Genomic DNA, 221,555 nt, shown 5'->3' on the forward strand with positions numbered 1-221,555 from the left:
GAGCGAGCGTTCTGTGGGCACTTCTGCGTGACGGACGGGTCTTCACCTCCGCCCCGCCGGTCACGCAGGCGGCTTGACTTCGTCATTGAGACTCCTGGGAGTGGAGACGGTACGGGGCGCAGGCGGGTTCCGCGAGCCCCGGCCGGCGTGAAACGACAGATCGGCCCGTACGGGCGGCCGGTTCGTGTCAGGCGGTCGAGGCGTGTGCGCGGGCGTCCGTACGCGCCCGGTCCCTGGACCGCCTCGCGGGGCCGGACCAGCCGCAGCTGCAGCGGGCGACAGCGAAGGAACCACGTTCGACGGTCGTGGTGAGGTGCGCCGGATTGCCGGCGGGCAGGTCCTGCTGGGGCACTTGCCAACCGTACTGCCCCGGCAGCGTGTCGCAGGGCGCGGGGACCGGCGTGACGAGGTGACCGGGCGGTCGTTATCCGAAGGGAGTGTCCCCGGGCCTCCTCGGACCGAGGGGAGGGGTGGGGCTCGTCCAAGCAGTGGTCCGGCTCTGGGGGTTGGCAGGCGATGGTGGTGCAGCAGCACAGGCGCAGGGGCGGCGCGGTCGCCGTCGCGGCGACCGTGGTGGGGGTGATGGCCGCCACCGGGTGCTCCGGCGCGGGCGCCGCCGAGGACAGCAGAGGACAGGGCGCCATCGACGAGGTCCGCAGCGCGGCCGACGCGCTGGCCGCGGCGAAGAGCGCCGGGGCGCGTACGTCGATGGAGATGGCAACGGGCGGCACCCGGGTCACCATCCGTGGCGAGGGCGGTTACGACTTCGTCCGGCGGATGGGCCGGCTGACCGTCGTCCTGCCGCAGGACCCCGCGGGGGAGCGCGGGCACGAGCCGATCACCGAGCTGCTGACGCCGGGTGCGCTCTACATGAAGAACCGGGGCGCGGGGGTGCCCGCGGACAAGTGGGTGCGGGTCGACACCACCACGCTGGCGGACGGGAACCTCGTCACCGGCGGCGCGACCGACCCGCTGGCCGCTGCCGAACTGCTGCGCGCTGCCGAGCAGGTGACGTACGTGGGCGAGACGGAGCTCTCCGGCCAGAAGCTGCGGCACTTCCGGGGCACGACGGACATCGGCAGGGCGGCGAAGACCGCCGAACCGCACGTGCGGGCGTCGCTGGCGGCGGCGGCCAGAGGGTTCACCAGGGACGTCGTCCCGTTCGACGCGTATCTCGATGACTCCGGTCTGCTGCGCAAGGTGCGGCATCGTTTCAGCTTCGTGAACGACGGCCGGGCGGTGGCGGTGACCTCGACGACCGTGCTGTTCGACTTCGGAACCCCGGTGCGGGTACGGCTCCCGGACCGGGAGGACATCTACTCCGGCAAGATCAAGGCCTGAGCGGTGGTGGACCGGGCAGCGTGAAGGGGCCCGGGAAGGCCAGGGCCCAAATGGTCCGGACGTGCCATGCGCGGTGTGTGTCCGCTCCCTACGCTAGGGAACCGACATCGGCCGGAAGAGGTGATTGCACGTGGCACCGCTCAGTACGACGACGGTCCAGGAGGACCACGTGGCCGTCGCCCTCGCCGAGATCGAGCTGTGCGGCGAGCTGATGATCGCGGCATCCGCGGCGGACGAGGACCGGCTCAGCCCCGACCGTATCGACGAGGTGCTCATGGTGGCGGCGGAGAGGCCGGTGGGGGCCGTCGGAGCGGGATGATCGCCACCCGTCGTCGACGGCCCGGATGAGGTCGTACGGCAACGCCGGATGAGGTCGTACGGCGCGGGGCGCCGGCACCGGCGCGCGGGCGTATAGATCAAGCCACTCGCACCGTCCCGCGCGGCGCGGCGGTCCACGGCGCGGGACGGCGCGAAACGGGCGTAAACGGCCTGGTCAGGTGCGCAGCAGGCGAGCGATCGCCTTCGTCGCCTCCTCCACCTTCGCGTCGACCCCGGCGCCGCCTTTGACGGCCGCGTCAGCGACGCAGTGCCGCAGGTGCTCCTCCAGGAGCTGCAGTGCGAAGGACTGCAGCGCCTTCGTCGAGGCCGAGACCTGGGTGAGTATGTCGATGCAGTAGACGTCCTCGTCGACCATCCGCTGCAGCCCACGGATCTGCCCCTCGATGCGGCGCAGCCGCTTGAGGTGCTCGTCCTTCTGCTTGTGGTAGCCGTGCACGCCGTGGTCGTGGTCGGTCTCGTGGTCCGTGACCGGGGGGCCGGCCGCCTCGGTGGTCGTCATCGCGTCCTCCCGCTGTCCAGAAAGGGAATGTATACCCCTCGTGGGTATATCGTAACGAATCGTGGGGAAACCTGTGGGGGTCTGTGCTGATCCGGCCAGTTCATGGGCGACACTGGGACCTTGCCGGTTAGCCGTGGCCGGATGATGCGCCTAGCATCAGCCTGACCGAATCCAATGCACCCCGAGGACCCCACGTGCGTTTTCGTCTGACCCCCAGGGAGACGAGCTTCTACGACATGTTCGCCGCGTCCGCGGACAACATCGTGACCGGCTCGAAGCTCCTGATGGAACTGCTCGGCGCGGAGTCCAGCGCCCGGGCCGAGATCGCGGAACGGATGCGGGCAGCCGAGCACGCCGGGGACGACGCGACACACGCGATCTTCCACCAGCTCAACTCCTCGTTCATCACGCCGTTCGACCGCGAGGACATCTACTCGCTCGCATCGTCGCTCGACGACATCATGGACTTCATGGAGGAGGCCGTCGACCTCGTCGTCCTCTACAACGTGGAAGAGCTCCCCAAGGGTGTCGAGCAGCAGATCGAGGTCCTGGCCCGTGCGGCCGTGCTGACTGCCGAGGCCATGCCGCACCTGCGCACCATGGACAACCTCACCGAGTACTGGATCGAGGTCAACCGGCTGGAGAACCAGGCGGACCAGATCCACCGCAAGCTGCTCGCCCACCTCTTCAACGGCAAGTACGACGCCATCGAGGTCCTCAAGCTCAAGCAGATCGTGGATGTGCTCGAAGAGGCCGCCGATGCGTTCGAGCACGTCGCGAACACGGTGGAGACCATCGCGGTCAAGGAGTCCTGAACTTCGTGGACACCTTCGCCCTGATCGTGACCATTGGTGTCGCGCTCGGATTCACGTACACCAACGGCTTTCACGACTCCGCGAACGCCATAGCGACCTCCGTCTCCACGCGTGCGCTGACGCCACGCGTTGCGCTGGCGATGGCCGCGGTGATGAACCTGGCGGGTGCGTTCCTCGGGCAGGGCGTCGCCAAGACCGTCAGCGAAGGACTCATCGCGACGCCCGAGGGCTCGCGCGGTATGGGCATCCTCTTCGCCGCGCTGGTCGGGGCGATCGTGTGGAACCTCGTCACCTGGTACTTCGGCCTGCCGTCCTCCTCCTCGCACGCGCTGTTCGGCGGCATGGTCGGCGCGGCGCTCGCGGGCGGGACGGACGTCATCTGGACCGGCGTCCTCGAGAAGATCGTCATCCCGATGTTCGTGTCGCCCTTCGTCGGGCTCATCGCCGGTTACCTGGTGATGGTCGCGATCCTGTGGATGTTCCGGAAGTCCAACCCGCACAAGGCGAAGCGCGGTTTCCGTATCGCCCAGACGGTGTCGGCGGCCGGTATGGCGCTCGGTCACGGCCTGCAGGACGCGCAGAAGACGATGGGCATCGTGGTGATGGCCCTGGTCATCGCGGACGTGGAGAACGCGGGCGACCCGATCCCGACCTGGGTGAAGATCGCCTGTGCGCTGATGCTGTCGCTGGGCACGTACGCGGGCGGCTGGCGCATCATGCGGACGCTGGGCCGCAAGATCATCGAGCTGGATCCGCCGCAGGGGTTCGCGGCGGAGACGACGGGTGCGTCGATCATGTTCGGCTCGGCGTTCCTGTTCCACGCGCCGATCTCGACGACCCATGTGATCACCTCGGCGATCATGGGTGCCGGGGCGACGAAGCGGGTGAACGCGGTGCGGTGGGGCGTCGCGAAGAACATCGTCCTCGGGTGGTTCATCACGATGCCGGCGGCGGCGACGGTTGCTGCGCTGAGCTACGGGGTCGTGTACCTGGTCTTCGGCTGACGCCGAGCTGTGGGGAAGGGGCCCGGTCACCTGGGGGCGGCCGGGCCCTTTGGCTTTCGGGGCGGCCCGCGGGACCGAGGCTCCGCCCTGCCGGACTTCCGCTGGCTCCGCCCCCGGACCCTCGCGCCTCAAGCGCCCGGGGGCTGGAGATTTTCCGTGCGCAACCGGGGCTCCGCCCCGCGCCCCGCGCCTCAAGCGCCGGCGAGGCGGGAGGTTGCCCTGCGACACGTCCCAAATCGCCGGCGAGGTGGCTGTGCCTGCGGGCAACTCCAGCGCGTCCGGCCATTGAGGACACGGCCGAAGGCGGTACGGGAACTCGGGGCGGAGCCCCGGTACGAGGTTGGAGAGCCCTGCCCACGGACGTCGGACCGTAGGCGTCGCCGAAACGGTACCGGGACCGGGGCGCGGAGCCCCGGTCCGCGAAACAGATCCTGCTCACGGTCTCGGACCGTAGGGGTGCGCGGCCGCCGCCGCGGGCGGTACGGGGTCGGGGCGGAGCCCGGTACTGGATGGGCCCAGCGTCACAGTCGTCGGACCGTAGGCATCGCCGCAGCGGTACCGGAGGTTCCAGGCGGAACCCGGTCCGGGAAGTGGATACCTGCGCACGGTCTCGGTAGGGGGTGCGCGGCCGCCGCCGCGGGCGGTACGGGGTCGGGGCGGAGCCCGGTACTGGAGGGGCGCCGGCCCACGGTCGTCGACCAGTAGGCATCGCCGCAGCGGTACTGGGGTTCCAGGCGGAGCCCGGTCCGGAAGCGGGGATCCCTGCCTACGGTCGTCAGACCGTAGGGGCGAGGGCCGTCGAAAGGCGATGCCGGGACGGGGGAGGCCAGGTGCTGGAGGGGCGCCGGCCCACGGTCGTCCGACCGTAGGCGTTGCGAGGCCACCGCCGCGAGCGATAGCGGGGTCCGGGACGGAGCCCCGTGTACGGGATGGGGAGCGGGAGACACGCGTGGGCCCGCCCCCTGGGAGAGGGAGCGGGCCCTTCGTCTTGTGGGTGGCACCGCCATGCAGCACCCCAAGACGTCTTATCCGAAGCGTCCCGAGATGTAGTCCTCGGTCGCCTGGACGGACGGGTTGGCGAAGATCCGCTCGGTGTCGTCGATCTCGACGAGCTTGCCGGGCTGGCCGACCGCCGCCAGGTTGAAGAAGGCCGTGCGGTCCGAGACACGCGCCGCCTGCTGCATGTTGTGCGTCACGATGACGATCGTGAAGCGCTCCTTCAGCTCACCGATCAGGTCCTCGATCGCGAGCGTCGAGATCGGGTCGAGCGCCGAGCAGGGCTCGTCCATCAGCAGCACGTCCGGCTCGACGGCGATCGCGCGGGCGATGCACAGACGCTGCTGCTGACCGCCGGACAGACCCGAGCCCGGCTTGTTGAGGCGGTCCTTGACCTCGTTCCACAGGTTCGCGCCCTTGAGGGACCTCTCGACGACGTCGCTCAGCTCGGACTTCTTGTAGTTGCCGTTCAGCCGCAGACCCGCCGCGACATTGTCGAAGATCGACATCGTCGGGAACGGGTTCGGCCGCTGGAACACCATGCCGACCGTGCGGCGCACGGCCACCGGGTCGACGCTCGAGCCGTACAGGTTCTCGTCGTCCAGCATCACCTTGCCCTCGACGCGGCCACCGGGGGTGACCTCGTGCATACGGTTCAGGGTGCGCAGGAACGTGGACTTGCCGCAGCCGGACGGGCCGATGAAGGCCGTGACGGAACGGGGCTCCACGGTCATCGAGATGTCCTCGATCGCCTTGTGGGAGCCGTAGTAGGCGGTCAGGCCGCTGACGTCGATTCGCTTGGCCATGTCACTTCACTTCCAAAAGTGCCCCGCGTCGGCGGAGCCGATGTCGTGGCCTCAGCGGCCGGTCTTCGGGGCCTTCCAGCGGGCGATGCCGCGGGCGACCAGGTTGAGGAGCATGACGAAGGCGATCAGCACCAGCGCGGCGCCCCAGGCGCGCGCGATCGAGGCGTCCGTGCCGACCGCGTACTGCTCGTACACGTACAGCGGCAGTGAGGACTGGGCGCCTTCGAAGGGGTTCGGGTTGATCAGCTTCGTGCCGAACACGAGCAGCAGCACGGGGGCGGTCTCACCCGTGACGCGCGCGACGGAGAGCATCACGCCGGTGGTGATGCCACCGATCGCGGTGGGCAGGACCACCTTGAGGATGGTCCGCCACTTCGGCACGCCGAGGGCGAGCGAGGCTTCGCGCAGCTCGTTCGGGACCAGCTTCAGCATCTCCTCGGTGGAGCGGACGACCACCGGCATCATCAGGATCGCGAGCGCGATGGCGCCGGCGAAGCCGGAGGGGCCGAAGCCCAGCATCAGGTTCCACGTCGCGAGGACGAACAGACCGGCGACGATCGACGGGATACCGGTCATGACGTCGACGAAGAACGTGACGGCCTTGGCCAGCTTCCCGCGTCCGTACTCGACCAGGTAGATCGCGGTGAGCATGCCGATCGGCGCGGCGATCACCGTGGCGATCAGGACCTGCTCGATGGTGCCGAGCAGCGCGTGGTAGATGCCGCCGCCGGGCTGTGCGTCGAGCACGCCGTTCATCGAGTGGCTGAGGAAGTAGCCGTCGACGACCTCCATGCCCTTGCTTATGGTGACCCAGCCGAGCGAGAGCAGCGGCACGACGGCCAGGACGAAGCAGACCCAGACGACGCTGGTGGCGACGCGGTCCTTGGCCTGGCGGACGTTCTCCACCTTCGCCGTGATGACGTAGGTCGCGGCGACGAAGAGCAGCGCGGCGATCAGGCCCCACTGGATGCGGCTGTGCCAGCCGGCGCCCAGGCCGATGCCGCATCCCGCGGCGATCGACCCGGCCGCGATGGCGGCCGGCGCCCAGCGCGGCATGCGCGCGTGCGACAGGGGGGCGGTGCGTACGGCGGCGGGCGCCGGACGCTTGTCCTCAATGACCTGGCTCATGCGTTGGCCCCCGAGTACTCCTTGCGGCGGGCGATGATCGCGCGGGCCGCTCCGTTGACCAGCAGGGTGATGACGAACAGGACGAGGCCGGAGGCGATCAGCGCGTCACGGCCGAACTCGTCCGCCTCGTTGAACTTCGCGGCGATGTTCTGCGCGAACGTGCCGCCGCCCGGGTCCAGCAGGTGCGCGGAGATGAGGAAGCTGGGGGACAGGACGACGGCGACGGCCATCGTCTCGCCGAGGGCGCGGCCCAGACCCAGCATGGAGGCGCTGATGATGCCGGAGCGGCCGAAGGGCAGCACCGACATGCGGATGACCTCCCAGCGGGTGGCGCCGAGGGCGAGAGCGGCCTCTTCGTGCATCCGCGGCACCTGGAGGAAGACCTCACGGGTGACGTTGGTGATGATCGGAAGGATCATGATCGCCAGCAGGATGCCCACGGTGAACAGGTTGCGGGCGACGCCCTCGCCGGTCTTGTCGAAGATGTAGGTCCAGCCGAGGTACTCGTCGAGCCAGCTGTTCAGGCCGTCGAGGTAGGGCACCAGGAAGATGGCGCCCCACAGGCCGTAGATGATGCTGGGGACGGCGGCCAGCAGGTCGACGACGTACGCGAGCGGGGCGGCGACCTTGCGCGGTGCGTAGTGCGATATGAACAGCGCGATGCCGATGGCGACCGGCACGGCGATGACCATCGCGATGACCGAGCTCACGACCGTGCCGAAGGCGAGCACGGCGATGCCGAACACCGGCGGGCTGCCGGCCGGGTTCCACTCGGAGGCGGTGAGGAAGTTGGCGTCGTCCTTCGAGATGGCGATCGCCGCGCGGTACGCGAGGAATCCCGCGATCGCGGCCATGATCACCAGCAGCGAGATGCCCGCTCCCCGGGACAGGCCCAGGAAGATGCGGTCGCCGGGGCGGGCCTTTCCGCGGGCGCTGCGCTCGGCGCCGGGCGCGCGCGGCGGTGGGTTCTTCGTGGTGGTTGCTGTATCCATTGTCAGTCTCCGGTCTGCGGAGCCATGGGGCTCCAGGCGGCGGTGCACCGGATGCCGGGGCCGGCCCGCGCGGTGGCGGACCGGCCCCGGCCGGACGTCAGGCCAGGGTGGGGACGATCTCGCGGACCTTCGCCGCGATCTCGGCGGGCAGCGGGGCGTAGCCGGCCTCGGCGAGGACCTTCTGGCCCTCGTCGCTGACGGTGTAGTTGAGGAACGCCTTCAGGGTCGGCAGCGTCTCCGCCTTGTTGCCCTTGTCGCAGGCGATCTCGTACGTCACGAGGATGATCGGGTAGGCGCCCTCGGCCTTCGTCTTGTAGTCGAGGGAGAGGGCCAGGTCGTTGCCGGTGCCCTTGATCTTGGCGGCGGCGATGGCCTTCGACGCGTTCTCGGTCGTGGCCTCGACCGGGGCCGCGGCACCGGTGTTCAGCTTGACGGTGTCGATGGACTGCGAGGTCGCGTACGACAGCTCGAAGTAGCCGATGGAGCCCTGGGTCTGCTTGACCTGGGCGGCGACGCCGGAGGAGCCGTTGGCGGCCTGGCCACCGGGGGCGAGCCACGACTTCGACTTCGGGTCGTGCTTCCAGTCGGCCGGGGCGGCCTCGCTGAGGTACTTGTGCAGGTTCTGCGTGGTGCCCGACTCGTCGGAGCGGTGGAAGGCCTGGATCTCGGTGTCAGGCAGCTTCACGCCGGGGTTGAGCTTGGCGATGGCCTCGTCGTTCCACTTCTTGATCTTCGAGTCGAAGATCTTCGCCAGGGTGGAGGAGTCGAGGACCAGGTTGTCCACGCCGTCCAGGTTGTAGCCGATCGCGACGGGGCCCCCGACCATCGGCAGGTTGATGCCCTGGCCGCCCTTGCAGATCTTCTTGGACTCCTCGACCTCCTCCGGCTTCAGCGCGGAGTCGGAGCCGGCGAAGGCGACCTGGCCCTGGTTGAACTTGGTGATGCCGCCGCCGGAGCCGATGGCCTGGTAGTTGACCTCGACGCCGGAGCAGGCGGCCTGGAAGTTCTTGACCCACAGGTCCATGGCGTTCTTCTGGGCGGTCGAGCCGGCCGCGAGGAGCTGGCCCTTGGCGTCGTCGCACTTGACGTTCGACGCAGCGCCGGTCTTGGTGCCGTTGCCGGGCGTGGCGTTGTCGTCCGAACCACACGCCGTGAGGGCCAGGGCGCCGGACAGGGCGAGGGCACCGAGCGCGGTGGCACGAAGCCCGTTCTTGCGCTGAAGCTTCACTTTCGGGTGTTCCTTCCAGGAGCCGCCGGACGCTGACCTTGTCGTCACGTTCTGTGGCGGCGTGTGTCGGGGGTGGGGGACCGGCACTGCACCGGACACCGTGTAAGGCCGAAATTAGGCAGATCAGGTGAAGTGACCAACGGGGGAGAGTGAACGCGAGGTGAACCGTGTCGGACGGCCTGGTGCTGCTCCCACGAATGACCTGATCGAGTTCCAGAATTGACCTGATCGAGAGCGCCTGCTCGCCGGACCGGCCCGGCCGGGGGGCGCTCAGGCCGTGTGCAGCGCCTGCATCAGGGCGTCGACCAGCGCACGGTCCCGGGGCTGGGTGAGCCGGTCGCGTGCGGCGGCGGGCGACAGCCAGACGATGCTGTCCACCTCGGTGCCGGCCGCGAAGGAACCCGAGCGGGCCTCGGCGGCCCAGTACACGACGTGCTTGGGCCGACCGCTCGCGAGGTAGCGGACGGAGGGCAGCCGGGCGCCCGGGACGCACCGGTGGCCGGTCTCCTCCAGGACCTCGCGCAGGGCGGCGGTCAGCGCGTCCTCACCGCGCTTGAGCTTGCCCTTGGGGTGCGACCAATCGTCGTATTTCGGCCGGTGGACGAGGCAGATCTCGATGCCGTCGTCCCCGTGCGGGGAGCGGCGCCACAGCACGCAGCCGGCGGCCCGCACCGGCTCGGTGCCGGCCGGCTCGTCTTGCCTCGTGGCGCCGTCGGTCATGGCGTGACGACCGTCACCGTGGCGTGCCGCCATTCCTGCTGGAAGGCGAACCTGGCGGCCTCGACCTCGTGCCGCTGGTCGGCGTGGAGCACGCCGAGGGCGTACGCGGTGGCCGGCGCGATCCGGGGCGTACGGGCCGCTGCCGCGGCGGCCTCGGACGCCTCGGCGGCGTCGCGGTGGTGGTCCAGCACCAGTCCGGCGTGGCACAGGACCGGTTCGGCGCCGGGGTGCAGCACCTCCTGTGCGTGGCGGTGCACCCGCAGCAACCTGCGGACCTCGTGCCACGGGACGTCCTGCTCCTCGCCGGCGGTAGTGGCCGCGAGGCCGTTGACCAGGGCGTCCGCGTTGTACGGGTGGGCCGCGCGGCCCAGGGGCAGCCGGGCGACGGCGTCGAGGAGGCGTCGCTCCGCGACCTCGGCGAGCAGGCCGAGCGTCTCGGCGGCCGGGCCCGCGGCGGCGGGGGCCAGCGGGAGCTCGGAGGCGAGTAAGGCGACGGCGTCGGCGACGGCGTGGAACCGGGAGGAGCCGAGCGCCTGTAGCGCGGCGGAGTGCGCCCGGGTCCGGGCGAGGGTGAGCTGCCGCTCCAGCAGGGCCCCGGCCCGCGCGGCCCCGACGGTGAGTGCTCCGCGCGCAGGGGCCGGGGCGCTGTTCGCGGGTCCGGTGGGACGGTCCTGGTGTGCCTCGCGGTGTCCGGTGGGACGGTCCTGGTGTGCTTCGCGGTGTCCGGTGGGACGGTCCTGGTGTGCTTCGCGGTGTCCGGTGGGACGGTCCTGGTGTGCTTCGCGGCGCCCGGTTGTGCTGTCCGCCGCGGTCGGCAGCGTGTCGGTCGCGACGCCCGATGCCCCCGCTCGGGAGGCGGCCGCCGCGTCCGTGCGCCGCACGCCTCGGTCGCGCCCTCGGGCCGGGCCTGCCGCGGCCGCGTGGCCGCCCGCCGCGAGGGCCGCCTCTTCAGGCGTGTCGGTACCGCCCGGGACCGGCGTCACCGGGTTGGCCGTACGGCCCGCTGCTCCCGCCGCGGCGTGGCCGCCCTGGCCGGAGGCGTACCGCACGGACACCTCCGTTCGCGCCGGTGGCAGGGGGGCGGTGCCCGACAGGCGCGACAGTGCGTCCAGCAGGCGGGCCAGGCGGGACGTGCAGGAGTGTTCCTGTGCGAGGGTCGCGGACAGCCAGCCCAGTTCCGTCCGCAGGCCGTCCGCCCAGGCCGGGTCGAGCAGTGGGCGGAAGGTGTGCAGCGTCCCGCTGATCCGGCTCGACGCCGCCCGCAGCGCGCGCGCCGCCTCCGCCGTGCCCGCCGTGTCCGCGCCGCTCTCACTGTGCAGCCGCAGACTGCGCAGGAAGTCTCCCGCCTGCGTGTGGAGGTAGTGGGCGACCGTCTCGCCCGCCGTGGCGGTGTCGCGGGAAAGTTCAGGGCTGTGCACGCCGGCGCCTCCGGGCGTCTATGAGCGTCTCCTGTACGTGCCGCAGCGGCTGACCGTCGGTGTCCGTGGCGTGCCGGGTCCACGCGCCGTCCGGGCCGAGGTGCCAGGACGACGTGGTGTCGGACATGCCCGACTCCAGCAGCCGGGTCAGGGCCGCGCGGTGGGCCGGGTCGGTGACCCGTACCAGTGCCTCGATACGGCGATCGAGGTTGCGGTGCATCATGTCGGCGCTGCCGAACCACACCTCCGGTTCGCCGCCGTTGCCGAAGGCGAAGACGCGGGAGTGTTCGAGGAAGCGGCCGAGTATCGAGCGCACCCGGATGTTCTCCGAGAGGCCCGCGACGCCGGGGCGGATCGCGCAGATGCCGCGTACCCAGATGTCGACCGGGACACCCGCCATCGCCGCCCGGTAGCAGGCGTCGATGATCGCCTCGTCCACCATGGAGTTGACCTTGATGCGCACATAGGCGGGGCGGCCGGCGCGGTGATGGGTGATCTCCTTGTTGATGCGGGAGATCAGGCCGTCGCGCAGGGACTTTGGGGCGACCAGCAGCCGGCGGTAGGTCTCGCGGCGGGAGTAGCCGGAGAGCCGGTTGAAGAGGTCGGAGAGGTCCGCGCCGACCTGCGGGTCGGCGGTCAGCAGCCCGAGGTCCTCGTAGAGCCGGGCGGTCTTGGGGTGGTAGTTGCCGGTGCCGACGTGCGAGTAGCGGCGCAGCGTCTCGCCTTCCTGCCGGACGACGAGCGACAGCTTGCAGTGTGTCTTGAGGCCGACGAGCCCGTAGACGACATGGCAGCCGGCCTCCTCCAGCTTGCGCGCCCACTTGATGTTGGCCTGCTCGTCGAAGCGGGCCTTGATCTCGACGAGGACGAGGACCTGCTTGCCGGACTCGGCGGCGTCGATGAGCGCGTCGACGATCGGGGAGTCGCCGGAGGTGCGGTACAGGGTCTGCTTGATGGCGAGGACGTCGGGGTCGGCCGCGGCCTGCTCCAGGAAGGCCTGGACGGACGTGGAGAACGAGTCGTACGGGTGGTGCAGCAGTACGTCCCGTTCGCGCAGGGCCATGAAGATGTCGGGCGCGGAGGCGGACTCGACCTCGGCCAGCTCCCGGTGGGTGCCCGCGACGAACTTCGGGAACTTCAGCTCGGGGCGGTCCAGCGCCGAGATCCCGAACAGGCCGGTGAGGTCCAGGGGCCCGGGCAGCGGGTACACCTCGGCGTCGGAGACCTTCAGCTCGCGCACCAGCAGGTCGAGCACGTACGGGTCGATGGACTCCTCGACCTCCAGGCGCACCGGCGGGCCGAAGCGGCGCCGCATGAGCTCCTTCTCCAGGGCCTGGAGCAGGTTCTCCGCGTCGTCCTCCTCGACCTCGAGGTCCTCGTTCCTGGTCACCCGGAACATGTGGTGGGCGAGGACCTCCATGCCGGGGAACAGCTCTTCGAGGTGCGCCGCTATGACGTCCTCCAGCGGCACGTACCGCTGCGGGGAGGCCTCCAGGAAGCGGGAGAGCAGCGGCGGCACCTTGACCCGGGCGAAGTGGCGGTGGCCGCTGACCGGGTTGCGCACGACGACGGCGAGGTTGAGCGAGAGTCCCGAGATGTACGGGAAGGGGTGCGCGGGGTCGACGGCCAGCGGCGTGAGGACCGGGAAGATCTGCTGGCGGAAGAGGGTGAAGAGGCGGGCCTGCTCCTTCTCGGTGAGCTCGGGCCAGCGGATGAGGTGGATGCCCTCGTCGGCGAGTGCGGGGGCGACGTCCTGCTGGAAGCAGGCGGCGTGGCGTGCCATGAGTTCGCGCGAGCGGGTCCAGATCAGGTCGAGGACCTCGCGGGGCTGGAGACCCGACGCGGAGCGGGTGGCGACGCCGGTGGCGATACGGCGCTTGAGTCCTGCCACCCGGACCATGAAGAACTCGTCCAGGTTGGACGCGAAGATGGCGAGGAAGTTGGCCCGCTCCAGCAGGGGAGTGGCCGTGTCCTCGGCGAGTTCGAGGACGCGTTCGTTGAACGCGAGCCAGCTGCGCTCGCGGTCGAGGAACCGCCCCTGGGGCAGCTCACCGGCGAGCATGTGCTCCGACTCCTCGACGTAGGTGTCGAGATCCGCGTCGAGATCGGGTTCGAGATCGGAGACGGTGGCGGCGACGGTGTGCGGCCGGTGCGCCGCTATGGACGCGACGGACGGCTGGGGGTGCTGGACCGGGACCTCGGCGGGCTGCTGGCTCATGACCCCATTGTTCCGCGCGGAAAGTGTCACCGGCGCGTCGGAGAGGGCCGGGGCGAGGGCTTTTCTCCGGTCGGGGGAGTCGGGCACAGCGGGCTGCATTGCCCGAGGGTCGCAAGGGCGTCTGAATGCTCGGTAACGACGACATGACGTGAGGAAAACGTGGCGGGGCCCAGGGGGGTCGTTCCGGGGCGTTCGTGTATGCGCTCGGGTGCGGTTGGTTGTGATGGCGTTGTGGGGTGTTCGGGGTGGGAGTGGGTGACCTTTCGGGGTGGGGTTCGTTGATCAGTTCGACAGGGGGCGGTTTGGGATTCCGGGCGGGGGTGGTGGGGTGCGGTCGGTTTCGGGTCTGCGGGTGGCGGCTGCGCCGTTCGTCGCCCAGGGGCCGTCGGGTGTGGCGGTGCGGGACCGGTTGAAGCACCTGACCGCTGAGGATGTGGAGGTGCTGCGGTGGGTGGGTGCGCATCTGGGTGCGCTGGCCTCCCGGGACCTCAAAGCGCGCTGCGGGGACGGGTTGGATCACTCGGCCGAGTCGTGGGCGGGGCGTAAACGGGGCCTGACGTCGCTGTCGTCGTCGCGGTGGGCGGGGGCGGTGACGAAGGCGTCGCACGATCAGTGGGCGCTGGCGCGGCGCTGCCTGACCTCGCACATCCAGCAGTTGGAGGCTGGGATCGGCATGCTGCGGCACCGGCTGTCCCTGCCGGTCGGGGCACGCGGCTCGGGAAAGGCGCCGGGTGGGTACCGGTCGCGGCGGGAGTGGCATGCGAAGTCCCGTCGGCTGCGGGTCCTTCAGGCGCGGTATGCGGCGGCTGTTGTGGACTGGGAGGCGGGGCGGGTGCGGGTGGTGCGCGGTGGCCGCCGCCTGCTGAACACCCGGCACCATCTCGCCGAGGCCGGGTGGACGGAGGCCGAGTGGCGGGAGCGGTGGGAGGCCGAGCGCTGGTTCCTGTCGGCGGACGGGGAAGCCGGGAAGCGGTACGGCAACGAGACCATCCGGATCAGCCCTGGCGGGCAGGTGTCGATCAGGCTCCCGGCGCCTTTGGCGCATTTGGCGAACGCCCCACACGGCCGGTACGTGCTCGCCTGCCGGGTGCGGTTCGCGCACCGGGGCGCCGAATGGGCCGGCCGCATCGAAGCGAACCGGGCCGTCGCCTACCGCATCCACTACGACACCGACCGCGGCCGCTGGTACCTGACCGCCTCCTGGCAACACCCGTCCACCCCCACGGTCCCGCTGGAATCCGCGCTCGCCCGGGGTGTGATCGGTGTCGACATGAACGCCGACCACCTCGCCGCCTGGCGCCTCGATGCCCACGGCAACCCCATCGGCAACCCCCACCGCTTCTCCTACGACCTCACCGGCACCGCCCCACATCGCGACGCCCAGGTCCGCCACGCCCTCTCGCGACTGTTGCACTGGGCGAAAGCGTGCGATGTGGCCGCGATCGCTGTCGAGGACCTGGACTTCACCAAGGACAAGACCCGGGAGAAGCACGGCCGCAAGAAGCGGTTCCGGCAGCTCGTCTCCGGCATGCCCACCGGCAGGCTCCGCACCCGGCTCGCCTCCATGGCCGACGCCACGGGCATCAGCATCATCGCCGTCGACCCCGCCTACACCAGCAAGTGGGGTGCCCAGCACTGGCAGAAACCCCTGACCAGCACCACCCGCAACACCACACGCCACGACGCTGCCGCCGTGGCGATCGGAAGACGCGCCCAAGGGCATCCGATCCGGCGACGGACGACACCGCCCCACGACGACCGGAGTGATCGTCGTGGGCATCGGACCGTCCAGGCCCGACCGGACACCCTCGGGCGTGAGGAACCCCGCCCCCGTATTCCCGGACCACGCACACGATGCGCGCCGCCCGGACACGGAGCGAACGCGGGCAACCAGAACGCCCAATACCGTTCGGAGCGTTCGACTGAGCACACGTCCTGGCAACAGGACTCACTCCCGCTCAGCCCATAGGAACGGTTTGTCCTGGGCGACGTACGAGTTTCGCGTATGGACGCGGGCTCGGCGCCGCGGTAGGTCTTGCCGAGGCCCTGCGCCTCGATCGCGGTCGCGGTCATATGCCGCCCCCCTCATGTCCGTCCGGTCCCTCGGCCTCCAGTACGGAGGTGAGGAGAGCGGTGATGTCGTCCGTCTCCAGTCCCGTCGCGCGGGCCCGTGCCACCCAGTCGGCGAGCTCGGCGCGCAGCGGTGTGCCGGCCGCCTGGCCGCCGAGGGTCCCGGTCACGAAGGTGCCGAGGCCGCGGCGGGCCTCGACGAGTCCTTCGCGTTCGAGCTCGCGGTAGGCCTTGAGCACGGTGTTCGGGTTGATGGCCGTGGCCTCGACGACCTCGCGTGCCGTCGGCAGGCGGTCGCCGGGGCGCAGCAGTCCGAGGCGCAGGGCCTGTTTGGTCTGCTGGACGATCTGGAGGTAGGTGGCGACGCCACTGCGCCGGTCGATGCGGAACTCGACCACGTCACTTCACCACCCTTTCACTAGTTGAGTAGTGAAAGGGTGGTGTAAAAGAGGGGGCGGTGTCAATGCCCCGCCCCCTCCGGCCGTCGGCGGCCGGCTCAGGTCTCGGTGCGGTACATCAGGTCCACCTCGTGCGTCACAAAGCCCAGTTGCTCGTACACCCGCAGCGCTGCCAGGTTGTCGGCGTCCACGTAGAGCATCGCGGTGGGCAGGCCCTGGGCGGCGAGGTGGCGCAGGCCGGTCGCCGTGAGGGCCCTGCCGAGGCCGCCGCCCTGGGCGTCGGGGCGGATGCCGACGACGTAGACCTCGCCGAGCTGTTCCTCCGCATGCACCTTCGTCCAGTGGAAGCCGACGATCCGGCCGCCCCGTTCGGCCAGGAAGAAGCCCTTGGGGTCGAACCACGGCTCGGCCTTGCGGTCGTCCAGGTCCCGCTGGGTCAGCGAGCCCTGCTCGGGGTGGTGGGCGAACGCGGCGGCGTTCACCTCGAGCCATGCGGCGTCGTCCTGCCCCGGCACGAAGGTCCGTACGGTGACACCCGGCGGGAACACCGCCTCAGGGACGCTCTGCGGGGTCAACGGGCGGCGCAACTGGCGCAGTTCACGGAACAGCGTCAGGCCGAGGACCTGTGCCAGGTGACGGGCGGCGGACTTCCCGCCGTGCGCCCAGACCCGCAGCCGCTTGCCCGACGCGTCGAGCAGGGTCGTCCCGAGGGCCCGTCCGTGGCCGCGTCCGCGGTGGCTCGGGTGGACCACGAGCTCGGCGGCCGGGGCCTCGACGGGATCGGTGTCCTCCAGTTGGGCGTAGCCGACGAGCTTGCCCTCGACGGTGAGCAGGAAGTGCCGCACGCCTTCCCGCCGGCCGCCGCGCAGCTGCAGTCGGCCCTGCTCGGAAACGGCCTGCATCCCGTCGGACCGGACGGCTTCGGCGAGCAGCTCGGACACGGCCTCGGCCTGCTCCGCGGCGAGTTCGTCGAGGGACTGGATCTGCCGGCCGGGCTCCGGAATCACTGCGTCGATCGTCATGTGTCGAGGGTACGGCGGGGGATGGCGGTGCGGGTGATGCGTGGTACGCGATGTGTCGGACCGGTCGGGAGTGGCGGGGCCGGTCGCGGGGACAGTCGCGGGCGGGGGGACGCGGCGCACGCGGGGCGGACGCCGCCGGTCGTGGCGCGCCGGGGCCGGAGGGGCCACAGCCGTCCCGCCCGCGGGGGCGGAGTACGCCGATCGTGGCATGCCGGGACCGCAGCGGAGAAGCCGGTGCGTCCCGCCGCGCGGGACGAGGGGGGTCGTCGGGCGTCTGTGCGGCAGCGCGCTAGGCCGGTGTGCGTTCCGCCCGCCGCGCCGGATGTGTGAGCGGGTGAGCCGGTGTGTCCCGCCGGGCAGGACCTGATGGGTCGTCGGCCTCTGTGCGGCAGCGTGCTTGGCCGGTGTGCGTTCCGCCCGCCTCGCCGGATGTGCGAGTAGGCGAGCCGGTGGTCCCGCGGCGCGGCCGATATGCCTGGAACGCCCCGTTCCTGCGTGATGGCAACCAGGCCGTAACCCGTATCCCCCTGTCGTGCTACGCGCGTTGACTCTAGGCTGCCGCTCGCAGCCCCTTCACCACGTTGGACCTGACGAGGAGACAGATGTCAGCGACACCCCCCAAACATCGCGCGGCCAGGCGCACCCGGCGCATGCTCGCCGTTGCCGCCGGGCTGGCGACGGCCGGCGCGCTCGCCGCCGCGCTGCCGGCCGGCGCCACCGACGCTGACCGGCAGGGCTCAGGGCACCATCACCCGCGCACCGTCGATGTGCAGTTGCTCTCCTTCAACGACCTGCACGGCAACCTGGAGCCGCCGGCCGGCTCGGCCGGCGCCGTCTCCGAGAAGCAGGCCGACGGCACGGTCAAGACGATCCCGGCCGGTGGCGTCGAGTACCTCGCGACCTCGCTGCGCACCGCGCGCCAGGCGCACCCGTACTCCGTGACCGCGGCCGCCGGTGACCTGGTGGGCGCGAGCCCCCTGCTGTCCGGCCTCTTCCACGACGAACCGACCGTCGAGGCGCTCAACAAGCTGGACCTCGACGTGGCGGGCGTGGGCAACCACGAGTTCGACGAGGGCGCGGTCGAGCTGGCCCGGCTCCAGAACGGCGGCTGCCACCCGACCGACGGCTGCTTCGAGGAGGGCAAGGAGTTCGAGGGAGCGGACTTCCCGTACCTCGCGGCCAACGTCACCAAGGAGTCGACGGGCAAGCCGATCCTGAAGCCGTACACCGTCTGGAAGAAGAACGGCGTCAAGATCGGCTTCATCGGGGTGACCCTGGAGGGCACGCCGGACATCGTCAGTGCGAACGGCATCAAGGGCCTGAAGTTCCACGACGAGATCGAGACGGTCAACAAGTACGCCCGTGAGCTGGACCGCAAGGGCGTGAAGTCGATCGTCGCGCTCATCCACGAGGGCGGCTCGCCCGCCTCCGCGTCGTACAACTACGACTGCGACTCGCCGGGTGCGGGCGACGGGATCTCCGGCCCCATCGTGGACATCGCCAAGGGCATCACGCCCAAGGTCGACGCGCTGGTGACCGGCCACACCCACCAGGCCTACGTGTGCACGGTCCCGGATCCGTCCGGCAAGCCGCGCATGGTCACGTCGGCGTCCTCGTACGGCAAGCTCTACACCGACACCACCCTCACCTACGACCGGCGGACCGGTGACATCGTCCGTACCTCGGTGAAGTCGGCGAACCACATCGTCAGCCGTGACCAGGCCAAGGCCCAGGACATGACGGACCTGATCACACGCTGGAACAAGCTGGCCGCGCCGATCGCGAACCGTCCGCAGGGCTTCATCTCCACCGACATCAACGGCCGTGGCGCCACCACCCTGGAGAAGCCGCTCGGCGACCTGATCGCGGACGCGCAGCTCGCCGGCCTCGCACCGGCGGACAAGGGCGGTGCGCAGCTGGCGCTGATGAACCCGGGCGGTATCCGCTCGGACCTCGTGTACAAGGCGTCGGGCAGCGAGGGCGACGGTGTGGTGACGTACGGCGAGGCCTTCACGGTCCAGCCGTTCACCAACATGATGAACGTCGTCGACCTGACCGGGGCCCAGCTGATCACCGCGCTCCAGCAGCAGGTCAGCGGCCCGAACGAGGCGTCCCCGAAGATCCTCCAGATCTCGAAGGGCTTCACCTACACCCTGGACCTGACGAAGACCGGCGCCGACCGGATCGTGGTGGACTCGGTGAAGCTGAACGGCGGGGCGATCGACCCGGCGAAGACCTACCGGGTCGCGATGAACGAGTTCCTCGCGGGCGGCGGTGACGGCTTCGCGGTCTTCAAGGAGCACACCAACAAGCTGGTGGGCGCCTCGGACCTGGACGTCTTCAACGCCTACCTGGCGGCGAACTCCTCGGCGTCCGCGCCGATCGCGCCGCCGGCCGCGGACCGCATCACGATCGTGCGGTAAGCGGTAAGCGGTAAGCGGTAAGCGGTAAGCGGTAAGCGGTGAACGCGACGCGCGAAGCGCGCGAGGCGAACGGTGGGGCGGTGGGCCGGTGGGCCCGCCGCCCCACCGGGGTCATGGGGCGCTGTACGGCCGGGCCGGTGGGTCCCCGGGCCCTGGCGCAGTTTGTCGTGGCCGCGTCATACTCCGCTGCCATGGACCGACGGAGATTTCTCTCGGGCGCGGCGGCCTTCTCCGCCGCCGCCCTCATCGGCGCCCCCCACGCCGCCGCCGCACCGCGCCGTACCACCCTGTCCGCGCAGGACTGGATGGCCGGTGCCGCCGACTCGACGCCTCTTCAGCGACTGACAATCCCCGGCACCCACGACTCGGGCGCCCGGTTCGGCGGGCTGTGGACGCAATGCCAGAACACGACCATCGCCGAGCAGTTGAACAGCGGCATCCGCTTCCTGGACGTACGGTGCCGCGTGACCGGCGGCTCGTTCGCCATCCACCACGGGCCGTACTACCAGAACATGATGTTCGGCGATGTCCTCGTGGCCTGCCGTGACTTCCTCACCGCCCACCCCTCCGAGACCGTGCTGATGCGGGTCAAGCAGGAGTACTCCGAGGACAGCGACACGACCTTCCGGGCGATCTTCGACGACTACCTCGACGGTCGCGGCTGGCGGCCGCTGTTCAGCATCGCCGACAGCATCCCCGTGCTCGGCCAGGCGCGCGGGAAGGTCGTCCTCCTCGGCGACAACGGCGGCCTGCCGGGCGTGCGGTACGCGGACGGCGCGCTCTTCGACATCCAGGACGACTGGAACGCGGCGCCCAGCGCCAAGTACCCCAGGATCGAGGCGCAATTCCGCAAGGCCGTGGAGCAGCCGGGAAAGCTGTTCGTCAACTACGTCAGCACGGCGGCGTACCTGCCCCCGCGCTGGAACTCCGACAACCTCAACCCGCGCGTCCACTCCTTCATCGACAGCTCCGTGGCGAGCGGCTGGCGCGGGCTCGGGATCGTCCCCATGGACTTCCCCAACACCCGTGCCGGCCTGGTCGATTCCCTCATCCGCCACAACGGCTGACGGGCCCCGGCGCGCCGGCCGCTGGTGGCGCGGACGCGGGCGGGCATGAGGTACGGGCGGCCAAGAGGTGCGGGCGGGCAGGGCCCGGGGTTCCGCTGCCGGCGATGCATGCCGCTGACAGCGGCGCGGGCGCTGCCCGGCACCGCCACCGGGCCGTGCCCGCTCTACCGAACCGTGGACGGCGGTGGCGTCGACGCGCCCGGCAGGCGGATCACCGCAACGGTGCCGCCGCCCTCCGCCGGGGCGAGCGCCACCTCGCCGCCCGCCTGTCGGACCGTACGGGCCACGATCGACAGGCCCAGCCCCGACCCCGGCAGCGACCGTGCCGACGGAGAGCGCCAGAACCGCTCGAAGACATGCGGGAGTTCCTCGGCTCCCATGCCGGGCCCGTGGTCGCGCACCGTCAGCTCGCCGTCCCGCAGACCGACCTGGACGACTCCGCCGGGCGGTGAGAACTTCACCGCGTTGTCCAGCACGTTGACCAGCGCCCGTTCCAGGGAAGCCTGTTCACCTCGTACGTACCAGGGTCGGACGTCGGCCTCGAGCGTCAGCTCCGGCCCGCGCAGCCGGGCCCGCTCCAGCGCGCCGTCGACGATCTCGTGCAGCGCCACGACCTGCACCTGGCGGCCGTGAGCCCCGCTGTCGGGCCTGGACAGCTCCTGGAGATCGCCGATCAGCGACGCCAGTTCCGTCATCTGCGCCTTCACCGACGCCAGCAGGGCCCGGCGGTCCTCCGGCGGGATCGCGCGTCCGGTCTCCTCGCTGCGGGCCAGCAACTCGATATTGGTCCGCAACGAGGTGAGCGGGGTGCGCAGTTCATGACCTGCGTCGGCGATGAGCTGCTGCTGAAGGTCGCGCGAGGAGGCGAGCGCGGCGGTCATCGCGTTGAACGAGCGCGACAGCCGGGCGATCTCGTCGTTGCCCTCGGCCGGGATGCGCACGCTCAGGTCCTCGGTACGGGCCACATGCTCGACGGCGCCGGTCAACCGGTCCACGGGGGCGAGTCCCGTGCGCGCGATCCACAGGCCGGCCGCGCCCGCGCCGAACACGCCGACGCCGGAGACGACGAGCAGTAGCAGGGCCAGCTCGCGCAGCGTGTTCTCCATCTCCTTGAGCGGGAACGCGTACATGACGGCGGTGTCCTGGACGACTCCGCCGACCCCACCGGCCGGGCCGTCAGCGACGGCCGCGACGGTCAGTACCCGCACCGACCGGCCCTCGGTGTCCGTGCCGTCGCGGTACGTCTCGACCGTCGGGTCACCGGCCCGTGCCACGTCCCGGTCGGCGGCGGTGACCTGGACGGTGCCCGCTGAGTTCTTGGCGAAGACGCACGGCCGGTCGTCGTCGGCCCGGGCGAACTGGAAGTAGTAGTCGGACCTCGGCCCCTGGAACTCGGCGGGGTCGGCGGTCTCCCGGGCGCAGCTGCCCAGCGTGGCGGCGATGTCGATGGCCCGCAGCGGCGGCGTGTTCTCGCTGACGGAGTGCAGCTTGTCGTCCACCTCGTCGTACAGCTTGCCGCGAACGACGACCCAGCAGACGGTGGAGACCACCGCCACGGCCAACGCGACCGCCGTCGCCACCAGCAGAGCGAGCCGGGAGCGCAGGGGCAGGGCACGCAGGCGTGCGATCACTCCGGACCGCCCGACCGCAGCACGTATCCCACGCCGCGCACGGTGTGCACCAGCCGCGGTTCACCGGCCGCCTCCGTCTTGCGCCGCAGGTACATCACGTACACGTCCAGCGAGTTGGAACTGGGCTCGAAGTCGAAGCCCCACACGGACTTGAGGATCTGCTCACGGGTGAGGACCTGGCGCGGATGGGCCAGGAACAGCTCCAGGAGCGTGAACTCGGTACGGGTCAGCTCCACGCGACGGGTGCCACGGGTGACCTCGCGCGTCGCCGGGTCCATGCGCAGATCGGCGAACGACAGCACGTCCCCCTCGGCTGCGGCCCCGGTAGCCGCCGCGTACGAGCTGCGCCGCAGCAGCGCCCGGATCCGTGCGAACAGCTCGTCCAGCTCGAACGGCTTGACCAGGTAGTCGTCGGCGCCCGCGTCGAGCCCGGTGACGCGGTCGCCGACCGTGTCGCGGGCCGTCAGCATCAGGATCGGCACCCGGGACCCGGCGGACCGCAGCCGACGGGCGGCGGTCAGGCCGTCCATCCGGGGCATCTGGATGTCGAGGACGATCAGATCGGGGGCGTACGCCTCCGCCTTGGCGAGAGCGTCGACGCCGTCGACGGCGACCTCGGTGCCGTACCCCTCGAAGGCGAGGGAGCGCTGCAGCGCCTCGCGCACGGCGGGCTCGTCGTCGACGATGAGGATGCGGTCGCCTTCAGTCATGGACCCAGCCTCGCACGCGATCAGTTGTCCCCGCCGGAGCGCAGACTGTCCAGGTCGGCCTTGACCGTGTCGATGGGGATGGCGAAGCCGAGACCGACGCTGCCTGCCGTGGAGCCGGTGGCCGAACTGGGCGAGTACATGGCGGAGTTGATGCCGATGATCTCGCCGTTCATGTCGATCAGCGCGCCGCCGGAGTTGCCGGGATTGAGGGAGGCGTCGGTCTGGATCGCCTTGTAGGTGGTCCTGGAGTCGCCGGTGTCGCCGTTGAACTGCTGTCCGCCGAACTCGAAGGGCCAGTTCTGGCGGGGGTCCTGCCGCTCCTGGTCGTCCTGCTTGGCGACCGTCACGTCACGGTCGAGCGCGGAGACGATGCCGCTGGTGACGGTGCCGGTCAGACCCTCGGGGGACCCGATCGCGACGACCTCGTCGCCGACCTTGACGGCGCCGGAATCGCCGAGGGTGGCGGCCTTCAGTCCGGACGCGCCGTTCAGCTCGATGAGGGCCAGGTCCTTGTCGGGATCCGTACCGACGATCTCGGCGGTGTACGTCTTGCCGTCGCCGAGCCGCACCTTGATGCTGTCGGCTCCGGAGACGACGTGGTTGTTGGTGACGATCTCGCCACCGGAGGTGATGATCACGCCGGAGCCGGTGGACTGTCCGGCGGCGGAGGTGGCATTGATCTCGACGATGCTTGGCGAGACGGCCTGGGCGACGCCGGCGACGGTGCCCTTGCTGGTCTGCGAGACGTTGGTGCCCGCGGCGACGGAGCCGGAGCCGGTGCTGCCGCCGCCGGCGAACTGCCCGACGAACGCGGAGGCGCCGCCGCCGACGGCCGCGGCGGCGATCGCGACAGCGGCGATGAGCGCGACGGGCCGCTTGGCCCGGGCCCGGTGCGTCGTCGGCGCGTGACCGACGGGCGCCGGCGCTTCACCGACGGGCGGTTGGTAGGCCGCCCCACCGCCCCCCGGCCACACGGTGACCGGCGGCCCCTGGGGCGGGGGCGGCGGCGGGCAGGTGCCGGGATGGTGGTGGGTTCCCTCGTCGCCGCTCGGGCGGTAGTGGTCGCTCATGGAAGCGACTGTCGGGGGTGCAGATGAGAGCAGTCTGAGGCGGCGCTGAGAAGCCCGACAGAACGTCGTGGCCGGCGGCGGTAAGTGCCGTCGACCGGGTCGACCAGGGCAAGCAGGTGGTGTCGGTGCGGGGGTGGCGAGTCCATTGCAGCCTCGTCGGCGTTTGAGGCGCGGGGTCCGGGGCGGCGCCCCGGCGGGTGTGTGGTGCGCTTGGCAGGGCAGCCAGGCCGGGCGGCGCGCCCCGGCGGGTGTGTGGTGCGCTTGGCAGGGCAGCCAGGCCGGGCGGCGCGCCCCGGCGGGTGTGTGGTGCTCGGAGGCGCAGCTACGCCGGGGGCGGCGCGCTCCGGCGGTGCGGGGCGCTCGGGGCGCAGCCACGGCCGCCGGGGGGCGCGCCCACACCAAGCGCGACGCGCCCGCGCGTCAGCCGCAGCCGCAGGAGCGGCGGATGACCAGCCCCGAGGGGAAGAGCTTCACGCGTTCGCGGCGGGAGCCCGCCACCCGCAGGCCGTCGTCCAGGACGAGGTCCACCGCGGCGCGGGCCATCGCCGGCCGGTCCGAGGAGATCGTCGTCAGCGGCGGATCCGTCAGCGCCGCTTCCTTCACGTCGTCGAAGCCGGCCACCGCCAGCTCGCCCGGTACGTCGATCCGCAGCTCCCGCGCCGCCCGCAGCACGCCGAAGGCCTGGTCGTCCGTCGAGCAGAAGATCGCCGGAGGGCGGCCCGGCCCGGACAGGATCTGCAGCGCGATCCGGTAGGCGTCGTAGCGGTTGTACGGCGCCTCGAAGAGCCGGCCGTCCGTCGAGCGCCCGGATTCCTTCATCGCCCGGCGCCAGCCCTCGACGTGGTCGGCGACCGGGTCGCCGATCGCGGGGGTCGACTCGACACCGCCGAGACAGGCGACGTACTCGTGGCCGTGCTCCAGCAGATGCCGCGTCGCGAGCTGCGCACCGCCGATGTCGTCGGTCACGACTGCGACGTCGTCGATCGCCTCGGGCCGCTCGTGCAGCAGCACGACCCTCGCGTCCCACGCCTCGATCTCGGCCGCGGCCCGCTCGCTCATGCCCTGGCTGACCAGGATCAGTCCCGAGACGCGCATTCCGAGGAACGCCCGCAGATAGTGGACCTCGCGCTCGTCGCGGTAGTCGGAATTGCCGACGAGCACCATTTTTCCGCGCTCGGCAGCGGCCTGTTCGACCGCATGTGCCATTTCGGCGAAGAACGGCTGCCGGGCGTCCGGCACGATCATGCCTATGAGGTCGGTCCGCCGCGAGGCCATCGCCTGCGCGACCCTGTCCGGCCGGTAGCCCAGCTCCTTGATCGCTGCGAGAACCCGCTCGCGCGTGGCCGGGGCGACCGGCCGGGGTCCGTTGTTGATGACATAGCTGACGACGGCGGTCGAAGTACCCGCCAGTCTCGCTACGTCGTCCCGCGTCACCTTGGCCACGGCGCGCAGTCTACGCGGGGTGACCTACCTCTGGGCAGGGCGGACGGCCGCTTCCTCCACTTCAGGGGTGTCCTCCGTCTGGGTGACGGCCGCGGCGGCCTTCGCCTTGGCCTCTTCGGCAGCACGTTCGACCTTCTCCGGGGCGACGAAGCGGTAGCCCACGTTCCGTACGGTTCCGATCAGGGACTCGTGCTCGGGACCGAGCTTGGCGCGCAGCCGCCGTACGTGGACGTCGACCGTGCGCGTGCCGCCGAAGTAGTCATAGCCCCAGACCTCCTGGAGAAGCTGGGCGCGGGTGAAGACCCGGCCCGGGTGCTGGGCGAGGTACTTGAGGAGCTCGAACTCCTTGAAGGTCAGGTCCAGGACCCGCCCCTTCAGCTTGGCGCTGTACGTCGCCTCGTCCACCGACAGATCGCCGTTGCGGATCTCCATGGGAGAGTCGTCGGCGGTGATCTGCTGGCGGCCCGTCGCGAGCCGCAGCCGCGCCTCGACCTCGGCGGGGCCCGCGGTGTCGAGCAGGACGTCGTCGACGCCCCAGTCGGCGGTGACGGCGGCCAGCCCGCCCTCGGTGACGACGAGGATCAGCGGGCAGCCCGGCCCGGTGGAGCGCAGCAGCTGGCACAGGGAACGCACCTGTGGCAGGTCGCGGCGACCGTCCACGAGGATCACGTCGGCACCCGGGGTGTCGACGAGGGCTGGGCCCTCGGCGGGGGCCACCCGTACGTTGTGCAGCAGCAGGCCGAGGGCGGGGAGCACCTCCGTCGACGGCTGGAGAGCATTGGTGAGGAGCAGCAGAGAGCTCATCGGATTCCACCCGCCCGGATCGCCCTGCGGTCCACGTATGGGGGTCGGTGCTCGGATCGGTGCTCGGTTCGCTCGTCCATGACGTCGGTTCCTCCTCGGTCCCTGCGAGGACGCGTGCAGCACTGCTTCGTACGGCGGCTCCCTCGCGCCAGAGAGCCTTGTGAGTCTGTGTTCACCCGGCCGTAACAACGGTCGGAAACACAAAAGGACCCGGGGGCGGCATTGCCCGGATCCTCTGCCAAGCAGAATAGCCCACATGAGTTCCACGGAAGAGGGCCGATTTCATACTGTGGACTTTTCCACGATCGATGCCCGTGTCCCGCCGGACACATCCGCGTCCCCGCCCGGCCCCCGGCGCGTGACACTGCGCGCCCGCGACGGGGTGCCCATCGAGGCACTCCACGAACCCTGCACGGCCGGTCCGGCCGCGACGGCGATCGTGGTCGCCCACGGGTTCACGGGCTCCGTCGACCGGCCCGCGTTGCGGCGTGCGGCCGGGGTCCTCGCGCGGCGTGCGGGGGTGGTGACCTTCTCGTTCCGTGGGCACGGCCGCTCCGGAGGGCGCTCGACCGTGGGCGACCGTGAGGTGCTCGACCTGGCCGCCGCGGTGGAGTGGGCCCGCTCGCTCGGCTACGCCAGGGTGGTGACGGCCGGCTTCTCCATGGGCGGCTCCGTCGTCCTGCGCCATGCGGCGATGTACGGGGCGCACAGCGCGGAGAGGGTGGAGAAGGACGCGGCGCACAGTGCCGAGAAGGCGGCGAAGCACGGGGGGCGCATGGAAGCGCGGAGCGACGCGGTGGCCGCCGTGAGCGCCCCCGCCCGCTGGTACTACCGGGGTACGGCCCCGATGCGCCGCCTCCACTGGGTGGTCTCACGCCCGGTCGGCCGGCTGGTGGGCCGCTACGGCTTCCGCACCCGTATCCATCCCGAGGACTGGGACCCTGTCCCGCTCTCCCCGGTCGAGGCCGTCCCCCTGATCGCACCGACGCCGCTGCTGATCGTCCACGGCGACCGCGATCCGTACTTCCCGCTCGACCACCCGCGCATGCTGGCGGCCGCGGCGATGGGGGGATCGGCCGAACTGTGGCTGGAAGTGGGCATGGGCCACGCCGAGAACGCCGCGGACGAGGCGTTGCTCGTCCGCCTGGCGGACTGGCTGGTCGGGGCGTGATCCATGATGGAGAGCTCGGCGCATGACCCATGATGGAGAGCGGCGCGACACGAACGAGAGGAGTGCCGCTATGGCAGCGGGGACCATCCGCTACTGGGCAGCGGCCAAGGCGGCGGCCGGCGTCGCGGAGGAGCCGTACACCGCGGGAACGCTCGCCGAGGCGCTCGACGCCGTGCGCGAACGGCACCCGGGTGAGCTGACCCAGGTACTCCGTCGGTGTTCGTTCCTCGTCGACGGTGACCCCGTCGGGACCCGGAGCCATGAGACCGTACGGCTTGCCGAGGGCGGCACGGTCGAGGTGCTCCCGCCGTTCGCAGGAGGGTGAACCGCACAGCATGAGCAGCGATCAGCAGTATCCGTACGGCTCCTACGGGACGTACGAGCCGTACGGGCAGCAGCCGCAACAGCAGCCGGAGCCGTACCAGGGCCACCAGGACGCGTACGCGCAGCAGCCCTACCAGGACGCCGGTGCGACGCAGACCTGGCAGGGCGACACCTGGGACACCCAGTACCAGCCGGTCGTGCAGCCCCACGCCGCGGCGGACGCCGCCGGCCTGCCGCCGCAGCACGCCGCGGCGACCGCGTTGCCGCCCGAGAACGCGGCACATGGCGCTCCGGCCGCTCCCGATCCCGCGGCCGCGCCCGTGAGCGGTGTGGAGACGCGGCTCACGGCGGCGCAGCGGGCCCGCGCGGAGGGACGATCGCCGATCATCGCCCCCGGTGTGCAGCCCGCAGGGCTGACCGCCGTGCTCGGTCTGCTGCTCGCCGGCGGCGCGGCGCTCGGGACGTACGCCATGCTCGTGCCGCTCGTGCTGCTCCAGGCGGTCACCGCGGCCGGCTGGTTCCGGCTGAACGGCATGTGGCCCGCCCGGCAGGGCATCGCCCTGGCCTTCGCGGGCGGACTGGCCGCCGATGCCGCGCTGCTCGTGGTGGGCAGGGACAACGCCCCGGCCGCGATCATCGGCACGCTAGGGGTGTGGGTGCTGCTCACCCTCGTGCTGCACCTGCGCAGCCTCGCGAGCGCGGACGAGAGGATGTCCGGGCTGATGGCCACGGTCGCGTCGGCCGCGCTGGCGATCCTGGCCACCGGATTTCTCGCCGCCTCGCCCGACGCGGTGACGGTGGGCGCGATCGCCGTCGCCGTGGCCGCCGTCGCCCGTGCGCTGCCGCTGCCGGGCGTTCTCTCCGTGGTGGTGTCGCTGTCGGCGGCCGCCGGGGCGGGCATCGCCGTCGGCGGGCCGGACGGCGCGGGGTCCGCGGGCGCGCTGCTCGGGTTCGCGGCCGGCGCCTGCGCGCTGATCGGCCTGCGGGTGGCGAGCTACGACTACCCGTCCCGTTTCGTGCACATGACGGCGGGAGTGGCGCTGCCGCTGACGGCCGCGGCGCCCGCGGTGTACCTGCTCGGCCGCGCACTGGTCTGAGCACCGTCCGGGTACGTGGCAGGCCCGGCGGTTCGGGTCGCGACGGAACCTTTGCCGGGTCCCGGACGTCGATCAAATGAGCAGACGGCGTCGTCCGGACCGATTCACGCCCGTTGGGCGACCCCCGCGGGCGACCGGGGGCCGACCGGACAGGGCCAGGACAGGGGTGGGGGACACCAAGCAATGCGTGCACTGCGAATACTGCTGATCGTCGCCGTGGTCCTCGGCGGCCTTTTCGTCGCCGCCGACCGGGTGGCGGTCAATCTGGCCGAATCCGAGGCGGCCGACAGGATCAAGAGCAGTCAGGGCCTGGCGTCGACGCCGGAGGTGTCGATCGGCGGCTTCCCGTTCCTCACCCAGGTGCTGGGCAAGGAGCTGGACGAGGTCGATGTGAGCCTCGCCGGCATAACCGCCACCGCGGGCGGCCGTGAGGTCAATGTCACCGAGGTGAAGGCCGAGCTGCGCGACGTGCGCATCGACGGCAGTTTCTCCTCCGCGACCGCCGGCCGGGCCGACGGTTCGGCGCGTATTTCGTACGCGGACCTGACCAAGGCGGCCCCCAGGGGCGCCACGGTCGGCTACGCCGGTCCCGAGCGCGCCACGAAGGGGCAGGTCAAGGTGACAGGGCCGCTCACCGGACTGCTGGAGGGGGCGGGCATACCGGTGTCCGGCACAGTGAAGGCGCTGCTCGGTGACCGGCAGGTCAGCACGTACAGCACGGTCGGCCTGAGCGACGGCACCACGGTGCGGCTGAAGGCGGAGGAACTGCCCCGCCTGCCGCTGCCGGGCTTCGACGAGAAGCTGCGCGAGGCCGTGGACTACGACCTGAAGATCGACGGCCTGCCGTCGAGCATCACGCTGGACAAGGTCGGCGTGACCGACCAGGGGCTGCGGTTCTCGGGCACGGGCCGGGACGTGGCGCTGACGGGCTGAGACCTCCTGTGGCCGGGGCGGCAGCTGGGCGCCGAGGGCTGAGACCTCGGCGGGCTGAGACCTCTCGTGGCCGGGGCGGCAGCTGCGCGCCGACCGGCGGAGATCTCGGCCGTGAGGCGGCCTGGCGAGAGCGGTGGCCGCATCGTGAGACGACTGCGTCCGATGGGCAGGAGGGAACACGCGCTCGAGCCCGGGCCGGACGGCGGGCGGCCCCGTCGGCCCGACTCTCGTCCCATATAGTGGATGATCGCGTCTCAATATACGACACACCGGTGACATGGCCGCCGACTCGTCCCTACGATCGGTCCCATGAAGCAGCGACAGGCGGATCTCACGAAGCGGCGGGCAGTAGACCTGTGCCGCGTCGCCGCCATGCTCTGTCGCACTGTCTGAGCGGGTTCCGAGCCCCGTATCCCTCAGGCCCTTCGACCTCTGTCGGGGCCGCCCCGTGCTGATCGACGCGCCTCCCGCGTACCCGCACACCTCTCGCGCACAACCCTCGCGCACCACCGCCGCACACTGCCCCGGAGGAGAAGAAGCATGAGCCGCAGCGACGTCCTGGTAGACGCCGACTGGGTCGAGGCCCACATCGACGACCCGAAGGTCGTCATCGTCGAGGTCGACGAGGACACCTCGGCCTACGACAAGAACCACATCCGCAACGCGATCCGCATCGACTGGACCAAGGATCTTCAGGACCCGGTCCGTCGTGACTTCATCGACCAGGAGGGCTTCGAGAAGCTCCTGTCGGCGAAGGGCATCGCGAACGACTCCACCGTCGTGCTCTACGGCGGCAACAACAACTGGTTCGCTTCCTACGCCTTCTGGTACTTCAAGCTGTACGGCCACAGCGACGTCCGCCTTCTCGACGGCGGCCGCAAGAAGTGGGAGCTCGACTCCCGCGACCTGGTGGCCGAGCTTCCGTCCCGCCCGGCCACCGAGTACAAGGCCAAGCCCCAGGACGCCTCGATCCGCGCCTTCCGCGACGACGTCGTGGCCGCGATCGGCGCGCAGAACCTGGTCGACGTGCGCTCGCCCGACGAGTTCAGCGGCAAGCTGCTCGCCCCGGCGCACCTTCCGCAGGAGCAGTCGCAGCGCCCCGGCCACGTGCCGAGCGCCCGCAACATCCCGTGGTCGAAGAACGCCAACGACGACGGCACCTTCAAGTCGGACGAGGAGCTCCGCGAGCTCTACGCCGAGGAGCAGGTCGACCTGGCGAAGGACACCATCGCGTACTGCCGTATCGGTGAGCGTTCCGCGCTGACCTGGTTCGTGCTGCACGAGCTGCTCGGCGTCGAGAACGTCAAGAACTACGACGGTTCCTGGACCGAGTACGGCTCCCTCGTCGGCGTGCCGATCGAGCTCGGCGCCAACAAGTAATCCCGGGCCCCGACCCCCCGACCATAAGGACGTAAAGACATGTGTGGAGCGAAGGCCGGCGGCCCCGACGCCTCGACGATCAAGCCCGGTGAGACCACGATCCAGGGCCAGGTGACCCGCAACGGCGAACCGGTGACCGGCTACGTGCGTCTGCTCGACTCGACCGGTGAGTTCACCGCCGAGGTCCCGACCTCGGCGACCGGACAGTTCCGTTTCTACGCGGCCGAGGGCACGTGGACCGTGCGTGCCCTGGTCCCCGGCGCGACGGCGGACCGTACGGTCGTCGCGCAGACGGGCGGTCTCTCCGAGGTCGCGATCGCCGTCTGATCGCCGACTGACCGGCCGAAGGGCCGCACCTCCTGGGGGTTGGACGCTTACCGGGAACGAGGTGCGGCCCTTCGGTCGTACGCTGAAGACATGTACACGCGACGGCGTCGCACCTACCTGCTGATGATGGGCGGATGCCTCGTCCTGTTCGTCTCCGCCTGGGCCGTCGTGCGGCTGTGGTCGGTCCCCGTGGCCGTCGGCATGTGCCTCGTCGCCATGGTCATCCCGCCGGTCGCGGCGATGGTCGCCAACCGGCGAGGCCCGGACGACCGCTGGTGGGACGACCCGTCCGGGGACCCGAAGTCGGACGAGTGGTGGGACGAACTGGACGGCAAACGCAGGCCGCGTCAGTAGACCAGGGCCTGCACGTCGTCCTGCACGCTCTCACTGACGAACACCTGCGCGCCCGCGATCCGTACGCCCTCCAGGACGTCCTTCTCCGTGATCTCGCGCCTGGCCGCGCACTGCGTGCACAGGGTGATGCGCCCGCCCGCGAGGATCGACTCGAGCAGGTCGGGAAGCGGCGCGGCATGCGGCAGCTCGAACTCCTCCGCGCGCCCGGGCAGCGCGAACCACGAGGACTCCCCGGTCAGCCAGAGCGAGACCTCCACCCCGCTGGCGACGGCGACGGCCGCCACGGTGAAGGCCTGGGAGCAGCGTTCGGGTGCGTCGGCACCTGCGGTCACCTTGATCACGAGCTTCTTCGCCATATGCCGAACTGTAATGCGGCAGCGGGCAACCTCACGCGTCACCTGTGTGTCAGGTACATGCGCGGATAGAGGAATCCGTGCTTTATTTCTCGTGGGGGTCCATTTGGAACCACAACTGGAAGCGGATCCCGCTGCCGGTGCGACCGTACGGCCACGGCGGCGCGGCCGTACGGCACTGGTCATCGCCGCGGCCGTTGCTCTCGGCCTCGTCGGCGGCACCGCCGTCGGTTACGCCGTGCAGGCCGAGCGCGCCCCGACTCCGCTCCCGCCGCTGTCCCAGCCCAGACTCTCGTACCCGGCCGAGCCGCTGCCAAAGGGGCAGGGCGCCGAGCCGCTGTCCGCGAAGGAGGACCGCCGGGCCAGGACATCGGGCGACCTCACCAAGGTGCTCGTGCCGCGGCCGGCCGGGGCACGTGAGTCGGAGCTGGCGTGGCTCGAGGACGGCTGGACCGGACTGGACAGCTACGTGCTCGACTTCAAGAGTGAGGGCTACATGTTCGAGAGCCTCGCCGAGGGCGGCTTCCGCCGTACCGCGTCGACCTCGTGGACGCAGGGCGAGCACCGTCGGACAACGGTGCGGCTCGTGCAGTTCCACCCCGGACCGGTGCTCGGCGCCGTGGAGCACGCTGAGGGCCAGCTCGACTACATGGACGACCCGGAGCGCGGGGCCGGGAACGAGGGCGACCCGATCAAGGGCACGGCTGACGGGCGCTACTTCCTCTACAAGGTCAAGAACAAGCCCGGGTACCTGCCGTCCTACCGCGCCAGGGCCATCGCCTACCGCGGCGACGTCATGCTCGACGTCAACATCTTCGACACCCAGCCGATCAGCAAGAAGGTCATCCGGACGCTGGCCGAGCGGCAGCTGGAGCGCCTGTGATGCACGAAAGCGACCACGAGAGCACCGGCCTGAGCACCGGAGCCGACGGCCTGAGCACCGGCGCCGACAGCGGCGCTCCCCAGCCGGCCTCGACCGGGCCCCGTGGCTCCGCCCGGCGGCTGCTGTCCACCGTGCTCCCCACGGTCCTCGTCCTGGGCGCGCTCGGCGGCGGCATCGTCTTCATCAAGACGACCGTCGACGGCGCGGACACCACCGCGGCCACCCAGGTGTGGGAGGAGCCCGCGGACGAGCCCGCGGACGACCCGGCCGCCTCCGCGAGCCGCGGCCGTACGGACACCGAGCTCAGCCGCACCCTGCTGCCGGTGCCGGAAGGCTTCCGGCTCGGCCCGGACATCGAGTCGTACGGCAACGACAGTGAGCTCGGCCCGCGTCAGGCCGCCGCGCTGCTCAAGTCGGCCGTACGCGGAATCTCGGGCAAGCAGCGCAGGGAGTACGAGCGTCAGATCGACAAGCTCGGCGTGCGGGGCTTCGCCATGCGCTCCTACGCGTCGGACGCCAACGACCTCGTCGTCGAGATCCTCGTGACCCGCATGAAGAACAAGGGCAGGGTCCACGAAATGTACGAGAACCGGATCGACCTGTACGAGTCCATCGGCGACATGCGCAAGGGTCCGAAGATCGAGGGCCACAGGAAGGCGAAGTGCTTCCTGATGCCCACCTTCGACGAGAAGGGGGAGAACGACGACGAGAGGGTCGACGTCGAGGGCATGACCTGCTCGGCCTACGACGGCGATCTGCTGGTCACCGTCAACACCTCCGGCAGCACGCCCTTCGACAGGTCGGCCGCCGCCGGACTGGTGAAGGACCAGCTCGACCACATCGGATCCCCGGGGGAGTACGTATGACCGAGCAGATCACTCCCGCGGCTGCTGAGGCGGGCCGGGAAACAGGCTTGGTCCCGCCCGCCCCCGGGGTCACGCCGTCCGACGCCGAACCCGACGGGGCGACGCCTGCCCCGTCGGCGGCCGGCCCAGCCCGGCCGCAGCGCCGCCTGCTGCGCGCCGCCCTGCGATGGTCCGCCGCCGTACTGATCTGCGGCGCGGTCGGCAGCGGTACGGCGTTCGGCCTTATCGGCATGGAACGCACCGACGTGCCGGGCCTCGCGACCGTTGACGACGGCCGCTGGACGTACCCGGAGCTGTCGCTGCCCGCGCTCCCGGCCGGTGCCCAGCGCCCCTTCACCGACGGCAACGCGGGCGAGGTGCACCACGCCGACGTGCGCACGCTGCTTCTGCCTGCCCCACGCGGGGCCACTGGGGACGGGGAACTCGACGGCGGTTTCGTACCCACCGACCGGTACCTGGCCGAGTATGCCGAGGACGAACGGGGCGACCTGCGGCAGGCGCTGACGGACCTCTCCGTGCGGCACATCGCCGCCCGCGGCTGGACCGTGCCCGACGGCACCAGCTCCCGTGTCTACCTGCTGCGCTTCACCTCGGTCGCGTACGCCGAGGCGTACAAGGACCAGCAGCTCGCGCTCGGGCTGGCGGCCGGTGCCGAGCCGGCGCAGGGGCCCGAGAGCGAGCTGGACGAGGCGTACGACGCGGTCGGCAAGGTGCCGATGACGTCCGTGTACGCCTACAGGGAGGCCAAGCCGTACGGTGACGAGCACGTGCGTCACGCGTACGTCCTCGCCGGCGACACCCTGGCGCTCATCGTGCACTCCCGGAAGGGAACCGCTCCCGCCGTCCCCTTCCACCAGACCGTCGTCCTGCAGAACCAGCTCCTCGGCTGACGCGGACCTCACAGAACGGGCCCGGCCCCGGCCTACTAAGCTGGGCCCCGGCCCGTTCTGCCTTCACCGCTCATTCGAGGAGCACTCCGTGATCGTTTTCTTCGAAGCCCTGCTGGTCCTGGTCTGCGTCGGCGTCCTCGCCTTCACCGGTCTGGCTGTGAAGAAGCTGTACCAGGGCCAGCGCTGAACGCCCGTACCGTCACCGACCGACAGAGCTGCTCATGATCGAGATCCCGTCCGACCTCAACCCCGACCTCGTCCCCCTCGCCTTCCTCCTCGGCACATGGGAGGGCGCGGGCGTGTCGGACTTCCCCGGCGCCGAGAAGTGCAACTTCGGCCAGTCCGTCACCTTCAGCCATGACGGCCGGGACTTCATCGAGTACGTCTCGCATTCCTGGGTCCTCGACGCCGAGGGCCACAAGGTCAAGCCGCTCGAGAGCGAGAGCGGCTACTGGCGCATCGACAAGGAGCGCAAGGTCGAGGTCGTGATGGTCCGCGACCAGGGCATCGTGGAGGTCTGGTACGGCGAGCTCGCCGACCAGAAGCCGCAGATCGACCTGGTGACGGATGCCGTCGCGCGCACCGCCGCCTCCGGCCCGTACAGCGGAGGCAAGCGGCTCTACGGCTATGTGAAGAGCGACCTGATGTGGGTGGGCGAGAAGTCCACCCCCGAGGTCCCGCTGCGGCCGTACATGTCGGCGCACCTGAAGAAGGTCGTCACCCCGGAGCAGGTCGAGTCCTGGGCCAAGGACCTCGGAGACCTGCCCGACGACGGCATCGCGTTCTTCAAGTAAGCCTGGGGCCGGCCGGCGTGCCGCTGCCTACACTGGGGGCTGTGGTGAGCACCGACTGGAAGAGCGATCTGCGGCAGCGCGGCTACCGGCTGACTCCGCAGCGCCAGCTTGTCCTGGAGGCCGTGGACGCCCTTGAGCACGCCACCCCGGACGACATCCTCGGCGAGGTGCGCAAGACAGCGTCCGGGGTGAACATCTCCACGGTCTACCGGACGCTGGAGCTGCTGGAGGAGCTGGGGCTCGTCTCGCACGCCCATCTCGGTCACGGCGCTCCCACCTACCACCTCGCGGACCGGCACCACCATCTGCATCTGGTCTGCCGGGACTGCACTCAGGTGATCGAGGCGGACGTCGAGGTGGCCGCAGACTTCACCGACAAGCTCCGCGGGACGTTCGGCTTCGACACGGACATGAAGCACTTCGCGATCTTCGGGCGGTGTGAGGACTGCAGCGCGAAGGCGAAGGCCGAGGCGGACGACGGGGCGCGGGCCAAGCCGTAGGACGGTGGCGCAGGGACCGGGTGCGGGACGCGGGGCACGGCGGCCCAGGCCAGGGCGCAGGGACCGGACGCAGGGACAAGGCGTAAGGACAGCGTGCGGGGACAAGGCGTCCTGCCGGACGCCCGCTACCGGGTCGTAGTCTTGCTCATATGAAGAGCCCTCTCCTGTCCCTGCCCGGCGCGGTCCCCGCCGAGGGGCGCGACGAAGGGGTCGCCGCGCACTACGGCGACCTGTTCCGTGAGCAGCGCGCACTCGCCGACGGCAAGGGTCTCGTCGACCTCTCGCACCGCGGCGTCGTCACCGTCACCGGGGACGACCGGCTGAGCTGGCTGCATCTGCTGCTCACCCAGCATGTGAGCGAGCTGCCCGCGGGCCAGGCCACCGAGGCGCTGATCCTCTCCGCGCACGGCCACATCGAGCACGCCCTGTACCTCGTCGACGACGGCGAGACGGTATGGGCGCACGTCGAACCGGGCAGCCAGGAGGCGCTGATCGCCTACCTGGAGTCGATGAAGTTCTTCTACCGGGTCGAGGTCGCCGACCGCACCGACGAGTTCGCCGTCGTGCACCTGCCGGCAGGTTCGATCGCCGAGGTCCCGGACGGCGTGGTCGTGCGGGAGACGGCGTACGGCCGAGATCTGTTCCTGCCGCGCGCCGACCTGGAGGCGTACGCGGCGCAGCACGGCCCGCTCGCCGGGATTCTCGCCCACGAGGCGCTGCGGATCGAGCAGCACCGGCCGCGGGTCGGGTTCGAGACCGACCACCGCACCATCCCGCACGAGCTGGGCTGGATCGGCAGCGCGGTCCATCTGCAGAAGGGCTGCTACCGCGGCCAGGAGACCGTCGCGCGCGTCCACAACCTGGGGAAGCCGCCGCGCCGCCTGGTCTTCCTGCACCTGGACGGCAGCGATGTGCACCTGCCCGCCCCCGGCACCCCGGTACGGCTCGCCGCGGACGGTGCCGAGGGACGCCAGCTCGGCTTCGTCACCACGTCCGGTCGCCACCACGAGCTGGGGCCGATCGCGCTCGCGCTGGTGAAGCGGAACGTGCCGGTGGACGCGGAGCTGATGGCCGGCGACACGGCCGCCGCCCAGGAGACAGTCGTCGAGCCGTAGGGCCGAGGTGCCGAGGGGCCGTTCAGATCTCGACGATGATCGTGAACGGGCCGTTGTTCGTCAGCGAGACCCGCATCTGCGCACCGAACCGGCCCGTCTCCACGTGCGCGCCCAGCTGCCGCAGCTGGGCGATCACCTCGTCCACCAGCGGCTCGGCGACGGGACCGGGCGCCGCCGCGTTCCACGTGGGGCGGCGGCCCTTGCGGGCGTCCCCATAGAGGGTGAACTGTGAGATCACCAGGAGCGGCGCCCCTGTGTCCGAACAGGACTTCTCCCCCTCCAGCAGGCGTACGGACCAGAGCTTGCGGGCCAGTTGGGCCGCCTTCTCCCTCGTGTCCTCGTGGGTGACCCCCACCAGCACACACAGCCCCTCGCCGACGATCTCGCCGACCGTCTCCGGCCCCGATTCACCGGGCACGACGACGCTCGCGCCGTCCACCCTCTGCACCACTGCACGCATGCGGAGAAAACTACCTGGCCGCCATTCGGGGCCGAACAGGTGCAGACCGCCTGCGACCGATGTATCGGAGTGGCACGATGCACCCAGGCGGTGCACCCCCAGGCCCTCCGGGCCCTGAGAGGCCGATGCACCGGTCGCGAGGGGACGGACAAACGCACATGAGCACATCTGGCGCCGGGCGGTCGCTCGGCCCCACATCGGTTTCCGGGCCGGTCGCCGTGGCGGGTCCGCGGGCAGGGTCGGCCACGGATCCTGCCCCGGCCGCACGGCCACCCCAGCAACGCTCCCGCGCCGAGGTGCCCGAGCTGCCCGGCCATCCCCGGCACGATCTCGGCGCACTGCGGCTCCCCGAGCTGCGCGCCCTGCGCCGGGACTCGCAGCGTGACGAGGCCGACCTGAGCTATGTGCGGCGGCTGGTGCAGGGCCGGATCGACATCCTGAGGGCGGAGCTGGAGCGCCGTGCCGACCCGGAGGCACCGGTGGTCGACCGGCTGTCGGAGATCCTCGCCGACGCCCCGTCGCGGCGCGGATCGTCCGCCCGGCACGTGACGCTCTCGACGCCGCAAGGGGAGGAGTACCGCCGCCTGGCATCCGACATGCTCGACGAGGTCGGCCTGTCCGACCTCGACGCCCGTACGGACGACGAACTGCACGCCGCGATGGCGCGGCTGCTCGCCTACGAACACCAGGTCTCGCGCCGCCGCCAGCAGCTCCAGCGGACCGCGGACGACTGCAGTGGCGAGATCACCCGCAGGTACCGGGAGGGCGAGGCCCAGGTCGACGATCTGCTCACCTGACGGGGAGCAGTTGGGCAGCGGGGCCGGGAGCGGGAGCCGGGGCCGCGGGGCTCACGGTTCGGCCAGGCCGGGGTCGGCGGCCCCACGGGATCGGGTCCGACGGTTACGGGCCGACGCTCCACGCTGATCGCCGCGGAGTACCCGATCTACGGACGGTACGGCTACGGCCCCGCCGCCTCCCTCACCGAATGGTCGGTCGACGTGCCGCGCGCCGGTCTCGACGGCCGGTGTTCGCGTCGCGGATACGGTGGACGTGTCGACCTGGTCGACGGCTCGGACGTCCGCAAGCTGGGTCCCGAGCTGCACGCACGGCTCGCGGCGCGGCAGCGCGGACGTACACGGTGTCGGCGTCCCTGGTGCTGGAGGTCATCGACGCCGCCGGTCTCGCGGGCGGCCGTTTCGCGGGGAAATGGCCGTCGGGCAGGTTGCTGATGCGGTCTTGGGCTCCTGTCGGTCAAAAGGTGATCCGTTTCGCTGGTGACTGAAACCGGTGGCTACGCGGGAATGGGGACATGAGCCCCGTGCCGTCACGCGGAGCGTGCGCGTGGACGGTTCATCGGGGATCTGGGCACGGTGTCCCGTACGGATGACTTCCGCCCGTACGGGGTGCGCACCCGAGTGATGTACTGGACGGGGTCCGCGGTGTCGGCCGGGGACGCACTCAAGAAGGTAGGGCGGCATGAGCGGCGGGACGGGACTGCGCGAGCGCAAGAAGCGGCAGACGTACCGGGCGATCTCCGAGGCTGCCATCGCCCTCTTCCTCGAGAAGGGCTTCGACGCGGTGTCCGTGGCCGAGGTCGCGGCCGCCGCCGACGTGTCCAAGCCGACGCTGTTCCGCTACTTCCCCGCCAAGGAGGACCTGGCGCTGCACCGGATCGCCGACCATGAGGGCGAGGCGGCCCGGGTCGTGGCGGCCGGCCGTGCGGAAGGAGTCCCGCCGCTCGACGCTCTGCACCGCCACTTCCTCGACGGCATGGCGCGGCGCGACCCGGTGACGGGGCTGAGTGACGAGCCCGGCGTGCTCGCCTTCCACCGGCTGCTGTACGGGACGCCGAGTCTGGTCGCCCGGCTGTACGCGTACCAGGGCAGGTCGGAACAGGCGCTCGCGGACGCACTGGGCGCGGCGGGTCCGGCCGGTCTGGCCGCGCGGCTCGCTGCCGGTCAGGTCGTCGCCGTGCAGCGGATCCTGGCGGAGGAGAACTGGCGGCGGATCGCGGCGGGGGAGAGCGCGGACGAGGTCTCTGCGGATGCCGTGGCGGCCGCCGATCTGGCGTTCACCCAGCTAAGAAATGGTTTCCCTGGTTAAAAATGTTACTCGGTTACGTTATTCTTGCCGGAATGACGCCCCTCGACCGTGCCATCGATCAGGAAACCGACCACAACCCCGGCAGCGGCCCCGTCCACGACCTCGCCCGCGAACGGGCCTTCCACGACCGCTGCCGCACCGCCGTGAAGGCCATGGCCGACGACGCCGACCACCGCGTCGCCACCGGCGCCGACGTATCGGCCTCCGGCGCGGACGCCGAAGCCCTCGGCTACGAACTGCGCAGCCACGCCAAGGAGTTGCGTGAGGATCCCGCCGGCCCGCTGTTCTTCGGGCGCATCGACCTCGAGGACGGCCGGCACCACCACATCGGGCGCCGCCGCATCAGCGAGCACCCCGCCGCCGCGCCCCTCGTCATCGACTGGCGCGCCCCCGTCGCCCGCACCTTCTACCAGGCGAGCGCCCGCGACCCGCAGGGCGTCGCCGTACGCCGCCGGTTCGGCTGGGCGCCGTACAGCACGGGCGACGCGGCCGACCTGACGGGTCTGGAGGACGAGCACCTCGGCGACGGGGACGGGCCGGCCGGGGACGAGGTCCCCGGCGCGGTCGGCGCCATCGTCGCCGGCGAGATCGAACGGCCCCGCGTCGGGCCCATGCGCGACATCGCCGCCACCATCCAGCCCGAGCAGGACGACCTCGTCCGCGCTCCCCTTGCCGACACCGTCTGCGTGCAGGGCGCGCCCGGCACCGGCAAGACCGCGGTCGGGCTGCACCGGGCCGCGTACCTGCTCTACACCCACCCGCGGCGCATCAGCCGTGGCGGCATGCTGATCCTCGGCCCCAACCGGACGTTCCTGTCCTACATCTCCCAGGTGTTGCCCGCGCTCGGCGAGGTCGGCATCCGGCAGTCGACCCTCCAGGACGAGATCGCGCGCCACGAGGTGCGGGCCGAGGACCCGCCGGCCGCCGCGGCGGTCAAGCACGACATCCGCATGGCCGCCGTACTGCACCGCGCCCTGTACGGACGGGTCGGGACGCCCGCCGAGCCGCTTGCCGTGCCCGACGGCTCCTACCGCTGGCGCGTGCCGCTCGACGAACTGGAGCGGATCGTCGCCGAGGTGCGCGAGGAGGACGCCCCGTACGCCATCGGCCGCGAACGGGTGCGCAGCCGTGCCGTACGGGCCGTGCAGCTCCAGGCCGAGCGGCGGGCCGGGCCGATGAGTGCCACCTGGGTGAAGCGGCTCGGCAGATCCCGGGCGGTCACGGCGTTCGTCGACGGCGTCTGGCCGATGGTGCGGCCGGAGGAGGTGCTGGCCGCGCTGTACACCGATCCGTGCGACCCCCTGCTGACGCAGGCCGAGCAGGAGGCGATCCGGTGGGCGAGGCCGCGTTCGTACCGCTCGGCGGCATGGTCGGCCGCCGATCTCGTCCTCCTCGACGAACTCGCCGGACTCCTCGAACGCCCCGACGGCTACGGGCACATCGTCGTGGACGAGGCACAGGACCTGTCCCCGATGCAGTGCCGTGCCATCGCCCGCCGGGCCCGCTTCGGCTCGCTCACCGTGCTTGGCGACCTGGCTCAGGGAACGACGCCGTGGGCCGCGCGCGACTGGGCCGGCCAGCTCGCCCACCTGGGCAAGGAAGGTGCCTCGGTGGTCGCGCTCACCACCGGCTACCGTGTCCCGGCCGCCATCGTGGACCTCGCCAACCGGCTGGCGGGCGCGCTCGGCGTTGACGTGCCGGTGGCGCGTTCGCTGCGCCACGACGGCGAGCTGACCGTCCGCGCGGTCGACGACATCACGGCGGCGACCGTCGAGGCGGTGCGAGCGGCGCTCGAGTGCGAGGGGTCCGTCGGTGTCATCGCGGCGGAGGGCGCTCCGACCCGGTCCCTGCGCGCCGCGCTCCTTCCGCTGCTGGACGGCGAGGCCCGGGAGCGGGTCGCGGTGCTGCCCGCCACGCTCGCGAAGGGTCTCGAGTACGACCACGTGGTGGTCGCCGAACCGGCGGCGATCGCGGCCGCGGAGGAGCGCGGACTGCATCGGCTGTACGTGGTGCTCACACGGGCGGTCTCGCGGCTCGACATCCTGCACACGCGCCCGCTGCCGCCGCAGCTGACGGCGGGCGCGTGACCGTCACCGACTCCCGCGGCCCGGCCGGGTACCTCGCGACCAGTCCGACCGGCGTGAACCCCCTTCAGCTGAACGGCATGTCGACGGCTCCGCCTTCGCGCAGGGCACCGCCGCGCTGCTGGACCGGCTCGGCATCTAGGGGGCGGTGATCGGCGGTCTGTCGATGGGTGGGCAGATCGCGGTGAAGGTCCACCGGCCGTTTCCCGAGCGGGTACGGGCTGATTCTCGATGACACCTCGCCGGTCGCCGAGGCTCGGCGACGCACGGGTTGCTGCCCGGCGCGCCGGGCACGGTCGTCGACGGCGCGGCCCGCATGCCCGACCTGGAACGTCCGGCGGACTTCAACGCCGCGGTGCCTCGGGCGCCTCGCGGAATGAACGCGCGGGTCCCCTCGTGCCACCTGGTGGGGCCGGCGATTGAGCCGAGCGGGGGCACGGACCGGCAGGCGCATCAGGAAAGGCGGCGGGATTCCGCGTACAGCGCGTACCGGAGGCGTCAGGCCAGGCTCAGAGTGATCCACGGAACGCTGTCGCCCGGCAGCAGGTACCGCTCGACCTCGACGAATCCGTGCTTCAGCGCGAACCGCAGCCCGTCGGGGTTGGACTCCAGGACGACGGTCTCGATCCCGTCCGCGCCGAGCTCCCGCGCCCGGGCAAGCCCCCGCGCGTAGAGCTCCCCGCCGAAGCCCTGCCTCCGGTGGTCGGCAAGCACCCGGGCGATGACGGTGGTCACCGGCGCGTCACTGGTGGGCGGCCGCACCGTCGAGCAGCCCACGAGCGTGTCCCCGAGGTACGCGACCTCCAGGTGGTAGCGCTCGGAACGCTCGCGTATCTCGTCGAGCGACAGGACGTCGGTCGGGATGATCACGTTGTGGACGTACTGCCAGTCCCGCAGCTGGGCGTCGCCGTGCGCCTGCTCGACGCGGAGTTCGGTCATGGCGGCAGGAAATCGAGTGCATGACGGTGTGTCAACCGCGGTGCCCCATGCCCTGAGTGCGGAAGGCCGGTGTGCGGTCGTCCAGGACAGCTGCCGGTGCGATCATCTGCCCATGGATGTGAGCGCAGGGACGATGATCCCCGTCCCACCAGGGCAGGTGACGCTGTCGGACCGGCGGACGCAGCGCAGCTGGTCGGTCGAGCTCGCGCCCTACGAACTCGCAGCGTTCCCAGTCACCCAGGCACTGTACGCACAGGCCACCGGCCTGCGGCCGAGCACCGCCCAGGGGGACACATGTCCCGTCGAAAGCGTTTCTTGGTGGGACGCGGTCCGTTTCTGCAATGCCCTGTCCCAACGCGACGGGTTCGCACCCGCCTACCATCTCCATGCCAACGGCGAACGAATCGAGTGGGACGCGTCCGCCGGCGGATACCGGCTGCCGACCGAAGCCGAGTGGGAACACGCCTGCCGTGCCGGTACGACCGGACCGCACTACGGGCTGCTCGACGAGATCGCTTGGTACCGCGACAATTCGCACGAGCGGATCCACGAGGTGGGCGGCAAGCTGCCCAATCCATGGGGGTTTTACGACATGCTCGGCAACGTCTGGGACTGGTGCTGGGACATCTACGACGCCGAGGTCTACGGTGCCTACAGGGTGCTGCGCGGCGGTGGCTGGTTCGATGAGCCCTGGAGCTGCCGGGCATCCGCGCGGCGCCGCAGCCATCCGACTTTCCAGGTCGACGACGTGGGATTCCGCATCGCGCGTTCACTCGGGCACTGATCCACTCCACGTGTGATGACCGCCTCCCGCCGCTCCTACCAGGTCGCCTGAGACCAGAAGCGAATCGGACCAGATCACCGAGACGGGGACCAGTTCCTTGGAGACGGGACACGTCGGCTCATGTGACGCCGGTCGCGCCGACCGCATGGTCATCGTCGAGGAGTGGGCCGGCAGTGAGGCCCTGGAGCACCACTTCCCGCTGCGGCACTTCAGGCACGTCGCGGTGGTCCTCGCCGACCCGTTCACGCTGCGCCTCCTGCCGACCTCCCTGACCGAGTGCCAGTCGGCGGCGCCGAACTGCCACGGGTCGAGTTGCGCGAGGCGATCGAGCGACAGCTCGTGGCCGTACGCCTGATCCAGGTGCCGACGCCGGTCCCCCACCTTGAACGCCAGGAGTATGCGGCCGCCCGGGGCCAGCACCCGGTGACATTCCGCGCACACGGTCGGCAGCAGCTCCGGTGGCGTGGGGACGGTTGAGTACCAGGCGGCGATGCCGCCGAGACTGTTGTCCTCCAGGTCGATAGCGGTCATCGAGCCCTCTTCGAACCGGTTTGGCGTTCAGCTCGTCGCGGGCGAGTCTCTCGTAGTCGACGGCAACGGCGTCGTGGGCCGTCCGAGTCGCGTGCAGGTAGGCCGCTTCGGTCACGGTCCGTGACCGAAGCCCCGTGTCGTTCGAGAGGCGGCCGGCCGGAAACAGTGGCGCGGAACACTATTGCAAGCAGTTGCTTGCAATTGTTAGCGCTCGTGGGGCACCATCGGTACATGGCATCGCTCAACGTCGGCAATCTCGGTGACTACCTGCGCGAGCAGCGGCGTAACGCGCAGCTCTCGTTGCGGCAGCTCGCCGACGCCGCCGGGGTGTCCAATCCGTACCTCAGCCAGATCGAGCGCGGGCTGCGCAAGCCGAGCGCGGAAGTCCTCCAGCAGGTCGCCAAGGCCCTGCGGATCTCCGCCGAGACCCTGTATGTCCGCGCGGGAATCCTCGACGAGCAGGAGCGGGACGAGCTGGAGACGCGTGCCGTCATCCTTGCCGACCCCTCGATCAACGAGCGGCAGAAGCAGGTGCTGCTGCAGATCTACGAGTCCTTCCGCAAGGAGAACGGGCTCGACAGTGTGAACGGATCCACCCGCGCCGACGGATCCGTGAGCACCTCCGAGGACACCACCGCTGACGGCCCCCGCACGGCCGGCGCGGGCGATGCCGATGAAAAGACCGAGTGAGACGTACCGATCTGCGTTCCGGGAGGACGACAGTCATGGCCATCACCGATGACCTGCGCAAGACCTTCAGCGACCCGACTCCCCTCTACTTCGCCGCCGGCACCGCGGATCTCGCCGTGCAGCAGGCCAAGAAGGTGCCCGCGCTGTTCGAGCAGCTCGCGGCCGAGGCGCCGAGCCGCATCGAGGCCGTGCGCAACACCGACCCCAAGGCCGTGCAGGAGAAGGTGACCGCGCAGGCCAAGGAGGCGCAGGCCACCGTGCAGGCCAAGGTCACCGAGGTGCTCGGCAGCCTCGACACCGACCTGAAGAAGCTCGGCGAGAGCGCCCAGGACCTCGCGCTGCGCGGCGTGGGCGTCGCCGCGGAGTACGTCGTCAAGGCACGTGAGACGTACGAGAAGGTCGCCGAGCACGGTGAGCAGACCGTGAAGGCATGGCGCGGCGAGGCGGCCGAGGAGATCACCGAGATCGCCGTGGCCGTCGAGCCGGAGCCGGCGAAGCCGGCTGAGGCCAAGACCGCCGAGTTCAAGGCCGAGACGAGGAAGCCCGCCCCGGCCCGCAAGCCCGCCGCCCGCAAGCCCGCGGCCAAGAAGGCGACGCCGTCGGCCGAGTGACGGCACAGGAGCGCCGGGCGCCGCGGTGATGCGGCGCCCGGCCACCCGGCACGCTCATCGCCTCAGGGGTGTCCTCAGAGGTACCTTGGCCGCGAGGCGACACAAACCACACACAAGGCGGTGTTGAGGATGTTGAGTGCCAACTTCGACTTCGGGCTCTGGATGATCGCCAGACTGCTCTTTCTTGTCACGTCCGTGACCGCCCTGGTCATGGCCGCCATCGCGCGCGAGGACGCCTACCGCGCAGCTGACAAGAAGACGAAGTCCTTCTGGTTGATCATCCTCGGCGTCGTGGTCGCGGTGAACCTCTTCATCCCGATGCTGTTCCTGTCCATCGCCGGGCTGATCGCGTCGATCGTCTTCTTCGTCGATGTGCGGCCCGCGCTCCAGCAGGTCTCGGGAGGCGGCCGCCGCGGCGGCGGGTCCAGCAGCGACGGGCCGTACGGCCCCTACAACGGCGGTCGGTAGTCCGCACCGGGCGACGCCGCTCGACCGGGCGCGCGCCGGTCGGGCGGGCGCGCGCCGGTCGGGCGAGGCCCGCGTCAGGACCGTGAGCCGTTCCGGCTCAGCAGCAGCACCGCCACGTCGTCCGTCAGCTCGCCGCCGTTCAGTTCGCGCACCTCGCCGACCGCCGCCTCCAGCAGCGACTCGCCGTCCAGGCCCGCCGCCAGCTGCCGGTTGATCATCTCGACCATGCCGTCCTGGCCGAGACGCTGCTTGGTGTCCGGGCCCTGGCGTCCCTCGATCAGCCCGTCCGTGTACATCATCAGGCTCCACGCGCCGCCGAGCTCCACCTGGCGGCGCGGCCAGCGGGCGCGCGGCAGCAGACCGAGCGCCGGGCCTCCGTCGTCGTACGGCAGCAGCTGGGCGGCCCGGCCGTGCCGGGCGATCAGCGGAGTGGGGTGGCCTGCCAGGCAGAGCCCGGCGCGCCGGCCGTCCGGTGCGATGTCCACCGTGCACAGCGTCGCGAAGATCTCGTCGCTCTCCCGCTCGTGCTCCAGGACCTGCTGGAGCGTGGACAGCAGCTCGTCGCCGCACAGCCCGGCGAACGTCAGGGCACGCCACGCGATCCGCAGCTCCACCCCGAGCGCCGCCTCGTCCGGACCGTGGCCGCAGACGTCGCCGATCATCGCGTGGACGGTGCCGTCCGGAGTGCGGACCGTGTCGTAGAAGTCGCCGCCGAGCAGCGCGCGTGAGCGCCCGGGGCGGTAGCGGGCCGCGAAACGCAGGTCCGAGCCCTCCAGCAGGGGAGTGGGCAGCAGACCGCGCTCCAGGCGGGCGTTCTCCTGGGCGCGCAGGCGGGACTCGGCGAGCTTCACCTGAGCGGTGTCGGCACGCTTGCGCTCCACGGCGTAGCGCACAGCGCGGCTCAGGAGCCGGCCGTCGAGCTCTTCGCGTACGAGGTGGTCCTGGGCGCCCACGCGTACCGCCTCGGCGGCCAGCTCGCTGTCGCCCGACGTGGTCAGAGCCAGCACCGCGTGCCGCGGGGCCAGGCGCAGGACGTGCTTGAGGGGGCCCAGCTCGTCGTCCGGGGTGCGGCCGGGCAGCGCGAGGTCGACGAGGACGCAGTGCACGTCGTCGGTGAGCAGTCGCTCCGCCTCGGTCAGATTCCGGGCGGTGCGGATACGCACCCGGGTGCCGGCCGCGTCGCGCAGCTCCGGGACGCTGATGGTGCCCGCCGGGTCGTCCTCGATGATCAGGAGCGTGAGGTCGCCGCCGCTGGTCGTCCCGCCGGGGGCGGTCTCCACGGCGGGGACGTTCCTCTGTCGCGGTACGGGTACGGGCATCGGTTCTGTTTCCTTCCCTCCCCCCGAGGGCGGCAGGGCGACGATCGACGTCCCGCCAGACGGGGACCATAGCGGTAGGCGGTGGCCGAACGGAATGGCGATCAGCGAAGAGCCGTTGGCATATGCCGCGCATGGGGAGGTAGTTGTCCAGCGGGCCATGACGAACATCACGCCGTCATCGCCCGGTCGTCCCTTTCGCCCTATGTGCCGGGTGGCGCACGTCACTTGTGTGACAGGGCGCGCGCCCTGCGCCCGGCGGAGCGGGGCGCAGGCATGGGACGCACATCACGCGGCGGGCCGGCCGGTGGCCCGGCCCCGGTGGGCCGGCTCATCGCGGAGCCGGTGGGATCGGCTCGCGGGCAGCCGGTGGGCGGTGGTGGCTCGGGGGTGGCCGGGCACTGGGGCCACCAGTGCCCGGTGCCCGCGCCGACGGGCGGCCGGTGTGGCGTCCGCCCGGCACACATCACTTGTCGGGGCGCACGACTCCCAGGATGCTCATCGACCCGGCGCCCGCGACAGTGACGTTCCGCCCAGGTCGCGGGGCGTGGATGATCGCGCCGTTGCCGGCGTACATCCCGACGTGGCTGGCGTCCGCGTGATAGATGATCAGGTCGCCGGGGCGCATGTCCTTGATGGCGATCCGGGGCAGCAGTCGCCACTGCTCCTGCGAGGTGCGCGGAATGCCGCGACCGGCCGCTGCCCACGCCTGTGAGGTGAGCCCCGAGCAGTCGTACGAGTCCGGGCCCTCGGCACCCCACACGTACGGCTTGCCGAGCTGCGCGGTGGCGAACTCGACCGCCTTTCTGCCCTGTTCGCTCGCGCGGCCGTCGATCTCGTCGAGTATGCCCGAGTCGAGCCACTGGCTCTGGGCCCTGTACTGCGCCTGCTGCTCCAGCTGGAGAAGGTGCTGCAGCTCCTCCTTCTCCAGCTTGTCCTCGAGCTTCTTGGCCGCGGCGATCTTGGCCTTGATCTCTTTCTTGGCCTTCTCCTGTTTCAGCCGGCTCGCCTCCAGCCGCTCCCAGTGGGCGCTGGCATCCTTGCTGTACGCGGCCAGGTCGGCCTGGGCCTGCGTCAGTTCGGCGATGAGGTCCTTGGTGGCCTTCTGGCCTTGCTGGATGCGGCCGACGCCGTCGAGGAACAACTGCGGGTCGTCGACGAGCGCCAGCTGCGCCTCGGGCGGCAGGCCGCCGGCGCGGTACTGGGCGCGGGCGGCGGCGCCCGCGCGGTTCTTCAGGTCCTCGATGCGGGCCTGGCCCTCGGCCATCTCCCGGGCCAGCTGCACGATTTCGGCGGACTGCTTCTCGGTCCGCTCCTTCGCCAGGTTGTACGCGTCCGTGGCGGACGCCGCCTGGCGGTAGAGGGCGTCTATCTGCTGACGCACCGCTTCGAGCGAACGGCTGGGCGGGGGAGGGGCCATCTGTCCGGGCACGGTGACCGAGGCGGGAGCCTGCGGGGGCGGCTCGGGGGCCGCGAAGGCCCGGCCCGATACCGCCGGCACGGTCAGTGCGCAGACCAGGCTGATCGCTGCGGCAGTGGCACAGCGGCGTCGGTTCACGACTCCCCCTCCGGGCGAACGCCAGACAACAACAGGTGATTAACCGTCAGTAACTTGCGGGTGACGTCGCAGATGGTGTCATGACGACCGCCAAAACGACAGGGCCGACCGGCAGTTCTCCCCCATGGATCCCCACCCCGGCGGTAGCTGCTCCCTCGTCCCCACCGTCACTACGAGCGGCCGGGTCCCTGCGTTCCCGAACCAGGGGGGCTTCACCCGTCCCGGTGTCCCGTTCGACGCAAACCGGGACGTGTTCACCCGTGTTGCTGGTTTGCCTCACGCCGTGCCGGGTGCGAGTGCCTCCCACATGACCGTGACCTCCCCCTGCCGCCACCGTCGACGGTCGTCCTTCACGGGCCATTCGCCCGCCAGGTCGCTCACTGCCCTGATCCAGCGCTGTCGTGCCCCCAGCGAGGAGTACGGCGCGGCCGCCGCCCAGGCACGGTCGAAGTCGCGCAGGAACGCATGGACCGGCTCGCCCGGCACATTGCGGTGGATGAGCGCCTTCGGCAGCCGTTCCGCTAGGTCGGAGGGGCGTTCCAGCGAGCCGAGCCGAGTCGCGAACGTCACCGTCCGCGGTCCCTCGGGACCGAGCGCCACCCATACGTGCCGCCGCCCGATCTCGTCGCAGGTGCCCTCGACGAGCAGGCCGCCGGGCGCCAGCCGGCCGCACAGCCGGGACCAGACCGCCGCGACCTCCTCCTCGTCGTACTGCCGCAGCACGTTGGCGGCCCTGATCAGTGCCGGCCGGACCTGGGTCGGCACTTCGAACCCGCCGTGCCGGAAGGTGAGTCCGTCACGCTCGTACGGCTTCGCGGCGGCGACGCGGGCGGGGTCGATCTCGATGCCGACGACCTCGCACCGCGGTGCGGCGGTGCGCAGCCGCTGCAGCAGTTCCACGGCGGTCCAGGGGGCCGCCCCGTATCCGAGGTCGACGGCGACGGGGGCCGTGGTGCCGCTGCGCAGGGCGGGGCCGTGTGTCGCGGCGATCCAGCGGTCCATGCGGCGCAGCCGGTTGGGGTTGGTCGTCCCGCGGGTCGCGGTCCCGACGGGGCGATTCATGTCACCGAGGGTAAGTGGTCCGGCCGTGTGGGCAGCCGGGGAGGGCGGGCGCAGCTGAGTCGGCGGGAACTGCCGCCGGCTGCGCTGGGTGGCGCCCCTTGTCGGGTCGGCCCCCCGAGGGCGGGCGCGAGGGCCGGGGTGGGAGGCCGCCGGCCGCGCTGGGTGGCGTCCCTTGTCGGGTCGGCCCCCGGGGGCGGGCGCGAGGGCCGTGGAGGGCGGTCCGATGTGCGGGGCGGAGCCCCTGTCGAAACAGCACACCGCGGGGCTCAGGGCTCCGAGAGGGCGGCACCGATTGCGACATGGCGGCGCCCCTCGTCGGTCGGCGGCATCGGGGGCGCAGGGCCCCGGACGGCTGTCACCGGATGACGGGGCGGGCCTTCTGTCGGGGTGTGGGCAGCTCACCGGGGGCGCAGGGCCCCGGACAGCGGCCACCGGACCGGGTGGCGTCCCCGTGTCGGGCCGACCGCACCGGGACGCGCAGGGCCCGTGGAGGGCAGCCTCCGGATTCCGGAGGCGGGCCCACGGGCTGAGCGGACGGCCCACGGGCTGCCTCGGGTTTCGAGTGCGGGCCACCGGGCTCCCGTCACCAGGGTAATGATTTGGCAAAGTGCCGGGGGCGGGGAAATGGAAGTGCCCGCTCCACTGTTGTGCAGGCGTGCGGGAGCCCCGATCCCGCGTTTTTGCCGTGCCCGCAGCGAGAGGACCGCCGACGTGAGCCAGTACGTCTCCCGCCTCGGCAGCAGCCGGATGGCGCCCCGCCTGCGATTCCCCGGCAGTCACCGCAAGCCGCGCAGGGTCGCCATGCTCAGCGTCCACACCTCCCCGCTGCACCAGCCGGGCACGGGCGACGCGGGCGGCATGAACGTCTACATCGTCGAGCTCGCCAAGCGACTCGCGGCCATCGGCGTCGAGATCGAGATCTTCACGCGGGCCACCGCCGGCGGACTGCCGCCGGTCGTCGAGCTCGCCCCGGGTGTCACCGTCCGGCACATCGACGCCGGCCCTTACGAGGGCCTGGCCAAGGAGGACCTGCCGCCGCAGCTGTGCGCCTTCACGCACGGCGTGATGCAGGCGTGGGCGGGCCACCGGCCCGGGTACTACGACCTCGTCCATTCCCACTACTGGCTGTCGGGCCATGTCGGCTGGCTCGCCGCCGAACGCTGGGGCGTCCCCCTCGTCCACGCCATGCACACCATGGCCAAGGTCAAGAACGCCGCGCTCGCCGAGGGCGACACCCCCGAGCCGGCCTCCCGTGTCATCGGGGAGACCCAGATAGTCGGCGCCGCCGACCGGCTGATCGCCAACACGGCGGAGGAGGCCGACGAACTCGCCCGCTTCTACGACGCCGACCCGGCGAAGGTCGCCGTAGTCCATCCGGGCGTCAACCTCGACGTCTTCCGCCCCGACGACGGACGCGCCGCGGCGCGGGCCCGGCTCGGGCTGCCGCAGGACGCGTTCATCCCGCTCTTCGCGGGCCGCATCCAACCGCTGAAGGCCCCCGACATCCTGCTGCGCGCCGTCGCGCTGCTGCTCGAGCGCGATCCCTCGCTGCGTCACCGCATCCACGTGCCGGTCGTCGGCGGCCCCAGCGGCAGCGGGCTGGCCAAGCCCGAGGGCCTGCAGAAGCTCGCCGCCCGGCTCGGCATCGCGGACGTCGTCCACTTCCGGCCCCCGGTCGGGCAGGTGCAGCTCGCGGACTGGTTCAGGGCCGCGTCGGTACTGGTCATGCCCTCGTACAGCGAGTCGTTCGGGCTCGTGGCGATCGAGGCGCAGGCGGCCGGTACACCGGTGGTGGCCGCCGCGGTCGGCGGGCTCCCGGTGGCGGTGCGCGACGAGGAGACCGGCTTCCTCGTCCCCGGCCACGATCCGGCCCACTACGCGGACGTCCTGGCGAGCTTCGTACGCGACCCGTCGCTCACCGACCGCATGGGCGGGGCCGCCGGCCGGCATGCCCAGTCCTTCGGATGGGGCACGGCGGCGTCGGCGACCGCGGACGTGTACACGGCCGCGATGTACGAGCACCGCCACCGCACGCGGGCCCACCACCTCTGACGTACTCTCCCTGCATGGTTGACGCAGAGCGCGTGAGGCAGGTCGTCGAGCAGACCCTGAAGGACGCCGAACTCGAATGGGAGAGCCCCGGCGACGGCAGTTATGTCGTCAAACTCCCTGGCACCCGCAAGCTGTCGACGACCTGCTCCCTCCTCGTGGGCAGGCACTCCCTCTCCGTCAACGCCTTCGTCATCCGTCACCCCGACGAGAACGACGCCGCGGTCCACCGCTGGCTGCTGGAGCGCAACCTCAAGCTGTACGGGGTCGGTTACGCCATCGACCGGCTCGGCGACATCTATCTCGTCGGCAAGCTCCCGCTGTCCGTGGTCACTCCCGAGGAGCTGGACCGGCTGCTCGGCACGGTCCTGGAGGCGGCGGACGGCTCGTTCAACACCCTCCTCGAACTGGGCTTCGCGAGCGCGATCCGCCGGGAGTACGCGTGGCGGGTGTCGCGCGGTGAGTCGACGCGCAACCTGGACGCGTTCACGAACCTGATCCAGCGCCCCGCGGACTGACCCCCAGGCGGCCTTGGTCCCTCGCAGTCCTTCACGCATGGTGCGGGTGCGGGTGCGGGTGGCGGTGCGGCGCGTGCCCGGCGGGTCGTGCGCCCACCTGACCGGCGACCCGCCGGACAGGCGGGTCGCACGGAGGGGACGTCAGCCGGAGAGGGGCGACGTGTTCGGCTTGCCCCGCGCGCCCTCCTCGGCGGCGTCAGCCGCGGGCAGCACGGTGTCATCAGCCGCAGCCGCAGCCGCAGTCGCGGCCACCGGCGCGATGCCGTTGTCGACCGCCTCCGGTTCGCTGCCCTTCTCGGTCAGCGCCTGGCGCAGCAGGAGCGTGTAACCGGCCGCCGCGACGCAGCCCACGACCGCGCAGCCGATCCACAGGACATCCGGGCCGGGCCCGTCGACCACCCAGCCGGCCAGGATCGGGGCGACGAAACCGGCGACCGCCCAGGACATGCCCATCACACCCTGGTACCGGCCGCGGGCGTGCTCGGGGGACAGGCGGGCCGTCGCGGCCGCGTTGGTCGGCACGTGCACCATCTCGCCGAGCGTCCACACCACCACGGTCGCCGCGAACAGCAAAGGCGTGCCGGCCAGTGCCGTGACTCCGGTACCGGCGGCGAAGAGCAGCGCGGAGACGGTGAGCAGCGCGGCCGGGGAGCGCTTCTCGGTGATCCTGTTGACCAGCAGTTGCAGAGCGACGATCACCACACCGTTGACCGCGATGACCACGCCGTACGAATCGGCCGACAGGCCCTCGGCCGCCATGGTCAGCGGCAGGCCCACCCAGGGAGCGGTGAAGATCAGGCAGACGAGCAGGTTGAGCAGGAGCAGCGTCCGGAAGGGGGCGTCCTTCAGCACGTCCAGGACGCTCAGCCGCTTCTCCTCGGGGGTTCCCGCGGCGGTGTCGGACCCTGATTCGGGGCGGGTCTCGGGCAGCCGCAGGAAGACGATCAGCGCACACAGGGAGGTGGCGACGGCGTCGGCCACGAACAGCGTGCGGTAGCCGAGGAAGATCGCGGCGCCACCGCCCAGGGCGGCGATGGCGAAGCCCAGGTTGAGGGCCCAGTAGTTCAGCGCGAAGGCACGGCGCAGTCCGGATTCGGGCACCAGGTCGGCGATGGTCGCGCTGATCGCGGGCCGTACGGCCTGCATCGCCACACCCATCAGCAGCACCACGACCGCGATCCCCAGAGCGCTGGTCACCACGGCCAGCGCGGCGGCGCACGCCCCGCCGGCCAGGTGCATCGAGATCATGGTGGGCCGTCGCCCCCACCGGTCGGTGAGCACGCCGCCCAGCGGCGACCCGGCCACTCCGCCCAGCCCGTGGAGGGCGACGACGAGGCCCGCGTACCAGGCGGAGTAGCCCAGTTCCTGGGTCAGATAGAGCGACAGGAACGTGAGGACGAAGGCGCCGGTGCGGTTCACCAGGGTCGAGGTCCACAGCCACCAGAAGCCCCCGGGCAGCCCCGAGACGGTCCCGCGCAGAGCGCGACTGAACGAGGCGATGGACATACGAGCGACCCCCGGGTTATGTAAGCGGCACAGCCTGCCTCCGTAACTTACTGAGCCACGTGTCCCGCCCGCCACCGAATTCGGTGGGGGCGGGGTCATCGCGAACCAGGACATGGGCAGTTGACCCTTGCCTGCCGCGGGGACGGGTTCCCCGGAGCCGACGCGGCGATCGTCCCCCGCGTCCGCTCTGCGGGCACTGGAGCAGGGCCGGCGCGGCGTCGATTAGGCTCGGGCTCATGGCCGACGCACCGTACAAGCTGATCCTCCTCCGCCACGGCGAGAGTGAATGGAACGCGAAGAACCTGTTCACCGGCTGGGTGGACGTCAACCTCACGGAGAAGGGCGAGAAGGAGGCAGTCCGCGGCGGTGAGCTGCTCAAGGACGCCGGCCTGCTCCCCGACGTGCTCCACACCTCGCTCCAGAAGCGCGCCATCCGCACCGCGCAGCTCGCGCTGGAGGCCGCGGACCGCCACTGGATCCCGGTCCACCGCACCTGGCGCCTGAACGAGCGCCACTACGGCGCCCTCCAGGGCAAGGACAAGGCCCAGACGCTGGCCGAGTTCGGCGAGGAGCAGTTCATGCTCTGGCGCCGCTCGTACGACACCCCGCCGCCGGTCCTCGCCGACGACAACGAGTTCTCCCAGGCCAATGACGCCCGCTACGCGACGATCCCGAGCGAGCTGCGTCCGCGCACCGAGTGCCTCAAGGACGTCGTCGAGCGCATGCTGCCGTACTGGTACGACGGCATTGTCCCCGACCTCCTGGCCGGCCGCACGGTCCTGATCGCGGCTCACGGCAACAGCCTGCGCGCCCTGGTCAAGCACCTGGACGGCATCTCGGACGCGGACATCGCGGGCCTGAACATCCCGACGGGCATCCCGCTGGTCTATGAGCTCGACGCTGACTTCAACCCGGTCATCCCGGGCGGCACCTACCTCGACCCGGACGCCGCGGCGGCGGCGATCGAGGCCGTGAAGAACCAGGGCAAGAAGAAGTAGGTCTTGTGATCATGCCCCTCATCCGCACCTTCGGTGCGGATGAGGGGCATTTTCATGCCCGCGCCCTCTCTGGGCCTCAACGCGGGGGATCCTGCGGCCGGAGCGCCAGGCCGAGGGCCTGACGCGGGCGTCCCGACCGCCGGGCATGAGGTGCGCGTACGCCTCTTCGGGTCAGGTCCGTCGGAGGAGTCGGTACTCACCCGGATGCCTGTGTGTCCGCCAAGCGCATTTGTGAATTTTTATGGGAGATTCCGCATGTCCAGTCGTTTCGCCCCCTTATCGGAAGGCTCCCATGCTGTCCAAGCGTCTCTACGCTGTGCTCGCCGCGGCCGGTCTGCTTGCGGGTGTCGGTGCCGCTGCGGCATCCCCTGCGCACAGCGCCCACTCCGCCGCAACGGCGGCAGTCCAGGCCGCCACCACCGCCTTCACCAACGGAAGCTTCGAGACCCCCGCCGCGCCGCCGAACTTCTTTGCGAGCTTCTTCGCAGGTCAGACCATGGGCCTGTGGCGGGTCGAGAGCGGGAGCGTCGACCTCGTCGACGACGGCTTCTGGGAGGCCGCGGAGGGCAGCCAGTCCGTAGACCTCAACGGCGGCACCGCGGGCACTGTGTCCCAGACCTTCACGACGGAGCCGGGGACGAAGTACACCGTGACGTACTCGCTCGCCGGCAACCCCGGCGGTGCGCCGACCGTGAAGACGGGCGAAGCCCGTATCGACGGGCAGAACTTCCAGGACTTCACCTTCAACACCGCCGGCAAGACCTTCGCGGACATGGGCTACGTGACACGGCAGTTCACGTTCGTGGCCACCGACACTTCCACGAAGCTGACGTTCGCCAGCACTTCCGGGCCCTCGGCCTATGGCCCCGTCATCGACGACGTCAAGGTCAAGAGCTGCTCCAGCTGCGGGAACTGCTCCAGCAGTTCCTGTAGCTAGTGCCGTGACCGCGTAGGGATCGCCGGTTGGGCCATGCTGCGGTTTTGAGGGCGTCCGCCTCAGTGGATGCCTTTCTCGCTCTGCACGCGGCCGCGTTCGTGGGAAGGCCCCGCCCCCCTCCCCCTGGGGACGGGGCCTGGTTCACGGGTGTGCCGGCCGCCGCTAGCCGCAGCAGCCGCCGCACTGGCACGGGGCTCCCGACTGGCAGCCGCAGCCGCAGCCCGAGCCGCAGCCGCAGGCGCCGAGGACGGGCAGGAAGACCACTTCGACGCCGGTCGGTTCCTGCGGGGAGTCGGTCATGGGGGACTCGGCCATGGGTGCCTCCTCAAGGGCGTGCGCGGCACAGCGCACGCGTCACCGGCATACGGAAATGCCGCCTTCGCCCATTGCACGCCCGCCAGGCCCGGCGCATCAACGGCGCACACGTGCAAGCGCCCCCAGTGCGCCGTCGCATGCCGCTACGCGCCCTCGACCGCCGTCGGCTGCTGGAGGTCGTCCGCGTACTCGCCCGTCACCAGGTACACCACCCGCTTCGCCACCGACACGGCGTGGTCGGCGAAACGCTCGTAGTAGCGGCCGAGCAGCGTCACGTCCACGGCCGTCTCGATGCCGTGCTTCCAGCGGTCGTCCATCAGGTGCTGGAAGAGCGTGCGGTGCAGCAGGTCCATCTCGTCGTCGTCCTGCTCCAGCTGGAGCGCCAGGTCGACGTCCTTCGTGATGATGACCTCCGCCGCCTTCGCCATCAGGCGCTGCGCCAGCTGACCCATCTGCAGGATCGTCGCGTGCAGGTCGTTGGGCACCGCACGGTCCGGGAAGCGCAGCCGGGCCAGCTTCGCGACATGCTGCGCGAGGTCACCCGAGCGTTCCAGGTCCGCACTCATCCGCAGCGAGGTCACCACGATCCGCAGATCCGTCGCGACCGGCTGCTGCCGGGCCAGCAGGGCGATCGCGCGCGCCTCCAGGTCGTGCTGGAGGTCGTCGACCTTCTGGTCGGCGGCGATCACACTCTCGGCCAGCTTCAGGTCGGCGTCGAGCATGGCCGTCGTGGCGCGCCCGATCGCCGACCCGACCAGCCGGGCCATCTCGACCAGGCCCTCGCCGATCGAGTCCAGTTCCTCGTGGTACGCGTCCCGCATGGGTGTCCCTCTCTTGATGCGACCGGGGTCCGGGTGGGGCCTTCGAACCCCCACGCTCCCACGTTCGGTCCCTTAGTGGTCCGAATGCTCCCCCGCAAATGAACCATCACTATCCCCTTGGTGAACTCTGAGCGACGACTGTTCGAGGTGCCACTCGTTTGGCTGGGAGAGTGTCCGGCACCCCGCATAACCTGGGGAGCATGGACGTGAACGCGGCGGTCGCCGCAGCAGCAGCGATCGCCGGTCTGTGCACCGGCGTCATCGCAGTGCTGGCGTTCCGCTGGAGCGAGCGGGAACAGAAACGCCCCACCCGCACCTCGCTCCACACCGATGCCGTGCTCCCGCCCGGCGTCGACACCGTGCTGTCCGCGCTCCGCTCCTCCGCGGTCGTCCTCGACGAGTCCGACTCGGTCGTCAAGGCCAGCTCCGCGGCGTACGCACTCGGTCTGGTCCGCGGCGGAAAGCTCGCCGTCGAACCGATGCTGCACATGGCCCGTGACACCCGGCGCGACGGCGAGATACGGCAGGTCGAGCTGGACCTGCCCCGGCGCGGCACCGGCCGCGGCGAAGCCCTGGCCGTCTCCGCCCGTGTCGCCCCGCTCGGCTCGCGCCTCGTCCTCCTCCTCGTCGAGGACCTCACCGAGGCCCGCCGTATAGAGGCGGTGCGGCGCGACTTCGTCGCCAATGTGAGCCATGAGCTCAAGACCCCGGTCGGCGCGCTCTCCCTGCTCTCCGAAGCGGTCATGGACGCCTCGGACGACCCCGAGGCGGTCATGCGCTTCGCCGGCCGTATGCAGATCGAGGCGACCCGGCTCACCAACCTCGTACAGGAGCTCATCGACCTCTCCCGGGTCCAGAACGACGACCCGCTGGAGGACTCCGAGCCCGTGCGCGTGGACGAACTGGTCGCCGAGGCCATCGACCGCTCCCGGCACGCCGCGTCCACCAAGCAGATCACCATGGCCTCGGGCGGCACCGCCGACCTCAGCATCTGGGGAAGCCGCGGCCAGCTCGCCGCCGCCCTAGGCAACCTCGTCGAGAACGCCGTCAACTATTCACCGGCTCGTACGCGCGTCGGCATCTCCGCCCGCCGGGTCAGCGCACCGGGGGGCAACCTCATCGAGATCGCCGTCACCGACCAGGGCATCGGAATCTCCGAGAAGGACCGCGAGCGGATCTTCGAGCGGTTCTACCGCGTCGACCCCGCACGCTCCCGCGCCACCGGAGGCACCGGCCTCGGACTGGCCATCGTCAAGCACGTGGCCGCCTCGCACGGCGGGGAGGTCACGGTGTGGAGCTCGGAGGGACAGGGCTCCACGTTCACCCTGCGGCTGCCCGAGGCGGGCGCCGCTCGGGACCGCTCCACCACCGGCCCGGATCGCGTTGACGAGGACGACGACCGGCCTTATGACACCGATCCGAACAGTGAAATTCCTGCCCCGGAGGTCCTTCCGTGACCCGAGTGCTCGTCGTCGAGGATGAGGAATCCTTCAGCGACGCCCTGTCCTACATGCTCCGCAAGGAGGGCTTCGAGGTCGCTGTGGCGACCACGGGTCCCGAGGGTCTCGACGAGTTCGAGCGCAACGGCGCCGACCTCGTCCTCCTCGACCTGATGCTGCCGGGTCTGCCCGGTACGGAGGTCTGCCGTCAGCTGCGCGGCCGCTCGAACGTCCCGGTCATCATGGTGACCGCGAAGGACAGTGAGATCGACAAGGTCGTCGGGCTGGAAATAGGAGCCGACGACTACGTCACCAAGCCCTTCTCCTCGCGGGAGCTGGTCGCCCGCATCCGCGCGGTGCTGCGCCGTCGCGGCGAGCCGGAGGAGGTCACCCCCGCGGCCCTGGAGGCCGGCCCGGTCCGCATGGACGTGGACCGCCATGTCGTCACCGTCTCCGGCGGCAAGGTCGACCTCCCGCTGAAGGAGTTCGACCTGCTGGAGATGCTGCTGCGCAACGCGGGGCGCGTCCTGACCCGTATGCAGCTCATCGACCGGGTCTGGGGCGCGGACTACGTCGGCGACACCAAGACCCTCGACGTTCACGTCAAGCGCCTGCGCGCCAAGATCGAGCCGGACCCGGGCGCCCCGCGCTACCTGGTGACGGTCCGCGGCCTGGGCTACAAGTTCGAGCCGTAGGCCGCCAGGTCCCGGCGGGCGGCGCCGGACGCCTGAGCCGCACGATGCAGGCCGTACGACGCCGCCACCGGGCGGCGTAGGTCGCGCGGGACGCGTAAGGCAGGCCGTACGACGCCGGCCGCCCGCGGCTGCCGCGCACGTACGACAAGGGCGCCCACCGATCCCGGTGGGCGCCCTTGCTGTGAGTCCGGTGGGTCAGTGATCCGTGCCGTGCGACGCGGACGCCGACGCGGAGTCCGACGGTGCCGCCGCCTCGCCGCCCGCGGCCTCCCGCCCGTCCTCGCCGGCCGGGGTGGCCGTCGGGGAACCGGAAGGCGAGCCCGACGGCGACTGGCCGGCCGGCTTCTCGGCCGTCGGCTTCGGCGAGGAGCTCGGGCCGAAGCCCTCGTAGTAGCCGGCGGCCGGGACGACGAACGCCAGCATCTTCACGTCGCCGGTCTCGCTGAAGCGGAAGACGACCTCCTGCGTGCCGCCGTCGTTCACAGCCTCGCGGCCGCCCGCGATCACCGCGGACGCGTTGCCCTGGCCGCCGATGACGACCGAGCCGCCCGCGGGGACGGTGATCGGGCCCGATCCCCGGGCCGGCTTGAGCTCGACCTTCGCGTCGGAGCCCGGCAGCGTGATGGAGTCGAGGGTCTGCTTCTCGGTGCCCTCGTTGAAGACCGTCACGGAGACGACCGCCGGACCCTCGGCCTGGGTCTCGGCCTGGGTGATGACGGTCGCGTTCTGGAGCTTGAGGTTGTCGACGGCCGTCGCGGCGTTGTCCGGCCTGACGCCGAGGGTCTGCGCGTCGTTGCCCGCACCGCAGGCGGAGAGCGAGGCGATCGAGAAGACGATGGCAGCGCCGGCGAGGGCACCGCGTCGAAGGCTGCTGCTCACGGCGGCGGCATCTCCTAGGACGTACGGACGGTTGGGCGGCTGTCACCGGCCAGTGGCGTCAGCTCGCGCTCAGGTTACCGAGCGCCGGCTCGCGCCCCGCACCCGACCCGCCCTTTGCCCGTACGGCAGGCGCACGGCACCCGTGACCGGCGACTGTGAGCGGCACCGCGTGCCGACAACCGACACCGGCAAGGCGGTGCGTTTTCGGACTTCGTGCGGGCGCTCCGGTCACGCCGATACGCACGCCGTTCACATAACGCCGGAGATCAATTTCCTGCGCGGTCACGCTTTCCTTGTGAATAGCCCGGCGTGATCAATTCGGGAATCGCCGCCGCGGGGGGCCGTGCGGGTGACCGATCCTCGAACGGACTACAGGAACTCGGCCATCAGGAACCCGGCAAATCGGGACGTTCATCCCCTTGGAAGGGGGGTGCGTGATGTGTAACGTGTGCGTTTCTGTGTGCCCGCACAGCGGCTCCGACCTGCGAATACCCCCCTCCGCCAGCCGCCCGCAGCACGATCGTGGCGCTGTTGTCAAGCCCCGAGATATGCCCTGACCTGCGAAAACGCCATTCAGAAGAAGCCGTATCCGTGTTACCCTGGATAGCCACGGAAGGGGTACCTGTCACATGACGTTCAAGGTTGGCGACACCGTGGTCTATCCCCATCACGGGGCCGCGCTGATCGAGGCCATCGAAACTCGCCAGATCAAAGGCGTGGACAAGACCTACTTGGTGCTCAAGGTCGCCCAGGGCGACCTGACGGTTCGCGTGCCGGCGGACAATGCGGAGTTCGTCGGTGTCCGCGATGTGGTCGGTCAGGACGGGCTCGACCGGGTCTTCGAGGTTCTTCGCGCACCCTACGCGGAGGAGCCGACGAACTGGTCCCGGCGCTACAAGGCAAATCTCGAGAAGCTCGCCTCCGGCGATGTCATCAAGGTCGCCGAAGTGGTGCGTGACCTGTGGCGTCGCGAGCGCGAGCGCGGGCTGTCCGCCGGTGAGAAGCGGATGCTCGCAAAGGCGCGCCAGATCCTGGTGAGCGAGCTCGCCCTCGCGGAGAACACCAATGAGGACAAGGCCGAGGCCCTGCTCGACGAGGTCCTCGCGTCCTGACGCACGGTTGATGCCGCGGTGCCCGCTGACATGCTGGGAGATCCAGCCTGTCGCCGGGCGCTGCGGCATGTTCGTCCACGGAGTGTCCGTCGACTGCCCGCCGCGCTCACACACGCCTCGCACATCGCACCGTGTGCTGTTGTGGTGTGCCGGGCCCGGGCGGCTGGCGCAGACCAGTGGTCACGGAAGGGTCCGGTCAAGGCGTCGCGCCCGGCACTCCCCCAACCTACGGCCGGGGGTATCCCAGGCCATACCCATGTCGGCCAAGGAAACAAACCTGCCGGAGTGCAACCGATGCCAGACCAACCGCGCCTCCACCGCACCGCAGCCGTGATCCCGGCCGCCGGCCGGGGCGTGCGCCTCGGACCGGGCGCCCCCAAGGCCCTGCGCGCGCTGAACGGCACGCCCATGCTGGTCCACGCCGTCCGCGCCATGGCCGCATCCCGTTCGGTGTCCCTCGTCGTCGTCGTGGCACCGCCCGACGGCGCCCCCGAGGTCAAGCACCTCCTCGACGCCCACGCCCTGCCCGAGCGGACGGACTACCTCGTCGTCCCCGGTGGTGACACCCGCCAGGAATCCGTACGCCTCGGCCTCGCCGCGCTCCCCGAGGGCATCGACATCGTCCTCGTCCACGACGCGGCGCGCCCGCTCGTGCCGGTCGAGACCGTGGACGCCGTCATCGAGACCGTGCGCGACGGCGCGCCAGCCGTCGTACCGGCTCTGCCGCTGGCCGACACCGTCAAGGAGGTCGAGCCGGTGCCGGAGGGCGAGCCCGAGCCGGTCGTCGCCACCCCCGAACGCGCCAGGCTGCGCGCCGTGCAGACCCCGCAGGGGTTCGACCACGACACACTCGTCCGCGCGCACGCCACCGTCACCTCCGACGTCACCGACGACGCCGGCATGGTCGAGCGACTCGGCCTCAAGGTCGTCGTCGTCCCCGGCCACGAAGAGGCCTTCAAGGTGACCCGACCGCTCGACCTCGTCCTCGCGGAAGCCGTACTCGCCCGCAGGAGGGCCAACGATGGCTTCTGAGCCGCTGAACCTTCCCCTCGTCGGCATCGGCACCGATGTGCACGCCTTCGAGAAGGGCCGCGAACTGTGGTGCGCCGGGCTGCTCTGGGAAGACGCCGACGGATACGGACTCGCCGGCCACTCGGACGGCGACGTCGCCGCCCACGCGGCCTGCGACGCCCTGTTCTCCGCCGCCGGCATCGGCGACCTCGGCGCCCACTTCGGCACCTCCCGGCCCGAGTGGTCCGGCGCCTCCGGCATCAGCCTCCTCGCGGAGGCCGCGCGGATCGTGCGCGCCGAAGGGTTCGAGATCGGCAATGTCTCCGTTCAGGTGATCGGGGTACGGCCGAAGATCGGCAAGCGGCGCGACGAGGCGCAGAAGGCGCTCTCGGCCGCCGCGGGCGCCCCCGTCTCCGTGTCAGGGACCACCACCGACGGGCTCGGCCTGACGGGACGGGCGGAAGGGCTGGCCGCCATCGCCACCGCGCTCATCGTGCGGACCCCCTGAATCCGTTTGCCCGGCGACACCCGGCGATATCACAAGTTGCCCCGTGAACCCCACAGGGGGCGCGGGGCACTGCCATCCGCCCACTACCCTTGATGCGTGACTATTCGCCTGTACGACACCAGCGCCCGGCAGATCCGTGACTTCACCCCCCTTGTACCGGGTTGTGTCTCGATCTACCTGTGTGGCGCCACCGTGCAGGCCGCACCGCACATCGGGCACATCAGGTCGGGCCTCAACTTCGACATCATGCGCCGCTGGTTCGAGTACCGCGGCTACGACGTGACGTTCATCCGCAACGTCACGGACATCGACGACAAGATCATCAACAAGTCGGCCGAGCAGAACCGGCCGTGGTGGTCGATCGGCTACGACAACGAGCGCGCGTTCAACGACGGCTACGAGGCACTCGGCTGCCTCCCTCCCACCTACGAGCCGCGCGCCACCGGCCACGTCACCGAGATGGTCGAGATGATGCGCGGCCTCATCGAGCGCGGCCACGCGTACGAGGCCGACGGCAGCGTCTACTTCGACGTCCGCTCCTTCCCCGGCTACCTGGCGCTGTCCAACCAGGACATCGACGACCTGCGCCAGCCCACCGAGGAAGGCATCACCGGCAAGCGCGACCCGCGCGACTTCGCCATGTGGAAGGCGACCAAGCCGGGTGAGCCCGACTGGGAGACGCCCTGGGGACGCGGCCGGCCCGGCTGGCACCTGGAGTGCTCGGCGATGGCCCACAAGTACCTGGGCTCCGCGTTCGACATCCACGGCGGCGGCCTCGACCTGATCTTCCCGCACCACGAGAACGAGATCGCCCAGGCCAAGGCCTTCGGCGACGACTTCGCCTCGTACTGGGTGCACAACGCCTGGGTCACCATGAGCGGCGAGAAGATGTCCAAGTCGCTCGGCAACTCGGTGCTCGTCAGCGAAATGGTCAAGCAGTGGCGCCCCATCGTCCTGCGCTACTACCTCGGCACCCCGCACTACCGCTCGACGATCGAGTACAGCGAGGAGGCGCTGCGCGAGGCCGAGTCCGCGTTCGCCCGCATCGAGGGCTTCGTGCAGCGCGTGGTCGAGAAGGCGGGGGGCGGCGTCGCGCCCGCCGACGAGGTGCCGCTCGCGTTCGCCGAGGCCATGGACGACGACCTCGGGGTGCCGCAGGCGCTCGCGATCATCCACACCACCGTCCGCCAGGGCAACTCCGCGCTGGCCGCCGACGACAAGGAAGCCGCCGTGGCCCGCCTCGCCGAGGTCCGTGCCATGCTCGGTGTCCTCGGCCTCGACCCGCTCGACGAACGCTGGGTGGGCGAGGGCGACCGCGGCGACGACCTCCATGGCGTGGTCGACTCCCTGGTGCGCCTCGTGCTCGAACAGCGCGAGGCTGCCCGGTCCCGCAAGGACTGGGCCACCGCAGACGCCATCCGCGACCAGCTCGGCCAGTCCGGGCTCGTCATCGAGGACAGCCCCGACGGCCCCCGATGGACCCTCGGTCCCCGCTGAGCCACCGGCGCGATGTGCCGCCCGGACCACCGGGCGGCACACTTCCTTACGTACACACTTCTTTTTGAGCGAGCTTTACAGAAACAGGTAGGTCATGGCCGGGAACAGCCAGCGCAGGAACCGCCGCACGTCCAACAAGAAGGGCGCGCAGGTCGGCAGCGGTGGCAAGCGGCGCCGCTCACTCGAGGGCAAGGGGCCGACGCCGCCCGCGTCCGCACGCAAGGGACACGTCAAGAACCGCCTCGCCAACGCCAAGACCAAGCAGGCCCAGCGCCGTACCGTCGCGCGCCGCGGCGGCAAGGGCACCTCGGAGATGGTCGTCGGCCGCAACCCGGTCTTCGAGGCGTTGCGTGACGGCGTGCCCGCCTCCACGCTCTACGTGCAGCAGTTCATCGACAACGACGAGCGTGTCCGCGAGGCTCTCCAGCTCGCGACCGGCCGCGGCAACATCAACATCATGGAGGCCCCGCGGCCCGAGCTCGACCGGATGACGAACGGGCTCAACCACCAGGGCCTGGTGCTCCAGGTCCCACCGTACGAGTACGCGCACCCCGAGGACCTCGCGGCGGCCGCCTTCGACGACGGCGAGGACCCGCTGATCGTCGCCCTCGACGGCGTGACCGACCCGCGCAACCTGGGCGCGGTCGTCCGCTCCGTGTCCGCCTTCGGCGGCCACGGCGTCGTCGTGCCCGAGCGCCGGGCGGCCGGCATGACCGCGGGCGCTTGGAAGACCTCGGCCGGCACGGCCGCGCGCACGCCCGTCGCGCGCGCCACCAACCTGACCCGCGCCCTGGAGTCGTACCAGAAGGCCGGCCTCACCGTCGTCGGTCTCGCCGCCGACGGAGACACCGAGGTCGGTGACCTGGAGGCGCTCGGTGGCCCGGTCGTGATCGTGGTCGGCAGCGAGGGCAAGGGCCTGTCCCGCCTGGTCGGTGAGACCTGCGACTACCTGGTCCGCATCCCCATGCCGGGCGGCGCCGAGTCCCTGAACGCGGGCGTCGCGGCAGGCGTCGTGCTCTATGAGGCGGCCAAGCGCCGCTGAGGCGTATCGCCCCGGCGGATCGGGACCGACCCACCGGGCGCGGACGGACCAGGCGGGGAACGCCGGCCGCACGTGTACGGACCAGGCGGGTGCGGACCGACCCGGCGGGAGATGGCCTCGGCCGGGCGGGGACGGACTCGGACGGGCGTGGACCCGAGTCGGCCCGGCGTGGATCGACATCCGGGTGTGCCGTAAGGGCAGCGAGCGCCGGGGTGTGCCGCAAGGTGGGCAGAGCCGGGGTGTGCCGCAAGGTGGGCAGAGCCGGGGATGTGCCGCAAGGTGGGCAGAGCCGGTAAAGGGCGGTCGAAAAGTCGCAAAAGGCGCTCTTGACGGGTCTCCGACAGATCGGGCGGGTCAGGGCCGTGCCCAAAACACACGTCACTCGGTTAGATGAGTGTGGACACCAGAACGCCCCGGTCCGGGTTCGATGATCAGCCTGCACTGAGCATGGTCAAGGTGGACTGCGATCCCTCGCAGGTCATCGTCAACCACGCCAGCTTCCGGGTGCGGCTCGCCCAGAGCCCGCGCCCCGCACGTGCCATGGCCGACACCGCACGGCTCGCCTTCGTCGGCGCTCAGGGCACCGCCGCGCGGCGCAGGGCACCCGTCGTATGGAGCGGCAGGTCCGCACCCGGGGACTCCGGCGCGACCGGACTCCTCCAGGCCGTGCGCAACACCACCCTGGAGCACGATCCGTACAACGGCGGCGCCACCCAGGTCATGCCGCGCGTCGACCTCGGCGACGACACCGCCCAGCACCCCACGGTCACCGACGGTCGCCCGCTGCTGCCACCCATGCGCCAGGCCGTCGGCGCCTACGACTCCTACGACTCCTATGACTCGTACGGCTCGTACGGCTCGTACGACTCGTACGGCCAGGAAACGTACGCCCCCGAGCCGTACGCGGAGATCGCCCCGACCGCCGCACGCGAGCAGGTAGCCCGGCGGTCCGCCGGTGACCCCACACGGCACGCCTACTACCCCGGCCGCCGCATGAACCTCGGCGTGGTGCTCCTGCCGCTGCGCGTGCTCCTCGGCCTGATCTCCGTGTACGCCGGCATGGGCAAGCTCTGCGACCCCGTCTACTTCGACGGCGGCGACCGCGGTTCCCTGGTCAAGTGGCTGGGCTCGCTCCACCCCTGGGCGCTGGCCGAGCCGATGCGCGACTTCGCGCTCGCGCACCCCATCGGCGCCGGACTCACCGTCGCCTTCCTCCAGGTCGTCGTCGGCGTCCTCACCGTCCTCGGCCTGTGGCAGCGCGTCGCCGCGGTCATCGGCGGCCTGCTGTCCGCCGCGCTGGTCCTCACCGTCAGCTGGCGGACCATCCCCGTCTACGACGCCCCAGACCTCATCTTCCTCGCCGCCTGGTCCCCACTGATCATCGCCGGCGCACCCGTCTACTCCATCGACGGCCACCTCGCCGGCGAGGCATGGCGCACCCTCGGCCCGCGTTCCGAGATCTGGGACCTGCGCCGCCGCGTCCTGCGCCGTGGCGGGCTCGCCGCCGCCGTCGTCGTGGGTCTCACCATGCTCACCGGATCCATGCTGGGCGGCGCCGTCCGCTCCACCGAGGTCGTCACCGTGCCCGGCCCCGACCAGAACCCCAGCAACCACCTGCCCGGCGCCGCGCTCCCACTGGAACCCGGCACCGAGAGCAGCCCGTCCGGCGCGCGCGAGGACCGGCCGTCCCCCTCGGCCAGCCGCTCCGGCACCCCCACGTCCGAGGCCTCCGCACCCGCCGAGGGCACCGTCCGCGAGACCGGCCAGGTCGGCGGCACACCCAGCCACACCCAGGGCACCGGCCAGCAGGCCCCCACGGGCTCGCAGCCCGCCCCGCCGCCGACCACGAGCTCCGGCCCCACCTCCAGCGGTGGCGCCGGCTCCGGGAGCACCTCCGGCGGCGGCACCGGCTCGGGGTCCCCCAGCGGTGGCACGGGAGACTCCGGCGGCGGCTCCTCCGGGGGCGTCATCGGCGGCCTGCTGGGCTGAGCCGAGACCGTATACGCGTCAGGGCGGTGACCGGAGACTTCCGGTGACCGCCCTGATCTGTGTCCACCACACCCGCGTCGGCTCAGTGCCTCAGTGCCTCAGCGGCTCGGCGCTCAGCGCGTCTGCGCGGCGAGCTCCTTGGCGGCCTCGGTCAGATCCTTCGCCGTGTCGATCGCCCGCCAGTACGCCCCCTGTGGCAGGGGGAAACCCGCCAGGCGCCGCTCCCGGGCCAGCCGCGGGAACGTCGTGCGTTCGTGGTCACCGACGTCCGGCAGCAGGCCCGTGAACTCGGCCGAGAACACGTACACCCCCGCGTTGATGAGATACGGCGACGGCGGCGACTCGATGAAGTCCGTGATGTGCCCGAACGTGTCCGTCTCCACCGCGCCCCACGGAATCCGGGGCCGGGCCAGCGCCAGCGTCGCCGTCGCGTCACGCTCCGAGTGAAACGCCGCCATCTCGCGCAGCGAGAAGCGTGTCCAGATGTCACCGTTCGTCGCGTACCACGGCCGGTCCGGATGCGGCAGACTCGCCGCCGCGTACTTCAGACCGCCGCCGCGGCCCAGCGGCTCCGTCTCCACCACCGTCGTGACCCGCAGCGGCAGATCGGCGCTCTTCAGCCACTCCTGGAGCACCTCGGCGAGATGGCCGCACGAGACCACGGCATCGGTCACGCCCTCCGCCGCCAGCCAGGCCAGCTGATGGCCGATGATCGGCACCCCCGTGCCGGGGATCTCCACCATCGGCTTGGGGCGGTCGTCGGTGTACGGGCGCAGCCGCGAACCCTGGCCACCCGCCAGGATCACGGCCTGCGTCGGATACGTAGGCGTCTGCATGCGTGAACCCTATGTGCACCGCCGGACACGACTCGGACCGGACCCGCGTCCGCGGGGCCGGTCCGTCAACCGGTCCATGAATTCGGTGCTGCCGACCGCCTACGCGGCCGCGCCTGCCTCACAGGCGGTCCCTCGGGCCCGGCATCAGGCGCGCCCTCAGTGGCCGAGCGCCTGCTGCTGGACGCCCGTGGCGAAGGAGGTGTCGCAGACGGGGCGGGAGAACCGCTGCGCGCCCGTCGGCCCGTAGCGGTCCACGGCGGCACGGCCCAGGGCGCGGGCGATCGACATGCAGTGCTGGGCGAGCGACGGACGCGCCTCCACCTCGCGCTGCAGACGCGTGAGCGCGACGCCCGGGTCCGTCGTCTGCAGCTGGGTGAGCAGCTTGTCGCGGAGAACGTCCTGCGGCGCACGGGACTTGGCGCGTACCGAGACGTGCTCGGAGGAGACGGTGAGCACGTGCGACTCGGTTGCCTGGCCCGCCCACGGGACGCTGGACACCGCGAGGGTTCCCGAGAGCACCAGGACGACAGGCAGAACGAGGGCGAGAGTGCGGCCGATTCGGCGGGCTGTGTGGGTCACGCGAGCGAGCGTAGCGGCCAGTGATGGTTCGAGGACATTCGGTCACTCACTCGGGGGATGGTTCGAGGCTGCTTTTCGAATCGGTGTTGACGCGCCGGGGTGAAATGCCGATGTACAGCCTGGGTTTGTCCGAGTGCACGGAAAGCCGGGCTCCGCACGTCCCGTGCGGAGCCCGGCTCTGTGCCACCGAGAGCGCGTCAGCCGCTCAGACGCTCGCCCGTCGACGTCGAGAACACGTGGATCTCGCCCGTACGCGGCACGACGTGCAGCTCGCTGCCCTTCTCCGGCACGCTGCGGCCGCCGACCCGGACGACCAGGTCCTTGTGCTCGCCGCCGACGTGGGCGGAGCCGTACACATAGCCGTCGGCACCGAGCTCCTCGACGACGTTCACCGACACGGCGAGGCCGGCCGGCGCGTCCTTGGAGAGCGTCGTGGCCTGCGCACCGCCGTGCTCGACGACGTCGAAGTGCTCCGGGCGGACACCGACCGTCACGGTCGTGTCACCCTTGTCCGCGGCGGCCGACAGGGCCTCGCGGGACACCGGGACGACGCTGTTGCCGAACCTCACACCGCCGTCGGTGATCGGGACCTCGACCAGGTTCATGGCCGGGGAGCCGATGAAACCGGCGACGAAGAGGTTGGCCGGGCGGTCGTACATGTTGCGCGGCGAGTCCACCTGCTGGAGGAGACCGTCCTTGAGCACCGCCACACGGTCGCCCATGGTCATGGCCTCGACCTGGTCGTGCGTGACGTACACGGTGGTGATGCCGAGACGGCGCTGCAGCGACGCGATCTGCGTACGCGTGGAGACACGGAGCTTGGCGTCGAGGTTCGACAGCGGCTCGTCCATGAGGAAGACCTGCGGCTCGCGCACGATGGCCCGGCCCATGGCGACACGCTGACGCTGACCACCGGAGAGTGCCTTCGGCTTGCGGTCCAGGTAGTCGGTGAGGTCGAGGATCCTCGCGGCCTCCTCGACCTTCTTGCGGATCTCGCTCTTGTTGACGCCCGCGATCTTGAGCGCGAAGCCCATGTTGTCGGCGACGCTCATGTGCGGGTAGAGCGCGTAGTTCTGGAACACCATGGCGATGTCCCGGTCCTTGGGCGGCAGGTGCGTGACATCGCGCTCACCGATCCGGATGGAGCCGCCGTTGACGTCTTCGAGTCCGGCGAGCATGCGCAGGGAGGTGGACTTGCCGCAGCCGGAGGGGCCGACGAGGACGAGGAACTCGCCGTCCTCGGTCTGGATGTCGAGCTGGTCGACGGCGGGCTTGTCGGAACCCGGATAGATCCGGGTCGCCTTGTCGAACGTGACAGTAGCCATGGTGAATGGCTCCCTTCACCGGCAGGAACGTGCCGGACGATCCGTTGTAGAGGGAGTGGTCCAGTCCACCCATGGGTGGACTTGCGGTGACGCTACCTGGCGATGTCGGATCTGTCAGCAGTCGGTGGTCGACGAAATTTTTCGGAGGGCCCCTCCCTGCTGTCCAGTCGGAACAGCACTTGAACCCGTTCAGCGACCATGTGACTGGTCGGTTACGCGAGGGGCAAACCTCTTGGCTGGTGGTTCACGGCTCTGTGTAGAGTGGTGACGCCTTCACGCGCAGGTGACCCTGCGTGACGTTGCCTCCTTAGCTCAGTTGGCCAGAGCAACGCACTTGTAATGCGTAGGTCGTCGGTTCGAATCCGACAGGGGGCTCAACGAGAGGGCAGGTCAGGGGAGGTCTCATCCCCGGCCTGCCCTTTGTCCTGAGGCTCCTGCGTGAGCGATGCGCGAGCGGCGGTGCCAGAGACCGGCTTCCGGGTCCGGGGGACAGCCGCCGCCGCACGTTCCGTCAACGCCTCCTCGTACTCCTCGGACAGCTCCATGTACGTATCTGGTCAAGCTGATCGTCGAGTGCCGCAGCTTGGCCTCAGCGTCGTGGATGTCCCCGCCGCCGGCCTTCACGAGAGCGGCCGCCCCGTGGCGCCGGTCCCGCAGGTTGATCGGCGGGAGGTCCGCCTCGGCGACGATCCTGCGGAACGCGTCACTGACCATCTCCGGGTGCAGCCACGTCCCGTCTTCCTGTGTGAAGACCTTCCTGGTGTCCGTCCACGGGAGCCGCTTCTCCAATCGGGCGGCACGCTCTGCGGCCTGCCGCTCGCGGTGCGCCTGCAGCACCGCCACCGTTTCCCGGCCCAGCTTCACGGCCGCCGCCGATCCTCGTGTGCAGACGCGACAGTGCACCGCCGCCGGATGATCCGTCCGCACCATCACCCCTCGCGCTCGACCCATCCCGCCGCCAATACCCGTGACACACCTCGCCCCCTGTCTGATCCCTCGGGACCGGGCAGGGGGCGCTTTCGTGCGTCCAGGGTCAGGCGTCGGGCCGCTTGTTGTACGCGGCGAGCGTCGCCTTGGAGGTCGAGGCGTCCTGGAACACCAGCTTCCACGGCCCGGTGCGCACGTTAGCCCAACCCCCTTGGAGTGACACCGAAATGACGCCCCGTGTGTCTCCGGTATGACGCCTGCACTGACGCCGCGCAACTCTCTGTGTACGCGTCATCGTGAATCCGTGACCACGACAGACGGCGGCACCCCACACCCCGGCCTGACCATCAGCCTCTACCGGGTGAACCCGAGCAGATTCGATCGGACGCAGGCCGTGGAGCGCGTCCTCCCGGCCTCCGACGAGCCTCTGATGACCCTCTCCTACCCGCCCTGCGCATGCCCGCGCTGCAGCGGAACGAGCCCGTAGTGAGCCCCATGTGGGACAACTCGCCCGAGCGCTGCACAGGAACCTGCGCAGCGTGCGGCGAACACACGGACAACGGGCGCGCCCACTGGATACCCCGTATGTCCGGCCCGGACATACGCCTCGTCGTGCACGCCGACCCCGCCGACTGTCAGCCCGTCACCCGCTGACTCCCGCTCCGGCCGCCACGCTCCCGGACAGGTCGACGGCCGGAGCGGGGCCCCGCACCCCCCTACCAGCGAAAGGGAACTGACCATGTCCCAGCCCGTACCCGACCCGCCAGGCACCCCCATCCCCGTCCTCACCTCGGCCCGCAGGTTACTGACCGACGCCGAGATCAACGCCGTCCGCATGACCATCCTCGGCAACAACTACGGCATGAACCCGGACACGGCCGGCCAGATCCTCGAGGAGGCGCTCGCGTTCGTCGCCACCGCCGCCGCCTCCCCCGGCGAGGGCCTGGTGCCGAGCCGCGTGGTGGACGAAGGCTGGCACGCGCTGATCCTGCACACCGGCACCTACTACGGGCTGTGCGCACGGGTCGGGAACTTCGTGCACCACATCCCCGAGCAGCCCGACCCCGGCCGCTGGGACCAGACCGTCATCGACCGCACGCTCGACGCCATTCAGGCCACGGGCTACCCGGTACACCCCACCCTGTGGCTCGGCCCCGAGGACAGCACCGTCCCCGTCGCCGCGTCGTGCCAGCACGGCGACCAGTCCGGACCGATCGTCATCATCCCCAAGCCCAAGGGCTGACGGACCAGATAGCGTGAGCGTCATGGCGAAGGAATGGATCGATCCCAGGTACGCCGAGCTGGTCGCCGAGTGGAAGCGCAACCAGCGCCCGGTGTCCCGTGACCCGGAGCCCCGGCCGCGGCGGGCGTTCATCGTCCCGCCGAAAGCCTGACGCTCGTCTCACCGCCCCGGCCGGTCTGCGTCCCCCGTCGCAGCCGGCCGGGGCTCCTTTGTGCCGTGGTCCCGGCTGGCTACTGCCAAGGATGTGCACTGATTGCGCACCCCTAGGAGTTGGTGGGGGATTTCGGGATCGAGGTGGAGTGAGCCGGGGGGGGCCGGGGGCGCCCGGTTCGGGGGTGTCAGTGGCGGCCCGAGAGCTTGTCCGCCAGTGTGGCCAGGCGGTGGGTCATGGCCGTGTGGGTGGTGGATTCGCGGCGGTCTGCCACGCGGTAGGCCGCGTAGAGGGTGTGGACGCCGAGCCAGCGCAGGGGCTCGGGTTCCCAGTTGCGGACCTTGTGGTTCACCCAGGGAAGGGTCGTCAGGTCGGTGGGGCCGGATTGGCCGGAGTCCTGTTGGATCAGGTCGCGCAGGGTGCGGGCGGCGAGGTTGGCGGTGGCGACGCCGGAGCCGACGTAGCCGCCGGCCCAGCCGAGGCCGGTGGAGCGGTCGAGGGTGACGGTGGCGCACCAGTCGCGGGGAACGCCGAGGACGCCGGACCAGGCGTGGGCGATGCCGGTGCCGGCGAGCTGGGGGAAGAAGCGGATGAGGATCTGTCGGAGGGCGTCGATGGTGGCGGGCTGGGTGCGGCCGTCATGGTCGGTGCGGGAGCCGTAGCGGTAGGGGACGCCCCGGCCGCCGATGGCGATGCGGTCGTCGGCGGTGCGCTGGGCGTACATGTAGGCGTGAGCCATGTCGCCGAGGGTTTCGCGTCCTGTCCAGCCGATCTGGGACCAGAGGTGCTCGGGGAGGGGGTCCGTGACGATCATGGAGGAGTTCATGGGGAGCCAGGTGCGGCGGTGACCCTTGAGGGAGGCGGTGAAGCCTTCGGTGCAGCGCAGGATGTAGGGGGCGCGGACGGTGCCGTAGGGGGTGACGGCGTGCTTGGGCCTGATCTCGGTGACCGGGGTGGACTCGTGGATGGTGACGCCGAGCGCTTCGACGGTTGTGGCGAGGCCCTTGACCAGTTTGCCGGGGTGGAGGCGGGCGCCGTGGGGAGTCCAGCTGGAGGCGACGGCGCCGGTGACGTGGACGCGTTCGGCGGTCTCGCGGGCGCCGAGGAGGAGGCGGTCCTTCTCGCCGAAGGCGATGTCGACGGCGTGGAAGGCTTTGAGCCGGGCGAGTTGGGCCGGGGTGTGGGCGATTTCGAGGACACCGCCCTTGTGGATGTCGGCGTCGATGGCCTCCGCGTCGGCGGTGCGGATGACTTCGTCGACGGTGTCGTTCATGGCCTGTTGGAGGCGGACGGCGGCGTCGTGGCCGTGGCGGCGGGCGTAGCGGTCGCGTCCGGCGATGCCGTTGTAGAGCCAGCCGCCGTTGCGTCCGGAGGCGCCGTAGCCGCAGAACGCGGCTTCCAGGACGGTGATGTTGAGGAAGGGAACGGCCTTCTTGAGGTAGTACGCGGTCCACAGGCCGGTGTATCCGCCGCCGACGATGCAGATGTCGGCGGTGGTGTCGCCGGGCAGGGGTTCGCGGGGGGTGGGGATGCCGTCCTGTGCGTACCAGAACGATATGCCGCCGTTGACGGTGCTCATGTCGATTACTGCTTCCCTGCCGGTGGACGCGTTCGTGCGGCGGAATTTACTGCTCCGGGCGGGGTTTCGCGACGTACGGTCACGGCGTGATCGACATTCCGGACGAGCTGGTCGCCTCGCCGCTCTCGTACGGGGAGGAGTCGGGCGGGCTCCGGTGGAGGCGTTCGCGTGCCCATCGCTCGGACGCCGCTCGCACAGCAGGCCGGCGTCGGGGCAGGCTGTGCGCATGATTCGTACTGCTACGCCTGATGACGTCCCCGTGATCCACGAGATGGTGCGGGAGCTCGCGGAATACGAGAAGGCTCTGCACGAGGCGAACGCGACCGAGGGGCAGTTGCGTGAGGCGCTGTTCGGGGAACGGCCGGCCGCGTTCGCGCACATTGCGGAGACGGATGCCGGTGAGGTGGCCGGCTTCGCGTTGTGGTTCTTGAACTTCTCGACGTGGCGCGGCGTGCACGGGATCTATCTGGAGGACCTGTACGTGCGGCCGCAGTTGCGTGGTGGGGGCCACGGGAAGGCGTTGCTGACGGAGTTGGCGCGGATCTGTGTGGAGCGCGGCTACGAGCGTCTCGAGTGGTCGGTGCTGAATTGGAACGAGCCGTCGATCCGGTTCTACGAGTCGCTGGGTGCGAAGCCGCAGGACGAGTGGACGGTGTACCGGCTGACGGACGGGGCGCTGGCGACGCTGGGGTCGTAGGGCCCGGGGCGGTGAGGGGGCGGTCCCCGGGGCCGTGGAGCTTACGGGACGAGGACGACCTTGCCGATGGTGCCGCGGGTTTCGAGCGCGCGGTGGGCGGCGGCGGCCCGGTCGAGGGGGAAGCGGGTGACGGCGGGACGCAGTCGCCCGGCGGCGGCTTCGGCGAGGGCGCGGGTCTCGAGCGCGCGCAGGCCGCCGGCCCTGTCGAGCATGGCGGGTCCGAGCACGCTTTCCGAGGTGATGCCGCGTGCGGTGAGTTCGTCGTCGGTGAGGACGGGCGTGGCGTTCCCGAGGCCCTGGCTGGACCAGCCGAAGACGATGTGCCGTCCGCCCTTGCCGAGGAACGCGGCGGCGGTGCGGGCGGCGTCTCCGCCGACGGAGTCGTAGAGGACGGTGGCGCGGGCGTCGCCGAGGTGGGCGCGGACGGTTTCGGGCCAGTCGGTGCGCAGGTAGTCGACGGCGAGGTCGGCGCCGTTCGCGAGGACGCGTGCGGTCTTGTCGGAGCCGCCGGCGAGGCCGATGACGGCGGCGCCGGCGTTCTTGGCGTATTGGACGATCAGGGTGCCGATGCCGCCGGCGGCCGCGGGGACGATGACGGTGTCGTGGGGGCCGAGGTCGGTGAACTGGAGGATGCCGAGGGCGGTGCGTCCGGTGCCGATCATGGCGACGGCCTCGGGCTCACCCAGGCCGTCGGGGATCTCGTGGAGGCGGTCGGAGTCGGTGACGGCGAGTTCGGCGTAGCCTCCGGGGTTCATGCCGAGGTGGGCGACGACGCGCTTGCCGAGCCAGGTGGCGTCGGTGCCTTCGCCGATCCGGTCGACGGTTCCGGCGACTTCGCGGCCGGGCACGGTGGGGAGTTCGACGGGGGCGGTGTAGGGGCCGGGCATGCCCTGGCGCAGGGCCGCGTCGAGGAGGTGCACGCCGGCGGCGGCGACGGCGATCCGTACCTGGCCAGGGCCGGGTACGGGGTCGGCGACGCTTTCGTGGGTGAGGTTCTCGGCGGGGCCGAAGGCGTGGAGGCGTACGGCGTGCATGGTGGGCTCCCTCGTTGTCGGTTGCGGGGCCCACTCTTCAACCTCAATTTTGCTTGAGGTCAACAGGTGTCCGGGTGTCCGCGTACCGGCTGGCGCGCAGGGCGAGGGAGGCGGCTTCGAGGCCGCTGGTGAACGACACCTCGCTCAGGAGTCCGGGGGCGGCCACCTGGTCGCCGGCGAGGTAGACGCCGTCGCCGCGGTCGATGGCGGGGCGGTCGCGCCAGGTGGTGCCGGGCAGGTCGACGGCGCCGGTACGGCCGTTCGCCAGCGCCTCGCGGCGCCAGGTGGTGCGATCGCGCCAGTCGGGGAAGCCGAGGTCGAGGAGGGCTTCGGCGTGGGCGGCGCCGTCGGCCTTGGACGCGTCGGGGCCGATGGGCAGTTGGGCCTGGATGAGCGACTGCCCCTCGGGAGCCAGCGAGGGGTCCTGGGCGGTGAAGCGTTCCAGCCAGCCGGGGGCGTCGAGGTCGGAGACGACGAACGGGTCGCCGCGCCGGGCACGCAGCGCCAGGTCGACGAGGGTGGTGCGGCCGCTGGTCCAGCGCAGGGTGTCGTCGCCGAGGAGCCGTCGCGCGGCGTCGAGGGAGGTGGCGACGATCACAGGGCCGTGGTGCTCGGGCAGGGCGTCGACGCGGGAGGTGGTCTCGATGCGTACGCCGAGGTCCCAGGCGCGCGCCGCCATGCGGTCGATGACCTGACCCCAGCCGCCGCGCGGGTAGTGGGCCTCGGGCGGCAGGGCGGTGGCCCGGCGGAGCCGTTCCTGGACAAAGGCGGCGGAGAGCGATCCGGGGTCGTGGTGGAAGAGGGCGACGCCCATGAAGTGGGCGGCGGCGCGCGCTCCGGTATCGCCGGCGACACCGGTGGCCCACGTCAGGAAGTCGGTGTCGACGGGCGCCTCTTCGGCGGGGCGGCGGGCGATCTTCAGCAGGGCGAGCGGTGGGGTCCTGCGGAGGATGCCGCCGCGGCGGAAGCGGAAGCGGGCGCCTTCGCGGGGCGGGAGCGCGGCCATGGGGCCGAGCAGGCCGCGCTGCCTCAGCCAGGTCCAGTGGGGGCCGCGGCTGTAGAGGGCATGCGGACCGTCGTTCGTGCGGTAGGGGCCCTCCGCGGTGCGGGCCCGGCCGCCGAGCGTGTGGTGCGCCTCGTACAGGGCCACGCGGGCCCCGGACTCGGCGGCGGTGATGGCGGCGGTGAGGCCGGCGAATCCGCCGCCGACGACCGTGATCTCCTGCATTGCTGTCTCTCCCTGGGTGGGTCGGTCCGTTCTCACGGGTGCGACGGATCCGGTGCCGCGATGTGTGACATCGCCGCGGCCCGAGGGCGTTGTCAGTGGCACACGTCACCATGGGGACCATGACGAAGGCGCGCAGGACGAAGGTGGCGGCGGCTCGGGTGGCCGAGGTGCGGCTGCCGCCCCTGGAGAGGTTCGGGGGCGGCGGGCTGGATCCGGACGGGGACTACGACGGGGTGGAGTTCGCCGGGCTGGATCTCGGCGGGCAGCGGGGTGCGGGAGCGCGCTTCATCGACTGCGCGCTGCGGGAGTGCGTGCTGGACGGCACGGAGCTGGCCGGGGCCCGTCTGGTGGACTGCGTGCTGGAGGGCGTACGGGGCGTGGGGACGGACCTGGCGGGGGCGTCGCTGAGGGACGTGGAGGTGAGGGACGCGCGGCTGGGCGGGGCGCAGCTGCACGGGGCGGTGCTGACGGGAGTGGTGGCGAGGGGAGGGAAGATCGACTTTCTGAATCTGCGGGAGGCGAAGCTGACGGACGTGGTGTTCGAGGGCTGTGTGCTGGTGGAGGCGGATTTCGCGGGGGCGCGGCTGGAGAGGGTGGAGTTCCGGGACTGCGCACTGCGGCGGGTGGACTTCGGCGCGGTGCTCATGAAGGACGTCGACCTGCGGGGGGCGGCGGAGCTGGACATCGCGCGGGGCGTGGAGCGGCTCGCGGGCGCGGTGATCAGTCCGGCGCAACTGCTGGAGCTGGCTCCGGCGTTGGCGGCGCAGGTCGGCGTGCGGGTGGAGTAAGCGGAGGCGCAGGGGGCCGGGGGAGGCGGCGGTCGGGGGATGCCGGGCCAGGCAGGGGAGAGGTGGCGGCGGTCGGGGGATGCCGGGCCAGGCAGGGGAGAGGTGGCGGCGGTCGGGGGCGCCGTCGGACCCGGGGGAATGGTCCGGTGCGGACGGGCGGGCCGGGGCTACTGGGTGCGGGGGAAGCGGGACTGGAGGTCCCAGATCGCGGGGTTGTCGGCGAGACCCTCGTGCATGTCCGTCAGGTCGGCGATCAGGTCGTGGAGGAAGTCGCGGGCCTCGCGGCGCAGTTCGGCGTGGCTGAAGGTGAGGGGCGGCTCGTCGCCGGGCATCCAGTCGGCCTCGACGTCGACCCAGCCGAAGCGCCGCTCGAAGAGCATGCGGTCGGTGGACTCGGTGAAGTCGAGCTCGGCGTGCTGGGGCCGTGCGGCGCGGCTGCCGAGCGGGTCGCGGTCGAGCTGCTCGACGATGTCGCACAGTGCCCACGCGAAGTCGAGCACGGGCACCCACCCCCAGGCTGTGGACACCTCCCGGTCCGCCTTGGTGTCGGCGAGGTAGACGTCGCCGGAGAACAGGTCGTGGCGCAGCGCGTGGACGTCCGCGTGCCGGTAGTCGGTCTGCGGAGGGTCGGGGAAGCGGCGCGAGAGGGAGTAGCCGATGTCGAGCACGTAAGTGATGGTGTCATGCCTGGGGACCGGCCCCAGCCGGTGCGGGAACGGGTCTCCGGCGGGCGGGGATCGGTCAACGATCGTCACCCTGCGCGGCGACGGCGCGGGCCCGCAGTCGTACCAGTCGGCCGAGAAGAAGGCGTACACCGCCGTGTCCTGGAACGCGCCGACCTCCGAGCTGGTCAAGCGCCTGGAGCAGGCCCCGAACCTGAAGGACATCCCGGGCACGTTGTTCCTCGCGGGAGGCGCCCCCGTCACCGCCGGCGGCGCCCCGATCGCGGGCATCGGTGTGGCGGGTGCGCCGAACGGCGCTCTGGACGAGAAGTACGCGCAGGCGGGCGTCGCGGCGCTGGGCAACTGACGCGGTGGCGGCCGCGACCGTGACGGCGGCCGCGACCGTGACGGCGGGGCGACCCCGACCGCGACCTCGACCCTGGCCGGGCGGCGGTCGCCGCCCAAGCGCGATGGGGCCGGATACCGGCCCCGTCGGCGTCGCGGACACGACCTAGGATCATGGAGTGGACCCGCGCACACCCCTCCGCCCCCTTGCCGCCCTCGTCGCTCTGATCCTCACGGGCTGCACGGCCGGTGGCGCGGGTGTGCAGGGCGAGCCTGGAGCGGCAGGGCTGCGCGACCCGTACTTCCCCAAGCTCGGCAACGGCGGCTACGACGTCCAGCACTACGACCTGACCCTCGACTACGACCCGGCCACCGGCCGCCTCGCCGGCACGGCCGAGCTCACCGCCCGGGCCACGCAGGACCTGAGCGCCTTCCACCTCGACCTGCACGGCCTGACGGTCGACAGCGCCACGGTGGACGGGCAGCGGGCGGCGGCGAACCGCGCCGGGGACGAGCTGACCGTGCGGCCGCGCCGGGACATCGACGACGGCTCCCGCTTCGTCACGGTCATCCGCTACTCCGGCGTCCCCCAGGCCGTCAGCGACTCCGACGACGCGCGCGAGGGCTGGCTGAGGACACCGGCCGGTGCGCTCGCGGTGGGCGAGCCGTCCGGTTCCATGGCGTGGTTCCCCGGCAACCACCACCCGGCCGACAAGGCCACCTACGACATCGCGGTCACCGTGCCCGAGGGTGTCGCGGCGGTCGCCAACGGCGCACGGACCGGTGAACGGACCAGCGGCGGGCGCACCACCCACACCTGGCGCTCGGCCGAGCCGATGGCGAGCTATCTGGCGACCCTGGCCATCGGCGACCTGCGCGTGACGACGTCGCGCACGGCCGCCGGACTGCCGGTCGTCACCGCCGTCGACCCGAAGGCGGCCGAGGAGAGCGCGGACCTTCTCGGCGAACTCCCCGACCACCTGGACTGGTGCATCGGCTACTTCGGTCCGTACCCGTTCGCCTCGGCCGGTGCGATCGTCGTGTCGAGCGAGCGGATCGGCTACGCGCTGGAGACCCAGACGAGGCCGGTCTTCCCGCTGGACCAGTTCGACGAGTTGACCCTGGTGCACGAGCTGGCGCACCAGTGGTTCGGCAACTCCGTCTCGCCCGAGTCCTGGCAGGACATCTGGCTCAACGAGAGCTTCGCGACGTACGCGGAGTGGATGTGGCAGGAGGACTTCGCGGACGTCCCGGTCGAGGACAGCTTCGAGAAGGCGTACGAGGACGACGAGAACTGGGCCTTCCCGCCCGCCGAACCGCCCGGCCCCGGGGACCTGTTCGCGTCGCCGGTGTACCAGCGCGGCGCGATGGTCCTGCACCAGGTGCGCACGGCGGTCGGTGACGACGTGTTCTTCCGGATCGTGCGCGGCTGGGCGTCGGAGCACCGCCACGGCAACGCCTCGACCGACGACTTCACCGCGTACGCGGAGGCGGAGTCGGGCAAGGATCTCACCGGGGTGTGGGACGTATGGCTGTACGGGGACGGGCGGCCGGTCACGCCCTGAAGGCCGGACCGGGTGACGCGGCGGCCCGGGTGTACGGAGCCCTGGGCGTACGGAGCCCGGTGAACGGCGGCCCGGGTGTACGGAGCCCTGGGCGTACGGAGCCCGGTGTACGGCGGCCCGGGTGTACGGAGCCCTGGGTGTACGGAGCCCGGTGTACGGCGGCCCGGGTGTACGGAGCCCTGGGCGTACGGAGCCCGGTGAACGGAAAGGCCCCGGCGCCGAAGCGGCCGGGGCCCCGTCGTTCAGGCGGTCGGATCGGGTCAGAGGTTGACGCCGAAGTCGCGGGCGATGCCCTCGAGGCCCGAGGCGTAACCCTGGCCGACCGCACGGAACTTCCACTCCGCGCCGTTGCGGTACAGCTCGCCGAAGACCATGGCGGTCTCGACGGCGGCATCCTCGCTCAGGTCGTAGCGGGCGATCTCGGCGCCGCCGGCCTGGTTGATGATGCGGATGTACGCGTTGCGCACCTGGCCGAAGTTCTGCGCGCGCGAGACCGCGTCGTAGATGGAGACCGGGAAGACGATCTTGTCGACGTCGGCCGGCAGGCCCGCCAGGTTGACGTTGATCTGCTCGTCGTCGCCGCCGCCCTCGCCGGTGCGGTTGTCACCGGTGTGGACGATGGTCTGGTCCGGCGTCGACTTGTTGTTGAAGAAGACGAAGTGGGCGTCGGAGGCGACCTTCCCCGCGGCGTTTACCCCGATGGCGGAGGCGTCGAGGTCGAAGTCCGTGCCGGTGGTGGTGCGGACGTCCCAGCCGAGGCCGACCGTGACGGCGGTCAGGCCCGGTGCCTCCTTGGTGAGCGAGACGTTGCCGCCCTTGGACAGGCTTACTGCCATTGGGAAGTCCCCTTCGTTTCGAGTGTGCGGGCTTCGAGTCCTTGCGAAGCTACCGTCATCGGTCATAACGCGGGCAGGGGACCGACAGGTTCCACCTGGGGAGGAAAAGCCGGGAACGCCGCGACAGCCGGGGAACGCCGCGAGGGCAGGGAAAAGCGGATGACGGATTCCGCCGGGGCGCGGGACCATGGGTGTCATGTCCGGGCCCTACATCATCCGTGGTTCGGTCTCCCTGCCGGAGGCCGAGCTCCTTTGGCGTTTCTCGCGGTCCTCGGGGCCTGGCGGCCAGCACGTCAACACCAGCGACTCGCAGGTCGAGTTGCGGTTCGACCTGGCGAGGACCGAGGCGCTGCCGCCAGTGTGGAAGGAGCGCGCGCTGGAGCGGCTCGCGGGCCGTCTGGTGGGCGGTGTGATCGCCGTACGCGCTTCGGAGCACCGCTCTCAGTGGCGTAACCGCGAGACGGCGGCGGTGCGGCTGGCCGCGCTTCTGGCGGAGGCGACGGCGCCCCCGCCCAGGCCGCGGCGTGCGACGAAGATTCCGCGGGGCATCAACGAGCGGCGGCTGCGCCAGAAGAAGCAGCGTGCGGAGACGAAGCGGGGGCGCTCGGGCCGCGACTGGTCCTGACGGGGGCAGCGCGCCTTCTCGGGAGCTCCGCCCGGGGTGCCGCGCCCGAACCTGCCCCTACGGCCTGGCGGCCGTGGGAGGTGCCGCCAGCAGGCTGGATGGGCCCCACGCCGGCCGCCCCCGCGGCCCCGCCCCCGCCGTCAGCTCAAGTGCCGGTAGCGTCCCTTGAAGTACGTCAGCGGTCCCGTCTCCGTGCCCGGCAGGGTCACCTTCAGGACGCGGCCGATGACCAGCGTGTGGTCGCCCGCCTCGACCCGCTGTTCCGTGCGGCACTCCAGCGTCGCGAGCGCTCCCGTGATCAGCGGTGCCCCGCAGACCTCCCCCCGTTCGTACGGCAGGTCCTCGAACAGCAGCCGGTCGCTGACCCGGCCCTTCATCGCGAAGCGGCCCGCGACCTGGCGCTGGGTCTCGGAGAGCAGAGAGACGCCCCACACCGGCTGTTCCGCCAGCAGGTCGTCCATGCGGGAGTCCGTGCGCAGACTGACCATGACCAGCGGCGGGTCCAGCGAGACCGACATGAACGCCGTCGCGGTCATGCCGACGTCCTCGCCGCGCGGGCCGTCGTCGGGGTCATGGGCGCTGACCAGCACCACGCCCGCCGCCAGGCGGGACATGGCGGCGCGGAACTCCTCGTTGCTCACCCCCTCAGCATGGGGGATGGCAGGGGCCGTGGTTGCGGGGGTCGTCCGGAGCACACCGGGAACGCTAGTCTCGGCCGTCCCGCGCCCGCATCGGGCCAAGGAACCAGCCGGGGCCTAGGTCCATGGGCGGTCCCCGGGGCGAAGCCTCGAAATGGTTTTGTGTTCAAGAAAGCGACGGTGTTTCCGTGGCGGGCGCATCTGACCCTTCATCACCTGATGTGACTTGAGTCACAGAGGGCGGTATTTGTTGACCCTGTGTACCGGCGGGGCAGCTCACTGTGATTCAGTGGCCGGGATACCGCAACAAGTACGCCAATCAGAACCCTGGAGTTTGCTGTCGAAGTCTCGGGGAGAGCGAGCAATGGAGACCGAGTCGGAGCCCTACGTCCGTCTTGCGACCCTGCGGCAGCTGCACCAGGTGGTCGCCGACCTCAACACGGCCCGCAGCCTGGCCGACACCCTGCAGACCGTGGCGGACGGCGTCGTGGCCGGACTCGGATACGAGCTGGCGTGCGTCAATCTCGTCCGCCCCGACGGTGACCTGGTCGTCGCCGCGTTCGCCGGCAGCGCAGCCGCCGAGGCCCTGATCACCGGCCGCGTAGGCTCCCGCGAGTCCTGGGAGCGTCGGCTGTCGATGGGCGAGGGGTGGGGCGAGCTCCGTTTCATACCGCACACCGAGGGCTGGGTCCTGATCGAGGACGACGTCCCCCAGTGGCACACCGAGGGCCCGGAGCCTCGCTTCGAGGACGAGTGGCACCCCCAGGACCGGCTCTACGCGCCCATGTACGCGTCAGGCGGCGGGCGCGAGCTGCTCGGCGTGATCTCCGTGGACCGACCGCGCAACGGGCGCAGGCCCGGCCCCTGGGGCCAGGAGGCCCTCCAGATGTACGCGTCGCAGGCCGCGATCGCGATCAGCAACGCCCGGCTGCGCGCCAACATGCAGCGCGCCCTGGTGCGCCTCGAACGCGAGCAGCAGGCGCTGCGCGCCAGTGAGGAATCCTTCCGCCAGGCGTTCGAGTACGCGCCGAGCGGGATGGCCATCGCCGAGATGGGCGGCGACCAGCACGGGCGACTGCTGCGGACGAACGACGCCCTGTGCCGGCTGCTCGGCCGGCCCGCCTCCGCGATGCGGCGCTACTCCTTCGCCGACCTCGTCCACCCCGAGGACGTCGGCACCCTGCTGCGGACGTCCGCCGAGGGCGGCCGCGCCGAGCTGAGACTGGGCCGCAGGGACGGCACGTACGTATGGGTGTCGCTGCGCAACTCGGTGGTCGCCGACACCGCGGACGGGCCGCGCTTCCTGCTCACCCATGTCGAGGACATAGAGGACCGCAAGCGCCACGAGCTCCAGCTCGCGCACCGCGCCTCGCACGACGCGCTCACCGGGCTGCCGAACAGCGCCGAGCTGCGGGCGCGTCTGAGCGCCCGGCTGTGCGAGCGGCCGCACGCGGCGTACGCGAGCGACATCGAGTCGCTGGACGCGGCGTACGACGGCGACGGCGGCTTCGGTGCGGACGGCTTCGCCTTCGGAGCGATCGGCGGCCGGCCGTACGACCACCATGTGCACACGATCGCCCCGGACGACGAGATGGACGACGGCACCAAGGGCCTCGCGGTGCTCTTCTGTGACCTGGACGGCTTCAAGTCGATCAACGACCGGTTCGGGCACCAGACCGGTGACGCGGTGCTGGTCGAGGTCGCGCGGCGGCTCACCACCGGCGTACGGGACGGGGACACGGTGGCGCGGCTCGGCGGCGACGAGTTCGTGGTGCTGGCCGACGGCCTCGGCGCGGCGGATGCCGCGGACCTGGCCGTACGGCTGCGGAACGCGATCATCCTGCCGATCCGGGTCGGCGGTCGTGGGGTCCGGGTGGGCGCGAGCTTCGGAATCGGCTGGGCGAGCTGCGGGATGTCCGTGGAGGAGGTCCTGCAATCCGCCGACCAGCGTATGTACGTGGAGAAGCGCTCCCGGGCCAAAGTCCACCGCCGGGCCGGATGAGGCGCAGACCACCCTTTGGGGTACCCGCGACCGGGTAGGCTCGCCGGGTCGGCGATGTGCTGACGGGATGGTGAGGAGTGACCGGTATGACGGCCGCGAACAACGGCGCGAGCACGCCCGAGGACGACGACCCGTTCGGCTACCTGTACGAGGACGGGCAGGCCGCGGGCGCCACCCCGCCCGGGCAGGGTCGCGGCTACGGCTACCCCGGTCCCGCCCCGCAGCCGGGTGTCCCCCGGACCTCGTACAACCAGGTCCGCACGGTCGGCGAGCGCCGCCAGTACGCCCAGCCGCCCCAGCCGTTCCCGCAGCAGCAGGGGTACGGCCAGCAGCCGACCGCCGCGTACGCGGCACCCGAGACCTATCCCGGTGGCGCGCAGACCCGGCAGGGCCCGGTGGCGCCCGCGCAGGGCCGTGGCCGGGGCCCCAACACCAGGGGTCTGCTCATCGGCGCGATCGCGGTCGTCGCGGTCGTCGTGATCGGCATCGGTGTCGCGCTGATGACGAGCGGCGACGACAAGAACCAGGCGGGCGGCTCCGGCGCGAGCGCGGGCCCGACGGCGGCCGACTCGGTGAAGCCGAGCGAGGAGCCGACGGCGAAGCCCGACGAGCCGGTCGAGCTCCCGAAGCAGGACGCGGCGACGCTGAAACTGGGCGGCCCCGCGAGCGCGGCCAACACCGTGCCGGGCGCCAAGGGCACCAACGGCGGCTATGTGATGTTCAACGGCGAGGGCGGCTCGGCGAGCTGGTCCGTCGAGGTGCCCGAGGCCGGCGCCTACACGATGTACATCACCTACAGCGTGCCGGGGAAGGACGCCAAGACCACGCTGACGATCAACAGCGGTCAGCCGCGCGAGATCAACATGGCGAACTTCGCGCGCGCCGCGAAGGGCGACTGGGAGAAGGGCTGGACCAACACCTACTCCTACGTGAACCTCGAAAAGGGCAAGAACGACCTGAAGATCTCCTGCGAGCCGGGCAACCAGTGCGAGGCGTACCTCGACCAGGTCTGGCTGGAGGCCGGCCAGAAGCAGGGCTGACTCCCCGGAATCCACCACCCCGTCCCGGTCATCGCGTCACGGTGACCGGGACGCGGTGCGCTCACGGGCAAGCGGCGAGGTGGTCGAGGCGCGGTGGGTTGACGGGCAAGCGGCGAGGTGGTCGAGGCGCGGTGGGTTGACGGGCGACGTGCAGTGCGTCACGGGCGACGCGCGCTGGTTCGCGGGCGACGCGTGCCCGCTCACGAAGTGGCGGCGGTTCACCGGGCCGTGGCGATGTCCGTCAGGTGAGAGCCCGTCAGGGCGAGATGTCCGTCACCGCGATCTGCGGCAGGAGCTTGTCGTACGCGGCGGCGTCGTACTCGCCCGCTGCCGGGGCCAGCACCGTCGCCGCCGACAGTGCCACGGCGCGGGCCAGGCGCTCCGGCCAGCGGAGCCCTTCGACCAGGCCCGACAGCAGGCCGGCCACCGCCGAGTCGCCCGCGCCGGTCGGATTGCCCCTGACCGCCGTGGGCGGCGACGCCTGCCAGGTGCCGTCGGGCGTCGCTGCGACCAGCCCGTCGGGGCCGAGCGAGGCGACGACCGCGTGGGCGCCGCGGCGGCGGGCGTCGCGGGTGGCGCGCAGCGGTTCGCGGGAGCCGGTGAGCCGGGCGAGCTCGTCGGCGTTGGGCTTGATCACGTCGGGGCGGGCGGCGATGCCCCGGCGCAGCGGTTCGCCGCTGGTGTCGAGGAGGACGGGCACGCCGGAGGCCCGGGCGCGGCGGACCAGGTCGGCATAGGCGCCGACATGGATGCCGGGCGGGAGGCTGCCGCAGAGCGCGACCGCTTCAGCGCCGGTGAGGAGGGAGTCGTAGGCAGTGAGGAACGCGGTCCATTCCTCGGGCGTGACGGTGGGGCCCGGCTCGTTGAGCTGGGTGGTGTCGCCACTGGCGTCGTCGACGACGGCGATGGTGCGGCGGGTGGTCCCGGCGACGGTGACGAGCGCGTCGCGCGGGGCGAGGGGGGCGAGCATCTCGCGCAGCACGGCCCCGGTGTGCCCGCCGGCGAAGCCGGTGACGACGGTCTCGTGGCCGAGGGCGCACAGCACGCGGGCGACGTTGATCCCCTTGCCGCCGGGGCGTTCGTGCACCTCGCCGACGCGGTGGGTGGCGTGCGGGGTCAGCGCGGGCACCTGGTAGGTGATGTCGAGGGCGGCGTTGAGCGTGACCGTGAGGATCACTCGTCTACACCCCCGAGAGAACGCGTGTGCTGCCCGTACGGGCCTGATCATGCCAAACGGAAGGCGGTTGGCCCAACACCCGGGCCAACCCCGTGAAGCCGAGGACGTCCCTGGCCGGCCACGAGTGCCGCCGGCGCGACCGCGTGATCAGCCCCCACCGGGCAGCAACCACCAAAGGCCCCTGCCCAGACCCACCACGACCGGGCTCAAGGACGTCAACGGCCCCTGCCGTGGTCGGCCACGACCGGGCTGCGCACCCATTCGCCATGCCGCATCACGCCCTTGAGCGCGAAATCCTCGTCGAGGACGACCAGGTCCGCGTACTTGCCCGGTTCCAGCGAGCCGACCTCGTCGTCCATGCCGAGCAGCTTCGCCGGGTTGGCCGAGATGGCGGTCACGACGTCCTCGACCGGGATGTGGTCGACGGTGACGGCCCGCCTGAACGCGGTGTCCAGGGTGAGCGTGGACCCCGCGATCGAGTCGCCCTCCACGAGCCGCGCGACACCTTCCTTGACCTCGACCTCCAGCGGACCGAGCTGGTAGCGGCCGTCGCCGAAGCCCGCCGCGTCCATGGCGTCGGTGATGAACGCGACGCGGCCCGCGCCGGCGCTGCGGAAGGCGAGCTCCAGGGCGGCGGGGTGCAGGTGGGTGCCGTCGTTGATCAGCTCGATGGTGACCCGCTCGTCCTCCAGGAGTGCGGCGATCGGGCCGGGCGCGCGGTGGCCGAGCGCGGGCATGGCGTTGAACAGGTGCGTGGCGACGGTGGCGCCGGCGTCGATGGCCTCGCGGGTCTGCTCGTAGGTGGCGTCCGTGTGCCCGACGGCGGCGAGGACGCCGTGCTCGGCCAGCAGCCGTACGGAGTCGATGCCACCGGGCAGTTCGGTGGCGAGCGTCATCATCTTCGCGGTGCCGCGCGCGGCGTCGATCAGCTTGCGGACCTCGGCCGGGTCGGGGTCGCGCAGCAGCGCCTCGCTGTGGGCGCCCTTGCGGCAGGGCGAGATGAAGGGGCCCTCGAAGTGGATGCCCGCGAGGTCGCCCTGCTCGACGAGCTCGGACAGGAAACCGGCGCGGCGCGCGAGGAAGTCCATGTCGCCGGTGACGGTGGAGGCCACGAGGGTGGTCGTGCCGTGCTGCCGGTGGGTCCGCACGCCCTGGAGCACCTCGTCGGCGGTGCCGGAGGTGAAGGAGGCGCCGCCACCGCCGTGGTTGTGGAGGTCGACGAAGCCGGGGACGATCCAGTGCCCGGACAGGTCGAGCGCGGGGGTGTCGCCGGGCGCGGACGCGGCGATCCTCGTGCCCTCGACGGCGATCCGGCCGTTGCCCACGGTCCCGGTCGGCAGCACCACACGGGCTCCGGCGAGAACGGTGCTCGTGGTGCTTCCGGTGCTGGCGGCCATCAGGCGGTTACCTCCGTGGCGAGTAGATCCCAGGCGAGCAGTCCTGCGCCCAGGCATCCGGCGGTGTCCCCGAGAGCCGCAGGGACGATGTCGGGCAGCTGCTGGAACGTGATGCGTTCCTCCACCGCCGCCCGCAGCGGTGTGAACAACGTTTCCCCGGCCTCGGCCAGGCCGCCACCGATGATCAGTGTGCGCGGGTCCAGCAGGGTGAGCGCGGTGACGAGGCCGTCGGCGAGCGCGTCCACGGCGTCCTGCCAGACCCGCCGGGCGGCCGGGTCGCCGGAGTCGACGGCTTTGGCGCAGTCGGCGGCGTCGGCGTCCGGGTCGCCGGCGGCGTCGGCCCAGGCGCGGGAGACGGCGGAGGCGGAGGCGAGGGTCTCCAGGCAGCCGCGGCGGCCGCAGCCGCACTCGGGGCCGCCGGGGCGTACGACGACATGGCCGATCTCGCCCGCGCAGCCGTGTGCGCCGGCCTCGACGGTGCCGTCGATGCCGATGGCGCCGGCGATGCCGGTGCCGAGCGGGACGAACAGGAACCGGTCGGCGCCGCGGCCCGCTCCGATACGGCCTTCGGCCAAGCCGCCCGCCCGGACGTCGTGGCCGAGGGCGACGGGTACGCCGCCGAGGCGCTCGGCGAGCAGGGTGCGGAGCGGGACGTCGCGCCAGCCGAGGTTGGCCGCGTAGACGGCGATGCCGTTCTCGGCGTCGACGATGCCGGGCACGGCGACTCCGGCTGCCTCGGCGGGCCGGCCGAGGTGCGCCTGTCCGTGGGCGCGGAGCTCGCCGGCGAAGTCGAGGATGGACGCGACGACGGCGTCGGCCCCCCGATCACGCCCGGTGGCGCGCCGCGCCTCGTACAGCAACGCCCCGTCCGCCCCGACCAGGGCAGCCTTCATACCGGTGCCGCCCACATCGAGGGCGATGACATGTCTCACGGAGACAGTGTGGCGCGTGGACCCGAAATAGGTCTAGTCCAGTAGGAGGGATTGTTGCCGTGCCATACAAAACGGCTCCCCCGGCCGGATCGCCGTACGGTCCGAGCGTTGCGAAAGCGAGACCCCAGTGGTGTAGACCTCATGAAGGTGCGTGGAAGAATCGACGCTCATCTCGCAGGGCGTCACGGGGGACCGGCCTGGGACAAATCGACATGAACAACAGAGGGTGGGGGAGAGCTGTGCAGCGGCCCTTGATAGGTCTGACCGCGGCGGTGGCCGCACTCGCCATGACAGCCGCGCTGAGCGGCTGCGGCACCGGTTCCGACGAGGTCACCCTCAAGCTGGTGGCCGCCGACTACGACGTCGCCGGCGGCGAGAGCAGCAAGAACTACTGGGCCGATCTCACGGCCGCCTTCGAGGCCGACAACCCCGGCATCAACGTCGAGGTCCGGATCGAGTCCTGGAACGACGTCGACCGCAAGGTCGCCGAGATGGTCAAGGCCGGCGAGGCCCCCGACATCGCACAGATCGGCGCCTACGCCGACTACGCGGCCGCCGGCAAGCTCTACTCCGCCGACCAACTGCTCTCCATCCCCGTGCAGTCCAACTTCCTCGGCCCGCTCACCGAGGCCGGTGAGCAGAAGCGCACCCAGTACGGACTGCCTTTCGTCGCCTCCACCCGGCTGCTCTTCTACAACAAGGAGCTGTTCGCCGAGGCAGGCATCGACGACGAGCCGAAGACCTGGGCCGACCTCCAGGAGGACGCCCGGAAGCTGAAGGCGGAAACCGACGTCACGTACCCCTTCGCCCTGCCGCTCGGCCCCGAGGAGGCGCAGGCGGAGACGATGATGTGGCTGCTCAGCGGCGGTGGCGGCTACACCGACACGGTCGACAGGTACGCGATCGACTCGCCGCAGAACGTCGAGACCCTCACGTGGCTGAAGAACAACCTCGTCGAGGAGGGCCTGACCGGTCCGGTTCCGCCCGGCGTGCTCAACCGCAAGGACGCCTTCGCCGCGTTCACCCGTGGCGAGGTCGGCATGCTCAACGGCCACCCCTCCCTGATGCAGGCCGCCGAGAAGAAGGGCATCGACGTCGGAAAGGTCGCCCTCCCGGGCCGGGACGGCGACGCCAAGGCGTCGATGGGCGTCGCCGACTGGATCATGGGCTTCAAGGAGAACGGGCACCGCGAGGAGATCGGCAGGTTCCTCGACTTCGTCTTCACCGACAAGAACGTCCTGGACTTCGCCGACCAGAACGACCTGCTCCCCGTGACCGTCTCCGCCTCCGAGACAATGGAACTGGAGCCGGCGCACAAGGACCTCAAGGCGTTCCTCCAGGAACTCCCCGGCTCGGTGCTCCCGCCGGTCGGCAAGACGTCGTGGGCCGCGGTCAGCGAGAGCATCAAGAAGAACATCGGCAAGGCGGTCGCACCGGGCGGCAGCCCGTCCGCCACGCTCGGCCGGATCGCGCGCGAGGCCAAGGCGGCGGAAGCGGCGGAGTAGGGCCGGGGGCCGTTCGCCGGTCGGTGGGGCCCGAGTGTCGCTGCGCGGCGATAGGTTGGATCGTATGACCGACGAGCACACGCTGTCCGAGCGTGAGCGCGCCGTCCTAGGGGTGGAGCGGATGTCCTGGGCGGGTCCCGGGGCCAAGGAGCGGGCGATCAGGGAGCGGCTGGGGATGTCCCCGGTGCGCTACTACCAGCTCCTCAACGCCCTCCTCGACGACCCGCGCGCCCTCGCCCACGACCCCGTCACCGTCAACCGGCTTCGCCGTGTGAGGGACGCCAGGAGAAGTCGCCGATAAGGTCGAAGGCATGGGCAGCTCCCCGTACGCACACAGCCTGCCGACGCCGTCCACCCCCGCCGGCCGCGACGGTCTCGCCGCGATTCTCGACCGGCCCTCCGGTGCCGTCGTCGCCCTCGACTTCGACGGCACCCTCGCCGAGATCGTGCCCGACCCGGAGCAGGCCCGCGCCCATCCCGGCGCCGTGCCCGCGCTCGCCGCACTCGCTCCGAAGATCGCGTCCGTCGCGGTGATCACCGGCCGGCCCGCCGCGGTCGCCGTGCGCTACGGCGGGTTCGCGGGTGCCGAGGGCCTGGACCACCTCGTCGTCCTCGGCCACTACGGCGCGGAGCGCTGGGACGCCGTCAGCGGGGACGTGAGCGCCCCCGCGCCGCATCCCGGTGTCGCGGCCGCCCGTGCGGAGCTGGCGGGCTTCCTCGACGGCCGGGACGCCGCGCGCGGCGCCTGGATCGAGGAGAAGGGCGGCCGGGCCGTCGCCGTCCACACGCGCCGCGCCGAGGACCCCCAGGGCGCCTTCGACGCCCTGCGTGAGCCGCTCGCGGCGCTCGCCTCGCGCCACGGCCTGATCCTGGAGCCCGGCCGCATGGTCCTGGAGCTGCGCCCGCCGGGCGTGGACAAGGGCGTGGCGCTCGCCGAGTACGTGCAGGAGGTGGGCGCGACGGCCGTGCTCTACGCCGGGGACGACCTGGGCGACCTGCCCGCGTACGGCGCGGTGGACAAGCTGCGCTCGGACGGAATGCCGGGACTGCTGGTGTGCAGCGGGACCGAGGTGCCGGAGCTGGCGGGTCGCGCGGATGTGGTGGTGGGGGGCCCGGGGGCGGTGGTGGGGTTGCTGGCGGCGCTGTCGGAGCGGGTGTAGCACCTGCCGCGCTTTCCCCTGCCCGCCCCTTCCTGTAACCGGGGGCTCGTCCCGTGGGAGGACGCCCACCGGACCGGCGCGCCCCAACCACAGGCGAGGCTGCATTGCGCTGCGTCACATCAGCCCGTCCGGCGTGTGTGGACACGGCGGGCCACCCGCCCGGCCCGCGCCGCTCGAGGGCACGCCTGCCCACCGTGCCCAGCGGGCAGGCCGCTGGCGGCGAACCGGCCTCGCCAGGTGCGCACCGTGTCCACGTGCATCCGCGTCTGCGAGGCTATCCGGGCATTGGAGCGCCCCCGGCCGCCAAGAGCACGATGCTTGCCCGCTGCCGGGCCTGATGCGGGGTCTTGTGGCCGTAGGCCATCTTCTCCAGACGGTGGCGCTCGGCAGCGGTCAGTACCACAGGCATGGCAGAACAGGCAGGGCATCGCAGGCGGGGTGACCGAATCTTCCAGAGCGGTACCCAGTTATGGGCTCCCGCGGGTGCGGCGGCCGCGGACTCAGGTGGCGGGCGAGACTGTCGCCTGGCGCGTCTGCTGGATCAGGACGGTGGTGGCGCGTCCCAGCAGCTCGCAGAGTGCGGCGTGTTCCGAGGGCGTGAACGCGCTGGTGAGCGCGCGCTCAAGGATGATCACCTCCTGGTAGGCGCGACCCAGCAGCGTCTGGCCCTGATCGGTGAGGGCAGCGATCTGCACCTTGGCGTGCACCGGGGACGTCTCGCGGCGGATGAGTTCCTTGTTCTCCATATTGGTCAGCACGCTGCTCATGCTCTGCTGCGTCACCCCGCACGAGCGGGCCAATTGCGCGCCGGACATGCCGCCTTGGCGCGAGAGGATCAACAGCACGGTGTACTGCGTCATGGTCAGCCCGTAGGCACGCAGTACTGCCTCGTGGTGCGCCATCAACGCCTGCTCCGACCGCCTGATCCGGGTGCAAAGGTCGTTCTCGATCGGGGCTTCCACCGCGTCCTCCCACTTCACTGACAGGTTCATGTGTTGACTCAGGGACCTTATATACCTACCGTTCTCCATTGTAAGGATACTGAGTCAGCACAGGGGGCTGTAACTATGAAGGCTGTCGTTCTCGATACCGATGACCACTACCGGGTCGCCGAACTCGATGAGCCCACCCCCGGCCCCGACCAAGTGGCGATCCGTGTGGCCTACGCCGGGATTCAGTGGGGCGACACCATGGTCAGAGACGGCCACTTCGCCGTACCGCGTCCCTTCGTCCCGGGGTTCGAGGCATCCGGGCGCATCATCGCGGTCGGCGCGGGTATCGACACACGCCGTGTCGGTGAGGCCGTCACCGCGCTGACCACCTCAGGCGCCTACGCCGAGGTGGTCCTGGCACCCGCTACGCTCACGTTCGGCATCGGCGGCATGCCGCTGAAGACAGCCGCCGGTCTCGGGTGGGGCGCACCGACCGCCTACGAGCTGATCAACACCGCCGCGCGCGTGCGGCCCGGCGAAAGCGTGCTCATCCACGCCGCCGCCGGCTCAGTCGGCACGCTCGCCGCCCAGTTCGCCCGACTAGCCGGAGCAGGCCGGATCGTCGGTGTGGTCGGCACTGCGGACAGGGCCGACTACGCCGCGCAGTTCGGCTACGACCAGCTCCTGCTCCGCGAGGAGTTCCCGGCCAAGCTCGGCGACGAGAAGCCCGACGTCATCCTCGACCCGGTCGGCGGCTCGACCCGCACCGTCGGCCTCGAGCAGCTCGCAGTACACGGCCGACTGGTGGCATACGGCAACCTCGCCACGTACGAACCCGTCCTCGCCAACGCCAACGACCTCCTCATGCACGGCAAGTCGCTCCTGACCTACAACAGCAACCTGCTCAGCCAGACCCACCCCGAGCGGCTCGCCGACAGTGCCCGCCGCGCACTCGGCCTCGTGGCCGACGGCAAGGTTCGCTTGGACATCACCACCGAGTACGCCTTCGGGGACCTGGCCATGGCCGTACAGCGCCTCGCCGAGGGCACAACCCATGGCAAGAGCATCCTCCGCGTCGCCTGACAACACGCAGAAAACGCCGGCCACGAGGCGGCTCCCGCGATGAACCCCGCCAGGACGGGAAGGGATCACCCTGGACGCGGGAGCGACCCCATATGACCCTCATCAGCGCTGGGCAGCGGCCTTGGCCGCTGCCCGGCCTGCCGTGCCCCGCACAGCCACACCAATCGCGTCAAGCCCCGAAGGACTTTCGGAGTTGACCACTAAGCCCCGAAGGAGGGTCGTGCGGCGTGCGGGGATGCTCTGAAGCCCGCGCCTGTCAGGGATCACGTCAACGGGGGTGAGGGCTGTGCGGGGCCGGGGCGAGGCCGCGAAGCCCCCGCCCGGGCAGGGTCCGGAGGCCCCGAAGCCTGCACCCGTCGAGGCGCGGGACAGCGGGTACTGGGCCGCGCGCCTGTCAGGGCGCGGGAAGCTCGTCCGGTGGCGGGCTCCCCCTACGCCCTGCGGGCGTAGGGGGAGAAGTCCCGGTTCGGGAAGGGGCGGGGTGGGCGCCCCCGCAGGGTCACCCCCGCAGCGCCTCCAGCTGGTCCAGGAACCAGCGGCGTGGGGGGAGCGCCGTCGCCGCCGCGGCCAGGCGCTTCGTGCGGTCCGCGCGTTCCGCCGCCGGCATGGAGAGGGCCTCGTGCAGGGCCGCGGCCGTGCCCGTCACGTCGTACGGGTTCACCGTCAGTGCGTCCTCGCGGAGCTCCGCGTACGCTCCCGCCTCGCGTGAGAGCACCAGCGCGCAGCCCGCGTCGGAGACGACCGGGACCTCCTTGGCCACCAGGTTCATGCCGTCGCGGATGGGGTTGACCAGCGCCACGTCGGCCAGGCGGTAGGCGGCCAGGGAGCGGGCGAAGTCGTCCTTCACGTGGAGCAGGACCGGTGTCCAGTCCTCCGTGCCGAACCGGGCGTTGATCGCGTCGGCGACCCGCGCCACCTCGGCGGTGTACTCCCGGTAGACGGCGAGGTCCTGTCGCGAGGGGTAGGCGAACGCGACGTGGACCACCCGCTCGCGCCACTCCGGCCGCTCCTCCAGCAGCGTCTCGTACGCGCGCAGGCCGCGCACGATGTTCTTCGACAGCTCCGTGCGGTCCACTCGGATGATCGTCTTCCTGTCGCCGATCTGCTCCCGCAGCGCCGCCATCCGGTCGTCGACGTCCGGCTGCCGCGACCGCTCACGCAGGAAGTCGCCGTCCGCGCCCAGCCCGTGGACGCCGAGCCGGGTCCGTCGGCGGCGCCGGCCGGGCAGCGTGTACTCGAACGCCGGTTCCTGGTCCTTGGGCCAGGAGCCGCGCCCGTCGTACGCGGCGAGCACCACCCCGCAGCACCGCTGGAACGCCCCCAGCCAGCGCTGGCTCAGGAACCCGAGCCGGTCCGCGCCCAGCATGCCGAGCAGCAGCTCCTCGGCGATGTCGTCGGGCAGCATCCCGAAGTACTCCGAGGGCGCCCACGGCGTGTGCGAGAAGTGCCCGATGCGCAGGTCGGGGCGCAGCTCCCGCAGCATCCCCGGCACCAGCGCCAGGTGGTAGTCCTGCACCAGCACCGCCGCGTCCTCCGCGGCCTCGTCGGCGAGCGCCTCGGCGAACGCCCGGTTGTACATCCGGTACGCGGCCCACTGGCGCCGGAACTCCGTACCGAAGACCGGTTCCAGCGGCGTCTGGTACAGCATGTGGTGCACGAACCACAGCACCGAGTTCGCGATGCCGTTGTACGCGTCGGCGTGGACGGCCGCGGGGATGTCGAGCATCCGGACGCCCGGCTCGCTCACCCCGCGCCGGACGGCCTCGCGGTCGCCGTTGTCGAGGGCGGCGCACACCCACAGCGACTGGGCGTCGGAGCCGATCGCGGAGAGGCCGGAGACGAGGCCGCCCCCACCGCGGCGGGCGGCGAGCCCGCCGTGCCCGCCCGGTGAGTAGGAGACCGGGCCGCGGTTGGAGGCGACGAGGATCTGGGCAGCGTCGGTGACCATGTGGCGAACCTAGCCCGTCCCGCATCCCCTCAAACGTGCGTGCGGCTGCGCCGCAGGTCAGTGGTCGCGTTTCCGGCCACGGGCCGCCGCGGCGGCGACCACGCCCGCCGCGGTGATGCTGAGCGCGACGCCGCCGAGCAGCCACAGCTGCTCGGCGGTGGAGCCGGTGCGGGCCGGCTCACCGGTGTGCCGGGGCGCCTCGGCGGTCAGGGCCAGCGTCGTGCCCTGGATCGTGTGCATGACGTCCATGAGATCCATACATATGAAAGTTAGACAAAATGAACAGTGGTTCCGGTTTATGCCGCGCGACGCGCCGCGTACTCACCGATCTCGCGCATCGGCGGCCGCTCCTCGGTGTCCACCGCGTGGACGACGGGCACGAATCCGTTCTCGAACCGCTCGAACTGAGTGAGCACCGGCCGCACCAAGTGGCCGCGGGCCAGCCGCATTTGTGCCGTGCGGTAGATCGCCGCCGCCATGCGGCCCAGTGCCTGCCCGTCCTGGTGGCGGTGCTTGCGCGTGCCCACGTCGACCTGCGCCAACGCATCGAGCCCCGCCCGGCCGAGGGCGTCCACCAGCAGGCCCAGTTCCACCCCGTAACCGACCGGGAACGGCAGTTGCTCCAGCAGGGAGCGCCGGGCCGCGTACTCCCCGCCCAGCGGCTGCACGAAACCGGCCAGTTGCGGCCAGTGCAGATTCAGCAGCGGTCGCGCCACCAGCTCGGTCACCCGGCCACCCTGACCAGGGGCGTCGCCGAGCGGGCGGTCGTACATCGCCTTGACGAACTGCACCTCGGGATCGGTCAGCAGCGGCCCAACGATCCCGGAGACGAAGTCGGCCGAGAAGTCGCGCAGATCGGAGTCGATGAAGCACACGATGTCACCGCTGGTCACCATCAGTGACCGCCACAGCACCTCGCCCTTGCCCGCCACTGCCGGTATCCGCGGCAGGACGGCGTCCCGGTGCACCACCCGCGCGCCCGCCGCCTCGGCCACCTCGGCCGTACGGTCGCTCGACGCCGAGTCGATCACCACCAGCTCGTCGACCAGGGGGATCCGCTCCATCAGCTCGTGCCGGATCACCGTCACGATGTCGCCGACCGTCTGCTCCTCGTTCAGTGCGGGGAGCACCACACTCACCGACGATCCGCGCCGGGCCTTGGCGGCGAGGATCTGGTTCGGTGTGCGGTCGGCGGCGGACCAGGTGCGTATGCCCAGCCAGCGCTCCACCTCATCGAGCACAGCACGTCTCCTTGCAGGGGTTCGGATCGGGGGGATCGGACCGGCCGGAGGCCGTGCGTGTGATCCATCTCGCGGTTCGGACGACTATCTCAACTGTCCGGGCCTTCGGTTACAGTCTTGAACAACGCAGGTGACCACCGCATCTCGGGGTCGCCTGCTGACAATCGAATACCGCTCATCCAGAGGGGCAGAGGGAACGGCCCGTTGAAGCCCCGGCAACCCTCCCGCCGACCGCGAGGTCACGGTGGGGAAGGTGCCAATTCCGTCTTGTGGCGAAATGCGTCACGAGGAAGATGAGGAGAAAGGGCCTCGCCATAATGGCTGCGCAGACCATCGCCAGCACCACCGCTTCCACCTCTGTGGACCTCGGACCCGCCGCCGCACTGTCGTGCCGTGAGTGCGGGGAGCGTTTCGAGCTCGGCCCCATCTTCGCCTGCGCCTCGTGTTTCGGGCCGCTCGAAGTCGCGTACGACCTGCCGAGCGGCGACCCGGAGGCCCTGCGGAAGCAGATCGAGGCCGGCCCGAACAACATCTGGCGCTACGCCCCGCTCCTGCCCGTCCCCGCCGACGTGGCCGGCAAGCCGAACATCAACCCCGGCTTCACCCAGCTCGTCAAGGCCGACAACCTCGCCCGTGAAATCGGTGTCACCGGCGGGCTGTTCATCAAGGACGACTCCGGCAACCCGACGCACTCCTTCAAGGACCGTGTCGTCGCGATCGCCGTCGAGGCGGCCCGCGCCTTCGGCTTCACCACCCTGTCCTGCTCCTCCACCGGCAACCTCGCCGGCGCGGTCGGCGCCGCCGCCGCGCGGGCCGGCTTCCGCTCCTGCGTCTTCATCCCGCACGACCTGGAGCAGGGCAAGGTCGTCATGGCCGCGGTCTACGGCGGCGAGCTGGTCGGCATCGAGGGCAACTACGACGACGTCAACCGCTTCTGCTCCGAGCTCATCGGCGACCCTCTCGGCGAGGGCTGGGGCTTCGTGAACGTCAACCTCCGCCCGTACTACGGCGAGGGCTCCAAGACGCTCGCGTACGAGATCTGCGAACAGCTCGGCTGGCAGCTGCCCGACCAGATCGTCATTCCGATCGCCTCCGGCTCCCAGCTCACCAAGATCGACAAGGGCCTTCAGGAGCTGATCAGGCTCGGCCTCGTCGAGGACAAGCCGTACAAGATCTTCGGCGCCCAGGCCGAGGGCTGCTCCCCGGTGTCCACCGCCTTCAAGGCCGGTCACGACGTCGTGCGCCCCCAGAAGCCGAACACCATCGCCAAGTCGCTCGCCATCGGCAACCCGGCCGACGGCCCCTACGTGCTGGACATCGCCCGCCGCACGGGCGGCGCGGTGGAGGACGTGAACGACGAGCAGATCGTCGACGCGATCAAGCTGCTGGCCCGCACCGAGGGCATCTTCGCCGAGACGGCGGGCGGCGTGACCGTGGGCGTGACGAAGAAGCTGATCGAGCAGGGCGTGCTCGACCCGGCGCTCACCACCGTCGTACTGAACACCGGCGACGGCCTCAAGACGCTGGACGCGGTCGCCCCGACCACCGGCCCGACCGCGACGATCCGCCCGAGCCTGGACGCGTTCCGCGACGCCGGCCTGGCAGGCTGAGACCGCCGGGTCCCCGCCGACCACCTCAGACCGAAGAAAGGCTGCACCCCATGAGCGTCAACGTCCGCATCCCCACCATTCTCCGTACGTACACGGGCGGCCAGGCCGAGGTCCCCGCCGAGGGCGCGACCCTGGCCGAGGTCATCGCGGACCTGGAGAAGAACCACACGGGCATCGCGGCCCGCGTCCTGGACGACCAGGGCAAGCTGCGCCGCTTCGTCAACGTGTACGTGAACGACGACGACGTCCGCTTCGAGCAGGGCCTGCAGACGGCGACGCCGGACGGTGCGGGCGTCTCGATCATCCCCGCCGTCGCCGGCGGCTGATTCCGCTCCGCGTTACCCAGCGTTACGGAAATTGCCCCCTCCGCCAGAGAAGCGGAGGGGGCAATTCTGCATGGTTGAGCGCGGTAGAGTCTGGGAAGCCCCCTCCGCCGGCCGCCCGGTAATGCGTTTCCGCTCCATAAGAATGCGGCCAAAGTAAGCGAGCAAATTGCGCCGAAAGTGCCGCTTTGTCGGGCCCGACTTGCCCCGGAATTCAATCAATTCACATGAATCGGTCGATCGGTCCTGCCCAGATTTCTCGTCCGATTGACCTGTTGCAGAGGGCAGTTGGGCAGATACATTCAGCCGCGGTCGACGCGTTCCGGCGCACACCCCTCCTGCTGGGGTGAGGTCTGACCCGGGTCCGCGAAGTGCGGTCCTGTGCAAGGGCCAGTAATAGGGGAGTTAGGCATGGCTCAGGGCACCGTCAAGTGGTTCAACGCGGAGAAGGGGTACGGCTTCATCGCGGTCGACGGTGGTGCGGATGTTTTCGTCCACTACAGCGCGATCCAGATGGACGGATACCGCACCCTTGAAGAGGGTCAGCGAGTCGAGTTCGAGATCTCGCAGGGCCAGAAGGGTCCGCAGGCGGACATGGTCAAGCTCGCCGTCTGATCCAACTGATCCAGGCGCGATCGGCCACCGACGCACTCACACACGAGGGGTCCGCATCCCGACAGACCGGGATGCGGGCCCCTCGTGCTTCGCCACGAGGTCCGCGGGCCCTCGCCGTGAGGGCCCCGTGAGGGCCGTCCGCCGTGCGCCGTGAGCGTGAGGCGCTTGCACTCTCCGGGGGCGAGTGCTAATCATTGGCGTTAGCACTCTCCCAGTGAGAGTGACAGAACTTGGATCGGGTCGGTGAGGTCCGCAGGCCGGGTGGGGCAAGGAACCACACGGCGCGCAGGCCGTCCGTCGCGGGCGCCGGATGCGATCCGAAGCAATCCACCCCAGTCCGGGAGGACCACTTCACATGGCCAAGATCATCGCGTTCGACGAGGAGGCACGGCGCGGTCTCGAGCGCGGGATGAACCAGCTCGCCGACGCCGTCAAGGTCACCCTTGGCCCCAAGGGTCGCAACGTCGTCCTCGAGAAGAAGTGGGGCGCCCCCACGATCACCAACGATGGTGTGTCCATCGCCAAGGAGATCGAGCTCGAGGACCCGTACGAGAAGATCGGCGCCGAGCTGGTCAAGGAAGTCGCCAAGAAGACGGACGACGTCGCCGGTGACGGTACGACCACCGCGACCGTTCTCGCCCAGGCGCTCGTCCGCGAGGGTCTGCGCAACGTGGCCGCCGGCGCCAACCCGATGGCCCTCAAGCGCGGCATCGAGAAGGCCGTCGAGGCCGTCTCCGGCGCCCTGCTCGAGCAGGCCAAGGACGTGGAGACCAAGGAGCAGATCGCTTCGACCGCCTCCATCTCCGCCGCCGACACCCAGATCGGCGAGCTCATCGCCGAGGCCATGGACAAGGTCGGCAAGGAAGGCGTCATCACGGTCGAGGAGTCCCAGACCTTCGGTCTGGAGCTCGAGCTCACCGAGGGCATGCGCTTCGACAAGGGCTACATCTCGGCGTACTTCGCCACCGACATGGAGCGTATGGAGGCGTCCCTGGACGACCCGTACATCCTGATCGTCAACTCCAAGGTCGGCAACGTGAAGGACCTCCTTCCGCTGCTGGAGAAGGTCATGCAGTCCGGCAAGCCGCTGCTGATCATCGCCGAGGACGTCGAGGGCGAGGCCCTGTCCACGCTCGTCGTGAACAAGATCCGCGGCACCTTCAAGTCCGTCGCCGTCAAGGCCCCGGGCTTCGGCGACCGCCGCAAGGCCATGCTCAACGACATCGCCATCCTCACGGGCGGCACGGTCATCTCCGAGGAGGTCGGCCTCAAGCTCGAGAACGCCGGCCTGGACCTGCTGGGCCGCGCCCGCAAGGTCGTCATCACCAAGGACGAGACCACGATCGTCGACGGTGCCGGTGAAAGCGACCAGGTCGCCGGCCGCGTCAACCAGATCCGTGCCGAGATCGAGAACAGCGACTCGGACTACGACCGCGAGAAGCTCCAGGAGCGCCTCGCGAAGCTGGCCGGCGGCGTGGCCGTCATCAAGGCCGGTGCCGCGACCGAGGTCGAGCTCAAGGAGCGCAAGCACCGCATCGAGGACGCCGTTCGCAACGCGAAGGCGGCCGTCGAGGAGGGCATCGTCGCCGGTGGTGGCGTGGCGCTGCTCCAGGCCGCCTCGGTCTTCGAGAAGCTGGAGCTCCAGGGTGACGAGGCGACCGGCGCCAATGCCGTGAAGCTCGCGCTGGAGGCCCCGCTGAAGCAGATCGCCGTCAACGGTGGTCTCGAGGGTGGCGTCGTCGTCGAGAAGGTGCGCAACCTGGCCGTCGGCCACGGTCTGAACGCCGCGACCGGCGAGTACGTCGACATGATCGCCGAGGGCATCATCGACCCCGCGAAGGTGACCCGTTCTGCCCTGCAGAACGCGGCCTCCATCGCGGCGCTGTTCCTCACCACCGAGGCCGTCATCGCCGACAAGCCGGAGAAGGCCGCCGCGCCTGCCGGTGGCGGCATGCCGGGCGGTGACATGGACTTCTGATCCGTCACCGGATCGGACCCGTCCGTCAAGGCCGAGGGCGGCACCCCACTCCCAGGGGTGCCGCCCTCGGGCGTTCCCCGGCGTCGTCCCGGGGCAGTCGGAGAGTCAGACCCCGAGCGGTGCCGTCCACATCCTCACAGTCAGTCGGTGGCAGCCGGGCTGGGCGTGTTCCCGTGGTCCGGCATGGCGTCGGGTATGACGGGTGGGCAGGCCGAGCGAGCGTAGAGAGTGACCTGCCCGCCTTTGAGCTCGACCCGTCGGCATTCGGCGAAGTCACGGTCCAGGACCTCTCGCTTGACTGTTTCCTCGGCGTTCGAGTCGACTGGTTGGCCCTTGGGGTCGCTCAGGACGATGATCCTGTCGACGTGTGCCAGGCGCTCCCGGATGTCGCCCGGGGCGAGCTCGACACCTTGCAGGGTCCCTGACGTGGCGGGCTCGTCCTTGAGGGCGACGTCGGTCAGGCCCGTGAACTGGTGGGGGTAGGAGAGCATCCACTCCCGGCGCCTGGCGGGAGCGAAGAGAACGGCGTCCCCGACGTCGGACAGCCTCTCGACCTCTGTGGAGATGGCGGTGACGTCATCCTTCCTGCTGTCGGGCGTCCTCATCTGGAGAGTGACCGGCAGCATTGCTGTGACGAGTGCGGCGACCACGCCGACAGCGGCAGAGACGCGGATCTTCCGATTCTGGAGAAGGGCCGTCTTTCCGGCGTCGTCTGTCAGGCAGGTGACGGTGGTACCGACGAGGAGGGCCCATCCGATGTTGGTGTAAAGGACGTACCGGTCCACGTACATGGGTTCATGGACGGCTGCCAGCAGCAACGTCGCGCTGGGCACGATCGCGAGGGGAAAGGCCAACCTGGTGACATCGGCCTGTCGTCCCGGCCGGGACAGGTAGGCCGCGCAGGCAGAGGCGGCGAGGGCGACGCCCGCGATCTCGAACCACTCGCGCAGCGTGGGGCCGCCGATCCAGGAGACCTGGCTCGACTGACTCATGCTGAGGACAGCGAGCGGCAGCAGGCCGATGAGCACGCCGGCGACGCTGACGGCGAAGTGCCGCCGGATCCTGGCCGGCGGTCGGAAGCGATACAGGGTGATGCCGTGCGCCAGGAGGGCGAGCAGGGCGAACTCATGCAGCAGCGAGGCCGTCAGCACCGCGAGCGCGTAACAGCACCAACGAGCCTTTGAGGTGCGCTGCATGAGCGTGACGAAGAGGTACGTGGCGACGGCGACGAGTGCGCAGACCATCGCGTACGAGCGCCCTTCCTGCGCGTACATCTGCACTTCCGGGGTCACAGCGAAGACCAGCCCGCTCAGCAGGCCCGCGACCGGACGGGCGGTGAGCCGGAGTGCGGTGATTCCCACCAGTCCTGCCGTGAGAGCCGTGGCGAGCACAGAAGGCAGCCGCAGGGTGATCAGGCCGCCCTCCCATACGGCGAAGAGGCCGTGCATGAAGAGGTAGTAGAGGCCGTGTACCGCGTCGGCGTGATGCAGGAGAGCAACCGTCTCGGACAGGCTCCGATGGGCAACCTGGTAGGTGACGGACTCGTCTCTCCACATGGTGCCTTCGCGGGTGATTCCCCACAGTCCCAGGGCGAGGGAAAGAGCGACGGGAGCGAAGCAGGAGACGAGTCTTCCGGTGCGCGGGTACCGGCCCAGGGCCGCACGCGATTCCGCCCGACTCGCCGTCGCCGTCGCCGCTGCCATGGGGATTCCTCTCGCAGTTCGGTGATTCTTCCGTGTGACGTCGCGTACCGGCGCATTCCAGCATTGGGCACGTCAGATTACGTCAGCGGGCGTTGACATCGAGAGGTGTCGAGGAACCGTGGACCGGCCCCGCGCTCATTCGGGCTCCCTCATGCGAAGGCCGACCGGTTGCGCTCCGCCCACGCGGCGAAGGGCGCGGCCGGGCGGCCGAGGACTCGTCCGACGTCCCCGCCGACGCGCTGCTCGGCGGGGAGCGGCCTGCCCAGGATGTCCAGCGTCCCGTCGACGACGCCGGGCGGCACGAACCCCCGTGCTGGACATCGTCTTCAGCCGCTGGACCACGCCGATCCTGTTGACGCTCAACCAGTACGGGCGGTAGCGCCTCGTCGTGCCGCACCGCGCCATCGGCACGATCGCGGCGAAGGTGCTGACCCAGCGTCTGCGGCCGCTGGAGCGGGACGGCTTGGTGGTGCGCACGTACTACCCGGAGGTGCCGCCCCGGGGCGAGTGCGAGATCAGCGACCTCGTGCGCAGCCTGGCCCGCTCTTCGCCCACCTGGCGGAGTGGTCCACGGGGAACCTGCCGAAGGTGGAGCGGGCGCGGCAGGAGTTCGACGAGGCGGAGGAGGATGTGGCGGCCGGCCGTTGAACAGGATGTCTCCTGTGCGGATCAGCCCGAGTAGTTCTTGAGCTTCTCGGTGCCGAGGGTGATGTTCACCGGGTCGGGAAGCTCGACGGTCTCGCCGTAGGAATAGGTCCGCACGAGATGGTAGATGCCGTCCTTGGGCTCGCTGTGGACGACCAGTGTGTCGGAGTCGCGGTCGATGAGCAGGTAGACGGGGATGCCGGCCTGGGCGTAGCCGTCGCGCTTCTCGACGCGGTCGCGGCGGTCGGTGTCGGCGTCGTGAGAGGTGACCTCAACGGTCATGAGGACTCCTTGAGTCCCGGACCATTCACCATGGCCGGCGAAGTGCCCCGTCGGTGCAAGCGTTCCGTCCGGCCGAGACCGTCCCTTGCGGTAGGCCTCGACGACCAGTCCGCGTTCCGGGTAGAGGTCGAGGTCGGGGCGGTACTGCATGCACTGCCTGAGCAGCCACATGAAGATCTCTCCGTGGTCACCGTCGGGCACGGGCTTGACCTCCAGCTTTCCGTTGATGAACTCGAGCCGCACCGTCTCCGGGGCGTGACGCTCGATCTCCTCGAAGTCCTCTACGGACATCTGCGGGTGCTCGGCGGAAATGGGTGTCATATCCTCGCCTCCTCCCCTCCATGGTGCCCTGTTCATGGGGCGGGCGAGCTGAACTGCCATGCCTGTGTCCTTTCCGAGGTGCGGGTAGCCGCCGCGCGGGCATCGGTGGCAAGGGCGTGGACGCTGGCCGGTGGCGGCAGCCGGTCGATGCATGTCGCGACGGCCGCCTCGCGCTCGCGGGGACCCCGCAGATGCGTGAAACCGTCTTCGCGGCGAAGTAGTTGGCCGGGAGGATCGATTGCGGTAGCCGGGGTCGGCGAGCGGATGCAGGGCAGCACCAAGCTGGCTGTCAGCCATGGATCGAGTCTCTTTCGACCTCATTGGCGAGACCCCCGCAGGTGTTGGTAGCACCTGACGGGGGTCGTTTCGTTCGGTTGTCGGAACGGTAGAGCGCGATGAACGCTCCGTGGCAAGTCGGTCGCCCGATGTCAACACCCCAGGGTTGATGGCGGGTTGAGGCCCCTCCGCCCATTCCCTTCAAGAGCGCTCAAATCTCGGCACGTGAGCGCCAGGGCGTCCGGTCAGGCGTCCTTGAGGTCCGTGACGAAGGCCGACCAGGCGGCGGTAGGGAACGTGAGGTGCGGGCCGTCGGGGTCCTTGGAGTCGCGGACGGGGACGACACCGGGGTGGCCGTCAGCGACTTCGAGGCAGTTGCCACCGCTGCCGTCGCTGTACGTGGACTTGCGCCAGGTGGCGACCTCCACGCAGTCCCCGCCGTCACCGCCGCTGTAGCTGGACTTCCGCCAGACGGCCGCTGTCAGGTCGTACTCAGGGCTGCTCGTCTTCATATGCGTAATCCTCCGCCACTGACTCGAGCAGGGCCAAGGATCTTTCCGGCGACAGTGCGCTGGCCCCGATCAGATCGTAGGCCAGTTGATGGCGGGTGACCGTGGCCGGATCGTCCTCCAACTGGCCTGATCCAGGGCCTTCCAGGTAAGACAGCGGGGGTGCGTCGGGGAAGGACATCAGTTTGAGGGCACCGCCCATCGCCGCATGCGCTCCCGCGTCGAACGGGAGCACCTGCACGATGATCCGGTGCCGCCGGGCCAGGTCGGCCACGTGTCGCAGCGCCTCCGCCATCACGCCGGGGCCGCCGACCTGCCTGCGTAACATCGCCTCGTCCAGCACCGCCCACAACAACGGCTTTGTTGGATCGGTCAGCAGTCGCGCGCGGTCCAGCCTCGCCTCGACGAGTTCGTCGATGACATCCTCCGCGGCCGTGGGCCGGTACGCCCGGAACACCGCACGCGCGTACGCCTCCGTCTGCAACAGGCCCGGGATCAGCTGTGGCGCGTACTCCTTGATGGTCTCCGCGACCGCTTCCGCTTCCGCAGCCTCCGCGAAGTGGTCGGGATAACGCGACTTGTTGGACGCCTTGCAGTTGCGTGTGAAGAAGTCGTCCGTGCCCAACACCTCGTCCAGTCGGACCGCGTGCTCCGGGAGGATCCGGCGCGTACCCGACTCCATCTGGCCGATGTAGGAGCCGCTCACGAACAGCGGCTCGCCCAGCTCCTCCTGGGTGAGGCCGGCCTTTATCCGCGCGTGGCGCAGCTCCGCGCCGAGCAGCGCCCTGGGAGACGTTGACGGGTCGAGGTCCTTGGGTCCGGGCATGGCATCTCCCTGATCGACAGGTCGCGTTGTTGGGCCGCCGTCTCTTCCCAGGCTAGCGGCGGACGGACACGCTGGGTGAGGAAAGCGAACACTCAGTGGTGGAGGTGCCGGTCATGGGGCAGGTCGTGCGTGCGGCGGAGCGGCTGCGGGCCGCCGAGGAGGTGATCGCCCAGCTGAGGCACGGGCTCGACGTGGTGTCGGTGACACTTCCGTCCCTGCGGGTCGACGTCGTCTCGCTCGCGAGCGAGATGCCCTATCCACTGGTGGACCTGGGGCGTTGCAACCTGGACACCGCACTGCGGCTCGCAGCCGTGCTGCAAGGGTTGGAGAGGTGACCGTGCCGCAGGGCGCGTACGCCGTCGACATCCGGGACGGGCGGGTGGGGGTCGTCATGGGGCGGGTCGGCCCGTACGTACAGTTGCGGCCGCCGGGCGGGGGCCGGGAGTGGGACTGCCCGCCCGAGGACTTACGGCCGGCCCCGCCCAGGGAGGTCCTGCGTGCCCGGGTGCGGCAGCGGAACGCGGAAGGGCGGCTGCCGTAGCGGCCGGGCGGCGGAAGCGGTCAGGAATTGCGCCAGAGTTGCGCCGGTTCCGAGGGGTTGCAGGAGGTCGTCTCGAAGCCGATGGAGCCGGACATCCGCAGACAGGTCTTCTCCGCGACGTTCTGGAGGGTGTGGCCGCTCGATTTCGTGGCACTGATCTGCCAGGCCTGGGTTTCGGAGCCGTTGCAGTCCGCGATCGCGATGCCCGCGTAGCTCCGGGATTCGAGGCAACGGCCACTGCCCTGGCTGACCAGCTGGAACGTGTTGCCGGAGATCGGTTTGTAGGTCCATCGGTAGTTCATGGTGGTCCCGTTGCCCGACGGTGCGCCGCACACCGAGTTGGACACGGAGGAGCCCGAGTAGGCGGAGTACGAGTCCGCCAGGCACCGGCCCGTCGCGGCGCCCCTGAGCAGGTGCGTCCCCGAGAGTGCGGGCTGGGCCGAAGGCTTGTCCCCGCCCGAGCCGCCCGGACTGTCGGAATCACCCGAGCCACTCGAACCGCCGGAGTCGGTCGATCCTCCGGCCGTGCTCCCGGCCGCCCCGCCGTCTCCCGGCCCGCTGCCCGGCGCGCCGGACGAGGGGGTGGAGCTCGGCTCGGATGTGCCGCCCGGCGGCCGGGATGCCGGGACCGTGGGGTTCGGGGAGCGGCCTCCCGCTGCGGATTCGGACGGCGAGGCGACGGCCGTCGGCGTCGTGCCGCCCGGGCCCTTCCCCTTCGGAGAGCCGCCGAAGGGCGCGAGCGCGATGGTGAGGGTCGTGCCCACGACCACCACGACGGGGATCGCGAGGAACAGCACGCGGGTGCGGCGTTCGCGCGGTCTGCGGGACGTCGGGCCGGCCGCCTCGGCCGGGGGCGTGTCGGGTTCCTTCGACTCGGGCCCGCGCGCCGGCTCCCGGGTCTCGGGTGGTGCCGGCGACTCCGGCTCGGGTTCGACCGGCGGCGGGGTCATGGCGAAGGCTTCCCGTTCGGTGATCCGCTCCGAGACGACGGGCGGCCACAGCGACGTCGCCGCCTTCGGCACATGACCGCGGGCGCGTTCGTACAGCTCTGCGGCGCTCGGTCTGGCCGAGGCGTCCTTGTTGAGACAGGACTCGACGACGGCCGCCAGGTCCGGGGCGGTGTCGGGCAGCCGCCCGAAGTCGGGTGCCTCGTGGACGATGCGGTAGAAGACGTCGGGCCCGGACCCGTCGCCGAAGGGCGGGCGGCCGTTCGCGGCGTACAGCAGGAGGCTGCCGAGCGCGAACACGTCCAAGGCACCGGTCAACCGCCTGTCGGCGACCGCCTGTTCCGGAGCCATGTAGGCGGGTGTCCCGATGGCCACGCCGGTCCTGGTCAGCCTGCTCTGGTCGGCCGCCCGCGCCACGCCGAAGTCGATGAGGGTCAGGCCGTCGAGGGTCAGCATGACGTTGGAGGGCTTGAGGTCACGGTGCACCATGCCGGCGGCGTGCACCGCGCGCAGGCCGTTCGCCGCGTCGCGCAGCAGCCGCCAGAGGGCCTCGGCGGGCAGCGGGCCGTTGTGCAGCCGCAGCGCCTCGCTCAGGGTGACCCCGGGGATGTACTCGGTGGCGAACCACGGCGGTTGCGCCGTGCGGTCACTGGCCAGCAGCCGGGCGCTGACCCCGGTGGGCAGCCTGGCCAGGTTGTCCAGCTCGTGCCCGAAGTGGCGGAGGAAGTCGTTGTCCTCGGCCAGCGTCGGCAGCACCTGCTTGACGGCGGCGTACCGCCCCGACGCCGTGCCGAGATAGACCCGTCCCATACCGCCGGATCCGAGCACGCCGATCAGCGTGAACGAACCGATCCTCCGAGGATCGCCCGGCTCCAGCGGCCTTGCACCGCTGCCGTTGACGTCAGAGTGCTTCATGTAATCCCCCGCGCATGGCGGACAGGTTATAGGAGGCGGGACGGTCGCGAACTGCTCTGCCGAGTCTTGGCGTTGGCACCGGGATCCGGGCGGGCCGACGCGAGGGCGACCAGCAAGTAGGGCACGGCCAGCAGGGCGAAGACCACGCCGTGCGAGGCGTGCGGGGACAGCGCCGCGTAGGCCCCGAACGCGGCCAGGGACGCCAGGTTCGTGCCGAGACCGGTCAGCGAGGTGACCGTCGCCCGGCTCGGGCCGGTGATCGCGGCCTGGAGGCGTACGTCGGCGAGCACGTCCGCCAGTTGGAACACGAGGAACGCGGCACCGATCAACACGAAGCCGGCGGGTTCGCCCGACAGTGCGCCCGCCGCGAGCGCCGCCGCCGCGGCGGCGACCAGCGCGCCGAGAGCCCGCGCGGAGAGCCGTTCGCCCGCCGCCACCAGCAGCGAGCCCAGCGTCACGCCGACCCACACCACGAGCACCAACAGCGGGACGGTCTCGGTCGCCACGCCCGTGGAGGCGGCCAGGAGCGGCACGTACTCGTCCAGCGCACCCCACAGCGAGGTGATCACGACGGCCGGCACCATGGCGCGCCGGACGGACCGGCTGCCGCGCACCTCGTCCAGGCCCGCCCGCAGCGTCGCCAGGTAGCCGGGCCGGCCTGCTGCTTCGGGGCGTTCAAGGACGTCGGGCGCTTCGGCTCCTTCGGGGGCTTGAGGTTCTGCGGGGTGCGCGGCGTCGCGGTGTTCGGGCAGCGTCGCGCCGACCGTCGCGCACAGCAGGCAGGAGCCGATGCTCGCGGCCCACAGCAGGGTGTGGCCGCCGACGGCGAGGGCGGGGGCCGCAGCGCCGGTGGCGGCGGCCGTCGCGCCCATGCTCACCGCCGCCGCCCTGCCCATGACGCGGCCGTAGCGGGAGCCCGCGCCGAGCCGGGCGAGTTCGTCGTGGACCAGTGCCTCCACGGCGCCCGAGCGCAACGCACCGCCCACCGCCCACAGCGTGAAACCGGCGGCGTAGGCGGCGTACGACGGGGTCACGGCCCACAGCGCGAACCCGGCGGCGGACAGCAGCGGGCCGAGGACCATCATGGCCCGGCGCGAGACGGCGTCGGCCCACACGCCCGAGGGCACCTCCACCAGCAGGCCGACGACGCACCAGATGGCGAAGAGGGACGATATCTCGGCGGTGGTCAGGCCGTTCTCGGCGAACAGCAGCGCGTACACCGGGTAGAGCAGGACGAAGTCCTCAAGTCCCGCGTAGACGTAGAGCTTTCGCGTCAGGGCGCGGACCCGTGGGTCGGACGGGCCGGGCGGGCAGGGCACAGCGGTGAGCATGGTGTGTGGTCCTTCGGGAGAGCGGACGGGGACGTCGGGTGCTCACCCGCGCGGCGGCCCTCGACAGTCCGCTCCTGGACCTGCTGCCGTGGATCAATGTCGTCGTCGGCTCATACGGTCGAGGGTACGCCGACGGGGCGCGAGGGCCCAGTGCTTTCCGTCGCTCCTGCCGTATCCGGAGCCTCATTCTCATGTGCCGTCGGCCCATGGGGAGTTGACTGTGTCCCGAGATCCAGCAATAACGGCAGCATCACTCACCGAAGGAAGGACACCGGCGTGGCTTTCGGGGGACAGGGCCCGCACCCGACGTGGCAGCCGAACGGGGGGCAGCCTCCGCCGCCGTACCCCTATGTGCCGCCGCCGTACGTCCCACCGTACCGGCCGCCCGCCACCTCGCTGTGGCAGCGGTTCCGCGAGGACGAGTGGCCGCCGCTGCGGGAGGTGATGCGGCGGATTCCGCTGCCGGGCTGCGCCTGGATCGTGATGCTCTTCTGCGTCTGGCCGGCGCTGATCCTGTTCATCTGCTACCCGCTGGCACGCTCGGCCCGGACGAAGGCCCGGAGGGCCTTCCCCGCGAACGCCCACCGCCGCATCCAGGACCCGGACGTCATGCGCGTGCAGAAGTTCCGCGCCTGGATCGCGCTCGCCGCGTCCTTCGCGATCCTGGTGGCGTACGGCACGGAGGCAGACTGGTCCCAGGTCCAGGACCAGGCGCTTTTCCGGCTGGCCCTCACCCCGTGGCTGCTGCTGCTCACGGCCCCCGTCGTGATCGCGGTCCTCTTGCGTCTCGCGCCCGCGCACGCGCGGGCGGGGATGCGCGCGCGAGTGCGCCCGGCGGTCCGCTTGGCGCTGCGGTACTTCGGTGCCTTCACGGCGGTGCCGATCCTGTTCGCCGGGCTGATATTCCTCAGTCGGGCGCTGCCGGACGGCGTGCCCAGCACGCTGCTGTCCTTCGCCCTGCTCCTGTTGGTGCTGTGGGTGCTCTTCTTCGTCGCCTTCGCCTCGTCGGCGGTCGTGCGGGGCGCGTTCAACACCGCCGAGATCCACGCCGCGCTCCCCGCCCTGCTGACGGGCGTGCTGGTGTGGGAGCTCGCGGCGATCAACCTGGCGACGGCCGGCATGCCGCCGGGGCCGCCGCTCCTTCAGATCTGCGCCGTGATCGGCGGCCCGGCGTCGGTGTCGGCGGTGGCGTGGTGGGAGGTCGTCCGCCTGCGCCGGCGGTACGGCGTGACACTGCGGTGACGACTCGGTCCACTTATGCGCCGGACACCCCTGGCCCCGCACCGCAGTCACCGCAGCTTGATTCCGAGGTCACCGGCGACACGGGCGTTCGCACCTGTCGGCCGGTTCTCCAGCCGTGGATCAGCCGGGGGGCGCTCGCGTCCGGAGCCGTTCGCGACGGGGATCGTTCGCGGGTCATTCGCGGGTGAACGTGCCCAGGCCGTTCTCGTCGAGGCGCTCCACCCGCACCTTCGACGCCTTGCCGCCTTCGCCGACGGTGAACGTGACCCCCGTGCGGCCGACCGCGTTCTCGCCCACCGTCTCGAAGCTGAACGTGTCCCCGTCGTAGTGGGTGAGGGCGAAGCGCATCGGCTTCGGGCCCAGGCTCAGCGACAGTTCGCCGTTGTCGGCGGTGACCGTCAGCGGGCCGTAGTAGTCGTTGCTGTACGTCCCGGTGTACGCGTCGTCGGCCTTGGCGGCGGACGCGTCGCCGGGCGGCTTCGTGTAGTCGGTGGGGGAGCGGCCCTCCGCCTCCTCCTTGTCGTAGACACCGGCGATCAGGGGCAGCCAGTCCTGGGTGGGCCTGCCGTGTTGCGCGGTGTCGAAGAAGTTGATCGCGACGGAGTCGGCGAGACCGACCGGCTTGCCATTGGTGAGGACGACGATGCCCAGTTCCTCGCCGGGCAGCATCGTCACATTGGTGTTCGCGCCCAGGCCGAAGGCGCCGGAGTGGCTCAGGCGCAGGCGGCCCTGGTCGTCGTAGCCGACGTTCCAGCCCAGGCCGTAGAAGCCGGTACGGCCCGCGGGGCCGTCGGGAGGCTGGGAGACGATCTCGGGCAGGTGCGTGCGCTGGAGCTGCTCCGCGGGGACGATCTGCTGGTCGCCGAGCTTGCCGTCCGCGAGTTGGAGACGCAGCCACGTCGCCATGTCGCGGGCGGTGGAGCTGACGCCGCCCGCCGGGGACTGGGCGTCGGCGTCACGTACGAACTTCGCCTCCCAGGTGCCGTCCGCGTTCTCCACGTGGGTGGCGGCCCTGTTCGCCGCCTTCTCGTAGTCGGCGAAGGAGGAGCTGGTCGAGTTCATCCCGGCCGGTCCGTAGAGCGAGTCCTCCGCCAGCTTCTCCCAGGTCGTGTCCTTCGCGTCGGCGACCGCCTCGGCGGCGGCGGTGACACCGAAGTTGGTGTACGCGTAGCTCGCGCGGAACGGCGACAGCGGCTCGAACCGCAGATGCCCCAGGATGTACTGCCGGTCGTAGCCGAGGTCTTCGAGCAGGTCTCCCGCGTGGTCGGGCAGGCCGCTGCGGTGCGACAGCAGATCGGCGACCGTCACATGGTCGGTCACCCACGGGTCCTTGAGCGCGAAGTCGGGCAGATGCCGGGTGACGGGGGTGTCCCAGGCGATCGCCTTGTCGCCCACCGCGTCGGCGACGACGGTCGAGGCGAGGGGCTTCGACAGGCTCGCGAGCTGGAACACCGTGTCCGGCGACACCGCGCCCGGCTTGCCGGCCTCGCGGTCGCCGAAGCCCTTCATGTACACGACCCGGTCCTTGTGCACGACGGCCACGGCGACGCCCGGGACACCGGTCCTCTCCATGCCCGCCCGGATCTGCCCGTCGAGCTTCGCGACCGCGTCGGCCACCTGGCGGTCGGTGAGCACCGGGGCGGTGCGGGACGCGGTGAGCGCGGGGTACGTGGTGGACGCGGTGGACCGGGGTCGGGGTTCTGCCGCCGCCGTCGTCGTCGCGTACGTCGCCACCAGCACAGAGGCCACACCTGCCGCGGCATACGCGCGGGCCCTGCCTCTGCGGTGCCTTCCGACTCGTCGGACACCCATGCGTTCCATTCAACGCCCGGCGGCGGCCTCTGTCGCGGGGAGGCACGCGCCAGGCAGCGGGCCGCCCGGCTCCGACCTGCGGACCCACAGCAGCGCGGCCGCGCCCAAGACCGCCGCGCCGACCAGCCACGGCGGCGGGCCCGAGGGCAGGGCGCCGGCGACCACGCCCGCCAGCGCGCCGACCGACTGGAGCGCGAGGGACTGCGCGGACAGGGCGGTGGCGCGGATGGTGCCGTCGACGCGGCGGTGCAGCAGGTCGTTCTGGTTCGGACCGGCCGCGCCGAGGCCGAGGTAGACCAGGCCGTAGCCGAGGGCGGCGAGGGCGAGGGCGGCCGGGCCGTCCGACGCCGCCGTCACACCGAGCAGCATCAGTCCGGCGGCGCTCACGCAGATGCTCGCCAGCACCGCGTGCTCGCCGCTGCCGGTCAACCGGGCGGCCGGCGGCGCGAAGTGGCTGCCGATCGCGGTGCAGACGAACCCCGTGCAGGCGAGCGCGGCGAACAGCACGGCGCCGGACTCGGGCGCGCCCGTCAGGTCCGCGGCCCGGCCGGGGGTGAGCAGTTCCACGGTGGCCAGCCCGGCACCAGCCGCCCCCGCTGTCAGCAGGACCCGCCGGATCAGCGCGTCCCCGGCACCCAGGCGCAGTCCGCCGAGCACGGTGGCGGGCACACCGCGGAGCACCGCGCGCAGGGTGGTGCGCGGACGGGGCGGCTCGGGCAGGGCGGTCAACACGTAGGCGGTGTAACCGACGCCGACGGCCGTGCCGAGCAGGGCCGGGACGGACAGCGGCAGCACCAGTCCGGCGGTGGCGTCGCGCAGCCGGGCCCCGAGATCCGGGCCGAGGCCGAGCAGCAGCGGCAGCGCGCCACCGAGGAGTGTCCCGGCGGCCAGTGCGGCGGCGGAGGCGGTCCCCGCACGGGCGAGCCCGGTTCGCAGCTCGGCACCGGGGCCCGAGTGGGCCTGGACCGTGTCGACGTACCAGGCCTCCGCGGGGCCGCTGGACAGCGCGCGGCCCGCGCCCATCAGGAACATGGCGGCGGCCAGCGCCCAGACGGTGGTGCCGAGGGCCAGCGCGGTGAGGGCGGCGAGATTGAGCACTCCGGCGGCGGCGAGCACGGGCCGCCGTCCGATCACGTCGGCCAGGCCGCCGGTGGGCAGCTCCAGGGCGGAGACGGTGAGGGAGTGGACGGCGAAGAGACCGGCGACGACGGCGAGACCCATGCCGCGCTCGGTCAGGAGCAGGACCTGGGAGGGGATGTAGAGGCCGACGGGAAGCCAGAACAGGAAGGTGACGGCGGTGAAGCGGCGGCGGGCGGAGCGGGGGTCGAGCGTCATGCCCCGCCCTCCCCGAGGTGTTCTTGCTCGCTTCCGCGGCCGGCCATGCGCGGCGGGTGCGTGAGCGCTCTGAGGGCGGCGGCGTCGTGCGCCGGATCGAGGACGCGGTCGCGGGGTGAGGTGGGCATGGCGAGAGCGTAGGCCCCGGCGGGCTTTGGGCGCCGCGTGAGGCTGGCCGGGTTGCGGGGGCTCTGCCCCGGCCCCCGCTCCTCAATCGCCGGAGGGGCTGAATTCGCCCCATGCTCGGCCCTCGCGGGATGGGTAGGGCCCCTTGGGCGCTCTGTGAGTTGGCCGGGTTGCGGGGGCTCTGCCCCGAGCCTCGCTCCTCAATCGCCGGAGGGGCTGGGTACGGCTCCGTGTTCGGCCCTCGCGGGATGGGTAGGGCCCCTTGGGCGCTCTGTGAGTTGGCCGGGTTGCGGGGCTCTGCCCCGGCCCCGCTCCTCAATCGCCGGAGGGGCTTGAATCGGGCAGGTTCCTCAAGTCGCCGGACGGCTTGAATCGGGCCGGTTCCTCAGGTCGCCGGAGGAATCGGGCACGTTCCTCAAGTCGCCGGAGGGGCTGAATCGTCCCCGTGCTCGGGTCCCCGCGCGGGGCAGTGGGACAGGGCCGCGCGGAGGTGGCCCGCCGAGGACGTCAGCAGCGACGCCGCCCGGGACGCGTCGACGCCCCCCAGAATCATCAGGATCGCGTTCTTCGCCTCGCCGTCGGTCGCCTCCAGTGCCGCCTCGATCTCCTCGTCCCGCGCTCCCGTCGCCAGCGACACGATCCGCCGCGACCTCGCCCGCAGCTTGTCGTTCGACGCCCGCACGTCCACCATCAGGTTCCCGTACGTCTTGCCGAGGCGGATCATCGTGATCGTCGAGATCATGTTGAGCACCAGCTTCTGTGCCGTGCCCGCCTTCAACCTCGTCGATCCGGTGAGCAGTTCGGGACCCACCACGACTTCGATGCCGTGCTCCGCCGCCGCTCCCAGCGCGCTCGCGGCGTTGCAGGACAGGCCGATCGTCAGCGCGCCCAGCGCCCTCCCGTGCTCCACCGCGCCGATCGCGTACGGCGTGCGGCCCGACGCCGAGATGCCGACGACCGTGTCGTCCCCGGTCACCTTCAGCGCGTCCAGGTCCGCCGCGGCCAGCTCCTTGCTGTCCTCCGCGCCCTCGACCGCCGTGTACATCGCCGCCGGGCCGCCCGCGATCAGGCCCGTGACCTCGGCCGGGTCCGTGTTGAACGTCGGCGGGCACTCGCTGGCGTCCAGGACCCCCAGGCGGCCCGCCGTGCCCGCGCCCGCGTAGATCAGGCGGCCGCCGCAGGCCATGCGCTCGGCCGTGGCGTCGATCGCGTCGGCGATGACGGGCAGTTGGGCGGCGACCGCGGCGGGGACCGTCTCGTCCTCGCCGTTCATGATGCGTGCGATCTCCAGCGTGGGCAGCCGGTCGATGTCGGCGAGCTCGGGGCGGAACGCCTCCGTCGTGAGCGTGGCGAGCTGGGCGCGGAGTTCACCGTAGGTGGGGGTCATGAGGAGCGGCTCTGCTTTCTCGGGACGTACGGCGTACGGGGGGTCAGCGCGTGCGCGGGCTGTGGCGGTGTGCGAGCGCCTCGTACGAGGCGGCGAGGGCAGGGGCCGCCGACTCGTACGTCCGCTGTGCCACGCCGATGAACAGGCAGTCGATGACGAGCAGTTGACTGGTGCGCGAGGACATGGCGGCCGGGCGCAGCTCGCTCTCGCGCGCGGTGGACGTCGTCAGGATGTGGTCCGCGTATTGCGATACGGGTCCGTCGGGGCGTCCGGTGATCGCGATCGTCGTCGCGCCCCGGTCGAACGCCACCCGCAGCGGCTCGATCACGTCCCCTGTCGATCCGGAGTGTGTGATGGCGATGGCCACGTCGCCGGAGCGCAGCTGCACGGCATTGGTCACGGCGAGGTGCGGGTCGGCGTGCGCGTGCGCGATCAGGCCGATGCGCAGCAGCTTCTGGGCGAGGTCCATGCCGACGAGTGAGGACGCGCCGACGCCGTAGATGTCGATGCGGCGGGCCGTGGACGCGGCGGCCACCGCGGCGCCGAGCTGCACGGTGTCGAGACCGGCGGCGGTGTCGGCGAGCGTCTGCTGTTCGTCGTACGCGAGCTTGGCGACGACGTCCCCGATCGGGTCGTCGACGGCGATGTCGGTGGTGATGGCGGGCGCGCGGCCGGATTGCTGGTGGGCGGCGAGACCCGCGAGCGCCAGGCGCAGGTCGCGGTAGCCCGGATAACCGAGGAGGCGGGCGGTGCGGACCACGGTCGCCTCGCTCGTGCCCGTGAGCTCGGCGAGTCCGGTGACCGTGAGGGCGGCGCAGCCGGCCGGATCGTCGGCGACGGCTTCGGCGACCCGCTGCATGGAGCGGGTCATGGACGGCGAGAGGGTGCGCACCTTCGCCGCGAGGGCGGCGGGCGGCGGGACCTCACGGGCGCCGGGCGCGGCGGGGGAGGGCGGACTCTCACCGTTGAAACTTTCCTTCACTGGATTGGTCACATCTGAAAGATATTTTCGAATTTCGGGTGCCGTCAAGACCCGGCGACAATGGCGGTATGGACGAGACGAACCCGCTGGAGCAGGCCCTGCACGCTGCTCGCGCGCTGGTGCTCGCCGACCTGGCCACCCGTGACGTGGCGGATGCCGGCGTCGTCTCGCTGGTCGAGGAGGCGGTGGCGCACCGCCGCTGGTGGGCCGAGCAGTGGCCCGAGGGCATCACCTACGTCGCGGGGCTCGTCGCCCAGGACGTCCAGGACGCGCTGCTGGAACGGTACGGCCGCTGGCCGCTGTGCCCGGTCTGCGACGCGGGCGATCCGCACGCGCTGGAGATCGAGCCCGAGCTCGGGCCGGATCCGCACTGGGTCTGCGGCAAGGCCGGGGTCGTGGTCGCGCCGGTGGGCGGGCTGTGGTGACGGTCTACATCGACCCGCCGAGCTGGCCCGGCCACGGCCGTATGTGGTCGCACATGGTCAGCGATGTGTCGTTCGAGGAGCTGCACGCCTTCGCCGAGTCCATCGGCTGCCCGCGCCGCGCGTTCGAACGCGACCACTACGACGTGCCTTCGCACCGGTACGCGGACGCGGTGGCGGCTGGCGCGGTCGAGATCGGTTCCAAGGAGCTCGTCCGCCGCCTCACGGATGCGGGCCTGCGCAGACCGAAGAACCGCCCGTCCGGGTAGGGCCCCTGTCCGGTCGGGGTGCTCGGTCGAAGCCGCCGCCGTTGCCCGCGGGACCGCCGTCGAGCCCGTCACCGGCCGCGACCTGCTGTGCGGCCGCGGCGACACGGTGACCGGCGCGATGACCACCATGCGTCGTCGCCGCGCCCGCCCACGCGGTCGACGCGAAGCCGGGGTCCGCGTCGATGACCGTGCCGCCGCCCGTCGGCTCACGACGCGGCCAGCAGCTCCAGCTCCACCGTGAGGTTGTGGCGGGCGGGCTCCTCCCACTCATGGACGCCGTACGGGGTGTGGAACAGGCGCGGCAGCCGCAGCAACTGGCGCAGCACCGCCGCCCGCCCGTCGCGGAACGCCTCCTCGGGCACGAACCCGTACTCCTCGCGCACCGCCGCCGCGTAGGCCGCGTACGCCTTCGGGGGCGCGGCCAGGATCGCCAGGTCCGCGTCGCACAGGACCTGGCCGTTGCTGTCGTCGGCGGCCGGATCGTGGGTGACGGTGAGGCGTACGAGGCGGGCGACCTCGGCGGTGGCCTCGGCGCTCAGTCCGGCTTCGGGCAGGGCGCGTTCGGCGAGCCCGGCGGAGCGCTCCTCGTTCTCCGAACGGTCCGGCAGATACACCGCGTCGTGGAACCAGGCGGCCAGCCGCACGAGTTCGGGATCGGCGGCGTGGGCGGCCAGGGTGTCGACATGGCCGAGCACCGCGATCAGATGCTCCGTGGTGTGGTAGCGCCGCTGCGGCTCGGCCCAGCGTGCGAGGAGGTTGTCGGCGTACGGCACGGGGTCGGGCCCGTCCGCTCCCTGCCGGGCGGCGACAAGGGTCCGGGTCCAGCGGGTGCGGAGATCCGCGGCGGCGTCGGTCATGTGCCGACTCTAGAACCGCCGGCGCGGGCCCGGCGCCCGCCGGTACGACGGGGCCGGGCCCGGCTCGGGCCAGGTGTCACCCGGCGGCCTTGAAGCCGCGCAGGCGCAGGGAGTTGCCGACGACGAAGACGGAGGAGAAGGCCATCGCGGCTCCGGCGATCATCGGGTTGAGGAGTCCGGCGGCGGCGAGGGGGAGGGCGGCGACGTTGTAGGCGAAGGCCCAGAACAGGTTGGACCGGATGGTGCCGAGCGTTCTGCGGGACAGGCGGATGGCGTCGGCGGCGGCGTTGAGGTCACCGCGGACGAGGGTGAGGTCGCCGGCCTCGATCGCGGCGTCGGTGCCGGTGCCCATGGCGAGCCCGAGGTCGGCCTGGGCGAGGGCGGCGGCGTCGTTGACGCCGTCACCGACCATGGCGACGCTGCGGCCCTCGGCCTGGAGGCGCTTGACCACGTTCACCTTGTCCTCGGGCAGGACCTCCGCGACGACGTTCTCGGGGGAGATGCCGACCTCGGCGGCGACGGTCTCGGCGACCGCCCTGTTGTCGCCGGTGAGCAGGATCGGGGTGAGGCCGAGGGCGCGCAGCCGGCGGATCGCCTCCGCGCTGGTCTCCTTGACGGCGTCGGCGACCTCCATTACGGCGCGGGCCTCGCCGTCCCAGGCGACCGCGATCGCCGTGCGGCCGGCGGCCTCGGCCTCGTGCTGGGCGCGGGCGAGGTGGGCGGGCAGCTCCATCGCCCACTCCGTGAGGAGCTTGGTCCGGCCGACCAGAACGGCGTGGCCGTCGACGACGCCCTGGACGCCGAGGCCGGGGATGTTGGCGAAGTCCTCGGGCGTGGGCAGGGCCGCGAGGCTCCCCCGGCCTTCGGCCGGGGGGACCCCCATCTCGCTTCGCTCGGCGGCGCCGGCGGCGACGGCCCGGGCGATGGGGTGCTCGGAGGCGTGCTCCAGGGCACCCGCCAGCCGCAGTACCTCTTCCTCCGTGGCGTTGTCCGCGGTGTGGACGGTGAGCAGGGTCATGCGGCCGGTGGTGACGGTGCCGGTCTTGTCCAGGACGATGGTGTCGACCTTGCGGGTCGTCTCCAGGACCTCGGGGCCCTTGATGAGGATGCCGAGCTGGGCGCCGCGGCCGGTGCCGACCATGAGCGCGGTCGGCGTGGCGAGACCGAGGGCGCAGGGGCAGGCGATGATCAGGACGGCGACGGCGGCGGTGAACGCGGCGGTCAGTCCGGAGCCGTTGCCGAGCCAGAACCCGAGTGTGCCCAGCGCGAGCGCGATGACGACGGGCACGAAGACGGCGGAGATCCGGTCCGCGAGCCGCTGGGCGGCGGCCTTGCCGTTCTGCGCGTCCTCCACCAGCTTCGCCATGCGGGCCAGCTGGGTGTCGGTGCCGACACGGGTGGCCTCGACGACCAGACGGCCGCCGGCGTTCAGGGTGGCGCCGGTGACACTGTCGCCGACCGCCACCTCCACGGGCACGGACTCACCGGTGAGCATCGAGGCGTCGACGGCGGAGGCGCCCTCGACGACGGTGCCGTCAGTGGCGATCTTCTCGCCCGGGCGGACCACGAACCGGTCACCGACCCGGAGTTCGGCGGTCGGGACGGTGACCTCCTGCTTGTCGTGCAGGACGGTGACCTCCTTGGCCCCCAGCTCCAGCAGTGCCTTCAGCGCCGCGCCCGCCTTCCGCTTGGAGCGGGCCTCGAAGTACCGGCCCGCCAGGATGAAGGCCGTGACGCCGGCGGCGGCCTCCAGGTAGATGTTCCCGGCGCCGTCGCTGCGGGCGATCGTGAACTCGAAGGGGTGCGTCATCCCGGGCGTACCGGCGGTCCCGAAGAACAGCGCCCACAGCGACCACAGGAACGCGGCCGACGTGCCGACGGAGATCAGCGTGTCCATCGTCGCCGCGCCGTGCCGGGCGTTGGTGAACGCGGCGCGGTGGAAGGGCCAGGCGGCGTAGGTGACCACGGGGGCGGCGAGGGTGAGGCTGAGCCACTGCCAGTACTCGATCTGCAGGGCCGGCACCATGGCCATCGCGATGACGGGGACGGACAGGACCACGGCCGTGACGAGCCGCTGCCGCAGCGGCGCGAGGTCGTCGCTCTCGGGTGGTTCGTCCGCCGGGTCGGTGCCACGCGGAGGCGCGGGCTCCTGGGCGGTGTAGCCGGTGGCCTCCACTGTGGCGATCAGGTCCGCGACCTCGGTCCCCTGGGCGAAGGTGACCTTCGCCTTCTCGGTCGCGTAGTTCACGGTCGCCTCGACGCCCTCCATGCGGTTCAGCTTCTTCTCGATGCGGGCGGCGCAGGAGGCGCAGGTCATGCCGCCGATGGCGAGCTCGACCTCGCGCGCGTCGCTGGTGGCCGGGTGGGCGGCGGCTGCGGTCGGCATTCCTGCTCCTCGTGGTCACTTATACCCCCTAGGGGTATTGGGTGGTTCCCATGTATACCCCCTCCCTGTATGGAGTGCAAGGTGTTGTCGGGGCCGGCCGGCGGACCCGTGGGGCGGTGCGTGCCGCAGGTGGCTGTCATCGGGGTCGGTTGCGATTAGGCTGGAGATTGGACTAGACCTCTCGGCCCGCAGGGCCGAGTGCCGCCGCAGCCGCTTTCCTGGAGGAATGGCCCCATGAGCAACCGTGCACTCCTGGAGGTGATCGCACTCGACGCGGAGGACGCGATCGCCGCCCGGTCCGGAGGTGCTGACCGGCTGGAGCTGGTCACCGACATGGCGGCCGACGGCCTGACCCCGTCGACAGAGACCTTCGCCCGCGTCCGGGCGGCCGTGGACATCCCGGTGCGCGTCATGCTGCGCCTCACCGACGGATTCTCGGCGGGTGGCCCGCAGGAGGTGGCCGCACTGGTGCGGACGGCCGAGCGGCTGCGGGCGGAGGGCGCGGACGAGTTCGTGTTCGGCTTCCTGGACGACCACGGCCACCCGGACCTCGTGACCGTGGAACGGCTGATGGCGGTGCTGGACGGCTGCCGGTGGACGTTCCACCGGGCGATCGACCGCGCGGCGGACCGCGACGGGCTGCGCAAGCAACTGGCGGACGTACCGGGCCTGGACACGTACCTGACGGCCGGGGCGGCGGAGGGCGTCGACGCGGGGCTGCCGACGCTGCTCGCGGAGGCGTCCCGCAGCGGCGAACCAGGCTACGAACCGGCGCTGCTCGTGGGTGGCGGCCTGCGCCTCGAGCACGTCCCGCCGCTGCGGGCCGCGGGGGTGCAGGGCTTCCACATCGGCGGCGCGTCCCGCCCGGCGGGCTGGTCGCACCCGGTGTCACCGTCGGCGGTCTCGACGTGGCGGGAGGCGCTGGACGCGTAGGGGCGTACCCGGGGGCGGGTGGTGCCGCGCCGCCGGGGGCCGCTGCTCGGTGCGCGGTGCGGGCATGCTGCGGCCCCGGGGTGGGCCCTGGTCCGGGGGAGGTGGGGCTGCTGCGCCGCCGGGGTGGCCGCTACCCGGGTGTGTGGGGCTGCTGCGCCGCCGGATGGCCCCTTCCCGGCGGTACCGGCTGGGGCGTCTCCCGGGCTCGGCCTCCACCGGCGAGGGGCCCTCGCCGGTGGAGGCCGCCGCTGACGGCGGCGTCACCCCGCCGTCACGTCAACTGCAGTGGCAGCGGCTGCGCATGCAGGACCGTCAGGCCCGAGACCGCTCGGGTCAGTGCCACGTACAGGCGGCGCAGGCCCGTGCGTTCGTCGGGCTCGGCCGTCACCACCGCCGCGGGCTCGTCCAGCACCACGTAGTCGTACTCCAGACCCTTCGCCAGCGACGCGGGCACCAGCGTCAGGCGGCACGCCGCCGTCGTCTCCTCGCCGGGCGAGAGGTGGGGCAGGCCGGCCGAGGTCAGCGCCGCCGCCAGTGCCGGGACGCGCGCGTCCGCGGCGATCAGGCCGATCGAGCCCTCGCGGGTCAGGGACTCCAGGCAGGCCGAGACGACCGCCGAGTCCAGGTCCGACACGGCGCGGACCGATAGCGAGCCCGGGTTCTCGCGGACGGAGGAGACCGGGGCCAGCCCCGGTGACATGTGCGGCAGCAGCCGGGAGGCGTACGCGATCACCTCGCGCGGCACTCGGAAGCCCGCCGTCAGTTCCTCGACCGCCGCGTCCGCCTTTCCGAGATGGGACAGCGCCTCCGCCCACGACGACGTCGCCCACGGCGTCGTGCCCTGGGCGAGGTCGCCCAGCACGGTCGCCGAGCCCGTCGAGCAGCGGCGGCCCACCGCGCGGTACTGCATGGGCGACAGGTCCTGCGCCTCGTCGAGCACGACATGGCCGAGCGAGTGGGTGCGCTGCACGAGGTCCGTCGCCTCGTCGATCAGCACCGCGTCCGCCGCCGACCACTTGGCCGACTTGACGCTGCGGGCGGGCCTGTCCCACAGGACGGTGTCCTGTTCCTCCGTGGTGAGGACGCCCTCGGCGTGCATGGCGAGGAACTCCGCGTCGGACAGGAGGCGCAGGACGAGCTTCGCCGGGTCCACCGGCGGCCAGATCGCCTTGACCGCCGCCTTGACCGCGGCGTTCCGCGCCACGGCGTCCTGGACGCGGTCGTCCGGAGCCTCGCCCGCCTGCTCCATGCGGACCAGCACCGCGTGGGCGATCCGCTGGGGCAGGGCGTCGCGCGCGGAGCCGTACCGGACGTCCCGGTCGAGCAACTCGCGGACGATCTCCTCCAGTTCGTACGCCGGAATCCGCCAGCGCCGCGAGCCGCGCACGACCATGAGCGGCTCCGTCGGCGGCGTGACGTGCGAGCGGACCGCGCGGCGCAGCACCTCGGCCATCCTCGCGTCACCCTTGACGACGGCCGCCGCAGGCGTGTCCGTGCCGCGCACCTCCACATGGGAGACGAGGTCGTCGACGGTCGACTGGCGCACGTCCAACTCACCCAGTGCGGGGAGCACTTGCTCGATGTAGTGGAGGAAGGAGCGGTTCGGTCCGATGACGAGGGTGCCGGTGCGGGCCAGCCGTTCCCGATGGGCGTACAGCAGATACGCGACCCGGTGCAGTCCGACCGCCGTCTTTCCGGTGCCCGGCCCGCCCTGCACGCACACCGTGCCGGACAGACCGCTGCGGACGATCTCGTCCTGCTCGGGCTGGATCGTCGCCACGATGTCCCGCATGGGGCCCACGCGCGGCCGTTCGATCTCCGTCTGGAGGAGCTTGGAGGTCTGCTCCGGCTCCGAAGGGTCGGTGAGGTGCTCGTCCTCGTACGCGGTGAGCTCGCCGCCCGTGTAGCCGAAGCGCCGCCGCAGGCCCACGTCCTTCGGGTCCTTGCGCGAGGCGCGGTAGAACGGCTGGGACACGGGGGCACGCCAGTCGACGACCATCGGGTCGCCCACGGCGTCGTGCACGTGCCGGCGGCCGATGTAGAAGCGCTGCCCTTCCTGCGCGGTGTGCAGATAGTCGAGGCGGCCGAAGAACAGCGGGGTGTGCGCCAGGTCGGCGAGCGCCTTGATGCGGTCCTCGATCTGCGACCGCAGGACGGCCGCGTTGACCCAGTTCGCGGTGACGTCCTTGATGTCGAGTGACTCGACGTCCTCGCGCATCGCGCGCAACGCGGCCCGCGAGGCGGCGAGGTGCGCGCGCTCCCGTGCGAGTGGATCAGCGCCGTCGACGGTGGCTGCTGCCGTGGCGGGAGAGACGTCGGGTACAGGGGTGCGCGCGGGCACGGGTTGCCTCCGGGCTGATGCTTCGTGATCACGACATGGCAGACCGGCCGGTTTCCGTCCGGGCGGTGGCACTCCTCGAAGGAGGCGGGAGGGGCCCCGACCGTGTCGGGGGCAAGCCCGCGAGTGTAATCAGCGCCTTGGAGGGGGGCGAACGGTTTTCCCGGCCGTCCTCCCCGTAGGGGACACCGTCTGTCCGGAGGAGGAGGCGCGCCGGTGCGCGGTTCAGCCCGCAGAGCGATGCTCCGGACGGGTGAAAGGGCCACCATGGAGACATGAGTACAGCGACCTTCGCCCCAGGCACCACGCCCCATGGCGGCGCGACCGCCACGGGCGCCGTCCACCACTCCCCGCACCGCGTCGGCAACGCGCTGCGCGCCGTCAAGGTCTTCGCCGAGGCCGTGTTCTCGGTGGCCGTCCTCGGCGAGTACGCCGAGGAGGCAGGTGTCCGCCTCGTGCAGCGCGGCCGTGGTTGACCGGGGCGGGGCCGTTGGTGGTTGCTGTCCGGGGGTGGTTTCCTCGGGTTTGGCCGGGGGCAGCGCGGCCGTGGTTGACCGGGGCGGGGGCCGTTGGTGGTTGCTGTCCGGGGGTGGTTTTCTCGGGTTTGGGCGGGGGCAGCGCGGCCGTGGTTGACCGGGACCGGAACCGGGGCAGCGGACGTTGACGGCGGCGGCGGGACGCCCAGCCGGTCAGTGGACCGGGTCCACGGGGCCCTCCGCCTCGCCCGCCAGCAGTTCGTCCGCGTCCACGATCCGGTACGCGTAGCCCTGCTCGGCCAGGAACCGCTGGCGGTGCGCCGCGAAGTCCTGGTCGATCGTGTCCCTTGCCACCACCGAGTAGAAGTGCGCCTTGTGGCCGTCCGCCTTGGGGCGCAGAACGCGGCCGAGGCGCTGTGCCTCCTCCTGGCGCGAACCGAAGGTGCCGGAGACCTGGATCGCGATCGTCGCCTCCGGCAGGTCGATGGAGAAGTTCGCGACCTTCGAGACGACCAGCACGCTGATCTCGCCCTTGCGGAAGGCGTCGAAGAGCTTCTCGCGCTGCGCGTTCGACGTCTCGCCCTTGATCACCGGGGCGTCCAGGTGCTCGCCCAGCTCGTCGAGCTGGTCGATGTACTGGCCGATGACCAGAATCTGCTGCCCCGCATGCTTGCGGACCAGCTGCTCGGCCACCTTCCGCTTCGTCGCCGTCGTCGCGCAGAAGCGGTACTTCTCCTCCGTCTCGGCGGTCGCGTAGGCGAGCCGCTCCGAGTCGGTGAGATTGACCCGTACCTCCACGCAGTCGGCGGGCGCGATGTAGCCCTGCGCCTCGATCTCCTTCCAGGGCGCGTCGAACCGCTTCGGTCCGATCAGCGAGAAGACGTCCGACTCCCGACCGTCCTCGCGCACGAGGGTCGCGGTCAGACCGAGGCGGCGGCGGGCCTGGAGGTCGGCGGTGAACTTGAAGACCGGCGCCGGCAGCAGGTGCACCTCGTCGTAGAGGATCAGGCCCCAGTCGCGGGAGTCGAACAGCTCCAGGTGCGGGTAGATGCCCTTCCGCTTGGTCGTCAGCACCTGGTAGGTGGCGATGGTGACCGGGCGGATCTCCTTCTTCGTGCCGCTGTACTCGCCGATCTCGTCCTCGGTCAGCGACGTCCGCCGCACCAGCTCGTGCTTCCACTGCCGGGCGGAGACGGTGTTGGTGACGAGGATCAGCGTCGTGGCCTTCGCCTGAGCCATCGCCCCCGCCCCGACCAGCGTCTTGCCTGCACCGCAGGGCAGGACGACGACGCCCGAGCCGCCGTGCCAGAAGCCCTCGACGGCCTGCTTCTGGTACGGGCGCAGGGCCCAGTCCGTCTCGTCGAGGTCGATGCGGTGCGCCTCGCCGTCGACGTAACCCGCGAGGTCCTCCGCCGGCCAGCCCAGCTTCAGCAGCGTCTGCTTGATCTGCCCGCGCTCGGAGGGGTGGACGGCGACGGTGTCCGCGTCGATCCGGGGACCGACCAGCGGCTGGACCTTCCTGGAGCGCAGGATCTCCTCCAGCACCGGCCGGTCGGTGCTGGTCAGGACGAGCCCGTGGGTGGGGTGCTTGCTGAGGGTGAGCCGGCCGTAGCGGGCCATCGTCTCGGCGACGTCGACGAGCAGGGCGTGCGGGACGGGGTAGCGGGAGAACTCGACCAGCGCGTCGACGACCTGCTCGGCGTCGTGCCCGGCGGCGCGCGCGTTCCACAGGCCGAGCGGGGTGACCCGGTAGGTGTGGATGTGCTCGGGTGCGCGCTCCAGCTCCGCGAACGGCGCGATGGCACGACGGCAGGCGTCCGCCAGCTCGTGATCGACTTCGAGAAGGAGGGTCTTGTCGCTTTGGACGATGAGCGGACCGTTCACACCTGCGCCCTTTCGATGAGGCTGGAGGCCGGTGAGGCCAAACCTCAAGTGTGCCGCATGGCGGCAGATGGGAGCTCAGGCCGAGTCGTCGGCCGGTGACGCGGGGCTGAAGGACAGGCGTCGGCCGGTATGCGCGGGAGGCTCAGTCTGTGTCGCCGGCCGGTGACCGCGGGAGGCTCGTCCGCGCCGTGGCCGGTGCCGCGCGGGAACTCAGGCCGAGTCGTCGGCCAGTTCCGCCACGCCCGTGATGCGGTGCAGGGGATACGTGCGCACCTCGTCCACCGTGCGGTCGTACGCCGTCACGAAGCCGCCCTCCACCCGGACCGGGGCGATCACCCGCTGGCTGGCCGCGCCGTCCGCGTTGACGTAGCCGATCCAGACGGCCGAGCCGGTCATCGCCGCTGCCTGGACGGTGGCCAGGGTCTCGGCCGGGGTGGTGCGCGGGAGTTCGCCGTTGACGGCCGGACGGGCCGCCGCCTCGGTGACCGGTTTGCGCTCCACCGTGGCCGCCAGGTCGCCGGCCCGGATCGCCTTCACGGCCGCGCCGAGGAGCGTGACGTCGGGCAGCGGCGGCCCTTCCGGGACCGGTGCCGGCGGAGTACGCGGCGGGGTGCGACGGGCGTGCGCGCGGGTGATCAGCACGTCGCCCTCGGCCGACTCGGCGGCCGGCGCATACCCCATCGTCCGCAGTCCTTCGAGCAGCGCCGCCGGGTCCGCCTGGGCGGCCAGGACCGTGGGCGCGAGGCGGCGCAGCCCCAGATTCTGGGAGCGCCTGTCCGCCAGGATCTCGCCGAGCAGCGCGTCGTCGTCGCAGCGCAGGTAAGCGGAGGCGGCGCCGACGCGCAGGTGGCCGTGGCGGCGGGCGACGTCGTCGATGAGGTAGGTCAGCGGCTGCGGCACGGGTGTGCGCGAGTGCGTGGCCAGAAAAGCGTGCAGGTCGGCGGCGGCCCGTCCGGCGTCGAGCGCGCGGCGTACGGAGGCGGGCGTGAAACGGTAGACGGTGGCGCCGCCCTTGGACTCGACGTCGGCCAGGACGGCGAGCGTCTCGGCCAGCGGGCGTTCCAGCGGCCCCGGCGCGACGGCCGTCAGGTCGGCCTGGAGCAGGACGTGGTCCAGCGGGGCTGGCAGCAGCGGGGCGAGGAGTGAGACGGCACGGGCGCGGCGGTCGGTGGCGGAACTCCCGGAGCCCCCGGAGCCACTGGATCCGGGGGGCGCGGCGCGGTAGGCGATGGGCCCCGGCCGTGGCACCGCGGCCTCGGCCGGGGTGTCGGCCTCGGGCCGGGCCGAGGCACCGGCGGCGGACCGGGCGGAGGCGCCGGCAGTGGGCCGGGCCGAGGCACTGGCGACGGCAGCTGCCTCGGGCCGGGCGGCCGGGGCCGGCAGGCCCAGCAGCGCCCGGGCATGGGTGGCGAGCGCGCCGCGCCCGGTCATGCCCAGCAGCTCCGCCTCCGCGAGCGTCCAGTTCGCCAGGCGCGTCCGCAGGTCGTGTCCGACGCCCGGGGAGTCGGCCCGCTCGCCCCGCAGCGGCCGCTCCCACCGCAGCCGGTCGAGCAGCGTCTCCGGTTCCGGGACGGCGCCCGCGGGGAGGGACGCCATCAGCTCCAGCACCCGCAACCGCACCTCCGGCGCGGCCGAACGGTCCAGGTCCGGGCCGAGCGCGGCGAGCGTACGGCCTTTGGAGTCCTGGGTGCCGACGAGGCCGGGCACACGGGTCGCCGTCAACCACGCGACGGCCAGGTCCGCCCACCGCTCCGCCGTGGGCAGCTCCAGCCACTCGTCGTACGCGGGTGTGGGTGCGTACCGCTCGTCGGCCTCGCCGTCCGAGGCCACCAGCCCCGCGGCGTAGGCGAGTTCGAGCCAGAAGGCGGCGAGCTGCTCGGTCGTGTCCAGCGCGGTGGCCGTCCGCTTGAGGTCGCGTACGGACAGACCGCCCGCGCGCAGCACCGGCGGCCCTCCCTCGTGCCAGTCCTTCAGCAGGTCCTCCACCGTCGTCAACGCGGTGTACGCCTGGCTGGCCGCCGCACTGTCCACAACCTGTGGACGACGTTCGGTCGCCTGCCCCACCGCCGGCGGCAGCGGCTCCGGCACCCGGTGGGCCCGGCCCGCCCGCAGATGCAGCGCAGCCTCCCTCGGCAGCACCACCGTCCGCGGCGACGCGGGCAGCAGCAGCCCGCGGTCCCGCAGCCACTGCACATGCGGCGCGGGAGAGGACGTGACCTCCCCGTACGGCGGCCCCCACACCAGCCGGTCGAGCACCGCCAGCGCCTGCGGCGGAGCCGTGTCCAGCAGCAGTGCCATCCGCCGACCGTCCGTGAACAGCGCCGTCAACGCCTCGACCGCCGACACCGGGTCGTGTGTGGGCGGCAGCCCGGCCGCCGCGAGGATCTCCTGCACCCTGCCCGGCGACATGCCCGCCGTCGCCTCGGCGACCGACGGGCCGAGCCCGGTGGGCGAGGGGCGCGTGGGGGACGGCGCCAGCAGTTCACGCGCCGTGCGCACCAGCCGCAGCCGGTCGTCGCCGCCCCACACCAGGGCCTGCCCCCGCAGCACCTCCAGCGCGCCCGGCAGCGCCGCCTCGACCTCCGCCGCGCCCTCGTCGCCGGCCATCAGCGCGAGCAGGGACTCGTACGGGGCCGCGTCCGGAGCCACGGCCAGCGCCTCTGCCGTCTGCAGCGTGAACCGGTCGAGCCGCTCCAGCGCACGGACGACGGAGGCACGGGTTCCGGCACGGGTGGCGAGCTGGGTGACATCGGTCGGCACCGGGCTCAGCAGATCGGGACGGGCGCGCAGCAGCGCGGCCAGGTCCTCGTCGGTGCGGGCGCGCAACGCTTCCGCGAGCGTGCGCGGGGCGGCGGCGCCGCTTGCTTCGGGCTTGGTCCCCATCCGCCCCACGTTAGCCCCTGGAGCGCTAACGTCGTGGACAGGGCGGGCCCGGGGAAGGGGCCGTGATTCGTAGGACACACCGGGAGCACAGGGGAACGTCCGTGGGGATCGAGAGCGATCAGCTCGTCTACGACTATCTGAGCCGGGTCGGAGACCTGGCCCAGCAGGCCCAGCTCCCGTCGTCGGCCCGGATGCGGCTCGTGACGTCGCTGCGGGGCGAGATCGACAGGCAGCGGGGGCGGTTCGGCGGGGAAAGCCCGGCCGCGGTGCGCCGGATCCTCGGGCGGCTCGGCGCGCCGGAGGCGGTGGTCGCCGCGGCGGCGGAGGGCGCGGACGCGCCGCCCGGGCCCGCGCGGTCCGTCACCTCGCCGCCCGCGTCGTCCGCCGCCTCGCCGTCCTCGCCGTCCTCGCCGTCGAACGCCGAGGGAGCGGGGGCCGGGTCCGGGGCCGGTGGGCAGCGGCCGACGATGCCGCGGCAGCGCGGATGGCGGCGCATCCCGCGCCCGCGTACGACGGAGGCCGCCCCGGCCCCCGCGCCGCGGGAGGCGGCGTCGCCGCCGCACCTGGCCGGGATGGACGAGCTCGGGCCCTCGGGTTCCGAGCCCGACTGGTGGCGGATCGAACCGGGGCCGTTCGGGGCGGGGGAGCGGGTGGCCGGGTTCGTGGGGGGTGTGGAGGTCCCCGAGATACTGAAGCCGCCGCCCGAGGAGGACGCCGAGCCCGATCCCGGGGCCGACCCCGACGCGGTGGAGGCGGAGACGGAAGAGGCCCCGCCCGCCCGGCGGCGGTGGCTCCCGCGCCTGCGTAGCCGCGGTGACGGGGAGAGAGGCCCTGCCGATCCGTTCCTGCTGCTGGCCGCCGCCCTGCTGCTCGTCGGCGCGGTCCTCGGCTCACTGCTCGCCCTGGCGGGCGGCTGGCTCCTCGCGTACGGCTCGCGCCGTCTGTCGGCCACCCAGTCGAAGCTGGCGGTCGTCGGCCTTCCGGGTGCGGTCGCGGCCGCCGGAGTCGTCTGGCTGTGGGGCCGCGTCAACGGCCGCTGGGGCACGCCGATCCCCGACGACGGGATGCGGGAGGCGCTGACCGGGACGTGGCCGTGGATGCTGAAGGGGGCCGCCGTGGCCTCCGCGCTGTATCTGCTGTGGCGGGGCACGAGGGGGCGGCGCGGTTGAGGATGACCGGCTCCTGATCGGCGGGACGCCCCCAGAGGCGTCTCGCGGCCCCGCGGCCGGCTTCCGCAGTCAACTCCCCCGGTCAGCTCACTTGGTCAGATCCGCCTGGAGCTCGTCGAGGATCCGGGCCGCCGCCGTGTAGCCGATGCCCTGGATCCACAACTGGTCCTCGACGGCGAAGACCTTGTCGTTCTTCACCGCGGACATGCCCTTCCACAGCGCGCTGTCCAGCGTCTGCGTCCGCTTCGCCTTCTTCGGGTCGCCGTACGTCGAGTGGAACACCACGTCCGCGTCAGCCAGGTCGATCTTCTCCGGACTCACGTCGTACGAGAAGCCGTCCTTGGCCTTGTCCGTGACGGCCGGGCGGCCCAGGCCGACGTCCGCGAGGATCGTGGAGATGTAGTTCTGCTTGCCGTAGATGCGGATGTCCGCGCCCTCGACGAAGCGCACCACGTTCACCTCGGTCGCCGCCGCCTTCTCCTTGCCGCCGAGCGCCTCGGTGACCTTCCTCGTGTGCGTCTCGTAGTCCGCGATCGCCTTCTGCGCCTCGGCCTTCTTGCCGAGGGCGTCCGCGTGGAGCTGGAAGTTCTCCTTCCAGGGGTAGCCGGTCGTCTCCGTCATCACCGTCGGCGCGATCTTCTTCAGCTCCACGTACTGCGTGCCGTGCCGGACCTTGGACGTCAGGATCAGGTCCGGCTTCAGCGCGATGATCGCCTCCAGGTTCGGCGTCATCATCTCGCCGACGTCCTTGATGCCCGCGACCTTGTCCTTCGGCAGGTAGGGCAGGAAGCCGGACCCCGCGTCGGCGTGCGTCGCGCCGACCGGCTCGACGCCCAGGGTGATCGCGGAGTCCAGCTCGGCGGTGTCGAGCACGACGACGCGCTTGGGAGCGTCGGGAACCTCGACGTCGCCCATGGCGGTCTTGACCGTGTGCGTGCCGCCCGTGCCGGATCCGGATTCCCCACCCTTCGCGGAGGACTCCGACGACCCGCACGCGGTGAGCGTCAGCGCGGCGGCCAGCGCGAGGGAACCGGCGACGAGGCCGTGGCGGCGAAGGGACGTTGTCATGGGGAGGAGACCCTCTCGGTCGGGGGAGCGGGGGAGGACGCCGGCGTGTACGGTGCGGCGGGCACGACGAGCGGCGAGCCGGTCACCGGGTCGGGGATGACCACGGACTCCAGCCCGAAGACCTCATGCACGAGTTCGGCGGTGACGATGTCCGCGGGCCCGCCCTCGGCGACGATCCGCCCCGCCTTCATGGCGACGAGATGGTCGGCGTAACGGGCGGCCTGGTTGAGGTCGTGCAGGACGGCGACGACGGTACGGCCGCGTTCGTGGTTCAACTGGCGTACGAGATCGAGCACCTCGACCTGGTGCGAGATGTCGAGGTACGTCGTCGGCTCGTCCAGCAGCAGCAGATCCGTCTCCTGCGCGAGCGCCATCGCGATCCACACGCGCTGGCGCTGGCCGCCGGAGAGCTCGTCGACCGGGCGGTCGGCGAGGGCGGTGACGTCCGTGCGCTCCATCGCGTCGGTGACCGCGCGCTCGTCCCCGTCCGACCACTGCTTCCACCACGCCTGGTGCGGCTGGCGGCCGCGCGCGACGAGGTCGGCGACGGTGATGGCCTCCGGCGCGACCGGGGACTGCGGCAGCAGGCCGATCGACTGCGCGATCCGCTTCGTCGGGATCTTCGCGAGCTCCTGGCCGTCGAGCAGCACCGCGCCGCCCTTCGGCTTCAGCAGCCGTCCCAGGGCCCGCAGCGTCGTCGACTTGCCGCAGGCGTTGGGGCCGACGATGACGGTCACCCGCCCGTCGGGCACGGCGAGATCGAGATCGTGCACGACCGTGCGGTCCTCGTAGGCGAGCGTCAGCTCGCGGGCCGTCAGCCTGCTCACGAAGTGCCTCCAGCGGTACGACCGGTGTGGCTGCGGACGATCAGCCAGATCAGGTAGGGGGCGCCGACGGCGGCCGTGAGCACTCCCACGGGCAGCTCGGTCGGCGAGAACAGCCGCCGGGCCAGCAGATCGGCGAGTACGACGATCACGGCGCCCATCAAGGCGGAGCTCAGCAGCGGGATCTGCGCGGTGCGGGTCATACGGCGGGCGATCTGCGGTGCGAGCAGCGCGACGAAGTCGACGGGCCCTGCGGCACCGGTCGCGACGGACGCGAGGACGACGCCGAGGAGCACGAGCCCCAGCCGTACGTGCCCCAGCCGTACGCCGAGCGTGGTCGCGGTGTCGTCGTCCATCGAGACGGTGCGCTGGGCGCGGGCCGCCCACAGCACGGCCGGCAGCAGGACGAGCAGCGTCCAGCCCAGCGGGGCGGCCTCCTCCCAGCCGCGGCCGTTGAGCGATCCGGTCATCCAGATCTGGGCCTGCTGGGCGACGAGATAGTCGCCCTTGGTCATCACCAGGGTGGTGACGGAACGGAGCGCGATCGCGAAGCCGATGCCGATGAGGACGAAGCGGGTGGCGTGCAGGCCGCCGCGCCAGGCGAAGACGTACACGAGCGCGGCGGCGACGACGCCGCCGGTGACGGAGAGGTACGGCAGAGCGGTGTACGAGGTGATGCCGAAGGTCATCGCGGTGACGGTCAGCGCGCTCGCGCCCTGGCTGATGCCGATGATGTCGGGGCTGGCCAGCGGATTGCGCGCGACCGTCTGGATGAGCGCGCCCGCGACACCGAACGCGACGCCGACGAGCAGCCCGACGACGAGCCGGGGCAGCCGGAGCGTGCCGACGACGAGCTCGTCGGCGGACGGCTGCCCGAGGACCACCTTCAGGACCTCGGTCGGCGCGACGAAGCTCTCGCCGACGGCGAGGTAGGCGACGCAGGCGACGGCGAGCACGGCGGTGAGTGCGGCCGCGACGAGCGCGGCGCGCCGGTGCAGCAGGAAGCTGGCGCGTCCGACGCGGGCCAGGGAGTACCCGGCGGGCCGGACGGTCATGGTGTCAGCCGTCATACGAGGCCCCTCCGGTGTGTGCCACGGGCCGTAGGGCGGGACGGGGAAAGGGTCACGCCGGCACCGACTTCCGGCGCACCAGCACCACCAGGAACGGCACTCCGATCAGCGCGGTCATCACGCCCGCGGGGATCTCGCCCGGCGGGAAGACGACGCGGCCCAGCACATCGGAGACCAGCAGCATCACGGGGCCGATCAGCGCTGCCATCGGCAGCACCCAGCGGTGGTCGCCGCCCACGATCGCGCGGGCGACGTGCGGGACGGCCAGGCCGATGAACGCGATCGGGCCCGCCGCCGCCACGCCCACGCCCGTCAGCACCGTCGCGCCGACGCCGCCCACCACCCGTACCGTCGCCACGTTCTGGCCGAGGCCCTTCGCGACGTCCTCGCCCAGGGCCAGCGCGTCGAGTCCGCGGGCGACCGCGACCACCAGCACCGCGCCAACCAGCAGGAACGGCCAGACCTGGCCCACGAGTTGCGCGTCGCGGCCGGCGACCGAGCCGACCTGCCAGAAGCGGAACTCGTCCAGCGCCGCCGCCTTCGTCGTCAGCACGCCCATGGTCACCGACACCAGCAGCGCGTTGATCGCCGCGCCGCCCAGCGCCAGTTTCACCGGCGTCGCACCGCCCCGGCCGCTGGAGGCGATCGCGTACACCGCGACCGAGGCGACGGCCGCGCCCGCGAACGCGAACCACACGTACCCCGTCAGCGTGTGGACGCCGGCGAACGCGATCGCCAGCACCACACCCACCGACGCGCCCTGGCTGATGCCGAGGATGCCCGGATCGGCGATCGGATTGCGGGTGATGCCCTGAAGGACCGTGCCCGCGAGCGCCAGCGCCGCGCCGACCATCAGCCCGATCAGCGTGCGCGGTACCCGCAGCTCGCGGACGACCTCGGCGTCGGCGCCGCCCCCGCCGTGCAGCAGGGCGTCGAACACGGCGGAGGGCGCAACGGCACGCGCCCCGACGGCGAGGCTGAGCAGCACTGCCAGCAGCAGGGCCGCCGTGGCCGCCGCCGTCCACCCGATACGGCGGACGGCCTGAGCGCGTCTGGCTGACATGGAGACCTAACGAAGCAGGGTTGGTAAGGCTTGGCTAAGTCTAGGTGGCCGGATTGTGCGCCTGACAGGGGGCGTACCCCTGGGCGGCCTGGCCGGCCTCCCGGCCGCACCACGCCTCACCGCCCGGCGGCCGCGGGCAGCCGGCCCAGATCCGCTGCACGACGGTCCCATGGGGAACGAAATCGGCGTACGCCACGTCGACTTACGTCGGCCGGTCGGCCGGGGCGGCACGGACGTGTCGTACCTCCCGGGCGCCGGCCCAGGACGTACACGGGGGCGGCCTTGCGATGTGGCCGAGCAATGCCGCGGCGGGCGCGGACGAAGAAGCCCGCCGGTGCGGGTCGCGAGACCGGTCGGATCCCGCTCTCGGGCGACGGCGGCCCGGAAGGTCGGGTGCCCACGGAGCCGCGGGCAGTGGTTGTTCGCACTCCGGGCCGGCGACCGGCCCGATCAGCCTGCCAACAGACAGGCCCCGTCGTGCGGGTGTTGTGCGTCGGAAACCCATGCGCCGCCGTTCCCTTCCGCCGCCGCAGGGGTTCGCCGGACGGGCGGGGTGCGTCGCTGGGCACAATGGCCGGCATGGCCACCCAGACCGCACCGCAGCCACCCACTGTCGGGTTCGACCTCGACATGACCCTCATCGACTCGCGCCCCGGCATCCACGCCGCCTACCGGGCGCTGTCCGCCGAGACCGGGGTGTGGATCGACGCCGACCTGGCGGTCACCCGTCTCGGACCGCCGCTGGAGCAGGAGCTGGCCTGCTGGTTCCCGGACGAGCTGATCCAGGAGATGGGCGACCGGTACCGGGAGATCTATCCCGAGCACGCGATCGCGCCGACGCTCGCGATGCCCGGTGCCCGCGAGGCCGTCGAGGCGGTCCGCGCGCTCGGCGGACGCGCGATCGTCGTCACCGCCAAGCACGAGCCCAACGCCAAGCTGCACCTCGCCCACCTCGGCATCGACCCGGACGAGGTCGTCGGCTGGCTGTGGGCGGAGGCCAAGGCGGAGGCGCTGCGCGAACACGGCGCGAGCGTGTACGTCGGTGACCACATCGGCGACGTACGCGGCGCCCGCGTCGCCGGCGCCCTCTCCGTGGCCGTGCCGACCGGCCCCTGCGACGCGGACGAACTGCGCGAGGCGGGCGCGGACGTGATCCTGGACGACCTCACCGCGTTCCCGGACTGGCTTCGGACCCACGGCAGGCCCTGACCCGGCCTCGCCCTGCCCGCCGCCCGGAATCCGAATCCGGGTACGGGCGTTACCGCGACCGAGCGGATTCGGCCTGACGCCGCTGCGCCGCGACCGACCGCAGCACCCCGGCCGCGGCGATCAGGAATCCGACGCCCATCAGCATGCTCACGGCGTACGCGACCGTCGGGAACGGCTCCGTGCCGAGGAACAGTGGGGCGACGGTGACCAGCGTGGCGACGGCGCCGATGACGAACACGATGCCGCCGACGCGGACCAGCCCGTCACCCGGGGCGGGCGCGGCGGCCGGAGGAGTAGCAGTCATTCGGCCAGGGTAGTTCCCTTGCGCACAGGAACCGATCGGGGACGTCTTGTCACCAGCCTCTGGGCCATTAGCCTTGGGGGTGGCGGGTCAGGCGACCCGCTGTAGTGCTATCAAGAGCCGTTTTTCGGCGCCCGACATGCGGTGCCCCCAGCGCCCGACGAGTACGAGGACGAGGACAGACGTGCCCACCGGCAAAGTCAAGTGGTTCAACAGCGAGAAGGGCTTCGGCTTTCTCTCACGCGATGACGGCGGCGACGTCTTCGTGCACTCCTCAGTGCTCCCCTCCGGGGTGGATGTTCTCAAGCCGGGCCAGCGCGTGGAGTTCGGCGTGGTGGCGGGACAGCGCGGCGACCAGGCGTTGTCGGTGACCCTGCTCGATCCGACCCCCTCGGTCGCGGCGGCCCAGCGCCGCAAGCCCGACGAGCTGGCGTCGATCGTGCAGGATCTGACGACCCTGCTGGAGAACATCACGCCGATGCTGGAGCGCGGCCGCTACCCCGACAAGGTGCACGGCAAGAAGATCGCCGGCCTGCTGCGTGCGGTGGCCGACCAGCTGGACGTCTAGTCCGCCCCGGCTGGGACGAACGGCCCGGACCCGACGGGACGAACGCGCCGGTCGGACCGGCTGGGACCGACGCCTGGCTCGGGACCGGTTGGGACGAAACGCCGGCTGGACCGGCTGGGACCGACGCCTGGCTCGGGACCGGTTGGGACGAAACGCCGGCTGGACCGGGCTCAGACGAACGACAGCGCATTCCGGCCGAGGGGCGGTACGAGCCCCTCGGCCGCCGCGCGTGTCAGCAGCCCGCGCACGGCCGCGTAGCCGTCGTCGCCGAGGTTGTGGGTGAACTCGTTCACGTACAGCCCGATGTGCTGGTCGGCGACCGCCGGGTCCATCTCCTGAGCGTGCTCCAGCACATACGGCCGCGACGCGTCGGGGTCGTCCCAGGCCATGCGTACGGAGGTGCGCACCGCCTCGGCGAGCCGGCGCAGCATCTCCGGTCCCAGCGCGCGCTTGGCGATGATCGCGCCGAGCGGGATCGCCAGCCCTGTCGTCCGCTCCCAGTGCTCGCCGAGGTCGGCGAGCGAGTGGAGCCCGTACCGCTGGTAGGTGAAACGGGCCTCGTGAATGACGAGCCCCGCGTCGACCTTGCCGTCGCGCACGGCGGGCATGATCTCGTGGAACGGCATCACGACCACCTCGCCGACCCCGCCGGGGACGACATCGGCGGCCCACAGCCGGAACAGCAGATACGCGGTGGAGCGCTCGCTCGGCACCGCGACCGTCCTCCCCGTCAGCTCCACCCCTGGCTCACGGGTGAGCACCAGCGGCCCGCAGCCCCGGCCGAGCGCGCCGCCGCACGGCAGCAGCGCGTACTCGTCGAGAACCCACGGCAACACCGCGTACGACACCTTCAGCACGTCGAACTCTTCCCCTCCCTTCTCCCCCAGACTCCGTCCGGGAGGTGCCCCCAGGGAGGTCCCACCGCGCTCGGCCCATGCGTTCGTGACGTCGATGTCCGCGAACGTCACATCCAGCTCCGGGGCGCCCGGAACGCGGCCGTGCGCCCATGCGTCGAAAACGAAGGTGTCGTTCGGGCAGGGCGAGTAGGCGATCTTCAGGGTCACGGTTGCTCCTGGAGGACGGGGGCGAGCTGCTGGAACGCCTGCCGCAGCGCGCCGAGCGCGTCGCCGATGCGCCAGGCGGCGCGGTCGCGGGGCCCCACGGCGTTGGAGACCGCGCGGATCTCGACCACCGGCACGCCGTGCGCGACGGCGGCCTCGGCGACCCCGAAGCCCTCCATGGCCTCGGCGGCGGCGCGAGGATGACGTGCTGTCAGCTCGTCGGCACGGGCGGCGGTGCCGGTGACCGTGGAAACGGTGAGCACCGGCGCGTGCACCGCGCCGACCGCCTTCGCGATGCGCGCGGAGAGCCCGGCCGGCGGCAGGTGCACGGTGCGGCCGAAGCCGAGCTCGTCGACGGGGAGGAAGCCCTCCGGGGTGCCGGGGCCGAGGTCCACGCCGAGGTCGGCCGCGACGATCGCGTCGGAGACGACGAGGGAGCCGACCGGCGAGCGGGCGGTGAAGCCGCCGCCGATGCCGGCGGACACGACGAGCCCGTACGGCTCCGGGGAGGCCATCAGCGCGGTCGCGGTGGCCGCGGCCGCGGCGGCAGGGCCGACCCCGGCGACGACGACGTCGAGCGACGGCGTACGGGTCAGTGCGTAACCGCCGGGGAGGACGACGGCGTCACCCGTGGCGACGGCTTCGGCCTCCGCCGCCACGGCGGTCACGACAAGGACGCGCACGAGGTGCCCTCCGGGTCAGGAGCCCTTCGTCAGGACGCCTTCTCGAACTGGAAGCGGTAGATGCCGATGACCTTCTTGCCCTTCGTCTCCATGATGTTGACGTCGGCCTTGGTGGTCGGCTCACCGGTCTGCGAGGAGAAGAAGGCGTTGCCCGGAATGGTCCGGTACGACTTCTTGTACGGCTCCTGCTCGACGGGCTGCACGCCGAAGAGCAGCGTCCAGCCGTTCTCGGCGATCTCGGGGTCGACGCCCATGCGGACCTTGTCGTCGACGCCGAACTCGATCTTGGTGGGGGTGCCCTTGGTGAGGCACTTCTGCACCTCGGACTCCTTGAGCGGCTTGCCGTCGTTGTAACAGGTCGCTTCGGTGTGGACCGAGTCCGAGCCGACCGTCACGGTCGCGAGCGGGGTCGGCTTGTCGCCGCAGGCGGCGAGGACGAGAAGCCCGGCGGAGACAGCGCCGAGGGCGGCAGCGGTCCGGCGGCGCTTGCCGGAGAAGAACGCAACGGTCATGGTCCGAAGGCTATCGGGCGTGGCGGGCGCGGCGGCGCGGGGGTGGGGCGCGCGTGTCTCGGGCCCGGCGCGTGTCACTCGCGGGAGCTTCACACCGTGCCTCCCGAACCTCAATCCCCGGCGGGGCTGGGTTGCCCTCGTGTCTACGTGTCGGCGGGGCGGGGCCGATGGCTCGGCGCGCTCGCCGGGCTCCGGCGGGCGTCTTCAGCCCGTCCGGCGTTTGAGGTCACGCCCGCAGGGTGTGCCGGTGCCACCGGGTGGTGGTCGGGTCGTGAGGCGTGGCGTGCCTGCGGGGCCGTGCCCCGGACCCGCGCCTCAGTGGGCGGCGGCGCTGGAGAGGCCCGGCGGGGAGGACGCTTCCGCAGGGTGTGCCGGTGCCACCGGGTGGTGGTCGGGTCGTGAGGCGTGGCGTGCTTGCGGGGCCGTGCCCCGGACCCGCGCCTCAGTGGGCGGCGGGGCTGGAGAGGCCCCCGCGGAGCCGGATGTCTCCTCGCGCGGGAACCGGGCCGCGTGGGCCCGTGTCACGCCACCCGAGGCCTTGGGGCGTCGCCCTGGCGGGAGGAGGAGAGCAGGCCACGGCCCGCCGACAGCGCTCCCACCGCCACGATCGCCGCCGCCACCCACATCCCCAGCGAACCCTTCAGGGGCAGCGAGATACCGATCGCCCCGCCCAGCACCCACGACATCTGCAGCAGCGTCTCCGAGCGCGCGAAGGCCGACGTACGGACCTGTTCCGGCACGTCCCGCTGGATCAGCGCGTCCAGTGACAGCTTCGACAGCGCCTGCGTGAAGCCCGCCGCCGCGCCCAGCACCGCCACCACGCCCGCACCGAAGAAGACCGCCGCCAGGATCGATGCCGTCAGCACCAGGGCCAGCATCGTGGCGATGATCATCTCTGGGCCGCGCGCCTTCAGCCACGCGCCCACCGCCGTACCCAGCGCGTTGCCCACGCCCGCCGCCACGCCGACCATCGCCAGCGACACCGCGGCCGACTGGCCGCCCAGCGGATGCTCGCGCAGCAGGAACGCCAGGAAGAAGATGAGGAACCCGGACAGCGCGCGGTGCGCCGCGTTCGCCTGGAGGCCGTGCAGCACCGAGGGGCCCACCGTCCGCAGGCTCGGCCGCTTCTCGCCGTGCGTCAGCATGTGCGCCTTGCGCTCACCCTTGGCCGAGTCCACCTTGTGCGGCATCGTGAAGGCCCAGTACGTGCCCAGCAGGAACAGAGCGCACGCCCCGTACAGCGGCCACTGCGGCCCGATCCGCTGGAGCCCCACCCCTACGGGCGCGGCGATGCCCGTGGCGAGCAGACCGGCGAGCGTGACCCGCGAGTTCGCCTTCACCAGCGAGAACCCCGGTGGCAGCAGGCGCGGCACCACCGCGCTGCGCACCACGCCGTACGCCTTGGACGACACCAGCACGCCCAGCGCCGCCGGGTACAGCTCCAGGCTGCCCGACGCCACCGCGCCCGACAGCAGCACGGCCAGCAGCGCGCGGGCGAACATCGCGCCCGCCATCGCCGCGCGCCGCCCGTGCGGGATGTGGTCGAGCAGGGGCCCGATGACGGGTGCCAGCAGCGTGAAGGGCGCCATCGTGACGGCGAGGTAGAGCGCGACCCGGCCGCGCGCCTCGTCCGTCGGGACGGAGAAGAACACCGTGGACGCCAGGGCCACGGTGATCATGACATCGCCCGCGCCGTTGACCGCGTGGAGTTCGATCAGTTTTCCGAGGCCCGATTCGCCGGCCCCGTGCGCGTGCGTCGCCTTGCGGATGCCGCGCGCCGTGCCGGTGAAGGGCAGATGCAGGGCACGCCCGATCGTCCGGCCCGCTCGTCGGAGCGGCCCGGACGCCTCGGACGACCTCACGGTTGCCACTTCGTCATAGTGCCCCAAGCGCCCTGCGCACGAACCGTGATCCGCGCCGGTCGGCGGCGTGTTGAACCCCGAACTCGTCCGCGATGCGGACACCGCGACCCTTCGGTTCGTCCCGTGTTGGGACGGGCAGGTGGGCGGGGAGCTGTGAAGGGGGTAGCGTGCGTAGCGCGCCACCGGCGGTTGTTCTCGGCCGCGCGCCTCTTCGGCATCCCGCAGAATGGATGACGTCAGGTGTGCCCGGAAACGGATCGGTCCGGGCGTGGACGTCGATGCGGCCCTCAGGTCCGCTCCGCCCACGGCCCCGTACCTGTCGGCCCGGCAGCGCACCCGTGAGACGGCGTAGGAGAGAAGCGAGACCTGTGAGTGCGACGACGCGAAGCCGTACCCCCGACCGTCTGTGCGCCGAGGCGGTAGACCTCGCCCGGGAGGCGGCCGAGGAGGCCGCGGCCCCGGGAGTGGTCGGCGAGCATGTGTCCCTCGTCTCCGAGGGAGACCGGGTCGTCACCCACTTCTTCGAGTGCCAGGAACCGGGCTACCGGGGCTGGCGGTGGGCCGTCACGGTCGCGCGGGCCTCCCGCGCCAAGGTCGTCACACTCGACGAAACCGTCCTGCTGCCCGGCCCTGACGCCGTCCTCGCTCCCGAATGGGTGCCGTGGAGCGAGCGGCTGCGTCCGGGCGACATGGGCCCCGGCGACCTGCTGCCCACCGAGGCGGACGACCTGCGCCTGGAGCCCGGCTACACCGGCGAGGACGAGCCCCCGCCGAGCTCGGTGCTCGCCGAGCACCCGCCCTCGCACGACCTGGTGGAGCGGGTCGACGCCGAGGACGCCGAGCTCACCGACCGCAGGCCGGCGACCGAGGCGACCGACAAAAGCGGGCGCGGCCAGATCGCGGCGCTCGCCGAGGAACTCGGCATGCGCCGGGCCCGGGTGCTGTCCCGGTACGGGCTGCACACCGCGGCGGACCGCTGGGAGGAGTCCCACGGCCCGAAGACGGCGATGGCGCAGGCGGCCCCGGCGGCCTGCGTGACGTGCGGCTTCCTGGTGCCGATCGCGGGGTCGCTGCGGCAGGCGTTCGGTATCTGCGCGAACGAGTTCTCGCCGGCGGACGGGCACGTGGTGTCGCTGGCGTACGGCTGCGGCGGACACTCGGAGGCGGCCGTGATGCCGAAGCCGCCGGTGCCGACGCCGCCGGTGTTCGACTCGATGGCGGCGGACGAGTTCCCGCTGCGGCCGGCGCGCGACAGTGGATCGGTGTCGCCGGAGACGGACGCGGAGTCGGAGGACCTGGGCCACTCATAGCCTCTCCGGCCGGCGGGTCCGCCCTTACGGGACCATGTCCCGGCGTGGGAGGCGTCCCCAGGTGCGCACTGCGCGCGAGTGCCCGGCGGCCGTGGGCGGTGCCGCCTGGCGTTGCCTGGTCGAGGTCGGGAATCAGGCCTCGTCGGCGTTTGAGGCGCGCGGTGGCCGGGGCGGAGCCCCGCGGCCTGGTCGAGGATTCGGCTTCGGCTGCCGCCCGGTGGCAGGGCATGCCCTGCGGGCATGTCCTCAAACGCCGGACGGGCTGGGTTTCGCGCATCGCGCATCGCGCATCGCGCATCGCGCATCGCGCGGCGGGCGCGGTGCGGGGCGGGCTGGGCAGCCCGGTTGTTGCGCGGCGGACAACGCCGGACAGGCTGGAAATGCACGCCTCCGCAGCAAATGCACGCCCCCGTCGCCGCCTCCCGCGTTGTCGCCCTTCCGTACGCGGTACCTTCGGCCCCAGCAGCAACACACAGGCAGCCGCGGGCAGCGGCACCGGCAGGGCGGAGTCACAGCGTGAGCGTCAGGACGACCGAGTGGGCCGACCCGTTCGGGACGGCGCGGCTGCGGCGCGGTGTGCTCGACGCGTGGGGTGCGAGCCCGGCCCGCTTCCGCGAGGATGCCAACGCCGAAGAGGACCTCGCGCTCGGCGGCTACCGGGACCGGCTCGTCGTCGAGCTGGCGCAGAACGCCGCCGACGCCGCCGCCCGCGCCCAGGTGCCCGGGCGGCTGCGCCTCACGCTGCGGCCGGGCACGGGCGGCGAGCCCGCCGTGCTGGCCGCCGCGAACACCGGTGCGCCGCTCGACGCGACCGGTGTCGAGTCGCTGAGCACCCTGCGCGCCTCCGCCAAGCGCGAGGGCCACGGGACGTCCGTCGGCCGCTTCGGCGTCGGCTTCGCCGCCGTCCTCGCGGTCAGCGACGAGCCCGCCGTCCTCGGACGGCACGGAGGCGTGCGCTGGTCGCTGGCCGAGGCGCGGGAGCTCGCCTGGCAGGCGGCTCAGGCCAGCCCGGGGCTCGGCGACGAGTTGCGCCGCCGGGACGGCCACGTACCGCTGCTGCGGCTGCCGCTGCCCGCGGAGGGCCGCGCGCCCGAGGGGTACGACACGGTCGTGGTGCTGCCGTTGCGGGACGGTGCCGCGGTCGACCTGGTGGAGCGGCTGCTCGCCGGGATCGACGACGCGCTGCTGCTCACCCTCCCGGGCCTCGCCGAGATCGTGATCGAAACAGCCGATGGCGTACGGGAGTTGCGGCGCGGCGAGGACGGTGCGTACGTCCGCGTCGACGACAGCGAGCGCGGTGCGCGGCGCTGGCGCGTGGTCAGCCACGCGGGCGCGATCGAGCCCGCGCTGCTCGCGGACCGGCCCGTGGAGGAGCGGCTGCGTCCGCACTGGGCCGTGACCTGGGCCGTGCCTGTCGATGCGGAGGGTGCGCCCAGCCGCCCCGGCACGGCGCCCGTCGTCCACGCCCCAACCCCCACCGACGAACCCCTCGGTGTGCCCGCGCTGCTGATCGCCTCGTTGCCGCTGGACACCACGCGCCGGCACCCGGCGCCCGGTCCGCTGACCGACTTCCTCGTGGAGCGTGCCGCCGACGCGTACGCCGAACTGCTCGGCGACTGGCAGCCCGTGAGCACCGGCACGATCGACCTGGTGCCCGGCCCGCTCGGCAAGGGCGTGCTGGACGGTGCGCTGCGGGCGGCGATCCTCGCGCGGCTGCCGCGTACGGCGTTCCTTCAGGCCGCCGCGCCGCCGGAGCGGGCGTACGACGACTCCGGCCTGCCCGGCCGTGAGGCGCCCCGCGGCCTGCGGCCCATTGAGGCGGAGGTACTGGAGGGCGCGGGCGCGGAGACGGTGACGGTCCTGGCAGAGGTGCTGCCGAGCCTGTTGCCGGCCGGGCTGGAGCGCCGGGTCGAGCTGCGCACGCTCGGCGTCGCGCGGGTGCCGCTGACCGAGGCGATCGACCGGCTCGCCGGTCTGGAACGCGAACCGGGCTGGTGGCGGCGGCTCTACGACAGCCTCGCGGGCGTCGACCCGGACCGGCTGTCGGGCCTGCCCGTGCCTCTCGCTGGGGGTACCTCCCAGGCCGGAGGCTCTGGGGGAAACCGGACGACCATCGGCCCCCGCCAGACGCTGCTCCCTCTCGCGGAGACCCCACCCCACCTGGCCCGGCTCGGGCTGAAGGTCGTCCACCCCGACGCCGCGCACCCACTGCTGGAGAAACTGGGTGCGCTGCCCGCCACACCGCGCGCCGTGCTGACGACACCGCAGGTGCGGGCGGCCGTTGCGGCGTCGCTCGACGAGGGTGAGGTCTGGGACGAAGAGGCCGAGAGCCTCGACGCCGAGGAACTGGCGGAGACGGTCCTCGCGCTCGTGCGGGACGCGGAGCTGGAGCCCGGTGACGAGCCGTGGCTGGGCGCGCTGGCGCTGACGGACGAGGACGGCGAGCTCGCGCCCGCAGGCGAACTCGTCCTGCCCGGCAGCCCGTTCGCCTCGGTCATGCGCGAGGGCGAACTCGCCCTGTGCGATGCGGAGCTGGCCGAGCGCTGGGGCGAGCAGCCGCTCGCCGCCTGCGGGGTCCTGGCCAACTTCGCCCTGGTCCGCGCCACCGACGTGGTCCTCGACCCGGACGAACTGGAGCCCCGCGAAGGGGACTTCGCCGAGCCCGACGACGCCGGACTGCTGGACGCGGTCGACGTGTGGTGCGAGGACGTGCTCGACCGGCTCCCCGAGACCCCGGTGCCGCCGGTGGCCACGGAGATCGTCGCCGTGCGCGACCTGGACCTCGTGGACGACGACTGCTGGCCCCAGGCCCTGGCCCTGCTCGCGCAGCCGCCGCTGCGGGACGCGCTGACCCAGCCCGTACGCGTCCTGCTGCCGGACGGGACCACGGAGACGGTGCGGCCGTACACGGCGTGGTGGCTGCGCGACCACCCGGTGCTCGACGGCCGCCGCCCTGCCGGCCTGCGCGCGGCGGGTGCGGACCCGCTGCTGGACGGGCTGTACGAGTCGGCCGACACGACGGGGTTCGAGGACACCCAGGTGCTGCACGCCCTCGGCGTACGGACGTCCGTCGCGGCCCTGCTCGACGAGCCGGGCGGCGCGGCCGAGCTCCTGGCCCGCCTCGCCGACCCCGACCGCCGGGTGCGCGCGGACCGGTTGCACGCCCTGTACACGGCCGTGGCCGACCTCGACCCGGAGGACGTCACGCTCCCTGACGAGCTGCGGGGCGTGGTGGACGGCGAGGTCGTGGTCGTGGACGCGGCGGACGCGGTGGTCGCGGACACCCCGGACCTGCTGCCGCTCACCTCCGGCCTTCCCCTGCTGCCGGTCGCGCCCTCGCGCGCGGCGGACCTGGCCGAGCTGTTCCAGGTACGCCGCCTGAGCGAGGCGGTGACGGCGGAGGTCGCGACCGAGGGCGAGGAGCACGAGGTCCCCGAATCCGTACGGACCCTGCTCGGTCCCTCGACGCCGTCCTCGTACGTCGAGCACGAGGAGCTGATCGCGGGCGGCGTCGAACTGGACTGGCGCCGCACCCCGGACGGTGTGCTGCACGCCGCGACGCTGGAGGGCGTCGCGGCGGCACTCGCCTGGGCGGCCGGCCAGTGGCCCCGCCGCTTCGAGGTGGCGGCGCTGCTGGAGGACGCGTCGCGGACGGCGGAGCTGGAGAGGGCGCGCTGGTTCGACGCGTAGCGGCTGCTGGAAGGCATCCCGGACCCGGTCGCCCGCAGCCATCGTGCAGACGCGATCGGCAGCGTGGTGCGCTGATGGACGACCTCGTACGCGCGTGGGAACGCATCGCGACCTGGCTTCGCCCCCCGCGGCTCGGGTCACCGCGGCGGGCACTCCAGGACGAGGCGGGGCGGCCGGGTAGGCGGCGGCACGGTCGACGTCGGCGGGATGCGGCGGCAGCGCGAAAGAGCATCGGGCCATGATCACATCGGGGACCGGCCTGACGAGGTCTTTTCCGGCGGGGTCGGCGGACGGCCCGGCCGGCGGGCCGGTGAGCGCGCGGCGGACGGCCCGGCAGGCCCCCGCAGACCCCCGCCGGGACCACTGCGCCCGGCGGGGGTCGGCCGGTTCGGAGGTGCGACGGCCGAGGGGTGCGGGACCGGGTCAGTGCCCGCCCTTCGGCTCCGTGCAGCCGCCCTCCACGTAGTGGCCGTGTGCCTCGACGGTCACGGGGTCGGTCAGCGAGCCGGTGATGCACGGCCCGGCGTCCGGGATGCTGAAGACGAAAACGGGAGCGCCGCCGGCGGTGAACACCTCCACCCACTCCGACGGGTATCCGAGCCGGTCCAGCGCCGGACGCAGCGCGGCCTCGTCCTGGACGCCCTTCAGTCCGCGCGCGATGCGCCGCGCATGGGCGTCGCCGCGGCAGCGGGCATCGGCGGTGAGCGTGCCCCGCTGCTTGTACGCGTGGTTCTCCGCGTACTTGCGGGCCTCCGGGTCGTCCGGCAGCTCGGGCGGGGACGGCTTCGCCGTCGCGCTCGGCGCCGGATCCGAGCAGATGGTCGCCACGTCGGGGAACTTCCGGTCGTGCTCTGCCTTCGCGGCCCTGGCCTGCGCCTGGTAGTCGACGCTCGGCGTCGGCGAGGCACCCGCGGCACCGGCGGTCTCCCTGCCGCATCCGGCGGCGAGGGGCACGGCGAGCAGGATGACGACTCCGGTGACGGCGGAGCGGGCGAGACGGTTCACGAGGGAACTCCGGGAGCGGGCTCGGCGGTTGGGCGGATCGGGCCACACGCACCCGATCATGCCGTGCGGGCACGGGGCCGTCCTGAGTACGCGTACTCAGAACGGCGGCCCTCTCATGAGGCGTGGGCCGATCCGCTGCCTTCCCCGCGCAGGAGTGCCCGCTCGGCCTCTACGGCCGCGTGGTCGACCGGCCCGTGCTCCGTCTCGGCGGTCTCGACCAGCTCGCACAGCCGGTCCCGCTCCGGCTGCCGAAGGAGCTCGAACTCGACCTCCTTCGGCAACGCCACCGTCAGGTCGAGCTCGACGAGTTGGCCAGGGAAGCCGAGCTGCGCCACACCGAGGAGCGTGCTCGCGGTGGTGAAGGCGTGGCCCAGGGCAGAGGCGTTGAGGCGGCTCCACGCGGAGGCCAGGACGGTCCTGTCGTCGCTCACCACGTAGATCGTGGAGCGGACCACCTGGCCCGGCACGGCACGCACGGCGTCCAGCGCGGTCAGCGAGTTGGCCACCACCTGGTCGATCTGCCGGTCGAGGTCGCCATCGCCGACGAGCGCTCCGGAGACGTCCAGCGGGCACTGCCCGGCGAGATACGCGGTACGGCCCGCTTCGACGACGGTGATGTGGTGGTAGCCCGGGGTGGGGTGCAGGCCGTCCGGGTTGATACGGCGGATCGCAGCAGTCATGCCGCCGATCGTTGCGTCAGGCCGAAACCGGCGCAACGGATTACCCCTCGTGGCCAGGTGAGTCCGATCCGGTCGCAGCGCACCGCGTAGGCGGCCGGGCCGCCGCGTGCGACCGCAGCGTGGATCGCCTCACGGCGGGCGTGGAGCTTGTCGACCATGTGCCACCTCCTTGTGGGTGTTGTGTCGAGCGGTGCACAACCAGCCTCCCGCGCGGGAAGTCCTCGCACGCACCGCGCTCAGCACGCCGCCGCCAGGTCGTCGCCCGGTGGGCAGTCGCGGCAGCGGCCCGGGTGCGGGGCGCGGAAGGCGCGTTCGCAGCCGTCGCAGGTCTGCCAGGGGAGGACAGCTCGAGCGGGGGTGGGGGACAGTACCGGGAGCGGAGCACGGATCGGATCATGTCCAGCGACATGAGCGGGGGCAGGGCTGCCGCCCGCAGCCGATCGTAGGTCAGCCGGTGGTTCCTGACCTCTGCCGGATCCTCGAAGAACCGGCCGTGGTGTGCCCCCTCCACATAGGAGGCCTCGGTGTCGTCGGGCAGGGTCAGCACGGTCAGCGAACCGCCCATGGCGTCGTGCTCGCCCTGGTCGAACGGCAGCACCTGCACGCGCCGTTCGCCGGCGGCCTCCAGTAGGTGAGTCAACTGCCTGCGCATCACCGGGAGTCCGCCGATCGGCCGTCGCAGCACCGCCTCGTCCAGTACGACCCACAGCTCGGGCCGGTCCGGAGAGGCGAGGCGGGTCTGGCGGCCGAGGCGGGCGGCCACCCGTTCCTCCAGCTGCTCCTCACTGGTGAGCGACAGGCCGACGCTCAGCACCGCCCGTGCGTACTCCTCGCTCTGGAGCAGCCCGGGCACCACATGGCTGCTCGTGGACGTGCTGGCCGACCGGTGGGGTGCCGTGCCGCGAGTGCCGGTCGGCAAGACGGTGTGGGCGGAGGTCACGTCCGCAGGTGCTGGTTGAGGAGGTGGAGGCGCGGTGCCGGGCGGCGCACGGTCACGCCGGTACGCGCCGCCCCACGACCCGCCAGGCCGTCTCCAGCAGCACCGCGCCCACCGCCGCCACCACGACCGCTGTCCACGGCATCGTCACGCCGACCAGCTTCAGCGCGAAGAAATCCTGGAGCCACGGGACGATCAGCACCAGCAGGAAGCCCGCGCCCATCGTCGCCACCAGGCCGATCCGCCACCAGGTGTAGGGGCGGGCGATGATCGCGAGCACCCACATCGCGACAAGGAACAGCGTCAGCGTCGCCGCGCTCGTCTCCGCGTCCAGCGCGGCCGGGCCGCTGTAGTGCGAGCGAGCCAGCAGGTACGTGCAGAACGTCGCCGTCGCCGCGATCAGGCCCGCCGGGATCGCGTACCGCATCACCCTGCGGACGAAGTGGGGCTGTGCGCGCTCCTTGTTGGGTGCGAGGGCCAGGAAGAACGCCGGGACGCCGATGGTGAGGGTGGACAGCAGGGTCAGATGGCGGGGCAGGAAGGGGTACTCGACCTGTGAGCAGACCACCAGGATCGCGAGCAGCACCGAGTACACCGTCTTCGTCAGGAACAGGGTCGCCACGCGCGTGATGTTGCCGATCACCCGGCGGCCCTCCGCCACCACTGACGGCAGCGTCGCGAAGCTGTTGTTCAGCAGGACGATCTGGGCCACCGCCTTGGTGGCCTCCGAGCCCGAGCCCATGCTCACGCCGATGTCCGCGTCCTTGAGGGCGAGGACGTCGTTGACGCCGTCGCCCGTCATCGCGACCGTGTGGCCGCGGGTCTGGAGCGCGCCCACCATGTCCCGCTTCTGCTGCGGGCTGACCCGGCCGAAGACGGCGTTCGCGTCGATCTCCACGCCCATGGCGGACTTCTCGGCGGGCAGCCGGCGGGCGTCGACCGTACGGTCGGCGCCCGGCATGGCCAGTTTGCCCGCGACCGCGCCGACCGCGACCGCGTTGTCCCCGGAGATGACCTTCGCGGCGACGTTCTGGTCCGCGAAGTAGCGCAGGGTGTCGGCCGCGTCCGGGCGCAGCCGCTGTTCGAGGACGACGAGGGCCGCCGGCTTGGCGCCCTCGGCCGGTGACGACGCGCCCAGGTCCTCGGCCGCCTCGGCGAGCAGCAGCACCCGCAGGCCCTGCCGGTCGAGGGCGGCGATCTCGGCGAGGGCCGGGTCGCCGTCCGGCAGCAGGACGTCGGGCGCGCCCAGCAGCCAGGTGGACGTCTGCCCGTTGCCCTCGCTGAAGCTCGCCCCGCTGTACTTGCGCGCCGACGAGAACGGCAGCGACTGCGTGCAGCGCCACTCCTCGCTGTCCGGGTACGCCTCGATGATCGCCCGCATCGAGGCGTTCGGCCGGGGGTCGGACTCGCCGAGCGCGCCGAGCACCTGCCGTGCGTGCGCCTGGTCCGTCCCGCCCAGCGGCCGCAGCTCCGTGACATCCATCCCGCCCTCGGTGAGCGTGCCCGTCTTGTCCAGGCAGACGACGTCGACGCGGGCCAGGCCCTCGATCGCGGGGAGCTCCTGCACGAGGCACTGCTTGCGGCCGAGGCGGATCACACCGATCGCGAACGCGACGGACGTCAGCAGGACGAGCCCTTCGGGGATCATCGGCACGATGCCGCCGACCGTGCGGGCGATCGAGTCCTTGAGGTTGGTGTCCTTGGCGACGAGCTGGCTGATGATCAGGCCGATCGCGGTCGGGACCATCATCCACGTCACGTACTTGAGGATCGTGGAGATGCCGGAACGCAGCTCGGAGTGGACGAGCGTGAAACGCGAGGCCTCCTCCGCGAGCTGTGCGGCGTACGCCTCGCGTCCCACCTTCGTCGCCGTGAAGGCCCCGCCGCCGGCGACGACGAAGCTGCCCGACCTCACCTGGTCGCCGGGCTGCTTGAGCACCGGGTCGGCCTCGCCGGTCAGCAGCGACTCGTCGATCTCCAGGTTGTCGGCCTCCGCGATCTCGCCGTCGACGACGACCTTGTCGCCGGGCCCGAGTTCGACGAGGTCGTCGAGGACGATCTCGGACGTGGAGACCGCGGCGGCCACCCCGTCGCGCCGTACGCGCGGCTTCGCCTCACCGATGACGGCGAGGGCGTCGAGGGTCTTCTTGGCGCGCAGCTCCTGGACGATGCCGATCCCGGTGTTCGCGAGGATCACGAAGCCGAAGAGGCTGTCCTGGATCGGGGCGACGAAGAGCATGATCACCCACAGGACGCCGATGATCGCGTTGAAGCGGGTGAAGACGTTGGCCCGGACGATGTCGACGGCCGAGCGCGAGCTGCGCACCGGCACGTCGTTCACCTCGCCGCGGGCCACCCGTTCGGCGACCTGCCCCGCGGTCAGCCCGGTCGCGGGCGTCCGGGGGCGAGGTGGCTGCCGCGGGTGTACGGGGTCGAGTTCGGCACCCGCGTCGATGACGGGTCCGCGGGGCTCCTCGCCGTTCATGTCGATCTTCGCCCGCTGCGTCATGGTTCCGACGGTACGGCGGGCGAGCCCGGTTCACCCCCGGGCGGGCGGAAGATCGGACCGGGAGGAGGCGAATGGTCCTGTGGGACTACCGGGTTCCCCGGCGAGGGCGCCGAGTTCGGTCGGGGTACGGAGGGGACGCGGCCGGCTCCGCGGGGTGCGGGCCGGAGGCGGCTGCGGGTCCCGGTTCGGGCACGGGGTGCGGTGCGCTGTGGGCTTGCCCGGATCGCTACGGACGGGCCTGGCTCCGCCGGGATGCGGTCGGGGACCGGGCGGTGCGCGCTCGGGCGCGCGGGTGCTGTGGGGTGCGGGTGCGGGCCGGAGGCGGGTACGGGTCCCGATTCGGGCACGGGGCGCGCGGGTGCGGCGCGCTGCGGGCTTGCGGCCGCGCCGGACGGGCCGGCTCCGCCGGGTTCGCGCGGCCCGTGGCGGCGGGTGTCCCGCCTCAGGCCCGCGGATCGGTGTCCGGTGTCTCGGCCGCTTCAGCGGCCTCCCGCGCCCGCTTGAGGGCCGCGTCCCGGCTGCGTACGTACCAGATGCCGATCAGCCCGAGGCCGCCGCCGGCCAGGCAGGTCCACACCCACCAGGTCAGGTCGTGGTCGTCGAACCAGCCGTAGAAAGGGACCTGGACGAGGAACATGACGAACCACAGGATCGTGCCGCCGCTGATGGTGGCGACGATCGGCCCCTCAAGGGGCTCGGGTGCCTCGTGCCTGGGGGTCCATTTCGCCATGCGCACAGTGTAGAACCGGGCCCCAGGGCCGCTGTGGGGGCGTCGGGAGGCCGGGCGGGAACAGGATCTACGCGCGAAGATACCGATCTTCAACTTTATACATTCATACTGAACGAGTTTGCCGTCCGACCGGTTTCGTTCGTATGAACCTCCGTACGAGCCCCAGGAAACCGGGTGAGAGAGGTCCCGCATGTCCCCCACGGCCACCGCCCGGGTCGATTCTCCCGGCCTGCCGCCCGCCCCCCAGCAGCCCGCAGGCGGCCTGGACCGCTTCTTCAAGATCTCGGAGCGCGGCTCCACGGTCGCTCGCGAGGTCCGGGGCGGATTCGCCACCTTCTTCGCGATGGCCTACATCCTCGTGCTGAACCCGATCATCCTCGGCAGCGCCAAGGACATGTACGGGCACCAGCTCGACGGCGGTCAGCTGGTCACGGCCACCGTCGTCACGGCGGCGTTCGCCACGCTCCTCATGGGCGTCATCGGCAACGTCCCGATCGCGCTGGCCGCGGGCCTCGGCGTGAACACCGTCGTCGCCCTCCAGCTCGCGCCCCAGATGACCTGGGCGGACGCGATGGGCATGGTGGTGCTCGCCGGCTTCGTGGTGATGCTGCTGGTGGCCACCGGTCTGCGCGAGCGCGTGATGAACGCTGTGCCGCTCGGGCTCCGCAAGGCGATCGCCATCGGCATCGGCCTGTTCATCATGCTCATCGGCCTGGTCGACTCCGGCTTCGTCACCCGCATCCCGGACGCCGCCCACACCACCGTGCCGCTGCAACTGGGCACCGGCGGCCACCTGCTCGGCTGGCCGGTGGTGGTCTTCGCCCTCGGCACCCTCCTCACGCTCGCGCTGATCATCCGCAAGGTGCCGGGCGCGATCCTCATTTCGATCGTCGTGATGACGGTCCTCGCGTTGATCATCAATGCCGTGGCGGACGTCGCCTCATGGGGTCTGACCACTCCCGAGTGGCCCGGCAATCCGGTCTCGACGCCCGACTTCGGCCTGATCGGCGAGGTCAGCCTGTTCGGCGGCTTCGAGAAGGTCGGCCTGCTGACCGGTGTCCTGTTCGTCTTCACCGTGCTGCTGTCGTGCTTCTTCGACGCGATGGGCACGATTCTCGCCGTCGGCGACGAGGCCGGGCTCATGGACAAGGACGGCAACTACCCCGGCATCAACAAGGTGCTGGTCGTCGATGGTCTCGCCGTCGCCGCGGGCGGGGCCACGTCCTGCTCCGCCAACACCTGCTTCGTGGAGTCGACGGCCGGTGTCGGCGAGGGCGCCCGCACGGGTCTCGCGTCCGTCGTGTCCGGTCTGCTGTTCTCGCTGGCGCTGTTCCTCACGCCGCTCGCGACGATGGTCCCCTCCCAGGCGGCGACGCCCGCGCTGGTGGCGGTCGGCTTCCTGATCCTGGCCGGTTCGGTCAAGGACATCGACTGGAGCGACTTCACGATCGCCGCGCCCGCGTTCCTGGCGATGGTGATGATGCCGTTCACCTACTCGATCACGCACGGCATCGGCATCGGCTTCATCGCGTTCAGCGCGCTGCGGCTGGCGACGGGGCGCGGACGCGAGGTGCCCGTCGCGATGTACGCCGTGTCGGCCGTCTTCGTCTTCTTCTACGCGATGCCGGCGCTGGGTCTGACCTGATTCAGGGGCGTCAGGCGTCCCGTAGAACTCCTCCGTCTCGTCGACGGCCGCCTTGAAACGTTCGTCGAAGTCGTCGCGCATGAGCGTCCGGACCACATAGTCCTGGACGCTCATCTGCCTTTTCGCGGCGTGCTGCCGAAGCCGGTCGAGCAGCTCACCGTCCATCCGAAGGCTGAGCACTGTCGATCCCATGCGAGCCAGGGTCGCCGGAGCGCCGCCGCCCGTGTGTCGCATTCGGGCGTTCTCTCACTCGTACGGGTGATGCGCATGGCTGATGCATGGATCGAACCCTTGACTCTTTGCCGTGGTTCCACCTGAGCACTGGTCTTTAGCGAGGGTAATGAGTTACGCTAACGAACATGTCTGAGCTGTCCCACGGCAGTGACGTAGACGTCGCCGCCGTGAACTCCCTGCGCTCCGCCGTCATGCGGCTGGGCCGACGCCTGAAACACCAGCGCGTCGACGAATCGCTGAGCCCGACCGAGATGTCGGTGCTCGGCACCCTGGCCCGCTGCGGCTCGGCCACCCCCGGTGAGCTGGCCCGCAAGGAATACGTCCAGCCGCCGTCGATGACCCGCATCGTCGCTCTGCTGGAGGCCAAGGGGCTGGTCCGGCTGGAGCCGCACCCCGAGGACCGCCGACAGAAGGTGGTCAGCCCAACCGAGCAGGCCGAGGTCATGCTCGAAGAGAGCCGCCGTAAGCGGAACGCCTGGCTGGCCTCCCTCACCGAGGGCCTCGACGAGGACGAGTGGGCCAAGCTCCGCGCCGCCGCCCCCGTCCTGGAGAAGCTCGCACACCTGCAATGACCGCCGACGCCGAGGAGGCGAACCCCTTTGAGTACGGGATCCGGAGCAGACTCCGCCCCCGCACCGACCGCCTACGACACCACGCCTGACCGCAAGCAGACCATGTTCAGCTCGCTGAAGATCCGTAACTACCGGCTCTTCGCGACCGGACAGGTGGTCTCCAACACCGGCACCTGGATGCAGCGCATCGCCCAGGACTGGCTGGTGCTGACCCTCACCGGATCCGCCTCAGCCGTCGGCATCACCATCGCGCTGCAGTTCCTCCCCATGCTCCTGCTCGGCCTGTACGGCGGCGTGATCGCGGACCGGATGCCCAAGCGGCGGCTGCTCCTCGTCACACAGGCCGCCATGGGCCTCACCGGCCTGGCGCTCGCCGCACTCACGCTCAGCGGCCACGTCCAGGTCTGGCACGTCTACCTCACGGCGTTCCTCCTCGGCCTCGTCACCGTCGTCGACAACCCGGCACGGCAGTCCTTCGTCGCCGAGATGGTCGGCCCCGACCAGCTGCGCAACGCCGTCTCACTGAACTCCGCGAACTTCCAGTCCGCGCGGCTGGTGGGTCCCGCCGTCGCCGGTGTGCTGATCACGGCCGTCGGCAGCGGCTACGCCTTCCTGCTCAACGGCCTGTCCTTCCTCGCGCCCGTCGCGGGCCTGCTGATGATGCGGACCTCCGAGCTCCACAAGGTGGAACGCGCCCCGCGCGGAAAGGGCCAGCTGCGGGAAGGCCTGCGCTACGTCGCGGGCCGCCCCGAGCTGATCTGGCCGATCGTGCTCGTCGGCTTCATCGGCACGTTCGGCTTCAACTTCCCGATCTGGCTCTCGGCCTTCGTCGACGACGTCTACCACTCGGGCGCCGGTACGTACGGCCTGCTCAACACCCTGATGGCAGCCGGCTCCCTCGCGGGCGCCCTGCTCGCCGCGCGCCGCGGCACGTCCCGCCTGCGGATCCTGGTGGGCGCGGCCGTGCTGTTCGGCCTGCTGGAGGTCGTGACGGCCTTCGCCCCGGAGTTCTGGATCTTCGCGGCGCTGATGGTCCCGATCGGCATGTGCGGCCTCACGGTCAACGTCACGGCGAACTCCAGCGTCCAGATGGCGACGGATCCACTGATGCGGGGCCGGGTGATGAGCCTGTTCATGATGGTCTTCACCGGCGGCACCCCGCTGGGCGCACCGCTGGTGGGCTGGATCACCGACACGTACGGCCCGCGCATCGGCTTCGCGGCGGGCGGCGCGGTGGCGACGCTCGCGGCGGTGGCCGTGGGCGTGATGCTGGCGCGGGTCGGCGGCCTGCGGCTGTCCGTGGGCTGGCACCGGGGGCACCCGTCGGTGCGGTTCGTGGAACGGGAGCGGTTGACGACTGCGGCGTAGGCGGCCCGGGGGAGCCGCGGGTACGGGGGCGTTTTCCCCGACCCCGCCCTCCCCCTATGGCCTGGCGGCCGTGGGCGGTACCCCCTCCCGTAACCGGGGGCGCTGCCTTCCCGGCCCCCTTTCGGGGCTTCGCCCCGTGCCCCGTACCGCGCTTCGCGCGGCGTCCTCGATCGCCGGACGGGCTGATTTCGCTCCGCGAAATCCAGACCCGCCGGGGCCTCCCGCGGCCGTCAGGCCGTAGCGGGAGATTGAGGCGTGGGGGCGCGGGGGCGTGGGGGCAGAGCCCTGAAACAAGCCCCGCCGGCGTTTGAGGCGCGCGGGCGGAGCCCCAACGGGCGCGCCGCGCACAAGAAGCCTCGCCGGCGATTGAGGCGTGGGGGCTCCGGGGCGGAGCCCACGACAGGGGAACGCGGCACACTGGCCGCATGAGACTCTTCGCCGCCGTCCTCCCGCCCGACCCCGCCGTCGCCGAACTCGGCCTTGCCGTCGACCGGTTGAGGGGCATGCCCGGGGCCGAGCGGCTGCGGTGGACCGGACGGGACGGGTGGCACTTCACGCTCGCCTTCATGGGGGAGGTCGACGAGCACCTCGTGCCCGAGCTGCGGGTGCGCCTCGCGCGCGCCGCGCACCGGACAGAGCAGTTCACCCTGCGGTTGCACCAGGGCGGGCGGTTCGGGCGCAGGGCCCTTTGGGCCGGGGCCGCCGGTGGGCTGGACGGCATGCGGCTGCTCGCCGAGCGCGCCGACGCGGCCGCCCGCCGCTCCGGGATCGACATGGACGAGCACCGCGGCTACCACGCGCACCTGACGATCGCCCGCGCCCGCGAGGACGCGGACCTGCGTCCGTACGTCGAGGCGCTCGACGACTTCGAGGGCACCCCCTGGCCCGTGGCGGAACTCGCACTGGTCCGCAGCAACCTCCCGGGCGGCTCGGTCCCCGGTGCGCAGCCCCGCTACGAGGTGGTCGAATCCTGGCCACTGAAGCCCGCAGGTTAACCTCGACGGGTGAATCCCAAGACCCGCAACCAGATCATGGCCGCCGCTCTGGTGCTGATGTTCGTGATCATCGCCGTGGCAGCCGTGGCAGGCCAGTAGCCCGCCCCGGCCGCCGTCAGTGCTGCGACCACGTCACCACGCGAACGCCTCCGGCGACGGCCCCGGGCCCGGGAAGATCTCCTCCAGGGACGTGAGCACGTCCTTGGACAGCTCCAGCTCCAGCGCCCGCAGCGCGGACTGAAGCTGCCCGGCCGTGCGGGGGCCGACGATCGGACCGGTCACGCCTGGCCGGGTCAGCAGCCACGCCAGTGCCGCCTCGCCCGGCTCCAGGCCATGCTTGTCGAGCAGGTCCTCGTACGCCTGCACCTTTTCCCGTACGGCCGTGTTCGCGAGCGCGTCCGCCGAGCGGCCGGTGGTGCGCCGGGAACCCTCGGTCTCCTTCTTGATCACGCCGCCGAGCAGCCCGCCGTGCAGCGGCGACCATGGGATGATCCCGAGGCCGTACTCCTGCGCGGCGGGGATGACCTCCATCTCGGCGCGGCGCTCCGCCAGGTTGTACAGGCACTGCTCGCTGACCAGTCCGTAGGAGCCGAGCCTGCGCGCGGTCTCGTTGGTCTGGGCGATCTTCCAGCCGGGGAAGTTGGACGAGCCGGCGTAGAGGATCTTGCCCTGCTGGATCAGGACGTCGATCGCCTGCCAGATCTCCTCGACCGGGGTGCGCCGGTCAATGTGGTGGAACTGGTAGAGATCGATGTGGTCGGTCTGCAGCCGCTTCAGCGAAGCGTCCACGGCGCGGCGGATGTTGAGGGCGGAGAGCCGGTCGTGGTTGGGCCACGGGTCGCCGTCCCCGGCCATGTTCCCGTAGACCTTGGTCGCGAGGACGACCTTGTCGCGACGGTCGCCGCCCTTGGCGAACCAGTTGCCGATGATCTCCTCGGTGCGGCCCTTGTTCTCGCCCCAGCCGTAGACATTGGCGGTGTCGAAGAAATTCAGACCCGCATCGAGGGCGGCGTCCATGATGGTGTGGCTGGTGGGCTCGTCTGTCTGGGGCCCGAAGTTCATCGTCCCCAGGACGAGTCGACTGACCTTTAGTCCGGTGCGTCCGAGCTGCGTGTACTTCATGACGCCCTAGCCAACGCCTTCGAGCGCGCTCCAGGCAAGCCCGCCGAGCCCCACGGTCATCCGTGCCGACGGCCGGTGTCCGCGTCCGCGCAGTGGAGTTCGTCCCGCCTGCCGTCATCGGTCCGCGACCGGAACAGCACCCGGTCCGTGTCCAGCGGGACCGGGCCGTTGCCCAGGAGGTTCGTGGGTGCCACCCACCGGACCTCGCCGTCGCGGACTCCCGCGACACCTCCGTACCCGCCGACGAACACGTGGTGCGGTCCGGCGGCCAGCACGGACGGCTCCCGCAGTGTGCGGCCGTCCGGGGCGGTGACGCCGACAGGCCGCAGGAGGCGGCGGCCGCCGGCCGTCTCGGCCTGGTACAGCCGCCTGCGCCAGGTGACGGCGTACAGCCGGTCGCCCACGCACACCGCCGGCTCGCAGAGCGAGGTGAAGCGCCACCAGCCCAGGTACGGCATCGCGAGGGGTTCGGCCTCCGTCCGGCCCGCGTACGCGTACAGCCGGGCCCGGCGCCTCAAGGGCGCGGAGAACAGGGCACGCTCACCGTCGACGAGCGCGGGATCGTAGGAGAAGCGGTGCACGGTCCGCTTCGGGAAGCGGGTGCGGGAGATCTCCTCGCCCGTGCCCGTGGCGCGTACGGAGAGGACCGCGGAGGAGCTCCAGCTGTGGAAGACGACGGAGTCGCTCGGGGTGTCCGGCCGGATCAGGGCGCCGTAGCCGGCGGATTCCCGGGTCCACAGCTCCTCGCCGGTGCGGGCGTCGAGGGCGCGCAGGTCGCCGACGTCCAGGATCACCCGGGGCCCGCACACCAGCAGGTCCCAGATCGTGCCGAACTCGTCTTCCCACTGGGTCTCGCCGCTGCGCGCGTCGACGCCGGCGATCTTCCACCGGTCTTCTCCGGCCTCGCCCCAGAACACCACGGTCGCACCCGCGGCCGCGTGCCTGACCAGCGGGCTCTTGCGACGCTCCCACAGGACCTCTCCGCTCGCGGGGTCCAGGGCCGTGAACGCACAGCGCTCGATGTCGCGCCGGACCGGGACGACGACGGCGCCGTCCGCGCGTGCCAGGGCGTGGGAGTCCGGATCGGCGAGGGCGCGGCTGCACCACGAGAGGTCGCCGCCGTTCGCGTCGACGGCGACGATGCGGTTGTCCGTCAGCGGGACGTGGACCGTGCCGCCCGCGACGACCGGCCCGAGCATCGTCCCGGCCGGGGCCCGCAGGGTCCACAGGCCGCTGGCCTCCCGGGACGTGACGGGCAACCGCGGTATGTCATCGGCCACGTGGACTCCATCGGACGCGGGGCGGCGGAGACGTGCGTGGGGGACGCGGGGGCTCTCTGCGGATGGTAGCGCCGGGCCGGGGTGGAGCCCAGCCTCCGTTATTCGCGGGGGAATTCGGAGGTGGTGAGGGTGAGGCCGACGGGGGTGTGGGTGAGGTCGACGTCGGTGCCGAAGGCGACGGTGGTCTCGGTGGTGTAGTCGCCGTCCTTGGGGTCGGTGTAGAGGTGAACCTTGCCCTGGTACGGGTCGGCGATCAGGAGGACGGGGACTTGGGCGACGGCGTACGCGGCCTTCTTGGGCCCGTAGTCGTTGTGGCCGGTGCCTTTGGAGATCACCTCGGCGACGAACTCGACATCTTGGTAGCGCAAGCGGCCCTCGGGGGTCTTGCTCGCGCCTTCCGCCATGACGGTCACGTCGCTGGCGAATCCGTTGAGATGCCCCGGATAGTCGACGCGCACGTCGGAATTCACGCGCTTGCGCGGGTACTTGGCCCGCAGCTGCTCAACGATATCCAAAATGATCTGCCAGTGGTTGTCCCGCTGCGGCGACATGAAGACGGCCCCCTCGACGATCTCGACCTTGAATCCTTCGGGGGCGGATTCGAGCCACCTGAACATCTCGTCCAAGGTTCGCTCGTCGTTGTCTTCGGCCATGTCGATCCTGTCGGTCTCTATGACATCTGCGACGGTCATCGTGGCGTTCCTCCCCGGCTGCCGTCCGAACACATGCAGCCGCGCGGTACAACGATACGCACGGTGACTGGGTTACGTCCTCGATCGCGTCACACGCCACCCATCCACCCCGCCGCGTCCAGGCGGAAGCTCTCCGGGCCGGTCACCGTCCGCAGGGCGTCCTCCAGATCACGCAGGCGGTCTGTCCCCATCGACGCCGCCCATTCCGCCCGCAGTTCGTCGAAGATCACGGCCGAGCGGGCGAGGGCGTCCTGGCCGTGCGGGGTGAGGCGGATCAGTTTGCGGCGGGCGTCGGCGGGGTCGTCGGCGCGTTCCGCGTAGCCGAGGGCGACGAGTCGGTCGACGGTCTTGCCGGCCGCCTGCTTGGTCACGCCGAGCCGCCGTCCGACGTCGCTCGCGCTCGCGCCGGACAGGCCGATCGCCTGCATGGCGAAGCCGTAGGCGGGCCGTACGTCGGGGTGGCCCTGCTCGGCGAGCTCAGCGTGGAGCCCGTCGATCAGCGAGCGGAATCCGGCGAACAGGAGCAGCGGCAGCTCGTAACCGGGCGCGTCGGAAACCGCCTTGCGCGCTTCGACAACCTGGTTTACGTTTTCGGCATCAGGATCGTCAACCATGTTGTCCATTGTAGGAGCCGGTCATGTTCACCGAGCACACCCTCGACACCGCCCCGCCCGCCTCGCGCCCCGCCATGGAGGCCGCCGCCCAGCGGCTCGGCCACCTGCCGCCCGCCGTCGCCAAGCTGGCCACCTCGCCCCACCTGCTCGACGGCTTCCTGACGCTCAGCGCCGCCTTCGAGCAGACCACTCTCGATCCGCTCGCCCGCGAGACCGTCGTCATGACCGTCGCCGTACGCAACGACTGCCGTGTCTGCATCGCGATGCACACCGGCAAGCTGCGGACGCTCGGCGCGGACCCCGTACTGATCGCGGCGCTGCGGGAGGAGCGGGCGCTCCCCGACGAACGACTGGAGGGAGTACGGCAGTTCACACAGGAGGTGCTTCGCACGGCGGGCGCGGTCGACGACGCCGGGCTGCGGGCCTTCCTCGCGCACGGGTTCACGCCGCAGAACGCCCTGGAGGTCGTGATGGGCATCGGCACGTACACGATGTCGACGCTCGCCAACCGGCTGGTCGGTGCGTAGGCCGTCGCCATGTCAGGCGCCGCGGCGACCGGGGTCGGGTTTCGGCCGTTGTCGGCGGGGCCGGGTGGGTGCTCCTTCCTTTCTGCGGGTCCGCGTGCCGCAATGACCTCCGCCAGCCCGTGACCCCCACACGAAGGCAGGATCCCCCCATGAGACACAGCACCCTGCTCCTCGCCGCGGCCCTCGCCGCAGGCACACTCGCCATGGCACCCGCGGCCCAGGCAGCACCCCAGGTGACGCCGGAGACGGCAACGTTGTCGTTCGACTGCGGTTCGTACGGCTCCGGCACGGCGACGCTCAAGGCCACGCAGGACGGCACGGCCGCGACGATCGAACTCTCGACGGAGGCCATCAAGGCTCCGGTTCCCATCGCGGCCGGCGCGGTCGCGTCCACCCTGACCCTCACCAGGAACGGCTCCGGGACGACGACGTTCACCGGCAACTCCAACCCGGCGATCCCGGCCGGCGGCGCGGTCTCGACCGGCCCGCTGGACGGTACGGTCGCGTCGGGCGACAGCCTGGAGGCGAAGTCCCTGACGGTCGTCGTCTTCGGCGTCACGGCTGAGTGCACGGCGACGTCCCCCCAGGACCCGGGGCCGTTCGTCTTCTGACGGCCGGCGGACCTACGCCGCCGGGGCCGGCCACCTCGCGGGAGGGGCCGGCCCCGTGTACGAGCCGACCGGCAACCGCCCCCGGAAACGGGGCCGTTCGTGACAGGCATGCGGGGACGCCTGGCCGGCGGGGGTTCGGGCGCTCACCCGGTGCGCCGGGGGATGGTCGTGTGTCGGGGCGCCCGCGTTCGACGGGCGCCAGTGGCCGTTGGACTGGCGGTCGCCGCCCACATGCGAAGTTCCGTCTCGCCGACGAGGCGCATCGCGGCCGTTGCCGCACGGACATGGCATCCGCCGCCCGCCCAGTCCGGGGCCACGTCCCCTGGCGGACATGGGTCGCACAGGCGGCGGCCGATACGCAGGTGGGCCCGCGGGAATGCCGGGACCCCGCTCTGCTGTTGCCGCGGGCATGACCTTCTCCGTGGATGTGACCGTGCGCGGCTACGAGCTCGACACGCAGGGGCACCTGAACCAGGCCGTCTATCTGCAGTACGCCGAGCACGCGCGGTGGGAGCTGTTGCGGGCCGCAGGGCTGTCGCAGGAGAAGCTGCTTGCGAGCGGCGTCGGGCCGGTCGCGCTCGAGGTGACCGTGAAGTTCGCGCGTGAGCTGCGCGGCGGCGACCGGGTGCGGGTGACCTGTCGGTTCGTGTACGGGGAGGGGAAGACCTTCCAGGTCGTCCAGCAGATCCTCAAGGACGACGGCACGCTCGCTGCCGAGATCTCCGGCGTGGCGGGCATGCTGGATCTGTCGACCCGGCGGCTCGTCGCCGACCCGCGGGCGCATCTGGCCGCGCTGGCCGACAATCCGGACCTGCTCAGCGGCTGACCGTAGTCCTTTGGGCCGCGGCCCGGTACGCCCTGCCCAGTCCCCATGCCTGGTGCATCGCGTCGGCGAACGCGGCCGCCAGTTTGTGTTCGCCCGTCGGGCCCGGGTGGGTGCCGTCGTAGGTGTCCTGGTGGATGTCGTACGAGGGCGGCCGCGAGGCCAGCAGGATCGGGGAGGTGGGGGTGTCGAGGTCCGCGACCGCCTTCGCGAGGAGCACGTTGAAGCGGTCGCACTCGGCGGCGAACGGGGCGTCGGACGCGGCACGGATGTTGGGGATGACCGGGAGCAGGACCATGCGGACATGCGGGTCGGCCTCGCGGGCGCGGGCGACGAACTCCCGGGCGTTGGCGGCCGTCTGGTCACTGTCCGTGTAGAAGCCGAGGTCGATGAGGCCGAGGGAGACCAGGAGGATGTCCGCCTTCTCGGCGGCGACCGTCTCCCCGATGACGGGGGCCATGTGGAGCCAGCCCTCGCCCCAGCCGGCCAGGTGGCGGCGGGCGCCTGCCGGGAAGGCGGGATCGGCGTACGCGTGCGAGACGGGGGCGTTCGCCTCGGTGTCGTACAGCGTGGTGCGGGGGCCGACAATCTCGTACGGCTCGCCGAGGGACGCGAGGTGCTGCCACATCCGGTAGCGCCAGCTGTAGTCGCCGGCGCGTCCGATGGTCATGGAGTCGCCGACGAACAGGAAACGCATGGGCGACATCATGGCCGAACTCACCGGTGACTCGGCAGCTGACGGGATGTGAGGCTGGACACGACCGGTCATCCACGGGTGAGCAGCAGCACCAGCCGGTCGATCTGCTCGGCCGGGTCCGGCGCGCCGGGCCAGGTGGTCATCAGCAGGTGGTGGACGGTGCCGACCAGGGCCAGGGCCGCCGTGGCCGTGTCCAGGCCTGCGGGGACGCGGCCGAGGGAGCGTTCGGCGTCGAGGTAGCGGGTGACCGACTCCTGGACGGCGGCGAAGCCCGGCGCGCCGGACGCCATCGCGTCGCGGAAGCGTTCGGCGGCGCCCGGCCGGGTGAGGGCGAGGCCGGAGAGCTCCGGGCCGGTGGCGGTGAGCAGGGCGGACGCGACGCCGGTGAGGTTCGCGGTGATCGTCTCCTCGCCGGCCCGGTCGGGCAGTGCGGAAGCGAGGGCGGCGGTGCGGGCGAAGCGGTCGAGGACCAGTTCCGCGACGAACTCGTCCAGCCCGCCCGCGAAGTGGGCGTGCAGCAGGCCCTTCGCGCAGCCGGCCTCGTCCGTGATCGCCCTGCTGGTCAGGGCGCCGGGGCCGCCTGCGGCGACGACTCGTTCCGCGGCGGCGAACAGCCGCTCGCGGGCGTTGGGTACGGCGACTCCGCGCGGTGACATCCAGATCTCTTCCGGTGAGGAGTGGACAGTATGGGCGTGTGCCCATACTGTTTGGGCATACGCCCATACTAGTCGGGAGGCACTGTCGTGCAGTACGTCGTCAACACCGAGCAGGAACAGGCGTGGAACGGTTACGAAGGCAGTCACTGGGCCCGCCACCAGGACCGCTGGGACGCGGTGAACGAGGGCTTCGACGAGCCGCTGCTCACCGCCGCCGCGATCCGTGCCCAGGACGCCGTCCTCGACGTCGGCTGCGGCGCCGGGGCCACCACCCGGCTCGCCGCACGGCGTGCGGCCCACGGCCGGGCCACGGGGCTGGACCTGTCCGCCCCGATGCTGGAGCGCGCTCGCGCCACCGCCCGCGCCGAGAACCTCGCCAACGTGGACTTCGAGCGCGGTGACGCCCAGGTGCACCCGCTCGAAGGCCGCGCCTTCGACGTGGTCATCAGCCGTTACGGCGTCCTGTTCTTCGCCGACCCCGTCGCCGCCTTCGCCAACATCCGCGGCGCCCTGCGCCCCGGCGGCCGTGCCGCCTTCGTCATCGCCGCGGAAGCCGGGGCCAACGAGTGGCTCCAGGCCCTCGCCGGGCTGCGCGGCCTGCTGACCCTGGGCGGCTTCGGCGCGATGGGCGGGCCCGGCATGTTCTCGCTCGCCGACCCCGACCGCATCCACGAGGTCCTGAACGGGGCCGGGTTCGCCGGGATCGCGGCCGAGCGGGTGGAGGCGTACGGGAGGTGGGGGAGCGACGCGGAGGACGCCGGCGCGTTCCTGCTCGGTTCCGGGCCCGGACGGCATCTGCTCGGCCAGGTCGACGAGGCCACGGGGGAGCGGGCCCGGCGGGAGCTGGTGGACATCCTGCGCCCGCATGAGAAGGACGGGGCGGTCCGCCTGCGCAGCACGGCCTGGCTGGTCACCGCCGTACGGCCGTAACGTTCGCGGGCGGAGGTGGCAGGCTGGGGGCATGCGTTCGCTTCCGTGCGTCACCGGCCTCGCCGCCGCGCTCGTCCTCGCCGCCGCCGTGCCCGCGGCGGCGGACGACGACAGCGGGTTCACCATCAAGGACCCGAGGATCACCGAGTCCAGTGGCCTCGCGGCGAGCCGCGCGCATCCCGGGGTCTACTGGACGCACAACGACCAGGACGAGCCCCGCGTCTTCGCCATCGACTCCGCCACCGGCGAAACGGTGGCGACCGTCACCCTCCAAGGGGTCGGCACACCGCGGGACATGGAGGCGATCTCCGTCGGCGCGGACGGGAACGTCTACGTGGGCGACATAGGCGACAACCTCGACGGCAGCTGGGACCACGTGTGGATCTACCGCTTCCGCGAGCCGGCCCGGCTGGCCGACCAGACGGTGCGCGCCACACAGTTCGACGTGAAGTACGCCGACGGGCCGCGCGACGCGGAGGCGCTGATGGTGCATCCGAAGACCGGCCGGGTCTACATCGCCTCCAAGAACGAGGAGGGCGGCGTCCTGTACGAGGGCCCCGCGTCGCTCAGCGCCTCGGCGACCAATACCTTCCGGCGGATCGGGGAGGTGCCGTGGGTGACCGACGGCGCGTTCTCCCCGGACGGGGAGGAGCTCGTCCTGCGCTCGTACTTCAGCGCCCGGGGCTACGCGTGGAAGAACGGCCGCCTCGGCGCGGACCACCGGGTGCGCGCTCCGATCCAGGGGCAGGCGGAGTCGGTGACGTACACGCTCGACGGCAAGGCGCTGATGTTCGGCACGGAGGGCGAACAGAGCACCGTGGAGCGGGTGGAGCTCCCCTCGAAGGAGGAGGACTCCGGCGGTGACGACCGCCCCGGGGCCGGTGGTGACCAGGCGGCCGCTGACGACGAGGGCATGGAGCCTGGCGTGACGGCGTACGGCCTGCTCGTGCTCGCCGGCGGGGCGGTGCTGGTGTTCGCCCTGCGTCGTCGGCGGTCCTGAGGGGTGTTCGCCCTGCGTCGCCGGCGGTCCTAAGGCGTCTCCGCCCGCTGCCGCACGAGCGCCTCGAAGCCGACGACCAGTCGCTCCAGACCGAAGGCGAAGTGGTCGAACTCCGAGGAGAAGGCATCCTCGGAGAGGTTCGCCAGGGCCGGGTAGTCGCCGCTGAGCATGGCCTTGGAGAGGAACGGCTCCTGGCTCTTCCAGAAGTCCTCCTCGCTCTGGCCGGTCTGCTGCGCGGCCTCCACGGTCTCCACCTCGATGCGGACGATGCCGCCGACGAAGCACTGCACGGCGATGATCACGGAGATCAGCTCGGGGTCGCGCAGGCCCATGTCCCGCAGCGCGGCCAGTGAGGTGTCCAGGCCGCGGACGGCGCTCGGGCCGAGGACCGTGCGGGACTGGTTGACCTTCAGCAGCCATGGATGCGCGCGGTAGAGGTCCCGGTAGCCGCGGGCCATGGCGCGTACGGCGTCCTGCCAGGCGGGGGACTCGGGGGCGTAGGCCTCGTTCTCCAGGGGCTCGCCGGTGACGCGGTCGAGCATCAGGTCGAGCAGCTCGGCCTTGCCGGGGACGTACCGGTAGAGCGACATGGTGCCGGTGCCGAGCTCCGTGGACAGCCGGCGCATCGAGACGGCGGCCATCCCCTCCGCGTCGGCGAGCCGGACGGCGGCCGTGACGATGCGGTCGAGGGTGAGGCCCGGTTTGGGGCCGCGCGTGGGGCGCTCGCCGGTGCCCCAGAGGAGTTCGAGGCTGCGCGAGACGTCACCGCTGCCGCTCGTTTCGGTCGTCGTCATGGCCTCACCTTAATCCCGTGGAGAAAAACTGAGTACGATGTACTCTCATGTGGGTACGCCGTACTCAGTTGTTTGCCGAGGGGTGGAGGGGCCATGGACGACCATGCGGTGATCGCCGAAGGCGTCGAGAAGAGATACGGGGACAAGAAGGCACTCGCGGGCTTCGACCTCGCCGTGCGCAAGGGCACCGTGCACGGGCTGCTCGGACCCAACGGCGCGGGCAAGACCACTGCCGTCCGCGTCCTCGCGACCCTGCTGCGGTTCGACGGCGGGCGGGCCGAGGTCGCCGGCGTCGACGTCGCCCGCGATCCGCGCCGGGTGCGCCGCCGGATCGGACTCACCGGGCAGTACGCCGCTGTCGACCAGGTCTTGACGGGCCGCCAGAACCTGGAGATGTTCGGGCGTCTCTTCCACCTCGGCGGCCGGCGCGCCGCGCTGCGGGCGGGCGAACTGCTGGAGCGGTTCGATCTGGTGGAAGCCGGCGACAAGGGCGTCGGCACGTACAGCGGCGGCATGCGGCGCCGGCTCGACCTCGCCGCCTCGATGATCCTCGCGCCGCGCGTCCTGTTCCTCGACGAGCCGACCACCGGACTCGACCCACGCTCGCGCGGCGAGGTCTGGGAGGCGGTGCGGCGGCTGGTCGCGGGCGGCACCACGGTCCTGCTCACCACGCAGTACCTGGAGGAGGCCGACAGGCTCGCCTCCCGGATCACCGTCATCGACCACGGCCGCGCCATCGCCGACGACACCCCCGACGGGCTGAAGAACCGTGTCGGCGGCGACCGCATCGAGGTGGTCGTGCGGGACGGGGCCGACCTCCCCGCCGTCGCCAAGACCGTCGCACGGGTCTCGGACACCGAGCCGGTGACGGACGGCCCGGAACGGCGCGTGCACGCCACGGTGACCGACCGGGTCGCGGCCCTGACCGAGGTGGCGCGCACCCTGCAGGACGAAGGCATCGGGGTGGAGGACATCGGACTGCGCAGGCCGAGCCTCGACGACGTGTTCCTGCGCCTGACCGGCCACGGTACGGACGAGACGACCAAGGAGACGGCGGCATGAGCGCGCTCGACACGGTGGACCTGGACCAGCGGGACACGCACGGCCGCGCCTACTGGGCGATCGCCGACTGCTTCGGCGTCGTACGCCGCGGGCTGACCAACTATCAGCGCCAGCCTGTCCTCATCGCCTGGCAGCTCGGCTTTCCGATCATCTCCGTGCTGCTCTACGGGTACGTCTTCGGCGGCGCGATGAAGTCACCCGACGGCGGCAGCGTCCGCGACTTCCTGATGCCCGGCATGTTCGCCATGACCATGGCCTTCGGCTTCATGAACACCGCGATCGCCGTCGTCACCGACGCCTCCAAGGGCGTCATCGACCGCTTCCGCTCCATGCCGATGGCTCCCTCCGCCGTGGTCACCGGACGCGGCGTCAACGACCTGATCGTCGCCGGCGCCGAGCTGATCATCCTCGCGGCGACCGCCTTCGCGATGGGCTGGCGCTCCGACGCGGGTGCGGGCGCGGTGCTTGCGGCGTTCGGGCTGCTGCTGCTCCTGCGGTTCTGCCTGATCTGGGTCGGCATCCTGCTCGGACTGGTGGTGCCGACACCGGAGGCGGCCGGCGGGCTCTACGCCGTGGCGTTCCCGCTCACCATGATCTCCAGCGTCTTCGTCCCGCCGTCGACGATGCCGGACTGGCTCGGCGCGATCGCCGCGTGGAACCCGATCTCGTCCACCGCGGCCGCGGCGCGCGAACTGTTCGGCAACCCGGTCGCGAGCGACGGCAGCTGGATCCAGGAGCACGCACTGCTGATGGCGGTGGTGTGGCCGCTGGTGATCACCGCGGTCTTCCTGCCGCTCGCGGTCCGGCGGTTCCAGCGGCTGAGTCGCTGACCTGCGGTTCTCATCCCGTCTCGCACCCCGCGCACCGCCGGGTCGAGACTGGAAGGAGGCCGCAGGACCGCGACCTCGACCCGGCCCCGGCCGTGGAGGCAATCATGACGGCGACCACACGTGACGACACCCCTGTCGCCATAGAAGGCGGCGGCGTGGAACTGCGCATGACGGAGGTCGGCGGCGAGATGACCGTCGCGTTCGTCCGCTTCCCCAAGGGCACGGACATGTCCGAGGCGGTCAAGGGCCTGCCCGACGACAAGTGCCAGTGCCCGCACTGGGGATACCTGTTCTCGGGGCGGCTGAAGATGCGGACACCTTCCGGCGACGAGACCTACGAGGCGGGACAGGCCTTCTACTGGCCGCCGGGCCACGTCCCGGAGGCGCTGGAGGACTGCGAGTACCTGGACTTCTCGCCGACAAAGGAGTTCACCGAGGTGATCGACCACGTCAAGGCGGCGATGGGCTGAGCCTCCGACGGCGGCTCAGGACCTGCGCTCGCCGGCCTTCAGCAGCTCGGCCACATCGAGCTCGACCTCGGCGCCGATCGAGTCGGGAAGGGTCAGCCGCTGGCCGGGGGCGTAGACCTCGTGGCTGTCGTACTCGTTGGCGATCGGGGCGGTGAGGACGTGGACGCGGGTGTGCTTGCGGTCGACGATCACATAGACCGGGACCCTGGCCATCGCGTAGGCGGCGACCTTGTTCCGCAGGTCCTGCCGGTAATTGCTGGAGGTGACCTCCAGGACGAGCCGGAAGACGGCCGGGTCGTAGCAGTTGAACTCCATCAGGTGGTCCTCGAAGTCGGCGTCGACCACGCAGAGGTCCGGGACGGTGTAGTCCTCGGGGCCGTCGGGAAGCCAGAGCCCGACGGCCTGCAGCACCTCGGTCTCCCCACCGGCCAGACCGGCGAGCATGAACGGTTGCATGAGAACGGTGAGTGCCCGTGCATGGGCACCGTCCGCGGGCGGGGTCACGGTGAGGACGCCTCCGATGATCTCGACGCGATAGCCGGGCAGCCGCTCGATCAGGCGATCGGCCTCTTCGAGTAGCGTCGGCATCTCGCCCGCACAGGGGTCACAGGGGTGCTCGACTGCTGCGGCAGACATGCGGGCCTCCTGATGGCTGGTGTCGAGAGCATCATCGTAGGGCGCGGGGTCGTTCGATGTCCGGTAGGCGGATCGTCACACCATTGAGCGATCAAGGGCCCGGGACGCTGACCGATGGTCGCGTCCCGGGCCCTTGAACAGGCTCGTACGGCTCGCCGCTACAGCTTCTCGATCACGTAGTCGATGCACGCCGTCAGCGCCTCGACGTCCGCCGGGTCGACCGCCGGGAACATCGCGATACGCAGCTGGTTGCGGCCCAGCTTGCGGTACGGCTCGGTGTCGACGATGCCGTTCGCGCGCAGCGCCTTCGCGACCGCCGACGCGTCGATCTCGTCCGCGAAGTCGATCGTTCCGATGACCTGCGAGCGCTTCGCCGGGTCCACCACGAACGGGGTCGCGTGCTTCGACGCCTCGGCCCAGCCGTAGAGCGTGCTCGAGGACGTTCCGGTGCGGCGCACCGACCAGTCCAGGCCGCCCTGGCCGTTGATCCACTTCAGCTGCTCGTTCAGCAGGAAGAGCGTGGCCAGCGCCGGGGTGTTGTACGTCTGGTTCTTGCGGGAGTTGTCGATCGCCGTCGGCAGGCTGAAGAACTCCGGCACGTGGCGGCCGGACGCGTGGACGCGCTCGGCGCGCTCGATCGCGGCGGGGGAGAACACGGCCAGCCACAGTCCGCCGTCGGCGGCGAAGGACTTCTGCGGGGCGAAGTAGTACACGTCCGACTCGGTGATGTCGACCGGCAGGCCGCCCGCGCCGGAGGTGGCGTCCACCAGGACGAGAGCGCCCTCGTCGGCGCCCGCGACGCGCTTGACCGGGGCCGCGACACCGGTCGAGGTCTCGTTGTGGGTGAGGGCGTAGACGTCGACGCCCTCCTCGGCCCGCGGGTCCGGGTGCGTGCCGGGGTCGGAGGAGACCACCGTCGGATCGGCCAGCCACGGCGCCAGCTTCGCGGCCTTGGCGAACTTGGAGGAGAACTCGCCGAAGGACAGGTGCTGGGACTTGTTCTCGATCAGCCCGTGCGTCGCGATGTCCCAGAAGGCGGTGGAGCCGCCGTTGCCCAGGATCACCTCGTAACCCTCGGGCAGGGAGAACAGCTCGCGCACACCGTCGCGGACCTCGCCGACCAGGTTCTTGACCGGAGCCTGGCGGTGTGAGGTGCCGAGCAGGGAGCTGCCGGTGGCGGCCAGGGCGTCCAGCGCCTCCGTACGCACCTTGGAGGGGCCCGCGCCGAAACGGCCGTCGGCGGGCTTGATGTCAGCGGGAATCTGGATATCAGCCACGAGCCGGAGCGTATCGCCTCCGGCTACCGGACGCCGACCCGGTCCGGACCATGAGACGCCCGCACAGCCCTTGAGCTGCGGGATCACAGGGCGTGGCCCTCCAGGTGCTTGATCAGGGCGATGAGGACGAACTTGCTGGACGAGTGGTCACGGGCGTCGAACTCGACCATCGGCACACCCGGCCCGAGCGTCAACTCGCCGCGGATCTCGTCCTCCGACCGGAACGGGCCGCCGAAGTCGTTGACGGCGACGATGAACGGCGTGTCGCGACCCTCCAGGCAGTCGATCGCGAACCGGGCGGCGTCGAGCGCGCGCGTGTCGACGAGGACGACCGCGCCCGTCGTGCCGTCGAGGAGCGGGTCCCACAGGAAACGGAACCGGTCCTGCCCGGGCATGCCGAACAGATGCAGCACCATGCGCTGGTCGAGGGTGATGCGCCCGAAGTCCAGGGCGACCGTCGTCACCGTCCGGCCGGCCACGGCGGCGGGGCCGCTGATCGGCTCCTCCGTGTGCAGCGGGCGGATCTCGCTGACGGACCGCACCATCGTCGTGCTCCCCGTGCCGGATCCACCGGCCACGACGATCTTCATCGCGCTGAGGTGTGCCCCGGCGCGGTTCATCGTTTCTCGTCGGTGCCGGTCATCGAGCGGTGCCTTCCGGGGATGCGGTAGGGGACGTCGGAGCCGCTGCGTTCTGATCAAGTGGAGGTCACTATAGGAGAGTTGGCGATCACTTGGACAAGGCCCTGGAGTGTCTCGATTCGTTCTCTTCTGCGCACCGTGCGCAACTGGCGCGCTCCCGGGAGGGACGCACGCGGATTCCCCGGGAGGGACGCACGTGGATTCCCCGGGAGTGACGCAGGTGTGAGAGGCGGCCTGGGGGTCATCCTGGGGGACATGGCGCACCACAGGGACCGGCAGGACGGCAGGCGTTTCGTACACACAACAGATACGCACGACGTGGCGGGGGCGCTCACCGCCGCCGTGCGCGGCGACGTCGACTTCGGCGTCGCGGCACGGGCCCTGACGACCATGGACGCCTCCAACTACCGGCGCGTCCCGGACGGTGTCGTGGCCCCGCGCGACGCGGACGACGTGGCGGCGGCCCTGGCGGTGTGCCGGGAGCACGGGGTGCCCGTGGTGGCGCGCGGCGGCGGCACGTCGATCGCCGGCCAGGCCACGGGCGTCGGCGTCGTCCTGGACTTCACCCGGCACATGAACGCGATCCTCTCCGTGGACCCCGACGCCCGCACGGCCGTCGTACAGCCGGGAGTGGTGCTGGACACGCTGCAGGCGGCGGTACGGGGGCACGGCCTGGCCTTCGGCCCGGACCCCTCGACGCACAGCAGGTGCACGATCGGGGGAATGGTGGGGAACAACTCGTGCGGTGCGCACTCCGTGCGCTGGGGCACGACCGCCGACAACGTCCGCCGACTCGCGGCCGTCACCTCCTCGGGCCGCTCCGTCACCCTCGACCGGGGCACCCGCTCCACCGGCGTCCCGCCCGGCCTGGACGACCTGGTCCGCGCGAACCTGGCGCTCCTGCGCACCGGATACCCCGCGGGGCTGCCGCGGCGGATCTCCGGGTACGCCCTCGACGCCCTGCTTCCCGAGAGGGGCGTCGACCTCGCCCGTGCCTTCTGCGGCAGCGAGGGCACCCTCGCCGTCCTGACCGAGGCGACCGTCGACCTGGTTCGGACCCCGGCCGCCCGCGCCCTCGCCGTCCTCGGCTACCGCGACGAGAGCGCCGCCGCCGAGGCCGCCTGCGGCCTCCTGCCCTACGGGCCCCTGACCGTGGAGGGCATGGCCGACGACCTCGTGCCCGACGCGCACGGGCTGCCGCGCGGCGGGGCCTGGCTGTTCGTCGAGACAGGCGGCGACAGCGCCGCCGAGGCGCGCTCGCGCGCGGCGGAGATCATCCGGGCCGCCGACGCGCTCGACGGCACGGTCGTCCACGACCCGGCCGGCATGCGGGCGCTGTGGCGGGTACGGGAGGACGCTGCCGGCACCGCCACGCGGACGCCTGACGGCGGCGAGGCCTGGCCGGGCTGGGAGGACTGCGCCGTCCCGCCCGCCCGGCTCGGTCCCTACCTGCGTGACTTCCGGGCCCTGCTCGCCGAGCACGGCCTGCGCGGCACCCCTTACGGCCACTTCGGCGACGGCTGCATCCATGTCCGCATCGACTTCGACCTGTTGAGCCCGCCGGGTGTCGCCCGGTTCCGTACGTTCTCCGAGCAGGTGGCGGATCTCGTCGTCGCGCACGGCGGCTCGCTGTCCGGCGAGCACGGTGACGGACTGGCGCGCGCCGAGCTGCTGCCGAAGATGTACGGTCCCGAACTCGTCGGACTCTTCGGCGCGTTCAAGGACCTGTGGGACCCCGACCGGCTGCTGAACCCGGGCGTCCTCGTCCGCCCGGCGCCGCTCGACACCGATCTCCGCTTCGACGTGCTGCCCAGGCGGCCCGTCGACGTCGCCTTCGGTTACCCGCACGACGGCGGCGACTTCGCGGGCGCGGTACGGCGCTGCGTCGGCGTCGCCAAATGCCGTACGGAGCGGGTCGCCGGGGGCGCGGACGTGATGTGCCCCTCGTACCGGGCGACCGGCCAGGAGCGGCACTCCACCCGGGGACGGGCCCGGCTGCTGCACGAGATGCTGGCCGGCGAGATCGTCACGGACGGCTGGCGTTCGGCGGAGGTCCTGGACGCCCTCGATCTGTGCCTGTCGTGCAAGGGCTGCCGCAGCGACTGCCCGGTGGGCGTGGACATGGCCACGTACAAGGCCGAGTTCCTGCACCACCACTACGCGGGACGGCGCAGGCCCGCCCCCCACTACACGATGGGCCGCCTCCCGCAGTGGCTGCGGCTCGCCGCGCCGTTCGCGCCCCTGGTCAACGTGCTCGCCCGCACCGGCCCGGCGGCGGCACTGGCCAAGAAGGTGTGCGGTATCGCGCCCGAGCGACAGCTGCCGCTCCTGGCTCCCCGGTCGCTGAGCCGCCTGCTCCGCGAGCATCTGCGCGACCGCACCGGGGTGTTCGCGCAGGACCGTACGGCGGTGCTGTGGCCGGACACGTTCACCGACCGGCTGTCGCCTTCCGTGGGCATGGCCGCGGTACGGGTCATGGAGGCGGCGGGCATCGGGATCGTGCTGCCGCCCGGCCGGGTCTGCTGCGGGCTGACGTACGTCTCCACGGGCCAGCTCGACCGGGCCCGCTCGGTCATGCGGCGTACCCTCGACACGGTGGAGCCGCTGCTCGAACTGGGCCTGCCTGTCACGGTGCTGGAGCCCAGCTGTGCCGCGACGCTGACGACGGACCTGCCGGAGCTGATGGGCGGCGATCCGCGGGCCGCCCGGCTCGCAGCCTCGGTACGGACGTTCGCGCAGACCCTCGGCCAGTGCGCCCCCGACTGGAGCCCGCCGCGCGTGGACCGCCCGGTGGTGGGTCAGACGCACTGTCACCAGCATGCGGTACTGGGTGATGCGGCGGAGCGGGCGCTGCGGGAGAGGGCCGGTCTGCGCGGTGGGCTGAGCGGCGGCTGCTGCGGCCTGGCCGGCAACTTCGGCTTCGAGGCGGGCCATTACGAGGTGTCGGTGGCGTGCGCGGAGGAGCAGCTGCTCCCCGCGGTACGGGCGGCGTCGGCGGACACCGTGCTGCTGGCGGACGGTTTCTCCTGCCGCACGCAGGTGGACCAGCTGGCGGGCCGCCGGGCGAGCCATCTGGCGGAGGTACTGGCGGAGGCGCTCACGGAAGGACCGCAGGGCGGGGCCGACTGAGGGGTGGCGTGCGTGCGGGTGCGGGCGGTGCGGGCCTCCTCGGCGGTGCCGAGGGGGCGTGCGGGCGGGGCGGCGCACCGGTCCGTAGCGTGGAGGGATGGATCGGCGCGACACGGGCAGGGGAGGCCGGCGGTGAACGGTGGTGCGCAGAGGGGGCCGGGTACGGGCGACCCGTCCGGCGCCGGGGCCGTCGTCGTCCTGCCGGAAGGCGCCGGTCCGGCGGCCGACGCCGCCGCGGGGCGGGGAAAGCGGGCGACGCGGCCCGGAGGTGGGGCCCCCGGGGCGGGCGACCGGTCGCTGGGACCCGTGACGCTCGTTGTGGCGGGGGCCCTGTCGGTGCAGTTCGGTGCGGCGATCGCCGTGATGCTGATGCCGCGTACGGGCCCGCTGGGGGTGGTCACCCTGCGACTCGTGCTCGCCGCGCTCGTGCTGCTCGCCGTGTGCCGGCCGCGGCTGCGCGGGCATTCGCGCGCCGACTGGGGCACCGTCGTCACCTTCGGCTTCGCGATGGCCGCGATGAACGTGCTCTTCTACCAGGCCGCCCACCGCATCCCGCTGGGCGCGGCCGTCACGCTGGAGGTGCTCGGCCCGCTCGTGATGTCCGTGATCGCCTCGCGCAGGCCGGTCAACCTGCTGTGGGCGGGGCTGGCGTTGGGCGGCGTGTTCCTGCTGAGCGGCGGCGGTTTCGACCGGCTCGATCCGGTGGGCGCGCTGTTCGCGCTCGGCGCGGGCGCGATGTGGGCGGCGTACATCGTCTTCAGCGCCCGCACCGGGCGGCGCTTCCCGCAGGCGGACGGGCTGGCGCTGGCGATGGGGGTGGGCGCGCTGCTGAGTCTGCCGCTCGGCTTGGTGGAGGCGGGGTCGCGGTTGCTGGTGCCGTCCACCCTGGGGCTCGGTCTCGCGGTGGCGCTGATGTCGTCGGTCCTGCCGTACACGCTCGAACTATTGGCGTTGCGCAGGCTGCCCGCGGCCACGTTCGCCGTGCTGATGAGTCTGGAGCCGGCGATCGCGGCGACGGCCGGATTCCTCGTCCTCGATCAAGCCCTTTCGCCGGCCGAGGTGTTGGCGATCGGGCTGGTCGTCGCGGCGAGCATGGGGGCGGTGCGGACGCAGGTGGCCGGAAAGAGGCGTGCGGCGGGCTGAATATCAAAGCAAGCACGCTTGCTTGTTTTCTGGAGTGCTGCCATGCTCCGGGGCACGAACCGTCGTGCCCACAGGGGAGCGTCACGTGTCCGATCCGACAGCCGTGCTCGACGACCTGCGCGATGAAAGCGATGAACTCGACCGGCTCGTCGCCGACCGGGCGCCCGGAACGTGGGCCGCGCCGACACCCGCCGAGGGCTGGAGCGTCGCCCACCAGGTCGCTCATCTCGCCTGGACGGACCGGGCGGCGCTCGTCGCCGTCACCGATCCCGACGGCTTCGCCGCCGAGATCGCCAAGGCACTCGCCGCGCCCGACTCGTTCGTCGACGACGGCGCGGCCGAGGGCGCGGCCCTGCCGCCCGCCGACCTGCTGGCCTACTGGCGCGAGGGCCGCGAACGGCTGCTGACCGCTCTGCACGAGGCCCCGCGCGGTGTGCGGTTCCCCTGGTACGGGCCCCCGATGAGCGCCGCCTCGATGGCGACCGCGCGGCTGATGGAGACGTGGGCGCACGGCCAGGACGTGGCCGACGCCCTCGACGTCGAACGCAGGCCGACGGCGACGCGGCTCGCGCAGATCGCGCGCATCGGAGTGCGGACGCGGGACTTCGCGTACGGGGTGCACGGGCTGACCCCGCCCGCCGAGCCGTTCCGCGTCGAGCTGACGGGACCCGGCGGCGAACGGTGGACCTACGGTCCCGAGGACGCGGCGCAACGCATCGCCGGCCCGGCGCTGGACTTCTGCCTCCTGGTCACCCAGCGGGCGCACCGTGCCGATCTGTCGCTTCGCGCGACGGGAGCGGACGCCGACCACTGGCTCGACATCGCCCAGGCCTTCGCCGGTCCACCGGGCCGGGGCCGTGCCCCGCGCGGGGCCGCGGGCGCGGGCCCCGCCGACGGCGGAGGCCGTCGATGACCGCGGCCCGGGACGGCGGCCGGGTCCCGCTGGGCCGCCGCGCCGACGTGCTGCGCGTCGGGAACGCCTCGGGGTTCTACGGCGACCGGTTCGAGGCCGTGCACGAGATGCTCACCGGCGGGCCCCTCGACGTGCTCACCGGGGACTACCTCGCCGAGCTGACCATGCTCATCCTCGGGTGCGACCGCCTGAAGGACCCGCGCCTCGGCTACGCCAAGACCTTCCTCAGGCAGCTGGAGGACACCCTCGGGACCGCCCACGAGCGCGATGTCCGCATCGTCACCAACGCGGGCGGGCTCAACCCCGCCGGCCTCGCCGACGCCGTCCGCGCACTCGCCGGACGCCTGGGCATCCCCGTACAGGTCGCGCACGTCGAGGGCGACGACGTCTCCGCCCGCTTCCCCGACGCCCTGACCGCCCACGCCTATCTCGGCGGCGCCGGGATCGCCGCCTGCCTGCGCGCCGGCGCCGACATCGTCGTCACCGGCCGCGTCACCGACGCCGCCCTCGTCACTGGGCCCGCCGCCGCGCACTTCGGCTGGGGGCCGAAGGAGTACGACAGGCTCGCGGGCGCGGTCGTCGCCGGACACGTCCTCGAATGCGGCACCCAGGCCACCGGCGGCAACTACGCGTTCTTCTCCGGCCACGACGTGCGCCGCCCCGGCTTCCCCCTCGCCGAGATCCACGCCGACGGCACCGCGGTCGTCACCAAGCACGACGGCACCGGCGGGATCGTCGACATCGGCACCGTCACCGCCCAACTGCTCTACGAGACAGGGGGCGCCCGGTACGCGGGCCCCGACGTGACCGCCCGGCTCGACACCGTACGGCTGGAAGAGGACGGGCCGGACCGGGTGCGCATCTCCGGTGTGCGCGGTGAGGCCCCGCCGTCGACCCTCAAGGTCGGGCTCAACCGCATCGGCGGCTGGCGCAACGAGGTCGTCTTCGTGCTGACCGGCCTCGACGTCGAGGCCAAGGCGCGGCTCGTCCGTGAGCAGCTTCAGGACGCGCTCGGCAAGCAGCGGCCAGCCGAGGTGCGCTGGGAGCTGGCCCGCACCGACAGCGCCGACGCCGACACCGAGGAGCGGGCCAGCGCCTACCTCCGGCTCGTCGTGCGCGACCCGGATGCCGAACGCGTGGGGCGCGCGGTGAGCGGCGCCGCGATCGAACTCGCCCTCGGCAGCTACCCCGGCTTCCATGTGACGGCCCCGCCCGGCAAGGGCGCACCGTACGGGGTGTTCGACGCGGTGTACGTGCCCGCGGAAACCGTCCCGCACACCGCGGTGCTGCCGGACGGCGAGCGCGTCCACCTGTCCACCGCCGACGACGTCCCTCCGACCGTGCCCGCCCGCGATGCGCCCGGCAGCCATGACCGGCCGGACGGGCACCCGCAGGGCGCGAGCGCCCCTGCGGCCGTGGCCGCCGGCGACGCGACCGCAGGCGGACCGGAGGACACCGACACCGACACCGACACCGAGGGCGGCGGGACACCGGGCCGTGCCTCGGATGCCTCCGACGGCTTCGTGGATCGCGCCGACGGCGGGCCGTGCGGCACACCGGGCCACGCCCCGGATGCCTCCGGCGGCCTCGTGGACCCCGCCGACGGGGGGCCCGCACTGCCCGAGCCCCTGCCGCCCGGGCCGACCCGCCGCGCACCGCTCGGGCTCGTCATGGGCGCCCGCAGCGGCGACAAGGGCGGCGACGCCAACATCGGCGTCTGGGCGCGTACCGAGGACGCCTGGCGCTGGCTCGCCCACGAACTGACCGTCGAGCGGCTGCGCGTCCTCCTCCCGGAGACCGACGGACTCCTCGTCGTCCGGCATGTGCTGCCCAACCTGCGTGCCCTGAACTTCGTCGTCGGCTCGATCCTCGGCGAAGGCGTCGCCTCGCAGGCTCGTTTCGACCCGCAGGCCAAGGCACTGGGCGAGTGGCTGCGCGCCCGCTACGCCGACATCCCGGAGGCATTGCTGTGAATCCTCCCCTGCCTGAAGAGAAGGGTCCTCACCCTTCAGGGCTGATCGGGGATTTCTGGCTCACGCTGCCAGCCGGGGCAGCGCGCCCCACCTGGTCTTCCGCGATCGGCGCCCACCGGGGTGACACCAGCCCGGACCAGCCCACTCCGCCATCAACGCGCCGGACGCGCCGGACGACAGGCGCGGACGGAACGTCCACCGGGCACACCCGGCGCCCTCCGCCGTCGCTGCTTCCGTCATACACGGCAACTCTCGGGGAGGCAGGACAGTTGAGGGCTCTTGATCGTTGTGGGCTGCCTCGCCCCGGCACGTGGTGGACGCTGAACCGCCCTTGTGGCGATGCGGCTTTTGCTGCCCTGTTCCGCAGGAGTCCGAATCTTTCCCGCAAGCGGGAGGTACCCCCACCCCGCCCTGAAGGCCGGCGCATCCTCGGAGGAATCAGGTGACCGTTCTCGGCACGGCCGTCGATGTGACGAGCCCCGCATACGCTGCCCACCGCGAGGCGATGCTCGCCCGTCTCGCCGACCTCGATGCGGAGCACGCCAAGGCGCTCGCCGGCGGCGGCGAGAAGTACGTCGCCCGCCACCGGGGGCGCGGCAAACTGCTCGCGCGGGAGCGGATCGAGCTGCTGCTCGACCCCGACACCCCGTTCCTGGAGCTGTCGCCGCTCGCCGCCTGGGGCAGTGACTACCCGGTGGGCGCGTCCATCGTCACGGGCATCGGCGTCGTCGAGGGCGTCGAGTGCCTGATCACCGCGAACGACCCGACCGTGCGCGGCGGCGCCTCGAACCCGTGGACCCTCAAGAAGGCGCTGCGGGCCAACGAGATCGCGTACGCCAACCGGCTGCCGTGCATCGCGCTCGTCGAGTCCGGCGGGGCCGATCTGCCCTCCCAGAAGGAGATCTTCATCCCAGGGGGCGGGCTGTTCCGCGACATCACCCGGCTGTCGGCGGCCGGGATCCCGACGATCGCGGTCGTGTTCGGGAACTCGACGGCCGGCGGCGCGTACGTCCCCGGCATGTCCGACCACACCGTCATGATCAAGGAACGGTCGAAGGTCTTCCTCGGTGGTCCGCCGCTGGTGAAGATGGCGACGGGCGAGGAGAGCGACGACGAGTCGCTGGGCGGGGCCGAGATGCACGCGCGCGCCTCGGGCCTCGCGGACCACTTCGCGCTCGACGAGCAGGACGCCCTGCGGCAGGCGCGGCGGATCGTCGCCCGCCTCAACCACCGCAAGGCGCACCCCGATCCGGCCGGTCCCGCGCAGGAGCCGAAGTACGCGGCCGAGGAGCTGCTCGGCATCGTGCCGGAGGACCTGAAGACCCCGTTCGACCCGCGCGAGGTGATCGCGCGGATCGTGGACGGCTCCGACTTCGACGAGTTCAAGCCGCTGTACGGGACGAGCCTGGTGACCGGCTGGGCGCGGCTGCACGGCTATCCGGTGGGCGTGCTGGCGAACGCGCAGGGCGTGCTGTTCTCGGCCGAGTCGCAGAAGGCGGCCCAGTTCATCCAGCTCGCCAACCAGCGCGACATCCCGCTCGTGTTCCTGCACAACACCACCGGCTACATGGTGGGCAAGGAGTACGAGCAAGGCGGCATCATCAAGCACGGCGCGATGATGATCAACGCCGTGTCCAACTCGCGCGTCCCGCACCTGTCGGTGCTGATGGGCGCCTCGTACGGAGCCGGGCACTACGGCATGTGCGGGCGGGCGTACGACCCGCGGTTCCTGTTCGCCTGGCCGAGCGCCAAGTCGGCGGTGATGGGCCCGCAGCAGCTCGCGGGCGTACTGTCGATCGTCGCCCGGGCGTCGGCGGCGGCGAAGGGGCAGCCCTACGACGACGAGGCCGACGCGGGGCTGCGCGCGATGGTCGAGCAGCAGATCGAGGCCGAGTCGCTGCCCGCTTTCCTGTCCGGGCGGCTCTACGACGACGGGGTCATCGATCCCCGCGACACACGGACGGTGCTCGGTCTGTGCCTGTCCGCGATCCACACGGCACCGGTCGAAGGCGCCCGCGGCGGCTTCGGCGTCTTCCGGATGTGAGGGCCCTTCCGTGATTGCTTCCGTCCTTGTCGCGAACCGCGGGGAGATCGCCTGCCGCGTCTTCCGCACCTGCCGTGACCTCGGGGTCGCGACGGTCGCGGTCCACTCCGACGCCGACGCCTCGGCCCTGCACGTCCGCGAGGCGGACGCGGCGGTGCGCCTGCCGGGCGCTGCGCCCGCGCAGACGTACCTGCGCGGCGACCTGATCGTGAAGGCGGCACTCGCGGCGGGCGCGGACGCGGTGCACCCGGGATACGGGTTCCTGTCAGAGAACGCGGACTTCGCACGCGCCGTGCTGGACGCGGGCCTGGTCTGGATCGGGCCCCCTCCCGAGGCCATCGAGGCGATGGCGTCGAAGACACGGGCCAAGGAGCTGATGGGCCTTCGGCCACTGACCGACGTCACCGAGTCGGACCTGCCGGTCCTGGTGAAGGCGGCGGCGGGCGGCGGCGGCCGGGGGATGCGGGTGGTCCGGTCCCTGGCCGCGCTGCCCGGGGAACTGGCGGCGGCGAGTTCGGAGGCGGCGTCGGCGTTCGGCGACGGCGAGGTGTTCGTCGAGCCCTATGTGGAGGACAGCCGCCATGTGGAGGTGCAGATCCTCGCCGACACGCACGGGACGGTGTGGGCGCTGGGCACCCGGGACTGCTCGCTCCAGCGCCGCCACCAGAAGGTCATCGAGGAGTCCCCCGCGCCGGGGCTGCCGGCGGAGCTCGTCGAATCCCTGCGCACCCAGGCCGTGCGGGCCGCCCGGGCGGTGGGCTACACCGGTGCGGGCACGGTGGAGTTCCTGGTGGGCGGGGACGGGCGGACCCACTTCCTGGAGATGAACACCCGCCTCCAGGTGGAACACCCGGTCACCGAGGCCGTGTTCGGCATCGACCTGGTCGCGCTGCAACTGAGCGTGGCCGAGGGCGCCGCGCTGCCGCCGGCCCCGCCCGAGCCCGCGGGCCACGCCGTGGAGGCACGCCTGTACGCGGAGGACCCGTCCTCCGGATGGACCCCGCAGACAGGTGTGCTGCACACGCTCGACGTGCCGGGCGACGCCCCGGCAGTCCGCGTCGACACCGGGTACGCCGACGGCGACACCATCGGCGTCCACTACGACCCCATGATCGCGAAGGTCGTCGCCTGGGCGCCGACGCGCGACGGGGCCGTCCGCCGGCTCGCGCACGCCCTGCGACGGGCACGGGTGCACGGACCCGTCACCAACCGGGACCTGCTCGTACGGTCGTTGGAGCATCCGGACTTCGCCGCGGCGCGGCTCGACACCGGCTACTACGAGCGGCACCTCGACGAGCTCACCGCCCCCGCCCCCGGTGAGCCGCACGCCGCCGTCGCGGCCGCCCTCGCGGCGGCCGCCGCACGCGGCGGACGGTTCGGCGGGGCATGGCGCAACCTCGCCTCCCAGGACCAGGTCAGGACCTACAACGGCCATGAGGTCCGCTACCGGCTCGCGCGCGGCGGCGGTTACGAACTGCCCGGCGCCACCGGTGTGCGCGCCGTCGAGGTGACCGCGTCCCGGGTCCGGCTGGAGACCGACGGGGTCCTACGGGCCTACGACGTGGTCGTGCACGGCGACACCGTGTACGTCGACACCCCCCTCGGCGCCCATACCCTCACCGCCCGCCCCCGGTTCACCGATCCCGCCGACCGGGCCGAGCCCGGATCGCTGCTCGCGCCCATGCCCGGGACGGTCGTGCGGGTCGGGGACGGCGTCCACGAGGGCGCCCGGGTCGCCCGTGGACAGCCACTCGTCTGGTTGGAGGCCATGAAGATGGAGCACAGGATCGTCTCGCCCGCCTCCGGCACGCTCACCGCGCTCCACGCCCACCCCGGTCGCCAGGTCGAAGTGGGCGCCCTGCTCGCCGTCGTAGCGGACGTCGCACCGGACGCCGTAGGAGACGCCGGATCGGAAACCGTTCAGGACTCGGACGTACCGGAAGCCCAGGAGGAGATCGCGCCATGACCGTCATCGAGAGCCAGGAGCACCAGGACCTGCGCGCCGCCGTCGCCGCGCTCGGCAGGCGGCACGGCCAGGACTACGACCGCGCCGCCCTGTGGGCCGAGGCCGGCAAGCTCGGCTACCTCGGCGTGAACATCCCCCAGGAGTACGGCGGCGGAGGCGGCGGCATCAGTGAACTGTCCATCGTGCTGGAGGAGTCGGGCGCGGCCGGCTGCCCCCTGCTCATGATGATCGTGTCGCCCGCGATCTGCGCCACCGTCATCGCCCGCTTCGGGACCGAGGAGCAGAAGCGCACCTGGCTGCCGGGCCTCGCGGACGGCAGCCTGAGCATGGCGTTCGGCATCACCGAGCCCGACGCGGGGTCCAACTCGCACCGGATCACGACCACGGCCCGCAAGGTGGGCGACGGCTGGTCGCTCACCGGCCGCAAGGTCTTCGTCTCCGGTGTCGACATCGCCGACGCCACCCTGATCGTGGGGCGCACCGAAGACGCCCGTACGGGAAAGCTGAAGCCCTGCCTGTTCATCGTCCCGCGCGACACCGAGGGCTTCCATCGTTCGGTGATCGACATGGAACTGCAGGCGCAGGAGAAGCAGTTCGAGCTGGTCCTCGACGATGTGCGCCTGCCTGCCGAGGCGCTGGTGGGTGGGGGTACTCCCCCTGGCTTCACCGGGGGGACCCCCGCCCACACCGAAGTCCCCCTGGGCCCAGCGGCCCGGGAGGTGCCCCCAGGGGGAGAGGACGCGGGCCTGCTCCAGCTGTTCGCCGGGCTCAACCCCGAGCGCATCATGACTGCCGCGTTCGCCATCGGGATGGGCCGCCATGCCCTCGCCAAGGCCGTCGCGTACGCCAAGGAGCGCCAGGTCTGGAAGGACCCCATCGGCGCCCACCAGGCCATCGCCCACCCCCTCGCCCAGGCCCACATCGAGCTGGAGCTCGCGCGGCTGATGATGCAGAAGGCCGCGGCCCTGTACGACGCCGGTGACGACGTCGCCGCGGGAGAGGCCGCGAACATGGCCAAGTACGCGGCGGGTGAGGCGTGCGTGAAGGCCGTCGACCAGGCCGTGCACACCCTCGGCGGCAACGGGCTGACCCGCGAGTACGGTCTCGCCAAGCTGGTCACCGCGGCCCGGGTGGCCCGAATCGCCCCGGTCAGCCGCGAGATGATCCTGAACTACGTGTCCCACCAGTGCCTGGGGCTCCCCAAGTCCTACTGACAGGCGACATCCTGGCCGTCCGTACCCACGCCGAGGGGGCCGCAATGGTGTTCCGCGTCCATCGCAGCAGTCACGCAGATGTCCCGGCCGTCGTCGCACCCATCCACGAGGCCGTGCTGGGCCGCGCCACGGAGCACGGCGACACGGTCGCCCTCGTCGACGGTGCGAACGGCACCACCGTCACCTACCGGCAACTCGACGCCCACCACCGCCGGATCGCCGCCGCGCTCGCCGACGCCGGGCTCGTCAAGGGGGACGTGCTCGCCCTGCACAGCCCGAACACGGTGGCCTACCCGGCGGTGTTCTACGGGGCGACACGGGCCGGCGCGGCGGTGACCACCGTCCATCCGCTCGCCACGGCTGAGGAGTTCGCGAAGCAGCTGCGCGACTCCTCCGCCCGCTGGATCGTCACCGTCTCGCCGCTGCTGGAGGTCGCACGCAGGGCCGCCGAACTCGCGGCCGGGATCGAGGAGATCTTCGTCTGCGACCGTGCCGACGGGCACGTCGGTGTCGTCGACATGCTGGCCTCGACCGCGCCCGAACCGCGGGTCTGCATCGACCCGTCCGAGGACCTGGCGGCCCTGCCGTACTCGTCGGGCACGACCGGCGTCCCCAAGGGCGTGATGCTCACCCACCGGTCCATCGCCACCAACCTGGAGCAGCTGGCCCCGTTCATCCCCATGGGCCCAGGCGACCGCATCCTTGCCGTTCTGCCGTTTTTCCACATCTATGGGTTGACCGCCCTGATGAACGCCCCGCTGCGACAGGGCGCGACCGTCGTCGTCCTGCCCCGCTTCGAACTCGACACGTTCCTCTCGGCGATCCAGGAGCACCGCATCAGCGGCCTGTACGTCGCCCCGCCGATCGTTCTCGCGCTCGCCAAGCACCCGGCGGTGGCGAAGTACGACCTGTCGTCCCTTGAGTACATCGTCAGCGCGGCCGCCCCGCTGGACGCCCGCCTCGCCGAGGCGTGCTCGCGCCGGCTCGGCCTGCCGCCGGTACGGCAGGCGTACGGGATGACCGAGCTGTCCCCTGGCACCCATGTGGTGCCGCTCTCGGCGCAGAACCCCCCACCCGGGTCCGTGGGCCAGCTCCTGCCGGGCACCGAGATGCGCATCCTCGCCCTCGGCTCCGGCGAGGACGCGGGCCCCGGCGAGGACGGCGAGATCGCCATCCGCGGGCCGCAGGTGATGAAGGGCTACCTCGGCCGGCCCGACGCGACCGCCGCGATGATCGACCCCGACGGCTGGGTCCACACCGGGGACGTCGGACGCGTCGACGAGGACGGCTGGCTGTTCGTCGTCGACCGCGTCAAGGAGCTCATCAAGTACAAGGGCTTCCAGGTCGCCCCGGCCGAACTGGAGGCGTTGCTGCTCACCCACGAGGCCGTCGCGGACGCGGCCGTGATCGGTGTCCTCGACGAGGAAGGGAACGAGATCCCGAAGGCGTACGTCGTACGGCAGCCGGGCGCCGAGACCCTGACCGAGGACGACGTCACGGCGTTCGTCGCCGAGCGCGTCGCGCCGTACAAGAAGGTCCGCCGCGTCGAGTTCACCGGCGGCATCCCCCGCGCCGCGTCGGGGAAGATCCTCCGGCGCGAGCTCAGGGACCGCGAGAACCGCTCCGAGGAGTAGGCCCATGACGATCCGCACCGACCACGACCGCGGCATCACCACCCTGACGCTGGACAGCCCGGACACGCGCAACGCGCTGTCCGCGCGGCTCGTCGACGAGCTGGCCGAGGCGCTCGCCAGGTGCGGCGGCGACGAGGCCGTACGGGCCGTGGTGCTCACGCACACCGGCACCACGTTCAGCGCGGGCGCCGACCTGAAGGCGCCGCCGAGCCCGTACACGTTCGTCGCCCTGCTGCGGCGGATCGTGACGCTGCCCAAGCCCGTCGTGGCGCGGGTCGCGGGGCATGTGCGGGCCGGCGGGCTCGGCCTGGTCGGGGCGTGCGACATCGCGGCGGCGACGGCGGTGTCGGACTTCGCGTTCACCGAGGTGCGGATCGGGGTGGCTCCCGCGGTGATCTCGCTGCCGCTGCTGCCCCGGATGGACCCGCGGGCCGCCGAGCGGTACTACCTCACCGGGGAACGGTTCGACGCCGCCGAGGCGGCACGCAGCGGCTTGCTCACGCTCGCCGCGGCCGATGTGGACGAGGCGCTCGCGCCCGTCGTCGAGGGTCTGCGCAGGGCGTCGCCGCAGGGCCTGGCGGCGTCCAAGCGGCTGGTCACGGCTAGGGTGCTGGAAACCTTCGACCGGGACGCGGAAGACCTGGTGCAGCGTTCGGCGTCGCTCTTCGCGTCGCCCGAGGCGCGGGAGGGGATGACGGCCTTTCTGGAACGACGGGATCCCGCATGGGTGTTGTGACGCCGCCGTCGGCGGCGAAGGCGCCGAAGCAGGACCGCAGCCGGGCGACCCGGCAGCGGCTGCTGGAGGCCGCCGTGGCGTGCCTCGCCGAGGTCGGCTGGGCGGGCTCGACCGTGTCGGTGGTCGCCGAGCGTGCCGGGGTCTCCCGCGGCGCGGCGCAGCACCACTTCCCGACCCGGGAGGACCTGTTCACGGCGGCCGTCGAGTATGTGGCGGAAGAGCGCTCGCACGCGCTCAGGTCGCTGCCGACCGAGGACCGCGGGCAGGTCGTCGCCGCCCTCGTCGACCTCTACACCGGCCCCCTGTTCCGGGCGGCGCTGCACCTGTGGGTGGCGGCGTCGAACGAGGAGCAGCTGCGGCCCCGGGTGACGGAACTGGAGGCGCGCGTCGGCCGCGAGACCCACCGCATCGCGGTCCGCCTGCTGGACGCCGACGAGTCCCGCCCCGGCGTACGCGAGACCGTCCAGGGCCTGCTGGACATGGCCCGCGGCCTGGGCCTGGCCAACCTCCTCACGAACGACGCGGCCCGGCGGGAGCGGGTCGTGGCCCAGTGGGCTGCGCTGGTGGAGGACGGACTGGGGTGAAACGTATTGAGCACCCGGGGTGCGTGTGACCCGTCACACGCACCCCGGGCCGGCGATCAGCCCGCGAGGTCCGCCAGGGCCTCGTAACCCGAGATCTCGCGCGGGCTGCGCGCGCCCGGGCCCACGTAGCGCGCCGACGGGCGCACCAGGCGGCCCGTGCGCTTCTGCTCCAGGATGTGCGCCGACCAGCCCGCCGTACGGGCACAGGTGAACATCGACGTGAACATGTGCGCCGGGACCTCGGCGAAGTCCAGCATGATCGCGGCCCAGAACTCCACGTTCGTCGCCAGCACCCGGTCCGGACGGCGGTTGTGCAACTCCTCGAGCGCCGCCTTCTCCAGCGCCTCCGCCACCTCGAAGCGCGGCGCGCCCAGCTCCTTCGCCGTACGGCGCAGCACGCGTGCCCGCGGGTCCTCGGCGCGGTAGACACGGTGGCCGAAGCCCATCAGACGCTCGCCCTTGTCGAGGGCATGCCGGACGTACGCGGCCGCGTCGCCGGTGCGCTCGATCTCCTCGATCATGCCCAGCACGCGCGACGGCGCGCCGCCGTGCAGCGGGCCGGACATCGCGCCCACGGCACCGGACAGGGCCGCGGCCACGTCGGCGCCGGTGGAGGCGATGACGCGGGCGGTGAACGTCGAGGCGTTCATGCCGTGCTCGGCGGCCGAGGTCCAGTACGCGTCGACGGCCTTCACATGCTTGGGGTCCGGCTCGCCGCGCCAGCGGATCATGAAGCGCTCGACGACCGACTGGGCCTTGTCGATCTCGCTCTGCGGGACCATCGGCAGGCCCTGCCCGCGCGCCGACTGGGCGACGTACGACAGCGCCATGACGGCCGCGCGGGCCAGGTCGTCACGGGCCTGCGCCTCGTCGATGTCCAGGAGCGGTTTGAGGCCCCACACCGGGGCGAGCATGGCGAGCGCGGACTGGACGTCGACGCGGATGTCGCCGGAGTGGACCGGGATCGGGAACGGCTCGGCGGGCGGCAGGCCGGGGTCGAAGGCGCCGTCGACGAGCAGTCCCCACACGTTGCCGAAGGAGACGTTCCCGACCAGGTCTTCGATGTCGACGCCCCGGTAGCGGAGCGAGCCGCCCTCCTTGTCCGGTTCGGCGATCTCCGTCTCGAACGCGATGACTCCTTCGAGTCCAGGTACGAAGTCGGACATCAGGCGGCTCCTCGAGATGTGTACGACAAGGTGTGCACGGTTGTGCGGGTGCCGTGTGCACGGCGGGGGCGGTCACCCCGGTGATGCCCCGTGCGGTCGGTGGTCACCCGACCGCCGGGAAGGCAGGCACGATATCCCCTGCTGTATGAAGGCCACAGTGGCCCGACCCAAGATTTTGGCCGGTCCCCCCGATGCGGGGAAGCGTGACATCCGGCACAGTGCCCCAATTCGGCTCGGAAGGATTGGCGGCACTCCGTGCCGGGCAAACTGCGGCCTGCGGCAGGATGTCACCCGTGACCGACCATGCCGCCCACGAGTCCGCAGGCCCGCACCGCCCCGATCCGGACCACCCCGCCCCGGGCGTGACCGTCTCCGGGCTTCCCGCGCCGGACCCGGCCGCGACCGACCTCGTCGTGCCCGACCCCGCCGTCATGCGCGAGCAGTACCGCTCCACCCCGCTGGACGAGTCCGCGCTGGCAGGCGGGCCCATGGAGCAGTTCTCCCGCTGGTTCGCCGAGGCCGCGGCCGCGGCGCTGCACGAGCCCAACGCCATGGTCGTCGCCACGGCGACGACCGACGGCCGGCCCTCCTCGCGGACGGTGCTGCTCAAGCAGTACGACGAACGCGGCTTCGTGTTCTTCACGAACTACGGCTCGCGCAAGGGCCGGGAGATCGACGCCAACCCGCATGTCTCCCTGCTCTTCCCCTGGCACCCGCTCGAACGCCAGGTCGTCGTCATCGGCACCGCGTCCCGTATCGGCCGCGAGGAGACGGCCGCGTACTTCCGCACCCGCCCGTACGGCTCCCAGCTCGGGGCCTGGGCCAGCGAACAGTCGTCGGTGATCGGCTCGCGCGCCGAACTGCTGCGCCGCTACGAGGAGCTGGCGGCCCGCTACCCGGTGGACGCACAGATCCCGGCGCCCGAGCACTGGGGCGGCATCAGGGTCGTGCCGGACGAGGTCGAGTTCTGGCAGGGCCACGAGAACCGGCTCCACGACCGCCTGCGCTACGTGCGCACGGACGGCGGCTGGCGCGTGGAACGCCTCGCGCCCTAGGCGTATCGCCCTACAGCCCCTTCGCGACGTCGAGTGACGTCTCCACCGCCGCCGGGATGTCCGCCACCGGGAACTGCACATGCCGCACGGTGCGCTCCCGGTCGACCACCAGCACCGCGCGCTTGAGCCGCAGGGCCTGGCCGGCCCGGAAGGTCGGCAGCCGCAGCGCCGCCGCGAGCCCGGCGTCCATGTCGGACAGCAGCGGAAAGGGGATGTCCTCCTCCTCGGCGAACCGGCGCTGCTCGTCCGGGCGCTGCGTGCTGACGCCGCGCACGGCCACCCCCGCCGCGGTGAAATCGCCGTACGCGTCCCGGAAGAGGCGGTTCTCCAGGGTGCAGCCGAGCGTGCCGGGGATGTCCGCCCAGCCGTCGGGCAGGGGGGACGGCCGCCCGGTGGCCGGGTAGCAGAACAGGACGGTGGCCCGGCGGTCCACGTCGAGCGGGTCCAGGGCGACGCCGGTGTGGGCGGGCAGCGTCAGCCTCGGCAGCCGGGTGCCGGGCAGTTCGTGCATCCGGTGGGCGTCGGCGCCGTGCTCGTCGGCCGACGCGGTGAGCGTGCCGTCGCCGAGCAGCCAGCGGTCGGCCCAGTCCTGCATCGACACCAGCACGGGCAGCAGTGCGCGCCCGACGGCCGTGAGCCGGTACTCGTAGCGCACGGGGCCCTGATGGTAGGGGACCTTCTCCAGGACCCCGCTGGCCACGAGATGCGCCAGGCGCTCGGTGAGCACCTTGCGGGAGATCCCCAGCTCCTGCTGGAGCTCGTCGAAGCGGTGCCGGCCGCGTGCGGTCTCCCGTACGAGCAGCAGGCTCCACCAGTCGCCGACGACGGCCGCGGCCTGCGCGATCGCGCACGCCGCGTCGCGCTCGGGTACTGACCTGGCCATCGTCCGGCTCCTCCCGTTGGGTGCGGGGACGGGACCCCATCTTGCGCCATGGAGTGAGTTCCCGATAGAAACTCATCCTAAGTTCCCAAAGGAAACTCACTACTCGGCCCGCTTCGGCCGGACCCAGGGGGAGGGAAACGTGCCCATCGCACGGGCCACCGCATGGCGCACCTGGCAGATGACCAGACGCGCCTACCCATGGAGCTACGCCGTCGGCACCGTGCTGCCCGCCGCGCTCACCATCTCGCTCGCCCAGCTCGCCTTCCACGCCATCGGCGGCGGCACCGTGAACGACGACTTCACCGCCGGCGCCGACACCTACCTCGCCTACATCGCCGTCGGCGCGACCGCCTTCCAGTTCACCGTCCGCCTCATCCTCTGGTCGGCCAAGGCGCTCATCACCGAGCAACGCCAGGGCACACTCGCCGCCCTGCTCATCGCCCCCGCCGGACGCCTTCCTTACCTGCTCGGTCTCACCGCCTTCGCCGTCCTGAGCAGCCTCGTCGAATTCCTCGCCATCGGCGCCGTCCTCGCACTCCTCGGCATCTCCGTGCCCGTCGCCTCACCGCTCGGCGTACTCGCCGGGGCACTCGCCCTCATCAGCGCCGTTTTCTCCCTCTGCGTCGGCCTCGGCGGCCTGATGATCGCCGCGGGCGAAGCGCACATCTCGCAGAACACCGTCTTCATCGTGCTCGGCCTGCTCTGCGGCTTCACCTTCCCCCGCGACTACCTGCCCGCCCCCGCCCAGTGGCTCGCCGAGGCCCTCCCCACCACCGCCGCCATGGACGTCCTGCACGGATCCTTCACCGGCGGCCACACCCTCGCCGAACTCGCACCGCGGCTCGCCGTCTGCGCCGCCCTCACCGCCGTCTACCTCGCCCTCGGCCTGAAGTACCTGCCGCACGCCGAGGCCCGCGCCCTCGAAAGGACCCACTGACCATGCAGGGCATAGCCGTTCGCCGACTGCGCAAGGAATTCCCCGTACGCGACAAGGGGCTCTTCGGCCCCCGCAGCACCAAGACCGCCGTCGACGGACTCGACCTCGACATCCCGCCCGGCCGCATCACCGGACTCCTCGGCCTCAACGGCGCCGGCAAGACCACCACCATCAAGACCATCGCCACCCTGCTGCGCCCCACCTCCGGCACCGTCACCGTCGACGGACTCGACACCGTCACCGACGCCCGCGCCGTACGCCGCCGCATCAACCTCATCGCCGGCGGCGAACGCATGGTCTACACCCGCATGACCGGCCGGGAGAACCTCTGGTACTTCGGCCGCCTCTACGACGTACCGGGCCCCGCCCTGCGCCGTCGCATCCACGAACTCCTCGCCCTCGTCGGCCTCACCGACGCCGCCGACACCATGGTCGAGCGCTACTCCCGCGGCATGACCCAGCGCCTCGCCATCGCCCGCGGACTCATCAACGAACCCGACTACCTCCTCCTCGACGAACCCACCCTCGGCCTCGACGCCCCCATCGCCCGCGACCTGCGCCGCGTCGTGGCCGACCTCGCCGCCGACGGCACCGGCGTCCTGCTCACCTCCCACTACCTCGCCGAGGTCGAGGAACTCTGCGCCCACGTCCACGTCATCTCCGGCGGCCGCCACCTCGCCGAGGGCAGCCCCGCCGAACTCAAGGCCGCGACCGGCAGCCACCGCACCGTACGCATCACCGTCACCAACCCCGGCGACCGTGTGAGCGCAGCCGCCGACGCCTTCGGCGCCATCCGCGAACCACTCCCCGACGGCAGCCAGTTGATCACCCTGCGCCACCCGGACGACATCGCGGGACCGCTCGCCGCCGCACTCGTCGAAGCGGGCGGCTCCATCGGCGGACTCACCATCACCGAAGCCAGCCTGGAGGACGCGATCCTCACCCTCGCCGACCGCACTCCCGAGGCGGCACCCGTATGAGACGCGCACTCGAACACGCCCTGTGGATCTTCGCCGCCGAGACGCTCAAGCAGCACCGCAGGCTCTTCGGCCAACCGCTCGTCGTCTTCTCCATGCTGGTGTGGCCCGTACTCCAGCTCGCCACCACCTACTACACGCTGCGCCCCGTCGCCACCGCGTCCCCGGCCGCCGCCAACTGGCCGCTCGCCGACGACCCCGAACGGCTCCTCGCCTTCCTGGCCACCGGCACCCTCGCGTACGCGTTCTTCTTCTCTCTCGTCCAGTCCGCCTGGCACTTCTCCTTCGAGCGCACCACCGGCACCCTGGAGCTGCTCTTCCTCACGCCGGCCGGCCGCCTCACCCTGATGATCGCCAACGGCGCGGGCGCGCTGCTCCAGAACGCCTGGCTGCTCACCTGCTTCACCGTCGCCGCGCTCACGGGCTTCGGCGCGCTGGCCGTCTCCGCCTGGTGGATGTACGGAGTGGTCGTCCTGGCCCTGCTGGTCCCGGCGGTGTCGTGGGGAGCGTTCCTCAACAGCCTGCTCGTCTTCTCACGGGACTCGGCGTTCCTGTACACGATCCTCGACGAACCGCTCTGGTTCGTCTCGGGCGTACGCCTCCCCCACTTCGCGCTCCCGGTCGCGATCCAGGCCGTGGGCGCAGTCTTCCCCCTCACCGGCAGCCTGATCGCGGTCCGCGGCGCCCTTCTTCAGGGCCGCACGGTCACCGACCTGGCGCCGTCCCTCGCGGCGCTGGCCGCCCTGAGCGCGCTGCTGCTGGCCGGGGCGGCGGTGATTCTGCGCCTGGGTGAGTCCCGCGCACGCCGCACGGGCAGGCTGAGCCTGGCCTGAGACCTCTTGTGCAGGCCCGGGAACGCAGATTGTGTACGCCCGGGAACACAGACGACCCGTGGGCCTTGGTCCCTCCGTCCGGACGGAGGGAGCCGGCCGGACTTACCGGCGGCCCACGGGTCGGGTGACTGCTTGGGTTTCGGCAGGTGGCCTGCCGAGGTGCACAGAGTGCGACGGCAGGCCGTTAGCCCGCAGTCACCTCGCTTGTCCGGTAAGAAATCACTTCCGGATCACCTCCTTTCTGAGCGTGCCCCCAACTTAGGCAGCACCGGAGCCCCCATCAACCCAATTTCTATTTCTCTTGTCTGAGGGCGTACGCGTACCCGTCCGCCCGTTGTACGAGCTGCACGTTCCGGTACGACACGTTGAACCGGCCGGCCGGTGTGGTGAGGCTGTGGTGGCCCGTGGACCGGACGGCAATGCGGCCGGACCAGGTGCCCTGCCAGCGGCCCGTCGGGACGATCGCGCGGACAAGGTCGCCCGTGGCGAATCCCTGCTGCCGTTTGCGGCGGGGCCGACTCAGACGAGGGAAGCCGAACCGGTCCGGCGTCGTGCGGGCGTACGCCCCGCGTCCCACAGCCTTGACGACGTGGACCTGCTCGCAAACCCGGACGACGGCGGCCCCGTGCTCGTGGTCCAGGTGCCCGACCGAGAGGGCGTCGGCGGTGTGCGACTTGATCAGCCCCATGGCCTCGCGATTCCACTTCGTCCGGGCACCGGTCCAGAGATGCACTGGTAGGCCCGTGCCCCCGACCGCGCTGATCAGCTGCCTTCGCGTGGCATTCATCGCCGCCGCGTCCCGCAGAGGGGTCCTCGCCTGCTGGAGAATCCTTGTCAGACGCTCGGGGGCGCCGACAAGGAACTCCTCCACAGGCGCGGCGCCTTTGGCCTGGTTGCACGGAACGCAGGCGAGTGTCAGGTTCGACAACCGATTCGACCCGCCGCGGCTGCGGGAGCGGATGTGGTCGATGTTGAGCGGGACACCCGTTGCACCGCAGTAGGCACAGGTCCGTCGCCATGCGGCGAGCAGGTATTCGCGGATCTCGGTGCCGGCGAGTGTGCCCTTGCGGTACTCGACCGCATCGAGGCTTCTGCCCTCGCTCATCGCGCGGGTGTCGAAGGCGGCGTCCTCGATGTGGATCTCGGTGACGGGGGCGTACCGGCAGAGCCGGCCCGCCACCGACGCTGCGGAGTCGACACGATGCCTGAGCGAGGGTGCCAGCCAGCCCTTTGGGCGGAGACGGTTTCTGAACCGGGGCGCGCGATAGCGGCAGTTCGCGGAGCGACGCCGGCGCCGGTACCCCGCACGCTGCGTCATCGCCTTGCGAATCTGGTCGCCCCGGTGCCGGATCTCCAGAGAGACCAGGCCACGCCGTACCGTCACGGTACGACCCACCGCCGCGGCCTCCTGCTTGGTGTCGGTGATCGCCATGCCGGTGCCCTTCGATCCGGGATCGATGCGCAACTGCACGCCGGCGACGTCGGACGCGGCGCGGGTGCGGTCCTTGAGCCGGATGGTGAACGGCGCGTAGCGCGCAACGACAGCTCGTGACGTCGCCAGGAGTTCGCGAGCGCGGGCCGGATGGCAGGGCATGAGAGGGCTGCCGTCCTTGGCGAGGACGAACACCCGCCCCGAGCCGGTGCCGCCCTTGTGCGCATTGCTTTCTGCGGGAGCGTTACCGCTCCCTGTCTCTGCCTGCTCGGCGTGACGCCGCCGGGCTCCGGTGCTGATCCCGGCGGTCTCCCCTCGCCCATGTTCCCTGCCGGTGCCCCGCGAGGTGGCGGGGAGTCCGCGAGCCGTTTCGTCCCTGCTCCTAGGGGTGTCTGCTCCCACGGATTCCAGTGCAGGCTGCTGAGGAAGCACAGCCGGGTGGGTCTGCTCACCCACAGGAAACGTAGTCATCACGTGCACCATTCTCGATCTTGCGATCACGACGACTGGGGCTGGTCACTCCGAACGCGCTCCGAGGAAAGCTCGGCGCATGCTGGGAGCGAGTGACCTCACGAGTCCGAAATCACCGTCAAAGTACCTCCGCGTGAGTGGGCGTTGCGCCGACCCGACACCTGGTTCGCACAAACGTGTGATGTCGCTTCATGTGCCGCCTCCACGGCGAAGTCCACTGATAAGGGTCACGGGGCGGCGCGACGATGCAGCTGCTCGATCGGTTTCAGGCAGGTCTCCGGCCCCTGGCCGATTTCGGGGAACGGTGTGTGTTCTGTGTCACGTTGAAGTTGAATGGGCTGAGGTGCATCAGCACACATGGACACGTCCTGCAGGGGGTGCCGGGATGAGTGCTTCCAGGAGCGAGATCACCGACGCGGTCGGGTCTGGGGAGCCCGAGCCCGGGTCGGGCACCGCCGGGCCGCCCGGTGCGGACCTGCTCGCGGCGCTGCTCGACGGCATGGACGCCGCCCTGTGCGCGTTCGACGCCGAAGGGACCGTCACGCACTGGAACCGCGAGGCGGAGCGCATCCTGGGCTGGACCGCCGAGGAGGCCGTGGGGCGGCGCGGGTTCGCCGGCTGGGCGGTGCGCCGTGCCGACGCGGACGAGGTACAGGAGCGGCTGATGGCCGCGATGGCCGTGCCGGGCCGCCAGGTGCACGAGTTCGCGCTGCTGCGCAAGGACGGGGGCCGGGTCCTGGTGCGCACCCAGTCGGCGCGGGTGCTCGGCACCGACGGGAAGCCGGCCGGGGTGTACTGCGCGTTCAGCGAGGTGCACGCCCAGATCGATCTGGAGCGGTCCATCGCGCTGAGCGAGGCGCTGTTCGACGACGCGTCCTGGGGCGTCGTGCTGGTCGATGTGGACCTGCGTCCGGCCGTGGTCAACGCCGAGGCGGCGAGGGTCCTCGGCGCCGGCCGGGCGACCGTGCTGGGTCGGCCGTTGGGGGAGCTCGTCTCGCAGGGTGTCGAGGAGCTGGAGGGCGCGCTGCAGCATGTGCTCGCGGAGGGCGCGCCGCGCGGGCTGGTGGACCTGTGGGTGGGCGTCGCGACGCCGGAGGGTGAGCGCCGGCGCTGCTGGCGCAGCGGGTTCCTGCGGCTGGCCTCGCCGCTCGCCGAGGAGCCGGTACCGCTCGGGGTGGGCTGGCTGTTCCACGACGTGACGGACGTGAAGCTGGCGGACCAGGAGGCGGACCGGCTGCGGTTCCGGTCGGGCCAGCTGCACCGGGCGGGCCGAGCGGCCGCCGAGTGCGAGGACCCGCTGGAGGCGGCGGCCGTGCAGTTGGACTTCGCGCTCGCCGGGTTCGCCGATCACGCGCTGCTGGACCTGGCGGAGGACGACGGTCGGCGGCTGGTGCGTGCGGCGGTCTCGCCGGCGGGCGCGTCGGGTCCGTCGGCGACGGCCGCGGGCGGCGGGCTCCCGGTGCGGTACGAGCCGGGGCATCCGGCGTTCCAGGCGGTCGAGCGCATGGGATCGGTGCGGGCGAGCGCGGGTGCCGAGGCGACGGCGGGGGACTGGGCGGAGCGCCGTCAGTGGCCGAGGGATGTGGCGCACGCGCTGTGCACGGCGCTGCGCAGCCGGGGCCGGACGGTGGGTGTGCTGACGTTTCTGCGGACCGCGAACCGCCCGGCGTTCGAGCGGCCGGACGCGGTGTACGCGGAGAGCGTGGCGGCCCTGGTGGCGACCTCGCTGGATCTGGCGCGGGCGACGGAGCAGGGGGAGCAGGGGGAGCCGGCGCGGTAGTGCGGCGGCGGCGCGGGTGCGTACGGCCGCGCCGCGGCAGTGGGCAAGGGTCGCGGGCGACGACCCCGGCAGCGTCCTCCGCGGGGCGTACCTGCGCGTACGCGACGAGCAGCGCGCGGGCGCGCGGGCCGAGGCCCTCGTCCGCCAGGGCGATCACAGCGTCGGCGATCTCCTCGGCGGGGCGCGACACCCCCTGGCGCAGCAACTGACGCCCGTCGTCGGGCCGGCCGGCCGCGGTGAGCGCGTCGGCGGCAGCCGCCAGGCGCCCGGCCGGCTGGGGCGCCACCTCCCACAGGAGGGTGGCCCAGTCGGCGGTCAGCCCGCCGCGGTTGAGCTCGGCGGCGAGCTCGGGCAGCCAGGCGCGCGCGGCCGCGGTTGCGTACGACTGCTCAGCCGCCGCTTCAGTGGCGGTAGAAGATCCGGTCGCGGTACCGGTCCATCACCCGGCCGTTCCACTCGTGCCCGCCGTCCACGTTCCCCGAGCGCAGCAGCGGGGGTTCGATGCCGCGCTCGGCGAGCTGCTCGGCCGCGGCGGCCGTCATGGCCTGCATCAGCGCGCTGGTGACGACGGTCGACGCGGGAGCGAAGGGCGCCTCGATGCCCTCGTGGGTCAGCTCCGCGTCCCCGATCGCGATCTTGGAGTCGACGACGATGTCGCAGTGGTCCTTGAGGAAGGTCCCGGAGGCGTGGCGCGACGTGGTCTCCCGCGTGTACGCCACGGAGGTCACGCCGATGACGGTGAGGCCCAGCGCGCGGGCCTTCATCGCCATGTCGACGGGCAGGGCGTTCCGGCCGGACAGGGAGATGATCACGAGGACGTCGCCCGCCTTGGCGGGGCTGGAGTCCAGGACGGCCGCTGCGAGGCCGTCGACGCGCTCCAGGGCGGAGCCGAGCGTGGCGGGCATGACGTCGACGCCGACGGTGCCGGGCACGGCCAGCAGGTTCATCAGGGCCAGGCCGCCGGCCCGGTAGACGACGTCCTGTGCGGCGAGGGAGGAGTGTCCCGCGCCGAACGCGAACAGCCGGCCGCCCGCGGCGACGGCGTCTGCGAGGGCGGACCCGGCGGCCGCGATGTTCGCGGACTCCTCGTCCCGTACGCGCTGCAGCAGACCGATCGCGGCGTCGAAGAACTGACCGGCCAGCTTGCTCTCGCTCATCGCCAGGCCCTTTCCGAAGGGTGGGAGGTGGGTGGAAAAGTACGAGTGCGTGACGGCCCGGGAACATCCGCGCCGTCGATCACGTTGCGGTCTGGACCATTGTGCTGTCAATACCGGGCCCCGCCCGCGCGGCACGGTTGTCCGTGGGATGCGCAAGAATTGAGCTCGGGGCCGCAGCGCACGAATTCTTCGAGGGGCACGTATGTCCGGACTGATCGACACGACGGAGATGTATCTCCGCACCATCCTCGAGCTCGAAGAGGAAGGTGTGGTGCCCATGCGGGCCCGTATCGCGGAACGGCTGGACCAGAGCGGTCCGACGGTCAGCCAGACGGTGGCCCGCATGGAGCGGGACGGCCTGGTGACGGTGGCGGGCGACCGTCATCTGGAGCTGACCGGCGAGGGCCGCCAGCTGGCGACGCGGGTGATGCGCAAGCACCGGCTCGCCGAGTGTCTGCTCGTCGACGTGATCGGCCTGGAGTGGGAGCAGGTCCACGCCGAGGCGTGCCGCTGGGAGCACGTGATGAGCGAGGCGGTGGAGCGCCGCGTGCTGGAACTGCTGCGCCATCCCACGGAGTCGCCGTACGGGAATCCGATCCCGGGCCTGGAGGAGTTGGGCGAGAAGGCGGAGGCCGACCCGTTCCTGGACGACAGCATGGTGTCGCTGGCCGAGCTCGACCCGGGCAGGGACGGCAAGACGGTGGTCGTGCGGCGGATCGGCGAGCCGATCCAGACCGACGCCCAGCTGATGTACACGCTGCGCAGGGCGGGCGTGCAGCCCGGCTCGGTGGTGAGCGTGACGGAGTCGCCGGGCGGTGTGCTGGTGGGCAGCAGCGGGGAGGCGGCGGAGCTGGCGGCGGAGATCGCCTCGCACGTCTTCGTGGCGAAGCGCTGAGGCGCGCGCCCGGGTGACCGGGCGGCCGACCTTGTCGGGCGGTCCTGGAGCTGTGTGCTCCGGGGCCGCCCGCTGTGCGTCCGAGGATCTTTCGCCGGTGCCGAATCCGTTTTTCGACGGAATGGCAGCGGCCGGGCGAATCGCGTGCCACTCTGAAGCCGAGGCATATGACCACGGCCCGGGGAGGGGAGCCAGGGTGATGCGCCGCCTGCCGTACGTCCCGCACGTCCTGACGCATGTCCTGACGTGGAGGGGTCCCGACGCCCAAGGGCGCCGGGACCTGTCCTCCCCGGTGCTGACCCGGAGCCCCGAGCTCCCAGGGTCAATCCCCTCGGACCGTTTTCCCCGAGCGGCCCGCCTCCCGCAGGAAATCTCCCCTCGGCAGCGCCGTCCAATCCCTTGGTCCGGTCACTCGAACGAGGGGTGTTGTGCGCCAGAACCGCGTTTTCGAATGCAAGTTCGATAGTCTGGGCGTCGTCTCGACACGAGCCACTCGATCCCGGGGGAGAAAAGGGGGTGCCAGGCCAGATGGTGCGGCGCATCGACGTGACCGGAGTCGGCGGTGTGCGCCTGGCTGCCTGGGAGTTCGCGGACCCTCCCAAGGGGCGCGGGGAGCAGGAGAGCGCGCCCGGGGTCTTACTCCTCCACGGCCTCATGGGCCGTGCCTCGCACTGGGCGCCCACGGCGCGGTGGCTCGCCGAGCGGCATCGCGCGTTCGCCCTGGACCAGCGCGGGCACGGCCGCAGCGAGAAGCCGGCCGACGGGCCCTTCACCCGCGAGGCGTATGTGGCGGATGCGGAGGCCGCCGTGGAGCAGCTGGGGCTGGCCCCGGTGACCCTGATCGGCCACTCCATGGGAGCGCTGACGGCCTGGCAACTGGCGGCCAGGCGCCCCGATCTCGTCCGCGCGCTGGTCATCTGCGACATGCGTGCGTCGGCGCTGGGCGTGGCGTCCCAGCGCGAATGGGAGGACTGGTTCCGCTCCTGGCCGGTGCCGTTCGCGACGCTGGCCGATGTGCGCAAGTGGTTCGGCGAGGACGACCCCCGGGTGGAGCGCCCGAACCCGGCCCGCGGCGAGTTCTTCGCCGAGGTGATGGCCGAGCGGGCGGACGGCTGGCGTCCGGTGTTCTCGCGCCGCCAGATGCTCACCTCCCGCGAGGCATGGGTCTTCCACGCGCACTGGGAGGAGCTGGCGCAGGTCCGCTGCCCGACGCTGGTGGTGCGCGGCCTCGACGGCGAACTGGGCCGCGCCGAGGCGCAGGAGATGGTCCGCGTGCTCCCCTGCGGACAGTACGGGGAGGTCCCCGACGCGGGCCATCTCGTCCACTTCGACCGCCCGGAGGGCTGGCGTGCGACCATCGAGCCGTTCCTGGAGGGGGTCCTGACGGCGTGACGGCCCCCCACCGGAGGTGGTGGTCGGTCAGGGCGCGACCACGGAGCCCCGCGGCCTGCGCGGCCCGCCCTGGCCCAGGGCGTCCGGAAGGAGAGCTGCTGGCGGGGGTGTTGAGGTCCGCGGGTCCGACGTGGTGGTCACATCGGTGAGTTGAGGCGTATGGCGGACGAGTACGGCGCGTTGCAGATCCACACCGTGGAGCCGGTCGATGCGCGCACCACCGTGTGCGTCGTGCGGTGCGTCGGCGGCGTGGTCCGGCCGGGGCAGGTGTACGACAGGGGACGGCTGCGCCTGGAGGCGATCGAGTGGTACGGGCGGTGCGTCGACCTCGTGGACCCGCCACACAGCGCGAAGGTGTGGCTCTCGGGTGACGGTGTGGCGCGGCTGCGTGCCCGGAGCGTCATCGCGACCCACGGGCCCCGCCGCTACGGATACGTGGGTCCCCCGGACATCCGGCGCGCCGCCCAGGGCGCCCCGGTCGGGCGGGTGGTGCGGACGGCCGGCGACTTCGCGGCCTGGGTCGGGGAGCAGGATCCGCGCGACCTGGCCGAGCCGTTCACGTACGTCGTCGACGGCGAGGGGCTCCTGCGGCTGGCGCCCCGGCGCAGCGAGCACGTCGCCTGTGCCGGAGGCGCCGCCGTCGCCGGGGCCGGGGAAGTCGCCTTCCGGCGGACCGGCGACGGCCGCTGGCGGGCCGGCTACGTCAGCAACCAGTCCACGGGCTACTGTCCCGATCCCGACTCGTGGCCCGCGGTCGCCGCCGCCCTCGACCGGGCGGGCCTCGCCCGGCCCGGCGACGGCTTCACGCACGAGGTCGTCTTCCGCCACTGCGGCGCCTGCGCCGAGCTCAACGTGGTGCGCGAGGGCCACTTCGTTTGCGTCTTCTGCGACGCGGACCTTCCGGTCGCGTGACGCGTGACGGCCCCGGGGCGCTCAGCCCTTGCTCACCGCCGTCAGGATCTCCGGCAGGCGGGCCGCCGTCCGCGGTGCCGCCAGGCGCAGGCCCGACCATGTGAGCAGCGCTCCGTAGGCCGTGCCCGCCGGCAGCAGGAGCCACAGTGCCGCCGAGTCCGAGACGTGCAGCCAGATCGCCAGCGCCAGCAGCGGGGCGCACAGCAGCGCCGAGAAGAGCATGCCGCCGAAGATCGAGATCCAGGCGAGACCGCCCTGCCCCGGTGCCACGTTCTTGTACGCGCTGTCCTGCGGGATCGAGTACGGGAAGCGCGCCGACGCCACCGCGCCCGTCGCCAGCATCGCGCCCAGCAGCGCGAAGGACAGGCCCAGCGTCTCGGGCAGGTCCTCCCACCGGCCGAGGACGCCCGTCGTGACCACCGCCACCAGCGTCATGTACGGCATGGTGACCAGCAGCAATGCCATTGCCCTGGCCCGCAGTTCGGCGTAGGCGTCCTGGGCGGACGAGATCGTCAGCGCGACCATCCAGAAGGCCGACGTGTCCTGGCCGAACTGGTTGTACATCAGCAGTCCCAGCATGCTCGCCGCGAAGCACACCAGGTAGATGGAGCCGGTGCCCTGCACCGCGTTGAAGACGGGCACGATCATGCCGACCGCCAGCGACGTCACCCACGCCGCCTTCGTCTTCGGGTCCCGCCACACATAGCGCAGGCTGCGCTGCATGACCGTGCCCGTACGGCCCTCCGGCAGCAGCCGGTGCAGACCGGTCGACGACCGCGTGCGACGCGACGGCTCCGAGGCCGCCGCCAGGGTCGAGCCGTCCGGAGTGGTCATCAGCTTCGTCAGGCTGCGCTGCCACCACCACAGCAGGGCGGCCAGTGCCCCGGTCGACAAGGCGAGTTGGGCGAATGCGGTCCCGTACGCGCCGTCGCTCGCCGAGCCGACCGCGCCGAGCGCGGAGGCGGGCGGCACCCACCGTACGACGTCGGCCGCCGGTTCCAGCGCGGCCAGTCCGCCCGCCTTGCCGATGCGCTGCGCGCCGAAGTTGACGAACTGGAAGCCCACCGCGACCACCAGCCCGCTGAGCACCGCCAGATCGCGGCCCTTGCGGGAGGTCAGCAGCCGGATGTTGGCGGCGGCGACCGCCCGCGCCAGTGCCACGCACACGAGCAGCGTCAGCGGCACGGCGAGCACCGATACGGCGATCGCGCCCGCCCCGATCGCCAGGGCGAACGCGGAACCGACCGCCAGGCACAGCGTGAACAGCGGCCCGATGCCCACCACCGAGGTCGCCAGCAGGGCCCTCACCAGCGGCGCTGGCCGCAGAGGCAGCATCACCAACCGGGTCGGGTCCAGCGTCTCGTCACCGCTGGGAAAGAACAGCGGCATCACGGCCCAGCCGAGCGCGAGCACGCCTGTGAGCAGGACGACGACCGAGGCGGCGTGCGCCTCGTCACGGAGCAGGATCAGCCCGGCGAGCTGTGCGGCCGCGAACAGCAGGGCGCACACGATCGAGATGATGTACGCGGCCTTGCGGCCGGACGACTGGCGCAGCCCGTTGCGCAGCAGCGACAGCTTCAGGGTGACGAAGACCCGGGTCAGCGACGCGGTGCTCAACGCGCACCGCCGCCGAGCCAGTCCAGCGACTCCCCGGTGTCCCGGCCCTGCGCGCCCACGAGCTCCAGGAAGGCGCTCTGCAGCGTCGGCGCACCGCCCCGTACCTCCGCGAGCGGCCCCTGCGCGCGGATGCGGCCCGCGGCCATCACCGCGACCCAGTCGCACAGCGATTCCACGAGCTCCATCACATGACTGGAGAAGACGACGGTCGCGCCCGACGCGGTGTAGCGCTCCAGCACGCCGCGGATCGTCTGCGCGGACACCGGGTCGACGCCCTCGAAGGGCTCGTCGAGGAAGAGGACTTCAGGGTTGTGCAGCAGCGCGGCCGCGAGCCCGATCTTCTTGCGCATACCGGTCGAGTAGTCGACGACGAGCTTGTGCTGCGAGCCGGCGAGGTCCAGGACGTCCAGCAGCTGGGCCGCCCGCTTGTCCACCTCGTCGCCGGGAAGACCGCGCAGCCGGCCGTTGTACGCGAGCAGTTCGCGGCCCGACAGGCGCTCGAACAGCCGCAGCCCCTCCGGCAGAACACCGATACGGGACTTCACCTCGACGGGGTCGCGCCATACGTCGTGACCGCCGACCAACACCCTGCCCCGGTCTGGCCGGAGCAGTCCGGTGACCATGGAGAGCGTGGTCGTCTTGCCCGCTCCGTTGGGGCCGACCAGACCGATGAACCTGCCCGCCGGAAGCGTCAGATCGATCCCCTGGACGGCGACCTGGTCGCCGAACCGCTTCCACAGACCTTCCACATGGACGGCGGGCGGCGCCGTCCGCGTCCCGCCGCTTTCGTCGACTACCTGGTCCGGCATGGTCATTGCCTTTCGCTGTCCCCGTGGGTCCCCGTTGGTACGGGCACCAGCCTACGGACGACAACGCCTTGGACGCAGGTGTGATCCAGGCAGTAGCCACTGGTCAGCGTTGCCGGGACCGTGCCGCGGCCGCCTCCCTGCCGCAGGCGTAGGCGAGCGGGCTGATCAGCTCTTCGGCGTCCGGCAGCCACCGGTTCGCAGAAGTGGGCCGGCGCGCCCACTGCACCGCGCCCCGGCCGCCGATGCGCGTCGGCGGGGCCGCCACCCAGTGGCCCTCCCCGCGCGCGACGAGATCGAGGGAAGAGGGTGCCCAGCCGAGGTTCCGGATCAGCTCGGGGACCTTCACACAGGCGCCGGGGAGCACGAAGAAGAGCATCCGGCGATCGGGGGTGCAGGTCACCGGGCCGAGGGGGAGATCCATCCGCTCCAGCCGGGCCAGGGCCAGGAATCCGGCGGACTCCGGAACGCTGAGCGCGTCGAAGGTGCGGCCCGTCGGCAGGAGGATCGACGCCTTGGGGTGCTTGCCCCACAGCCGCCTGACCGCTGTGGCGCTGCCCGTCGCCTGGTTCGCCCAGTCCGGCCTGGCCGGATGGGCACCGGGCAGCGGACAGCCGGCGTCGCCGCACGAGCAGCGCTCCGCTCCGTCGGCGGCCTCCAGCCAGGTGCCGGGGAACACGTCCCAGTGCCGCTCTTCCGCGTACCGCACGGCGTTGTCCAGCAGCTGCTCACCTCGCTGGTGGGGGATCTGTGCGGCCTGACTGACTGACATGGTCTCTTCCACGACACACTCAACTACCGCCGCAACCTCGGGTTACGGGCCCCCTCATGGCGGGCCTTGGAGCATCGATCCTGCATGCGGGGCGCACGGTTGCACGGCCGGGGGCGCGCAGGGGGCCGTGGCCGCAGGGGCGGGTAGCCAGAGCGGGGAACCGCGTACGGAAGGACGGAAGGAGCCCCGCTCGACGCCGCCACGAGCGCGGTACGACGGCGAACACGACGCGGTACGACGGCGAACATGGAGCAGTACGACGGCGAACACCGCGCAGCACAACGACCAAAAGGAACCAACCCGACCAACTCTGCATTCTCCGTATATCAGCCGGGCAGTGATCAACGCATTGATCACGCGGCATCAGGGGGTAGTTCATGGCAGCCAGGCCTCTCGTCGCCCGACAGCCGAACGAACGGTTGCAGGCACTCATCCAGGAAGCCGGGTGCTCGAACGCCGGCCTCGCGCGGCGCGTCAACATGGTCGGCACCGAACGCGGCCTCGACCTGCGCTACGACAAGACATCGGTGGCCCGCTGGCTGCGCGGCCAGCAGCCGCGCGGCAGGGCGCCGGGGATCATCGCCGAGGCCCTGGGCCGCAAGCTCGGGCGTACGGTCACGATCGACGAGATCGGCATGGCGAACGGCAAGAACCTGGCGACCGGTGTCGGCCTGCAGTTCTCGCCGACCGTCGTGGGGGCCATCGAGCAGGTCTGCGAGCTGTGGCGGTCCGACGTGGGCCGCCGCGACTTCCTGTCCGGCTCGGCCGTCGCCGCCTCCGCCCTCGTGGAGCCGAGCCGCGACTGGCTGATCACGGGCACGGACGCCCAGGTGGCGCGCACCGCCGGGGCCCGTGTCGGCGCCTCGGACGTCGAGGCGGTACGAGCCATGACCGCGGCCCTGACCGAGCTGGACCACCGCTTCGGCAGCGGACACGTGCGGCCCGTCCTCGTGCACTACCTGAACAGCGTGGTCTCCGGCCTGCTGTCGGGGTCGTACCGGGAAGCGGTCGGCCGCGAACTGTTCGCGGCCGTCGCCCGGCTGACCGAGCTCGCCGGGTACATGGCCGTGGACACGGGCCAGCCGGGTCTCGCCCAGCGGTACTACATCCAGGCGCTGCGGCTCGCGCAGGCGGCCGGGGACCGCGGCTACGGCGGCTATGTGCTGGCCGCGTCCATGAGCCACCTCGCCGCCGAGCTCGGCAACCCGCGCGAGATCGCGCAGCTCGCCAGGGCCGCGCAGGAAGGGGCGCGCGGGCGCGTCACGCCACGGGTCGAGGCCATGTTCCACGCGGCCGAGGCCCGCGGTCACGCCGTGCTCGGGGACTCCCGGACCTGCCACGAGGCCGCGGCGAGGGCGGTCGCGGCGCTGGAGCGGGCCGAGCCGGACACGGGCGACGACCCGGCGTGGATCGCCCATTTCGACGAGGCGTACCTCGCGGACGAGCTGGCGCACTGCCACCGCGACCTGGGCGAGGCGGGGGCGGCCGCCCAGCAGGCGGAGGTCGCGCTCGCCGGCCATCCCGCCGCCCGCGCACGGCGGCGCGCGATCGGGCTGGTGCTGCTGGCCTCGGCCCAGATCCAGCAACGGGAGGTCGAGCGGGCCTGCCACACGGCCACGCGCGCGGTCGAGCTGCTGGACACGCTGCGCTCCAGCCGGGGGACGGAATATCTGGACGATCTCCAGCTGCGCCTGGATCCGTACGCGGGTGAGCCGGTGGTCCGGGAGCTCGCGGCGCGCCTGGAGCTGCGGGCGGCGTGACGGTGCCCGCAGGGCTTCGGGACCCGCTCGCCTGTCCGCGCGGGGCAGGAACAGCGCTCAGTGTCCGCATATTGTCACTGCTCCGGCACGCGTGTGCGGAGCGCTCCGGGCACCCGGTAGCGTGAACCGACGATTCCGTAGGTCCACATGTAGGAGTCCCGGTGACGCACAGCGGACAGGGTGACGAGCAGCGGCTGCCGGCCGCGCGGCCGGCGCACGAAGGCGTCGTGCTGCCCGCCGACGGCAGTGAGCCCCTCATACCCGGCGCCCCGGATGCCCAGGCGACCCCTGCGGGCGGCCAGCCATGGGGCGCGCCGTGGGGGCCGCCGCAGCACCAGGCGCCCGGCTCGCCCGGCTCGCCCGGCCTCCCGCCGACGGGCCACGGGCATCCGGTCCCGGGGGCGCCCGAGGGCCATGGCTACCCGGCCGCGCAGGCCGGCCCCGCCGGGCCCGGCACTGCCGGATCGCAGGCGGGCCTTCCGACGAACGGCTACGGTGCCCCCGGCGCGCCTGCGCCGCAGGGCCCGACCGGCTACGGGACGCCACCGAACGGCCCTGGTGCGGCGGGCGCTTCGGCCCCGCAGCCGGGCTACGGGTACCCCGGTGCGCAGGACGGGCCGGCCGGTTACGGCTACCCGGCGGCGGCGCAGGGCCAGACCGCCTACGGGACGGCCCCCAACGGCCCCGGTGGCCCCGGTTCACCGCAGCCGGGCTATGGGTACCCCGGTGCGCCGGCCGGCTTCCCGCCCGCACCGCAGGCCGGCCACCCGGGAGCCCCCGCGCAGGCCCAGCCGGGCTACGGGTACCCCGGTGCCACCGGGGAGGGGCAGCCGGGCGGCTACGGCGCTCCCGCCTCTCAGGGGCAGACGAACGGCTACGGCGCTCCCGCCCCGCAAGGCGGTGCCCCCGTGCCGGCGGCGCAGCATGGTGTGACCGCGCAGCCGCTGCCGCCGCACGACGGTCCCGGGCAGGCGGAGGGCGGTGCGGCCGACGACCGCACCCAGATGCTGCCGCCCCAGGGCGGCACGGGCGTCACCGGCGCGTCCGATGCCACGCAGTACATCGCGCCCGTCACCGGCGCAGCCGCCACGCCGCCCGGAGCCCTGCCGCCCGAGATGCCCGCCGAGTCGACGACCTTCCTCGGGACCGGCCGTGCGGCCGAGGGCGACTCCGATGCCACGCAGTACATAGCGCCCGTGCCGCAGGCTCCCGCCGGGGCGCCGTTCGGCGTCCGGCCCGGTGCGCCGGGGGACCGGCAGCCGCCGGCCGAGTTCGACAGCCTGTTCCGTTCGGACGCACCCCAGGCGCAGCCCGCCGACCCCACTCAGCAGTTGCCGCGCTTCGACGCCCGGCAGGGCGCCCAGCCGTCGGCGTATCGGGAGCCGGAGTACCCGTCCCGTTACGACGACGACGAGCCCGCATCGCGCCGACGGTCCATCGTGCCCGTCGTCGCCGCGCTCGTGATCGGCTGCGCGGTGCTCGGCCTCGGTGTCGGGGCAGTGATGTCCGGCGGTGAGGAGGACAAGGATCCCGCGCCGGACGCGAACGTCGCCGCCACGTCCTTGGCGCCGAGCGCGAGCGCGTCCACGCAGGCGGCCGATCCCGCCGAGCCGCAGGCCAAGGAGCTGGACAAGCTGCTCGCGGACAGCAACAACAGCCGTGCCGCGGTGATCCGTTCGGTGGAGAACATCAAGGTCTGCAAGAACCTCGACCAGGCCGTGACGGATCTGAAGGGCGCGGCCGCCCAGCGGCGCAGCCTGGTGACCCGGCTCGACGGACTGGCTGTCGACAAGCTCCCCGACAACGCCGCGCTGACCGCCGCGCTGACCAAGGCGTGGCAGGCGTCGGCGTCGGCCGACGACCACTACGCGGCGTGGGCGCAGCAGGTGAAGGGCAAGAAGGGCTGCAAGGACGGCAAGGCCCGGGTCACTTCGCACACCGCGGAGGGCAACCGGGCCAGCGGTGAGGCGACGAAGGCCAAGAACGAGGCCGCGCCGCTGTGGAACGTGATCGCCCGCAAGCACGGCCTGACCGAGCGCCGCAGCAACCAGCTCTGAGGTCCGACTCGGGGCGTCCGGTGCTCGGACGCCCCGACCGGGTCGGCCGGACCGGTCGGAACGGGATGTTCAGGACGAAAGACAGCCAGAGTGGTCGGGGCGGGACGGTCAGGACGTGGCCATCAGCGTGTCGCCCACGTCCACGAAGTCCTTGGCCTGGGCCACCAGCCGTCCGTCCCGCACCACCTGGAACGTCACGCTGCGGTTGACGATCCGCGGGTAGCCCGGTGCGCCGAGCATGTTCTCGTACCCCCACCGCAGGGGCGGCGTCAGGCCGTCCGTCGTCACCTCGAGGCCCTGGTCGAGGGCGTGGGAGATCCGGCCGGGGGTGATCTCGTCACTGTCGAGCGCGCGGATCACCCGCTCCAGCACGGTGTAGGCGATCCAGGTGGTCTGCACGCCGGCGTCGGCCGGGTCGATGCGGTCGTCCCCGAAAGCGTGCTCGGTGACGACCTTGTGCATCCCGTCCCAGCGTTCGTCGTTCGCATCCGGGTACCAGCTGGTGATGTAGGCACCCTCGAAGGGGCCCTGGCGGCCGCCGGTGCGGTCGACGAGGGGCTGGCCGACGCTGCCGATGACGGACGAGATGCGGATGTGCCGGCCGTCCTCGGGCAGTCGGCGGAAGGAGTCGAAGAAGGTCTCGGTGCGGTCCCCGAGCGCTGCGGTGACGCAGCCGGGCCGCGCGCCGGAGGCGAGGCTCGATGTCCAGGTCGGCTCCGCGGCCCGCTTGCGGGCCTGCTCGGCCTGCGCGGTGTACTCGGTGGCGTCGTCGGCCGCGAGGACGTCGGCGGAGGGGATGCGCCGACCTCCTTCCTTCAGGCCGGAGTTGAGCAGCTGCACGAGATCGTCGCCGTTGATGCTGTCGGGGCGTACGAGGGAGACACCGGCGCAGGAGTCGGCGAGCTGCCTGCCGTTGCCGGCGACCAGGGCGGCCTGGCCTCCGTTGACGGGGTAGGACAGGTAGCTGGTGAACTCCTCGCCGGACAGGCCGTATCCGCCGATGAAGGGGATGCCGGCGGCCTCCAGGGGGGCCATGAAGGAGCCGTACTGGCTGTAGGAGCCGACGACCGCCACCGCGCCCTCCTTGACGGCCCGTCGGGCGCAAAGTGCCGCCCCCTGAGGGGTGTTCTTCTCGTTGCAGGTGATGACGCGCAGGTCGTGGCCGTCTATGCCGCCGCGTGCGTCGGCCCAGCGCTCATAGGCCTTGGCCATCGCCATCATGCCGGGCATATTGGTGGCCTTGGTCTCCTCGGGGGCGAACGTCATGACGGTGACGGGCTCCCTGGAGCCCCCCGGATCTCCTTGGAGGACGCCGCAGCCGGCGACGAGGCACGCACCTGACGCCACCGTCGCCACCGCGGTGATGCAAGCGGCACGTACGCGACGCGTCTTGGAGGGGCGGGGGGTGAAGGAGCGACGCCGACCGGTCATGACTCCACACGCTTCCGCTCCCGGGGTAACAGAACAGTGAGCAGTCTTCAACGCAAGGTGACCAGAAGGTGAATTGCAGGGGCGGGTCCGGGTGATCGAAAAGGGAACGTACGATCGAAGGCGTGCAGCAAGGTTCGGTCAACCCTTCCCGTCGCGGCCGTCGCTCCTCCACCATGGGCGGCATGCCGCTCAACGACATGCCCTGGTGGCGCTGGCGCAGCAACGTGCGCTCGGCGCTGCACATGCTTTCCGATCCCGTCTTCCACCAGGAGTGCTGGCTGGCGGGGCTCGAGGGGTACGGCGACGTCACGGACGCCGTCTACCGCCTGGTCGAGGACACCTGGCTGGACAACTGGTCGGCCGAGAAGTACGTCGGCACGATCTTCCGCGACACGGAGGAGGCCGCGCTCGTGGACGTCGGCGTGCTGCGGGTGCTGCGCATCATGCACCAGGTCGGCGCGGACGCCCCGGTCTCGGCGTACATGGAGCACCCCGGCTGGCCCGAGGCCGTACGCGCGGCCCGCGACGCGCATGTGCGCCTCGCGTCGAACGACGGCGAGGACCCGGACACGCCGCCGCGCTCGCTGGACGTGCTGCGGATCATGACCCGGTCGGCGTGAGCGGGCTGTCCCGGGCGTGCTCGGACTGTCCAGGGCCGCGTCCGCTTGACGGACGCCGTCCGGGCCCGCGGGCCTTTTGTGGCAGGCTACAAGGATGACTGACCAGTACGTCCTCACACTCTCCTGCCCGGACAAGCAGGGCATCGTGCACGCCGTTTCGAGCTACCTCTTCATCACCGGCTGCAACATCGAGGACAGTCAGCAGTTCGGAGACCGGGACACCGGCCTGTTCTTCATGCGGGTGCACTTCTCCGCCGAGGCCCCGGTGACCGTGGACAAGCTGCGCGCCAGCTTCGCCGCCGTCGGCGACGCCTTCGAGATGGACTGGCAGATCCACCTGGCCGACGAGCGCATGCGGATCATCCTGATGGTCAGCAAGTTCGGCCACTGCCTCAACGACCTCCTCTTCCGTTCCCGTACCGGCGCTCTGCCGGTGGAGATCGCCGCGGTCGTCTCCAACCACACGGACTTCGCCGCGCTGGTCGGCTCGTACGGCATCCCCTTCCACCACATCCCGGTGTCGAGGGACACCAAGGCCGAGGCCGAGGCGCGGCTGCTGGACCTGGTGCACGACGAGAACGTCGAGCTGGTCGTCCTCGCCCGCTACATGCAGGTGCTCTCCGACGATCTGTGCAAGCAGCTCAGCGGCCGGATCATCAACATCCACCACTCCTTCCTGCCGAGCTTCAAGGGCGCCAAGCCCTACCACCAGGCGCACGCCCGCGGCGTGAAGCTGATCGGCGCGACAGCGCACTATGTGACGGCCGACCTCGACGAGGGCCCGATCATCGAGCAGGAGGTCGAACGCGTCGGCCACGACGTCACGCCCGAGCAGCTGGTGGCGGTGGGCCGCGACGTGGAGTGCCAGGCGCTGGCCCGCGCGGTGAAGTGGCACGCGGAGCACCGCATCCTGCTCAACGGCCGCCGCACGGTCGTCTTCGCCTGAGCGGCCTGAGCGGCCTGAGCGGCCTGAGCGGCCTGAGCGGCCTGAGCGATCTGGCCCGGCGGCCAGTCGTTTCCACAATGTCCCGTCTTGTCCACGAGCCCTGCTCTCCCACGGGCTCCGGCGCAGGAGGTGCCGCCTCCGCCCCGTTGCCCTGCGGCACTAAGGTGCACACACGCAGCATCGGCTCGCGATCTTCCCCGTAGCCGTGCGGGCACGGGGTGGGACCCCGGCACCGGACGCCGCGGATCCCGACGTGCGGGCGGGCGACGATACTGTGCGGACACCGTCTAGGATGCGCCCGCGGCCCCCGACACCGGGTCGTCGCAGAGGTCGTCCAGGACGAACGCGCCCTCCTCCTCTTCCTCCTTCTCCCGCTGGAGCGCGGTCTCCGCGTCCAGCCGTTCGAGCAGGCGGGTCAGGAGATCAGGGTCCTTCGGGTCGCCGACGAACTCCAGCACGGCGCGGTAGAACGCGTCGCGCAGCGTCGGCGGCATCGCGTCCGAGGCGTCGAAGCAGATCTGGTGCGCCGAGTCGAACAACTCCTGCACGGCCCGTGTGCCCTGTGACGGTGGCTTGGAGGCGAACGTGCCGCCGGGGAAGAACGGCCGCTCACCGGGTTTCGCGGCGTCCGCCCAGTCCTTGCGCGCGGGCGCGGAGGTGAGCCGGTCCAGCAGGTCCCAGGCGGCGGCGCTCGGCCGGAACACCGCGGCCATGTCGCCGGACACCTCGAAGTTCCGGCCGCCGTCCTCCTCGGCGGAGGCGACCGGGTCGAGATGGCGGGCCGTCGGGCTCGGCCGCACGTCGTCGCCGTAGTGCCTGCGGATGAACGAACCCTGGTGCTCGTGGGTGCAGTCGCCGCGGTTCAGCAGCCCGTAGCGGCCGTCGTCGAGCAGTTCGAAGGAGTCGGTCAGCGCGTCCGGAGCCGGGGAGCGGCCGTTCCCGGTGAGCATCCGCGCCCACTCCTCCCACACCGGCCGCGTGCTCTTCCAGGAGGTCTTGCCGGTCGCCCAGTTCTCGTACGCCGCGTGCCCGCGGCGCTGCAGGATCAGGTCCTCGATCCAGTCCGTGCCCGGCCAGCCCGAGGTGGCGCCCGAGTTCAGCCCGAGACACCACTGCGGGGCGGCATCGTCCTGGACGTCCGTACGGCTCCACACCAGCGACTTCAGGTCCACCCGCACCGGCGCCCAGAAGACGTGCGTCCGCGCCGCGCCTCCCTTGCCCGCGACGGTGACCGGCGGCGCCCACGGCGGGATGGCGGCGCCGGCCACCCGCTCCGGCAGCGGATGGGCGTCGCCCGAGCGCGCGTACTGGGCCAGCTCACCGGGGCTGTTGAGGATCGCCAGATCCGGCGGCGCACCGGCCTGGAGCTGGGCCACCAGGGTCTCGCGCAGCGAACGCGTCCCCTTGTAGACGTACCGGTGGCCCGTCTTCCTGCTGATGCTCCTCAGCGCCTGGACGAACGGCGTCTCCTCGCCGTCCGTCCACGGGCCGAGGACGACGAGCGTCCGCTCGTCCGGGCCGGCGCTCGTACAGCCGCCCGCCGAGACGGCGGACACGGCCAGCAGACAACCCGCCAGGGCTAGCCTCAGGCGCTTCATGCGTCGCTGTCCTTTCGCCGGGTGAAATGCGGCGGATACGGCCGGGCGTAGAGGTAGAGCGTGACGCCGCAGGCCAGTGCGGCGAGGCCGGTCACCGGCACGGTGACCCCCGCGGTCAGCGCCCAGCCGTCCGGATGCGCCGATCCCATCCGGCCCGCCGCGTCGTCCGCCACGCCCTCGATCGTGCGCCCCACGCCGGGCACGGCGGTCTCGTACTTCAGCTGGGCGATCATGTGGTGCACGCCCGTCTGCGCGGCATGCTCCTGGGCGCCTCCGACGGTGAGCAGCACGGGCGTCAGCAGGATCGGCACCGACGCCGCGACGAGCTGGACGCTGACCAGGCGCAGCCGGTCGCGCAGGAACACCGACGTGCCCACGACCGTGAAACCGAACACGACCGTAACCCCTGCCGCGGCGCCCGACGCCGCCAGAGTGAGCGGGCTCCAGGCGGCCAGATCGCCGCCCTCGGCGAGCACCTGCATCTCCAGGACCTCGATGCGGTCCAGCACGGTGGTGGGCTCCTGCGCGCCGGTCGCCGGCTGCGCGCCGCGCAGCATCCCCGCCGCGTACGCGACTCCCGCGTCGCGCAGCACCCGGCTCGAACGGTTGCGGTCCGCCCACGCGATCTTGTCGCCGTAGGCGACGACGAGCCCGGACACCACCCGCAGCTCCTGCTCCTGCCCCTTGCTCAGGGCCCCGGACTGCGCGACCTGATTCAGGCTCTGGCCCGCCTCGGTCAGATGCGAGCGGTACGTCTCGCCGAGCTCGACGAGCCCGGCGTGCTCCGGGTTCAGCAGCCGTAACTCGGCCTGCGCCTGCGCGAGTCCGAGAGAGGTACGCGCCTGGGCGAGCCCCACCAGCGCCGGCACTGCCCGGTCCCGCAGATGCTCGGAGCGCCGGTGCAGGTCGTTGTAGGCCGCGGCGCAGAGCGCCAGGGCGACCAGCGCGAGCGCGGGCAGCACCAGCATCCTGCGCCGCAGGAACGCGGCGGTCGGCCGCCCGGAGCCGGGTGACCGCCCGGTGGCGCGTTTCCACAGGGCCGGCGGGACGCGCTTCGCCTGCCGCCAGGCGCGGCCGCCGTCCCGCCGGACACGACCGCCGAGCCGCCGCAGCGGCGTGCCGCGCGAGGGGTCCGTACCGCCTGTCATGCGTGGTCCTCCGCGGCGGGCGGCGTTGCGCTCACGCGACGGGTCCGTGACGTTCGTCATCTGTGGTCCTCCCCGCCCGGCAGGAGCATGTGCCGGGACCATCGCGCCCAGGCGGGGGAGCGGCCCCGGACGTGCCTGGCGCCCAGCGGCCGGGTGCCGAACGCCCGGTCGAGCAGCGCCTCCGCCAGCGCAGCGTCCTCCGGCCGGTCGGTACGCGGCACCTGCTTGGCCAGCCGGCGGTAGCTCGCCGACAGCTCGTCCCGCAACTGCCGCTCCGTCCTCGGGATCTCGACCCCCGCCGACCGGGCCCCGGCCAGGTCCGCCAGCGGATCGCGGGCGGCGGCCTCCCTGTGCGCCTCCTCGACCAGGCCGAGCAGCATCGCCAGCAGCTCCGTCCTGATCCGGTCCCGCGCCTGGCCGTCCGTGAGGCCCTCGTCGTTGGTCAGCCGGTGCAGCGCGGCGTAGGCGTCCACGGGCGAGCGCCGGTTCACCTGGATGCGCACGACGGCTGTGCGCGCGGCCGTGCGGTGCCGGGAGTCCGGCGGCACGCTCTCCAGGTAGGCGCACGCCTTCTCCCACTCGTCGTCCGCCAGATGGATACGGGCGAGGCCGAACGCCGCCGCACCCATCGCGTGGTTGCGCTGGAGCACGGCCTCGTAGAACTTCTTGGCCTGTGCCACGTTCCCCTCCCGGTCCGCCGGGGGCTGCGGCTGTTCGGCCTCCCCGTTCCCGGCGGGCGGTGTGACGGCCAGCTTCTCGTGGCAGTAGCCGAGCGCGAGCTTGGGCGCGTACTCGCCGGGGATCGCCCGGTACACCGCGTCGAAACTGCGCCAGGCTTCCGCCGTGCTGCCGGACGCGAGGTGGTTGAGGCCCTGGTGCCAGTCGAGCCGCCAGTCGTACCGGGACCGGTCGCCCAGCCGTTCCTCGGCCAAGTGCAGTTCCAGCTGCGCCGACGCCAGGTCGCCGAGCTGGAGATGGAGCCGGCAGCGCAGCAGGTGCAGTTCGGGTGAGCGCTCCCACTCGCGGCTGAGCTGCAGCAGACCGGCAGGGTCGTCGTACGACGTGCGCTGCAGTTCCTTCCAGTTGACGTCCTGCACATCGGGCTTGTGCCTGGGCAGCGCCACCGCGGCCTCCGCCGGGTCCGGGATCCGCGCGCCGAGGCGGTCCGGCGCGCGGTCGGTCCGCCAGCGCTCCAGCGGCGGCGCCTTGCCGAGCTGGCCGTCGAGCGCGGCGGCCGGCGGGTCGAACAGCGTCGACGGCTGGTAGGTCTCCTCGCCCAGCCGCAACGACCTCAGTTCGCGCAGCACACCACGCAGCTGGACGGCCATCTCGTCGGCGGAGGCGTACCGCAGCTCCGGCTCCTCGGCCATCGCCCGCTCCAGCGCCCGGTTCAGCGACTCCTCGCCGATGTCGGCGGACGGCTCGGGGTCCCGGGACAGCAGCTCGCGCAGCACCGCACCGACCGTGTACAGGTCGCCCGCGGTGGTCATCTCGCCAAACGCCCCCGACCCTGGCGGCCTGTGGGTGACCGGCCCCGGCTCGCCCGGCTTGCGCACACCGGCCACGTCGATCAGTTTGATGCCGTCGCGGCAGTGCAGGACGTTCGTCAGCGAAAGGTCGCCGTAGACGAGGCCCTCCTTGTGCAGATGACCGAGCGCGTCCAGGATCAGCAGCCCGTACGCGACGACGAACTCGCGGACCCGCGCCCCGGCGAACGGCGGCCTGCGCTCCGCGATACGGTCGGCGACCCACGACAGCGGCGCCCCGTCGGCGAACTCCATCACGATGAACTCATGCGGCGCCGACGGATGCCGCGCGTAGTTGACCACCCGGATGATGGACGGGTGGTTGAGCCGCACCAGCCTCAGCCGCTCCTGGTGCGCCTGGCGGACGGCGTCCGGATTATCGGGATCGAGGACGCCCTTGAGCGCGACCGGCCGCTTCTCCAGCAGCAGGTCACGGGCCAGATACACCTGGCCGTGGCTGCCGCGGCCGATCGGCCCCACCACCTCGTACTGCTGGTGCAGCAGGTCGCCCGCCGTGAGCTTGGCACCGGAGCGGGCGGTCACCAGCGCGTCCGGGGCACCCACGGTGACGACCGGCAGATCCGTCAGCCCGTCGCCCGGCGGCTCGGCCACGAACTCGGGCGGGCCCGCCGTCCGGCGCAGGATCTCCTCCCTGTTCTCCGTCTCCAGCAGCGCCGCCTCGATGTCGACGGTGATGCGGAACAGGGCGTGCGGCAGGGCGCGGTCGTCGTACGACAGGCCGCCCGGGAGCAGCTGTGCGAGCTTCGCCCGCAGCCGCTCGGCCTGCGCGGGGCGGGCTCCGGCGTGCTCGGCCGGCCGGGCGGGGTGCTCGCGTATGCGGCGCTCGCACTCGGCGAGACGGTCCAGCCGGGCCCGCAGCCGGGCGGCGCGGCGGGCCGGCCAGTCGGGCTCCATCACCTCGGCGCGCACCTGGTCGAGCAGGGGCGAGCGACGGTCGCTGAAGACGAGCAGGAGACGGGTCTCTCCGCCGGCGCGGAGGGCCCGCAACAGGTCCATGATCTCGCCGTCGGAGGAGGCGCACCGGTCGACGGCGAGGAACGCGATGTTCAGCGGGGGGCTCTCGACCGCGATGCGTCGCAGCAGGGACTCGTGTGCGCCCACGCCGGTCCCCTCGGCCTCGGGAACGTCGAGCCCTATACGGTCCGCGGTCTGACGCGCCAGTTCCTCCACCGTGCGGTTCGTCGCGTCCACCGCGATGTCGATGCTGCCCAGTTGGGGCTCACCGGCCGAGGCGGGCAGCGCCGACGGCGTCGGCGGGCTCTGCTCACGGTCCGCCAGCGTCAGCACGGACCGGATGGTGTACCGCAGGTCGTGCTCGCCCACCCCGGCGAAAACGGGCTCCACCGGGTCGGTGTCCGGCTCGCCGTCCAGCCAGCGCGTCAGCCGCCGCTGCAGCCCCGGCACCCGACCCGACACCGTCCGGTCCGGCGCGACCGCGACGTCCCGGGACACGGCGCGCAGCCCGGTGATCTTCAGCCCGAGCCGCTCCAGCCGCTCCCGCCGCAGATGCCGCAGCACCGTCTCCGTCGGGATCATGTACGCGTGGTCCCGGCGCACCCGTGCCTCCGGCGTGCCGAACTGGTGCACAAGGATGCCGATGACCCGGCGGGAGCGGCTGTGCACGACTCCGCAGCCGCTGTAGCCGTGCCGCACCACATACGGCGAGTCCTGGGTGTCGAGCTGCACCCACTCCGGTGCCGGTGCGGGACCGCCGCGCCCCATCAGCCGGGCGTCCAGGTGCTCGCCGCCCGGCAGGTCCTGCGGGTAGCCCGTGAAGTGGACCGGTTCGCCGGGGGCGGGGATCTGCCGGTGCAGCACCGCGACCGGCACCTCGTGCGGGAGCCCGGGACGGTCGTCCAGTTCGAGCAGGGCCACGTCGCCGCCGAAGTCGGGCGTGGGCTCGACGAAGAACTTCGGCACCACCCGGGCACGCACCGGCCCGTCCGTCCCGCCGGACGAAGCGGTGCGCAGCACGTCGACGTACACCGTGTCCAGCCTGGCGCGGACCCCGGCCCGGTCCGGCGGCGAGAGGACCGTGTGCGCACACGTGAGCACCCAGGTACGGGACAGGAGCACTCCGGCGCCCAGCGGGATGCCGTTGCGGTCAGGTGTGCGAAGCAGTCGTACCCGCCAACTCTCCTCGTAAGCCACTGAGTTGGATGTGCGATACGGATCGCTCATACTGGCCAACGATAACTACGGGAAGCGGGGGGCGCGATGGCTGAGCGTGACGAAAGCGCGGTGGCCGGGCTGGCCGAGGTGATCGGTCAGGTCCGCGACGAACTGGAGCGCGCCCAGCGCGCCGGGGCCGGCCGCGATCTGCGGTTCAGTGTGGAGAGCGTGCAGCTGGAGTTCGCCGTGCAGGTCAGGCGGGAGGCCACGGGCAGCGGCGAGCTGCGGATCGGCGTGCTGACGGCGGGCGGCGGAGGGACGAAGGGCCACGACCGGACGCACACCATCCAGATCCAGCTCACACCGCACGGCCCCGACGGCAACCCGAACATCAGCGTGGGCGGCCCCGGGCCGCACGGCGGCATGGGCTAGCTCCTGTCCGGCGGCGGGCATGCCACGGGCGGCGGGCGACGGTTGCCACGGCACGACCCGGGCGGTGGCCGGCGGGCGTCTCGCAGCGGTTGCTCACAGGCGGCTCAGCGAGGCCGCCGCGAACAGCACGTCCCGGATCGCTTCCCGGTCCCCGTCCTGGCCCGCCGCGGCCTCTTCCGGCGGGATGTGCCCGGCGACGAGTCGGCAGAACTCCACGCCGTCCAGCGCCACTTGGGCAACCGCCTGGTCGGCTGTGCCGATGGCCGCCGGTGAGTCCAGGGCGATGTACCAGCTGCCCCCGCCCGACCCCTCGACCTCCAGATGCAGCGAACGCCCCGGCGCTCCGGTCGGCACCGGATGGCGTGGGGGTCCGGCGAGACCCGCGCGGCGCCGTTCGGCGAGCGCGGCGGGCAGCAGGCGTGCGGCCAGGTCGATCATCCTGTGGAGATGGGCGTCGCTCGGCGGCGCATAGGGATAGTCGACCGCGTCGGCGATGTCGTCGGCGTGGACCCAGCACTCGAAAGCCCGGTCGAGGAGCGAGTCGCGCAGGGGAAGGGCGAACTGCCCGTACGAGACGGACAGTTCGGCGACACCGCGGCCGGCGAACGACACGGTGCGGATGAGGGTGTGGCTCTGGTCGCGCCAGGGCGTGCGGACCGTACGGGTGGGCGGCAGGCCGGCGGCGCTCCAGAACGCCTCGGTCCGCTCCGTCGGCGGGATCGGGGCGTCCTTGCCCAGCGGGTCGTCGAGCCCGAGCGCGCCGGAGATCAGGCCGTCCACGCTCATCAGATGCCCGATGACCCCCGCGACGGTCGTACGGCGGTCGACCTGCCGGTCGCCCTCGAACCACTTCAGGCGCACGGGCGCGTGCCACTCGGATTCGCCGATGTCGCCCAGCAGCGCGTCGAGCCGGGCGGTCTCGGCGTCGTACGGGTCGGCCCAGTCGGGCACGGGGACACGGGCGGGCCTGCGGCCGAGGCAGCTCTCCAGGACCCGGAAACGCAGCAGCGGATCGAGGTCGAGATCCCGGTCGGAGTGCAGCAGACCGACGGCGTCGCGCAGCCGCAGGGCCTCCTCGGCGCAGGGGGCGCACTCGCCGAGGTGCTCCTCGACCGCGGTGGTCTCCTCCGCGGAGCAGGCGGACAGGGCCCAGGCGCCGAGCAAGGACTTGAGCACGCTGTGCGACGCCCGTCCTACCGGTCCCTCGCCGTCGGCGGCTGCGGGTCCCTCGGGTCGCGCCTGTGCTTCGGGTCGGTCGCCCTCGTCGCCTTGGTCATCGTGTTTGTCGCCGTGGATGCCGCGCTCGTCACCGTGGCGCACCACCGGGGCGTCGCCCGCTATGTCCGAGACGCTCTGGCCTTCAGGATCTTCCAGATCTTCTGGATTTCTCCGGCCTTCCGGATCTCCCCGGCCTTCCGCGCCGGCCGCCTCGCCCGTGTCCGCACTTTCCGGCCGCGTCCCGGCGGGAGCGGGGTCGTCCGGTCCGGCTCCCGAGGGGGCCGCAGGATCGGCCGGCCGGGGCGTGCCCGTGCCGTCGAAGGGCTCCGGGCGGCGGGTCCCGGGCGCCGGCGGGCGGTAGGCGTCCGGCGGCAGGTCGTCCGCGGCATGCCTCGGGGACGGTATGCGCGGAACGCCCCGCGCTTCGTTCCCTCCCGGGCGCCGCCCATGTCCGTCGTCGTGATCGCCGTCGTCGAAGGGGCGGTTCACCGTGCGTGTCCGTATCCGGGCGGCAAGGACCCCTCCAGCGGGCGCGTGTGCGCCGTGGACAGCAGTTGCAGGCCCAGTCGCAGCCTGCGCCGTGCCTCGTCCGCCGTCACCCCGAGGTCGGCCGCGGTCTGCCGGTAGTCCCGGCGCTGGAAGTACGCAAGTTCCAGCGCGGCCCGCAGCGGCGCGGGCATCGACGTCACGATGTAGTCGGCGCGGGCCGCGACCGCCGCGCGCCGCACCTTCTGCTCCAGCTCCTCCGCGGTGCCCTCGCCGCCCCGGGCCAGGGCCGCGGCCTCGCTCTGGCGCAGCCGGTGCACGGCTTGGCTGTTGGTGAGCCGCGCCACCCAGGAGCGCATAGAGCCCTGCTTGGGGTCGTAGGCGTCCGGATTCTCCCAGATGTAGCCGAAGACCTCGCGGGTGACCTGGTCGGCCGCCTCCTCGTCGTCCAGCACCCGGTGCGCCTGGCTGTGCACGAGCGCGGCGAAGCGGTCGTACAGCTCACCGAGCGCCGCGGCCTCGCCCCGCGCCAGCCGCTGCTGCATCTTGCGGTCCCAGCGCGGTGGTGCGTCCTTCGCCATGCGGCCCCCAGCCCTGTCGCCCTCGCAGTCCCCGTGCCTCCTCCGAATGTAGTGCGCCGAATGACGTATGCACTCCCCTTTGCGGCAAGTACGCCACTCGGCGCGGCCCGGGATGGTAGGAGCCCGGCGGCATGGAGCGGGAACTCCGGGCGGAGTGCGGAACTCCGCGTGACGTCCGTCGCGTTTCAGGGAGGGACGGCAGGGCAGTGGCCACTGGAAGGACAGCTTCCGGTCGCCGGGCCGGCCGGTTCGAGGAGAGGTCCGTACGTGATGATGCTCAAGGTGGCCGAGACCCGGCAGGGCGTGTGGACCGTGCTGCACGTGTGCGGCGAGCTCGATCTGGTGTCCTCGCCGGTGGTCCGCCAGCGGGTGCACGACGCGGTAGCGGCGGGGGACCGGGATGTGGTGCTCGACCTCTCCGAGGTGTTCTTCTGCGACTCCAGCGGCGTGGGTGTGCTCGTCGCCGCGCGCCGGCTGATGCGTTCCTGCCAGGGCAGGCTGCGCCTGATACTGCCCGCGCGCGGGGCGGAGGAGGGCTCACACGTCAACAGGGTGCTGAGTGCGCTCGGCGTGCGCCGCCTCTTCGCGGTGTACGCGGACGCGGTCTCGGCGACGGACGACGATGCCCAGCCGCTCTCCGCCTGACGCGGCGAAACCTGACCCGACCCCGTCGCGTCACCGGTACGTCTCCTGCATGTCGCCGCCGGGCAATTCACCGGGTGCGTACACGCGTCACCGCCCGTGGCCTTACGCTCCCTCGCATGGACAGCGCAGAGTACGAGCGGAAGATCGCTTCCCGTTTCGCCGCTTTCGACCAGGACGGCAACGGCTCCATCGACCGCGAGGACTTCAGCAAGGCCGCGGCGTCGGTCCTCGCCGAGTTCTCCGTGACGGCCCGGTCGGACCGGGGCCAGGCTCTCTACCACGGCGCCGAGGCGTTCTGGCAGGGCATGGCGGGGATCGCCGACGTGGACGGCGACCAGCGGGTCAGCCGCGAGGAGTTCGTGACAGGCGCGGTGAAGAGGCTGCGCGACAACCCCCAGCGTTTCGGTGAGATCGCCCGCCCGTTCCTGCACGCCGTCGTTGCGGTCGCCGACGAGGACGGCGCCGGTGTCACGCCGGCGGCGGCCGAGCGCGTGCTGCGCGCCCTCGGTACAGACGCGCAGGTCGCGGCGCAGACAGCGGCGGCGCTGGACACGGACGGCGACGGCAGGATCTCCGAGGAGGAGATCCTGACGGCGTTCGCCGCGTACTGCGTCACGCCCGAGCAGCCCGGGTAATCCCGTAGCCCGTGGCCGCCCGCCCGCCGGGCGGCCCCACTCGCCAGGGCGGCCTTGCGGCCGCCCACGCAGTACGCTCGACTGGGAAATTCCAGCCGAGCGCCTGTCACCATCCGCCACGCGTGGGACCTGCGGACCCAGATCAACACCATGCACCGGCACTGGGTGTTCCCCTCGGGCGACGAGGCCCGGGACGAGATCCGCAGGCGTGTGCTGTTCCCCCGTGAACTGGAGCGCTGTGCGCGGGGCGCCGGCTTCGAGGTCCTGGACATGACCGACGGCACAGGGGAGCGGCTCACCGGCCCCACCGCGTACACGGTGGCCCGATACACCCGGAGGTGACCGGCGGAGCGCAAAGCGGCGGCTCGGCGCTCTCCGGCCCCGCCGGCACGGCACCGACGCCCCCTCACCCGTACCGCTCCCTCACCCGTACCGCTCCCTCAGCCGGTACTTGAGCACCTTCCGCAGCGCCTCGTTCCTCGGCAGCGCGTCCACCACCTCCAGTTGTTCGGGGAGTTTGTGCACCGCAAGGCCCGACGTCCGCAGGTGCTCGCGCAGCTCCTCCAGCGTGGGATCGGCCGCCCCCAGGGCGCGTTCGACCACCGCGCACACGCGCTCGCCGCGTTCCGCGTCCGGCAGCCCGATCACCGCCGCGTCACCGACCGCCGGATGCGTGTGCAGCAGGTCCTCGATCTCCTTGGCCGAGATGTTCTCGCCCTTGCGGATGATCACGTCCTTGAGCCGGCCCGTGAGGACCAGGTGGCCGCTGCCGGTGAGGTGGCCGAGGTCTCCCGTCCGCAGGAAGCCCTCGGCGTCGAACGGGCTCTCCACCGCGCCCAGGTAACCCTGGCAGACGGCCTCGCCGCGCAGTCGGATCTCGCCGTCGACGATGCGTATCTCCATCCCGGCGGGCGGCCGGCCCTCGGTGCCGGCGAGGTTCTCCGGGGTGTCGTCGGGCGAGCCCATGCTGATCATCGGGACCTCGGTCATGCCATAGCCATGGGTGAGGGTGCAGCCCATCTCGCGGACGACGGCGTGGTGGAGTTCGGGCGGTTTGGGTGCGCCGCCGCCGGCGAGCAGCCGCAGGGTCGGGATCAGCTTCTCGCCGGGGCGTTTGCGCTGTTCGGCGAGGAACATCGCGTAGAAGGCGGTGGAGCCACCGGCCGTCGTGACGCCGTGCCTGCGGTACTCCGCCAGCGCGCCCGGCAGCGCGAACTGCTCGAAGAGGACCGCCGGGAACCCGTACAGCAGCAGCATCACCAGGTAGTCGGGGCCGCCGATGTGCGCGAAGGGGAAGGCGATCGAGCCGACGTCTTCGGCCGTCAGGTGCAGCGCGTGGGCGAGGCAGGAGCCGCCCGCGATCAGGGAGCGGTCCGTGTGCAGGACGCCCTTGGGGTCGGACGTGGTGCCGGAGGTCCAGTAGATCCAGCGCACTTCCGTGCCGGAGGAGGGCGGTGCGGGCAGTGCGGCCGGGTCGCCGTCGGGCAGTGATGCGTACGCCTCGAAGACGC

At 71.8% G+C, this 221,555-nt stretch carries 202 protein-coding genes, 1 tRNA gene, 8 pseudogenes and 1 riboswitch (1 of these 212 running past the window's edge); of the genes and pseudogenes, 111 read left to right on the plus strand and 100 right to left on the minus strand.

What is annotated here, in order from left to right; all coding sequences use genetic code 11:
- Nucleotides 1–187 precede the first annotated feature (187 nt).
- Complete coding sequence (locus ACH5AF_RS07180) at nt 188–352, minus strand: hypothetical protein (protein WP_215178134.1); 165 nt, start codon at nt 350–352, stop codon at nt 188–190.
- A 164-nt stretch (nt 353–516) separates the two neighbouring features.
- On the opposite strand from ACH5AF_RS07180, the gene ACH5AF_RS07185 reads away from it, so the two are divergent.
- A complete protein-coding gene (locus tag ACH5AF_RS07185) occupies nt 517–1,341 on the plus strand; it encodes a hypothetical protein (protein ID WP_398900474.1) in 825 nt (274 codons plus the stop codon).
- Nucleotides 1,342–1,465: 124 nt separating this feature from the next.
- Nucleotides 1,466–1,660, plus strand: coding sequence for a hypothetical protein (locus ACH5AF_RS07190; protein ID WP_398900475.1), 195 nt, complete (start codon nt 1,466–1,468; stop codon nt 1,658–1,660).
- A 174-nt stretch (nt 1,661–1,834) separates the two neighbouring features.
- Here the strand turns inward: ACH5AF_RS07190 and ACH5AF_RS07195 are convergent, their stop codons facing one another.
- Nucleotides 1,835–2,179, minus strand: a complete 345-nt coding sequence (locus tag ACH5AF_RS07195; protein ID WP_251022193.1) for a metal-sensitive transcriptional regulator — start codon at nt 2,177–2,179, stop codon at nt 1,835–1,837.
- Between the two features lie 194 nt (nt 2,180–2,373).
- Between ACH5AF_RS07195 and ACH5AF_RS07200 the strand changes: the two genes are divergently transcribed.
- Nucleotides 2,374–2,994 carry a DUF47 domain-containing protein gene (locus tag ACH5AF_RS07200; protein WP_398900476.1) on the plus strand — a complete coding sequence of 207 codons (621 nt, stop codon included), beginning with the start codon at nt 2,374–2,376 and terminating at the stop codon, nt 2,992–2,994.
- A gap of 5 nt (nt 2,995–2,999) precedes the next feature.
- Nucleotides 3,000–3,998, plus strand: coding sequence for an anion permease (locus tag ACH5AF_RS07205; protein WP_398900477.1), 999 nt, complete (start codon nt 3,000–3,002; stop codon nt 3,996–3,998).
- A gap of 1,025 nt (nt 3,999–5,023) precedes the next feature.
- Here the strand turns inward: ACH5AF_RS07205 and pstB are convergent.
- From pstB to ACH5AF_RS07240, 7 genes are all read right to left on the minus strand, one after another.
- Nucleotides 5,024–5,800, minus strand: coding sequence for a phosphate ABC transporter ATP-binding protein PstB (gene pstB / locus ACH5AF_RS07210; protein ID WP_398900478.1), 777 nt, complete (start codon nt 5,798–5,800; stop codon nt 5,024–5,026).
- A gap of 51 nt (nt 5,801–5,851) precedes the next feature.
- Entirely contained in the window at nt 5,852–6,928 is a 1,077-nt protein-coding gene (gene pstA / locus ACH5AF_RS07215) for a phosphate ABC transporter permease PstA (RefSeq protein ID WP_398900479.1), read from the minus strand.
- Nucleotides 6,925–7,920: a phosphate ABC transporter permease subunit PstC gene (gene pstC, locus ACH5AF_RS07220; protein WP_398900480.1), complete on the minus strand. Its 996-nt coding sequence runs from the start codon at nt 7,918–7,920 to the stop codon at nt 6,925–6,927. Before pstC ends, pstA begins: the two co-directional genes overlap by 4 nt.
- 97 nt (nt 7,921–8,017) lie before the next feature.
- On the minus strand, nt 8,018–9,148 hold the full coding sequence (gene pstS, locus ACH5AF_RS07225) for a phosphate ABC transporter substrate-binding protein PstS (RefSeq protein ID WP_398900481.1): 1,131 nt from the start codon (nt 9,146–9,148) through the stop codon (nt 8,018–8,020).
- A 270-nt stretch (nt 9,149–9,418) separates the two neighbouring features.
- Entirely contained in the window at nt 9,419–9,868 is a 450-nt protein-coding gene (locus ACH5AF_RS07230; protein ID WP_398900482.1) for an NUDIX hydrolase, read from the minus strand.
- Nucleotides 9,865–11,286, minus strand: coding sequence for a hypothetical protein (locus ACH5AF_RS07235; RefSeq protein ID WP_398900483.1), 1,422 nt, complete (start codon nt 11,284–11,286; stop codon nt 9,865–9,867). Before ACH5AF_RS07235 ends, ACH5AF_RS07230 begins: the two co-directional genes overlap by 4 nt.
- On the minus strand, nt 11,273–13,504 hold the full coding sequence (locus ACH5AF_RS07240; protein ID WP_398900485.1) for an RNA degradosome polyphosphate kinase: 2,232 nt from the start codon (nt 13,502–13,504) through the stop codon (nt 11,273–11,275). The genes ACH5AF_RS07235 and ACH5AF_RS07240 overlap by 14 nt, the downstream gene beginning before the upstream one ends.
- Nucleotides 13,505–13,811: 307 nt before the next feature.
- Here ACH5AF_RS07240 and ACH5AF_RS07245 point away from each other — a divergent pair.
- Nucleotides 13,812–15,473: pseudogene (locus ACH5AF_RS07245) on the plus strand (IS200/IS605 family accessory protein TnpB-related protein).
- 100 nt (nt 15,474–15,573) lie between these two features.
- Here the strand turns inward: ACH5AF_RS07245 and ACH5AF_RS07250 are convergent.
- Complete coding sequence (locus tag ACH5AF_RS07250) at nt 15,574–15,972, minus strand: GntR family transcriptional regulator (protein ID WP_398900486.1); 399 nt, start codon at nt 15,970–15,972, stop codon at nt 15,574–15,576.
- 98 nt (nt 15,973–16,070) lie between these two features.
- On the minus strand, nt 16,071–16,994 hold the full coding sequence (gene mshD, locus ACH5AF_RS07255; RefSeq protein WP_398900487.1) for a mycothiol synthase: 924 nt from the start codon (nt 16,992–16,994) through the stop codon (nt 16,071–16,073).
- A 602-nt stretch (nt 16,995–17,596) separates the two neighbouring features.
- Between mshD and ACH5AF_RS07260 the strand changes: the two genes are divergently transcribed.
- On the plus strand, nt 17,597–19,417 hold the full coding sequence (locus tag ACH5AF_RS07260) for a bifunctional metallophosphatase/5'-nucleotidase (protein WP_398900488.1): 1,821 nt from the start codon (nt 17,597–17,599) through the stop codon (nt 19,415–19,417).
- Between the two features lie 191 nt (nt 19,418–19,608).
- Nucleotides 19,609–20,484, plus strand: a complete 876-nt coding sequence (locus ACH5AF_RS07265) for a phosphatidylinositol-specific phospholipase C (protein ID WP_398900489.1) — start codon at nt 19,609–19,611, stop codon at nt 20,482–20,484.
- 164 nt (nt 20,485–20,648) lie between these two features.
- Here the strand turns inward: ACH5AF_RS07265 and ACH5AF_RS07270 are convergent, their stop codons facing one another.
- The 5 genes from ACH5AF_RS07270 to ACH5AF_RS07290 form a co-directional block, all read right to left on the minus strand.
- Complete coding sequence (locus ACH5AF_RS07270; RefSeq protein WP_398900490.1) at nt 20,649–22,115, minus strand: sensor histidine kinase; 1,467 nt, start codon at nt 22,113–22,115, stop codon at nt 20,649–20,651.
- Complete coding sequence (locus ACH5AF_RS07275) at nt 22,112–22,825, minus strand: response regulator transcription factor (RefSeq protein WP_398900491.1); 714 nt, start codon at nt 22,823–22,825, stop codon at nt 22,112–22,114. The genes ACH5AF_RS07270 and ACH5AF_RS07275 overlap by 4 nt, the downstream gene beginning before the upstream one ends.
- 20 nt (nt 22,826–22,845) lie before the next feature.
- Nucleotides 22,846–23,895 carry a S1C family serine protease gene (locus ACH5AF_RS07280; RefSeq protein WP_398900492.1) on the minus strand — a complete coding sequence of 350 codons (1,050 nt, stop codon included), beginning with the start codon at nt 23,893–23,895 and terminating at the stop codon, nt 22,846–22,848.
- A 420-nt stretch (nt 23,896–24,315) separates the two neighbouring features.
- Nucleotides 24,316–25,338, minus strand: a complete 1,023-nt coding sequence (locus ACH5AF_RS07285; protein WP_398900493.1) for a LacI family DNA-binding transcriptional regulator — start codon at nt 25,336–25,338, stop codon at nt 24,316–24,318.
- A gap of 24 nt (nt 25,339–25,362) precedes the next feature.
- Nucleotides 25,363–26,142 carry a response regulator transcription factor gene (locus ACH5AF_RS07290; RefSeq protein ID WP_398900494.1) on the minus strand — a complete coding sequence of 260 codons (780 nt, stop codon included), beginning with the start codon at nt 26,140–26,142 and terminating at the stop codon, nt 25,363–25,365.
- Nucleotides 26,143–26,398: 256 nt separating this feature from the next.
- On the opposite strand from ACH5AF_RS07290, the gene ACH5AF_RS07295 reads away from it, so the two are divergent.
- The 8 genes from ACH5AF_RS07295 (at nt 26,399) to ACH5AF_RS07330 (ending at nt 31,728) form a co-directional block, all read left to right on the plus strand.
- On the plus strand, nt 26,399–27,313 hold the full coding sequence (locus ACH5AF_RS07295) for an alpha/beta hydrolase (protein WP_398900495.1): 915 nt from the start codon (nt 26,399–26,401) through the stop codon (nt 27,311–27,313).
- Nucleotides 27,314–27,383: 70 nt separating this feature from the next.
- Nucleotides 27,384–27,638: a MoaD/ThiS family protein gene (locus ACH5AF_RS07300; protein ID WP_215178081.1), complete on the plus strand. Its 255-nt coding sequence runs from the start codon at nt 27,384–27,386 to the stop codon at nt 27,636–27,638.
- 10 nt (nt 27,639–27,648) lie between these two features.
- Nucleotides 27,649–28,734, plus strand: coding sequence for a hypothetical protein (locus ACH5AF_RS07305; RefSeq protein WP_398900496.1), 1,086 nt, complete (start codon nt 27,649–27,651; stop codon nt 28,732–28,734).
- Nucleotides 28,735–28,917: 183 nt separating this feature from the next.
- Nucleotides 28,918–29,667, plus strand: a complete 750-nt coding sequence (locus ACH5AF_RS07310; RefSeq protein ID WP_398900497.1) for a DUF2993 domain-containing protein — start codon at nt 28,918–28,920, stop codon at nt 29,665–29,667.
- Between the two features lie 309 nt (nt 29,668–29,976).
- Complete coding sequence (locus ACH5AF_RS07315; protein WP_355648638.1) at nt 29,977–30,060, plus strand: putative leader peptide; 84 nt, start codon at nt 29,977–29,979, stop codon at nt 30,058–30,060.
- 147 nt (nt 30,061–30,207) lie between these two features.
- A complete protein-coding gene (locus ACH5AF_RS07320) occupies nt 30,208–31,047 on the plus strand; it encodes a sulfurtransferase (protein ID WP_398900498.1) in 840 nt (279 codons plus the stop codon).
- A gap of 39 nt (nt 31,048–31,086) precedes the next feature.
- A complete protein-coding gene (locus tag ACH5AF_RS07325) occupies nt 31,087–31,374 on the plus strand; it encodes a DUF1416 domain-containing protein (RefSeq protein WP_365994273.1) in 288 nt (95 codons plus the stop codon).
- A gap of 39 nt (nt 31,375–31,413) precedes the next feature.
- Nucleotides 31,414–31,728 carry a DUF3099 domain-containing protein gene (locus ACH5AF_RS07330; RefSeq protein ID WP_398900499.1) on the plus strand — a complete coding sequence of 105 codons (315 nt, stop codon included), beginning with the start codon at nt 31,414–31,416 and terminating at the stop codon, nt 31,726–31,728.
- Here the strand turns inward: ACH5AF_RS07330 and ACH5AF_RS07335 are convergent.
- Entirely contained in the window at nt 31,722–32,084 is a 363-nt protein-coding gene (locus tag ACH5AF_RS07335; protein ID WP_398900500.1) for a DsrE family protein, read from the minus strand. The two genes, ACH5AF_RS07330 and ACH5AF_RS07335, sit on opposite strands and share 7 nt — an antisense overlap.
- Nucleotides 32,085–32,187: 103 nt before the next feature.
- On the opposite strand from ACH5AF_RS07335, the gene ACH5AF_RS07340 reads away from it, so the two are divergent.
- The 6 genes from ACH5AF_RS07340 to ACH5AF_RS07365 all read left to right on the plus strand — a co-directional run bounded on the left by ACH5AF_RS07340 (nt 32,188) and on the right by ACH5AF_RS07365 (nt 37,129).
- Nucleotides 32,188–32,964 (plus strand): hypothetical protein, encoded by a 777-nt coding sequence (locus ACH5AF_RS07340; RefSeq protein WP_398900501.1) that lies wholly within the window; start codon nt 32,188–32,190, stop codon nt 32,962–32,964.
- Nucleotides 32,964–33,830, plus strand: coding sequence for a hypothetical protein (locus tag ACH5AF_RS07345; protein WP_398900502.1), 867 nt, complete (start codon nt 32,964–32,966; stop codon nt 33,828–33,830). The genes ACH5AF_RS07340 and ACH5AF_RS07345 overlap by 1 nt, the downstream gene beginning before the upstream one ends.
- A complete protein-coding gene (locus ACH5AF_RS07350) occupies nt 33,827–34,720 on the plus strand; it encodes a hypothetical protein (RefSeq protein ID WP_398900503.1) in 894 nt (297 codons plus the stop codon). The genes ACH5AF_RS07345 and ACH5AF_RS07350 overlap by 4 nt, the downstream gene beginning before the upstream one ends.
- A 221-nt stretch (nt 34,721–34,941) precedes the next feature.
- Nucleotides 34,942–35,514: an FABP family protein gene (locus ACH5AF_RS07355; protein ID WP_398900504.1), complete on the plus strand. Its 573-nt coding sequence runs from the start codon at nt 34,942–34,944 to the stop codon at nt 35,512–35,514.
- A gap of 41 nt (nt 35,515–35,555) precedes the next feature.
- The gene (locus tag ACH5AF_RS07360) at nt 35,556–36,014 is read left to right on the plus strand and encodes a Fur family transcriptional regulator (RefSeq protein ID WP_398900505.1); all 459 of its coding nucleotides are present in this window, start codon (nt 35,556–35,558) and stop codon (nt 36,012–36,014) included.
- Between the two features lie 149 nt (nt 36,015–36,163).
- Complete coding sequence (locus tag ACH5AF_RS07365; RefSeq protein ID WP_398900506.1) at nt 36,164–37,129, plus strand: YgfZ/GcvT domain-containing protein; 966 nt, start codon at nt 36,164–36,166, stop codon at nt 37,127–37,129.
- Between the two features lie 22 nt (nt 37,130–37,151).
- Here ACH5AF_RS07365 and dtd read toward each other — a convergent pair whose 3' ends face one another.
- Complete coding sequence (dtd, locus tag ACH5AF_RS07370) at nt 37,152–37,589, minus strand: D-aminoacyl-tRNA deacylase (protein ID WP_215178062.1); 438 nt, start codon at nt 37,587–37,589, stop codon at nt 37,152–37,154.
- Between the two features lie 158 nt (nt 37,590–37,747).
- Here dtd and ACH5AF_RS07375 point away from each other — a divergent pair, with 158 nt between their 5' ends.
- From ACH5AF_RS07375 to ACH5AF_RS07390, 4 genes and pseudogenes are all read left to right on the plus strand, one after another.
- Nucleotides 37,748–38,386 carry an AmfC protein gene (locus tag ACH5AF_RS07375; RefSeq protein ID WP_398900507.1) on the plus strand — a complete coding sequence of 213 codons (639 nt, stop codon included), beginning with the start codon at nt 37,748–37,750 and terminating at the stop codon, nt 38,384–38,386.
- 117 nt (nt 38,387–38,503) lie between these two features.
- Nucleotides 38,504–38,770: pseudogene (locus tag ACH5AF_RS07380) on the plus strand (GNAT family N-acetyltransferase); the annotation flags it as partial.
- A gap of 295 nt (nt 38,771–39,065) precedes the next feature.
- A complete protein-coding gene (locus ACH5AF_RS07385; protein WP_398900508.1) occupies nt 39,066–39,692 on the plus strand; it encodes a TetR/AcrR family transcriptional regulator in 627 nt (208 codons plus the stop codon).
- 32 nt (nt 39,693–39,724) lie between these two features.
- Nucleotides 39,725–41,779, plus strand: coding sequence for a HelD family protein (locus ACH5AF_RS07390; protein ID WP_398900509.1), 2,055 nt, complete (start codon nt 39,725–39,727; stop codon nt 41,777–41,779).
- Between the two features lie 64 nt (nt 41,780–41,843).
- On the opposite strand, the gene ACH5AF_RS07395 is transcribed toward ACH5AF_RS07390, so the two are convergent.
- Together ACH5AF_RS07395 and ACH5AF_RS07400 are read right to left on the minus strand one after the other, a co-directional pair.
- Nucleotides 41,844–41,972, minus strand: coding sequence for a hypothetical protein (locus tag ACH5AF_RS07395; protein ID WP_398900510.1), 129 nt, complete (start codon nt 41,970–41,972; stop codon nt 41,844–41,846).
- A gap of 302 nt (nt 41,973–42,274) precedes the next feature.
- Entirely contained in the window at nt 42,275–42,715 is a 441-nt protein-coding gene (locus tag ACH5AF_RS07400) for a GNAT family N-acetyltransferase (protein WP_398900511.1), read from the minus strand.
- A gap of 112 nt (nt 42,716–42,827) precedes the next feature.
- Between ACH5AF_RS07400 and ACH5AF_RS07405 the strand changes: the two genes are divergently transcribed.
- The gene (locus ACH5AF_RS07405) at nt 42,828–43,499 is read left to right on the plus strand and encodes a formylglycine-generating enzyme family protein (RefSeq protein ID WP_398900512.1); all 672 of its coding nucleotides are present in this window, start codon (nt 42,828–42,830) and stop codon (nt 43,497–43,499) included.
- On the opposite strand, the gene ACH5AF_RS07410 is transcribed toward ACH5AF_RS07405, so the two are convergent.
- A complete protein-coding gene (locus ACH5AF_RS07410) occupies nt 43,485–44,030 on the minus strand; it encodes a hypothetical protein (RefSeq protein WP_398900513.1) in 546 nt (181 codons plus the stop codon). The genes ACH5AF_RS07405 and ACH5AF_RS07410 overlap by 15 nt on opposite strands.
- Nucleotides 44,031–44,261: 231 nt before the next feature.
- Here ACH5AF_RS07410 and ACH5AF_RS07415 point away from each other — a divergent pair, with 231 nt between their 5' ends.
- The 3 genes from ACH5AF_RS07415 to ACH5AF_RS07425 all read left to right on the plus strand — a co-directional run bounded on the left by ACH5AF_RS07415 (nt 44,262) and on the right by ACH5AF_RS07425 (nt 45,799).
- Nucleotides 44,262–44,720 (plus strand): helix-turn-helix domain-containing protein, encoded by a 459-nt coding sequence (locus ACH5AF_RS07415; RefSeq protein WP_398900514.1) that lies wholly within the window; start codon nt 44,262–44,264, stop codon nt 44,718–44,720.
- Between the two features lie 35 nt (nt 44,721–44,755).
- Nucleotides 44,756–45,331: a hypothetical protein gene (locus ACH5AF_RS07420; RefSeq protein ID WP_398900515.1), complete on the plus strand. Its 576-nt coding sequence runs from the start codon at nt 44,756–44,758 to the stop codon at nt 45,329–45,331.
- 129 nt (nt 45,332–45,460) lie between these two features.
- On the plus strand, nt 45,461–45,799 hold the full coding sequence (locus ACH5AF_RS07425) for a DUF2516 family protein (RefSeq protein WP_398900516.1): 339 nt from the start codon (nt 45,461–45,463) through the stop codon (nt 45,797–45,799).
- 74 nt (nt 45,800–45,873) lie between these two features.
- On the opposite strand, the gene ACH5AF_RS07430 is transcribed toward ACH5AF_RS07425, so the two are convergent.
- The 3 genes from ACH5AF_RS07430 to ACH5AF_RS07440 all read right to left on the minus strand — a co-directional run bounded on the left by ACH5AF_RS07430 (nt 45,874) and on the right by ACH5AF_RS07440 (nt 49,735).
- Nucleotides 45,874–47,118: a PP2C family protein-serine/threonine phosphatase gene (locus ACH5AF_RS07430; protein WP_398900517.1), complete on the minus strand. Its 1,245-nt coding sequence runs from the start codon at nt 47,116–47,118 to the stop codon at nt 45,874–45,876.
- Between the two features lie 463 nt (nt 47,119–47,581).
- On the minus strand, nt 47,582–48,673 hold the full coding sequence (locus ACH5AF_RS07435; protein WP_398900518.1) for an NlpC/P60 family protein: 1,092 nt from the start codon (nt 48,671–48,673) through the stop codon (nt 47,582–47,584).
- A gap of 276 nt (nt 48,674–48,949) precedes the next feature.
- On the minus strand, nt 48,950–49,735 hold the full coding sequence (locus ACH5AF_RS07440) for a class I SAM-dependent methyltransferase (RefSeq protein ID WP_398900519.1): 786 nt from the start codon (nt 49,733–49,735) through the stop codon (nt 48,950–48,952).
- Nucleotides 49,736–50,446: 711 nt separating this feature from the next.
- Between ACH5AF_RS07440 and mshA the strand changes: the two genes are divergently transcribed.
- Both mshA and ACH5AF_RS07450 read left to right on the plus strand, forming a co-directional pair.
- A complete protein-coding gene (gene mshA, locus ACH5AF_RS07445; protein ID WP_398900520.1) occupies nt 50,447–51,787 on the plus strand; it encodes a D-inositol-3-phosphate glycosyltransferase in 1,341 nt (446 codons plus the stop codon).
- 14 nt (nt 51,788–51,801) lie between these two features.
- On the plus strand, nt 51,802–52,302 hold the full coding sequence (locus ACH5AF_RS07450; RefSeq protein ID WP_398900521.1) for a YbjN domain-containing protein: 501 nt from the start codon (nt 51,802–51,804) through the stop codon (nt 52,300–52,302).
- A 141-nt stretch (nt 52,303–52,443) separates the two neighbouring features.
- On the opposite strand, the gene ACH5AF_RS07455 is transcribed toward ACH5AF_RS07450, so the two are convergent.
- Nucleotides 52,444–53,808: an MDR family MFS transporter gene (locus ACH5AF_RS07455; protein ID WP_398900522.1), complete on the minus strand. Its 1,365-nt coding sequence runs from the start codon at nt 53,806–53,808 to the stop codon at nt 52,444–52,446.
- A gap of 236 nt (nt 53,809–54,044) precedes the next feature.
- Here ACH5AF_RS07455 and ACH5AF_RS07460 point away from each other — a divergent pair, with 236 nt between their 5' ends.
- Both ACH5AF_RS07460 and ACH5AF_RS07465 read left to right on the plus strand, forming a co-directional pair.
- Nucleotides 54,045–54,806: a phosphoglyceromutase gene (locus ACH5AF_RS07460; RefSeq protein WP_215178008.1), complete on the plus strand. Its 762-nt coding sequence runs from the start codon at nt 54,045–54,047 to the stop codon at nt 54,804–54,806.
- Nucleotides 54,807–55,098: 292 nt separating this feature from the next.
- Entirely contained in the window at nt 55,099–55,743 is a 645-nt protein-coding gene (locus tag ACH5AF_RS07465; RefSeq protein WP_398900523.1) for a choice-of-anchor C family protein, read from the plus strand.
- A 162-nt stretch (nt 55,744–55,905) separates the two neighbouring features.
- Here ACH5AF_RS07465 and ACH5AF_RS07470 read toward each other — a convergent pair whose 3' ends face one another.
- Both ACH5AF_RS07470 and phoU read right to left on the minus strand, forming a co-directional pair.
- Nucleotides 55,906–56,058 carry a hypothetical protein gene (locus ACH5AF_RS07470; RefSeq protein WP_398900524.1) on the minus strand — a complete coding sequence of 51 codons (153 nt, stop codon included), beginning with the start codon at nt 56,056–56,058 and terminating at the stop codon, nt 55,906–55,908.
- A 143-nt stretch (nt 56,059–56,201) separates the two neighbouring features.
- Nucleotides 56,202–56,879 (minus strand): phosphate signaling complex protein PhoU, encoded by a 678-nt coding sequence (phoU, locus tag ACH5AF_RS07475; protein WP_215178004.1) that lies wholly within the window; start codon nt 56,877–56,879, stop codon nt 56,202–56,204.
- 200 nt (nt 56,880–57,079) lie between these two features.
- Here phoU and ACH5AF_RS07480 point away from each other — a divergent pair, with 200 nt between their 5' ends.
- Both ACH5AF_RS07480 and ACH5AF_RS07485 read left to right on the plus strand, forming a co-directional pair.
- Nucleotides 57,080–58,336 carry a sensor histidine kinase gene (locus tag ACH5AF_RS07480; protein WP_398900525.1) on the plus strand — a complete coding sequence of 419 codons (1,257 nt, stop codon included), beginning with the start codon at nt 57,080–57,082 and terminating at the stop codon, nt 58,334–58,336.
- Nucleotides 58,333–59,013, plus strand: a complete 681-nt coding sequence (locus ACH5AF_RS07485) for a response regulator transcription factor (RefSeq protein ID WP_018847140.1) — start codon at nt 58,333–58,335, stop codon at nt 59,011–59,013. The genes ACH5AF_RS07480 and ACH5AF_RS07485 overlap by 4 nt, the downstream gene beginning before the upstream one ends.
- 195 nt (nt 59,014–59,208) lie before the next feature.
- Here the strand turns inward: ACH5AF_RS07485 and ACH5AF_RS07490 are convergent, their stop codons facing one another.
- A complete protein-coding gene (locus ACH5AF_RS07490; RefSeq protein ID WP_398900526.1) occupies nt 59,209–59,892 on the minus strand; it encodes a DUF461 domain-containing protein in 684 nt (227 codons plus the stop codon).
- A gap of 629 nt (nt 59,893–60,521) precedes the next feature.
- On the opposite strand from ACH5AF_RS07490, the gene ACH5AF_RS07495 reads away from it, so the two are divergent.
- The 6 genes from ACH5AF_RS07495 (at nt 60,522) to ACH5AF_RS07520 (ending at nt 67,051) form a co-directional block, all read left to right on the plus strand.
- A complete protein-coding gene (locus ACH5AF_RS07495) occupies nt 60,522–61,004 on the plus strand; it encodes a CarD family transcriptional regulator (protein WP_003953493.1) in 483 nt (160 codons plus the stop codon).
- Nucleotides 61,005–61,298: 294 nt separating this feature from the next.
- On the plus strand, nt 61,299–62,036 hold the full coding sequence (ispD, locus tag ACH5AF_RS07500) for a 2-C-methyl-D-erythritol 4-phosphate cytidylyltransferase (RefSeq protein WP_398900527.1): 738 nt from the start codon (nt 61,299–61,301) through the stop codon (nt 62,034–62,036).
- Nucleotides 62,026–62,523, plus strand: coding sequence for a 2-C-methyl-D-erythritol 2,4-cyclodiphosphate synthase (ispF, locus tag ACH5AF_RS07505; RefSeq protein ID WP_398900528.1), 498 nt, complete (start codon nt 62,026–62,028; stop codon nt 62,521–62,523). The genes ispD and ispF overlap by 11 nt, the downstream gene beginning before the upstream one ends.
- A 96-nt stretch (nt 62,524–62,619) precedes the next feature.
- Nucleotides 62,620–64,020: a cysteine--tRNA ligase gene (cysS, locus tag ACH5AF_RS07510; protein WP_398900529.1), complete on the plus strand. Its 1,401-nt coding sequence runs from the start codon at nt 62,620–62,622 to the stop codon at nt 64,018–64,020.
- 94 nt (nt 64,021–64,114) lie between these two features.
- A complete protein-coding gene (rlmB, locus tag ACH5AF_RS07515) occupies nt 64,115–65,062 on the plus strand; it encodes a 23S rRNA (guanosine(2251)-2'-O)-methyltransferase RlmB (RefSeq protein ID WP_398900530.1) in 948 nt (315 codons plus the stop codon).
- A 390-nt stretch (nt 65,063–65,452) separates the two neighbouring features.
- Nucleotides 65,453–67,051, plus strand: coding sequence for a DoxX family membrane protein (locus tag ACH5AF_RS07520; protein WP_398900531.1), 1,599 nt, complete (start codon nt 65,453–65,455; stop codon nt 67,049–67,051).
- A 113-nt stretch (nt 67,052–67,164) separates the two neighbouring features.
- On the opposite strand, the gene ACH5AF_RS07525 is transcribed toward ACH5AF_RS07520, so the two are convergent.
- The 3 genes from ACH5AF_RS07525 to ACH5AF_RS07535 form a co-directional block, all read right to left on the minus strand.
- Nucleotides 67,165–67,887, minus strand: coding sequence for an NDP-sugar synthase (locus ACH5AF_RS07525; RefSeq protein ID WP_398900533.1), 723 nt, complete (start codon nt 67,885–67,887; stop codon nt 67,165–67,167).
- 156 nt (nt 67,888–68,043) lie between these two features.
- A complete protein-coding gene (locus tag ACH5AF_RS07530; RefSeq protein ID WP_398900534.1) occupies nt 68,044–68,466 on the minus strand; it encodes a hypothetical protein in 423 nt (140 codons plus the stop codon).
- 197 nt (nt 68,467–68,663) lie between these two features.
- Nucleotides 68,664–69,791, minus strand: a complete 1,128-nt coding sequence (locus ACH5AF_RS07535; RefSeq protein ID WP_398900535.1) for an ABC transporter ATP-binding protein — start codon at nt 69,789–69,791, stop codon at nt 68,664–68,666.
- A 301-nt stretch (nt 69,792–70,092) separates the two neighbouring features.
- Between ACH5AF_RS07535 and ACH5AF_RS07540 the strand changes: the two genes are divergently transcribed.
- The 3 genes from ACH5AF_RS07540 to ACH5AF_RS07550 all read left to right on the plus strand — a co-directional run bounded on the left by ACH5AF_RS07540 (nt 70,093) and on the right by ACH5AF_RS07550 (nt 72,112).
- Nucleotides 70,093–70,166: transfer RNA gene (locus ACH5AF_RS07540), tRNA-Thr, on the plus strand.
- 1,291 nt (nt 70,167–71,457) lie between these two features.
- On the plus strand, nt 71,458–71,961 hold the full coding sequence (locus ACH5AF_RS07545) for a hypothetical protein (RefSeq protein ID WP_398900536.1): 504 nt from the start codon (nt 71,458–71,460) through the stop codon (nt 71,959–71,961).
- 22 nt (nt 71,962–71,983) lie between these two features.
- Nucleotides 71,984–72,112: a hypothetical protein gene (locus ACH5AF_RS07550; protein ID WP_398900537.1), complete on the plus strand. Its 129-nt coding sequence runs from the start codon at nt 71,984–71,986 to the stop codon at nt 72,110–72,112.
- A gap of 187 nt (nt 72,113–72,299) precedes the next feature.
- Here ACH5AF_RS07550 and ACH5AF_RS07555 read toward each other — a convergent pair whose 3' ends face one another.
- A complete protein-coding gene (locus ACH5AF_RS07555) occupies nt 72,300–73,691 on the minus strand; it encodes an NAD(P)/FAD-dependent oxidoreductase (protein WP_398900538.1) in 1,392 nt (463 codons plus the stop codon).
- Between the two features lie 226 nt (nt 73,692–73,917).
- Between ACH5AF_RS07555 and ACH5AF_RS07560 the strand changes: the two genes are divergently transcribed.
- Nucleotides 73,918–74,388 (plus strand): GNAT family N-acetyltransferase, encoded by a 471-nt coding sequence (locus ACH5AF_RS07560; RefSeq protein WP_398900539.1) that lies wholly within the window; start codon nt 73,918–73,920, stop codon nt 74,386–74,388.
- A 41-nt stretch (nt 74,389–74,429) separates the two neighbouring features.
- Here the strand turns inward: ACH5AF_RS07560 and ACH5AF_RS07565 are convergent, their stop codons facing one another.
- Entirely contained in the window at nt 74,430–75,422 is a 993-nt protein-coding gene (locus ACH5AF_RS07565; RefSeq protein ID WP_398900540.1) for a zinc-binding dehydrogenase, read from the minus strand.
- A 43-nt stretch (nt 75,423–75,465) separates the two neighbouring features.
- The gene (locus tag ACH5AF_RS07570) at nt 75,466–76,650 is read right to left on the minus strand and encodes a phytoene desaturase family protein (protein ID WP_398900541.1); all 1,185 of its coding nucleotides are present in this window, start codon (nt 76,648–76,650) and stop codon (nt 75,466–75,468) included.
- A 143-nt stretch (nt 76,651–76,793) separates the two neighbouring features.
- Here ACH5AF_RS07570 and ACH5AF_RS07575 point away from each other — a divergent pair, with 143 nt between their 5' ends.
- Nucleotides 76,794–77,438 (plus strand): pentapeptide repeat-containing protein, encoded by a 645-nt coding sequence (locus ACH5AF_RS07575; RefSeq protein ID WP_398901005.1) that lies wholly within the window; start codon nt 76,794–76,796, stop codon nt 77,436–77,438.
- Between the two features lie 167 nt (nt 77,439–77,605).
- On the opposite strand, the gene ACH5AF_RS07580 is transcribed toward ACH5AF_RS07575, so the two are convergent.
- A complete protein-coding gene (locus tag ACH5AF_RS07580) occupies nt 77,606–78,106 on the minus strand; it encodes a hypothetical protein (RefSeq protein WP_398900542.1) in 501 nt (166 codons plus the stop codon).
- Between the two features lie 73 nt (nt 78,107–78,179).
- On the opposite strand from ACH5AF_RS07580, the pseudogene ACH5AF_RS07585 reads away from it, so the two are divergent.
- Nucleotides 78,180–78,467 (plus strand): annotated as a pseudogene (locus ACH5AF_RS07585) (heme-binding protein); the annotation flags it as partial.
- A gap of 157 nt (nt 78,468–78,624) precedes the next feature.
- Nucleotides 78,625–80,010: a M1 family metallopeptidase gene (locus ACH5AF_RS07590; RefSeq protein WP_398900543.1), complete on the plus strand. Its 1,386-nt coding sequence runs from the start codon at nt 78,625–78,627 to the stop codon at nt 80,008–80,010.
- A gap of 260 nt (nt 80,011–80,270) precedes the next feature.
- Here the strand turns inward: ACH5AF_RS07590 and ACH5AF_RS07595 are convergent, their stop codons facing one another.
- The gene (locus ACH5AF_RS07595) at nt 80,271–80,846 is read right to left on the minus strand and encodes a TerD family protein (RefSeq protein ID WP_398900544.1); all 576 of its coding nucleotides are present in this window, start codon (nt 80,844–80,846) and stop codon (nt 80,271–80,273) included.
- 187 nt (nt 80,847–81,033) lie between these two features.
- Here ACH5AF_RS07595 and arfB point away from each other — a divergent pair, with 187 nt between their 5' ends.
- Nucleotides 81,034–81,471 (plus strand): alternative ribosome rescue aminoacyl-tRNA hydrolase ArfB, encoded by a 438-nt coding sequence (gene arfB, locus ACH5AF_RS07600; RefSeq protein ID WP_398900545.1) that lies wholly within the window; start codon nt 81,034–81,036, stop codon nt 81,469–81,471.
- A 140-nt stretch (nt 81,472–81,611) separates the two neighbouring features.
- Here the strand turns inward: arfB and ACH5AF_RS07605 are convergent, their stop codons facing one another.
- Nucleotides 81,612–82,166 (minus strand): flavin reductase family protein, encoded by a 555-nt coding sequence (locus ACH5AF_RS07605; protein ID WP_398900546.1) that lies wholly within the window; start codon nt 82,164–82,166, stop codon nt 81,612–81,614.
- A 307-nt stretch (nt 82,167–82,473) separates the two neighbouring features.
- Here ACH5AF_RS07605 and cdgB point away from each other — a divergent pair, with 307 nt between their 5' ends.
- Entirely contained in the window at nt 82,474–84,111 is a 1,638-nt protein-coding gene (cdgB, locus tag ACH5AF_RS07610) for a diguanylate cyclase CdgB (protein ID WP_398900547.1), read from the plus strand.
- A gap of 86 nt (nt 84,112–84,197) precedes the next feature.
- Nucleotides 84,198–85,151, plus strand: a complete 954-nt coding sequence (locus ACH5AF_RS07615; protein WP_398900548.1) for a carbohydrate-binding protein — start codon at nt 84,198–84,200, stop codon at nt 85,149–85,151.
- A 256-nt stretch (nt 85,152–85,407) separates the two neighbouring features.
- Here the strand turns inward: ACH5AF_RS07615 and ACH5AF_RS07620 are convergent, their stop codons facing one another.
- From ACH5AF_RS07620 to ACH5AF_RS07630, 3 genes are all read right to left on the minus strand, one after another.
- Nucleotides 85,408–86,328: a 1-phosphofructokinase family hexose kinase gene (locus ACH5AF_RS07620; RefSeq protein ID WP_398900549.1), complete on the minus strand. Its 921-nt coding sequence runs from the start codon at nt 86,326–86,328 to the stop codon at nt 85,408–85,410.
- A gap of 215 nt (nt 86,329–86,543) precedes the next feature.
- A complete protein-coding gene (nagA, locus tag ACH5AF_RS07625; RefSeq protein WP_398900551.1) occupies nt 86,544–87,725 on the minus strand; it encodes an N-acetylglucosamine-6-phosphate deacetylase in 1,182 nt (393 codons plus the stop codon).
- On the minus strand, nt 87,725–88,657 hold the full coding sequence (locus ACH5AF_RS07630; protein WP_398900552.1) for an ROK family protein: 933 nt from the start codon (nt 88,655–88,657) through the stop codon (nt 87,725–87,727). The genes nagA and ACH5AF_RS07630 overlap by 1 nt, the downstream gene beginning before the upstream one ends.
- A gap of 212 nt (nt 88,658–88,869) precedes the next feature.
- On the opposite strand from ACH5AF_RS07630, the gene ACH5AF_RS07635 reads away from it, so the two are divergent.
- The 3 genes from ACH5AF_RS07635 to otsB all read left to right on the plus strand — a co-directional run bounded on the left by ACH5AF_RS07635 (nt 88,870) and on the right by otsB (nt 91,322).
- Nucleotides 88,870–90,162 (plus strand): extracellular solute-binding protein, encoded by a 1,293-nt coding sequence (locus ACH5AF_RS07635; RefSeq protein ID WP_398900553.1) that lies wholly within the window; start codon nt 88,870–88,872, stop codon nt 90,160–90,162.
- A 64-nt stretch (nt 90,163–90,226) separates the two neighbouring features.
- Nucleotides 90,227–90,463 carry a DUF3263 domain-containing protein gene (locus tag ACH5AF_RS07640; RefSeq protein WP_215177941.1) on the plus strand — a complete coding sequence of 79 codons (237 nt, stop codon included), beginning with the start codon at nt 90,227–90,229 and terminating at the stop codon, nt 90,461–90,463.
- A 10-nt stretch (nt 90,464–90,473) separates the two neighbouring features.
- Nucleotides 90,474–91,322 carry a trehalose-phosphatase gene (gene otsB, locus ACH5AF_RS07645; protein WP_398900554.1) on the plus strand — a complete coding sequence of 283 codons (849 nt, stop codon included), beginning with the start codon at nt 90,474–90,476 and terminating at the stop codon, nt 91,320–91,322.
- Between the two features lie 500 nt (nt 91,323–91,822).
- On the opposite strand, the gene ACH5AF_RS07650 is transcribed toward otsB, so the two are convergent.
- Nucleotides 91,823–92,314 (minus strand): MarR family winged helix-turn-helix transcriptional regulator, encoded by a 492-nt coding sequence (locus ACH5AF_RS07650; protein WP_398900555.1) that lies wholly within the window; start codon nt 92,312–92,314, stop codon nt 91,823–91,825.
- A gap of 75 nt (nt 92,315–92,389) precedes the next feature.
- Here ACH5AF_RS07650 and ACH5AF_RS07655 point away from each other — a divergent pair, with 75 nt between their 5' ends.
- A complete protein-coding gene (locus tag ACH5AF_RS07655; protein ID WP_398900556.1) occupies nt 92,390–93,337 on the plus strand; it encodes a zinc-binding alcohol dehydrogenase family protein in 948 nt (315 codons plus the stop codon).
- A gap of 499 nt (nt 93,338–93,836) precedes the next feature.
- Here the strand turns inward: ACH5AF_RS07655 and ACH5AF_RS07660 are convergent, their stop codons facing one another.
- Genes ACH5AF_RS07660 through ACH5AF_RS07670 form a run of 3 tightly spaced genes read right to left on the minus strand, consistent with a single transcriptional unit; the run spans nt 93,837 to nt 96,526 of the window.
- Complete coding sequence (locus ACH5AF_RS07660) at nt 93,837–95,285, minus strand: trehalose-6-phosphate synthase (RefSeq protein ID WP_398900557.1); 1,449 nt, start codon at nt 95,283–95,285, stop codon at nt 93,837–93,839.
- Nucleotides 95,286–95,342: 57 nt separating this feature from the next.
- Complete coding sequence (locus ACH5AF_RS07665; protein WP_398900558.1) at nt 95,343–95,543, minus strand: hypothetical protein; 201 nt, start codon at nt 95,541–95,543, stop codon at nt 95,343–95,345.
- Between the two features lie 38 nt (nt 95,544–95,581).
- Nucleotides 95,582–96,526, minus strand: coding sequence for a glucosyl-3-phosphoglycerate synthase (locus tag ACH5AF_RS07670; protein ID WP_398900559.1), 945 nt, complete (start codon nt 96,524–96,526; stop codon nt 95,582–95,584).
- 172 nt (nt 96,527–96,698) lie between these two features.
- Nucleotides 96,699–96,826: riboswitch (SAM riboswitch) on the plus strand.
- Nucleotides 96,827–96,843: 17 nt separating this feature from the next.
- Here ACH5AF_RS07670 and thrC point away from each other — a divergent pair.
- The 4 genes from thrC (at nt 96,844) to groL (ending at nt 101,052) form a co-directional block, all read left to right on the plus strand.
- On the plus strand, nt 96,844–98,136 hold the full coding sequence (thrC, locus tag ACH5AF_RS07675; protein ID WP_398900560.1) for a threonine synthase: 1,293 nt from the start codon (nt 96,844–96,846) through the stop codon (nt 98,134–98,136).
- 50 nt (nt 98,137–98,186) lie between these two features.
- Nucleotides 98,187–98,462, plus strand: a complete 276-nt coding sequence (locus ACH5AF_RS07680) for a MoaD/ThiS family protein (protein ID WP_398900561.1) — start codon at nt 98,187–98,189, stop codon at nt 98,460–98,462.
- A 408-nt stretch (nt 98,463–98,870) separates the two neighbouring features.
- The gene (locus tag ACH5AF_RS07685; RefSeq protein WP_005315736.1) at nt 98,871–99,074 is read left to right on the plus strand and encodes a cold-shock protein; all 204 of its coding nucleotides are present in this window, start codon (nt 98,871–98,873) and stop codon (nt 99,072–99,074) included.
- 355 nt (nt 99,075–99,429) lie between these two features.
- Entirely contained in the window at nt 99,430–101,052 is a 1,623-nt protein-coding gene (groL, locus tag ACH5AF_RS07690; RefSeq protein WP_398900562.1) for a chaperonin GroEL, read from the plus strand.
- A 140-nt stretch (nt 101,053–101,192) separates the two neighbouring features.
- Here groL and ACH5AF_RS07695 read toward each other — a convergent pair whose 3' ends face one another.
- Complete coding sequence (locus ACH5AF_RS07695; protein WP_398900563.1) at nt 101,193–102,755, minus strand: hypothetical protein; 1,563 nt, start codon at nt 102,753–102,755, stop codon at nt 101,193–101,195.
- A gap of 149 nt (nt 102,756–102,904) precedes the next feature.
- The gene (locus tag ACH5AF_RS07700; RefSeq protein ID WP_398900564.1) at nt 102,905–103,057 is read right to left on the minus strand and encodes a hypothetical protein; all 153 of its coding nucleotides are present in this window, start codon (nt 103,055–103,057) and stop codon (nt 102,905–102,907) included.
- A gap of 8 nt (nt 103,058–103,065) precedes the next feature.
- Here ACH5AF_RS07700 and ACH5AF_RS07705 point away from each other — a divergent pair.
- Nucleotides 103,066–103,403 (plus strand): annotated as a pseudogene (locus tag ACH5AF_RS07705) (winged helix-turn-helix transcriptional regulator).
- Between the two features lie 21 nt (nt 103,404–103,424).
- Here ACH5AF_RS07705 and ACH5AF_RS07710 read toward each other — a convergent pair.
- The 3 genes from ACH5AF_RS07710 to ACH5AF_RS07720 all read right to left on the minus strand — a co-directional run bounded on the left by ACH5AF_RS07710 (nt 103,425) and on the right by ACH5AF_RS07720 (nt 105,614).
- Nucleotides 103,425–104,003, minus strand: coding sequence for a Uma2 family endonuclease (locus ACH5AF_RS07710; protein WP_398900565.1), 579 nt, complete (start codon nt 104,001–104,003; stop codon nt 103,425–103,427).
- Between the two features lie 521 nt (nt 104,004–104,524).
- On the minus strand, nt 104,525–104,791 hold the full coding sequence (locus ACH5AF_RS07715) for a DUF397 domain-containing protein (RefSeq protein WP_398900566.1): 267 nt from the start codon (nt 104,789–104,791) through the stop codon (nt 104,525–104,527).
- Nucleotides 104,772–105,614, minus strand: coding sequence for a helix-turn-helix domain-containing protein (locus ACH5AF_RS07720; RefSeq protein ID WP_398900567.1), 843 nt, complete (start codon nt 105,612–105,614; stop codon nt 104,772–104,774). The genes ACH5AF_RS07715 and ACH5AF_RS07720 overlap by 20 nt, the downstream gene beginning before the upstream one ends.
- A gap of 113 nt (nt 105,615–105,727) precedes the next feature.
- Here ACH5AF_RS07720 and ACH5AF_RS07725 point away from each other — a divergent pair, with 113 nt between their 5' ends.
- Together ACH5AF_RS07725 and ACH5AF_RS07730 are read left to right on the plus strand one after the other, a co-directional pair.
- Nucleotides 105,728–105,949 (plus strand): hypothetical protein, encoded by a 222-nt coding sequence (locus ACH5AF_RS07725; RefSeq protein ID WP_398900569.1) that lies wholly within the window; start codon nt 105,728–105,730, stop codon nt 105,947–105,949.
- Entirely contained in the window at nt 105,946–106,155 is a 210-nt protein-coding gene (locus tag ACH5AF_RS07730) for a hypothetical protein (protein ID WP_398901027.1), read from the plus strand. The genes ACH5AF_RS07725 and ACH5AF_RS07730 overlap by 4 nt, the downstream gene beginning before the upstream one ends.
- Nucleotides 106,156–106,175: 20 nt before the next feature.
- Here the strand turns inward: ACH5AF_RS07730 and ACH5AF_RS07735 are convergent, their stop codons facing one another.
- The gene (locus tag ACH5AF_RS07735; RefSeq protein WP_398900570.1) at nt 106,176–108,017 is read right to left on the minus strand and encodes a protein kinase; all 1,842 of its coding nucleotides are present in this window, start codon (nt 108,015–108,017) and stop codon (nt 106,176–106,178) included.
- 26 nt (nt 108,018–108,043) lie between these two features.
- Nucleotides 108,044–109,348: an MFS transporter gene (locus tag ACH5AF_RS07740; protein WP_398900571.1), complete on the minus strand. Its 1,305-nt coding sequence runs from the start codon at nt 109,346–109,348 to the stop codon at nt 108,044–108,046.
- A 276-nt stretch (nt 109,349–109,624) separates the two neighbouring features.
- Here ACH5AF_RS07740 and ACH5AF_RS07745 point away from each other — a divergent pair, with 276 nt between their 5' ends.
- A complete protein-coding gene (locus ACH5AF_RS07745) occupies nt 109,625–110,590 on the plus strand; it encodes a hypothetical protein (RefSeq protein ID WP_398900572.1) in 966 nt (321 codons plus the stop codon).
- 174 nt (nt 110,591–110,764) lie between these two features.
- Here ACH5AF_RS07745 and ACH5AF_RS07750 read toward each other — a convergent pair whose 3' ends face one another.
- From ACH5AF_RS07750 to ACH5AF_RS07770, 5 genes are all read right to left on the minus strand, one after another.
- Nucleotides 110,765–112,411 (minus strand): serine hydrolase, encoded by a 1,647-nt coding sequence (locus tag ACH5AF_RS07750; RefSeq protein ID WP_398900573.1) that lies wholly within the window; start codon nt 112,409–112,411, stop codon nt 110,765–110,767.
- Nucleotides 112,412–113,737, minus strand: coding sequence for an MFS transporter (locus ACH5AF_RS07755; RefSeq protein WP_398900574.1), 1,326 nt, complete (start codon nt 113,735–113,737; stop codon nt 112,412–112,414).
- Nucleotides 113,734–113,865 carry a hypothetical protein gene (locus tag ACH5AF_RS07760; RefSeq protein WP_398900575.1) on the minus strand — a complete coding sequence of 44 codons (132 nt, stop codon included), beginning with the start codon at nt 113,863–113,865 and terminating at the stop codon, nt 113,734–113,736. The genes ACH5AF_RS07755 and ACH5AF_RS07760 overlap by 4 nt, the downstream gene beginning before the upstream one ends.
- 413 nt (nt 113,866–114,278) lie before the next feature.
- Nucleotides 114,279–115,250, minus strand: a complete 972-nt coding sequence (gene murQ, locus ACH5AF_RS07765; RefSeq protein WP_398900576.1) for an N-acetylmuramic acid 6-phosphate etherase — start codon at nt 115,248–115,250, stop codon at nt 114,279–114,281.
- Between the two features lie 43 nt (nt 115,251–115,293).
- Nucleotides 115,294–116,244 carry a MurR/RpiR family transcriptional regulator gene (locus tag ACH5AF_RS07770; RefSeq protein WP_398900577.1) on the minus strand — a complete coding sequence of 317 codons (951 nt, stop codon included), beginning with the start codon at nt 116,242–116,244 and terminating at the stop codon, nt 115,294–115,296.
- A gap of 56 nt (nt 116,245–116,300) precedes the next feature.
- Here ACH5AF_RS07770 and ACH5AF_RS07775 point away from each other — a divergent pair, with 56 nt between their 5' ends.
- Together ACH5AF_RS07775 and ACH5AF_RS07780 are read left to right on the plus strand one after the other, a co-directional pair.
- The gene (locus tag ACH5AF_RS07775) at nt 116,301–116,657 is read left to right on the plus strand and encodes a hypothetical protein (RefSeq protein ID WP_398900578.1); all 357 of its coding nucleotides are present in this window, start codon (nt 116,301–116,303) and stop codon (nt 116,655–116,657) included.
- On the plus strand, nt 116,654–116,923 hold the full coding sequence (locus tag ACH5AF_RS07780) for a DUF4031 domain-containing protein (RefSeq protein ID WP_398901006.1): 270 nt from the start codon (nt 116,654–116,656) through the stop codon (nt 116,921–116,923). The genes ACH5AF_RS07775 and ACH5AF_RS07780 overlap by 4 nt, the downstream gene beginning before the upstream one ends.
- 206 nt (nt 116,924–117,129) lie before the next feature.
- Here ACH5AF_RS07780 and ACH5AF_RS07785 read toward each other — a convergent pair whose 3' ends face one another.
- Both ACH5AF_RS07785 and ACH5AF_RS07790 read right to left on the minus strand, forming a co-directional pair.
- On the minus strand, nt 117,130–117,780 hold the full coding sequence (locus ACH5AF_RS07785; protein ID WP_398900579.1) for a hypothetical protein: 651 nt from the start codon (nt 117,778–117,780) through the stop codon (nt 117,130–117,132).
- Nucleotides 117,781–117,856: 76 nt separating this feature from the next.
- Nucleotides 117,857–120,166, minus strand: coding sequence for a heavy metal translocating P-type ATPase (locus ACH5AF_RS07790; protein WP_398900580.1), 2,310 nt, complete (start codon nt 120,164–120,166; stop codon nt 117,857–117,859).
- A gap of 234 nt (nt 120,167–120,400) precedes the next feature.
- On the opposite strand from ACH5AF_RS07790, the gene ACH5AF_RS07795 reads away from it, so the two are divergent.
- Nucleotides 120,401–121,099 carry a copper homeostasis protein CutC gene (locus ACH5AF_RS07795; RefSeq protein WP_398900581.1) on the plus strand — a complete coding sequence of 233 codons (699 nt, stop codon included), beginning with the start codon at nt 120,401–120,403 and terminating at the stop codon, nt 121,097–121,099.
- Nucleotides 121,100–121,370: 271 nt separating this feature from the next.
- Here the strand turns inward: ACH5AF_RS07795 and ACH5AF_RS07800 are convergent, their stop codons facing one another.
- Nucleotides 121,371–123,440 carry a HelD family protein gene (locus ACH5AF_RS07800; RefSeq protein ID WP_398900583.1) on the minus strand — a complete coding sequence of 690 codons (2,070 nt, stop codon included), beginning with the start codon at nt 123,438–123,440 and terminating at the stop codon, nt 121,371–121,373.
- Between the two features lie 272 nt (nt 123,441–123,712).
- Between ACH5AF_RS07800 and ACH5AF_RS07805 the strand changes: the two genes are divergently transcribed.
- On the plus strand, nt 123,713–123,913 hold the full coding sequence (locus tag ACH5AF_RS07805) for a hypothetical protein (protein WP_398900584.1): 201 nt from the start codon (nt 123,713–123,715) through the stop codon (nt 123,911–123,913).
- Between the two features lie 213 nt (nt 123,914–124,126).
- Here the strand turns inward: ACH5AF_RS07805 and ACH5AF_RS07810 are convergent, their stop codons facing one another.
- Together ACH5AF_RS07810 and ACH5AF_RS07815 are read right to left on the minus strand one after the other, a co-directional pair.
- On the minus strand, nt 124,127–125,797 hold the full coding sequence (locus ACH5AF_RS07810) for a DNA repair helicase XPB (RefSeq protein WP_398900586.1): 1,671 nt from the start codon (nt 125,795–125,797) through the stop codon (nt 124,127–124,129).
- A 210-nt stretch (nt 125,798–126,007) separates the two neighbouring features.
- Nucleotides 126,008–128,680 carry a helicase-associated domain-containing protein gene (locus ACH5AF_RS07815; protein ID WP_398900587.1) on the minus strand — a complete coding sequence of 891 codons (2,673 nt, stop codon included), beginning with the start codon at nt 128,678–128,680 and terminating at the stop codon, nt 126,008–126,010.
- Between the two features lie 101 nt (nt 128,681–128,781).
- Between ACH5AF_RS07815 and ACH5AF_RS07820 the strand changes: the two genes are divergently transcribed.
- Nucleotides 128,782–129,849: a hypothetical protein gene (locus tag ACH5AF_RS07820; RefSeq protein ID WP_398900588.1), complete on the plus strand. Its 1,068-nt coding sequence runs from the start codon at nt 128,782–128,784 to the stop codon at nt 129,847–129,849.
- A gap of 87 nt (nt 129,850–129,936) precedes the next feature.
- Here the strand turns inward: ACH5AF_RS07820 and ACH5AF_RS07825 are convergent, their stop codons facing one another.
- The 4 genes from ACH5AF_RS07825 to ACH5AF_RS07840 are packed head-to-tail and all read right to left on the minus strand — an operon-like array spanning nt 129,937 to nt 133,874.
- Complete coding sequence (locus ACH5AF_RS07825; RefSeq protein ID WP_398900589.1) at nt 129,937–130,917, minus strand: ABC transporter substrate-binding protein; 981 nt, start codon at nt 130,915–130,917, stop codon at nt 129,937–129,939.
- The gene (locus ACH5AF_RS07830) at nt 130,914–131,744 is read right to left on the minus strand and encodes an ABC transporter ATP-binding protein (RefSeq protein WP_398900590.1); all 831 of its coding nucleotides are present in this window, start codon (nt 131,742–131,744) and stop codon (nt 130,914–130,916) included. Before ACH5AF_RS07830 ends, ACH5AF_RS07825 begins: the two co-directional genes overlap by 4 nt.
- Nucleotides 131,741–132,811: a FecCD family ABC transporter permease gene (locus ACH5AF_RS07835; protein ID WP_398900591.1), complete on the minus strand. Its 1,071-nt coding sequence runs from the start codon at nt 132,809–132,811 to the stop codon at nt 131,741–131,743. Before ACH5AF_RS07835 ends, ACH5AF_RS07830 begins: the two co-directional genes overlap by 4 nt.
- Nucleotides 132,812–132,863: 52 nt before the next feature.
- Nucleotides 132,864–133,874 (minus strand): FecCD family ABC transporter permease, encoded by a 1,011-nt coding sequence (locus tag ACH5AF_RS07840; RefSeq protein WP_398900592.1) that lies wholly within the window; start codon nt 133,872–133,874, stop codon nt 132,864–132,866.
- Nucleotides 133,875–134,453: 579 nt separating this feature from the next.
- Between ACH5AF_RS07840 and ACH5AF_RS07845 the strand changes: the two genes are divergently transcribed.
- Nucleotides 134,454–135,083 (plus strand): HAD family hydrolase, encoded by a 630-nt coding sequence (locus ACH5AF_RS07845; protein ID WP_398900593.1) that lies wholly within the window; start codon nt 134,454–134,456, stop codon nt 135,081–135,083.
- Nucleotides 135,084–135,132: 49 nt separating this feature from the next.
- Here the strand turns inward: ACH5AF_RS07845 and ACH5AF_RS07850 are convergent, their stop codons facing one another.
- Entirely contained in the window at nt 135,133–135,387 is a 255-nt protein-coding gene (locus tag ACH5AF_RS07850) for a hypothetical protein (protein ID WP_398900594.1), read from the minus strand.
- Between the two features lie 181 nt (nt 135,388–135,568).
- Between ACH5AF_RS07850 and ACH5AF_RS07855 the strand changes: the two genes are divergently transcribed.
- The gene (locus ACH5AF_RS07855; protein ID WP_215177820.1) at nt 135,569–135,952 is read left to right on the plus strand and encodes a cold-shock protein; all 384 of its coding nucleotides are present in this window, start codon (nt 135,569–135,571) and stop codon (nt 135,950–135,952) included.
- A gap of 170 nt (nt 135,953–136,122) precedes the next feature.
- Here the strand turns inward: ACH5AF_RS07855 and ACH5AF_RS07860 are convergent, their stop codons facing one another.
- The 4 genes from ACH5AF_RS07860 to ACH5AF_RS07875 all read right to left on the minus strand — a co-directional run bounded on the left by ACH5AF_RS07860 (nt 136,123) and on the right by ACH5AF_RS07875 (nt 140,079).
- Nucleotides 136,123–137,016, minus strand: a complete 894-nt coding sequence (locus tag ACH5AF_RS07860) for a 1,4-dihydroxy-6-naphthoate synthase (protein ID WP_398900595.1) — start codon at nt 137,014–137,016, stop codon at nt 136,123–136,125.
- A complete protein-coding gene (locus tag ACH5AF_RS07865) occupies nt 137,013–137,696 on the minus strand; it encodes a futalosine hydrolase (protein ID WP_398900596.1) in 684 nt (227 codons plus the stop codon). Before ACH5AF_RS07865 ends, ACH5AF_RS07860 begins: the two co-directional genes overlap by 4 nt.
- A 29-nt stretch (nt 137,697–137,725) precedes the next feature.
- Nucleotides 137,726–138,208 carry a DUF2771 domain-containing protein gene (locus ACH5AF_RS07870; RefSeq protein ID WP_398900597.1) on the minus strand — a complete coding sequence of 161 codons (483 nt, stop codon included), beginning with the start codon at nt 138,206–138,208 and terminating at the stop codon, nt 137,726–137,728.
- 521 nt (nt 138,209–138,729) lie between these two features.
- Nucleotides 138,730–140,079, minus strand: a complete 1,350-nt coding sequence (locus ACH5AF_RS07875) for an MFS transporter (RefSeq protein ID WP_398900598.1) — start codon at nt 140,077–140,079, stop codon at nt 138,730–138,732.
- Nucleotides 140,080–140,438: 359 nt separating this feature from the next.
- On the opposite strand from ACH5AF_RS07875, the gene ACH5AF_RS07880 reads away from it, so the two are divergent.
- Both ACH5AF_RS07880 and ACH5AF_RS07885 read left to right on the plus strand, forming a co-directional pair.
- Nucleotides 140,439–141,380 (plus strand): DUF3027 domain-containing protein, encoded by a 942-nt coding sequence (locus ACH5AF_RS07880; protein WP_398900599.1) that lies wholly within the window; start codon nt 140,439–140,441, stop codon nt 141,378–141,380.
- Nucleotides 141,381–141,896: 516 nt separating this feature from the next.
- Entirely contained in the window at nt 141,897–145,070 is a 3,174-nt protein-coding gene (locus ACH5AF_RS07885) for a sacsin N-terminal ATP-binding-like domain-containing protein (RefSeq protein WP_398900600.1), read from the plus strand.
- 423 nt (nt 145,071–145,493) lie between these two features.
- On the opposite strand, the gene ACH5AF_RS07890 is transcribed toward ACH5AF_RS07885, so the two are convergent.
- From ACH5AF_RS07890 to ACH5AF_RS07900, 3 genes and pseudogenes are all read right to left on the minus strand, one after another.
- Complete coding sequence (locus tag ACH5AF_RS07890) at nt 145,494–146,075, minus strand: hypothetical protein (RefSeq protein ID WP_398900601.1); 582 nt, start codon at nt 146,073–146,075, stop codon at nt 145,494–145,496.
- 275 nt (nt 146,076–146,350) lie between these two features.
- Nucleotides 146,351–146,755 (minus strand): annotated as a pseudogene (locus ACH5AF_RS07895) (RidA family protein); the annotation flags it as partial.
- Between the two features lie 379 nt (nt 146,756–147,134).
- Nucleotides 147,135–147,620: pseudogene (locus ACH5AF_RS07900) on the minus strand (DUF5753 domain-containing protein); the annotation flags it as partial.
- On the opposite strand from ACH5AF_RS07900, the pseudogene ACH5AF_RS07905 reads away from it, so the two are divergent.
- Nucleotides 147,610–147,714 (plus strand): annotated as a pseudogene (locus ACH5AF_RS07905) (ATP-binding protein); the annotation flags it as partial. The pseudogenes ACH5AF_RS07900 and ACH5AF_RS07905 sit on opposite strands and share 11 nt — an antisense overlap.
- A gap of 33 nt (nt 147,715–147,747) precedes the next feature.
- Here ACH5AF_RS07905 and ACH5AF_RS07910 read toward each other — a convergent pair.
- Both ACH5AF_RS07910 and ACH5AF_RS07915 read right to left on the minus strand, forming a co-directional pair.
- Nucleotides 147,748–150,201 carry an HAD-IC family P-type ATPase gene (locus ACH5AF_RS07910; protein WP_398900603.1) on the minus strand — a complete coding sequence of 818 codons (2,454 nt, stop codon included), beginning with the start codon at nt 150,199–150,201 and terminating at the stop codon, nt 147,748–147,750.
- 442 nt (nt 150,202–150,643) lie between these two features.
- Nucleotides 150,644–150,931, minus strand: a complete 288-nt coding sequence (locus ACH5AF_RS07915; protein WP_398900604.1) for a DUF2530 domain-containing protein — start codon at nt 150,929–150,931, stop codon at nt 150,644–150,646.
- Between the two features lie 190 nt (nt 150,932–151,121).
- Here ACH5AF_RS07915 and ACH5AF_RS07920 point away from each other — a divergent pair, with 190 nt between their 5' ends.
- Nucleotides 151,122–152,576: an NCS2 family permease gene (locus ACH5AF_RS07920; protein WP_398900605.1), complete on the plus strand. Its 1,455-nt coding sequence runs from the start codon at nt 151,122–151,124 to the stop codon at nt 152,574–152,576.
- 18 nt (nt 152,577–152,594) lie between these two features.
- On the opposite strand, the pseudogene ACH5AF_RS07925 reads toward ACH5AF_RS07920, so the two are convergent.
- Nucleotides 152,595–152,768: pseudogene (locus tag ACH5AF_RS07925) on the minus strand (ribbon-helix-helix protein, CopG family); the annotation flags it as partial.
- Between the two features lie 167 nt (nt 152,769–152,935).
- On the opposite strand from ACH5AF_RS07925, the gene ACH5AF_RS07930 reads away from it, so the two are divergent.
- The 3 genes from ACH5AF_RS07930 to thpR all read left to right on the plus strand — a co-directional run bounded on the left by ACH5AF_RS07930 (nt 152,936) and on the right by thpR (nt 155,745).
- Nucleotides 152,936–153,382 carry a MarR family winged helix-turn-helix transcriptional regulator gene (locus tag ACH5AF_RS07930; protein ID WP_398900606.1) on the plus strand — a complete coding sequence of 149 codons (447 nt, stop codon included), beginning with the start codon at nt 152,936–152,938 and terminating at the stop codon, nt 153,380–153,382.
- A 27-nt stretch (nt 153,383–153,409) separates the two neighbouring features.
- Entirely contained in the window at nt 153,410–154,750 is a 1,341-nt protein-coding gene (locus tag ACH5AF_RS07935) for an MFS transporter (protein WP_398900608.1), read from the plus strand.
- Nucleotides 154,751–155,175: 425 nt separating this feature from the next.
- A complete protein-coding gene (thpR, locus tag ACH5AF_RS07940) occupies nt 155,176–155,745 on the plus strand; it encodes an RNA 2',3'-cyclic phosphodiesterase (protein ID WP_398900609.1) in 570 nt (189 codons plus the stop codon).
- A 132-nt stretch (nt 155,746–155,877) separates the two neighbouring features.
- On the opposite strand, the gene ACH5AF_RS07945 is transcribed toward thpR, so the two are convergent.
- The 4 genes from ACH5AF_RS07945 to ACH5AF_RS07960 form a co-directional block, all read right to left on the minus strand.
- Nucleotides 155,878–156,867 carry an aldo/keto reductase gene (locus ACH5AF_RS07945; protein ID WP_398900610.1) on the minus strand — a complete coding sequence of 330 codons (990 nt, stop codon included), beginning with the start codon at nt 156,865–156,867 and terminating at the stop codon, nt 155,878–155,880.
- A 56-nt stretch (nt 156,868–156,923) separates the two neighbouring features.
- Nucleotides 156,924–158,147: a PQQ-binding-like beta-propeller repeat protein gene (locus tag ACH5AF_RS07950; protein ID WP_398900611.1), complete on the minus strand. Its 1,224-nt coding sequence runs from the start codon at nt 158,145–158,147 to the stop codon at nt 156,924–156,926.
- Between the two features lie 98 nt (nt 158,148–158,245).
- Nucleotides 158,246–158,839, minus strand: a complete 594-nt coding sequence (locus ACH5AF_RS07955) for a Uma2 family endonuclease (protein WP_398900613.1) — start codon at nt 158,837–158,839, stop codon at nt 158,246–158,248.
- A gap of 89 nt (nt 158,840–158,928) precedes the next feature.
- A complete protein-coding gene (locus ACH5AF_RS07960) occupies nt 158,929–159,462 on the minus strand; it encodes a MarR family winged helix-turn-helix transcriptional regulator (protein ID WP_398900614.1) in 534 nt (177 codons plus the stop codon).
- A gap of 14 nt (nt 159,463–159,476) precedes the next feature.
- Here ACH5AF_RS07960 and ACH5AF_RS07965 point away from each other — a divergent pair, with 14 nt between their 5' ends.
- The 3 genes from ACH5AF_RS07965 to ACH5AF_RS07975 all read left to right on the plus strand — a co-directional run bounded on the left by ACH5AF_RS07965 (nt 159,477) and on the right by ACH5AF_RS07975 (nt 161,417).
- Nucleotides 159,477–159,980, plus strand: coding sequence for a carboxymuconolactone decarboxylase family protein (locus tag ACH5AF_RS07965; protein ID WP_398900615.1), 504 nt, complete (start codon nt 159,477–159,479; stop codon nt 159,978–159,980).
- A gap of 149 nt (nt 159,981–160,129) precedes the next feature.
- On the plus strand, nt 160,130–160,591 hold the full coding sequence (locus ACH5AF_RS07970) for a hypothetical protein (protein WP_398900616.1): 462 nt from the start codon (nt 160,130–160,132) through the stop codon (nt 160,589–160,591).
- 409 nt (nt 160,592–161,000) lie between these two features.
- Nucleotides 161,001–161,417, plus strand: coding sequence for an acyl-CoA thioesterase (locus tag ACH5AF_RS07975; protein ID WP_398900618.1), 417 nt, complete (start codon nt 161,001–161,003; stop codon nt 161,415–161,417).
- Here the strand turns inward: ACH5AF_RS07975 and ACH5AF_RS07980 are convergent.
- Together ACH5AF_RS07980 and ACH5AF_RS07985 are read right to left on the minus strand one after the other, a co-directional pair.
- A complete protein-coding gene (locus ACH5AF_RS07980) occupies nt 161,407–162,111 on the minus strand; it encodes a GDSL-type esterase/lipase family protein (protein ID WP_398900619.1) in 705 nt (234 codons plus the stop codon). The genes ACH5AF_RS07975 and ACH5AF_RS07980 overlap by 11 nt on opposite strands.
- A gap of 68 nt (nt 162,112–162,179) precedes the next feature.
- Entirely contained in the window at nt 162,180–162,767 is a 588-nt protein-coding gene (locus ACH5AF_RS07985) for a TetR/AcrR family transcriptional regulator (RefSeq protein WP_398900621.1), read from the minus strand.
- A gap of 87 nt (nt 162,768–162,854) precedes the next feature.
- On the opposite strand from ACH5AF_RS07985, the gene ACH5AF_RS07990 reads away from it, so the two are divergent.
- The gene (locus ACH5AF_RS07990; RefSeq protein WP_398900622.1) at nt 162,855–163,697 is read left to right on the plus strand and encodes a class I SAM-dependent methyltransferase; all 843 of its coding nucleotides are present in this window, start codon (nt 162,855–162,857) and stop codon (nt 163,695–163,697) included.
- Nucleotides 163,698–163,728: 31 nt separating this feature from the next.
- The gene (locus tag ACH5AF_RS07995; RefSeq protein WP_398900623.1) at nt 163,729–164,697 is read left to right on the plus strand and encodes a WD40 repeat domain-containing protein; all 969 of its coding nucleotides are present in this window, start codon (nt 163,729–163,731) and stop codon (nt 164,695–164,697) included.
- Nucleotides 164,698–164,726: 29 nt separating this feature from the next.
- Here the strand turns inward: ACH5AF_RS07995 and ACH5AF_RS08000 are convergent, their stop codons facing one another.
- Nucleotides 164,727–165,491: a TetR/AcrR family transcriptional regulator gene (locus ACH5AF_RS08000; protein WP_398900624.1), complete on the minus strand. Its 765-nt coding sequence runs from the start codon at nt 165,489–165,491 to the stop codon at nt 164,727–164,729.
- Nucleotides 165,492–165,584: 93 nt separating this feature from the next.
- Between ACH5AF_RS08000 and ACH5AF_RS08005 the strand changes: the two genes are divergently transcribed.
- The 3 genes from ACH5AF_RS08005 to ACH5AF_RS08015 all read left to right on the plus strand — a co-directional run bounded on the left by ACH5AF_RS08005 (nt 165,585) and on the right by ACH5AF_RS08015 (nt 167,853).
- The gene (locus tag ACH5AF_RS08005) at nt 165,585–166,553 is read left to right on the plus strand and encodes an ATP-binding cassette domain-containing protein (protein ID WP_398900625.1); all 969 of its coding nucleotides are present in this window, start codon (nt 165,585–165,587) and stop codon (nt 166,551–166,553) included.
- Nucleotides 166,550–167,383: an ABC transporter permease gene (locus tag ACH5AF_RS08010; protein WP_398900627.1), complete on the plus strand. Its 834-nt coding sequence runs from the start codon at nt 166,550–166,552 to the stop codon at nt 167,381–167,383. The genes ACH5AF_RS08005 and ACH5AF_RS08010 overlap by 4 nt, the downstream gene beginning before the upstream one ends.
- 104 nt (nt 167,384–167,487) lie before the next feature.
- Nucleotides 167,488–167,853, plus strand: coding sequence for a hypothetical protein (locus ACH5AF_RS08015; protein ID WP_398900628.1), 366 nt, complete (start codon nt 167,488–167,490; stop codon nt 167,851–167,853).
- A 15-nt stretch (nt 167,854–167,868) separates the two neighbouring features.
- Here ACH5AF_RS08015 and ACH5AF_RS08020 read toward each other — a convergent pair whose 3' ends face one another.
- The 3 genes from ACH5AF_RS08020 to ACH5AF_RS08030 form a co-directional block, all read right to left on the minus strand.
- Nucleotides 167,869–168,489 (minus strand): Uma2 family endonuclease, encoded by a 621-nt coding sequence (locus tag ACH5AF_RS08020; protein ID WP_398900629.1) that lies wholly within the window; start codon nt 168,487–168,489, stop codon nt 167,869–167,871.
- A 158-nt stretch (nt 168,490–168,647) separates the two neighbouring features.
- Nucleotides 168,648–169,766: a phosphoserine transaminase gene (gene serC, locus ACH5AF_RS08025; protein ID WP_398900630.1), complete on the minus strand. Its 1,119-nt coding sequence runs from the start codon at nt 169,764–169,766 to the stop codon at nt 168,648–168,650.
- A gap of 83 nt (nt 169,767–169,849) precedes the next feature.
- Entirely contained in the window at nt 169,850–170,386 is a 537-nt protein-coding gene (locus tag ACH5AF_RS08030) for a GTP-binding protein (RefSeq protein WP_398900631.1), read from the minus strand.
- A 276-nt stretch (nt 170,387–170,662) separates the two neighbouring features.
- Between ACH5AF_RS08030 and ACH5AF_RS08035 the strand changes: the two genes are divergently transcribed.
- From ACH5AF_RS08035 to ACH5AF_RS08080, 10 genes are all read left to right on the plus strand, one after another.
- Complete coding sequence (locus ACH5AF_RS08035; RefSeq protein WP_398900632.1) at nt 170,663–173,536, plus strand: FAD-binding and (Fe-S)-binding domain-containing protein; 2,874 nt, start codon at nt 170,663–170,665, stop codon at nt 173,534–173,536.
- Between the two features lie 198 nt (nt 173,537–173,734).
- Nucleotides 173,735–174,679 (plus strand): EamA family transporter, encoded by a 945-nt coding sequence (locus ACH5AF_RS08040; protein ID WP_398901007.1) that lies wholly within the window; start codon nt 173,735–173,737, stop codon nt 174,677–174,679.
- 85 nt (nt 174,680–174,764) lie between these two features.
- On the plus strand, nt 174,765–175,592 hold the full coding sequence (locus ACH5AF_RS08045) for a TIGR03084 family metal-binding protein (protein WP_398900633.1): 828 nt from the start codon (nt 174,765–174,767) through the stop codon (nt 175,590–175,592).
- The gene (locus ACH5AF_RS08050; RefSeq protein ID WP_398900634.1) at nt 175,589–177,565 is read left to right on the plus strand and encodes an acyclic terpene utilization AtuA family protein; all 1,977 of its coding nucleotides are present in this window, start codon (nt 175,589–175,591) and stop codon (nt 177,563–177,565) included. Before ACH5AF_RS08045 ends, ACH5AF_RS08050 begins: the two co-directional genes overlap by 4 nt.
- Before the next feature lie 442 nt (nt 177,566–178,007).
- Nucleotides 178,008–179,609, plus strand: coding sequence for an acyl-CoA carboxylase subunit beta (locus ACH5AF_RS08055; RefSeq protein ID WP_398900635.1), 1,602 nt, complete (start codon nt 178,008–178,010; stop codon nt 179,607–179,609).
- A gap of 10 nt (nt 179,610–179,619) precedes the next feature.
- The gene (locus ACH5AF_RS08060; RefSeq protein ID WP_398900636.1) at nt 179,620–181,575 is read left to right on the plus strand and encodes a biotin carboxylase N-terminal domain-containing protein; all 1,956 of its coding nucleotides are present in this window, start codon (nt 179,620–179,622) and stop codon (nt 181,573–181,575) included.
- A complete protein-coding gene (locus tag ACH5AF_RS08065) occupies nt 181,572–182,789 on the plus strand; it encodes an acyl-CoA dehydrogenase family protein (protein ID WP_398900637.1) in 1,218 nt (405 codons plus the stop codon). Before ACH5AF_RS08060 ends, ACH5AF_RS08065 begins: the two co-directional genes overlap by 4 nt.
- A gap of 44 nt (nt 182,790–182,833) precedes the next feature.
- The gene (locus ACH5AF_RS08070; protein ID WP_398900638.1) at nt 182,834–184,423 is read left to right on the plus strand and encodes a 4-coumarate--CoA ligase family protein; all 1,590 of its coding nucleotides are present in this window, start codon (nt 182,834–182,836) and stop codon (nt 184,421–184,423) included.
- 4 nt (nt 184,424–184,427) lie between these two features.
- Nucleotides 184,428–185,159 (plus strand): enoyl-CoA hydratase family protein, encoded by a 732-nt coding sequence (locus tag ACH5AF_RS08075; protein ID WP_398900639.1) that lies wholly within the window; start codon nt 184,428–184,430, stop codon nt 185,157–185,159.
- Nucleotides 185,147–185,743: a TetR/AcrR family transcriptional regulator gene (locus ACH5AF_RS08080; RefSeq protein WP_398900640.1), complete on the plus strand. Its 597-nt coding sequence runs from the start codon at nt 185,147–185,149 to the stop codon at nt 185,741–185,743. Before ACH5AF_RS08075 ends, ACH5AF_RS08080 begins: the two co-directional genes overlap by 13 nt.
- Nucleotides 185,744–185,799: 56 nt before the next feature.
- Here ACH5AF_RS08080 and ACH5AF_RS08085 read toward each other — a convergent pair whose 3' ends face one another.
- Entirely contained in the window at nt 185,800–186,909 is a 1,110-nt protein-coding gene (locus tag ACH5AF_RS08085; protein WP_398900641.1) for a citrate synthase 2, read from the minus strand.
- Nucleotides 186,910–187,340: 431 nt separating this feature from the next.
- Between ACH5AF_RS08085 and pdxH the strand changes: the two genes are divergently transcribed.
- Nucleotides 187,341–187,964, plus strand: coding sequence for a pyridoxamine 5'-phosphate oxidase (gene pdxH, locus ACH5AF_RS08090; protein WP_398901008.1), 624 nt, complete (start codon nt 187,341–187,343; stop codon nt 187,962–187,964).
- Between the two features lie 10 nt (nt 187,965–187,974).
- Here the strand turns inward: pdxH and ACH5AF_RS08095 are convergent, their stop codons facing one another.
- Complete coding sequence (locus ACH5AF_RS08095) at nt 187,975–188,847, minus strand: winged helix-turn-helix transcriptional regulator (protein ID WP_398900642.1); 873 nt, start codon at nt 188,845–188,847, stop codon at nt 187,975–187,977.
- A 139-nt stretch (nt 188,848–188,986) separates the two neighbouring features.
- Here ACH5AF_RS08095 and ACH5AF_RS08100 point away from each other — a divergent pair, with 139 nt between their 5' ends.
- The 3 genes from ACH5AF_RS08100 to ACH5AF_RS08110 are packed head-to-tail and all read left to right on the plus strand — an operon-like array spanning nt 188,987 to nt 191,594.
- Complete coding sequence (locus ACH5AF_RS08100; RefSeq protein WP_398900643.1) at nt 188,987–189,784, plus strand: ABC transporter permease; 798 nt, start codon at nt 188,987–188,989, stop codon at nt 189,782–189,784.
- A gap of 2 nt (nt 189,785–189,786) precedes the next feature.
- The gene (locus ACH5AF_RS08105) at nt 189,787–190,764 is read left to right on the plus strand and encodes an ABC transporter ATP-binding protein (RefSeq protein WP_398900644.1); all 978 of its coding nucleotides are present in this window, start codon (nt 189,787–189,789) and stop codon (nt 190,762–190,764) included.
- Nucleotides 190,761–191,594 carry an ABC transporter permease gene (locus ACH5AF_RS08110; RefSeq protein WP_398900645.1) on the plus strand — a complete coding sequence of 278 codons (834 nt, stop codon included), beginning with the start codon at nt 190,761–190,763 and terminating at the stop codon, nt 191,592–191,594. Before ACH5AF_RS08105 ends, ACH5AF_RS08110 begins: the two co-directional genes overlap by 4 nt.
- Before the next feature lie 292 nt (nt 191,595–191,886).
- Here ACH5AF_RS08110 and iscB read toward each other — a convergent pair whose 3' ends face one another.
- Complete coding sequence (iscB, locus tag ACH5AF_RS08115) at nt 191,887–193,221, minus strand: RNA-guided endonuclease IscB (protein WP_398900647.1); 1,335 nt, start codon at nt 193,219–193,221, stop codon at nt 191,887–191,889.
- A gap of 661 nt (nt 193,222–193,882) precedes the next feature.
- Between iscB and ACH5AF_RS08120 the strand changes: the two genes are divergently transcribed.
- The gene (locus ACH5AF_RS08120; RefSeq protein ID WP_398900648.1) at nt 193,883–195,277 is read left to right on the plus strand and encodes a PAS domain-containing protein; all 1,395 of its coding nucleotides are present in this window, start codon (nt 193,883–193,885) and stop codon (nt 195,275–195,277) included.
- A gap of 401 nt (nt 195,278–195,678) precedes the next feature.
- On the opposite strand, the gene ACH5AF_RS08125 is transcribed toward ACH5AF_RS08120, so the two are convergent.
- Nucleotides 195,679–196,434 (minus strand): SIS domain-containing protein, encoded by a 756-nt coding sequence (locus ACH5AF_RS08125; RefSeq protein ID WP_398900649.1) that lies wholly within the window; start codon nt 196,432–196,434, stop codon nt 195,679–195,681.
- A 202-nt stretch (nt 196,435–196,636) separates the two neighbouring features.
- On the opposite strand from ACH5AF_RS08125, the gene ACH5AF_RS08130 reads away from it, so the two are divergent.
- The 3 genes from ACH5AF_RS08130 (at nt 196,637) to ACH5AF_RS08140 (ending at nt 199,633) form a co-directional block, all read left to right on the plus strand.
- Nucleotides 196,637–197,329, plus strand: a complete 693-nt coding sequence (locus ACH5AF_RS08130; protein ID WP_398900650.1) for a metal-dependent transcriptional regulator — start codon at nt 196,637–196,639, stop codon at nt 197,327–197,329.
- 528 nt (nt 197,330–197,857) lie between these two features.
- Nucleotides 197,858–198,721 carry an alpha/beta fold hydrolase gene (locus ACH5AF_RS08135; protein ID WP_398901009.1) on the plus strand — a complete coding sequence of 288 codons (864 nt, stop codon included), beginning with the start codon at nt 197,858–197,860 and terminating at the stop codon, nt 198,719–198,721.
- Between the two features lie 159 nt (nt 198,722–198,880).
- Nucleotides 198,881–199,633, plus strand: a complete 753-nt coding sequence (locus ACH5AF_RS08140) for a hypothetical protein (protein ID WP_398900651.1) — start codon at nt 198,881–198,883, stop codon at nt 199,631–199,633.
- A gap of 21 nt (nt 199,634–199,654) precedes the next feature.
- Here the strand turns inward: ACH5AF_RS08140 and ACH5AF_RS08145 are convergent, their stop codons facing one another.
- The 3 genes from ACH5AF_RS08145 to ACH5AF_RS08155 form a co-directional block, all read right to left on the minus strand.
- Nucleotides 199,655–201,250, minus strand: a complete 1,596-nt coding sequence (locus tag ACH5AF_RS08145; RefSeq protein ID WP_398900652.1) for a transporter — start codon at nt 201,248–201,250, stop codon at nt 199,655–199,657.
- Nucleotides 201,247–202,059, minus strand: coding sequence for an ABC transporter ATP-binding protein (locus tag ACH5AF_RS08150; RefSeq protein ID WP_398900653.1), 813 nt, complete (start codon nt 202,057–202,059; stop codon nt 201,247–201,249). The genes ACH5AF_RS08145 and ACH5AF_RS08150 overlap by 4 nt, the downstream gene beginning before the upstream one ends.
- Nucleotides 202,060–202,162: 103 nt before the next feature.
- Nucleotides 202,163–202,828: a bifunctional DNA primase/polymerase gene (locus tag ACH5AF_RS08155; RefSeq protein ID WP_398900654.1), complete on the minus strand. Its 666-nt coding sequence runs from the start codon at nt 202,826–202,828 to the stop codon at nt 202,163–202,165.
- 377 nt (nt 202,829–203,205) lie between these two features.
- On the opposite strand from ACH5AF_RS08155, the gene ACH5AF_RS08160 reads away from it, so the two are divergent.
- Complete coding sequence (locus tag ACH5AF_RS08160) at nt 203,206–204,588, plus strand: transcriptional regulator (RefSeq protein ID WP_398900655.1); 1,383 nt, start codon at nt 203,206–203,208, stop codon at nt 204,586–204,588.
- A gap of 161 nt (nt 204,589–204,749) precedes the next feature.
- Complete coding sequence (locus ACH5AF_RS08165) at nt 204,750–206,645, plus strand: hypothetical protein (RefSeq protein ID WP_398900656.1); 1,896 nt, start codon at nt 204,750–204,752, stop codon at nt 206,643–206,645.
- Between the two features lie 108 nt (nt 206,646–206,753).
- Here ACH5AF_RS08165 and ACH5AF_RS08170 read toward each other — a convergent pair whose 3' ends face one another.
- Complete coding sequence (locus ACH5AF_RS08170; RefSeq protein ID WP_398900657.1) at nt 206,754–208,076, minus strand: ABC transporter substrate-binding protein; 1,323 nt, start codon at nt 208,074–208,076, stop codon at nt 206,754–206,756.
- 173 nt (nt 208,077–208,249) lie between these two features.
- On the opposite strand from ACH5AF_RS08170, the gene ACH5AF_RS08175 reads away from it, so the two are divergent.
- Together ACH5AF_RS08175 and purU are read left to right on the plus strand one after the other, a co-directional pair.
- Nucleotides 208,250–208,696: a hypothetical protein gene (locus ACH5AF_RS08175; protein WP_398901010.1), complete on the plus strand. Its 447-nt coding sequence runs from the start codon at nt 208,250–208,252 to the stop codon at nt 208,694–208,696.
- A gap of 94 nt (nt 208,697–208,790) precedes the next feature.
- Nucleotides 208,791–209,642, plus strand: coding sequence for a formyltetrahydrofolate deformylase (purU, locus tag ACH5AF_RS08180; RefSeq protein ID WP_398900659.1), 852 nt, complete (start codon nt 208,791–208,793; stop codon nt 209,640–209,642).
- 287 nt (nt 209,643–209,929) lie between these two features.
- Here the strand turns inward: purU and ACH5AF_RS08185 are convergent, their stop codons facing one another.
- Genes ACH5AF_RS08185 through ACH5AF_RS08195 form a run of 3 tightly spaced genes read right to left on the minus strand, consistent with a single transcriptional unit; the run spans nt 209,930 to nt 216,116 of the window.
- Nucleotides 209,930–211,240: an extracellular solute-binding protein gene (locus ACH5AF_RS08185; protein WP_398900660.1), complete on the minus strand. Its 1,311-nt coding sequence runs from the start codon at nt 211,238–211,240 to the stop codon at nt 209,930–209,932.
- Nucleotides 211,237–212,388, minus strand: a complete 1,152-nt coding sequence (locus tag ACH5AF_RS08190) for a hypothetical protein (protein ID WP_398900661.1) — start codon at nt 212,386–212,388, stop codon at nt 211,237–211,239. Before ACH5AF_RS08190 ends, ACH5AF_RS08185 begins: the two co-directional genes overlap by 4 nt.
- A gap of 56 nt (nt 212,389–212,444) precedes the next feature.
- Complete coding sequence (locus ACH5AF_RS08195; RefSeq protein WP_398900662.1) at nt 212,445–216,116, minus strand: tetratricopeptide repeat protein; 3,672 nt, start codon at nt 216,114–216,116, stop codon at nt 212,445–212,447.
- 36 nt (nt 216,117–216,152) lie between these two features.
- Here ACH5AF_RS08195 and ACH5AF_RS08200 point away from each other — a divergent pair, with 36 nt between their 5' ends.
- A complete protein-coding gene (locus tag ACH5AF_RS08200) occupies nt 216,153–216,479 on the plus strand; it encodes a trypco2 family protein (RefSeq protein WP_398900663.1) in 327 nt (108 codons plus the stop codon).
- Between the two features lie 93 nt (nt 216,480–216,572).
- Here ACH5AF_RS08200 and ACH5AF_RS08205 read toward each other — a convergent pair whose 3' ends face one another.
- The gene (locus ACH5AF_RS08205; RefSeq protein ID WP_398900664.1) at nt 216,573–218,186 is read right to left on the minus strand and encodes a zf-HC2 domain-containing protein; all 1,614 of its coding nucleotides are present in this window, start codon (nt 218,184–218,186) and stop codon (nt 216,573–216,575) included.
- Nucleotides 218,183–218,764 carry a sigma-70 family RNA polymerase sigma factor gene (locus ACH5AF_RS08210; protein ID WP_398900665.1) on the minus strand — a complete coding sequence of 194 codons (582 nt, stop codon included), beginning with the start codon at nt 218,762–218,764 and terminating at the stop codon, nt 218,183–218,185. Before ACH5AF_RS08210 ends, ACH5AF_RS08205 begins: the two co-directional genes overlap by 4 nt.
- A 270-nt stretch (nt 218,765–219,034) precedes the next feature.
- On the opposite strand from ACH5AF_RS08210, the gene ACH5AF_RS08215 reads away from it, so the two are divergent.
- From ACH5AF_RS08215 to ACH5AF_RS08225, 3 genes are all read left to right on the plus strand, one after another.
- Nucleotides 219,035–219,409 carry an STAS domain-containing protein gene (locus ACH5AF_RS08215; protein ID WP_398901011.1) on the plus strand — a complete coding sequence of 125 codons (375 nt, stop codon included), beginning with the start codon at nt 219,035–219,037 and terminating at the stop codon, nt 219,407–219,409.
- 116 nt (nt 219,410–219,525) lie between these two features.
- Nucleotides 219,526–220,044, plus strand: a complete 519-nt coding sequence (locus ACH5AF_RS08220; RefSeq protein WP_398900666.1) for an EF-hand domain-containing protein — start codon at nt 219,526–219,528, stop codon at nt 220,042–220,044.
- 150 nt (nt 220,045–220,194) lie between these two features.
- Nucleotides 220,195–220,386 carry a hypothetical protein gene (locus tag ACH5AF_RS08225; RefSeq protein ID WP_398900667.1) on the plus strand — a complete coding sequence of 64 codons (192 nt, stop codon included), beginning with the start codon at nt 220,195–220,197 and terminating at the stop codon, nt 220,384–220,386.
- A gap of 81 nt (nt 220,387–220,467) precedes the next feature.
- On the opposite strand, the gene ACH5AF_RS08230 is transcribed toward ACH5AF_RS08225, so the two are convergent.
- Nucleotides 220,468–221,555 carry the 3' portion of a class I adenylate-forming enzyme family protein gene (locus tag ACH5AF_RS08230; RefSeq protein WP_398900668.1) on the minus strand. It continues 403 nt past the right edge of the window, so the window shows 1,088 of its 1,491 coding nt (coding positions 404–1,491); its start codon lies beyond the right edge, outside the window; the stop codon is at nt 220,468–220,470.

It is taken from the genome of Streptomyces sp. NPDC018833 (assembly GCF_044390825.1).
GTDB lineage: Bacteria > Actinomycetota > Actinomycetes > Streptomycetales > Streptomycetaceae > Streptomyces.

What these genes read in the sequence shown, in the direction of transcription:
- ACH5AF_RS07185 (WP_398900474.1), top strand. Translation starts at nt 517, where the DNA reads ATGGTGGTGCAGCAGCACAGGCGCAGGGGCGGCGCGGTCGCCGTCGCG.
- ACH5AF_RS07195 (WP_251022193.1), bottom strand. Translation starts at nt 2,179, where the DNA reads ATGACGACCACCGAGGCGGCCGGCCCCCCGGTCACGGACCACGAGACC.
- pstB (WP_398900478.1), bottom strand. Translation starts at nt 5,800, where the DNA reads ATGGCCAAGCGAATCGACGTCAGCGGCCTGACCGCCTACTACGGCTCC.
- pstA (WP_398900479.1), bottom strand. Translation starts at nt 6,928, where the DNA reads ATGAGCCAGGTCATTGAGGACAAGCGTCCGGCGCCCGCCGCCGTACGC.
- pstC (WP_398900480.1), bottom strand. Translation starts at nt 7,920, where the DNA reads ATGGATACAGCAACCACCACGAAGAACCCACCGCCGCGCGCGCCCGGC.
- ACH5AF_RS07230 (WP_398900482.1), bottom strand. Translation starts at nt 9,868, where the DNA reads ATGACCGACGGCGCCACGAGGCAAGACGAGCCGGCCGGCACCGAGCCG.
- ACH5AF_RS07240 (WP_398900485.1), bottom strand. Translation starts at nt 13,504, where the DNA reads ATGAGCCAGCAGCCCGCCGAGGTCCCGGTCCAGCACCCCCAGCCGTCC.
- mshD (WP_398900487.1), bottom strand. Translation starts at nt 16,994, where the DNA reads ATGACGATCGACGCAGTGATTCCGGAGCCCGGCCGGCAGATCCAGTCC.
- ACH5AF_RS07260 (WP_398900488.1), top strand. Translation starts at nt 17,597, where the DNA reads ATGTCAGCGACACCCCCCAAACATCGCGCGGCCAGGCGCACCCGGCGC.
- ACH5AF_RS07265 (WP_398900489.1), top strand. Translation starts at nt 19,609, where the DNA reads ATGGACCGACGGAGATTTCTCTCGGGCGCGGCGGCCTTCTCCGCCGCC.
- ACH5AF_RS07275 (WP_398900491.1), bottom strand. Translation starts at nt 22,825, where the DNA reads ATGACTGAAGGCGACCGCATCCTCATCGTCGACGACGAGCCCGCCGTG.
- ACH5AF_RS07280 (WP_398900492.1), bottom strand. Translation starts at nt 23,895, where the DNA reads ATGAGCGACCACTACCGCCCGAGCGGCGACGAGGGAACCCACCACCAT.
- ACH5AF_RS07290 (WP_398900494.1), bottom strand. Translation starts at nt 26,142, where the DNA reads ATGAGCTCTCTGCTGCTCCTCACCAATGCTCTCCAGCCGTCGACGGAG.
- ACH5AF_RS07295 (WP_398900495.1), top strand. Translation starts at nt 26,399, where the DNA reads ATGAGTTCCACGGAAGAGGGCCGATTTCATACTGTGGACTTTTCCACG.
- ACH5AF_RS07300 (WP_215178081.1), top strand. Translation starts at nt 27,384, where the DNA reads ATGGCAGCGGGGACCATCCGCTACTGGGCAGCGGCCAAGGCGGCGGCC.
- ACH5AF_RS07305 (WP_398900496.1), top strand. Translation starts at nt 27,649, where the DNA reads ATGAGCAGCGATCAGCAGTATCCGTACGGCTCCTACGGGACGTACGAG.
- ACH5AF_RS07310 (WP_398900497.1), top strand. Translation starts at nt 28,918, where the DNA reads ATGCGTGCACTGCGAATACTGCTGATCGTCGCCGTGGTCCTCGGCGGC.
- ACH5AF_RS07315 (WP_355648638.1), top strand. Translation starts at nt 29,977, where the DNA reads ATGAAGCAGCGACAGGCGGATCTCACGAAGCGGCGGGCAGTAGACCTG.
- ACH5AF_RS07320 (WP_398900498.1), top strand. Translation starts at nt 30,208, where the DNA reads ATGAGCCGCAGCGACGTCCTGGTAGACGCCGACTGGGTCGAGGCCCAC.
- ACH5AF_RS07325 (WP_365994273.1), top strand. Translation starts at nt 31,087, where the DNA reads ATGTGTGGAGCGAAGGCCGGCGGCCCCGACGCCTCGACGATCAAGCCC.
- ACH5AF_RS07335 (WP_398900500.1), bottom strand. Translation starts at nt 32,084, where the DNA reads ATGGCGAAGAAGCTCGTGATCAAGGTGACCGCAGGTGCCGACGCACCC.
- ACH5AF_RS07345 (WP_398900502.1), top strand. Translation starts at nt 32,964, where the DNA reads ATGCACGAAAGCGACCACGAGAGCACCGGCCTGAGCACCGGAGCCGAC.
- ACH5AF_RS07350 (WP_398900503.1), top strand. Translation starts at nt 33,827, where the DNA reads ATGACCGAGCAGATCACTCCCGCGGCTGCTGAGGCGGGCCGGGAAACA.
- ACH5AF_RS07355 (WP_398900504.1), top strand. Translation starts at nt 34,942, where the DNA reads ATGATCGAGATCCCGTCCGACCTCAACCCCGACCTCGTCCCCCTCGCC.
- ACH5AF_RS07365 (WP_398900506.1), top strand. Translation starts at nt 36,164, where the DNA reads ATGAAGAGCCCTCTCCTGTCCCTGCCCGGCGCGGTCCCCGCCGAGGGG.
- dtd (WP_215178062.1), bottom strand. Translation starts at nt 37,589, where the DNA reads ATGCGTGCAGTGGTGCAGAGGGTGGACGGCGCGAGCGTCGTCGTGCCC.
- ACH5AF_RS07375 (WP_398900507.1), top strand. Translation starts at nt 37,748, where the DNA reads ATGAGCACATCTGGCGCCGGGCGGTCGCTCGGCCCCACATCGGTTTCC.
- ACH5AF_RS07385 (WP_398900508.1), top strand. Translation starts at nt 39,066, where the DNA reads ATGAGCGGCGGGACGGGACTGCGCGAGCGCAAGAAGCGGCAGACGTAC.
- ACH5AF_RS07390 (WP_398900509.1), top strand. Translation starts at nt 39,725, where the DNA reads ATGACGCCCCTCGACCGTGCCATCGATCAGGAAACCGACCACAACCCC.
- ACH5AF_RS07400 (WP_398900511.1), bottom strand. Translation starts at nt 42,715, where the DNA reads ATGACCGAACTCCGCGTCGAGCAGGCGCACGGCGACGCCCAGCTGCGG.
- ACH5AF_RS07405 (WP_398900512.1), top strand. Translation starts at nt 42,828, where the DNA reads ATGGATGTGAGCGCAGGGACGATGATCCCCGTCCCACCAGGGCAGGTG.
- ACH5AF_RS07410 (WP_398900513.1), bottom strand. Translation starts at nt 44,030, where the DNA reads ATGACCGCTATCGACCTGGAGGACAACAGTCTCGGCGGCATCGCCGCC.
- ACH5AF_RS07415 (WP_398900514.1), top strand. Translation starts at nt 44,262, where the DNA reads ATGGCATCGCTCAACGTCGGCAATCTCGGTGACTACCTGCGCGAGCAG.
- ACH5AF_RS07420 (WP_398900515.1), top strand. Translation starts at nt 44,756, where the DNA reads ATGGCCATCACCGATGACCTGCGCAAGACCTTCAGCGACCCGACTCCC.
- ACH5AF_RS07425 (WP_398900516.1), top strand. Translation starts at nt 45,461, where the DNA reads ATGTTGAGTGCCAACTTCGACTTCGGGCTCTGGATGATCGCCAGACTG.
- ACH5AF_RS07430 (WP_398900517.1), bottom strand. Translation starts at nt 47,118, where the DNA reads ATGCCCGTACCCGTACCGCGACAGAGGAACGTCCCCGCCGTGGAGACC.
- ACH5AF_RS07440 (WP_398900519.1), bottom strand. Translation starts at nt 49,735, where the DNA reads ATGAATCGCCCCGTCGGGACCGCGACCCGCGGGACGACCAACCCCAAC.
- ACH5AF_RS07450 (WP_398900521.1), top strand. Translation starts at nt 51,802, where the DNA reads ATGGTTGACGCAGAGCGCGTGAGGCAGGTCGTCGAGCAGACCCTGAAG.
- ACH5AF_RS07455 (WP_398900522.1), bottom strand. Translation starts at nt 53,808, where the DNA reads ATGTCCATCGCCTCGTTCAGTCGCGCTCTGCGCGGGACCGTCTCGGGG.
- ACH5AF_RS07460 (WP_215178008.1), top strand. Translation starts at nt 54,045, where the DNA reads ATGGCCGACGCACCGTACAAGCTGATCCTCCTCCGCCACGGCGAGAGT.
- ACH5AF_RS07465 (WP_398900523.1), top strand. Translation starts at nt 55,099, where the DNA reads ATGCTGTCCAAGCGTCTCTACGCTGTGCTCGCCGCGGCCGGTCTGCTT.
- ACH5AF_RS07470 (WP_398900524.1), bottom strand. Translation starts at nt 56,058, where the DNA reads ATGGCCGAGTCCCCCATGACCGACTCCCCGCAGGAACCGACCGGCGTC.
- phoU (WP_215178004.1), bottom strand. Translation starts at nt 56,879, where the DNA reads ATGCGGGACGCGTACCACGAGGAACTGGACTCGATCGGCGAGGGCCTG.
- ACH5AF_RS07480 (WP_398900525.1), top strand. Translation starts at nt 57,080, where the DNA reads ATGGACGTGAACGCGGCGGTCGCCGCAGCAGCAGCGATCGCCGGTCTG.
- ACH5AF_RS07495 (WP_003953493.1), top strand. Translation starts at nt 60,522, where the DNA reads ATGACGTTCAAGGTTGGCGACACCGTGGTCTATCCCCATCACGGGGCC.
- ispD (WP_398900527.1), top strand. Translation starts at nt 61,299, where the DNA reads ATGCCAGACCAACCGCGCCTCCACCGCACCGCAGCCGTGATCCCGGCC.
- ispF (WP_398900528.1), top strand. Translation starts at nt 62,026, where the DNA reads ATGGCTTCTGAGCCGCTGAACCTTCCCCTCGTCGGCATCGGCACCGAT.
- rlmB (WP_398900530.1), top strand. Translation starts at nt 64,115, where the DNA reads ATGGCCGGGAACAGCCAGCGCAGGAACCGCCGCACGTCCAACAAGAAG.
- ACH5AF_RS07520 (WP_398900531.1), top strand. Translation starts at nt 65,453, where the DNA reads ATGAGTGTGGACACCAGAACGCCCCGGTCCGGGTTCGATGATCAGCCT.
- ACH5AF_RS07525 (WP_398900533.1), bottom strand. Translation starts at nt 67,887, where the DNA reads ATGCAGACGCCTACGTATCCGACGCAGGCCGTGATCCTGGCGGGTGGC.
- ACH5AF_RS07535 (WP_398900535.1), bottom strand. Translation starts at nt 69,791, where the DNA reads ATGGCTACTGTCACGTTCGACAAGGCGACCCGGATCTATCCGGGTTCC.
- ACH5AF_RS07545 (WP_398900536.1), top strand. Translation starts at nt 71,458, where the DNA reads ATGTCCCAGCCCGTACCCGACCCGCCAGGCACCCCCATCCCCGTCCTC.
- ACH5AF_RS07550 (WP_398900537.1), top strand. Translation starts at nt 71,984, where the DNA reads ATGGCGAAGGAATGGATCGATCCCAGGTACGCCGAGCTGGTCGCCGAG.
- ACH5AF_RS07555 (WP_398900538.1), bottom strand. Translation starts at nt 73,691, where the DNA reads ATGAGCACCGTCAACGGCGGCATATCGTTCTGGTACGCACAGGACGGC.
- ACH5AF_RS07560 (WP_398900539.1), top strand. Translation starts at nt 73,918, where the DNA reads ATGATTCGTACTGCTACGCCTGATGACGTCCCCGTGATCCACGAGATG.
- ACH5AF_RS07565 (WP_398900540.1), bottom strand. Translation starts at nt 75,422, where the DNA reads ATGCACGCCGTACGCCTCCACGCCTTCGGCCCCGCCGAGAACCTCACC.
- ACH5AF_RS07570 (WP_398900541.1), bottom strand. Translation starts at nt 76,650, where the DNA reads ATGCAGGAGATCACGGTCGTCGGCGGCGGATTCGCCGGCCTCACCGCC.
- ACH5AF_RS07595 (WP_398900544.1), bottom strand. Translation starts at nt 80,846, where the DNA reads ATGGCAGTAAGCCTGTCCAAGGGCGGCAACGTCTCGCTCACCAAGGAG.
- arfB (WP_398900545.1), top strand. Translation starts at nt 81,034, where the DNA reads ATGGGTGTCATGTCCGGGCCCTACATCATCCGTGGTTCGGTCTCCCTG.
- cdgB (WP_398900547.1), top strand. Translation starts at nt 82,474, where the DNA reads ATGGAGACCGAGTCGGAGCCCTACGTCCGTCTTGCGACCCTGCGGCAG.
- ACH5AF_RS07615 (WP_398900548.1), top strand. Translation starts at nt 84,198, where the DNA reads ATGACGGCCGCGAACAACGGCGCGAGCACGCCCGAGGACGACGACCCG.
- nagA (WP_398900551.1), bottom strand. Translation starts at nt 87,725, where the DNA reads ATGGCCGCCAGCACCGGAAGCACCACGAGCACCGTTCTCGCCGGAGCC.
- ACH5AF_RS07635 (WP_398900553.1), top strand. Translation starts at nt 88,870, where the DNA reads ATGAACAACAGAGGGTGGGGGAGAGCTGTGCAGCGGCCCTTGATAGGT.
- ACH5AF_RS07640 (WP_215177941.1), top strand. Translation starts at nt 90,227, where the DNA reads ATGACCGACGAGCACACGCTGTCCGAGCGTGAGCGCGCCGTCCTAGGG.
- otsB (WP_398900554.1), top strand. Translation starts at nt 90,474, where the DNA reads ATGGGCAGCTCCCCGTACGCACACAGCCTGCCGACGCCGTCCACCCCC.
- ACH5AF_RS07650 (WP_398900555.1), bottom strand. Translation starts at nt 92,314, where the DNA reads ATGAACCTGTCAGTGAAGTGGGAGGACGCGGTGGAAGCCCCGATCGAG.
- ACH5AF_RS07655 (WP_398900556.1), top strand. Translation starts at nt 92,390, where the DNA reads ATGAAGGCTGTCGTTCTCGATACCGATGACCACTACCGGGTCGCCGAA.
- ACH5AF_RS07660 (WP_398900557.1), bottom strand. Translation starts at nt 95,285, where the DNA reads ATGGTCACCGACGCTGCCCAGATCCTCGTCGCCTCCAACCGCGGCCCG.
- ACH5AF_RS07665 (WP_398900558.1), bottom strand. Translation starts at nt 95,543, where the DNA reads ATGGATCTCATGGACGTCATGCACACGATCCAGGGCACGACGCTGGCC.
- thrC (WP_398900560.1), top strand. Translation starts at nt 96,844, where the DNA reads ATGGCTGCGCAGACCATCGCCAGCACCACCGCTTCCACCTCTGTGGAC.
- ACH5AF_RS07680 (WP_398900561.1), top strand. Translation starts at nt 98,187, where the DNA reads ATGAGCGTCAACGTCCGCATCCCCACCATTCTCCGTACGTACACGGGC.
- ACH5AF_RS07685 (WP_005315736.1), top strand. Translation starts at nt 98,871, where the DNA reads ATGGCTCAGGGCACCGTCAAGTGGTTCAACGCGGAGAAGGGGTACGGC.
- groL (WP_398900562.1), top strand. Translation starts at nt 99,430, where the DNA reads ATGGCCAAGATCATCGCGTTCGACGAGGAGGCACGGCGCGGTCTCGAG.
- ACH5AF_RS07695 (WP_398900563.1), bottom strand. Translation starts at nt 102,755, where the DNA reads ATGGCAGCGGCGACGGCGACGGCGAGTCGGGCGGAATCGCGTGCGGCC.
- ACH5AF_RS07710 (WP_398900565.1), bottom strand. Translation starts at nt 104,003, where the DNA reads ATGACACCCATTTCCGCCGAGCACCCGCAGATGTCCGTAGAGGACTTC.
- ACH5AF_RS07715 (WP_398900566.1), bottom strand. Translation starts at nt 104,791, where the DNA reads ATGAAGACGAGCAGCCCTGAGTACGACCTGACAGCGGCCGTCTGGCGG.
- ACH5AF_RS07720 (WP_398900567.1), bottom strand. Translation starts at nt 105,614, where the DNA reads ATGCCCGGACCCAAGGACCTCGACCCGTCAACGTCTCCCAGGGCGCTG.
- ACH5AF_RS07725 (WP_398900569.1), top strand. Translation starts at nt 105,728, where the DNA reads ATGGGGCAGGTCGTGCGTGCGGCGGAGCGGCTGCGGGCCGCCGAGGAG.
- ACH5AF_RS07735 (WP_398900570.1), bottom strand. Translation starts at nt 108,017, where the DNA reads ATGAAGCACTCTGACGTCAACGGCAGCGGTGCAAGGCCGCTGGAGCCG.
- ACH5AF_RS07740 (WP_398900571.1), bottom strand. Translation starts at nt 109,348, where the DNA reads ATGCTCACCGCTGTGCCCTGCCCGCCCGGCCCGTCCGACCCACGGGTC.
- ACH5AF_RS07750 (WP_398900573.1), bottom strand. Translation starts at nt 112,411, where the DNA reads ATGGAACGCATGGGTGTCCGACGAGTCGGAAGGCACCGCAGAGGCAGG.
- ACH5AF_RS07755 (WP_398900574.1), bottom strand. Translation starts at nt 113,737, where the DNA reads ATGACGCTCGACCCCCGCTCCGCCCGCCGCCGCTTCACCGCCGTCACC.
- ACH5AF_RS07760 (WP_398900575.1), bottom strand. Translation starts at nt 113,865, where the DNA reads ATGCCCACCTCACCCCGCGACCGCGTCCTCGATCCGGCGCACGACGCC.
- murQ (WP_398900576.1), bottom strand. Translation starts at nt 115,250, where the DNA reads ATGACCCCCACCTACGGTGAACTCCGCGCCCAGCTCGCCACGCTCACG.
- ACH5AF_RS07775 (WP_398900578.1), top strand. Translation starts at nt 116,301, where the DNA reads ATGGACGAGACGAACCCGCTGGAGCAGGCCCTGCACGCTGCTCGCGCG.
- ACH5AF_RS07785 (WP_398900579.1), bottom strand. Translation starts at nt 117,780, where the DNA reads ATGACCGACGCCGCCGCGGATCTCCGCACCCGCTGGACCCGGACCCTT.
- ACH5AF_RS07790 (WP_398900580.1), bottom strand. Translation starts at nt 120,166, where the DNA reads ATGCCGACCGCAGCCGCCGCCCACCCGGCCACCAGCGACGCGCGCGAG.
- ACH5AF_RS07795 (WP_398900581.1), top strand. Translation starts at nt 120,401, where the DNA reads ATGAGCAACCGTGCACTCCTGGAGGTGATCGCACTCGACGCGGAGGAC.
- ACH5AF_RS07805 (WP_398900584.1), top strand. Translation starts at nt 123,713, where the DNA reads ATGAGTACAGCGACCTTCGCCCCAGGCACCACGCCCCATGGCGGCGCG.
- ACH5AF_RS07815 (WP_398900587.1), bottom strand. Translation starts at nt 128,680, where the DNA reads ATGGGGACCAAGCCCGAAGCAAGCGGCGCCGCCGCCCCGCGCACGCTC.
- ACH5AF_RS07825 (WP_398900589.1), bottom strand. Translation starts at nt 130,917, where the DNA reads ATGACAACGTCCCTTCGCCGCCACGGCCTCGTCGCCGGTTCCCTCGCG.
- ACH5AF_RS07835 (WP_398900591.1), bottom strand. Translation starts at nt 132,811, where the DNA reads ATGACGGCTGACACCATGACCGTCCGGCCCGCCGGGTACTCCCTGGCC.
- ACH5AF_RS07840 (WP_398900592.1), bottom strand. Translation starts at nt 133,874, where the DNA reads ATGTCAGCCAGACGCGCTCAGGCCGTCCGCCGTATCGGGTGGACGGCG.
- ACH5AF_RS07845 (WP_398900593.1), top strand. Translation starts at nt 134,454, where the DNA reads ATGGCCACCCAGACCGCACCGCAGCCACCCACTGTCGGGTTCGACCTC.
- ACH5AF_RS07850 (WP_398900594.1), bottom strand. Translation starts at nt 135,387, where the DNA reads ATGACTGCTACTCCTCCGGCCGCCGCGCCCGCCCCGGGTGACGGGCTG.
- ACH5AF_RS07870 (WP_398900597.1), bottom strand. Translation starts at nt 138,208, where the DNA reads ATGACCGTTGCGTTCTTCTCCGGCAAGCGCCGCCGGACCGCTGCCGCC.
- ACH5AF_RS07910 (WP_398900603.1), bottom strand. Translation starts at nt 150,201, where the DNA reads ATGACGCAGCGGGCGAAGATCGACATGAACGGCGAGGAGCCCCGCGGA.
- ACH5AF_RS07915 (WP_398900604.1), bottom strand. Translation starts at nt 150,931, where the DNA reads ATGGCGAAATGGACCCCCAGGCACGAGGCACCCGAGCCCCTTGAGGGG.
- ACH5AF_RS07920 (WP_398900605.1), top strand. Translation starts at nt 151,122, where the DNA reads ATGTCCCCCACGGCCACCGCCCGGGTCGATTCTCCCGGCCTGCCGCCC.
- ACH5AF_RS07930 (WP_398900606.1), top strand. Translation starts at nt 152,936, where the DNA reads ATGTCTGAGCTGTCCCACGGCAGTGACGTAGACGTCGCCGCCGTGAAC.
- thpR (WP_398900609.1), top strand. Translation starts at nt 155,176, where the DNA reads ATGAGACTCTTCGCCGCCGTCCTCCCGCCCGACCCCGCCGTCGCCGAA.
- ACH5AF_RS07945 (WP_398900610.1), bottom strand. Translation starts at nt 156,867, where the DNA reads ATGAAGTACACGCAGCTCGGACGCACCGGACTAAAGGTCAGTCGACTC.
- ACH5AF_RS07955 (WP_398900613.1), bottom strand. Translation starts at nt 158,839, where the DNA reads ATGACCGTCGCAGATGTCATAGAGACCGACAGGATCGACATGGCCGAA.
- ACH5AF_RS07960 (WP_398900614.1), bottom strand. Translation starts at nt 159,462, where the DNA reads ATGGACAACATGGTTGACGATCCTGATGCCGAAAACGTAAACCAGGTT.
- ACH5AF_RS07965 (WP_398900615.1), top strand. Translation starts at nt 159,477, where the DNA reads ATGTTCACCGAGCACACCCTCGACACCGCCCCGCCCGCCTCGCGCCCC.
- ACH5AF_RS07970 (WP_398900616.1), top strand. Translation starts at nt 160,130, where the DNA reads ATGAGACACAGCACCCTGCTCCTCGCCGCGGCCCTCGCCGCAGGCACA.
- ACH5AF_RS07975 (WP_398900618.1), top strand. Translation starts at nt 161,001, where the DNA reads ATGACCTTCTCCGTGGATGTGACCGTGCGCGGCTACGAGCTCGACACG.
- ACH5AF_RS07980 (WP_398900619.1), bottom strand. Translation starts at nt 162,111, where the DNA reads ATGCGTTTCCTGTTCGTCGGCGACTCCATGACCATCGGACGCGCCGGC.
- ACH5AF_RS07985 (WP_398900621.1), bottom strand. Translation starts at nt 162,767, where the DNA reads ATGTCACCGCGCGGAGTCGCCGTACCCAACGCCCGCGAGCGGCTGTTC.
- ACH5AF_RS07995 (WP_398900623.1), top strand. Translation starts at nt 163,729, where the DNA reads ATGCGTTCGCTTCCGTGCGTCACCGGCCTCGCCGCCGCGCTCGTCCTC.
- ACH5AF_RS08000 (WP_398900624.1), bottom strand. Translation starts at nt 165,491, where the DNA reads ATGACGACGACCGAAACGAGCGGCAGCGGTGACGTCTCGCGCAGCCTC.
- ACH5AF_RS08005 (WP_398900625.1), top strand. Translation starts at nt 165,585, where the DNA reads ATGGACGACCATGCGGTGATCGCCGAAGGCGTCGAGAAGAGATACGGG.
- ACH5AF_RS08010 (WP_398900627.1), top strand. Translation starts at nt 166,550, where the DNA reads ATGAGCGCGCTCGACACGGTGGACCTGGACCAGCGGGACACGCACGGC.
- ACH5AF_RS08015 (WP_398900628.1), top strand. Translation starts at nt 167,488, where the DNA reads ATGACGGCGACCACACGTGACGACACCCCTGTCGCCATAGAAGGCGGC.
- ACH5AF_RS08020 (WP_398900629.1), bottom strand. Translation starts at nt 168,489, where the DNA reads ATGTCTGCCGCAGCAGTCGAGCACCCCTGTGACCCCTGTGCGGGCGAG.
- ACH5AF_RS08030 (WP_398900631.1), bottom strand. Translation starts at nt 170,386, where the DNA reads ATGAACCGCGCCGGGGCACACCTCAGCGCGATGAAGATCGTCGTGGCC.
- ACH5AF_RS08035 (WP_398900632.1), top strand. Translation starts at nt 170,663, where the DNA reads ATGGCGCACCACAGGGACCGGCAGGACGGCAGGCGTTTCGTACACACA.
- ACH5AF_RS08050 (WP_398900634.1), top strand. Translation starts at nt 175,589, where the DNA reads ATGACCGCGGCCCGGGACGGCGGCCGGGTCCCGCTGGGCCGCCGCGCC.
- ACH5AF_RS08065 (WP_398900637.1), top strand. Translation starts at nt 181,572, where the DNA reads ATGACCGTCATCGAGAGCCAGGAGCACCAGGACCTGCGCGCCGCCGTC.
- ACH5AF_RS08070 (WP_398900638.1), top strand. Translation starts at nt 182,834, where the DNA reads ATGGTGTTCCGCGTCCATCGCAGCAGTCACGCAGATGTCCCGGCCGTC.
- ACH5AF_RS08075 (WP_398900639.1), top strand. Translation starts at nt 184,428, where the DNA reads ATGACGATCCGCACCGACCACGACCGCGGCATCACCACCCTGACGCTG.
- ACH5AF_RS08080 (WP_398900640.1), top strand. Translation starts at nt 185,147, where the DNA reads ATGGGTGTTGTGACGCCGCCGTCGGCGGCGAAGGCGCCGAAGCAGGAC.
- ACH5AF_RS08085 (WP_398900641.1), bottom strand. Translation starts at nt 186,909, where the DNA reads ATGTCCGACTTCGTACCTGGACTCGAAGGAGTCATCGCGTTCGAGACG.
- pdxH (WP_398901008.1), top strand. Translation starts at nt 187,341, where the DNA reads ATGCGCGAGCAGTACCGCTCCACCCCGCTGGACGAGTCCGCGCTGGCA.
- ACH5AF_RS08095 (WP_398900642.1), bottom strand. Translation starts at nt 188,847, where the DNA reads ATGGCCAGGTCAGTACCCGAGCGCGACGCGGCGTGCGCGATCGCGCAG.
- ACH5AF_RS08105 (WP_398900644.1), top strand. Translation starts at nt 189,787, where the DNA reads ATGCAGGGCATAGCCGTTCGCCGACTGCGCAAGGAATTCCCCGTACGC.
- ACH5AF_RS08110 (WP_398900645.1), top strand. Translation starts at nt 190,761, where the DNA reads ATGAGACGCGCACTCGAACACGCCCTGTGGATCTTCGCCGCCGAGACG.
- ACH5AF_RS08120 (WP_398900648.1), top strand. Translation starts at nt 193,883, where the DNA reads ATGAGTGCTTCCAGGAGCGAGATCACCGACGCGGTCGGGTCTGGGGAG.
- ACH5AF_RS08125 (WP_398900649.1), bottom strand. Translation starts at nt 196,434, where the DNA reads ATGAGCGAGAGCAAGCTGGCCGGTCAGTTCTTCGACGCCGCGATCGGT.
- ACH5AF_RS08130 (WP_398900650.1), top strand. Translation starts at nt 196,637, where the DNA reads ATGTCCGGACTGATCGACACGACGGAGATGTATCTCCGCACCATCCTC.
- ACH5AF_RS08135 (WP_398901009.1), top strand. Translation starts at nt 197,858, where the DNA reads ATGGTGCGGCGCATCGACGTGACCGGAGTCGGCGGTGTGCGCCTGGCT.
- ACH5AF_RS08140 (WP_398900651.1), top strand. Translation starts at nt 198,881, where the DNA reads ATGGCGGACGAGTACGGCGCGTTGCAGATCCACACCGTGGAGCCGGTC.
- ACH5AF_RS08150 (WP_398900653.1), bottom strand. Translation starts at nt 202,059, where the DNA reads ATGCCGGACCAGGTAGTCGACGAAAGCGGCGGGACGCGGACGGCGCCG.
- ACH5AF_RS08155 (WP_398900654.1), bottom strand. Translation starts at nt 202,828, where the DNA reads ATGTCAGTCAGTCAGGCCGCACAGATCCCCCACCAGCGAGGTGAGCAG.
- ACH5AF_RS08160 (WP_398900655.1), top strand. Translation starts at nt 203,206, where the DNA reads ATGGCAGCCAGGCCTCTCGTCGCCCGACAGCCGAACGAACGGTTGCAG.
- ACH5AF_RS08170 (WP_398900657.1), bottom strand. Translation starts at nt 208,076, where the DNA reads ATGACCGGTCGGCGTCGCTCCTTCACCCCCCGCCCCTCCAAGACGCGT.
- ACH5AF_RS08175 (WP_398901010.1), top strand. Translation starts at nt 208,250, where the DNA reads ATGGGCGGCATGCCGCTCAACGACATGCCCTGGTGGCGCTGGCGCAGC.
- purU (WP_398900659.1), top strand. Translation starts at nt 208,791, where the DNA reads ATGACTGACCAGTACGTCCTCACACTCTCCTGCCCGGACAAGCAGGGC.
- ACH5AF_RS08185 (WP_398900660.1), bottom strand. Translation starts at nt 211,240, where the DNA reads ATGAAGCGCCTGAGGCTAGCCCTGGCGGGTTGTCTGCTGGCCGTGTCC.
- ACH5AF_RS08190 (WP_398900661.1), bottom strand. Translation starts at nt 212,388, where the DNA reads ATGACAGGCGGTACGGACCCCTCGCGCGGCACGCCGCTGCGGCGGCTC.
- ACH5AF_RS08195 (WP_398900662.1), bottom strand. Translation starts at nt 216,116, where the DNA reads ATGAGCGATCCGTATCGCACATCCAACTCAGTGGCTTACGAGGAGAGT.
- ACH5AF_RS08200 (WP_398900663.1), top strand. Translation starts at nt 216,153, where the DNA reads ATGGCTGAGCGTGACGAAAGCGCGGTGGCCGGGCTGGCCGAGGTGATC.
- ACH5AF_RS08210 (WP_398900665.1), bottom strand. Translation starts at nt 218,764, where the DNA reads ATGGCGAAGGACGCACCACCGCGCTGGGACCGCAAGATGCAGCAGCGG.
- ACH5AF_RS08215 (WP_398901011.1), top strand. Translation starts at nt 219,035, where the DNA reads ATGATGCTCAAGGTGGCCGAGACCCGGCAGGGCGTGTGGACCGTGCTG.
- ACH5AF_RS08220 (WP_398900666.1), top strand. Translation starts at nt 219,526, where the DNA reads ATGGACAGCGCAGAGTACGAGCGGAAGATCGCTTCCCGTTTCGCCGCT.
- ACH5AF_RS08225 (WP_398900667.1), top strand. Translation starts at nt 220,195, where the DNA reads ATGCACCGGCACTGGGTGTTCCCCTCGGGCGACGAGGCCCGGGACGAG.